Origin of the sequence: Methyloversatilis thermotolerans (genome assembly GCF_000372885.1) — a bacterium.
In the GTDB taxonomy this organism is placed as follows: domain Bacteria; phylum Pseudomonadota; class Gammaproteobacteria; order Burkholderiales; family Rhodocyclaceae; genus Methyloversatilis; species Methyloversatilis thermotolerans.
Genome location: NZ_KB889967.1, coordinates 1,777,084 through 2,004,819, shown reverse-complemented (window position 1 = coordinate 2,004,819; position 227,736 = coordinate 1,777,084). Strand labels below are relative to the sequence as shown.

Here is a 227,736-nt window from a genome sequence, read left to right as displayed (position 1 = left end):
TCGCCGTCGGCGCCTGTTCGGAGTCAGTCATGTTCTATCCACTCCGCGCCATCAACCAGCGATTCGACAATGCGCATCCATCGCGTCGACAGCGTGGCGTCGATCTGGCTGCCGCCGGCTTCCACCTTGCAGCCCCCGCGCTCGATCGCAACGTCCTCGAAGATGCGGTGACCGGCATGACTCAACTGGTCGCCGATATGGGAGCGCACCAGCGAGGCGTCTTCCGGATTGAGGTAGATGGCCGTGTGCTGATGCGGCAACTGGCTGACCGCTTCACGCACGACGGCGAGCACCACTTCCGGCTTGACCGCGATGCTCTGCCGCACCACTTGTCGCGCGATCTCTATGCCCAGCTTCAGCACTTCGCGCGCCACTGAACTGTCCAGCGCTGCCAGAGCTTCGTCCAGTTGCTCGACCGCGCTGTGCAGCCGCATGGCTTCCATGCGCACGCGTGCAGTACCTTCCTCGTAGCCGGCGGCGTAACCTTCGCGGTGCGCGTCCTGCTGCAGCTTTTCGACTTCTTCGGCAGTCGGAAACTTGAATGCGGGCTCCAGCGGTTCGTCCGCAACCGGGGGTTCGTTTGCGGCCTGCCCGGCAACCGTATGGCCGGACGGCGCGTCCGGGACCGGACTGGGCGTTGGTGGCGGCGAAGACGGCAGGCGCGACGGGGCCACCACCGGCGCGTCGAACACAGGCAACTGCCAGGAACTCACGTCGTCGCGTGTCATCGTCGAAGTACCGTCGGTTCAGTTTCGCGCGGATGCATCAGAGCATTTCCTCGCCACCCTTGCCACCCATCACGATCTGACCTTCTTCCGCCAGACGACGCGCGATCTTCAGGATTTCCTTCTGTTCGGCCTCGACCTCGGACAGCTTGACCGGGCCGCGACCTTCGAGGTCCTCGCGCAGCGCCTCGGCCGCTCGGGACGACATGTTCCTGAAGATCTTTTCGCGCAGCTCCGGTGACGCACCCTTCAACGACAGCACGAGCTGATCGCCACTGACTTCGCGCAACAAGGTCTGGATGCCCCGATCGTCGATGTCGAGCAGATTCTCGAACACGAACATTTCATCGATGATCTTCTGCGCCAGCTCCGCGTCGTATTCCTTCACCGCATCGAGGATGGCCGATTCGTTCGCGCTGCCGACGAAGCCGAGGATTTCCGCCGTCGCCTTGATGCCGCCGAGCGTGGTCTTCTTCATCTTGGCCGAACCGGACAGCACGCGCGACATGACATCGTTCAGCTCCTTCAGCGCGACCGGCTGTACGCCATCCAGCGTGGCGATGCGCAGCATCACGTCATTGCGCAGCCGTTCGGTGAACAGCTTGATGACTTCGGCCGCCTGATCGAATTCCAGGTGGGTCAGTATCGTGGCGATGATCTGCGGGTGTTCATTCTTGATCAGGTTGGCGACTGTAGCGGGATCCAGCCACTTCAGCCCCTCGATGCCCGCGGTGTCGGAGTCATTCAGTATGCGCGACAGCAGGTGACCGGCGCGTTCCTCGCCCAGTGCCTTGGTGAGCATGTTGCGGATGAGGGCTTCGTCGGCCGACATTCGTCCGCCGGCTGCCGTCGCCTCGTCGAACATGTCGAGTACCGCCTCGACCTTCTCGCGCGGCACGTTCTTGAGCCCGGCCATCGCGGTACCGATCTTCTGTACCTCGCGCGGGCCCAGATGCTTGAGTACCTCGGCGGCCGCATCCTCGCCAAGCGTCATCAGCAGCAATGCGCTGCGTTCGATTCCTTCTTCATTCATCGCCGCTCACCCACAGCTTGATCAGTTCAGCCACCGCCTTGGGATCGTTCATCGCGAAGGTGCGGGCACTCTGCAGCTTGCTGTCGAAGTCGAGCTGCGCACGTGCTTCCGGCGACAGTTCGAGTTGCGCTGCGGCGCCCTCGCCGTCGATGCCGATCGGCTGACCGTTCTCGTCCAGCGTCACATCGCGCACCTCGGGCTCTTCCTCTTCGTCCGTCTCCGGTGGTGCGGTCAGGCTGCGCACCAGCGGGCGCAGGACTCCGAGCAGCAGGTAGGCCGCGACGCCAGCCACGAGCAGGTATTTCAGCAGCTCGCGGGCGAAGCCCATGGTTTCCGGATCCTTCCAGATCGGAATGTCGAGCGTTGGCTCCACCACCTCGGTGAAGGGTGCGGAGGCGACGTTGAGCGTGTCGCCACGGCCTTCGTTGAAACCCATGGCTTCGCGCACCAGCGCCGTGATGCGCTGGATGTCCTCCTGCGATGCCGGCACCGGTACGACCTTGCCGTCCTTGTCGGTTTCCGTCTTCTGGTTCACCAGCACGGCGACCGACAGTCGTTTGATCTGACCGACCGATTGCCGGATGTGCTGGACCGTCTTGTCGAGTTCGTAGTTGGTGGTGGAGTCCTTGCGCGAGGTGACCGGCAGCATGGCCGGTTGTCCGTTGGCGCCGGCGACGGCCGGGGTCCCCGGCGCGGGCGGCGTGGTGACGGGTGCGGTGGCCGGCGCGGGCGGCTGGTTGGTCAGTGCACCGGGCACACCGGCCGGATTGGGCTGGTTCGTTTCCGATTCGCTGAGCTGCTGGCTGCGGATGGCGGTGTTCGGCGTCGGGTTGGGTTTGTAGGTTTCGGCCGTCTGTTCGGCCTGATTGAAGTCGATGTCGGCAGCGGTCTGGACGCGGAAGTTGCCGCGTCCGACCAGCGGTTCGAGAATGGATTCGATGCGGCGCACGGTGGCCGCCTCGATTTCCCCGACGTACTTGAGCTGGGTCGGATTCAGCGCCGTACTGTCCTTCGGGTCGCGATTACTGGACAGCAGGTTGCCATTCTGGTCCAGCACCGAGACTGCCGCAGGTTGCAGTTGCGGCACGCTGGAAGCCACCAGGTGGACGATGCCACCGACCTGCTCCGGGGTCAGCGTGCGCCCACCAAGCAGACTGACCACGACTGAGGCGGAGGGCTTCTGGTCGTCGCGCAGGAATGCGCTCTGTTTCGGGATGGCGAGGTGAACGCGTGCTCCGTCCACGGCCGCCAGCGTGCCTATGGTGCGCGCCAGTTCGCCTTCCAGCGCACGCTGGTAGGTGACCTGTTCGGAGAACTGGGACTGACCGAGCTTCTGGCTTTCCATCAGTTCGAAGCCGATGGATCCTCCCCGCGGCAGGCCCTGCGCCGCCAGCTTCAACCGCGTGTCGTGCACGAATTGCGATGGCACCAGGATGGCGTGACCACCTTCGGAATACTTGTATGGCACATTCGCCTGTTGCAGCGCGGCAACGATGGCGCCACCATCCTTATCATTGATGTTGGAGAACAGCACCTCGTAATCGGGGGCGCGGCTCCACAGCATCAACCCCACCAGCAGCGCGATGCCCATGGCGAGGCCGCCGGCCATGGCCAGCTTCTTCTGCACGGGCATTTCGGCGAGTCGCTGCTGCGCGCGTCCGAGCGGGGTGTCGGGCAGTGCGGGCGGCGAGGCGGGAACGGCGTTCGGATCGAGTACGGCGTCGGCCATGATCAGTCTCTTGCTCTGGAGATTCACCCGGTGCCGTGAGCCGACACCATCGCGAGAATGTTCCGGATTCTGGTGGCGAATGAACGCCCTCGTTCTGCGGATAAGCCGGGGTTTTGGCCGGCTGATTCCCGGCAAGTCGTGGCCTGACCGTTGCTACGCTGGCTCGGTGTCTCTATCCCGTGTATGCACCGCATGACCGAACAGACGTCCAGCCAGGCCGCACCGGCCCGTATCGCCCCGGAAGAGGCGGCGCGGCTGGCCGAGGCTTTCCGTCTGTTCAATGCGGCCTCGGCGGAACTCACCGAGGCCTATGGCGCGCTGGAGAAGCAGGTGGCCAGCCTGACCGAGGAGCTGGCAGAGGCCAACGGGGAACTGCGACGGCAGTACGAGGAAAAGGCCAGGTTGACCGATCGCCTTACCACGCTGCTGAACCAGTTGCCGGCAGGGGTTGTGGTGGTGGATGCCGAAGGACGCATGGAAGATGCCAATCCCGCTGCTCTGGACATGATCGGTGCGTGTGCCGGCGAGGAGTGGTCGGGTTGTGCCCGCCGCATGAGGCCTGCGGATGCGCCGGGCGAGTGGGAGTGTATCGGCGCCGATGGACAGCCGCGCCGGCTGTCGATGAGCGAAGCCGCCCTCAGGGGGGATCGGGCGCACATCGTGCTGTTGCATGACATGACCCGGCAACACGCGCTCAAGATTGCCGCGGCGCGCAACGAGCGGCTTGCCGCCATGGGCGAGATGGCAGCCTCGCTCGCCCATCAGTTGCGCACGCCCCTGGCGGCTGCGACTCTTTACGTCGGTACGCTCACCGGCCGCGATCTTGCGCCCGCCGATGTGAAGTCCATTGCATCGCGTGCACAGGACCGATTGCGCCATCTCGAGCGACTGATCCGCGACACGCTCATGTTCGCGCGCGGCGAAGTGCTTGGACGTGAAACGATCCGGTTGGCGGCCCTGATGGAAGAGCTGCATCACACGGTTGAACCGGTAGCTCGACAAGCAGGCGTCGCGTTGATCGTGGAGCCTGCTGTGGCGGTGATGGAGGTGTCCGCGGACCGCAAGGCGCTTGCCAGTGCCCTGGTCAGCCTGCTCGAGAATGCGATCCAGGCTTGCGATAGCCGTGGGGAAGTCCGGCTGTCCGTCCACAAGACGTCAGGGGGCGTGAGCTTCTCCGTGAGCGACAACGGCCGTGGCATTCCGCGCGACGTCCAGGAAAGGCTGTTCGAGCCGTTCTTTACAACGCGGGAAGAAGGCACCGGACTGGGACTGGCCATCGCCCGCGGGATAGCCCGCGTCCACGGAGGCGATATCGAATGCGAGTCCGCGCCCGGCGCGGGCAGCTGTTTCACCTTGCGCCTGCCTGCGCAGACGCCTGAAGAAGTGCTGGAGAACGGGCAATGAGCGAGAAGTTGAACATCATGGTGGTCGAGGACGAGCCGAATCTGCGCGATGCGCTGTGTCTGGCGATCGAGTGTGCAGGTCACCGCGTCATCGGCGCGGCCGACGGTCCTCAGGCTCTGCGCATGCTGGAACGCAACACCGGCGAGCATGCCCTGAATCTGGTCATCACCGATCTGAAGATGCAGCCCATGGACGGGCTCACGCTGTTGAAGGAAGTCCGCGCGCGGGAACCGGCTTTGCCGGTGCTGCTGATGACCGCCTTCGGCGACGTCGAGAAAGCGGTTGCCGCGATGCGCGCAGGTGCGTGCGATTTCCTGCTCAAGCCGTTTGAACCGGATGTGCTGCTTGCCCACATCGACCGCTACGCGGTTCCGGTGGCGGCGCCGACCGATATGGTGGCCGAAGATGCGCGTACCCGCCAGGTGCTCGGTCTCGCATCGCGGGTGGCGCGCTCCGAGGCGACGGTGTTGCTGACCGGCGAGTCGGGTACCGGAAAGGAAGTGTTCGCGCGCTATATCCACCAGCAGTCAGCACGCGCCGGCAAACCTTTCATCGCGATCAACTGCGCAGCCATTCCGGACAACCTGCTTGAAGCAACGCTGTTCGGCTACGAAAAGGGTGCATTCACCGGCGCAACAACCGCGCAGGCCGGCAAGTTCGAACAGGCCGATGGCGGCACGCTGTTGCTTGACGAGATTTCAGAAATGCCGCTGGCGCTGCAGGCAAAGTTGCTGCGCGTGCTGCAGGAGCGGGAGGTGGAGCGGGTGGGGGGCAAGAAGCCGGTGCCGCTGGACATCCGCGTACTGGCCACCAGCAACCGGGACATGGAAGCAGAAGCGCGTGCGGGGCGCTTCCGCGAGGATCTGTATTACCGGCTGAACGTGTTTCCTATCGCCATACCTTCGCTGCGGGAGCGGCCAGGCGACATCGTTCCTCTGGCGCGGCATTTCCTGGTGGCCTGCGCGAAGGCGCAGGGCCGGGTGCTCCGGCTGGGGGAGTCGGCAGCGGCAATCCTTGCCGCCCATGACTGGCCCGGCAATGTGCGCGAACTCGAAAATACCATGCAACGCGCCGCCATCCTGGCGCCCGAGGACGTCGTCGAGGCCGAGCATGTGGTGCTCGGCGGTCAGCGCGGTGCGCAGCGCATGCCGCCTTCTTCCGAGCATTCTCAGGCAACTGCGGTGGTGAATGCGGAACCGGCAATGTCGTCCACGGCTGGCCCGGAAGGTCCGCCGCGCGCCCGATCGGTGCGTGACATGGAGCGCGATCTCATCCTCGAAACACTCGCCGCGGTTGGCGGCTCGCGCAAGAAGGCGATCGAAAAGCTGGGCATTTCCGAGCGCACATTGAGGTATAAACTTGCACGCTACAAGGCCGATGGTCTGTTGCGGGAAGAGAACTGAGCGAGTTTTTCGAGTCGTGGCCTGTTTTTTGCAAGCGATCAGGTGGTGAGGCCCGAACGAAAGACAAACACCGTTGCGGGCGGCAATTTTTGCCGCTTTGCTCTGGAGAGCACGAATGAGTACCAGCCTTAACCAGATGATCAACGATCTGCGCTCTACCGCGCAGGTTGCGGGCGGCAAGCCCACCGCCAAGAACGAGGCGGACAGTGGTGTCGATTTTGCCGATGCGCTTAAGAATGCCATCGATCAGGTCAGCGCCGCGCAGACCGAGGCGCGCCAGATGTCGGAAGGTTTCGTATCGGGCGCCAGCGAAGCGAATCTTCACGACGTGATGATCGCTTCGCAGAAAGCCAGCCTGTCCTTCCAGCAGATGGTGCAGGTACGCAACCGTCTGGTGACCGCCTATCAGGACATCATGAACATGCCGGTCTGACCGGACGTTGCCTGTGATTCCTCCGGAACCGGCTTCGGCCGGTTTTTTGTTGTCTGCTATCGCCGAATGCTTTGTGTTTTGTTGACAATGATTCTCATTTGATACACCCTCGCCACGCTTGTCGAGGGGCCGTGGCCGATGTCGTGCCTTGGCTCCCCGTGCAAAAAAGTCATCAGCAATGCCGTCCTCGCGGGGACGGCGCCAGCCACCCCCGGGTGCAGCCAGCATCGACGAAGACGCGCCGTCCTGTCCGCGCGTTCAGGAAGAGGGCTGGCCATGGGCAGATCACCGATTCGTTACTTTGCTGCGGCGTTCGGATTGTCCGTTTCCGGACCGCTGTTCGCCGGCCACTTCCCCATGTACGCGTCCTGGGACCCGCCGCGGGAACCCGGAACTGCGCTGGTCCTGACCTACAGCTTCAGCAATCTGCTGGATGGAAGCCTGCGCGACGCTGCCGGGCAGTCGCTGCCGGTCCCTCTGTTGAGAGATGCATTCGAGCGCGCGCTTGCCGATTACGCCGCCGTAGTGCCCATCCATTTCGTGGAAATGGCAGACGAGGGTCCGCTTCCCGAGACCGGCGAATATGCTCCCGGCGGTCTGGCGGATATCCGCGTCGGGCAGGTGGACAGCATGGAGGGCGCCAATGCTTACGCGTACTTTCCGTTCTCGCGAGCCAGTGGCCTGGCGGGCGACATCGTATTCAATGCGTCACGCTTCGGATTGGGGTGGTCGCCGCTCTGGTTCTACGCCGTGGCGCAGCACGAACTCGGACACAGCCTGGGAATGGGCCACTGGGTGAGCGGAGATGCCGATGCGGATGCCTTGCTCGCCGAGGCGGCTTACGAAGGTCCGTTGTTCCCGCTCGATGCCGGGAGCGTCCGGGCACTGCAGTCGATCTACGGCGCGGGCGTCGGTTCCGTAACGCCATTGTCTGCCGTGCCCGAACCCGCATCCGTCTGGCTCTGGCTGTGCGGCGTCGTGGTCCCGTTCGCCCGCAGGTGGCGGCCGATGCGTTTCGGCGGACCGGGCGCAGGCATCCGCTGTTGCTCGGTTTGCGCATCGATGGTTGCGATGGCTGTGTCGCCGGATGCCCATGCGCTGATCATCGAATTCGACTACAGCTATGACACGCGCGGTTTCTTTACCGATCTTGCGACCGGTGAACCCATCGTCGATCGTCGGCGGGTGCTCGAGCAGGCGGCCTCATATTACGAGGGCTTCACCGATACGCTGTCCGCCATCGCACCAGGCGATGGCGATCAATGGACCGTGTCCTTCATGCATCCAGGCCTGGCCGGCCCGGCTGTCACGCTGGTCAATCCGGTCATAGCGGCCGATACGGTGCGCATCTACGTCGGTGCGTCCGCATCCGCACCCGGCGTGCTCGGCTTTGCCGGCACGGCAGTCACGGATTCCGTGACTGGCAGCGACACGTTCGTCGAGGCTGTGAATACCCGCGGCCAGACGACCGGGACCGACTACAGCGTGTGGGGTGGATTCATCTGGTTCAATGCTGCCCAGGACTGGTACTTCGGGGCCGACGAAGCAGGACTGACGGCGGCCCGGCCGGACTTCCTGACCACGGCAACCCACGAGATCGGCCACATCCTGGGCTTTGGCGTAGCGGATTCATGGCTTGCGCAGATCGATCCGGTCAGCGGCCTTTTCATCGGCGAGCACGCGGTGCGCACTTACGGCAGCGGTGTCGCACTCGACCGCCATGGCAGTCATTGGGCGGAGGGCACCATGAGTACTCGGGGTGGCGTCGCACAAGAGACCATGATGGATCCGAGTACGCCCTACGGCGAGCGCCAGCTTCCGACAGCACTCGATTACGCGGGCTTCGCCGACATCGGCTGGCAGGTTTCGGTGGTGTCCGAGCCCGCCCGCGGTAGCATGCTGATGAGCGGGCTGGTGATCTTCCTGATGGCTACGCTGCGGCCAGCGCGCCGCACAGCCGGTACGGCCCGCCGGTACGGAGGAAACCGTTTTGAAGCTCAGATTTCTGGGGGCCGCCGGCACGGTGACCGGTTCGCGTTACCTGCTCACTCATGACCGACATTCGGTTCTGGTCGACTGCGGTCTGTTCCAGGGCGTCAAGAATATCCGCAGCCGTAACTGGAAGCCGTTTCCGGTCGATGCGCGCGATGTGTCCGCCGTCGTGCTTACCCACGCCCACCTCGATCACTCGGGCTATCTGCCGCGCTTCATGAAGGAAGGTTTTCGAGGGGCTGTCTGGGCGACCCCCGCTACGCGAGAGCTGGCGGCCATCCTGCTGGAAGACAGTGCACATCTGCAGGAAGAGGACGCGCGCCATGCGAATCGCCATGGCTACAGCAAGCATCATCCCGCCGAGCCGCTGTACACCGCCGACGATGCGCAGCGTGTCATGAAACAGTTCCGCAGTACCGGCTTCGGCGAACCGGTGCAGGTCGGGCCATTCACCATCCGTTTTTCGCGCGCGGGTCATATTCTCGGTGCGGCGTGCGTGCGCGTCGAATGTGCCGGACGCAGCATCACGTTCAGCGGCGATGTGGGACGCCCGCAGGATCTGGTCATGCTGCCGCCGGAGCCGCTGCGCGCGAGCGACTGGCTGGTACTCGAGTCGACCTATGGTGATCGTCTGCACCCGAGTGAGGACGCTGCAGAACAGCTTGCCGCCATCGTCAACCGCACGGTGGCGCGCGGCGGGACGGTGCTGCTGCCCTCGTTCGCGGTGGGCCGCGCCCAGGTACTCATGCATCTGCTGGCGTCCTTGATGGACGCACGACGCATTCCCGATCTGCCGGTGTTTCTGGACAGCCCGATGGCCATCGATGTGACCGGGGTGTTCCGCCATTTCAATGCGGATCACAAGCTGGATGCGCATGCCCTGCAACGGCTCGATGAGCGGGTCACCTGCACACGCAAGCCGGAACAGTCCGAGCAACTTTCTTCCAGTCGCTATCCCAAGGTGATCCTCGCCGGGGCCGGCATGCTCAACGGTGGCCGCATCCTGCATCATCTGCTGGCTTTCGGTGCCGATGCGCGCAGCACGCTGGTGATCACCGGCTATCAAGCGGAGGGTACGCGCGGCGATGCGCTGCTGAAGGGTGCGCGCAGCCTGCGCATGTTCGGGCGTGAAGTGCCGATCGACTGCGAGGTGACGCAACTGGACGGATTGTCCGCTCACGCGGACTACGCGGAAATGCTGGCCTGGCTGAAACCGATCGGACAGGCGCCGCGTCAGGTGTTCGTGACCCACGGCGAGCCCGTGGCGGCCGACATGTTGCGCCAGCATCTGGCGCGGGAACTGGGCTGGTCGGCCTGCGTGCCCGAGCAGGGCGATGAATTTGAGCTCGATTGATGCAGTCCTCACCCATGCTGCCCGCGCGCGGTGTGTCGCGTTGATAATCCAGCCTGTCTGCGACTGTCCCTTGCAGCGCGCCTGACGTGGTCGTGGCGGCGCTGACCATTGCCGGCACGGAAACCGACGACACGACCGACCGTTACACTGGATGGCGGGGAGAGGATGGTCGCGCTGCGACGGGCACCGCTGTCGCGAGTTTCGCACAGGAAAGGTCGATGCTCGTGCGGCCCGCGGAAAACCGTCATCCGTCGCTGCGGGCGATACGCGCGTGACTCAGATTTCGCGCGTGCTGCGTTCGCGTTCCATGCGCAGGATATAGCGCTGGATCAGCGCATCGGCTGCACCAGGCAGGCCGATGAACTGGCAGCCGGCACGCAACTCGGAACCGCCGCGTTCGGTGACGCGGAACATATTCCTCACCTGCAGTGTGGCCGTGATGGTGCCCAGTTCAGGCAAGGTGATCTGGCAGTTGTCCAGCACGCTGTCTACCTTGAGACTGACGCCATCGGGGGGGACGACCACCGCGAGCCCGCCGCCGGAAATGTCCACCACCGTGGCATCGACCATGCGCTGTTCGCCTTCACCGGCCGGCAGCAGGCAGCGCAGCGGCGGATTGGGCGGGAGGATGAGCCGGTAGTAATCGCGACGTTGCAGCCTAAGCATGCGCGTGGGCAACGGAATTTCCAGCGCTGGCTGGCCTTCGAAGGTCGTGGCCGAACAGGCCGGCACCATGAACTGTATCTTCACCTTCTCCAGCGCCGTCTGGAACACCAGTGGCGCAGCCTTCAGCGCCTGGTCCATCTGTTCAGTGCTGCGCGGTGCGTCGATCACCACGGCAGGGCGGGCATCGTCCACCGCCAGCACCATGGTGAGGAAGGGTTCCGGCGCCCGGCCCGCATAGACCGACAGATTGGCGCGCTTGTCCTTCAGTGCCCGCATGTAGAAGGCGATATCGGTCGGACCTTCCAGCACGTATCGTGCGAAATCATCTGCTTCCAGCAGATCGAAGCGGATGTTGTCGATCATGGCAATTGGATTCCTGTCTGTGCGGTTCCGGTTTCAGGGAAAGTAGCGCCTCGCGACGGGGCATTGTCCTACTTTCCGGGTATTCAGGATGAAGACGGTGCGAGGCTGGGCGCGGGCAGTCCGGTCAATCCTTGCTCCACGTGATAGATCCACGCCAGCAATTCCGCCACTGCCGCATAAAGTTCGGGAGGAATGCGCTGGTCCAGGTCCAGCCCCATGAGCAGGGCGACCATCTCCTTCGATTCGTGAACGAACACGCCCGCTTCGCGGGCGCGACGGATGATTTCCTCCGCCACCATGCCCTGGCCCTTCGCTACCACACGCGGCGCCGCATCGTTGCTTCCGTAGGCGAGCGCAACCGCCTGCGCGCGTGCCGTCAGCGGAGCACTCATGCCGCATCTCCGTGCGCCGGTTCGGCGTCCTCGTCGCCGGTGCCGCTGAAGCTCACGCTGCCGAGCCGGAAGCCGGCTTCGCTCATGCGCTGCTGCAATTCGATCAGCGAGCTGCCCATGCGCACGCGCGCTGCGTCGTCGGCGCTGATACCCAGCGTCAATGCATGATCCTTCCACAAGGTGAGCGTGGTCTGCACCTCACCCAGGCCGGGCAGCACCATGCGCACGCGCGACGTCCAGGGTAGCTCGCTCGCAGGATCCGCGTCCTCGCCAGTGGATGCGCGGCCGTCGGGATCGGGGTCGTCGATCTCGAGCTGCATGGGCTGCCCCGGCCATGCCAGGCCCTGCCAGGAGAGGGTGGGCTGGGACAGGCCGAGCAACTGGTTCTGAACGAGTGGACGCAGCTCTCCCGGCACCGTCGATTCGATGGGTGCGCCTTCCTGCGGGGCGGCTCGAGCGTCGGACAACACGGCGCGAGCCGGAGCGGGAATTGCGTTCGCCTCGCTTGTCGAGGGATCGGTCGGTTCGGCAGATTGCAGGAGCGGAAAGGCTGCGCGATCGGACAGTGCTCGAGCGTCGTTACCGTCGTTGGCCGCCTGAGGCTGCGGATCGAATGTGCGTTGCGGTTCGTGGCGCGTGGACTCTAGCGAACGTTGGCCAGTGATCCACTGCGCCTGATGGGATTCGTAGAACAAGCCGCTTTGCTCGACCGCCTGCGCAAGTCTTGCGGCGATCTGCGGTGTCGCCGGCAATCCGGGCGTGTCCTCCGCGCCGGAGATCTGCGGTGGCATGTCTATCAAGGGTCGGCCTCCGGCCAGCCTGGGTGGCGGAGGAGCGGGACCCTCCAGCAACTGGGTTATGGTCCGGGCCGGTGCGCTGAGCCTGACATTGTCAGCGCCTTCGGGCATTTCGCCGGCTTGCGGGGCATCATCGCCCTCCAGAGTGGCAATCAGCGTCTGTGCGCTGCGGCCGACATGGGTCAGCGTGACCGTCTGTCCTTCCTGCAGATTGCGTGCGAGGCGCACGGTGACCGTCTGACCGGCGATCTCCGCCCGCATCAGACCGTCGCCGAGCGATTGCAGGATGCGCGCGCTGTAGCGCTGACCTGCCTCGAACTCGGGCAGCAGTTCGCTGAGCGAGGTGACTGCAGGCGTGGCCTGGACAGACTCCCTCGAAAGCGCCGCCAGACGCTGCGCCAGGCCTGGCAGCGGAGTGTTCATCGCCGGATCAGCTGTTTTCGGCTGCCCCCGAAGGCAGCTTGCCGAGGAACACCTTGACCTGCTGCATCCAGGGTTCGACATGGCGGCGCACTTCTGCGTCGTCGGCCAGAATCTGTTTCATCAGCTCGAACTTGCGCGCCCGTTCCGACGGCGATGTCGACGGAGCGTCATTGGCGGCCAGATTGTCCCGCAAGGTGGCGACGCTCTGTTCGAGCGAAACCAACCGGTCCCAGTCGTTGGCGCGTGCCGCCTCGACCATGTGTCCGGAAATCTGGCGCATGTCTTCGAGCAGTGTCAGTGAGGTCATGATGTCTGCCGTTCTTCTAGGTCCAGGCACGGAGCCCTTGTTGTTTCATGCAAGGCTACAGGCGGCGTCGCATCGCGAGGCGCGCATGTGACCACTTTTTCCCGGGCTATTCGTCGCATTCCGCCTCAGAGCGGGGCACCCTGCTGCAGCTTTTGCCGGATTTCCTGCCAGGCCGATTTCAGTTCGCCAAGAAGCTGGCCCACTTCGCTCAGCGCGGCGCGGTCGTTGGTTGAATTCGCGTGCAGAAGGCGCATGTTCATGTAGTCGTACAGGGCAAACAGGCGCTGAGCCAGATCGCCGCCGGCGTCCAGGTCCAGACTTACCTTGAGTCCGTTGCCTATGATGTCTATCGCCTTGGAAATCGAGTGCCCCTTGCCGGCGATGTCGCCCATCTCGATCTGGTGAGCCGCGGTGGACACCGACATCAGCGCGCCATCGAACAGCATGAGGATGAGCTGATGCGGGTCGGCACCCTCGACCAGAGCTTCGGTGCTCACCTGGGCGTATGCCTGACGCGGATTGGATAGTGATGCAAACATGACAGATGCGTCCCGTGGTTGGCGTCAGCTGCTGTAGGTCGGCAGGTTTGCCAGTTGTTGTGTCAGATACGAACTTGTCGAGCTCATGCTGCTCATCAAGGTGTCCAGCGACGTGAACTGCTTGCGGTAGCGCGCCTCGATCGACTCCAGTCGGGTGGCCAGCGCATCCGCCTGCTTTTCCAGTGCCTTGACCGATGCGCTCAATCCGTTGGTGCGGCTTGTCAATAATCCGTTCGTGCTGTCGAGGACGCCATCCAGCATGTCGTCCATGCGCTTGGCCAGGCCATCGGTGCCATCGGTACCGACAAAGAGCTTCTGGGCGCGACCGTCATTCAGCGCGGTCGTGAGCTTGTCCGAATTGATCTTGAGCGTGCCGTCCTTCTGCAACTCGACGCCAATGGCCGACAGGCTGACATCCTTGCCCAGTTGCAGGCTGATCATGGATGACAGCTTGCTGCGCAGCGTGGTCGCCGTACTTTCGCCGTTGAGTGTGGCGGCGGTATCTGTTTCAGTGTTGTATGCGGTCTGCTTCTTGATCTCAGTCACCGCCGTGTTGTAAGCGGCGACGAACTTCTCGATGCCGCTCTTGGCGTTGCTGGTGTCGGACGCCACGGTGACGGTGGCGGTTTCGCCCACGGCCGTGCTCTTCAGGTTGAGCGTTACGCCGTCTATCGCATCGGTCAGGATGTTCGAGCTCGACGTGATGGCGATGCCATTCACGGTCAGCGAGGCATCGGCTGCTGCTACCTGCTGAGTCATGTTGGACGTGCCGCCGGTGGAGGCGTCGTACACCAGCCGCGACAGGCCGGACGCATCGGTATTGTTGCCGTCGCCGTCGGTCACGCTGATCTGCATGGCGTTTGCCGTGCCGCCATCGCTCGAACTCAGCACCAGACGCATGCCGTTGCCGTCGTTCAGGATGGAGGCGGACACGCCCGCGTCCGCGTCATTGATCGCGTCGCGCACATCCTCGAGCGTATTGGCATCGGATGGAATCGTGATGTCCACAGGCGTCTTCGACGCATTCTGCGTGAATGTTCCGCCGCTGTAGGTTCCGAGCTTGATCGTGATTGTTCCGCTGCCGACCGCATCCGTGCGGCTGCTGAAAGCCGACGACGCGACTACCTGGGAGGCGGCAAGGGAGTTCACCGTCACCTTGTAGTTGCCGGCAACCGCATCAGTCGTTGCGGCAACTGTTGCCACATCGGCATTGGATATCGTTGCCTTGCGCGCGGTAAAACTTGCCGTGGTCGATATCGATTGCGCGGTGGTCTGCAGTGAGGAAAGAACGCTTTTCAGGGAGCCGTAGGCAGAAATCTTCGCCTGCGCGGAAGCCTCCTTCTGCGCCATCAAGGTGAGCGGCCGCTGTTCGATCGCCATGAGCGAGCTCACCAGCGATTCGACATCCAGTCCGGAACCCAGTCCTGTCGAGGTAATGGCCATGATGTCCGCCTCAGGCCTTGCGTTCGATCAGGCCGCCCTGCCCCTTGCCGAGCGAACGGGCGATGGCGATCAGTTCTTCAGACGGAATCTGTCTCAGTACTTCCTTGGTGCTCGAATCAATCAGTTTCACGATGGTCTTCCCGGTGTCCTTGTCAATCGAGAATTGCAAGTTCTGGTCCACCGGCTCGATATAGCGCCTGATTTCGTCCACCGTGCGTTCGACCTCCTCGTTGCTCAACGGGGTCTGGGTGACGGTGTCCTTGCTGGTGTCTGCCACCACGGGCTTCACCCCGGCTGCCGCCTTGGCAACCGGGGTGAGCTGGGGCAGGGCATTGGGTACAGGCTGTATGGCCATGACGTTCTCCCCTTGCTACAGTCGGGACGCGGTTACCCGCGTCCCGTTGTCAGCTGCGCGCTTAGCCGCGGAGCAGGCTCAGCACGTTCTGCGGCAGCGAGTTGGCCTGGGCCAGCATCGCCGTACCCGCCTGCTGCAGGATCTGGGCACGCGTCAGGTTCGCGGTTTCGGCCGCGAAGTCGGCATCCAGGATACGGCTGCGGGCGGAGCTCACGTTTTCCGACGTGGTCTGCAGGTTCGCGATCGTGTTGGTCACCCGGTTCTGCACCGCACCGAGCGCCGCGCGCTGGGTGTTGATCGACTGCAGGGCGGCATCGATCACATCGATCGCCGCGTTGGCGCCGGTCTGCGAACCGACGTTGATCGCAGCCACCGACGACAGCGAACTGGCGTTTGCGGTGGCACTCACGAACAGACCGTTGGTCGCGGCGGCGGTTGCGGCGCTGGTGACCGAGAACGCTTCCGACGACGTGAACTTCAGCGTGCCGCCGACGGTCGAGGAGTCGGTACCGGCTGCTGCGCCGAGCGTGACTGCGGCGCCGGAGTTGGTGCCGGCGAAGGCATCGCGGCCGCGCAGGTCGATCGTGCCGGTCGCACCCGCGGTGTTCGCGAAGTCGGTGATCGAAATGTCATAGCCCTGTTCGGACTTCAGCGTGATCGTGCCGCCGGACACCGTGGCAGAGATGCCGGTGGTGGCTGCGTAGTTGTTGATCGCGGTCGACAGCGAGCTCAGGTCCGCAGTGTTGCCGACGGTGGCGGAGATCGCGACACCGGTCGAGTTGGAACCGAACAGCGTGAAGCTGACGGTGCCGGTAGCGCCGAGGTTGCTCAGCGTGGCTTCGGTCAGGGCGGTGGCCTGCACGCCGGTGCTGGCGGTTTCGGCATTCACCGCGGCGGCGACGGTATTGGCGGAGTCGCCCGCATTGACGGCAATGGCCTTGGTGCCGATGGAACCGGTCACGGTCAGGTCTTCACCGGCGAGTACGGTGTTGGCGACACGTGCACCTGCACCTGCGGCGGCCGCGACTGCGTTGTTCAGCGTGCCGGTGGCGGTGACCGTGTTGGCGCCGATATTGGTCGCCTTGGTGTTGTTCAGGCTCAGACCGATGGTCTGGTTCGCATTGGCACCGACCTGGAAATATTGGCCGGCGAACGAGCCGTCGAGCAGGTTCTTGCCGTTGAACTGTGTGGTCGTCGCGATGCGGTTGATTTCCTGTTGCAGCTGGGCCACTTCCTGTTGCAGGGCCTGGCGGTCGCTGGCGCTGTTCGAGTCGTTGGCGGACTGAACGGACAATTCACGCATGCGCTGCAGGCCTTCCGAGATCGAGGTCATTGCGCCTTCGGCGGTCTGCGTCAGCGAGATGGCGTCGTTGGCGTTGCGCACAGCCTGGTTCAGGCCGCGCACTTGCGAACTCATGCGTTCCGAAATCGCGAGACCGGCGGCGTCGTCCTTGGCGCTGTTGATGCGCAGACCCGACGACAGGCGTTGCAGCGAAGTCGAGAGCGAGTTTTGCGAGGCGTTCAGGTTGCGCTGTGCAGTCAGCGAGGCAACGTTGGTGTTGATGATTTGAGGCATTTTCTTTCTCCTGTCACGAAGTCTGTCTGGTTACGGCGCTCTGGGTTACATGACCCGATGTTGATGTCGCCGATGAGACAAGTAACGGAGAACACAGGACAAAACTTTAGGACGCCGTTGGATTGAAAGCCTTTCTGCACAGGGCTTTCAGGCGATGTGCCCGGAAAATGGCTTGCCGTCGCGGCTGTGCGGCGAGGCGAAAAAACTTTAGGGCGGAGCCGTCGGCGCCGGACGGAGCCTCATGTGTTCCGTGGGGGCCGTGAAATCATCCCGGAATGACCCTACAGGCCACTTCCGCGCTGTGAGCAAATGTGTCCGGATCGCCGGTGGGCGCGGTGTTCAGGGCTGCGGCGCAACCACCACCTTGTTCTTGCCGGTCGCCTTTGCCTTGTACATGGCGCTGTCCGCGCGCTCGATCACCGCGAGCTGTGTTTCGTTCGGCTGCACCATGGTGACGCCGGCGCTGAAGGTGATGAGCAGTTTGTCGTTGTTGGCGAGGAAGTAGCGCTTGGTGAGCTCGCGCTGCAGCCGCTGCAGCACGACGACTGCATCGTCCACCGAGGTTTCCGGCAACAGGATGACGAATTCCTCGCCACCATATCGGGACAGCGTGTCATGCGGACGCAGGCAGTCGCGCACGGTGGACACCAGGTGGAGCAGCGCCTCGTCCCCGGTGTTATGACCATAGGTATCATTCAGGCGCTTGAAATTGTCGATATCGAGCACCGCGAGGCACAGCAGCGTACCCCGTCGCGCGGCTCTCGACAGTTCCTTGCCATAGGATTCTTCCAGCCCCTTGCGATTGAGCACACCGGTCAGCGGGTCATGGCGCATCTGTTCGCTGGTCTGTTCCAGCTCGAGCTGCAGCCGCTCTATCTCGGCTTCCGCAAGTCGTACCCGCTCGCGCATGGTGTCGATCTGCAGGCGTGATCTTTCCGTTGTGTCCCGCATCTGCCGCGTTGCATCGATGACTTCGGCGATGGTGTCCTGCAGCGAAACGAGATCTTCGGCATCGGCAATCGCTTGTGCATAGCCTTCCATGCGCGCGCCGAAGCCGGAGGTTGCATCGGTGAAATTGCCCAGCTCCTCGACGAATCCGGCCAGCATCAACTTGATCTGGTGTTTCGCGTCGTCAATGTTGCCGCGCAGGGAGCCCTGACGGGAAATCACCTCGCGCAGTCGCCGTTCTACCTCGTCCAGTTCGCGTGCGCTGAGAGGATGGTCACACAGCGAACGCAGCGACTCGATCTGTCCCCGCATCCAGCGGTCGTCGCCGACCAGTTCGCCGATATTCTTCAGCAGCAGATCCAGCAGGGACAGCAGCCCCGCGCGTATTTCCGCCTGGTCGTCCACCACCCAGTTCAGTCGATCGAGCAGCGTGCGCATCCGTGCCGCCAGATCATCGACCTCGCGCATGTCGCGCACTTCGCGCAGCACCTGTCCCAGTTCCGCCGCCTCTTCCTTCAGTTCCGGCGACGAAATGAGCAGGCTGGCCACCACCGTTTCCAGCGTACGGGCGAACAGATCGCGCAGGGCGGCGTCGCTGTTGTCGGTCGCGGCCCCCGCGATCGGGTCCGCCTCGACGCTGCGCGCGGCGGGTTTTTCCTCCTGGGCGTTCTCCCATTTGTCCGCCAGTTCGGAAAAGCTGTCGTACAGACGTTCGAGTTCACCATTGCTGGCATCGAGCGCCTGTTGCAAGGCCTGCTGTTTCTGCGCGAAGCTGAACGAGGCGTGCTTGCGATCGAGTTGACGGAATACGTCCTTCAGCAAGGCGGTCCAGCGTCTCTGTGGAGCGGCCTGGGCGCGCAGCAGACCGACCAGCGCGCCACTGATGGCCGACCAGCTTCGGCTGGCGACTGCGCTTTCCAGTCGCTCGGCGAATTCGATATGGCCCTTGTTCAGCCTGGGCAGCGTGCTGCAGACAAGCTTGAGTGCCCGTTCCGGGAACAGGTCGTCAGCCTTGCTGCCCGCAATCTCGTGATACAGCGCACGATAGTTGTCGGGGGTTGGTGGCAACTGCCGCATGGACAGCCGCCGCAGGGCCTCTCGCGCGATCTCTAGCGGCTGCATGGCATCTGACATTCGGTCATTCACCGTCTTTAACGTTTGCAATCAACGGCTGTCGAAGGACGGGCTTTAGCTGAATCTGACGATCGATTACCCGGATCGACTGGCGCAGCCCTGCGGCGACCGGCTCATCGGTCCGTCAATCGACCAGTCCGTGCTTGAGTCCGTAGTGTGTCAATTCGGCGTTGTTTTTCATGCGCATCTTTTCCAGCAGCCGCGCGCGGTAGACGCTGACCGTCTTCACGCTCAGGTTCAGCTCCTCGCCGATCTGGGTGAGTGTCTTGCCCGAGGCGATCATGACCAGGGTCTGGTATTCGCGGTCGGACAGCTTTTCGTGCGGCGGCCGTTCGCTGTCCTCGGTGATCGCGTTGGCCAGTTCCATGGCCAGCGACGGCGACACGTACTTCTTGCCGCACGCCACCTGACGGATGGCGGTGACAAGCTGTTCGGGCGCACTCTGCTTGGTGAGATAGCCTGAAGCGCCGGCCTTCAGCGCACGGATCGCATACTGTTCCTCGGGGTGCATGGAAAGCACCAGCACCGGCAGCTTGGGAAACTCCTTGCGCACCAGCTTCAGCGTGTCGATACCGTTGCGATCGGGCATGGACACATCCATCAGTACCAGATCGAAGTTTCCGTCGCGCAGCTTGTGCATCGCGTCGACACCGTTCCCGGCTTCACCCGTCACCACCAGATCGGGGCTGTCGGAAAGGATCTGACGCAGGCCGGAACGCACGATGGCGTGGTCGTCGGCGATCAGGATGCGGATGCTGCTCATCGTGCGAACTCCAGTACTGTGCGGCGGCAGGCCGGTACGCGCAGCAGCAGGCGGGTGCCGCCACCTTCGCGCGCGCTTGCTTCGAAGCGCCCGTTCAGGTGGGCCACCCGCTCGCGTATGCCGCGCAGGCCGAATGATTTGGGTTTGGACAGGTCGGCAGGTGCGAGGCCGCGTCCGTCGTCGGCGATCTCGAGCACGATGTCGTCGTCCTCCTGCGTCAGGCGCACTTCCACCTTGTGTGCCTGCGCATGCTTGGACACATTGGTGAGCGCCTCCTGGAACACGCGGAACAACGCGATGGCGGTTTCCTCGTCCGGTTCGATGTCATGGTCGATGCAGAGCAGATCGCACTTCAGGCCGGTGCGTCCCGCGAAATCCTCGGCATGGCTCTCCACGGCGGGCGCCAGTCCGAACTCCTTCAGTATGCCGGGGCGCAGTTCGCGCGCGATGCGTCCCACGGTGCTGATCGCGTCATCGACCAGCTTGCCCATGCTGTCCGCCCGCTTGCGTATCGCATCAGGATCGCCGCCGGTCTTGGTGGCCAGCAGCGACACCTCGAACTTCAGCGCGACCAGCAGTCCGCCCAGTTCGTCGTGGATATCGCGGGCTATGCGCTCGCGTTCCTCTTCCTTGGCGATCTGCAGGTGCGAGGACAATTCGGCGAGCTGCCCTCTGGACTGGCGCAGCTCGCGCTCCGTGAGTTTGCTCTGGGTGATGTTGGATACGATGCCTTCCCAGATGGTGACGCCGGAAGACAGTTGCCGCGGCGACGAACGCAGGTTCACCCACTTCACGTCGCTGTCCGGCAGACGGATGCGGCCTTCCCAGTTCACCGTCGACGTGGTCTGCGCGGAATGTTGCATCGCGCGGTTCAGCTCCGGCATGTCTTCTGCCAGCACCATGTCGAGGAAGCGCTGCGGCTGCGCGATGAGTTCCGCCGGCTTCAGTGCGAGCAGGGCCTGGCAGCCTTCGCTTACGAACAGGAAACGCCAGCCGCCGTCGTCGTGACGGAGCAACTGGAACACCATGCCGGGGATGTTGGCCGCCAGCGCGCGGAATCGTGCCTCGCTGTCGCGCACCGCATCGAGCGCGCTGTGGCGTTCGGCGCGATTGCGCGCCTCGCGCATTTCCCTCTCTACAGCAGGCACCAGGCGGTCAAGGTTGCCCTTGCCGAGATAGTCGTGGGCACCGGCCCGCATTGCTGCTACCGCGAGGTCCTCCTCGATCACGCCGGATACGATGATGAAGGGCAGATCCAGGCCCTGCGCCTGCAGGATCCCGAGGGCGGCCATCGCCGAGAACTGCGGCATGTTGTGGTCGGACAGCACGACATCCCAGGTGCGCACGCCAAGCGCCGCCCTGAGGTCGTGTTCATTGTCCACGCGACACGAGTGCACCTGGTAGCCTGCGAGGCGGAAGCGATGCAGCAGCAGAAGCGCATCGTCCTCAGAATCCTCGATCAGCAGGACATTCAGCGTATGGGGTCCAGGGGCGTCCGGGGCCAGGGTGTCTGACATCTCTCAGGCTTCCATCCGCCAGACCGGCCCGCCGTGGCCGGGGAGGCGCTGATGCGCGGAAGCATTGTTGCGATGCGTGCAGTTTATCCGATGCGGATTGCTCTGATGAGTTCTCTTGCCGATGGCGAGGGCGCCATCGTGGATGCGGCGGCTGCTGCGGACAGGCGCTATAATGTTGCCCGCGCCGCTTTAGCTCAGTTGGTAGAGCAACCGCCTTGTAAGCGGTAGGTCGTCAGTTCGAATCCGACAAGCGGCACCATCTTCTCGCCCGACAGCCTTCTGCGCTGACAGGAATGCGACAGCCTGCCCGTCCTAGGCTGTCGCGCATGACCTCTAGACCCTTTTTCACGCTCGCGTCGATCAACACCGGCCGATGGCCTGCGCGATGCAGACGCGTACTGTCTGCCGTGGCATGGGCATTCACTGTTGCGCTCGGGCATCCGCTGCCGGAGGCCCATGCGCAGACCGCTTTCGTCTCCGCGCCGGACGCATCGGCGTTGACCTTGCGGGCGGCCGAGCAGCGGCTGTTCGATGCCAGCCGCGATCTGCGCCGCGCCCGCCGCGACGTCGAGCGGGCGCAGGCGGCGACACTGGGCGCCGCCGCCCGACCCAATGCGACGCTGTCGCTCGATACCACGGACATCAATCCGTCGCGCGGCATCGGTGCGGGATCGCTGGCCGACAAGCGCGTCGACACCGTGCTCAGGCTGGAACAGACTTTCGAGCGTGGCGACAAGCGCAGTCTGCGCATGGCCCAGGCCGATCTGTTGCTCGATGCGGCGCGGGCCGACCAGGACGAAGCGCGGCGGCAGATGCTCAAGACCTTGCGCATCGCCTACTTCGACCTGAAGCTGGCTGAAGATCGGCGAGCGCTGTTGCAGCAGACCCTGGCCTTGCTGGACGACACGGTCAGTCGTGCCCGCACTCGCGTGACGGCGGGCGATCTGGCGCCAAGCGACCTGGAGCGCGTGCGCCTGGACCAGTTGCGCACCGAATCCGACCTCAGGGTGGCGGACAGCGATCTGCGCCGTGCTCAGGCCGCGCTCGCGCGCCTGCTGGCGCTCGACGGGCAAGATGCTCTGCTGCATGCGGCCGACCCTTGGCCGCAGCCCGATGCGCTGCCGGCAGCGGCGGATGCCGCCGCCGGCGAGCGACCGGATCTGCGCGCCGCGCGTGCCCGACTGCTCGCCGCGCAACAGGGGCGCAGCCTGGCGGAAAGCCTGCGCACGCGCGACATCACGATAGGCGTTCAGTACGAGCACTTCCCGCCGGATGGCCGGGCCATGTATGGCGTGGGCGTTTCGATTCCGCTGTTCAACGGCTATGACTATCGCGGCGAGATCGAGGCTGCCTATACCGAACTGGGCGCGGCCGAGGACGAGCAGCAGCGCGTGGAGGCGGAAGCCGGCGCCGAACTGCGGCTGCGGCGCAACGAGGCCGAGGCGCAGGCGGCACGCGTGCGCCGCTATGCCGATACCGTGCTGCCGTCGGCGCGCCGTTCCGCCGAAGCCACCGAATTCGCCTTCCAGCACGGCGCGGTCGGTGTACTCGACGTGCTCGACGCCCGGCGCACGCTGCGATCCATCGAGAGTGAAGCGCTGTCGGCTCGGGCCGATTATGCGCGTGCCCGTGCGGAACTTGCTGCCGCACTGAACCAGCCCTTCTGATTGCCATGACCTCATTGTCCTCTTTCCTCCCGCGCCGCCGTCGCGTGCTGGCCGTGACCTTGCCGTGTGCCGTGTTCGCGGTGGCGGGTCTTGTCGCCTTGCGTGGGGATGGTGCACCGGCGACCGTCCGACCCGAGGGGGCCGTGGCACCGGCGCACGGTCTGACCTTGCCGCCCGGGGCGTCCCAACTGTCCTTCGTGGTGACCGCGCCGGCAGTGGATGTCGAACTTCCGGTCACGGCGCCGCTGAATGCGCGCATCGCGATGGCGGAAGACCGCACCGCGCGCCTGTTCAGCCCGCTTGCCGGCCGGATCGTGAAACTCGGGGCGACGCTGGGCGATACGGTCGCGGCAGGCGTTGCGCTCGCGGTCATCGATGCGCCGGATCTGGGCCAGGCCGCAGCCGATCAGCGACGCGCCGACGCGGACGCCGATCTCAAGCGCAAGGCGCTGGACCGCGCGCGTACGCTGATGGAGGCGGAGGTGTTGCCGCGGCGCGAATTCGAAGTCGCGCAGGCGGAATCGGCCGCCGCCGAGGCGGAGGCGAAGCGCGCGCGACTGCGGCTGTCGGCGCTGGCGCCTGCCGGTGTGGGCGACGGGCAGTCGCTGGCATTGCACAGTCCGTTCGCCGGCACCGTGGTCGAGCGCAATGCCACGCCGGGGCTCGAAGTGAGACCGGATGCCGAGCGCCCGCTGTTCGTGGTGTCCGACCTGTCCTCGCTCTGGCTGGTCATCGACCTGCCGGAACAGGATCTGGGCAAGCTGCGTGTCGGCGACAAGCTGGACGTGCGCGTCGAAGCCTGGCCGGAACGTCGTTTCGACGCCACCGTCGCGCGCATCGCGCCGCTGCTGGATCCACAGACGCGCCGCGTGCAGGTGCGCTGCAGCCTGCCCAATCCGGGGGGCGAACTGCGCCCGGAAATGTTCGCGCGCGCATCGGTGCTGTCGGACAGCGGCCAGCATGCGCTGCGCGTGCCGACCACGGCCCTGGTGAGTGACGGCCTGTACACCTCGGTCTTCGTGCAGACCGCGCCCGGACGGTTCGAGAAGCGGCGCGTCCATGCGCTGCGCCAGGATGCACGCGAGGCCTATGTGACGCCGGCCGACGCTGGGGCGCTCAAGGGAGGGGACAGCGTGGTGGTGCGCGGTGCCCTGTTGCTGGATGCCGAGATCGCCGAGTCCAGATGATGTTCAGCAAGATTGCCACCTTCGCCATACAGCAGCGCGTGTTCGTGCTGTTGATGACCTTCGCGCTCACCGTGTTCGGCCTGCGCGCCTGGCTGGAACTGCCGATCGAGGCCTTTCCCGATGTGCAGGATGTGCAGGTGCAGGTGATCACCCAGTATCCCGGCCAGTCGCCGGAAGAGGTCGAGCGCTCGATCAGCCTGCCGATCGAACGGGAAATGAGCGGTGTGCCGCGCGCCACGCAGATCCGTTCGGTCTCGATGACCGGCCTGTCCATCGTCACGCTGGTGTTCGCCGACGGTACCGAGGACCGCTTCGCGCGCTCGCAGGTGCTGGAAAAGCTGCAGACGGTGGACCTGCCGCCCGGCGTGCAGGCCCAGCTCGGACCGCTGGCCACGGCGGTGGGCGAGGTGTATCGCTACATCATCGAGGCGCCAGCCGGCATGCCCCTTCCGGAGGTACGCGCACTGCAGGACTGGGTGGTGCGACCGACGCTGCGCCGTGTGCCCGGCATCGCCGACATCACCAGTTTCGGCGGCACGGTGAAGGAATACCACGTCGCCGTCGATCCGGCCCGCCTGCGCCGCTACGGCGTGACGCTGGACCAGGTGTCGTCGGCGTTGTCTGCCGACAATGCCAATGCGTCGGGCGGTGTGCTGCGTCGCGGCGAGGAAAACCTGCTGGTGCGCTCCATGGGCCTGTTCCGCAGCCTCGACGACATCCGTGCCGTGGTGGTGAGTGCCGACCAGGGCCGTACTGTGACGGTGGGCGATCTGGGCGAGGTAAGCACCGGCGAGCGCCTGCCGTCCGGCGTGGTCGCCTACGACGAGCACGATTCGGTGGTGCAGGGCATCGTCGTCATGACCAAGGGCGAGAACGCGGTCAAGGTGGTCGAGGCGCTCAAGGAACGCGTGGACCGGCTGAACAGCGAAGGTCAGTTACCGCGCGGCGTGCGCGTGCGTCCGATCTACGAACGCACCGACCTGATCGATCACACCGTGCGCACGGTGGCCGAGAATCTGGCGGTGGGAGCGCTGCTGGTGGTGGCGGTGCTCATCGTGTTCCTGCGCAACTGGCGCGCAGCGCTCATCGTTGCCAGCGTCATTCCGCTTACGCTGCTGTTCGCCTTCATCCTGATGCATGCGCGCGGCGTGTCCGCCAACCTGATATCGCTCGGCGCGGTCGACTTCGGCATCATCATCGACAGTGCCGTGGTGATGGTCGAAGCGCTCATGGTGCGCTTGGCCACTCACGCGCAGGATGCTTCGGCGCGCGACAACCCGGTGTCCTTCCGGCTGCATGCGTTGCGGAGCACGGTGGTCGGACTTGCGCGCCCCATCCTGTTCTCCAAGGCCATCATCATCCTGGCCTTTCTGCCCATCTTCACGTTCGAACGGGTGGAAGGAAAGATCTTCTCGCCGGTGGCCTACACGCTGTCCTTCTCGCTGCTGGGGGCCATCCTGCTCACGCTCACCCTGGTACCGACACTGCTGGCCGGCGTGCTGACGAAGCGGGACATGGCTGAAGTACATCTGCACTGGATGGCGTCGCTGCAGAACCGCTATCGTGCGCTGCTCGCCACACTGCGCCGGCGCATGGCCCCGCTGCTGCTGGCCTGCGCGGCCACACTGGCTGCATCGCTCGCTCTGGTGCCCTGGCTGGGCAGCGAATTCCTGCCCAGGCTGGACGAGGGCAATATCTGGCTCACCGTGCCGCTCGCTCCGGCCACCGCGCTCGCCCAGTCCAAGGAAGTCGAACGCGACATCCGCGCGCTGCTGCGCCAGTATCCGGAAGTGAAAAGCGTGCTCACCCAGGTCGGGCGGCCGGACGAGGGCACCGATCCCAAAGGCCCGAACAATATCGAGGTGCTGGCCGACCTGCAGCCGCGCAGCCAGTGGCATTTCGCCAGCAAGGAGGCGCTGGTGGCCGACATGACGGCGAAGCTGCGGGCGATACCCGGTCTGCCCACCAACTTCTCGCAGGTGATCCAGGACAATGTCGAGGAAACGCTGTCCGGCGTGAAGGGCGAGGTGGCGGTCAAGATATTCGGTCCCAATCTGGACATCCTGCAGGACAAGGCCGACCAGGTGGCCGCCATTCTGGCGCGCATCCGCGGCAGCACCGACGTGGCGGCGATCAAGACCGGCGGGCAGACCGAAATCGTGGTGACGCCCGACCGCGCGCGCCTGGCGCGTCAGGGCCTGCGCGTGGGCGACGTGTCCGCGCTGGTGGAAACCGCTTTCGGCGGCCGTGCGGTCGGCCACTTCTACGAAGGCGAGCGCGTGTTCGATGTGGTGGTGCGGCTGGACAAGCCGTATCGCGACGCGGTCGAGGATCTCGGGCGCCTCGAGGTGTCCGTGCCGGCTGGCGGCTCGCTGCCATTGTCCGAACTGGCCGACATCGAAATCCGCCAGGGCGCCTCGCGCATCCAGCGCGAGGCCGGCGGACGCAATGTGGCGGTGAAGGCCAATCTGATCGGTCGCGACCAGGGCAGTTTCGTTGCCGAAGCCATGCAGGCGGTGGAGCGCGAAGTCCGCCTGCCGGCGGGCTACCGCATGAGCTGGGGCGGGCAGTTCGAGAACCAGCAGCGTGCGATGAAGCGGCTCGCCGTCATCGTACCGATCAGCCTGCTCGCCATCTTCTCGCTGCTGTTCTGGTCCTTCCGCTCGATGCGCGTGGCGGCGCTCATCATGGCGCTGGTGCCCTTCACGCTGGTTGGCGGGCTGGTCGGGCTGTGGCTGGCCGGGTTGCACCTGTCGGTGTCGGCAGCCGTGGGTTTCATCGCGGTGGCCGGCATATCGGTGCAGAACGGCGTCATCATGGTGGAGCAGATCGTGGAACTGCTGGAGAACGGACGGTCGGCGTCGACAGCCGTCATCGAAGGCGCGGTGTCCCGACTGCGTCCCATCCTGATGACGGCGCTGATGGCCGGCCTCGGTCTGCTGCCGGCCGCGCTGTCGCACGCCATCGGCTCGGAGACCCAGCGGCCATTCGCCGTGGTGATCGTCGGCGGCGTCATTTCCGCCACGCTGTTCACACTGCTGCTGCTGCCCACGCTGTACGCGCGCTTCGCCATCCCTCCGGCGCGCTACGATGGCACCCATGGTGCGGTAACGGGTGAGGACAATGCGTCTGCTGCTGGTCGAGGATGATGCGCTGCTTGCCAGCGGCGTGTGCGAGGGGCTTTCCGCCCAGGGCTTCAATGTCGACCTGATCGATACCGCGGAAGCCGCACTCGGCAGCCTCAAGCTCACCCATTACGATCTGGCGGTGATCGATATCGGGCTGCCGCGCATGGACGGACTGGAACTGGTGCGGCGCCTGCGGCGCGAGGGCGTGGCATTGCCGGTACTGATACTGACCGCGCGCGACACGCTGGAAGACCGCGTCGATGCGCTGGAACTGGGCGCCGATGACTACCTGATCAAGCCTTTCCATCTGAGTGAGCTGGTGGCGCGCGTGCGGGCGCTGATACGCCGCAGCCGTGCGGTCGCTTCGTCGGTCATCGTGCATGGCGCGCTCACGCTGGACATGGGCACGCGCGAAGCCATGCTTGGCAGCGCGCCGCTGGCGCTGACCGGCCGCGAGTGGGCGACCCTGGAACTGCTGCTGCTGGCCGCACCGCGCGTGGTCGCCAAGGAAAAGATTCTGGAAAGCCTCAGTGCCTGGGATCGCGAACTGAACATGAATGCGGTGGAGCTTTATGTGTCGCGGCTGCGTGCCAAGCTCGAACCGGGTGGTGTGCGCATCCTCACCGTGCGCGGGCTCGGTTACCGCATGGAAGCCCCGGCGCGATGAAGAGCATACGGCTGCGCCTGCTTGCCCTGCTGCTGGTGCCGCTGGTGCTGCTGCTCGGAGTGAGCCTGTTGCTCGATTACCGTTTCGCGCTGGACCAGGCAAACGACGCCTACGACCACGAGCTGGCCGATGCCGCCGCGGCGATCGCGGCGCGCATCCGGGTACGTCCGCCCGGCATCGAGGTGACATTGCCGGAGGACGTGATACGCATCCTGCGCGGTTCCGGCGACGAACTGTTCTTCCGCGTCATCGCGCCGGACGGGGACACGCTGGCCGGCCGTCCGGAACTGCCCGCGATGGAGGCCGGCGATACGCTGCAGGTGGGCGATGGCGAACTGGACGGTCAGCCGGTGCGCATCGCCGCATTGCGTACGCCCACCAGCGCCGGCATGGTGACCGTGGTGGTCGCGGAAACCATGCACAAGCGGCAGGCGGTGGCGGACCGCATCCTGTTTGCGGTCATGTGGCCCAACCTCACCTTCATGCTGGTCGCCCTGGTGCTGGTCATTTCCGCCGTGAGCCTGGGCCTGCGCCCGCTGCGCGCGCTGAGCCGCGAGATCGAGGCGCGCTCGGCGCGCGATCTCGGTTTGCTGCCGGTGGATGGTGTGCCGGCGGAAGCCATGCCGCTGGTGAGCGCGATGAACCGCTTGCTTGCGCGCCTGCGCAGCGCATCGGAGTCGCAGCAGAAGTTTCTGGCCGATGCGGCACACCAGTTGCGCACGCCACTGGCCGGGCTGCAGACCCAGCTCGAACTGGCGCACGAAGAGGTGCCGCCGGCGCAGCAGGGCCGCATACGCCAGTTGCTCACCGCCGCCCACCGCATCGGCCATCTCGCCCATCAGTTGCTGGCGCTGGCGCGTGCCACGCCGGAGGCGGCCGCCGGTCACGACCAGCACCAGGTCGAACTGGCCGATCTCGCCGCACAGGCGGTGGCCGACGCGCACGACCGCGCGCTCGCGCGACAGATGGACATCGGCCTTGAAGCGGGATCGGCGCGCATCATCGGCTCCACCTGGCTGCTGCGTGAAGTGCTGTCCAACTTGATCGACAACGCGCTCATCTACGCGCCAGCCGGCGCCCGCGTGACGGTGCGTACCGGCGTCGAGGACGGCCACGCCTTCATCGAGGTCGAGGATGACGGCCCGGGCATTCCGGCCGAGGACCGGGAGCGGGTGTTCGAACGCTTCTACCGTTGCCCGCAGTCGGGCGGGCAGGGCAGTGGCCTGGGCCTGGCCATCGTGCGCGAAATCGCGCGCCTGCATGAGGCCGACGCCCATGCGCTCGAACCCAGGGACGGCCGCCCGGGGGCGCGGGTACAGGTACGGTTTCCGGCGGCCGCGCGCTGAGCGCCCGCCCTCGGTTGTGCGATGTTCATGCCGAGCGGAGTCGCATCGCGCGCATCGGCCCGGTTCGGCTTACTGCGGCCCGCGCGCGAACATCATGTTGGCCACGCCCTTGATGGTGGGCCAGTCCTTCAGCGCGTCTATGGCCTGTTCGAAGCCGCCGGCGGCGGAGCGCTGCAGCGCCTGTTCCGCCATCGCGAGCAGGCTGTCCGAATACTCCTTCATCGCGCGGTTCTGCAGGTCGACGAACTGCTGGTACAGCGCAGCCGGGCTGTCCGGATCGTCGGCGGGGAGTACGGCATCGCGTGTGTCCGCGGCGGCTGGCGCCACCGTCTGCAGCAGCGCGAACACGAAGCGGCCGAGTGCCGCCTGCGCTTCGTTGCTGTCGGGACGGCCGAAGAAGTGCGGGTCGAAAGTCAGGGCCGGGGCGGCGTCGCCGCGCCGGCATTCGATGCGGCCGTCCGCGGCGAGGCGGATGCGCAGTTCGTCGGTGCTCATCGTGAATGTCCTCAGTCGGGGTAGCGGGTGTCGCGCACGACCTGACCGTCGTCCGCAGTGGTGAGCGCGACCCGCGTCCGTGCGTCGGCTTCGAACCAGCAGGCGCGGTCGCGCCAGTCGGCCAGCACAAGCCGCGTGCAGCGCACCCCATCGACCTCATGCGCATGCCGGGCCGGCCTGTGGGTATGGCCGTGGATCATCTGCCGCACGTCGTGCTGGCGGAAAGTGGCGGCCACCGTATCGGCGTTGGCATCCATCAGGTATTCACCCTTGCCGGCAGTGGCTTCCTTGCTGCGCCGGCGCACGTCTTCCGCCATGGCGTGGCGCTCGGCCAGCGGTCGGGCGAGAAACGCGGCCTGCCATTGCGGGTTGCGCACCATGGCGCGGAACTGCATATAGGGCAGATCGTCGGTGCACAGCGTGTCGCCGTGCAGCAGCAGCGTGCGCTCGCCGGCGATGTCGGCAATCATCCAGTCGCCGTGGATGCGCGCGCCGGTCGCTGCGGCGAAACCGGCACCGAGCAGGAAGTCGCGGTTGCCCGGCAGCACATGGATTTCGCAGCCGGCATCGCTGAGCGCCCGCAGTGCATGGATGACCGGGCGACAGCCCGGATCATCCACATCCTCGTCGCCGGTCCAGGCCTCGAACAGATCGCCCAGCAGGAATACCCGTTGCGCCTGCCGCGCGCGACCTTCGAGCAGGGCCACGAAGGCCGCGTTCAGTGCTGGCGTGGCGGCCGACAGGTGCAGATCGGAACAGATCAGGTCCACGCGGAAACGGCCGGCACTCAGGCCACTTCGGCGCGTTCGATCACCACGTCCTCGACCGGCACGTCCTGGTGGAAACCGGAGCGGCCGGTGCGCACCGCCTTGATCTTGTTCACCACGTCCATGCCGTCGCTCACCTTGCCGAACACACAGTAGCCCCAGCCGTCCTGCGCGCCTTCCTTGTCCAGGAAGAGGTTGTCGTTCACGTTGATGAAGAACTGCGCGGTGGCCGAGTGCGGATCGGAGGTGCGCGCCATCGCGATGGTGCCGACCGTATTCGACAGGCCGTTGCCGGCTTCATTCTTGATCGGCGCCTGGGTGTCCTTCTGCTTCATGCCCGGCTCGAAGCCGCCGCCCTGGATCATGAAATTGCCGATCACGCGATGGAAGATGGTGTTGTCGTAGTGACCCGACTCGACATAGGACAGGAAATTGGCGACGGTTTCCGGCGCCTTTTCCGCGTCCAGTTCGAGCGTGATGACGCCGTGATTGGTGTGCAGTCTGACCATGATGATTTCTCCGGTGGGCGCCACGAGGGCGCGGGTTCGAGCGTGCGCGCGGGCGCGGAATCGCGTGCGCGCTCAGGGTTGTGTTTCGATCATGCGTGCCGATTGTATGGTGATCGGCGTCAGCGGTACGTCCTGGAAGGGGCCGACGTTGCCGGTACGGGTGCGGCCGATATTGCTCACCACTTCCATGCCCTTCACCACGCGACCGAAGGCGGCGTAGCCGTAGCCATCGCGTGCCGGGTAGTCCAGCATGCGGTTGTCCACCAGATTGATGAAGAACTGGCCGGTGGCCGAATTCGGGTCATTGGTGCGCGCCATCGCGATGCTGCCGGGCGCGTTGCGCACGCCCTTCTCCAGCGCCTGCTTCGCCTCGTTGCGTATCGACGCGCGCGTGGTCTTCTGGTTCATCTGGGCGTCGAAGCCGCCACCCTGGATCATGAAGCCGTCGATCACGCGGTGGAACACCAGGCCATCGTAGAAGCCGGCTTTCACATACTGCACGAAATTGTCGACGGTGACCGGTGCGGCTTCGGGGTAGAGCTCGATCACGATAGTGCCCTGCGAGGTCTTCAGTTCGACCTGCGGGTTGGCTGCCAGCGCCAGCAGCGGCATCAGTCCGGCCAGCAGGCCGAGCAGGATTTTCTTCATCGGGTTCTCCGTGGGGATGTTGCGGGTTGAGGCGGACAGACCATGCGGCGTACCGCAGGGTTCAGGCCGCGCCCTCGAAAACGATGCGCCACTGGCCGTTTTCCTTGCGCCAGTACTGTTGTTTGCGCATCACATTGGACAGGTTGTTGCTACGGTAGTCCTGGTCGAAGGTGACCACGACCATCTCGTCGCGCCCGGGGTTGCGGAAGGTGCTCACATTGCTGATCGACACTTTCACCCACTGCTTGGACGCATTCACTTCGCGCTTGGATTTCGCAAACGTGGCGTAGTCCTTGCCGTCGGCGCGGAACTCCGACGAATAGTGCGACAGCAGACGGTCACTGTCGCGGCTTTCCCAGTCGCTGCGCCACTGCTCGAGTGCGCGGTTGAAGGTGGTGCGTTCCGCCTGCCAGTCGTCCAGCGTGAGCCATTCCACCTGTTCGCTGATGATGACCGGCACCGATGCACCCTGCACATAGTTGTGCAGGGCCTGGAAATCGGGATTGGCGAGCACGACACAGCCGTCGGAGGCGCGCGGCGGACGCGAAAAGGTATCCGATGGCGTACCGTGCAGCCAGATGCCGTGGCCGTTTCGTCCGAGCTTGCGGTCCCAGGCATTGGGATAGTTCAGCGGCAACGCGCCGGCACCATAGAAGTCGGTCAGCCGTTCCGGTGGCAGAAAGCCGGTCACGCGATACACGCCCACCGGTGTCTTCTTGTCCCCCTCACGCATCTTCTCTATGCCCAGCCGGCCGTGCGACACATACCAGTCGGCGACGAAGCGAGGCTTGCCATCGATGTTCTCGTACAGATAGAGGCGGGAGCGGCGCGCATCCACCACCACGGCGTGACGCTGGTCGGCGGCCATCTGCAGCAGGTAGCGCGGCACGCGATCCACGGGCGGCTTGTCGCGATAGGCGCGGATGCGTGCGATCGCTTCGTCGCGCAGATCGGCCAGCCGGTCCTGCGGTGCATTGGGTACGTTGCCGAAAGTGGTTAACGCGCTGGCGCGCGCCAGCAGCAGATCGCCCCGGATGAGATGCGCCAGACGGAAATTCGGCCACTGCTCCAGCAGGGCGTCGATCTGACGCAGCGCCAGATCGAGGCGCTTGTGCTCGATCTGGCGGAATGCCTGTTCCAGCATGGGCTCCGGACCGCTGTCGGAATAGCGCACCGCGTCCGGCATCGACTGACCGGAACCGATGGCCATCGGTACCGACATCGACGACAGGAACAGCACATTGCGCAACAACAGTCCGAGTGCGCGGCTACGCGCAAAGCGAACGGGCTTCATCCTCCGACGCGCTCCTGCTGGATCAGCCAGCGGTTGTTCCGACGTACCAGCGACAAGGTCTTGGTCGTACTGGTCTTGAGTCCCACCGCCTTGTAATGCTGGCGGAAGGTGACGTCCGCGCGCTCGCCGGCAGCATTGCGGACCTGTATGTTCTCGACGCGCACTTCGATCGCTCCCGGCTTGTCGATGCGCGATCTGCGCTCGGCTTCCCAGGCCGCGCGCGACTTGCCATCCGGCACCTTGAAGTCCGGCGCATAGAAACCGAGGTAGCTCTTCACGTCCTTGCGTGCCCAGGCCGCGGCCCAGTCGCGTACGGTGCCGCTCAGTTCGGTGCTGGCCGGCGTGTCGGCGGGGCCTGGACGGACCGGGGCCGCGGCCGGTGCAGAGGCGGGTGCAACGGCCTTCGCCGGGACGGCAGGAGGGGGGGGCGGGGTGCTGGCCGCCGGTGCGGGCGCCTTCGCCGGATCAGCCGCCCTGGCGGGAGGCTGGGGCGCAGGGGCCGGTGCGGGGGGCGGCGGGACGGGCGGGGCCGGCCTGGCCGCTTCGGTCGCCTTCACGGCGTCGGGTGCTTTCGCTGCCAGTCGGGCGTTTTCCGCAGGCTTGGCTGCGACTGCGCCCGGCGACGGGCTGCCCGGCTTGCCCCGGCTCACCAGTTCGCGGATCAGATTGAGCTTGCTCTGGGCGCCCGCGTTCGATGAGTCGAGCTGCAGCGCGCGATCGTACGCCTGGGTGGCCATACGGGCATAGATGTCGCCCAGGTTCTCATGCGCCACCGCGTAACTGGGGTGGGTGCGTATCGCCATCTCGAGCGCCGTGCGCGCTTTTTCGAACTGCTTCTGCTGCGCGTACAGCACCGCCAGATTGTTGTACGGTTCGGGCAGTTCCGGGTAGTCCTCGGTCAGTTTCTGGAATACCAGGGTGGCTTCCTGGATGCGGCCGAGTTCGGTCAGGATGAGCCCCTTGAAGAAGCGCCCCTGTGGATCGCGCGGTTTCTGTGCAAGGAAGGATTCGATCTTTTCCAGTGCCGGCTGAGCCTGCTTCTGGCGGAACAGTTGTTCGGCATCCTGGAAATCGTCGGCGAGTGCGGGAACAGGCAAGACGCAGAGCATCAGCAGACTCGCAAACAGGCGGCCTGCGAGGCGCGGAGCGAAGCGGGGCGTGTGGGCCATTGTGTTAGACTTTTTGGCGTGAATGCGTCGTTTGACAGTCCCGAATCTTATCAAGAAGGCGTGACGACGTCCTGTCGCAACGTCTGATTGATCCCGTCCGCCTGCAGCCGGCGGCGCGCCTCAGACTCGCCACACCGTTTTCCCTCATATTGCCATGCTCAGAATCTACAACACCGTTGCCCGCGACAAGCAGGATTTCGTGCCGATGGAAGCCGGCAAGGTACGCATGTACGTCTGTGGCATGACGGTGTACGACTACTGTCATCTCGGGCACGCGCGCGTGATGGTGGTGTTCGACATGGTGACCCGCTGGCTGCGGGCCTCCGGTTATGCGGTGACCTATGTCCGCAACATTACCGACATCGACGACAAGATTATCAAGCGTGCGGGCGAAAATGGAGAGTCCTTGCGTGCCTTGACCGATCGTTTCATTGCCGCGATGCATCAGGATGCCGATGCGCTGGGCGTGCTGCGGCCGGATCACGAGCCGCGGGCGACCGAATTCGTACCGCAGATGCAGTCGTTGATCCAGCGCCTGGAAGCACGCGGCCTGGCCTATCGGGCGAGCAGTGGCGACGTGAACTACAGCGTGCGCAAGTTTGCCGGTTACGGCCGGCTGTCCGGCAAGTCGCTCGACGAACTGCGTGCCGGAGAACGCGTGGATGTCGCCGACGGCAAGCAGGATCCGCTCGATTTCGTGCTGTGGAAGCATGCCAAGCCAAGCGAGCCGGATGAGGCAAAGTGGGCGTCGCCCTGGGGCGATGGCCGGCCCGGCTGGCACATCGAATGCTCGGCGATGAGTTCCGAGCTGCTGGGCCCGCGCTTCGACATTCATGGCGGTGGCGCCGACCTGCAGTTTCCGCATCATGAGAACGAGATTGCACAAAGCGAGGGGGCGCACGGCCACACCTTCGTCAATTACTGGATGCACAACGGGTTCGTGCGCGTGGATGACGAGAAGATGTCGAAATCGCTCGGCAACTTCTTCACCATCCGCGAAGTGCTGCAGAAGTACGACGCGGAAGTGGTGCGCTTCTTCATCCTGCGCGCGCATTACCGCAGTCCCTTGAATTATTCCGACGCCCATCTGGACGATGCGCGCGGTGCGCTGACCCGCCTGTACACGACGCTGAAGAACGTGCCGCCCGCAAGCTGCCCGGTCGAGTGGTCCAGTCCGGCCGGACAGAGATTCAAGGCGGCGATGGACGATGACTTCAATACCCCGGAAGCCATGGCCGTGCTGTTCGAACTGTCCAATGAAGCCAACCGTACGGCGGATGCGCAGGTGTCGGGCGAACTGCAGGCGCTGGCCGCTGTCCTTGGCTTGCTGGGCCGCTCACCCGACGATTTCCTGAAGGGCAGGGCGCTCGCCGGCGGGCTGGACGACGCGCAGATCGAGGCGCTGATTGTCCAGCGCGCGGAAGCAAAGAAGGCGCGCGACTTCGCCAAGGCGGATGATGTGCGTGAACGATTGAAGCAGCAGGGCATCGTGCTCGAGGACAGTGCAGGCGGCACGACCTGGCGTCGCGTCTAGGCGCTTGTCCATCTACAGTCATGCGCGCAATCATCGTCAATTCGGTCAACAACGGCTACAGCAACTGCAAGCGGTGTGGAGTGAGACAGTCAGCGTTGTTCGCAGAGCTCCTGGAAGAGGATTTCGACCTGCTGCATGACCAGGTCGACGACCTCGACTATCCCGCGGGAGCGGTGGTCTACCACGCTGGAGCGCATGGCGACTGGCTGTATACGCTGCGCTCGGGTGCGATCAAGCTGGTGCGCTACAGCGCCGACGGCAGCCAGCGCATACTGCGCATCCTTCGCCCCGGCGATGTGTGCGGTCTCGAAGCGCTGGTGCGTCCCGCCTATGACCACACAGCGATCTCGCTGGCGCCGCTCAAGTTGTGCCGGATACCCCGCGCCATCGTGGAGAGGCTGAACCGCGAAACGCCGCGGCTGCAGAAGCCCTTGTTCGAGCGCTGGTATGCCGCGCTGGCCGAAGCCGATGCCTGGCTGGCGGAACTTGCGTCGGGCCAGGGCGATGTCAAGACGCGGGTGGCTCGACTGCTGTTGCGGCTGGCTTCCGATGACCGGCCGGGTGAGGTCATACGCCTCAGTCTGGAGGACATCGGCGCCATCCTCGGCGTCGCGCCGGAATCGGCCAGTCGGGCGCTCGGCGTGTTGCGTCGCGGAAAACTGCTGGCGCAGTCGGATAACCGATACTACTGGCGGGTTGATACCGAAGCCCTTGCGGCCACCCTGGCGTCGCACGACCAGGCCGCCTGAGCGCCGCTTTCTCGTCCTTCCGCGTTGTCCTCCCGCTCTGGCGACCGCGCTGCGCATGCAGATGGTCGGGCTTGCACGGCGAACACGATCCATCAGCGTCCGTGCCCGCGCACGCCGGCATGCATACAAAATTCTTATCACATGCATAAGTCCGAATTATGTATAAATTGCGCTCCGCACAGGACCGGGTGCCATGATCCTGGCACCGTGCAATGCCGGATCAGACCGCCTACCCGGCGGTCACGGCCGGCACGCAGGTCCGGTCAGCCGCGTTCGCGACACGCGCTCGCGGCCAGGACCGACAGAAGCTGCATGATCCTGGCGCCGGAACAGACTTTCCGGTACCCGCCTGATGGGTCATGGCCACAAGCCAAGAACATCATCGGGAACATGGTCGCCGCGCTGATCGCCGGTCGACATCCGGTGCGAGCGCGGCCGACGGGCGCGCTCCAGCCGCGGGACGGACACAGGCGGCACCCGACCGCCTGTGCGCCGACATCCCGGCCCGTCCGGTGTTCCGTCCGGTAAACGGAAAAAGCCCGCGCAGGCGGGCCCGATCCGTTGCCGTGGGCCGTGCGTCAGCCGGCGAAGAAATCCTTCATCTTGTCCATCCACGATTTCGCACGTGGGCTGTGGCTGGCTTCGTCGCTGCGGTTGATGCGGTCGAATTCCTCCAGCAGCTCACGCTGGCGCGCCGTCAGATTCACCGGTGTCTCGACCACGACATGGCACATGAGGTCGCCCGGGTAGGCGCTGCGCACCCCTTTGATGCCCTTGCCGCGCAGCCGGAACACCTTGCCGGTCTGGGTTTCCGCCGGGATCTTGATCTTGGCTGCACCATCCAGCGTCGGGATTTCGATCTCTCCGCCCAGCGCGGCGGTCGCGAAACCTATCGGCATTTCGCAGTGCAGATCGTCGCCTTCGCGCTGGAACACGGTGTGCGGCTTGATGTGGATCTGCACGTACAGGTCGCCGGCCGGACCGCCGCCCTGGCCGCGTTCGCCTTCACCGGCCAGACGGATGCGGTCGCCCTCGTCGATGCCGGCCGGGATCTTCACCTGCAGGGTCTTGCTGCCCTTGACCCGACCCGCGCCGTGGCAATCGGTGCACGGATCCTTCACCATCTTGCCGGTGCCGTGGCACTTCGGGCAGGTTTGCTGGATGGAAAAGAAGCCTTGCTGCATGCGTACCTGTCCCACGCCGTTGCAGGTGGTGCAGGTGACCGGCTTGGTGCCCGGCGTGGCACCGGTGCCTCCGCAGGTCGCACAGTCGTCCATGGTCGGGATGCGGATGCGCGTATCGGTGCCGCGCGCCGCCTCCTCCAGCGTGATTTCCAGGTTGTAGCGCAGGTCGGCACCGCGGTAGACGTTGCTGCGTCCGCCGCCGCCACGTGCCGCATTGCCGAAGATTTCGCCGAAGATGTCCCCGAATGCGTCGCCGAAGCCGCCGAAGCCGGCACCGCCCGCCCCGGCACCGCCCATATTGGGGTCTACGCCGGCATGGCCGTACTGGTCGTAGGCGGCGCGTTTCTGGCCATCCGACAGGACTTCGTAGGCTTCCTTCGCTTCCTTGAACTTGTCCTCGGCTTCCTTGCTGTCCGGATTGCGGTCCGGGTGGTACTTCATCGCCAGCTTGCGGTAAGCCTTCTTGATGTCGTCATCGGAGGCGTCGCGATTGACACCGAGGACGTCGTAAAAATCTTTCTTCGCCATTCGTGTTCACCACAGATGCGGCAAAGGCACAGCGCGCCAGGAATGTTCCCGCCGCGCTGTGCCCCGCTCGTTGAGTACGGTGCGGGGACGCCCTGCCAGGAGCAGGATTGTCCCGAGCCGCCGCGCAGCTTACTTCTTGTCCTTCACCTCGGTGAATTCGGCATCGACCACATCGCCGTCGTCATCCTTCTTGCTCCCGGGCGCCGCGCCGGCAGCGCCCGCCGCACCGGCCTCCGCCTGCTGCTGCGCATACATGGCTTCGCCGAGCTTCTGCGCGGCGGTCGCCAGCGCGGCGCTCTTGCTGTCGATGGCGTCCTTCTCGCCGCTGCGGATGGCGTCTTCAAGCTCCCTGATCGCGGCTTCGATCGCTTCCTTTTCGCCGCCATCGATCTTGTCGCCGTGTTCGGTCAGCGCCTTCTTCGTCGAATGCACCAGCGCATCGGCCTGATTGCGGGCGTCGGCCAGTTCGTGCGCGCGCTTGTCTTCCTCGGCGTGCAGTTCCGCGTCCTTCACCATGCGCTGGATCTCGTCTTCCGAAAGACCCGAGTTCGCCTTGATGGTGATCTTGTTTTCCTTGCCGGTACCCTTGTCGCGCGCCGATACGTGCAGGATGCCGTTGGCGTCGATGTCGAAGGTGACCTCGATCTGCGGCATGCCGCGCGGTGCCGGCGGAATGCCTTCCAGATTGAATTCGCCCAGCGACTTGTTGCCGCTTGCCATCTCCCGTTCGCCCTGGAACACCTTGATGGTCACCGCCGGCTGGTTGTCGTCGGCGGTGGAGAAGGTCTGCGAGAACTTGGTCGGGATGGTCGTGTTCTTCTGGATCATCTTGGTCATGACGCCACCCAGCGTTTCGATGCCCAGCGAAAGCGGGGTCACGTCGAGCAGCAGCACGTCCTTGACGTCGCCCTGCAGCACACCGCCCTGGATGGACGCGCCGATGGCAACCGCCTCATCCGGGTTCACGTCCTTGCGCGGCTCCTTGCCGAAGAATTCGCGCACCTTTTCCTGCACCTTGGGCATGCGGGTCATGCCGCCGACCAGGATGACGTCGTCGATGTCGCTCACCTTCACACCGGAATCCTTGAGCGCGATGCGGCAGGGCTCGATCGAGCGCTCGATCAGCTCTTCCACCAGCGATTCGAACTTGGCGCGGGTGATCTTGATCGCCAGATGCTTCGGGCCGGACGCGTCAGCGGTGATGTAGGGCAGATTGATTTCGGTCTGTGCGCTCGACGACAGTTCGATCTTGGCCTTTTCGGCGGCTTCCTTCAGGCGCTGCAGCGCGAGGATGTCCTTCTTCAGGTCGACACCCTGGTCCTTCTTGAACTCGTCGATCACGTAATCGATGATGCGCTGGTCGAAGTCTTCGCCGCCGAGGAAGGTATCGCCGTTGGTGGCCAGCACCTCGAACTGGTGTTCGCCATCGACGTCGGCGATTTCGATGATGGACACGTCGAAGGTGCCGCCACCGAGGTCATACACGGCGATCTTCGAGTCGCCCGGCTTCTTGTCCATGCCGAAGGCGAGCGCAGCCGCGGTCGGTTCGTTGATGATGCGCTTGACGTCCAGACCGGCGATGCGGCCGGCGTCCTTGGTGGCCTGACGCTGGCTGTCGTTGAAATAGGCGGGCACCGTGATGACGGCTTCCGTCACTTCCTCGCCCAGATAGTCCTCGGCGGTCTTCTTCATCTTGCGCAGCACTTCGGCCGACACCTGCGGCGGTGCGATCTTCTTGCCGCGCACTTCGACCCAGGCGTCGCCGTTGTCGGCCTTGGCGATCTTGTAGGGCATCAGCGCGATGTCCTTCTGCACTTCCTTTTCTTCGAAGCGGCGGCCGATCAGCCGCTTGACGGCGAACAGCGTGTTCGCCGCATTGGTGACCGCCTGGCGCTTGGCCGAGGCGCCGACCAGGATTTCGCCGTCTTCGGCATAGGCCACGATGGACGGCGTGGTGCGGGCGCCTTCCGAATTTTCGATCACCTTGGGCTGCGCGCCTTCCATCACGGACACGCAGCTGTTGGTGGTGCCCAGGTCAATACCGATGATTTTTCCCATGTTCGGGGTCCTCTGAATAGGCAGTTGGAGGAAACAGTTCGTCTGAGGTCGAAGTGGGGCACTTGCCCCCACATTTCAAGGGTTATTGCGCGGCCGCCCGGGACACGATGACCAGTGCGGGGCGCAGCACACGGTCGTGCAGCAGATAGCCCTTCTGCAGAACCTGGATCACGGTGTTCGGCTCGCCCGGCGCGTCCACCTGGCTGATGGCCTGGTGCTTGTGCGGGTCGAATTTCTCGCCTGCAGGATTCACTTCTTCCACGCTGGCACTGCTGAAAGCCTGGATCAGTTGGCGCAGCGTCAGCTCCACGCCTTCGCGCAGCCTGGCCACGTCATTCGAGGTGTCGGCCAGCGCGGCTTCCAGGCTGTCCCTGACCGGCAGCATGGCGGAAGCGAACTTTTCGGCGGCGAACTTGCCTGCCTTCAGCGATTCTTCGGCCGAGCGGCGACGGACGTTTTCGGTTTCGGCCTTGGCCCGGAGCAGGGCGTCCTGCAGTTCGGCCACCTTCTGTTCGGCAGCGGCCAGTGCATCCGTTCCGCTCGTCTGGAGGGGCGAAGCGGTATCGGGTGCGGCGGTCGGCACCGGCTGTTCGGAAGCGGGTTGCTCAGGCGTCTGCGGGGTGTTGGGATCGGTCATGCGCACATCCTCTCTTTCTGGACCGAGCGGATGTGGGGGCGTGAATCGGGCTTTCAAGCCCCCCGCAGGCCACTTTTCCGCTGGATTTTCGCCATGGTCCTCATCCTTCCGGCCGGTTTCCTGTTCTGCTGCGGCGCAATGGCCTATCATTGCGCGGTTTCATGACGGCTCCATCCTTTCCTACGGACTCATGCTCGAACGCATCGGCAAATACCGGGTGATACGCGAGATCGGCAAGGGCGCGACCGCCACGGTCTACCTGTGCAAATCCGATGACATCGAGGAGATGGTCGCCGTCAAGCTGGTCGATTTCGGCGACCGCAACCGGGACCAGGGCAAGTGGTCGCGCCGCATGCGCAAGCTGTTCCTGACCGAGGCGGCGATCGCCGCCAAGCTCGACCACCCCAATATCATCCGCATCTACGACGCGCAGGTCGAGGAGGATCGCGCCTACCTGGTGATGGAATTCATCGACGGCCAGCCGCTCGATCATTTCTGCGAATTCAACACGATGCTGCCCCTGCCGCGCGCGGTGAGCATCGTGTTCAAGTGCGCGATGGCACTCGATTACGCCTTCCGGCACGGGGTTGTGCACCGTGACATCAAACCGGCCAACATCCTGATCGGCGCCAATGATCTGGTGAAGGTGACCGACTTCGGGCTGGCACTGAATGTCGCGAAGGAAAACGACAAGGATTCGACCTTCATCATGGGTGTGGGGTCGCCAGCCTATATGAGCCCGGAGCAGGTGAAGGGCTATCCGCTGAACCAGAAGACCGATCTGTATTCGCTGGGCGTGGTGCTGTTCCACCTGCTGACCGGTCGCCTGCCGTTCCGCGCGAAACATCCGGCCCAGCTCATCTACAAGATCATCAATGCCGATCCGCCGTCGGCGTCGCAGCTCAATCCCGAGGTGCCGGAGGCAATGGATCGTGTGATCCGCAAGGCGCTCGAGAAGGACCTGTATTCGCGTTACAAGAATGGTGCCGAGTTCGCGAAGGACCTGTCGTCGGTGCGCTTCAAGATACTGGACGACAAGTACGTACCGCCGGACACGACCCGTTTCTCTATCCTGCGCAAGATGCCCTTCTTCACCGAATTCGACGACGTCGAGGTATGGGAGGTGCTGCGCTTCTCGAACTGGCGCCAGTACGCCGACAACGCGATCATGATGCGCGAGGGTGAAAGCGATACGCGGTTCGGACTCATCGTGTCCGGCCATGTCCGCATCGTGGTCGGCGGCCGTCTGCTGGCCGAGCTCGGACCGGGCGAGGTGGTGGGCGAAATGGGTTATCTCGATCCAAACCACAGTCGCCGCTCGGCCACGGTCGTGGCGACATCGCCGGTCGCCTTCCTCGAAGTCAGTCCGTCCGCACTGGCTCTTGCGTCCGACGAATGTCTGGAGCACTTCCGCGGCCAGCTCATCAGCACGGTGGTGCAGAGATTGACGCGAGCCAACGCGGCGCTGGCGGCCCAGGGCGACGAGGTGGTACTCCCCACGGAGTCCGGTTTCGCGGTGGTTGGCTCGGGACTGGATCTGGAACTGCTGCCGGACGGCCAGCCGCCACGGCGCTGACGCAAGCCACCATCCGGGAACGCGCCCCGAGCGTGCGCACTTCACGGACGCCCCTCTAAAGTTTCCATCCGGCAGGCCGAAGTTCTCCTCACAAGCCGCGGGGCAAGCCCGTTGCTGACCGGAAGGAGACCGATCTTGAGCCGCAATTCAGTTTATGGCATCAGCCGCGTGGATAACGAGGCCAGCCGCACGCATGGCTGGCTCGTGACCATACAGCGACGCGGAGTGATCCACCGCAAGCACTTCAGCGATGGGGTGTTCGGGGGCAAGCAGAAGGCGTTTACTGCAGCGAAGCAGTTCCGCGATGACATCATTTCGAAATTCCCGCCGTTCTCGCTGCGCGAATACTCGAGCATCGTGAAGAAGAACAACCGTTCCGGCGTAGTGGGCGTATGCCGCTACTGCGCCTCGGAAACCCGCGACATGCCCGAAGACAAGCAGCGCTGGTTCTGGGTGGCCTCCTGGCCTTTGCCGTCCGGACGCCGCAAACGGGTGAAGTTCTCGGTGAACAAGTACGGCGAGGAAGGTGCATTCAAGATGGCGCTGAAGGCGCGCAAGGATGCGCTGAAGAAGCTGGATGGCGCATTCGATCCGGGCGCGTCCCGTCGCGGTCGTCCGCGCAAGGCCAAGAACGACGAGAATGTGATTCAGGCCCGCGCAGCCGCATGAAGCCGGCGTGAGACACAGAATGGCGACCTCAGGGTCGCCATTTTTTTCGCCGCATCACCGCGCCGCGCCCATGCTCCGTGCGCGAGCGGCTTGCTGTTGCAGTTCGTCGCCGACGCCGGGTGCGGCTTCATCCCACCAGTGGCCCAGTTCCAGGCGTATGCGCTGGCCGAGCGCGGCAATCCAGTCCGGCCGTTCGTTCAGACAGGGAATGTAGCTGAACTGCTGACCTCCCCTGGCAAGGAAGGCATCGCGGTTTTCCTCGCCAATCTCTTCCAGCGTTTCAAGGCAGTCGGCAACGAAGCCGGGGCATACGACGTCCACGCTGCGCAGGCCCTCGGAGGCCAGTCTTTCCAGCGTCGGCTGGGTGTAGGGCTCGAGCCAGCGCGCGCGGCCGAAACGCGACTGGAAGGTGACCATGTAGTTGTCCGGTCCGATGCCCAGCGACTCGGCGATCAGCCGGCCGGTCTTGTGGCATTCGCAGTGATAGGGATCGCCGCTGGACAGGTGGAAATAGGGCACGCCGTGGAAGGACATGACGAGCTTGTCCGCGCGGCCATTGCGCGCCCAGTGTTCGCGGATGCTGGCGGCAACTGCGCCGACATAGCCGGTGTCACCGGCGAAAGCGCGCAGATAGCGGACTTCCGGCAGATTGCGCCAGCGCAGCAGGGTGCGCGCGACCTCGTCGATCACCGAGCCGGTGGTGCTGGACGCACCCTGAGGGTACATGGGCACGACGAGCATGCGCTGGCAGCCGTCCATCTTCATCTGCTGCATCACTTCGGCGATGGACGGGCTGCCATAGCGCATGGCGAAGCGCACATCGATATCGGAGCGTCCTTCGGCAACCATCCACCCCTGCAGCAGCCTGGCCTGACGCTCGGTATGCACGCGCAGCGGCGAGCCTTCGTCGGTCCATACCGTCGCGTACTTGGCTGCAGACTTGCGTGGCCGCACGTTCAGGATGATGCCGTTCAGGATGAACCACCACAGAGCCTTCGGTATTTCGACCACGCGATCGTCCGACAGGAACTGCCTGAGATAGCGCTTCAGCGCAGGTGCGTCCGGGCGGTCCGGCGTGCCCAGATTGACCAGCAGGATGCCGGTGCGCGCGCGCTGGCCGTGGGTGTAGGAAGGTTCGTCGAGGAATCGGGACATCGTGGGTTTCTTGTTTTCTTTCGTCCCGCCGGGGACGGGGTTCAGGTCTGGCTCAGTGCGCTGGACAGCAGCTTGGCGGTGACATCGACGATGGGAATCACCCGTTCATAAGCCATGCGGGTGGGGCCGATCACCCCCACCGTGCCCACCACCTGGCCCTGTACCTCATAGGGCGCGGTGACCACGCTGCATTCATCAAGTGGCGCCAGACCGGATTCGCCGCCGATGAAAATCTGCACGCCTTCCGCCTTCTGCGAAACATCGAGCAGACTGGCGAGCTGGGTGCGCTGATCGAACAGGGAAAACAGCTCGCGCAGTCGCGACATGTTGGAGGCCAGATCGTCGACCTCAAGCAGATTGCGTTCTCCGCTGATGACGTACTGATCCTTGTTGTCGGCAAAGGCTTCGTTGCCTGCCTGCAGTGCGGCCGCCATCAGCGACGTCAGATCACCATGCAGTTGTTTCAGTTCCGCCTGAAGGCGGCCGCGGATCTCGTCGAAATCCAGGCCGGCATAGTGCTGGTTCAGGTAGTTCGCCGCGCTCACCAGTTCCGATGGCGTGAAACCGCGTTCGGTCAGCAGGATGCGGTTCTGCACTTCGCCACTTTCGGTGACGATGATGAGCAGGATGCGCTTGTCGGACAGACTCAGGAACTCGATCTGCCGGATGCGAGGCAACTGGCGTCGCGGCGCAACCACGATGCCGGCGAAGCGCGTGAGCTGCGACAGCAGTTGCGACGCCTGGTTCACCAGCAGGCGTGGATCTGCCGGGCGCAGTTCGCCCTTCAGTTCGCTCAGCTGTCCGGGTTCCAGCGGCTGCACCGACAGCAGGGTGTCCACGAAGAAGCGGTAGCCGCGTGGCGTGGGTATCCGGCCGGCCGACGTGTGCGGGCTGGCGATGAAGCCCATGTCCTCGAGGTCGGACATCACGTTGCGTATCGTTGCCGGCGACAGATCGAGTCCGGAAAACTTCGACAGCGTGCGCGAACCGACGGGTTGTCCATCCGCGATATAGCGTTCGACCAGGGTCTTGAGCAGCAGTCGTGAGCGATCTTCGAGCATGGTGCGACCAGCATGGCAGCAATATCCGGCGAAATTCTAGCGGACGGGTCCGGTCCGCGTACCGGTACTTGATTCCGGATAGTGTCACATCGCGGCCTTCCTGCGTTTCCCGCTTCGTTCGCCGCCGTGCATTCCGCCGCCGGCAGCCCCCGAGTCGTGCGATGGGGCAGTGGCCGGCCCCCTATGCAGCGCCGGAGCGGGCCGGCCTTTGTGGTTTAATTCAGCGATGACTACCGACTTCCCGGCCTTTCAGTGTGTGGCACTCATCGGCAAGTACCAGAGCGCCGAAGTGGCCGAATCATTGCGCACGCTTGCGCAATGGCTGCGAGCCTCGGGCCGCGAGGTTCTGATCGAGCGGGCCTCGGCCGAGGTCATGCACGCGGAAGGCTACGAGGCAAGCGATTTCGAGGTGCTGGGACAGCGCGCCGACCTCGCGGTCGTGGTGGGCGGCGACGGATCGCTGATCAGCGCGGGCAGACAGCTTGCGCCGCACGATGTGCCGCTGGTGGGTATCAACCAGGGACGGCTCGGTTTCCTGACCGATGTCGCGCGCTCCAATATGCTGGCGGCGATGGAAGCGCTCATACAGGGGCGCTTCCGCCCGGAACGTCGCGCCCTCATGCGTGCCGATGTGCTGCGTGCCGGGCATCCGGTGTTTTCCGCGCTGGCTCTGAACGACGTGGTGATTTCCAAGGGCGATCTCGGGCGCATGATCGAGTTCGAGGTGCGGGTGGACGAGGAATTCGTATACAGCCAGCGTTCGGACGGGCTCATCGTATCGACGCCCACCGGCTCGACCGCCTATTCGCTTTCGGCAAATGGCCCCATCGTCCATCCGTCGCTGGGTGGCCTGCTCATCGTGCCGCTGTGTCCGCACGCCCTGTCTTCCCGTCCCATCGTGCTCGGCGACAGCGCGGTGCTCAAGGTCAGGCTGTTCTCGCGCCATGATGCGCGGGCACATTTCGACGGCCAGGATCATGTCAATATGCAGGGCGACGATGTACTGTGCATAGAACGCTCGCCGCACAGCGTGACCCTGCTGCATCCGCCGGGGTACAGCTATTTTGCGATGCTGCGCGAAAAGCTTCGCTGGAGCGAAGCACCCAAGGAAGTCTGATTCACGTCGCTCATGCTCGAACGTCTATTCATCCGCGACTTCATTCTGGTCGAACGGCTCGAACTGGAATTCGAGCCGGGCTTCGGCGCGCTCACCGGTGAGACCGGCGCCGGCAAGTCCATTCTGGTGGATGCGCTCGGTCTGTTGCTCGGTGGCCGTGCCGACGCTTCGGTCGTCCGCGCCGGTTGCGAGCGGGCCGATCTGTCCGCCGAATTCACCTGCCCGCACGAGGGTGCCGCGGCCGACTGGCTGCGCGAACAGGATTTCGAGGCGGCGGAAGGTGTCGTCATCGTACGGCGCGTCATAGACGGAGGCGGCCGTTCCCGCGCCTACATCAATGGTGCGCCCGCCAGCGTGACCCAGTTGCGCGAGCTGGGCACGCAGTTGGTCGATATCCATGGCCAGCACGCGCACCAGGCACTGATGCGCGAATCGGCCCAACGCGCATTGTTCGATCAGCACGCTGGCGTGCAGCAGTTGGTGACGCGCGTCGGGCAGTTGTATCGCGCGTGGCAGCAGAGCGAGCAGCGGCTGGCCAGCGCTCTGCGGGACGGCGAGGCGGCCGCGCGCGAACGCGAGCGCCTGCAGTGGCAGGTCGAAGAATTGCAGTCGCTGGCATTCGAGCCGCAGGCCTGGCTTGCGCTGCAACAGGAACACGGCAGACTGGCGCACGCCACGCAACTGCTCGAAGGCAGCGCGCAAGCCATGGCGATGATGGAAGAGGGCGATGACGCACTCGACGCTCGGCTGGCGCATCTGTCCGCGCTGCTCGGGCGACTGGAGGCATTCGACCCGACGCTGGCCGAATGCCGGGCGCTCGTGGATTCCGCAGCGGCCCAGATGGATGAAGCCATACGGGCGTTGCGTGCCTATGCCGGCCGGCTGGATGCCGATCCGCAGGCATTGGCGCGGGCGGATGAACGCATCGCCGAGGTCATGGCGTGTGCGCGCAAGCATCGCGTCGATCCGGAGGATCTGCCGGTCTTGCTGACGGACAGCCTGGATCGCCTCGCACAGATCGAGGCCGTTTCCGATCCGGTGGCGCTGACCATTGCGCGTGACCAGGCGCGCGCAGCCTGCGTGGACGCCGCACGCGAGCTGAGCGCCGCGCGCGCCCCGGCTGCACGGGCGCTGTCCGATGCAGTGAGTGCGGCGATGTCCGAGCTGGCCATGGCGGGGGGACGTTTCGCTGTGGTGCTCAAGCCGCTCGACGAGCCCTGCGCCAGTGGTCTTGAGGAGATCGAGTTCCAGGTGGCGGCCAATCCTGGCCAGGCGCTGGCGCCACTGTCCAGGGTGGCGTCGGGTGGCGAGCTTTCACGCATCGGTCTTGCCATACAGGTGATCGCCAGCGCGCGCAGTGGTACGCCGACACTGGTGTTCGACGAGGTCGATGTGGGGATCGGCGGTCGGGTGGCCGAGGTGGTGGGGCGACAGCTCGCCCGGCTGGGCGAGGCGCGTCAGGTCCTGTGTGTCACCCATCTGCCGCAGGTTGCGGCGCGCGCGCACTGGCAGTGGTCCATCGCCAAGCGCAGCAATGGCGGGCGCACCGTCAGCAGCGTCACGCCGCTGGACGACAAGGGCCGGGTAGACGAGATTGCGCGCATGCTGGGAGGCGAAGTGATCACCGACACCACGCGAGCGCACGCGAAGGAAATGCTGGGCGTGTGAAGGATGCCGCGCTGCGCCACCCTGATGGATACGGGGCGCAGCGGGATCATCCGGTCCCGGCTCAGTTCCGGGTCTTGCGGATCTTGTTCTCGCAGTTCTCGCTGGAGCAGTCGGCGAAAATGGTCAGCGCGTGGTCGTGCACCGTGAAGCCACGGTCCTTTGCGACCTTGTTCTGGCGGCGTTCGATTTCCGGGTCGTAGAACTCCTCGACCTTGCCGCACTGTATGCAGACCAGATGGTCGTGGTGATGGCCCTCGTTCAGCTCGAATACGGCCTTGCCGGACTCGAAGAAGTGACGTTCGAGCAGACCCGCCTGTTCGAACTGGGTCAGCACCCTGTACACCGTGGCCAGCCCGATATCCATGTCTTCCTGCAGCAACGCCTTGTAGACGTCTTCTGCGCTCATGTGACGGACATCGGCTCGCTGGAACAGCTCAAGAATCTTCAACCGCGGCAGCGTTGCCTTGAGTCCGATGTTCTTCAGGTTCTGGGAATTCGCGCTCATCCGTGTCGCCTAGAGGCATGACCAAGGTCGATATAATATAGACTTTCGCCAGCGGGCGACGTTCCTCTGCCCTTCCTCCGTTCTCGGGTTTCCTCCGCATGTCCTTCCTCGTTGCACGCCGCGCCAGTCTTGTCCTCGTTCCGCTGCTTGCCGGCTGCAGCAATATCGAGGTGCCGGATTCCCTGGATATCGTGAGCAAACTCAACCCCTACCGCATCGACATCCGGCAGGGCAATCTGGTCACCCAGGACATGGTGGCGCAGCTCAAGCCGGGCATGAGTCGCGATCAGGTGCGCTTCATACTCGGTTCGCCGATGCTGAGCGACGTGTTCCATCCCGATCGCTGGGACTATGTGTATTACTTCAAGCCCGGCAACAAGCCGGAGGACATCCAGCAGCGTCGCCTCGTCGTGTATTTCGAGGATGAAAAGCTGGTCAGCGTCGGTGGCGACGTGATCGCCGCCGAGGAGGGTGAACTCAAGCCGCCGGAGCCACGCACCCGCACGCTGGATCTGGGCGAGGTGTCGGCCACCGCGCCGGCGAAGTGAACTCTCTCGGCCCGTTGTCCCCACCCTCAACTGAAAGGACCCCATGACTCCGATGCGCATTGCGATCGCGGGAGCATCCGGCCGCATGGGCCGCATGCTGATCGAAGCCACGCTCAAGGACGCCGCCGCGCAGCTTGTAGCGGCGCTGGATCGTCCCGAGGCGGCGGCGATAGGCGAGGACGCTGGCGCCTTTCTTGGCGTGAAGACCGGCGTGAAGGTGAGCAGCGATATCGACGCGGCCTTGTCCGGCGCCGACTTCCTGATCGATTTCACGCGCCCGGACGGCACGCTGGCGCATCTTGATGCCTGTCTGCGGCATCGCGTGAAGATGATCATCGGCACCACCGGCTTTTCCGAAGCGCAGCGCGCGCGCTTGAACGATGCTGCGCGTGAGCTCGCCATCGTGTTCGCGCCGAACATGGCAGTGGGTGTCAATGCCGTGTTCAAGCTGCTCGACGTGGCGGCGCGCATCCTGAACAGTGGCTACGACGTCGAGGTGATCGAGGCGCATCACCGCATGAAGGTCGATGCCCCGTCCGGCACGGCACTGCGCATGGGCGAGGTGGTGGCCGATGCGCTTGGCCGGTCGCTGTCCGAATGTGCGGTCTATGGCCGCGAGGGCCACACGGGCGAGCGTGACGAGCGGACCATAGGATTTGCGACCGTGCGCGGCGGCGACATTGTCGGTGACCATACGGTGCTGTTCGCCGGCATCGGCGAGCGCGTCGAAATCACGCACAAGGCGGCCAGCCGAATGCCCTATGCGCTGGGCAGCCTGCGCGCGGCCCGCTGGCTGCGCGAGCGCGACAGCGGCCTGTACGACATGCAGGATGTGCTTGGCCTGCGCTGAACGCCTGGCTTTCTGAACGCGCGCCTGCGCCGCATACTGTCTGTCCCGGACCCGACGGCTACCATGCACCCAGCACTTCTTTCCCAACTTGCACCGGTCGGATTGAGCGCGCTCGACGACGCGTCGATCGCCGCCTGGCTCGCGCGTGCTCCATCCCCGGCCGCGCTTGCCGCGGCCTTGCGCGGCATCGATCATCTGCTCGCCGCGGGCGGCGATACCGATGCCACCCGGCACGCCTGGCGCTGGGTGCCGGCCAACGGCAGCCTGATCGTGCCGGCCGCGTTCCGCGCCAGCCTGGGCTACGGCGAGAACGAGCTGCCCGATACGCTGGTCGTGTGGCGCGACATCCTGCACGACGACGACGTACTGACCTTCGACGCCTGGCTGGAAGAGCGCCTTGCCGGTGCCAGCGGGCAGCCGGAGGTCGATCTGCGCATGCGCCGCAGCGACGGGAATATGGTGTGGGTCAGGATGGAGGCGAGCGCCGCGGAACGCGACGATCGCGGGCGCATGGTGAGCGTGTCCGGCCAGATGGGCCTGCTCGATGCGCGTCGCCAGGCCGAGATCGAGCTGCTGCGCGCGAAGGAGAAGGCAGAGGCCGCAAGTCGGGCGAAGAGCGACTTCCTGGCCAATATGAGCCATGAAATCCGCACACCGATGAACGGCATCATGGGCATGTCGGAACTCATGCTCGATACCGCGCTGGACAGCGAGCAGCGCGAGTACGTGAATGCCATCAAGACCTCGGCCGATGCGCTGCTGGTCATCATCAACGACATCCTGGACTTTTCCAAGATCGAGGCCGGCAAGCTGGCGATCGAGGAAGTGGAGTGCGTGCCGGCGGAGCTGGTCGGCGAGGCGGCTCGCGGTCTGGCCATTTCCGCACAGCAGAAGGGGCTGGAACTGTATTGCCGGCTGGCTCCAGACCTGCCGGCGAGGATGTTGGGCGACCCCGGGCGGCTGCGACAGATCCTGGTGAACCTGATCGGCAACGCCATCAAGTTCACCGAGCAGGGCGAAATCGAAGTGGGATGCGAAGCGGTGGGGGTGCCCGCCGCATCCGGCTCCGATGCGGAACTGCATCTGTGGGTCAGGGATACCGGCATAGGCATCGATGCGGCCAAGCAGGCTTTGGTTTTCGAAGCGTTTGCGCAGGCGGATACGTCGACCACCCGGCGTTTCGGCGGCACCGGACTCGGGTTGGCGATCTGCAACAAGCTGGCGCATCTGATGGGCGGTCGCCTGTGGCTGGATAGCACACCGGGCCAGGGATCCACTTTTCACTTCACATTGCGCTGCCGGGTGCTCGAGGCGGCCGGGCTGTCACCCCATTTCCAGCGCTTTGCAGGTCTGCGTGTGTTGCTGATAGACGATCACCCGCCCAGCCGGGGCGTGGTGGCCGCCATGCTGGGAGACATGGGTGCATCGGCGCTCGCGGTCGGCTCGATACAGGCAGCGCGCCAGGCCTTGAAGCAGGCACACGAAAGCGGACGACCGTTCGACATGCTGCTGGTTGATCGCACCTTGCCCGACGCCGAAGCGTTCGATTTCGTATCCGGTTTCTGTGAGGGGCCGCATCGCCTCAACCGCGTGGTGATGATGCTCAGCGGCGCCAACCAGGCGTCGGACAATGCCCGCGCGCGCGCCCTCGGCATACGCGGCCGCCTGCACAAGCCCTTTTCCGCTGGCGAGCTCGCCACTGCGCTGGACGCCGCTCTGAATGGCGCCGCGGACGATGCGGCGGGCGCGGCGGCCGACCCTGGCGAGGAGGACGAGTTCCTGCTGACCATTGGCGACATCGACATCGAAAGCTCACTCGCTGGCGCGCACAGTCCGCCAGCGGCGGTCCGGCACATCCTGCTCGCGGAAGACAATCCGGTGAACCAACTGGTCGCCACGCGCACACTGGAACGTGCCGGCTACAAGGTGACAGTCGCGAACAACGGTCAGGAAGCGCTCGACCTGATCGAGCATCACACCTTCGACGCCGTGCTGATGGATGTGCAGATGCCGGTGATGGGCGGCATCGAGGCGACGCGCGCCATCCGTGCCCGCGAACAGCGCCGCTCCTGGCTGGCCGACGCTGACCGCGTCCAGCACCTGCCCATCATTGCAATGACAGCCAATGCCATGAAGGGCGATCGCGAGCTCTGCCTGGACGAGGGGATGGACGATTACGTCAGCAAGCCGGTCACGGCCGAGGATCTGTTGTCGGCACTTGAACGCGCGCTGTCGCGTGGCGGGGAGGATGCCTCTTTCTCCTTTTCGGGTACCGATGCCGCGGAATTCGTGCGCGAGCGCACCGACGCAGCCGAGGACGTGTTCGACATGCAGCACACCCTGCAGACGCTGGAGGGCGACCGCGCCATGGCATTGCGGGTGATCGATGTGTTCCTGGCCGAACTGCCCCAATTGAGGCGTATGCTGGGCGTGTCGGTCCACGCGGGCGACGGCGAGGGGGTGGCGCGCATTTGCCACCGCCTGCGCGGCTCACTGGCTGTATTCGGTGCAACGGCGACCTCGTTCTGCGCGTCGCGGCTTGAGGACGTGGCGCGAGGCGGAAAAGCGGCCGAGTTCCCCGTCTTGCACAGGGAACTCGACCTTCTTCTCGCAAAAACGGGTGAAGCGCTGGTGCAGGCGAAGCCCGCGTTCGCCGGCAAGGTCTGAGAGGGCCGCAGACCGTCGGCGCATGCACCGAAATTGCGCGCCGCACCCTGCGCGGGTATAATTCTCGAATCCAGCGGGAGATGCCCCATACAAGGCGTCTCCCGCTTCGCATATGTGGCGCACGCACGCGCCGACATCCCCCCTATACGCATTTCAGGAGTAAAACGTGTCCGCCCATGCGCCCGCGCTGCTTGCACTCGCCGATGGAACGGTTTTTCACGGCAGAAGCATAGGGGCGGAAACGGTCACGACCGGCGAGGTGGTGTTCAACACTGCACTGACCGGCTATCAGGAAATCCTGACCGATCCGAGCTACACGCGCCAGATCGTCACGCTGACCTATCCGCACATCGGCAATACCGGCGTCAATGTCGAGGACGTCGAGGCCGGCCGGGTGTTCGCCGCCGGTCTGGTCATTCGTGACCTGCCGCTGCGCTCGTCCAGTTTCCGCAGCAATCAGACGCTGGATGCCTATCTGCGTGAACAGGGCATTCCCGGCATCGCCAATATAGACACGCGCAAGCTCACCCGCATGCTGCGCGAGAAGGGCGCGCAGGGGGCCTGTCTCATGGCCGGCCGCGTCGATGCCGGTGAAGCCGTGGCCAAGGCGCGCGAATTTTCCGGCCTCGCTGGCATGGATCTGGCCAAGGTGGTGAGCGCGACCGAGCCCTACGAGTGGAGTGAGGGCGAATGGCAGCTTGGCCAGGGTTTCGTCCAGCCCGCTGCCACGCCTTTTCATGTCGTCGCCTACGATTTCGGCGTCAAGCGCAACATCCTGCGCATGCTGGCCAGCCGCGGCTGTCGCCTCACGGTGGTGCCGGCGCAGACGCCTGCTGACACCGTGCTGGCGATGAATCCGGACGGCGTGTTCCTGTCCAACGGACCGGGCGACCCTGAGCCGTGCGATTACGCGATCTCCGCCATCCGTCGCTTCCTCGACCGCAAACTGCCCACCTTCGGCATCTGCCTGGGGCATCAGTTGATGGGACTGGCCGCCGGCGCGAAGACGCTGAAGATGAAATTCGGCCACCATGGCGCGAATCACCCGGTCAAGGACAACGATAGCGGCCGCGTGCTCATCACCAGCCAGAACCATGGTTTTGCGGTCGATCCGGCTACGCTGCCGGACAATGTGCGGGTGACCCATGTGTCGCTGTTCGATGGCAGCCTGCAGGGTATGGCGTGGACCGATCGCCCGGCCTTCTGCTTCCAGGGTCACCCGGAAGCGAGCCCGGGCCCGCATGACGTGGCCTACCTGTTCGATCGATTCGTGAAGATGATGGAGGAGGGGAAAGGGGTCAGAGGCTAGGGCCCAGGGAAAGCATGCGGGCGGCGCAGCCGCCCGGAAATTTCACCCTGATCCCTGACCCCTGATCCCTGGCCCCTCACAGACAAATGCCCAAACGTACAGACATCCAATCCATCCTGATCATCGGCGCCGGTCCCATCGTGATCGGTCAGGCCTGCGAGTTCGACTACTCGGGCGCCCAGGCGTGCAAGGCGCTGCGTGAAGAGGGTTACCGCGTGGTCCTGGTGAATTCCAACCCGGCCACCATCATGACCGACCCGGGCATGGCCGATGTGACCTATATCGAGCCCATCACCTGGCAGATGGTCGAGAAGATCATCGAGAAGGAACGCCCGGACGCGCTGCTGCCCACCATGGGCGGCCAGACCGCGCTGAACTGCGCGCTCGACCTGGCCCGCCACGGCGTGCTCGACAAGTACGGCGTCGAGCTGATCGGCGCCCGGCAGGAAGCGATCGACAAGGCCGAGGACCGCGAGAAGTTCAAGCGTGCGATGACCCGGATCGGCCTCGGTTCGGCTCGCTCCGGCATCGCCCACTCGATGGAGGAGGCTCTGCAGGTGCAGGCCAGCATCGGCTTCCCGGCCATCATCCGCCCGTCCTTCACGATGGGTGGCAGTGGCGGCGGCATTGCGTACAACCACGAGGAATTCGTCGAGATCTGCAAGCGCGGTCTCGAAGCGTCACCGACCAGCGAACTGCTGATCGAGGAATCGCTGCTCGGCTGGAAGGAATACGAGATGGAGGTCGTGCGCGACAGTGCCGACAACTGCATCATCGTGTGCTCGATCGAGAATCTCGATCCGATGGGCGTGCATACCGGCGATTCGATCACCGTGGCGCCGGCGCAGACGCTGACCGATCGCGAGTACCAGATCATGCGCAATGCGTCGATCGCGGTGCTGCGCGAGATCGGCGTGGATACCGGCGGCTCCAACGTGCAGTTCGCGATCAATCCGGCCGACGGCCGCATGATCGTGATCGAGATGAACCCGCGTGTGTCGCGCTCGTCCGCGCTGGCATCCAAGGCGACCGGCTTCCCGATCGCCAAGATCGCCGCCAAGCTGGCGGTGGGCTTCACGCTGGACGAATTGAAGAACGACATCACCGGAGGTGCCACTCCGGCGTCGTTCGAGCCGTCGATCGACTATGTGGTCACCAAGATTCCGCGTTTCGCCTTCGAGAAGTTCCCGCAGGCCAACGACCGCCTGACCACACAGATGAAGTCGGTGGGCGAGGTCATGGCCATGGGCCGGAGTTTCCAGGAGTCGATGCAGAAGGCGCTGCGCGGCCTCGAAGTGGGCGTGTATGGCTTCGACGAGGTGGAAACCGACCAGGACGAGCTGGAGCGCGAACTGGCGCTGCCCGGTCCGCAGCGCATCTGGTACGTCGGCCAGGCCTTCCGCAACGGCATGAGTCTGGACGAGGTGCACCAGCTCACCAAGATCGATCCGTGGTTCCTGGCGCAGATCGAGGACATCATCCAGACCGAGCGCGCCTTTTTCGGTCGCAGCCTGAAAAGCGTGGATGCCGTGACCATGCGCGACCTGAAGCGCAAGGGGTTCGCGGACCGTCGCCTGGCCAGGCTGTTCCAGTGCGACGAGACGGCGCTGCGCCTGCACCGGCTGGCGCTCGGTGTGCGTCCGGTCTACAAGCGCGTCGATACCTGCGCCGCGGAGTTCGCGACCGATACCGCCTACATGTACTCGAGTTATGACGAAGAGTGCGAGGCGAATCCGTCCGGTCGGCGCAAGATCATGGTGCTGGGCGGCGGTCCGAACCGCATCGGCCAGGGCATCGAATTCGACTATTGCTGCGTGCACGCGGCGCTCGCGCTGCGCGAGGACGGCTTCGAAACCATCATGGTCAACTGCAATCCGGAGACGGTGTCGACTGACTACGACACTTCGGACCGGCTGTATTTCGAGCCGCTGACGCTGGAAGACGTGCTGGAAATCGTCGCCATCGAGAAACCGGAAGGCGTGATCGTGCAGTTCGGTGGCCAGACGCCACTCAAGCTGGCACGGGATCTGGAGGCGAACGGTGTGCCCATCATCGGCACCAGCCCGGACATGATCGATGCGGCCGAAGATCGCGAGCGCTTCCAGAAGCTGTTGATGGATCTCGGCCTGAAACAGCCGCCCAACCGCACCGCACGGGCGGAGGACGAAGCGGTGCGCCTTGCCGCCGAAATCGGTTATCCGCTGGTGGTGCGCCCGAGCTATGTGCTGGGCGGCCGGGCGATGGAAATCGTGCATCAGCAGGCAGACCTCGAGCGCTACATGCGCGAGGCGGTCAAGGTGAGCAACGATTCGCCGGTGCTGCTGGATCGCTTCCTGAACGACGCAACCGAAGTCGATGTCGATGCCTTTTCGGACGGCAAGCAGGTGATCATCGGCGGCATCATGGAGCACATCGAACAGGCTGGCGTGCATTCCGGAGATTCCGCCTGCTCGCTGCCTCCGTTCTCGCTGACGCCGGAGCTGTGCGACGAATTGCGCCGGCAGACCGAGGCGATGGCGCGTGCCCTCAACGTGGTTGGTCTGATGAATGTGCAGTTCGCCATCCAGCGCGATGCTTCCGGCGATACCGTGTATGTGCTGGAGGTCAATCCGCGGGCGTCGCGCACCGTGCCCTTCGTGTCCAAGGCCTGCGGCCTGCCGCTGGCCAAGATCGCCGCGCGCTGCATGGCCGGCCGTTCGCTGGCTGACCAGGGGGTGACCGGCGAGATCGTGCCGCCTTACTATTCGGTCAAGGAAGCGGTATTCCCGTTCGTGAAATTCCCCGGGGTCGATACCATCCTCGGACCGGAAATGAAGTCCACCGGCGAGGTGATGGGCGTCGGCCGCACTTTCGGCGAAGCCTTCGTGAAGAGCCAGCTCGCTGCGGGCGTGCGACTGCCTACCGCCGGGCGCGCCTTCATTTCGGTCAAGCCCGCCGACAAGGCCAAGGCGGTCGAGGTCGCACGCGAACTGCACGAACTGGGCTTTGCTCTGGTGGCCACGCGTGGCACGGCGACGGCGATTGCCGCGGCCGGTCTGCCGGTCGCGCCGGTAAACAAGGTGAACGAAGGCCGTCCGCACATTGTCGACATGATCAAGAACGACGAGATCGCGTTCATCGTCAATACCGTCGACGAGAAGCGGGCCGCGATCAACGATTCGCGCTCCATCCGGACCAGCGCGCTGGCCAGCCGGGTGACGCTGTTCACCACGGTCGAGGGCGCACGCGCCGCTTGTGCAGGCATGCGCATTTCCCAACTTGAAACCTATGCGCTGCAGGATCTGCACGCGCAGATGAACTGATATGAGCATTCCCCTTACCGTCACGGGTGCCGAAAAGCTCAAGGCTGAACTGCACCGCCTGAAGACTGTTGATCGGCCCAATGTCATCGCTGCGATCGCGGAAGCGCGTTCGCACGGCGACCTGTCGGAAAACGCCGAATACGACGCAGCCAAGGAACGTCAGGGCTTCATCGAAGGCCGCATTGCCGAGATCGAGGGCAAACTGGGCAATGCCCAGATCATCGATCCGAAGGAGCTGGATGCGGAAGGCCGGGTCGTGTTCGGTGCGACCGTGGAGCTTGAGGATGTGGAAGCCGGCAAGCAGGTGACCTACCAGATCGTCGGTGACGACGAGGCGGATCTGAAGGCCGGCATGATTTCGGTCAATTCGCCGATCGCCCGCGCGCTGATCGGCAAGTACGCCGGCGATATGGCCGAAGTGCAGGCGCCGGGCGGCGTGCGCGAATACGAAATCGTCGACGTCCGCTACGTCTGACGCGGCGGGCCGCGCTTGGCGCGCCCCGCCCGCCGTGACCTCAGCGGGGTGTCTTGGCGCGCGGTTTCAGCGATCGGGCAGGGGTATTGCGCGCGACACCGCGGCGACCCGGCACCGGCTTGGCCGGCATGCTGCGTGTGGGCACGGGCTTCTTCGCGGCTTCGGGCCGGCTGCTTGTCCTGCGCGCCGGCTTGGCCGGCTCGGCCGCAGGCCTGTGCAGTTCCGGATTCGGACGGTAGAGCACCAGTATGTTGCCGATGCGCTGTATCGGCGCCGCGCCGGTCGCCTCGCAGGCCTCGTTCAACAAGGCCTCGCGCTGTTCGCGCTCCGCGTCGAATACCCGGACCTTGATCAGTTCATGCGATTTGAGGGCGAGCTCGATTTCCTTCAGTACCGCTGCGGTCAGCCCGTTCTGCGCAATCATCACCACCGGCTTGAGCGGGTGGGCCTGCGCACGCAGTGCGCGGCGTTCGTCGGGGGTCAGTGTAAGCATGTCGGTGTTTCCGGAAAGGCGCAGCAGTCTAAGCTAAGTCATGGCCAAGAACAAAACCAGTCGTCAGTGGGTGCACGACCATATCAATGATCCTTATGTGAAGCAGGCGCAAGCCCAGGGTTTCCGCTCGCGCGCCGCGTTCAAGCTGATGCAGATCGACGACAAGGACAGGTTGCTGGGGCCGGGCAAGGTTGTCGTCGATCTGGGCAGCACGCCCGGCGGATGGTCGCAGGTGGTGGCGAAGAAGGTGGGGCCGTCCGGGAAAGTGGTCGCGATCGACCTGCTGCCGATGGAGCCGGTGCATGGCGTGCGTTTCATACTGGGCGATTTCCGCGAGGATGCGCCGCTGGCCGAACTGGTGGAATCGCTGGACGGGCGACAGGTCGACCTTGTTTTGTCCGACATGGCCCCCAATCTGAGCGGTATAGCGGTCACCGACCAGGCGCGTTCCATTCATCTGCTCGAGCTGGCGCTGGAATTTGCTCGCGAACATCTCAAGACAGGTGGCGACATGCTCGTTAAAGTGTTCCAGGGGTCGGGTTTCGATGAACTCAGGCGCGAAATGGAGCGCCTTTTTGCGTCGGTGGCCGTGCGAAAACCCGACAGTTCCCGCGATCGCAGCGCAGAGGTGTATCTTCTGTGTCGTGGCCGGCAAGGAGCACCCGGCGGCTGATTCGGCCGGGTTGCGGAACATCGGCGGGTGATACCGGTCTGTCACTCGTCGTCCCGGTCATCCCGGAATCTGGAATACAGAGGAATTGCCTTGAACAACATGTTCAAAAATCTTGCGATCTGGCTCGTGATCGGCATCGTGCTGATGACGGTGTTCAACCAGTTCAATCAGCGCCAGGCCACGCAGGGCATGGTCGAATATTCGGAATTCCTCGACGAGGTGAAGGCGGGCAGGATTTCCAAGGTGGAAATCCAGGGCCGCACGCTCACCGCCCAGACCACCGACGGCAAGCGCATCAATTCCTATGCGCCGCCGCAGGACATCTGGCTGGTAAGTGACCTGCTGAAGAGCAATGTGAAGGTGGTCGCCAAGCCGGAAGAGGAACAGAGCTTCCTGATGAGCATCTTCGTGTCGTGGTTCCCGATGCTGCTGCTCATCGGTGTATGGATATTCTTCATGCGCCAGATGCAGGGCGGCGGACGCGGCGGCGCCTTTTCCTTCGGCAAGTCCAAGGCGCGCATGCTGGACGAATCGACCAACACGGTCACTTTTGCCGACGTCGCCGGATGTGACGAAGCGAAGGAAGAGGTGGCCGAACTGGTCGAATTCCTGCGTGATCCTTCGAAATTCCAGAAGCTGGGCGGCCGCATTCCGAAGGGCGTGCTGATGGTCGGTTCGCCGGGTACCGGCAAGACGCTGCTGGCCAAGGCCATCGCCGGCGAAGCCAAGGTGCCGTTCTTTTCGATCTCGGGTTCCGATTTCGTCGAAATGTTCGTCGGCGTCGGTGCCGCCCGCGTGCGCGACATGTTCGAACAGGCGAAGAAGCAGGCACCGTGCATCATCTTCATCGATGAAATCGATGCGGTCGGTCGTCAGCGCGGCGCGGGTCTTGGCGGCGGCAACGACGAGCGCGAGCAGACGCTGAACCAGTTGCTGGTTGAAATGGATGGTTTCGAAGGCCAGACCGGCATCATCGTGATTGCCGCGACGAACCGCCCGGACGTGCTGGATCCGGCACTGCTTCGCCCGGGTCGTTTCGACCGTCAGGTCGTGGTGCCTTTGCCCGACATCCGCGGACGCGAACAGATCCTCGCTGTGCACATGCGAAAGGTGCCGCTGGCGCCGGACGTGAAGGCCGAGATCATCGCCCGTGGCACGCCCGGCTTCTCGGGCGCCGATCTGGCGAACCTGGTCAACGAGGCGGCGCTGTTCGCTGCGCGCGGCAACAAGCGCGTGGTCGACATGGAGGACTTCGAGCGCGCCAAGGACAAGATCATCATGGGCGCTGAGCGTCGCACCATGGTGATGGACGAGGAAGAGAAGAAGAACACGGCCTATCACGAGTCCGGTCATGCCATCGTCGGCATGCTGCTGCCCAAGTGCGATCCGGTGCACAAGGTGACCATCATTCCGCGCGGACGGGCGCTCGGCGTCACCATGTCGCTGCCGGAAAAGGATCGCTACAGCTACGACAAGGAATATTGCCTGCAGCTCATTTCGATGATGCTGTCCGGCCGCATCGCCGAAGAAATCTTCATGAACCAGATGACCAACGGCGCAGCCAACGACTTCCAGCGGGCGACCGACCTGGCGCGCCGCATGGTCACCCAGTGGGGCATGTCGGATTCCATGGGCCCCATGGTCTATGGCGAAGAGGAAGGCGAAGTCTTCCTGGGCCGCAGCGTGGCGACGCACCGCAACGTGTCCGAAACCACGATGCAGCGGGTGGATTCTGAAATCCGGCGCATCATCGACGAGCGCTATGCGGTTGCCCGCAAGCTGCTGGAGGACAACCGCGACAAGGTCGAATCCATGACGCAGGCGCTGCTGGACTACGAAACCATCGATGCGGACCAGATCGACGACATCATGAACGGCCGTCCGGTGCGTCCGCCCAAGCCGACCTCGCGCCCGCCCAAGGCCTCGTCCGACGGCGGGGCATCCGGGGCAGCGGCCAACGCAGCGGCCCCCGCCTGAGGGCCACCGGGGACGCTGCGTCCTCATCCCGTTCCATCCCGTGACCGGAGGCCTTGCCTCCGGTTTTCTTTTGTATGTCGCATCGCGACGCCAGGGGACACCATGACCGCCCTATTGAACTGCGGCCGCTACCGGCTCACCTTCGACCGCCCGCTGGTGATGGGCATCATCAACGCCACGCCGGATTCGTTCTCCGGCGACGGAATCGCCTTCGACATCGAACGGGCGGTGGCGCAGGCCCGGCAGTTCATTGCCGATGGCGCGGACATCCTCGACATCGGAGGCGAGTCCACCCGGCCGGGCTCCGACCCGGTAGCTGCCGACGAGGAGCTGCGACGCGTGCTGCCGGTGATCGAAGCCCTGCGGCCGCTGGACGTACCGCTGTCCATCGATACCTGGAAGCCCGAGGTGATGCGCGCGGCGATCGCGGCAGGCGCGACCCTGGTCAACGACATCAATGGCCTGCGCGCTCCCGGTGCCGTCGAGGCGGTCGCCGCATCCGATGCGGCCGTGTGCATCATGCATATGCAGGGGACGCCGCAAACCATGCAGCAGGATCCCCGGTACCGCGATGTGTGCGCGGAAGTGACTGATTTCCTTCTGCAACAGGCGGGGGCGGCGCAAGCTGCCGGTATTGCGCGGGACCGCATCATGCTCGATCCGGGATTCGGATTCGGCAAGACATCACAGCACAACCTCGACCTGCTCAAGGGATTGCATGCCCTCGCCGGACACGGTTATCCGGTGCTGGCCGGACTGTCGCGCAAGTCGGTGCTCGGGCGCCTGACCGGGCGACCGGTCACCGACCGCGTGGCGGCCAGCGTGGCGGCGGCGCTCGCATCGATCGCGCGGGGCGCGCTGATGGTGAGGGTTCATGACGTGGCCGCAACGCGCGACGCGATCGCGGTATGGCAGGTCGCCGGCCTGTTTGAATGACTGAGGGGGAGCATGCAGATGTCGAGACGTTATTTCGGAACCGATGGCGTGCGCGGCCGGGTAGGCCAGGCGCCGATCACCCCGGATTTCGTCATGCGGCTGGGCTATGCCGCGGGCCGCGCGCTTGTGGCCACGGAGCATCTGCCGGCTGGCGAACATCCGGCCGTGCTGATCGGCAAGGACACCCGGGTGTCGGGATACATGCTCGAATCGGCTCTGGAGGCGGGTTTCGCCGCTGCCGGCGTGGATACCGTACAGGCCAAGGTGGTGCCGACACCGGCTGTCGCCTACCTCACGCGGGCGCTGCGTCTGCAGGCCGGCGTGGTGATCAGCGCCTCGCACAACCCCTATGAAGACAACGGTATCAAGTTCTTCTCGGCGCGCGGCACCAAGCTGCCGGACGAGGTGGAACTGCAGATCGAGTCACTGCTCGACGAACCGATGGGCTGCATGGAATCGGCCCGGCTGGGCAAGGCCCGACGCATCGAGGATGCCGCCGGCCGCTATGTCGAATTCTGCAAGAGTACCTTCCCGACCGAACTGGATCTGCGCGGGTTGAAGATCGCGCTGGATTGCGCGCACGGCGCGGCGTACAGCATCGCACCCAAGGTTTTCCACGAGCTGGGTGCCGAGGTGGTGTGCGTGGGCTGCAGCCCGAATGGCATGAACATCAATGACGGGGTGGGCGCCACCGTGCCCGGTTCCTTGTCCGAAGCTGTACGCGAGCATGGCGCCGACATCGGCATTTCGCTCGATGGCGACGCCGACCGCCTCATGATGGCCGACGCGACCGGACGCATCTACGACGGCGATGAGTTGCTCTACGTGATTGCCCGCCAGCGCATGCGCGAGGGACGCTTGCAGGGGGTGGTCGGCACGCTGATGACCAATCTTGCACTCGAACACGCCCTGAACGAACTGGGTGTGGGACTGGTGCGCGCCAAGGTGGGTGACCGTTATGTGCTGGAAACGCTGCATCAGCAGGGGTGGCGTCTGGGCGGCGAGAATTCGGGCCATATCATCGATCTGGATCGCCACACCACCGGTGACGGCATCATAGCGGCCCTGCAGGTGCTGGCGGCGCTGCAGTTCGAGAAGGCCGGACTGGATCGGGCCTGTGCGGGGCTCACTCTGTACCCGCAGAAGCTGGTGAACGTGAAGTTGGCGCCGGGGTTCGACTGGAAGTCCGCCAGCCAGATCGACCGTGCGCGCCATGAGGTAGAGCGGGAACTGGCTCACCGTGGCCGGGTTTTGCTGCGTCCGTCCGGCACCGAGCCGCTGCTCCGGGTCATGGTCGAGGGCCAGGACGCGGAGGAGGTCGGCCGCCTTGCCCACCGTCTCGCGGAAGTCGTGCGGTCCGCGATGGCAGCCTGATCGTCCGTCCCGTGCGCACCTTCACGGTGCGCATGCCGGGTCTGCGGTCCCCGTGTACCGCGTCCGCGGCTTTGTTTGCCGGCTGTTCATCCGTCGTATCGCGCAGGACCGGCCATCCCGTCCGTGGTGGTCGATGTCCTTGCGTCGACTGCGGCGGCATCGCTGCCGCGTTCCTTTCACCGCTCTTGATCAGGGCCAGCGCGTCGCTGGATGAAATGTTTCACCTTCACAGAGGCGTAACAAAGCATTCATAAACTGCATACGTCGCATCGCAACACGACGCAACCCACACGGAGAGTCTGATGAACGTACGCAAGATCGCCACCCTCGCTGCCGCTGTCGGCGCCCTGTTCGCCTCTGTTTCTTCCGCGCACGCCGCCGAAGCGCTGGTCAAGATCGACGGTTCCAGTACGGTGTTCCCGATCACCGAAGCCGTTGCCGAAGAGTTCCAGAAGGCGAAGAAGGGTACCGTCCGAGTCACCGTGGGTATTTCCGGTACCGGCGGCGGTTTCAAGAAGTTCTGCCGCGGCGAGACCGACATTTCGAATGCTTCCCGTCCCATCCTGGACAAGGAAATGGCCGACTGCAAGGCCGCAGGCATCAAGTACATCGAACTGCCGGTGGCTTTCGATGCGCTGACCCTGGTCATGAATCCGAAGAACAGCTTCCTGAAGCAGATCACTTCCGCCGAGCTGAAGACCATGTGGGAACCGGCCGCCCAAGGCAAGATCCTGAAGTGGAACCAGGTCAATCCCGCGTGGCCGGATACCGGCCTGAAGCTGTTCGGGCCGGGAGCCGACTCGGGCACCTTCGATTACTTCACCGAAGCCATCGTCGGAAAGTCCAAGTCCAGCCGTGGTGACTTCACTGCTTCGGAAGACGACAATGTGCTGGTGCAGGGCGTGTCACGTGACGCGGGTGCGCTCGGTTACTTCGGCTTCGCCTACTACATCGAGAACAAGGACAAGCTGAAGGCCGTTCCGGTTGTCAATCCGAAGACCGGCAAGGCGGTCGAGCCGTCGATGGAAGCGGTCATCTCGGGTGACTACCAGCCGCTGTCCCGTCCGATCTTCATCTATGTCAATGCCGCCGCGATCGACCGTCCGGAAGTGAAGGAATTCGTCGAGTTCTACCTGAAGAACGCCGCCGAACTCACCAAGGAAGTGAAGTACGTGCCGCTGACAGATGCCGACTACAAGCACGCCGCCGAGAACTTCGCCAAGAAGAAGACCGGTACGGCTTTCGGTGGTCACGCCGAAGTGGGTGTGCAGGTGTCCGATCTGCTCAAGCGGGATCCGAAGGAATAAGTGTTCTGTCGCTGCGGCCCCGGGGTTTCCCGGGGCTTTTTGCCGTCCGGCGCCCGGATCGCGCCGGCGGCTCGTAAAATGAGCGCCCCACTGATGACAGCCAACGCCCAGACCATGTCTGTTCCCATGACGAGTGCCCCGGATTCGGTCAGCGACCGTCTGCGCAAGCGCGCCTCCCGCCATATGAAGGAGCGGGTGATCGAGTTCATCCTGTTCTCCGCGGCCTCCATCTCGGTGCTGACCACGGCCGCCATCGTGTATATTCTGGTCAGCGAGTCGCTGACGCTGTTCGAGCACGTGTCCCTGTGGGATTTCCTGACCGACACGCAATGGACGCCGCTGTTCGACGACGCGCACTACGGCATCATGGTGCTGCTGTCCGGTACGCTCACCAGTTCCTTCGTCGCGCTGGCCGTGGCGCTTCCGCTGGGGACCATCATCGCGATCTGGCTGTCGGAATTCGCCTCGTTCAGGACGCGCGAGATTGCCAAGCCCATCCTCGAACTGCTTGGCGGGGTGCCGACCATCATCTACGGTTATTTTGCGCTGATGGTGGTGACGCCAGCGCTGCAGTACCTGTTTCCCGAACTGCCCGGCTTCAGCCTGCTTTCCGCCGGTCTGGTCATGGGCATCATGATCATTCCGTACGTGAGTTCACTGTCCGAGGATGCGATGCGCGCGGTGCCGATGAGCCTGCGCGAGGGTTCCTATGCAATGGGTGCCACCCGGCTGCAGACCGCGCTGCGCACCGTGGTGCCGGCGGCGACGTCCGGCATCGCGTCGGCCTACATCCTGGGTATTTCGCGCGCGGTCGGCGAAACCATGATCCTGGCCGTGGCGGCCGGCATGCAGCCCAATCTGACTTTCAATCCGGCTGAGCCGGGAGCGACCATCACGTCCTACATCGTGCAGGTGGCTCTGGGCGACCTGCCGCATGGCTCCATCGGCTACCAGACCATCTTCGCCGCGGGCCTGACGCTCATGCTGATGACCCTGTGCTTCAACCTGCTCGGCTACTACATGCGCAAGCGCTTCCGCGAGGTCTACTGATCCATGAACCAGAAGGACATTCAGGCCATCCGGGCCATCATCACGCGCCACAAGCGCTGGGACATGCTGTTCGGGCTGCTTGGTCTGCTCGCGCTGATGGTGGGGGTTCTCACGCTCACCGTGCTGTTCGCCGACATGGCGATCAAGGGCGCGGCACGCATCGACTATGACTTCCTTACCAGCTTTCCGTCGCGTCGCGCCGGCAGTGCCGGCATCCTGTCGGCCTGGGTCGGCACCATACTGGTCATGCTGGTGACCGCCATGTCGGCGGTACCGCTGGGCGTGGCCGCCGGCGTCTATCTTGAAGAATATGCGCCGAAGAACTGGGTGACCGACCTGATCGAGATCAACGTAACCAATCTGGCCGGCGTGCCGTCCATCGTGTACGGTCTGCTGGCACTCGGTCTGTTCGTCTACAAGTTCGGCTTCGGTCAGTCCATCCTGTCGGCAGGCCTTACACTGGGCTTGCTGATATTGCCTGTGGTCATCGTCGCTACCCGTGAATCCATCCGCGCGATTCCGCAGATGGTGCGCGAGGGCGCCTATGCTTGCGGGGCCACGACCTGGCAGACGGTACGCGACCACATTGTGCCGTACTCGAGCGCCGGCATCCTGACCGGCGTCATCATCGGCATGGCTCGTGCGATCGGCGAGACCGCGCCCATCATCACCATCGGCGCGCTCACCTTCATCGCCTTCCTGCCGCCGGCCCCCTACACGGAGGTGTTCCCTTACATCAGCTTCGAATGGCTGATGGCGCCCTTCACCGTCATGCCCATCCAGATGTTCAACTGGACCTCGCGTCCGGAGGCGGCGTTTCAGGTCAATGCCGCGGCAGCCGGTTTCATTCTGGTCCTCATGACTCTGGCGATGAATGGCATGGCCATCTGGCTGCGCTACCGCCTGCGTCGCAATATCAAGTGGTAAGCCGCATCGCCTGCCGAACAATCCATCGAGAGAACTGACCATGATGACGACCGCGACCGAAGTGCGCTCTCAGGCCAAGGCCGAAGTCCAGAACCTGAATTTCCATTACGGTGCCTTCCATGCGCTGAAGGGCATCAACATGCCTGTGCACGAAAAGAAGGTCACCGCGCTGATCGGCCCCTCCGGCTGCGGCAAGTCCACGCTTCTGCGCTGCTTCAACCGCATGCACGACCTGTACCCGGGCAACCGCTACGAAGGCAAGATTCTGCTGCACCCGGACAATACCAATCTGCTTGACGACGATGTGGACCCGATCGAGGTGCGCATGCGTATCAGCATGGTGTTCCAGAAGCCCAACCCCTTTCCCAAGTCCATTTACGAGAACGTCGCCTACGGCCTGCGCGTGCGCGGCGAGAAGCGTCGCTCGGTGATCGACGAGCGCGTCGAACAAGCGCTGCGCGGTGCCGCGCTGTGGGACGAGGTGAAGCACCGCCTTAACGAGCTCGGTGCCAATCTGTCGGGCGGACAGCAACAGCGCCTGTGCATTGCTCGCGCGCTGGCGACCGATCCGGAAATCATCCTGTTCGACGAACCGACCTCTGCGCTTGATCCGATCGCTACCGCCAGCATCGAGGAACTGGTGACCGAGCTGAAGGACAAGGTGACCATCCTCATCGTCACCCACAACATGCAACAGGCGGCGCGGGTGTCCGACTACACCGCCTATATGTATATGGGCGAACTGGTCGAGTTCGGTCTGACCGACCAGATCTTCATCAAGCCGCAGAAGAAGGAGACCGAGGACTACATCACCGGTCGCTTCGGCTGACAGGCAATCGTCCCGCACCCCGCCGGGCCCCGGATTTTTGCGCGCCGATGCGCTAGAATCCGGGGCTTTGCTTTTATCAGGCAGGCACAGGGAATCAGGGGCAATGCGGGGGTCTATGCGCAAGCTGGTGGTCGGAAACTGGAAGATGCATGGCGGACTGGCCGTGAATGGCGCGCTGCTGGGTGCTTTGCGTGCTGCGGGCCATGCGCCGTGTCCGATGGCGGTGTGCGTGCCTTTTCCCTATCTGGCGCAGGCGCGTGCGGCGCTGGAAGACTCTACGGTCGCCTGGGGCGCGCAGGATGTGAGCGAACATGCGTCGGGCGCCTACACTGGAGAAGTGTCGGTGGCCATGCTTGCCGATTTTGCGTGTCGCTACGTGATCGTCGGTCACTCTGAACGGCGTGCGCTGTTCGGCGACAGCGACGAGAGGGTGGCGGCGAAGGTAAAGGCGGCGCTCGCCGGTGGACTCAAACCCATCCTGTGCGTCGGCGAAACGCTGGACGAGCGGGAGCAGGGCGTGACTGAAGCGGTGGTCGAACGTCAGCTTGCCGCCGTGTGCCGGCTGGCGGGTGCGGATGCGCTCGCGGCGTGCGTCATTGCCTATGAGCCGGTGTGGGCGATAGGCACCGGCAGGACGGCGACGCCGGAGCAGGCGCAGGCGGTGCACGCCTTCCTGCGCGGGCGCATCGCGCAGTGGTGTGGTGCGGATCGGGCTGTGGCAACGACGATTCTGTATGGCGGCAGTGTCAAGCCGCAGAATGCGGCGGACCTGTTCGGTCAGGCCGACATCGATGGTGGATTGATAGGCGGTGCATCGCTGGTGGCGGAGGATTTCCTCGCCATCGTTGCGGCCGCGGTGTGAGGTGATGTGATGGGTATCGTTTTTTCTCTGGTTCTGTCGGTCCACGTGCTGGTCGGCATCGGCATCATCGTGCTCGTGCTGTTGCAGCACGGAAAGGGCGCCGACATGGGGGCGGCCTTCGGTAGCGGCGCGTCGGGCAGTCTGTTCGGTTCGTCGGGGTCGGCCAATTTTCTGAGCCGCACGACCGCGGTGCTGGCGGCGGTGTTTTTCTGCACCAGTCTCGCGCTGAGCTATCTCGCCACCAACCAGCCGCGATCCGGCGCCAGTTCGGTGCTTGACGCAGCCAAGAGCGTGGCCGTGCCGGTCGCGCCGGAAGCGCCGAAGACGGAAACTCCGGCGCCGACCGACTCCAAGGCGGCCGATATTCCCAAGTAAGTTTCAGTACCTGTGAAACGCGCTATACTCCGGCGCGTTTCACGCTGCAGTGCAACGAGGTGCGCAGCCGACAAGAGGCGCACCGTGGCCGGCCACGGATTACTCACCGCCCCGCCGGAGATGATTACAGGCATGAATGACCCGTCATGTTGATCGAATATTTTCCGATCCTGCTGTTCATCCTCATTGGCGTCGGCTTCGGCTTCGTTCCGATGATCGCCGGCAAGCTGGTGGGTCCCAGCCGTCCTGACCCCGAAAAGCTCTCCCCCTACGAGTGCGGCTTCGAAGCGTTCGAAGACGCGCGCATGAAGTTCGATGTGCGCTACTACCTCGTGGCCATCCTGTTCATCCTGTTCGACCTCGAAATCGCCTTCCTCTTTCCCTGGGCCATCGTGCTCGAGGAGATCGGCATGTTCGGCTTCGTGGCCATGATGATTTTCCTCGGCATTCTGGTCGTGGGATTTGTCTATGAATGGAAGAAGGGCGCGCTCGACTGGGAGTGATCCCTCGCGTCCGGGTGTGCCCGCAGGGTGCATCGCCCCCCAAGTTTTTTTGACGGACTGATCGATGAGCATCGAAGGCGTACTCCAGGAAGGCTTCGTCACGACTCAGCTGGACAAGCTGATCAACTGGACCCGTACCGGGTCGCTGTGGCCCATGACTTTCGGCCTGGCCTGTTGTGCGGTCGAAATGATGCAGGCGGGCGCATCGCGCTACGACCTCGACCGTTTCGGCATCGTGTTCCGTCCCAGTCCTCGCCAGTCCGACCTGATGATTGTCGCCGGCACGCTTTGCAACAAGATGGCGCCGGCGTTGCGACGCGTCTACGACCAGATGCCGGAACCGCGCTGGGTGCTGTCCATGGGCTCCTGTGCGAACGGTGGCGGCTATTACCACTATTCCTATTCGGTGGTGCGCGGCTGTGATCGCATCGTGCCGGTCGATGTCTATGTACCGGGCTGTCCGCCCACCGCCGAGGCGCTGATCTACGGCCTGGTGCAACTGCAGAACAAGATCCGGCGAACCAGCACCATCGCCCGTTGATATCCGGGAACACCATGAGCACACGCATTGAAACCCTGCGCGACGCGTTGCTCGCGCAGTTCGGTGACAGGATCCGCAGCGCCACGGTGGCGCTCGGCGAGCTGACGGTGGAAGTGTCCGCCGAGCACTATCACGATATTGCGCTTGCGCTGCGCGATCATCCCCAGACCCCGTTCGAACAGTTGATCGACCTGTGCGGACTCGATTTTTCGAGTCATGCGTTGCGCAGCGAAGGTGCGCGCTACGCCGTGGTCGCACACCTGATGTCGATCGCCGCCAACCTTCGCCTTCGCCTGCGCGCACTGGTGACCGATGACGACTTCCCGGTGGTGGCCTCGGTGAACGACGTGTGGCCGGCAGCGAACTGGTTCGAGCGCGAGGCTTTCGATCTGTACGGCATCATGTTCGCCGGCCATGGTGATCTGCGTCGCCTGCTCACCGACTACGGGTTTGTCGGCCATCCCTTCCGCAAGGATTTCCCGGTGTCCGGCTACGTCGAGATGCGGTACGACCCGGATACCCGGCGCGTCATCTACCAGCCGGTCACCATTGCACCGCGCGAAAACACGCCGCGCGTCGTGCGCGAAGAGAACTACGGGGACGTCGGCCATGGCTGAAATCCGCAATTACACGATGAATTTCGGGCCGCAGCACCCGGCCGCGCACGGCGTGCTGCGCCTGGTGCTCGAACTGGATGGCGAGGTGGTCCAGCGCGCGGACCCGCATATCGGCCTGCTGCATCGCGCGACCGAAAAGCTGGCCGAGACGCGCACCTGGATACAGAGCGTGCCCTATATGGACCGTCTCGACTACGTGTCCATGATGTGCAACGAGCACGCCTACTGCATGGCGATCGAAAAGCTGCTCGGCATCGAGGTGCCGGAGCGCGCGCAGTACATCCGCGTCATGTTCGACGAGGTCACGCGCATCCTGAACCATCTGCTGTGGCTCGGTGCGCATGCGCTCGACGTGGGGGCGATGACGGTGTTCCTGTACGCCTTCCGCGAGCGGGAAGACCTGATGGATGCCTACGAGGCGGTGTCAGGCGCGCGCATGCACGCCGCCTACTACCGGCCGGGTGGCGTCTATCGCGACCTGCCGGACAGCATGCCGCGCTACGAGGTGAACAAGTTCAAGAACGCCGAGGCGGTGAAGCGGTTGAACGAGAACCGCAGCGGCTCGCTGCTGGATTTCCTCGATGACTTCACCAGCCGCTTCCCGCGCTACGTCGACGAATACGAAACGCTGCTCACCGACAACCGCATCTGGAAGCAGCGTCTGGTCGATATCGGCATCGTGACGCCCGAGCGGGCGATGGCGCTGGGCTTCACCGGTCCCATGCTGCGCGGTTCCGGCATCGCCTGGGATCTGCGCAAGAAGCAGCCCTATGAGGTGTATGACCGCATGGATTTCGACATCCCGGTCGGCGTGAATGGCGACAGCTATGACCGCTATCTGGTGCGCGTCGAGGAAATGCGCCAGTCCAACCGCATCGTGCGTCAGTGCATAGACTGGCTGCGCAAGAATCCGGGTCCGGTCATCAGCGACAACCACAAGGTCGCGCCGCCGTCGCGCGAGGCGATGAAGGGCAATATGGAAGAGCTCATTCATCACTTCAAGCTGTTCACCGAAGGCATCCACGTCCCGGCGGGCGAATGCTATGCGGCGGTCGAACATCCCAAAGGCGAGTTCGGCATCTACGCGATGTCGGACGGTGCCAACAAGCCCTACCGCCTGAAGATACGCGCCCCCGGTTTCGCCCACCTCGCGGCGATGGACGAAATGTCGCGCGGTCACATGATTTCCGATGTGGTGGCCATCATCGGCACGATGGACATCGTGTTCGGCGAGATAGACCGGTGAGCGGCCGGCATGCGCCCGATGAGCGATCGATGAACGATACGGTGAGCAAGGAAACAATGAGTTTCGCGCTGAACGAAGCCTCGCGCGCGGCGATAGATCGCGAGGTCGCCAAGTATCCCGAAGGCCAGGCGATTTCCGCCGTCATGGCCGGCCTGCGCATCGCGCAGGAGCAGAACGGCTGGCTGTCGCCGGAAGCCATCGAGGCGGTGGCGGACTATCTCGCCATCCCCGCGATGGCGGCGATGGAAGTGGCCACCTTCTACAACATGTATGACGTGAAGCCGGTCGGCCGCTGGAAGATCGTGGTCTGTACCAATCTGCCCTGTGCGCTGTCCGGTGGCGAACAGGCCGCCGAGTACGTGCAGGAAAAGCTCGGCATCGGTTTCAACGAAACCACGCCAGACGGCCGTTTTACGCTGAAGGAAGGCGAGTGCATGGGCGTGTGCGGTGACGCGCCGGCCATCATCGTGAACAACACGCGGCTGTGCAGCTGGATGAGCCGCGAGAAGATCGACGCACTGCTGGACGAACTGAAATGAGCAGCCCGGACACACCGCAAAGCATCCTGCTCGCCGGTCTGGATGGCGACAACACCTGGGGCATCGAGCACTACATGAAGCGCGGCGGCTATTCCGCGCTGCGCAAGGTGCTGGAATCCGGCATGACGCCGGAACAGATCATCGCCGAAGTCAAGAAGTCGGAATTGCGTGGCCGGGGTGGCGCCGGTTTTCCGACCGGCCTGAAGTGGAGCTTCATGCCGCGCAACTTCCCGATGGACAAGTACGTCGTCTGCAACTCGGACGAAGGCGAGCCGGGCACCTTCAAGGATCGCGACATCCTGCGCTTCAATCCGCATCTGGTGATCGAGGGCATGGCCATCGCCGGATTCGCCATGGGATGCAGCCGCGGCTACAACTACATCCACGGCGAGGTGTGGTCGCTGTACGAACGCTTCGAACAGGCACTGGCCGAAGCCCGTGCCGCCGGCTTCATCGGCCGCAACATCCTGGGCAAGGGTTTCGATTTCGAACTGTTCGCCCACCATGGCTGGGGCGCCTACATCTGCGGCGAGGAAACCGCGCTGCTCGAATCGATCGAGGGCAAGAAGGGACAGCCGCGCTTCAAGCCGCCTTTCCCGGCAAGCCACGGCCTGTACGGCAAGCCCACCACGATCAACAACACGGAAACATTCGCCTCCATCCCGTGGATCATCGATCACGGCGGCGAGGCCTTCCAGGCGCTCGGCAAGCCGAACAATGGCGGCACCAAGATCTTCTCGGTGTCGGGCCATGTGAATCGCCCGGGCGTGTACGAGATTCCGCTCGGCACGCCTTTCCCGGCGCTGCTCGAAATGTGCGGCGGCATGCGTGGCGGCCGCAAGCTGAAGGCGGTCATTCCCGGCGGCTCGTCGGCGCCGGTGCTGCCGGGCGACATCATGATGGACTGCACGATGGACTACGACTCCATCGCCAAGGCCGGCTCCATGCTCGGTTCGGGCGCGGTCATCGTGATGGATGAAAGCACCTGCATGGTGAAGTCGCTGGAGCGCCTGTCCTACTTCTATCACGAGGAGTCGTGCGGCCAATGCACGCCCTGTCGCGAAGGCACCGGCTGGCTGTACCGCATGGTGCATCGCATCGAGCACGGTGAGGGCCGGCCGGACGACCTGGACACGCTGGACAATGTCGCCAGCAACATCGCCGGCCGCACCATCTGTGCGCTGGGCGATGCCGCCGCCTTTCCGGTGAAGAGCTTCATCAAGCACTTCCGCCCCGAATTTGAGTATCACGTCGAGCACAAGCGCTGCCTGGTCCCGGTCGAGGTTCAGCGCGAAGGCAGCCGCATTTACGTGGAACACGCAGCATGCTAGAGATCGAAATCGACGGCCAGAAGCTGGAGGTGCCGGACGGCAGCACCGTGATGGATGCGGCCAACCGCCTGGGCGTCTACATCCCCCATTTCTGCTATCACAAGAAACTGTCCATCGCGGCCAACTGCCGCATGTGCCTGGTGCAGGTGGAGCGCGCGCCCAAGCCGCTGCCGGCCTGTGCGACGCCGGTCACCAACGGCATGAAGGTGCAGACGCACTCCGACCAGGCGGTGACCGCCCAGAAGGGCGTCATGGAGTTCCTGCTGATCAACCATCCGCTCGACTGCCCGATCTGCGATCAGGGCGGCGAATGCCAGTTGCAGGATCTGGCCGTCGGCTACGGTTCGTCGGCATCCCGCTACCAGGAAGAGAAGCGGGTGGTCATGAACAAGAACCTCGGTCCGCTGATTTCGACCGACATGACCCGCTGCATCCATTGCACCCGCTGCGTGCGCTTCGGCCAGGAAATCGCCGGCGTGATGGAACTGGGCATGGCCAACCGCGGCGAGCATTCGGAAATCATGACCTTCGTCGGTCACACCGTGGATTCCGAACTGTCGGGCAACATGATCGACCTGTGTCCGGTCGGTGCGCTCACCTCCAAGCCCTTCCGCTATTCCGCCCGTACCTGGGAGCTTTCGCGCCGCAAGACGGTGAGTCCGCACGATAGCCTCGGCAGCAATCTGGTGGTCCAGGTCAAGCACGACGAGGTCAAACGCGTGCTGCCCTTCGAGAACGAAGAGGTGAACGAGTGCTGGATTTCCGATCGCGACCGTTTTTCCTATGAAGCGCTCAATGGCGAGGAGCGCCTGACCCGGCCGATGATCAAGCAGGACGGTCGCTGGCTCGAGGTCGACTGGCAGACCGCGCTCGAATATGCCGCCAACGGTCTGAAGCGCGTGGCGGCCGAGCAGGGCGCATCGAAGATAGGCATGCTGGCCGCGCCGCATTCCACGGTGGAGGAACTGTATCTGGCGGCCCAGCTCATGCGCGGACTGGGCGGTGCGAGCATGGACACCCGTCTGCGCCAGAGCGACTTCCGCCTCGATGGCAAGCTGTCGGGCATCCCCTGGCTGGGCATGAAGGTGGCTGACGTGTCGCGTCTGGATGCCGCCCTGGTGGTGGGCAGCTTCCTGCGCAAGGATCAGCCGCTGATCGCGCAGCGTCTGCGCCAGGCGGCGCGGCGCGGCACCGCGGTCAGCGCGCTGGGTGTAAGCGGCGAGGACTGGCTGATGACGCTGCATGCCCGCGTCACGGTCGCGCCGTCGCAGCTCGCAGGCGAACTGGCCGCTCTGGTGAAGGCCGCGGCCGAAGCACGTGGCGTTGCGCTGCCCGCTGGCGTGGAGTCGGTCCAGGTGAGCGAGGCCGCGCGCAGCATCGTCGCCAGCCTGATGAATGACGGCAGCCGCGCCATCTTCCTCGGTTCCGTCGTGCAGCAGCATGCCGATGCTTCCGGCCTGCATGCGCTGGCACAGGAACTGGCCCGCCTGACCGGCGCCACGCTCGGCTACCTGGTCGAGGGCGGCAATGCGGTCGGCGCCGCGGCAGTCGGCGCACAGAGCGGCCTGAACGCGCAGCAGATGCTGTTGTCCGGCCTGCGCGCCTGCGTCGTGCTGCACGCCGAGCCGGAACTGGATTGCGCCAATGCGCCGATGGCGCTGGAAGCGCTGAAGGCGGCCGACACGGTCATCGTCATGTCGCCGTTCAAGACCGGGCTCGATTACGCCGACTGCCTGCTGCCGGTATCGCCCTTCACCGAAACATCGGGCACCTTCGTCAATGCCGAAGGCCGCATCCAGAGCTTCCACGCGGTGGTGCGTCCCAAGGGCGACACCCGTCCGGCGTGGAAGGTGCTGCGCGTGCTGGGCAGCATGCTTGAACTGGGCGGCTTCAGGTTCGATTCGTCGGAACAGGTGCGCGACGAAGCGCTGTCCGGTGCGCGTGACTGGCTGCCGGAATACAAGCTCGGCAACACCGCAGGCGACGTCGCGTTCGCGCGTCCGGTCGCGCTGGGCGGTCTGCAGCGTGTGGCCGACTTCCCGATCTACCGCAATGACGCCATCGTACGCCGGGCCCCCGCGCTCGCCGCGGCCCGCGATTCGGCGGCGCCTGCCGCACGCATGTCCGCCGCCACCGCAGGCGATGCCGGACTGAATGCCGGCGCACGGGTGCGGGTGCGCGGCTCGGCGTGGTCGTGCGAACTCGATCTGCAGATTGACGACACCGTACCCGCCGGCTGTGTGCGCGTGTCCGCCGGCTGGCCGCAGACGGCACCGCTGGGCACGCTGTCCGGCGCACTGACCGTGGAGGCCCTCTGATGGAAGCGCTGCTGCAACCCGTGCAGGACCTGCTCGGTGTCGCCTGGGTGCCGGTGTGGACCGTGGTCAAGATCTTCCTGATCATCCTGCCGCTGCTGGGCTGTGTCGCCTACCTCACGCTGGCCGAACGCAAGGTGATCGGCTGGATGCAGGTGCGCAACGGCCCGAACCGCGTCACCTTCTTCGGCATCAAGGCACTCGGCGGTCTGGCGCAACCCATCGCCGACGGCCTCAAGCTTCTGTTCAAGGAAATCGTGCTGCCGTCGGCGTCGAGCAAGGCGCTGTTCATCCTGGCGCCGGTGCTTGCGCTGGCGCCTTCGCTGGCGGCCTGGGCAGTCATTCCTTTCAGCGACGGCCTGGTGCTCGCCGACATCAATGCCGGCCTGCTCTACATCATGGCCATCACCTCGATGGGCGTGTATGGTGTGATCATCGCCGGCTGGGCATCCAACTCGAAGTACGCTTTCCTTGGCAGCCTGCGATCGGCGGCACAGATCGTCGCCTATGAAATCGCGATGGGCTTTGCGCTGGTGACCGTGCTGATGGTGTCGCAGAGCCTGAACCTGTCGGACATCGTGAAGGGGCAGGGCCAGGGCATGTTCGCCGACATGGGCCTGAGCGTGCTGTCGTGGAACTGGATCCCGCTGTTTCCGATGTTCGTCCTCTACTTCATCGCCGGTGTCGCGGAAACCAACCGTTCGCCGTTCGACGTGGTGGAAGGCGAATCGGAAATCGTGGCTGGCCACATGATCGAGTATTCCGGCATGGCGTTCGCGCTGTTCTTCCTCGCCGAATACGCGAACATGATCCTGATTTCGGCGCTCACCTCCATCATGTTCCTCGGTGGCTGGCTGTCACCGGTCGGTTTCCTGCCCGATGGCATATGGTGGCTGGCGGCCAAGACGACTTTCTGCCTGTTCTTCTTCCTGTGGTTGCGCGCAACTTTTCCGCGCTATCGCTACGACCAGATCATGCGTCTGGGCTGGAAGGTGTTCATTCCCGTCACCATCGTGTGGCTCGTGTTCATCGGCGGCTGGATGATGTCCCCGCTGTCGATCTGGAAGTAAGGAACGCGTCATGGGTTCAATGAGAGATCTGTTCGGCGGTCTGATGTTGACGGAACTGGTGAAGGGCATGGCGCTGACCGGCCGCCACCTGTTCGCGCGCAAGATCACCATCCAGTTCCCGGAAGAGAAGACGCCGCAGTCGCCGCGCTTCCGTGGCCTTCATGCGCTGCGCCGCTACCCGAACGGGGAAGAGCGCTGTATCGCGTGCAAGCTGTGCGAGGCGGTGTGCCCGGCGCTGGCGATCACCATCGAATCGGACCAGCGCGATGACGGCACCCGCCGCACCACGCGCTACGACATCGATCTGACCAAGTGCATCTTCTGTGGTTTCTGCGAGGAAGCCTGTCCGGTCGATGCCATCGTGGAGACGCGCGTGCTCGAGTATCACGGCGAGAAGCGGGGTGACCTGTACTACACCAAGCAGATGCTGCTGGCGGTCGGTGACCGCTACGAAGCTCAGATCGCGAAGGACAGGGAAGCGGACGCCAAGTACCGCTGAACCGCCCACCCAGGGAACGGACAAGAACGAACCGACGATGGATTTCCAGACTGCAGTCTTCTACTTCCTGAGCACGATACTGGTGCTCGCTTCCTTGCGTGTCATCACTGCGCGCAACCCGGTGCATGCCGCGATGTATCTGGTGCTGTCCTTCTTCACCGCGGGCGGCATCTGGATGCTGCTGCAGGCCGAGTTCCTCGCGATCGCGCTGGTGCTGGTCTATGTCGGCGCGGTCATGGTGCTGTTCCTGTTCGTCGTGATGATGCTGGACATCAATATCGAGCGGCTGCGCGAGGGCTTCTGGGCCAACCTGATCCCGGGGCTGATCGTCGCCGGCCTCATGCTGATGGAAATGTTCGCGGTGCTCGGCGCGAAGTACTTCTCGGCCGAAGCGGTGCCGGCGCCGGAGGCGGCCGCCGCCGGCTACAGCAACACCAAGGAACTGGGCCGGCTCATCTACACCGAGTACGTGTATCCGTTCGAACTGGCGGCGGTCGTTCTGCTGGTGGGCATCATCGCCGCCATCGCGCTCACCATGCGCAAGCGCAAGGAAACCAAGTTCCAGGAACCGGCCAGGCAGATCGCCGTGCGTCGCCAGGACCGCGTGCGCCTGGTGTCCATGCCGGCCGAAAAAGAACAACAGAGCGAGGCCTGAACGCCATGACATCCCTGTCACTTTCCCACTACCTCGTTCTGGGCGGGGTGCTGTTCGCGATCAGCATTGTCGGCATCTTCCTGAACCGCAAGAACCTCATCGTGCTGCTGATGGCGATCGAGCTCATGCTGCTGGCCGTGAACATGAATTTCGTGGCCTTCTCGCACTATCTCGGCGATCCGTCCGGCCAGATCTTCGTCTTCTTCATCCTGACCGTAGCCGCCGCGGAATCCGCGATCGGGCTGGCCATCCTCGTGGTGCTGTTCCGCAACCTGAACACCATCCACGTCGATGATCTGGACAGCCTGAAAGGTTGAGCGACATGACATCAATGCAAAAGCTCTATCTGCTGGTCCCGCTCGCGCCGCTGTTCGGCGCCGCCGTCGCCGGCCTGTTCTGCCGCGTCATCCCGCGCTGGGTCGCGCACAGCGTCACCATCCTCGGCGTCGCGGTCGCGCTGATCGCCTCCTGGGTCATTTTCCAGGACGTACAGGCCGGCAACACCTTCAATGGCGCGCTCTATACCTGGGCGAGCAGCGGCAGCCTGACGATGGAAATCGGTTTCCAGATCGACAAGCTCACCGTCATGATGATGATGGTGGTCACTTCGGTGTCGCTGATGGTGCACCTCTACACCATCGGCTACATGGCAGAAGACCCGGGCTACAACCGCTTCTTTTCCTACATTTCGCTGTTCACTTTCTCGATGCTCATGCTGGTCATGAGCAACAACTTCGTGCAGCTTTTCTTCGGCTGGGAGGCGGTCGGTCTGGTGTCCTACCTGCTGATCGGCTTCTGGTTCAAGCGTCCGACTGCGGTCTATGCCAACCTGAAGGCTTTCCTGGTGAACCGTGTCGGTGATTTCGGCTTTCTGCTGGGCATAGGCCTGATCGCGGCTTACGCAGGTTCGCTCAATTACGCCGAGGTATTCGCCCGGCGCGAGGAACTGGTCGCGATGACGGTGCCGGGCACCGACTGGCCGCTGCTCACCGCCGCCTGCATCTGCCTGTTCATCGGTGCCATGGGCAAGTCGGCGCAGGTGCCGCTGCACGTGTGGCTTCCGGATTCCATGGAAGGCCCGACGCCGATTTCCGCGCTCATCCACGCGGCTACCATGGTGACCGCGGGCATCTTCATGGTCACCCGCATGTCGCCGCTGTTCGAACTGTCGGAAACCGCGCTGTCCTTCGTGCTGGTGATCGGCGCGACCACCGCGCTGTTCATGGGTTTCCTCGGCATCATCCAGAACGACATCAAGCGCGTGGTCGCCTATTCCACGCTGTCCCAGCTCGGCTACATGACGGTGGCGCTGGGCGTGTCGGCGTATTCGGCCGCTGTGTTCCACCTGATGACGCACGCCTTCTTCAAGGCGTTGCTGTTCCTGGGTGCCGGTTCGGTCATCATGGGCATGCATCACGACCAGGACATGCGCAATATGGGCGGCCTGTGGAAGTACATGCCCATCACCTGGTTCACGTCGCTGCTCGGCTCGCTGGCGCTGATAGGCATGCCTTTCCTGTCGGGCTTCTACTCCAAGGATTCCATCATCGAGGCGGTGCATTTCTCGTCCATCCCGGGAGCGGGCTATGCCTACTTCTGCGTCGTGGCCGGCGTGTTCATCACCGCCTTCTATTCCTTCCGCATGTATTTCCGCGTGTTCCACGGCCCGGAAAACTTCGGCAAGGCGCATGATGATCACGCCACGCACGCCGATGCGCATCATGATGATGATCACCACGACGACGACCATCATGACGAGCATCACGGGCTCGCGCCGGGCGAAAAGCCGCACGAATCGCCCTGGGTGGTCTGGGTGCCGCTGGCGGTGCTGGCCGTTCCGTCTGTCTTCATCGGTTACTTCACGGTACAGCCCATGCTGTTCGGCGACTGGTTCCACGGCGTCGTGACCGTGCTGCCGGAACACGATGTGCTGGCGAAGGCGGGCGAGCATTTCCATTCCGCGGCCGGCATGGCGATGCACGGCTTCACCGCGCTGCCGTTCTGGCTTGCGCTGGCCGGTGTGGTGCTGGCCTGGGTCATGTACATCCTGCTGCCTTCGTTGCCGGCACGCATCGCGCCGCTGTTCAGGCCTGTCAGTTTCGTGCTCGAGAACAAGTACTTCTTCGATCGCTTCAACGAAATCGTGTTCGCTGGCGGTGCGCGCCTGCTCGGCCGTGGCCTGTGGGCGGCGGGCGACCGCGGCGTGATCGATGGCGTGCTGGTGAATGGTTCGGCGTCGGCGGTGGGCATGTTCGCCCGCATCGCCCGCGGCGTGCAGACCGGCTACATCTATCGTTATGCCTTCGCGATGGTGATCGGCGTGTGTCTCCTGCTGCTGTGGAGACTGGGCTTCAGGAACGCCTGACAGAAGTTCCGGATGATGAGGTGCGGGTGGCGCGCAGCCGCCGCCCGCGGCGTGTATCCAGAGGGAGTGCCGCGAAGGAAGGTCGATTCGACCCCCGGAGCGTCTGAACAAACACAGAAATGACCGATATTCCTCTTCTCAGTCTTGCCATCTGGCTGCCCATCGTCGGGGGCCTGCTCGTGCTCGCCAGCGGCGATGGACGCAACGTCGCGTTCTCCAAGCTGATTGCGCTGGTGTCCGCGCTGTTCGGCTTCCTGGTGACGCTGCCGCTCTACACCGGCTTCGACAACGCGAGCGCGGCCATGCAGTTCGTCGAGCTCACGCCCTGGATACGCGACTACAACATCAACTACCACCTCGGCGTGGATGGCATTTCCATGCCTTTCATCATCCTGAACAGCTTCATTACCGTGCTGGTGGTGATGGCCGGATGGCAGGTGATCGAATACAAGCCGTCGCAGTACTTCGCCGCCTTTCTCATCATGTCGGGTCTGCTCAACGGCATTTTTTCCGCGCTCGACGGCATCCTGTTCTACGTGTTCTTCGAAGCGTCGCTCATTCCGCTCTACCTGGTGATCGGCGTGTGGGGTGGCAAGAACCGCGTGTATGCGGCGTTCAAGTTCTTCCTCTACACGCTGCTCGGTTCGCTGCTCATGCTGGTGGCGCTGCTCTATCTGTTCCACAAGAGCGGCAGCTTCGCCATTCTCGACTGGCATCGCGAACCGATCGCGATGGCCGCGCAGTCGCTGATCTTCTGGGCCTTCTTCGCCAGTTTCGCGGTCAAGATCCCGATGTGGCCGGTGCACACCTGGCTGCCCGATGCCCACGTCGAGGCGCCCACCGGCGGTTCCGCCGTGCTGGCGGCCATCGGCCTGAAGCTTGGCGCTTACGGCTTCCTGCGCTTCGCGCTGCCCATCGTGCCGGACGCTGCCCAGCATTTCGCGCCTGTCGTGATCGCGCTGTCGCTGGTTGCGGTGATCTACATCGGTCTGGTCGCGCTGGTGCAGACCGACATGAAGAAACTGGTGGCGTACTCGTCGATTTCGCACATGGGTTTCGTCACGCTCGGTTTCTTCATCTTCAATCCGCTGGGCGTGGAAGGCGCGCTGGTGCAGATGATTTCGCACGGCTTCGTGTCCGCCGCGATGTTCCTGTGCATAGGCGTGCTGTACGACCGCATGCACACCCGCAACATCGCCGACTACGGCGGTGTCGTGAACACCATGCCCAAGTTCGCCGCATTGTTCCTGCTGTTCGCGATGGCCAACGCCGGTCTGCCGGCGACCTCGGGTTTCGTCGGTGAATTCATGGTGTCGCTGGGCGCCATACAGTTCAATTTCTGGACCGGCTTCGCCGCTGCCACGACGCTGGTACTGGGTGCCGCCTACACGCTGTGGATGTACAAGCGCGTCGTGTTCGGCGACATCGCCAACAGCCATGTGGCCGAACTGCAGGACATCAACGGCCGCGAAATGCTCATACTCGGCGTGCTGGCGATCTGCACGCTGGCCATGGGGATCTGGCCGCAGCCGGTGACCGACATCATGCACGCTTCCGTGAACCAGCTGCTGCAACAGGTTGCAGCGGGCAAGCTCTGACGGACCACAAGAATGAACTTTCCGCTGCCCCATCTCTACCCCGCATCAGCCGAAATCTTCGTGCTGGTGATGGCCTGCGTCGTGTTGCTGGCCGACCTGTTCAAGTCCGAACGCCAGGGCTGGCTGCCGTATGTGCTGACGCTGGCGACGCTGGCGGGCGCTTTCGGCATCCAGGTGAGCACCGCGGCGCCCGACACCGTGCTCACCTTCAGCGGCATGTTCGTCGATGACCGTCTGGCCGATGTGCTGAAGAGCTGTCTCTACATCACCGTGTTCGCGGTGGTGGTCTATAGCCGCGACTACCTGATGGCGCGCGGCCTCGAGCGCGGCGAGTACTACCTGCTCGTGCTGTTCGCCACGCTGGGCATGCAGGTGATGATTTCCGCCAACCACTTCCTGACCCTTTATCTGGGCCTGGAACTGCTGTCGCTGGCGGTCTATGCGCTGGTCGCGCTGGACCGCGAATCGGCGCGCTCGACCGAGGCGGCGATGAAATATTTCGTGCTCGGCGCGCTGGCGTCCGGTCTGCTGCTGTATGGCATGTCCATGATCTATGGTGCGACCGGCACGCTGGAAATTTCCGCCATCGCGCGCAAGCTGGTCGATCCGGCGACCAATATGGAAGTGCTGCGCTTCGGCCTGGTGTTCCTGGTGGCCGGCCTCGCCTTCAAGCTCGGCGTCGTGCCCTTCCACATGTGGACGCCGGATGTGTATCACGGCTCGCCGACCGCCATCACGCTGCTCATCGGTTCGGCACCGAAACTGGCCGGTTTCGCCATGGCCATCCGCCTGCTGGTCGATGGCCTGCCGGCGCTGGCGGCGGAGTGGCAGCAGATGCTCATGCTGCTCGCCGTGCTGTCGATCGCGCTCGGCAATCTGGTGGCGATTGCGCAGACCAATGTGAAGCGCATGCTGGCCTATTCGACCATTTCCCACATGGGTTTCATGCTGCTCGGCCTGGTCAGCGGCGTGATCGAGCTGCGCGCCTCGGGCGATATCCAGCTTTCCTACGCCTTCGGCAGCGCCATGTTCTACACCATCGCCTACGTGCTGATGAGCGCGGCTGCCTTCGGCACGCTGCTCATGCTCACGCGTGCCGGCGTCGAAGCCGAAACGCTGGATGACCTGAAGGGCCTGAACCGCCGCAGCCCGTGGTTTGCCGCGGTGCTCATGATGGTCATGTTCTCGATGGCCGGCATCCCGTTCTTCATCGGTTTCTTTGCCAAGCTGGCCGTGCTGCAGGCGGTGGTCGCTGCCGGCTACATCTACACGGCGGTGTTTGCGGTGCTCATGTCGCTGGTAGGTGCCTTCTTCTATCTGCGCGTGGTCAAGCTCATGTATTTCGACGAGGCGCTGGACAGCACCCCGCTGGTGGCTTCCGGCGAAATGCGCGCGCTGCTGTCGGTGAATGCGCTGGCGATCGCGCTGATCGGCCTGATGCCGCAACCGCTGCTCACGCTGTGTGCGACCGCGCTCGGCCAGGCCATGAAGTAAGGACGGCATGAGCCAGGACCTGACCGAGCACACACTGGACAGCCGTCAGGTCTACGACGGCGCCATGCTCAAGGTGTATCGCGATCAGGTCCGCCTGCCGGACGGTCGCGAGGGCGTGCGCGAATACGTCCGCCATCCGGGCGCGGTGGTCGTCATCGCCATCCTGCCCGACGGGCGCCTGCTGTTCGAACGGCAGTTCCGCTATGGACCGGGCAAGGTTTTCCTCGAGTTTCCCGCAGGCAAGATCGATCCGGGCGAGCCGATCGAACAGACCGCGATACGCGAACTGCGCGAGGAAACCGGTCATGAAGCCGATGCCTGGGAACATCTCGGCACCATGCATCCGTGCATAGGCTATTCCGACGAGCGCATCGAAATCTTTCTCGCGCGCGGCCTGCGCCACGTCGGCGCCCGCCTGGACGAAGAGGAATTCCTTGAAGTGACCGCGCTGTCGCTCGATGCGGCCATGGCCGCCGTATGGCAAGGCGAACTGACTGACGCCAAGACACTGGCGGCGCTGGTCTGGGCGCGCCGGGTATTCGAGCGCGGTTTCTGAAGTGCCTGGCCGGTAGCGGCCGGCCCCTGCCAGTTCGCTCTATCCCTGTACGCTCATTCCTCGACGCGCGAGATCGCCTGGTCCTGGCAGCCGGCCAGCCAGTCGCGCGCCGGGCCGACGCCGGGTATCACCACATCGGGTGACACCTCCAGCAGCGGCAGCAGCACGAAGGCGCGCAGATGCGCGCGCGGGTGAGGCACGTTCAGCGTTTCGGTGGCGATGGTCAGGTCGTCGTACAGCAGCACGTCCATGTCCAGCGTGCGTGGTGCGTTCTGGAATTCGCGCACGCGGCCGTGCTTCAGTTCTATGCCCAGCAGCGCATCGAGCAAGGCTTGCGGTGCGAGCGAGGTCCGCACCCGGGCGACCGCGTTGATGAAGTCGGGCTGGTCGTCATAGCCGATAGGCGCCGTGCGGTATAGAGAGGAGCGACGCTCCAGCGCGATACCCGGTGTTGCGGCCAGTTCGTCCAGCGCCGCGCGCACCTGGCGTTGCGGATCCTCGAGGTTGGCGCCCAGTCCGATGTGAGCGATGTGGGGCAGGGCAGGGAGGGTCATGCGGGAAGCCTTTTTGCAGAGCGCGCAACTGTATCACCGACCGTGCCCCGTCCGCCCGCTGCGCTGCGGTGCGGCGATAGCCCGGGGTTGGCTGATCCCGTCCCGATGCACCCGGCGCCACGTCGGGCCTCCCGGCCGGACGGCCGTTTGCCTGCGTGGGTCCGCCCTGATCCGGACGCTCCGGGATGCGCGCGCATCCCGCGATCCGATGTCAACAGACCCTAATCTGGATCAATGTGCGTGCGCCCCGGCGCAGGCACAGTCCAGGCTTTCCACTGTCGAGTACCGATCATGTCCGATATCGCACTGAGCGACGCCCACCGCCTGGGCCTGGCACCGATGGATGACATCCACCACGAATTCATGCACCTGATGGCGCGCCTCGACGACGCGGGGCGGGACGACATGATGGCCTGTCTCGATGCGCTGATCGAGCACACCGAAGCCCATTTCGCGCAGGAACAGCAGTGGATGGAGGAGAGCGGTTTTCCGCCCGTCCATTGCCATCACGGCGAACACGAAAGAGTGCTCGAGGTGGTGCGCGAAGTGCGTCGCCTTGCAGCCGCCGGCGATCACGGCATCGTGCGCAGCCTGGTGCGCGAACTGCCGCAGTGGTTCGCCCATCATGCGGCGACCATGGACGCCATGCTGGCGGAACACATAGCGCGCAGCGGATACATTGCGCGGGCGACGCTGGAGCGCCTGGTGCTTCAACCGGCCTGAGTCCGGCCGCGACGGTTCGCCGCCGGCGGGCCTCCCGCGCATCGGCGCATCACACGCGGTCGCGCATGAGCCGCGCCTTTTCGCGGTCCCAGTCGCGCTTCTTCTCGGTTTCGCGCTTGTCGTACTGCTTCTTGCCCTTGGCCAGCCCGATCTCGAGCTTGATGCGGCCCCGCGTGAAATGCAGGTTCAGCGGCACCAGCGTGTAGCCGGCACGCTCGACCAGACCGATGAGCTTGCGGATTTCCTCGCCCTTGAGCAGCAGCTTGCGGCTGCGCGTCGGATCCGGCTTGATGTGGGTGGACGCGGTGGGCAGCGGCGACACATGCATGCCGATCACGAACACCTCCTCGCCCTTCAGGACCACATAGGCTTCCTTGAGCTGGGTGCGGCCGGCCCGTATCGCCTTCACCTCCCAGCCTTCGAGCACCAGCCCGGCCTCGTAGCGCTGCTCGATGAAATAGTCGTGAAAGGCCTTCTTGTTGTCGGCGATGCTCATGTGGGGGAACCGGTACGGCAGCGCCGAACATCCCGCGAGCCAAACAAGGGCTGCGAGTCGCCGCGCTGCGCGGCTAAAATTGCGATTTTACCTTCTGATGACATGGCCGAAGTCCGAAAAACCGTGCTCATCGAGCGCAGCGCGGAACTGATGTTCCGGCTGGTCGATGGCGTCGAGCAGTATCCGCAGTTCCTGCCGTGGTGCGGCGGGAGCGAACTGATGGAACGCACCGACACCTTGACCCGCGCCCGTATCGACATCAATTACCACGGGGTGAAGGCGCATTTCGCCACCGCAAACGACAAGGTGTTTCCGCGCAGCATGACCATCCGCCTGGTCGAGGGACCGTTCAACCGGCTCGACGGCACCTGGCTGTTCACGCCGCTGGGCGAGCATGCGTGCAAGATCGAATTCAATCTGCACTACGAATTTTCCAGCCGCCTGATCGAGAAAGTGGTCGGACCCGTGTTCAGTCACATCGCCAATACTTTCGTCGACGCCTTCGTGAAGCAGGCGCAACGCCTAGACGGACAGGAACCGAAGTGATGGCCGGCCGCATCCGCGTGCAGGTGGCTTACGCGCTGCCCGACCGCCAGGACATCGTGACGGTCGAACTGCCGGACGGTGCGACCGCGCTGCAGGCGGTCGAGGCATCGGGGCTGTTGCAGAAGCATCCGGACATCGATCTCGCGCGCAACAAGATCGGTGTGTTCTCGAAACTGGTGAAGGCCGATCAGCCGCTGCGCGATCGCGACCGCGTGGAAATCTACCGCGCGCTGATCGCCGATCCGAAGGAGGTACGCCGGCAGCGTGCCGCCGAGGGCAAGGTGCTCAAAAAGGGCGGCGGCGACGTGGATGCGCCCGCAAGCTGACGCCGACCCCTATTTGCACCAGTCGTCCACCGACTTCTGCGCGGTGGCGATTTCCTTCTCGCGGCCGGCGTCGTCCAGGAATTCGCGCTCGCCCTGTGCATTGAAACGCACGATGCGCTGCCCCGACTGCAGGCCGGTCAAGCGGTTGCGGGCACGTTCGCAGTGCTCGGCCGCCTGTTCGCGTTCGGCCTTTTCCCTGGCTTCCTTGGCTTCCTTCTCCAGCCTTTCCTCGCGGCGCTTCTGGAATTCCTGCAGCTTGTCCTGCGCCGAGGTATCGCCAACGCCCGACGGCGGCGGCGCGTTCACGTTCTTCTTCACCGCATTGGCACCCGGCGGCGGGCTGTCGGAAAACACGGTGCGGCCCTGCGCATCCTTGTACTGGTAGATCTGCGCGGAGCACGCTGCAGACAGGGCAAGACCGACAACGGTGGCGAGGGCGATGCGGAACATCGGGTACGGGGATGACACTGCGGGCAATTCGGGACTCCTTGCGCAAGGGCGGTACCGCGCCGGCCGGGGGGCGGGTGCAGACTGCAGCATGGACCAGCGTATAATACGTTTTTGCCAGTAGGGAAAGTAGTCATGCGTGTTATCCAGAAGGCGCTGACCTTCGACGACGTGCTCCTGGTGCCGGCCCATTCCAATGTATTGCCGCGCGACGTCAGTCTCAGTACCCGAATCTCCCGCAACATCCGCGTCAATATCCCGCTGCTGTCCGCCGCCATGGACACGGTCAGCGAAGCCCGCCTGGCGATCGCCCTGGCGCAGGAAGGTGGCCTCGCCATCATCCACAAGAATCTCACCGCAAAGCAGCAGGCCGCCGAAGTGGCCAAGGTGAAGCGCTTCGAAGCCGGCGTGCTGAAGGACCCGATCACCATTTCGCCCGAAATGACCGTGCGCGAGCTGCTCACGCTCACCCGCAGCCACCGCATTTCCGGCTTCCCGGTTCTGGATGGCCCGCGCGTGGTCGGCATCGTGACCAATCGCGACCTGCGCTTCGAAACCAATCTCGACCAGCCGGTCGCCCGCATCATGACGCCGCGCGAGCGGCTGGTGTATGTGCAGGAAGGCGCCTCGCTGGACGAAGCCCGCGCGCTGATGCACAAGAACCGCCTGGAGCGGGTGCTGGTGCTGGGCGAGCACGACACGCTGCGCGGTCTCATCACGGTCAAGGACATGCTGAAGTCCACCGAACACCCGATGGCGGCCAAGGATGGGCATGGCCGGCTGCAAGTGGGCGCGGCCATCGGCGTCGGCGAAGGCACCGAAGAACGCGCCACCGCACTGGCCGAAGCCGGCGTGGATCTCATCGTGGTCGATACCGCGCATGGCCACTCGCAGGGCGTGCTCGACCGCGTGAGCTGGGTCAAGCGCACCTTCCCGCACATCGAGGTGATCGGTGGCAACATCGCCACTGCCGATGCCGCGCGCGCACTGGTCGATGCCGGCGCCGATGGTGTCAAGGTCGGCATCGGCCCGGGTTCCATCTGCACCACGCGCATCGTGGCCGGTGTCGGCGTGCCTCAGATCAGCGCCATCGACAATGTCGCCACCGCGCTCGCCTCGACCGATGTGCCGATGATCGCCGACGGCGGCATCCGCTTTTCGGGCGACATCGCCAAGGCCATTGCCGCCGGTGCCAATGCGGTCATGCTGGGCGGCCTGCTGGCCGGGACCGAAGAGGCGCCGGGCGAGATCGAACTGTTCCAGGGGCGTTCCTACAAGTCCTACCGCGGCATGGGTTCGCTGGGCGCGATGCAGCAGGGCGCCGCCGACCGCTACTTCCAGGACCCGGCGTCGAATGCCGACAAGCTGGTGCCTGAAGGCGTCGAAGGCCGCGTGCCCTACAAGGGCCCGGTAGTGAACGTGATCACGCAGCTCATGGGCGGCCTGCGCGCGTCGATGGGCTATTGCGGCTGTTCCACGGTCGACGAGATGCGGTCGAAGGCGCAGTTCGTCGAGATCACGTCCGCCGGCATCCGCGAATCCCACGTTCACGACGTGCAGATCACCAAGGAAGCGCCGAACTACCACGTTGATTGAGGGGCTCGGGAACAGGGGCCAGGGGCTGGAGGGGCCGGCGCTGGATGAGCGAGGTGCGCAGTTATCGCGATCTGCGGGTCTGGCAACGAGCGATGGATCGTGCGCTCGGCATCCATGCCCTGGGTCGCTCCTTTCCGGATAGCGAGCGCTTCGTTATGGTTGCTCAGCTTCGTCGTGCAGCCGTGCCCGTTCCGCCGAATAGCGCGGAAGGGCAGGCGCGCAGTTCGACGCGCGACTTACTTCGTTTTCTCTTGATCGCTCCGGGTTCGCTTGCTGAACCGGAAACGCAGCTCATCCTTGCACACCGTCTCGACTGCCTTGATCAGGACAGGCTTGATTCGACCTTGGTCCTTGCTGGAAAAACAGGCCGGATGATCCGGGGCCTGCAAACCTCACTGGCGTCGCGCATCGCTGCGGCGCCCTAGTCCCCAGTCCCTAGCCTCTTACCCCTTACGCGCCATGCACAACAAGATCCTCATCCTCGATTTCGGCTCCCAGGTCACCCAGCTCATCGCGCGGCGCGTGCGCGAGGCGCATGTCTATTGCGAAATCCATCCCTGCGACGTGGGTGACGATTTCGTGCGCGCATTCGGCGCGCAGGGCGTCATCCTGTCCGGCAGCCACATGTCGGCCTACGAGGAATCGACCGACCGTGCGCCGCAGGCGGTGTTCGAACTGGGCGTGCCGGTGCTGGGCATCTGCTACGGCATGCAGACCATGGCGCAGCAGCTCGGCGGCAAGGTGGAAGCGGGCACGGTGCGCGAGTTCGGTTATGCCGAAGTGCGCGCCCGCGGTCACACCAAGCTGCTCGACGGCATCGAGGATTTCCGCACCGAGGACGGTCACGGCATCCTGAAGGTGTGGATGAGCCATGGCGACAAGGTGACCGCGCTGCCGCCCGGCTTCAAGCTCATGGCATCCACCGACAGTTGTCCGATCGCCGGCATGGCGGACGAGACACGCGGCTTCTATGCCGTGCAGTTCCACCCGGAAGTCACGCATACCGCGCGCGGCGCCGACATCCTGCGCCGCTTCGTGCTCGAGGTGTGCGGCTGCCAGGGCGACTGGATCATGGGCGACTACATCGCCGAAGCGGTCGAGCGCATCCGCGAACAGGTGGGCGACGAAGAGGTCATTCTCGGCCTGTCCGGCGGCGTCGATTCCTCGGTCGCCGCGGCACTGATCCATCGCGCCATCGGTGACCAGCTCACCTGCGTGTTCGTCGATCACGGCCTGCTGCGTCTGAACGAGGGGCAGATGGTGATGGACATGTTTGCCGGCCGCCTGCACGCGCGGGTGATCCATGTCGATGCCAGCGAACAGTTCCTCGGCCACCTGAAGGGCGTGTCCGACCCGGAAGCCAAGCGCAAGATCATCGGCCGCGAATTCGTCGAGGTGTTCAAGGCGGAGGCCGCCAAGCTGAAGGCGGGCGGGCAGGGCCACAAAGGCGCCACCTTCCTCGCCCAGGGCACCATCTACCCGGACGTGATCGAATCCGGCGGCGCCAAGAGCAAGAAGGCCACCACCATCAAGAGCCACCACAATGTCGGCGGCCTACCGGAACAGCTCGGACTCAAGCTGCTGGAACCGCTGCGCGAACTGTTCAAGGACGAGGTGCGCGAGCTGGGCGTGGCGCTCGGTCTGCCGCGTGAAATGGTGTACCGCCACCCGTTCCCGGGGCCGGGCCTGGGCGTGCGCATCCTCGGCGAGATCCACCGCGAATACGCCGATCTGCTGCGCCGCGCGGACGCCATCTTCATCGAGGAACTGCGCGCCACCATCGACCCGCAGACCGGCAAGAGCTGGTACGACCTCACCAGCCAGGCCTTCGCCGTCTTCCTGCCGGTGAAGTCGGTCGGCGTCATGGGCGACGGCCGCACCTACGAATGGGTCGTCGCGCTGCGCGCGGTGCAGACCCAGGACTTCATGACCGCCCACTGGGCCGAACTGCCGCACAGCCTGCTCGGCCGCGTGAGCAACCGCATCATCAACGAGGTGCGCGGCATCAACCGCGTGGTGTACGACATCTCGGGCAAGCCGCCGGCGACGATAGAGTGGGAGTGACTCGGCGTTTGCCACAGATTGGCGCCGGTTGCACGAAAGCACATTCAAGCCCGCGTAACTGCGGGCTTTTTTGTGATCCAGATACGGAAGGTGCTGTCTGAGAGCCCCTCAATCCCTGTGCTCAACAAGGCCGTTTGAGGAGAGGGCCGGCCGCAGCTTGCCCCGGTCGGGGCTCGTCGCTATCGACGGCATAACAAGGTTTGCATAAGTAGATAGAAGATCACTGGAAGTGATCATTCTTGTCTTCTGACAAACTGCCCGTCCTTGGTGATGGTTTGTTTATCTGATAATTTGAGCACCATGAGTGCTCAAAATTCAGGGAAGCTGAACCGATTGCTGGCCGAGCTGGGCGATACGCGCCTGGTGTCCAGTCGCTGGCTACGGGCGCACGGCTACTCCAACAGTCTGGTCGCGCGCTACGTGGGCAGCGGATGGCTGGTGTCGCCGGCCCGTGGCGTCTACATGCGCACCGGCGGACGGCTGCAATGGGATGGAGTGGTTCGCAGCCTGCAGGTCGGGGAAGGCATGCCGCTGCACGTCGGAGGGCGCTTCGCACTGGCTCTGCAGGGGCACGAGCATTACCTGCGTCTGGGCGATGCCGGGACGATCACGCTGTATGGGCCACAGCGGCCGCCGGGCTGGCTGGGCAAGCTTCCACTGGCGCAGCGCTTCGAGCACCTGGGCAAGGATCTGCTTGATCTCCCGGCTGTGCCCGTCACGGCGGAAGTCTCCGACAAGGCGTTGTCGGAAGCGGGCCTGGCCTGGCATTCAGTGGCGTCGGGAACCGACGCCTTGGTCTGCTCGACGCCCGAGCGGGCCATGCTGGAACTGTGTGATGGCATATCGGACGCGGCAGGGGTCTACGAGGCCGATGCGCTGATGCAGGCCATGACCACGCTGCGTCCGCAGCGTGTCGGCATGATGTTGCGCCACTGCCGCAGCATCAAGGCCAAGCGGCTGTTCCTGGCCCTGGCCGATCGCCATCGGCATGCGTGGTTGTCGCGCGTGCCATTGGATGGCGTTGATCTGGGGCGTGGCAAGCGCGCGCTGGTGCCCGGCGGACGCCTCCATCCGACCTACCACATCACCTTGCCGGGAAACCTCGATGAGCACCTGGCTTGACCATTGGGATCGGCGGTACACGGACAGGGTGCGCTTGCTGGTCGACATCCTGCCGGTGCTGGCGCAGGAGCCGCGTTTTGCGCTCAAGGGCGGCACCGCCATCAACCTGTTCGAACACGATCTGCCGCGTCTGTCGGTTGACATCGACCTGGCCTGGCTGCCGGTGCATGACTATGCCGAGGATGCGAAGCTCATTGCCGAAGCGCTGGGGCGACTGGCGGATGTACTGCGTGCCCGGCCTCTGCAATTGCAGGTCCAGGCCTCGGCGGGCGAGGGTGGGGTGGTCACCCGGCTGGTGGCCAGTCGCGGCCGTGCGCGCGTGCAGATTGAGACGACGCCGGTCATGCGCGGCACGGTGCATCCGGCGCGGACCATGGTCGTGCGGCCACGGGTGGAGGAGGCTTTCGGTTTCGCCGAGGCGCAGGTGCTGGATTTCGCCGACCTCTATGCCGGCAAGCTGGCGGCGGCGCTGTCGCGGCAGCACCCGCGCGATCTATTCGACGTTGGCCTGCTGCTGGAGGACCCGCGGGCGGACAAAGCGCTCTGGCACACCTTCCTCGTGTACCTGACCTGCAGTCCCAAGCCGACGTGGGAAATGCTGGCGCCGCGCGTGCCTGCAGATTTCGAGGCCACCTTCGAGGCGCATTTCAAGGGCATGACGACGCAGCCTATTGAAGCAGGGGCGCTGCTGGAAAGCCGCGAGCGCCTTTTGTCGCGTGTGGCGGCGTGGCTGGATGAGCCGTCGCGCGCCTTCCTGCACTCAGTCGAGGATGAGCAGCCGGATTTCAATTTGATCGGACTTGCCCATGCGGCTAAGTTGCCGGGAGTGCGACGCAAGCTGCAGAACATGGCGCAGCGCACGGCGGCAAAGCGCGAGGCAGATCGTCGGCTGCTTGACGACGCGCTGGCGCGGATCGCTGACTCCAGATGACGAAGGCCACCGGCGCAACGGTTCACGATCTGACGCCGGTCTATGAACTGGATTCGCGCATCGGGCTGCAGGAAGGCGTCCTTCGCCAGTGGGCGGGTGGCAGGACCAGGACCCGACAAGTATCAAAGGCGGGGACGAGAAAACTTCATGAATCCCCCGGGAACTGTGCCGGGCCTTTTTTGCGCGCCGTATTCCACGCCCGATTGCCGCCCTGCTCCTCTGTCCCTACAATGCGAACAATTATCAATTGCATTGATGCCTGTCTGCGGCAGCGGACCGGGCGCGAGGGGAGTGCGCTGTGCGGACTGTCGAATGTGAGCTGCGGCGGGAGGCGGAGGATCTCTACCGGGGTCACCACGGCTGGCTGCAGGGCTGGCTGCGCCGCAAGCTGGGCGACGCGATGGAGGCGGCGGACATTGCGCAGGACGTGTTCATCCGCGTGCTGACGCGGCAGCAGCCGGTGCGTGCGCATGAGCCGCGCGCCTATCTGTCGACCATTGCGCGCGGTCTGGTGATCGACCATTGGCGCCGGCGCGCCCTCGAACGCGCCTGGCTCGATACGCTGGCCGTGCTGCCGGAAGCCGAAGCGCCGTCGCCGGAAAGCCGCGCGCTGGTGCTGGAGGCGCTGATCGAGATCGACCGCATGCTCGACAGCCTGAAACCGCAAGTGCGCACCGCCTTCCTGTGGGCGCAGCTCGAAGGCCTCAGTTGCCCGCAGATCGCCAGCCGGCTCGGTGTGTCGCTGGCCACCGCCGAGCGCTACATCGCCCGCGCGCTGCGTCACTGCTACGCGCTGCGTTTCGAATCGTGAGCGACGGACTGTCTGCCGCAGCCGGCGAGCGCCTGCCGGACGACATCGTCGATGCGGCAATCGCCTGGTCGGTGCGGCTGGACTACAACGCGGCGACGCCTGCAGCGAAGCAGGCTTTCGCGCGCTGGCTTGACGCCGATCCACGGCATGCGCAGGCGTGGAGCAGGGTGGCGGCGCTGCGCAGCGACTTCTCCGGCCTGCCGGCGAGGTTGGCGCAGGAGGTGCTGCAGGCCGCCGAGGCCGGGCGCCGAGGAGCCGCTGCCGGCCGGCGACGCGCCCTGCGCGTGCTGTCGCTGTCGGGCGCCGCGCTCGCAAGCGGATGGGCGGTGCGCGAAGCGACGCCCTGGCAGCGTCTGCTGGCCGACGCGAGCACGGCGGTCGGCGAACAGCGTACGCTGCGTCTGGCCGACGGCAGCGTCGTCATGCTGAACACGGACAGCGCGATCAGCAGCGATTTTTCCGGCGAGCGCCGTGTGCTGGTGCTGCACCGTGGCGAAATCATGATCACCACCGGCGACGACGCAGGGGCAGCCGCGAAGCGCCCCTTCTGGGTCAGCACGCCCTTCGGTGCGCTGCGTGCGCTGGGCACCCGTTTCATCGTGCGGCTGGAGCGCTCCGAGGTGCGGGTCAGCGTGCAGGAGGGCGCAGTCGAGGCGCATCCGGCCGACGGCGGCGCGTCGGTCGTCATCCACAGCGGCGAGCGCAGCACGCTGGGCCCGGCAGGCACCTCGCCGCCGGTCGTGGCGGATGTGGATGACGATGCGTGGACGGACGGCGTGATCACCGGCCGCGACATGCGGCTGGCCGACCTGCTGGACGAACTGTCGCGCTATCGCAGCGGCCGCATCGTCTGCGATCCGCAGATCGCGGACTGGCGCGTGTCCGGCGTGTTCCACGTGCGCGACACCGACCGCGCGCTGCGCTTCCTGACGCAGGTGCAGCCGGTGACCGTGCGCTACCGCACCCGCTACTGGGTCATCGTCGAGGCGGACCGGGCAGGCTGAACACGGCCACCCAGGAAATTTTCGACTGAAGTGAGGGGATGCGCGGTTTCGTCCGGCCTCTGCAGTGAAGGCGCCCGTTTGGGTGGCGCTTCTTCCAACCGGACTCGAACACCGTCATGAATGCTCCTCTTTCCGCTCTCGCGTCGCCGGCGTGCGCGCATCCCCCGCTGAAGACGCTCGCTGCGGCGTTGCGCATCGCCCTGCTGGGCCTGACGCTGACGGCAGCCGCGCTGCCGCACACCGTTCGCGCGCAGGAGGCTGCCGCGCCGGCAGCGGCCAGCGTGCTGCACTTCAGTCTGTCTGCCGGTCCGCTCGCGACGACGCTCGACCGCTACGCGCGCATCGCCGGCGTCAATGTGTCCTATGAGGCGGCGCAGCTGGCCGGCGTGCGTTCGCGCGGGCTGGAGGGCGACTACACGGTCGAGGGCGCGCTGCAGGCGCTGCTGCTCGATACCGGTTTCGAGGCCGTCGCGCGGGGCGGCGGCTACGCCGTGCGCCGTGGCGCCGCGCGTCCATCGTCGGACAGCGGGGAGGTACCGGTGCTGAACGCGGTGCGCGTGCGCGCCGACGCCGAATCCCTCCACCCCTTGCCGCCGATGCAGGCCGGCGGCCAGATGTCGCGCGGCGGACGCCTGGGCATGCTGGGCAACGCCGACGTGATGGACGCCCCCTTCAGCGTCAGCAGCTATGGCGCCGGCATGATCGAGGACAGGCAGGCGGTCAGCGTGGCCGACGTCGTCGGCAACGACCCGTCGATCCGCATTTCGGGTCATCCGGGCGACATCCTCGACACCTTCTTCATCCGCGGCTTCCCGATCGGCGACCAGAACTCGGGCGAGATCGCCTTCGACGGCGTGCACGGCGTGGCGCCGAACTATCGCGTGCTGGTCGATTACGCCGAGCGCATCGAGGTGATCAAGGGGCCGACCGCGCTGCTCTACGGCATGTCGCCGGCCAGCAGCGTGGGCGGCACCATCAATATCGTGCCCAAGCGCGCCGGCGCCGACGACCTCACGCGCTTTACCGCCAGCGCGTCGCCCAACGCGCAGTACGGCGGCCACCTCGACCTGAGCCGCCGTTTCGGCCCGGATCGTCGCCTTGGCATCCGTTTCAACGGCAGCGCGTACGACGGCGACACCGGCATCGACAAGCAGTCGCGCGCCGCCACGGTGGGCGCGCTGGCGCTCGACTACAGCGGCGACAGGCTGCGCGCCACGCTGGACATCGTCGATCAGCGGGAAGACATCGACGCGCCGTCGCGCCGTCCTTTCCTCGGCGCCGGCGTGGCCGTGCCGTCGGCGCCCGATGGTCGGCGCAACGTGTCGCAGCGCTGGGAGCGTTTCGAAACCGAGGACCAGTCGGTGCTCGCACGCGTCGAGTACGCGGCGAGCGAGCAGATCACGCTGTTCGCCAGCGTCGGCGGCGGACGCACCCGGGTCGATCGCCTGTTCGGCAACCCGACCGTGCTGAATGCCGCCGGCGACACCAGCACGGTGCCGCAGCGCTTCCGCTTCGACGTCGACCGCAGTACCGCCGAAGCGGGTCTGCGCGCGCGCTTCGAAACCGGGCCGCTGCGACATGTGGTGAGCGCACAGGTCAGCACCTACCGGGACCGCCTCGGCCGCATTTCGGCCAACGGTACCGCGGTGCTGTCCAATCTGTACGCGCCCTTCGACAGCCCGGCGCAGGACGTGCAGCTTACGAGCAGCGTGCCGCGCGTTTCCGATACCGAGCTGAGCGGCTTCGCGCTGTCCGACACACTGTCGATGTACGACGAGCGGCTGCAGCTCACGCTGGGCGTGCGCCGCCAGCGGGTGGAAACCGACAACTTCGATCCGCTGACCGGCGCGTTGACGACGGCCTATGACGAAAGCGCGCTGACGCCGCTCGTCGGCATCGTCGTCAAGCCCTGGCAGCGGGTGGCGCTGTACGCCAACCACATCCAGGGCCTGAGCCGCGGCGACATCGCGCCGCCGTCGGCCAGCAACGCCGGCGAGGTGTTCGCACCGTACAAGGCGCGGCAGAACGAGGTCGGCGTGAAGGCCGAGATCGGCGGCGTCATCGCCACGCTGAGCGCATTCCAGATCACCAAGCCGAGCGGCCAGCTGACCGGCACCGTGTTCGCGGTCGATGGCGAACAGCGCAATCGCGGCGTCGAACTGGCGCTGTCCGGCGAAGCCGCGCCCGGCCTGCGTCTGCTCGGTGGCGTCACGCTGCTCGACGCCGACCTGACACAGACCAATTCGGCCGCCACGCTGGGCCGGACCGCGGTCGGTGTGCCGTCGCTGATGGCCAACATAGGCGCCGAGTGGGACGCCGCCTTCCTGCCCGGCGTGACGCTGACCGGCAACGTGGTGCACACCGGCAGCCAGTACGTCGACCGCGCCAACACGCTGCGCGTACCGGACTGGACCACCGTCGACCTTGGCGCGCGCTACCGCACGACGGTCGCCGGCCGGGCCACCGTCTTCCGCGCCCAGCTGCGCAATGCCTTCGACCGCAGCTACTGGGCCGGCGTATGGCAATACGGCAGCCTGGTGCAGGGCGCGCCGCGCACGCTGTTGCTGTCGGCCACCGTCGATTTCTGAGCGGGGGGAGCGCGATGAAGGCATTCCGCATGATGGCGGCGCTGCTGCTGCTGACGATGGCAACGCCCGGCTGGGCGCACGGCATCTGGTTCGCCCAGCGCGCCGGCCGGCTGGCGCTGGTCTATGGCGAAGGCGCCGAGGACGTCGAGGTGTTCAGCCGCCGTGACCGCATCACGGCGCTGCAGGCCTTCGACGCGGCCGGTCGTCCGGTGGAGGTGCGTACCGTGCCGGCCGAGCCCATGGTGTTCATCAGCGCCGACGCTGCGGCCATCGTGCTGGCGACGACGATGGACAACGGCCATTGGTCGCGCATGCCTTCGGGCAAGTGGATGGCGGGGACGAAGGACTCGGTGGCCGGCGCCACCACCACCGGCCGCTACCTGAAGTACGGCATACATCTTCTGGCGGCGCCGGCGGGCGGGATGCAGCCGGTGGCCGGCATGGCCTTCCAGATCGTGCCGGTCGGGAAGCGCTTTCCGCAGCGCAGCGGTGACGTGCTGACGGTGCGCGTGCTGCACGAAGGGCGAGCGCTGCCCGGCGCGGAGGTGTGGCCCGACCTGGTCAATGACCCGGACGGCGTCCCGGTGCGGACCGATGCCGACGGACTGGCCACCGTCACGGTGCGTAACCAGGGCCTCAACGTGATCCGCGCCGAATACGTCGCACGCGGCGATGCCGATGGCAAGGTCGATCTGGTCGAACATTTCGCCACCCTCAGCTTTGCGCTGAAGCCGCTCGCCGACTGACTGAAGTGGCCCCTTTTCGGTGGACAGCCGGTACGACCCGCGCCGGCGACATTCGCCGCCGGACGGCCTCTCGCCGATGAACGATGCGGAGAAACACCGCGGGGTCGAGCCGCCTCACGACAAGCCCGGGTTACCCACCGGGCCGCGCGCCCCCGGCCTGGATGGGGCCGGCTGCGGCGCCCTGGATAACCCTGCTATTGACTGCGATCACATGGCTTGACTCTCAGGCCACAAGACGTCCACCGGATGGGGGCCACTCCAACTCCAAAATTCGATCGGCACGGGTGGTAAGAATTCGGTCGGCACCAGCAGATTCAGTCGAGAGTTCAAGCTGAAGCAGTCAGGCTCGTGAGGGTGCGAGCCGCGTCGGTGGCGCAGGCCGCGCTCGATCCGACCCCCGACCAGCGCAAGCCGGCCTGTCAGTTTCCCAGTCGCCCCCGGGCAAGCGGCTTGAACCGGAAGATGTAGTAGGGCGGCTTATGCAGCGCCTTGCCGTTGTTGAAGATCGGAACCTCCGAAAGCTGCGCGGCCGAGACGTACAGCCATCCATCGGGCGAATGGCTGACTCCGTCGGGCCAGATCAGATCAGGGTGTGCGGCCAGGCGCCGATACTGGCGGTCGCTCGCAGCAATGACGCCGACAGCGCGCTGTTCGACCTCGGTCAGGTACAGGTTTCCCTCGTCGTCGATGGACAGGCCGCCGTTGTTGGGTTTGCGCGCGTAGCGTTCCACGCGCTGGCCCAGTTCCCGGGCACTCAGTGTTGAGTCGAGCAAGTCCGCCGTGCGTACCCGATAGAGCCAGCCACCGTTGAGCGGGCCGAAATACAGCCACTCGGCCCGTCGGTCGAGCGCGATGCCATCGGCACCGACGCGCAGGCGCACCGGCTTGCCGTCGCCAGCCGGCACGCGCAGTTCACGGCCATCCGGGGCAATCGGCACGTCTTCCGGCAATACGCTCGCATGGCCTTCCAGCAGTCGGCGCGAGGCGCCTGTGCGCATGTCCACTACTACCAGCGCAGCCTGCGTACCGTCTCCGCCAGGCCCGATGCCTTCGTCGGCAATATAGAAAGCGCCGTGCGCGGCGTCGATAGCGAAATCGTTGAGCTGTGACTCCGGTCGCGAGGCGGGCGAGGGGATGTGGTAGATGCGCTCCAGCCGGTCCGTGCGCGTGTTCCAGCCGACAAGCTTGGGCGTGATGCCACTGCGCGTGCCCATGTCCAGCATCCAGATCACACCTTGGGCGTCGCCGCGCAGACCGAGCACCGAATCCAGGTAATGGTCGTTGTCCTTTCGCGGCGTGTTCCAGGCCAGGTTCGGAAACGGGCGCCCGGAGCGCCGGTCCGCATCGAGTTCGGCAACGCGGACGGCCGGCGAGAAGAACGGATGGTGGCTGTAGATCACGCGGTTGTCCGGCGTGAAGCCGATGTTGCCAACGGCCTCCGGCAGTTCGGCAACGACTTCGGCGGTCTGAACCTCAACCGCGCAGGCAGCGCCGGAGATCGATGTCAGCAGGAGCGCGGCAAGCGTTCTGGAGAAGGCTCGGATCGTCATGCGCCTTGCTCCTGCCGAGGGAAGCCCGCCAGCGTGATCTTGCCGATGGCCCGACCGCTTTCCAGCAGGGCATGGGCCTTGCGCAGGTTCTCGGCGTTGAGCGAGCCGAGGGACTGGGTACGGGTTGTCGCGATCTTCCCCTGGCTGGCCAGATCGGCGACGTTGCTCAGGATCTCCTGCTGTCGGGCGATGTCTGCCGTTCCCAGCAAGGGGCGGGTGAACATGAACTCCCAATGGATCGACAGGCTCTTGCGCTTGAGCGACACGATATCGAGCGACGCGGGATCGTCGATGAGTGCGATGCGTCCTTGCGGGGCAATCAGCGTCACGATGTCCTCGAGGTAGCGATCGGTCTGGTTCGTGGAGAACACGAAGGCCGGCGGCGCGCTCAAGCCGAGCGCTTCGACCTGTGGCGCCATCGGCTGTGTATGGTCGATGACGTGATGGGCCCCAAGCTTCGTGACCCATTCGACGGTTTCAGGGCGAGAGGCGGTTGCGATGACGGTCAGGCCGGTCAGGGCACGCGCCAGCTGGATCGTGATGGAACCTACGCCGCCTGCGCCGCCGATCACGACGAGGGCATCGGAGGCGCCCGGTACGGGCCGATCAACGTGCAAGCGGTCGAACAGGGTTTCCCAGGCCGTCAGCGCGGTCAGCGGCAGCGCCGCGGCCTGCTCGTCGTCCAGCGTGGCGGGTGCAGGGGCCGCGATGCGCGCGTCCACAGCCTGCAACTCGGCGTAAGAGCCAGGCCGGTCGATCGCGCCTGCATAGAACACGCGGTCTCCGGGCTTGAATCCCGTCACGCGAGAACCGACAGCCCGCACGCGACCCACGGCATCCCAGCCGAGGATGCGCCAGGTCCCGGCGGCAGGCCGCGCGGAAGCACGCACCTTCGTATCGGCCGGATTGACGGCGACGGCAAGCACTTCGACCAGCAGATCTTGCTCGCCGCATTCAGGGTCGGGCAGGTCGAGATCGAGCAGGGATCGGGGATCAGAAATCGGTAGCGGTGTGTTGAAACCGACGGCCCTCATGGCGTACTCCGTTCAGTGAATGATGCATGCCATTCTTGCCTTTATTGCCGATCATCGTAAGAACGCAGATACTTTGCATATAGTGTGCAAAAAGGTACTGTCATGGCCCGCGTTCCCCACCCGACCTTCACCTGCGCCGCTGGCTGCACGGTCGAGGCCACGCTCAACCTGATCGGCGGCAAGTGGAAAGGCGTGATCCTCTACCGTCTGCTCACCGAACAGGTGTTGCGCTTCAACGAACTGCGTCGCCTGCTGCCCAACATTACCCAGCGCATGCTCACCAACCAGCTCCGCGAACTGGAGGGCGACGGGCTGATCGCACGCAAGGTCTATCCCGAGGTACCGCCCAAGGTGGAATACCGGCTGACGGATTACGGTCAGACGCTGGCCCCCGTCATTCATGCGCTGAAGGCGTGGGGCGACGCCCATGTCGAAAGCACCGCAAATGCGGTGCGGGCCGGGGCGGGCTGAAAGCGCAATCCGGGACGCCGGACATCCGGCACGCCGCTTCCCGACAGGCGTGAGGCTGAGGAGCTGTTTCGTTGCGGTGGCCGCTGGCGCTCCGCGACAGGCGCGCGCCGCTCAGCCCTCGATCAGTTCGAACGATACGTCCTGCGCGCCCTGCCACAGCGTGCGCACGCCCAGCGCGTGCAGCTTTTCGCGGCCGTCGACGATGGTGAGGAAGTGGTTGCCGGCCAGCGGGCCGACCTTGCTCGAGAAGCTGCAGCTTCCGTAGGCCATGATGATTTCGGTTTCGCTGTAGCCGCCCGGGTAGAACAGGATGTCGCCGACCGAGGGGTGGCAGGTGTGGTTCTCGTAGCCCACCGTCTCGCCCTCGTGCTCGAGCACGAAATCGCCCATCGGCACCCAGCAGCCTTCGCCGCTCCAGCGCACATGGATGAGCTTCTGCCGGTAGGGCAGCATTTTCAGGAAGGCGGCGACGGTGCGCGGGGCCTGGTCGTGGGTTTCGGCGACGAAGCTGTCGCCGCCTGCGGTGATGCGTATGCGGGCCATGTGATGTCCGTGTGAGTGGGTGTCAGGAGCCGGGCTGGCCTATCCATTTGCTCACGTCGGGCCGGCGCCAGCCGGCCAGGCGGTCGAGCAGGGCGTGCGGATCGGACTCGATCTGCAGCATGTCCCGGTGTTCCGGTTTCAGGAATCCTTCGCGGGTGGCGAGCGCCAGCATGGCGACCAGCGGCTGGTAGAAGCCGCGTGTATCCAGTACGCCATAGGCTTTCTCATGGTCGCCGAGCTGGGTGAGGGTGGCCGCTTCCAGCAGTTCTTCCAGCGTGCCCAGACCGCCCGGCAGCGCGATGAAGGCGTCGGCCAGTTCGGCCATGCGCGCCTTGCGTTCGCGCATGTGGGGGGCGATCTCGTGGCGGCTCAGGCCGGGATGAAGATGTCCACGGTCATGCAGCCGCTGGTTGATCACGCCGGTCACGCTGCCGCCGGCGGCCAGCGCGGCATCCGCCAGTACGCCCATCAGGCCCTTGCTGGTGCCGCCGTAGATCAGCGTGATGCCGCGTGCGGCGATGGCTGCGCCGAGCGCGCGCGCCGCGTCGGTGTATTCCGGCGACACGCCGAAATTCGATCCGCAGAACACCGCCACGCTGCGCAGCGCCGTCGTCTGTCCGTTGCTCATTGGCGTGTTCCCTGTCGTATGCGCTTCATGCCGGCATCACTCCCACGGTTCCTGTGGCTTCGCCGTGGGCGCAACACCCGCCGGCGTTTCCAGGATGGCCGAGGTGTAGTGCTCGGTGTGGCGGGGCCGCGGCGTCGGCATCTTCTGTATGCCCTTCACCGACACGCCCCAGCCGGCGGCATCCTCGATCAGACTGCGGTTGCGCATCACGAAGCGGCCGCGCACCAGGGTGTGCACCGGCGCTCCCTGCACCGGGCGGCCGTGCCAGGGCGAAATCTTGCTCACCGACTGCAGCGATTTCTGCGACACCAGCGACTTCAGCCCCATGTCCACCACGGCGATGTCGGCATGCGCGCCCACCGCCAGCACGCCCTTGGTGCCATACAGACCCCAGGCACGGGCGGGCGCGGCCGCGGTCCATTTCACGTAATCCATCAGGGTGGCGCGCTGGCGGCTGATTTCGGTCAGCATGACCGGCATCTGCGTTTCCACGCCGGGGAAGCCGCAGTCGCAGGTCCAGATGTCCTCGCGTGTCTTTTCTTCCGGGGCGTGCGGCGCGTGGTCGGTGGCGATCATGTCTATCGTGCCATCCATCAGCGCATCCCACAGCGGCTGGTTGTGGCGCGGCTCGCGTATCGGCGGATTCAGCCTCAGGATGCCGCCCAGCCGGCGCATGTCGTCGGTATTGAGCAGCAGGTACTGCGGACAGGTTTCCACCGTCACGTCCACGCCACGGCGCTTGGCGTCGCGGATCACGAACAGCGAATCGGCGGCGCTGTGATGCGCGATGTGCACCCGCGCGCCGGTCCATTCGGCGAGCGCGAGCACGCGACCGATGGCTTCGATCTCGCATACCTCGGGCCGCGCCGCGAGGTGGGCCAGCGCATCGATGCGGCCGGCGGCCTGCATGCGCTGCTGGCGCCGCGCCATGATGGACGAGTTCTCGGCGTGGACGACGGTGCGTATGCCCAGCGGCGCCAGCTTTTCGAAGCCTTCCAGCAGCGCGCCATCGGTGGGTGCGGGCAGATTGCCGAAGGTGTTGCCGACGAAGGCCTTGAAGCTGGTGACGCCGCCCTCGAGCAGTTCTTCCAGCCGGTCTATCGTGTCGTCGCCGAGCAGGCCGTGTATGCCGTAGTCGACATAGGACGATGCGGCCGCCTGCTGCTTCATGCGCAGCGCTTCCAGCGTGCCGGTCGGCGGATTCGTGTTGGGCATTTCGAACACCGTGGTGACGCCGCCGCAGGCGGCCGCCGCCGAGCCGGTCTTCCAGGTTTCCTTGTGCGGATAGCCCGGGTCGCGGAAGTGCACATGGCTGTCGATGGCGCCCGGCAGCACGTACTGCCCGTCGGCGCGCAGTTCCTCGCGCGCCGGCGGCATCAGGTCGTCGTGACCGATGGCGACGATGACGCCATCGGCGATGGCGATGGACGCGTCGATGATCTGTTCGGGCGACACGATGCTGCCGCCGCGGATGACGAGATCCGCCTTGCTCATGGATGGACTCCTGGAAATGTGTATGCGACGGTCCGGTCGTGACCGGACGCCGGCGGAAGGGTGTGTGTGCGGATCAAAGCGCGGCCCAGCCGCCATCGACCGGCAGGTCCACGCCGGTGATCTGGCGCGACACCTCGCTGGCGAGGAAGAGGCAGGCGTGCGCCACATCCTCGTCCAGGCTCACCCGCTTCAGCGCATAGTCCTCGGCGTGGCGGCGCATCGCTTCCTCCAGCGTGATGCCCAGCTTGTCGGCCATGTTGGCGCACACCTTCTCGCGGAAGCGCGGGCCGTCGACCATGCCCGGCGCCACGCAATTGACATTGATGTTGTGCGCGCCGGCTTCCAGCGCGAAGCTCTTGGTGATACCGCGCAATCCCCACTTGGACGCGGAATAGGCCACCCGCCCGGCGCGCCCGCGCATGCCGAAGGTGCCACCCACGTTCACCACCTTGCCGCCGCCCTGCGCGATCATCGCCGGCAGCACCGCGTGCATGGTGTTGAAGCAGCCGGTCATGTTCAGTTCGACGATGTCATTGAATTCCTCGGCTGTGGTTTCCCAGCCGGTCTTGCCGATCGGACCGGAACCGCCGGCCACGTTCACCAGGATGTCGATGCGCCCGTAGCGCGCCAGCGCCGCCTGCGCCAGCGCCTCGGTCTGCGCCGCGTCGGTCAGGTCGCAGGCCACCACCAGCGTGCCGACGCCGAGCGCCGCGGCCTCGGTGGCCACCGTGTCGATGGCGGCGACGTCGCGGCCGGCCAGCACCAGGTCGCAGCCTTCCTGCGCGAACGCCAGCGTGATGGCGCGTCCCATGCCTTTTGCGGGGCCGGTGATGAGGGCCACTTTCTGCCTGAGTTTCAGATCCATGGGATAGATGTTCCAGAGAGGGTTTGCGGGCTTTCGGTGGCAGCGCGGTCCGCTGTGCGGCCGCCTGCTGAAGTCGGTGAGAGCGCGTTCTCGGTGGCTCAGGTGTCAGCCGAGTCTAGCCAGCCGGCCCACCCGTCCGGGGTGCTTTTTTCGTCAGCGCACGGCGCGCGGATGGCTACGTGCGCGGGCGCGCAAGGTCGCGCGTGCGCGACCACGGGTGTTTCCATCTTCGCGTTTGCCCGTGCCGCGATTGGCAACGGGGTGGTGGCGGCAATCGCCCGATACTGCTTGCGTGATGAACACCGACCGGCGCATGGCCGGAGCGCTCAATGATCAGTGCGGAACAGAATGACTTGATGACCCGGGTCGGCCCGGGAACACCGGCCGGCGACCTGCTGCGCCGTTACTGGCAACCGGTTGCGCTGGAGGACGAACTGGCCGGGCCGCGACCGGTGCGCGCGGTGCGCGTGCTCGGGCAGGACCTCGTGCTGTTCCGCGACGAGCAGGGGCGACTGGCCCTGATCGACCGCGACTGTCCGCATCGCGGTGCCGACCTCGCATTCGGCCGTCTCGAGGACGGCGGGCTGCGCTGTCCTTTCCATGGCTGGCTGTTCGACGCGACTGGCCAGTGCATCGACACGCCGGCCGAGCCGGAAGGCAGCCGCCTGTGTACGCGCATCCGCCAGCGCGCCTATCCGGTGCAGTTGCGTGGCGGCATCGTGTTCGGCTATCTGGGCGAGGGCGAAGCGCCGGCCTTTCCGGAATTCGACTGTTTCGTCGCGCCGGACAGCCATGTGTTCGCATTCAAGGGGCATTTCGACTGCAACTGGCTGCAGGCGCTGGAAGTGGGCATGGATCCGGCGCATGCCTCCTATCTGCACCGCTTCTTCCAGGACGAGGACACCTCGGCGAGCTATGGCAAGCAGTTCCGCGGCCCATCCGCCGATTCCAGCATGCCGATCACCCAGGTGCTGCGCGAGTACGGCCGGCCCGACATCCGGGTCGAGAACACCGACTACGGCATGCGGCTGACCGCGCTGCGCCACATCAGCGAGGATCTCACCCATGTGCGCGTGACCAATGTGGTGTTCCCGCAGGCCTTCGTGATTCCGATGAGTTCGGAAATGACGATATCCCAGTGGCACGTGCCGATCGACGACACGAGCTGTTACTGGTACGCCATCTTCACCAGTTTCACCGGTCCGGTGGACAAGGCGCAGATGCGCGCGCAGCGGCTGGAGCTGTACGAGCTGCCCGACTACATGCCGCGCCGCAACCGCGCCAACAACTACGGCTATGACGTGCGCGAGCAGGCCAGCGAAACCTATACCGGCATGGGCATGGACATCAATGTGCACGACCAGTGGGCGGTCGAGTCGCAGGGCCGCATACAGGACCGCACGCGCGAACACCTGGGCACCACCGACAAGGGCATCATCGCCTACCGGCGCATGCTGGTCGCGGCCATCGAAGCGACGCGCGCCGGGCAGGGTGCGCCGATGCTGATATCGCGCGAACAGGCATCGTCGTTCAGCGGCCCGCCGTCCATCGACGGCATCGGCCGCAAGGTCGATCCCGACGTGTACTGGCGCGAGGCCGACCTGGAGCGCCGGCGCAAGTCGGACTGGGCATCGGCGCGACTGGCCGGGTGAGTGTCGCGATGAGTTTCGTCGAGCGGCACGGCCTGTGGTCGGACGAACAGCATGCGCGCGCGCGCGAGGTCGAGGCGCATATCGCGTCCGGCGACATCGACACCGTGCGCTTCTCGTTTCCCGACCAGCACGGTGTGCTCCGGGGCAAGACGCTGGTGGCCGCGGAGGCGCTGTCCTGTCTGCGCGCCGGCGTGAACATGACCACCACACTGCTGGCCAAGGACACTTCGCACCGCACCGTGTTTCCGGTGTTTTCGGACAACGGCGGCTTCGACTTTGCGGGCATGCGTGGCGGCGCCGATTTCGTCATCGTGCCCGACCCCGGTTCCTTCCGCGTCCTGCCCTGGGCACCGCGCACCGCCTGGCTGCTGTGCGATGCCTTCATGGGCGATGGCACGCCTTCGCCGCTGTCGACGCGGCGCATCCTGCAGCGCGCGGTGGATGAACTGGCGAAGCAAGACATGGACTTCATCGCCGGCCTGGAGGTGGAATTCCATGTGTTCCGCGTCGACGATGCGCGCATGCGCCTGTCCGATTCCGGCCAGCCGGGCACGCCGCCCGAGGTGTCCCTGCTCACGCACGGACACCAGTACCTGACCGAGCAGCGCTATGACCGCGTGGATGCGCTGATGGAGCTTCTGCGCGCGCATCTGATGGCGCTCGGACTGCCGCTGCGCTCGCTGGAGATCGAATTCGGGCCCAGCCAGTTCGAGCTCACCTTCGGCCCTGCGGCCGGGCTGGCGCCGGCCGACAATATGGTGCTGCTGCGCGCGGCGATCAAGCAGATCTGCCAGCGCAACGGCTATCACGCCACCTTCATGTGCCGGCCGCGCATTCCCAACGTCATGTCCAGCGGCTGGCATCTGCATCAGTCGCTGCGCAGGCGCGCCGACGGCCGCAACGCTTTCATGCCCGAGTGCGAGGGCGCGCCGCTCAGTCCGCTCGGCATGCACTATCTCGCCGGGCTCAAGGCCCACGCACGCGCATCCGCTGCGCTGGCCAGCCCGACGCTGAACGGCTATCGCCGCTACCGGCCGATGTCGCTGGCGCCGGACCGCGCGAGCTGGGCCTGCGACAACCGAGGCGCCATGCTGCGCGTGCTCGGTGCGGCGGGCGATGCGCGCTCGCGCATCGAGAACCGCATCGGCGAACCGACCGCCAATCCCTATCTGTATCTTGCCTCGCAACTGTTTTCCGGCATGGATGGCATCGCGCGCCGCCTCGATCCGGGACCCTCGGCGGATGTTCCGTACGAGTCGCCGGCCGAGCCCTTGCCGCGTTCGCTGCAGGAAGCCATGCAGTGCCTGCGCGAGGACGAGGGGCTGTGCACCGCGCTCGGGCGCGGCTTCGTGGACTATCTGTCGCACATCAAGGAGGCGGAAATCGCCCGCTTCAACCTCGAGGTGACCGAATGGGAGCACCGCGAGTATTTCGACCTGTTCTGAGCGGATTCCAGCAAGCCATGAGTGTCATACATTTCATCCTGAAGGATGGCAGCACGCGGACCCTGCAGGCACGCCACGGCGCGTCGGTGATGGAGATCGCGGTACTGGGCAATGTGCCGGGCATCGCCGGCGAGTGCGGCGGCTCCTGTGCCTGCGCGACCTGCCACGTCTATGTCGCCGACGCGGATGTCGACCGCCTGGCGCCCCCCGACGACATGGAAACCGACATGCTGTCGGCGGTGGCGGCCGAGCGTCTGGCTTGCAGCCGGCTGGCCTGCCAGATCGCGATGAGTGCGGAACTCGACGGGCTCACCGTGCGCGTGCCGCACACCCAGAGCTGACATGAATGCTCCGCTGACCATAGTCGGCGCGTCCTACGCTGGTCTGCAGATCGCCGCCAGCGCACGCGAACTGGGGTATGACGGCCCCATCGTGATGCTGGGCGACGAGGCGCACGCACCGTACCAGAGACCGCCGCTGTCCAAGGGCCTGCTGAGCGGGAAGACCGCGCCCGGGCAATTGCCCTTGCGTGCGCCGTCCTTCTACGACGAACAGCGCATCGAACTGCGCCTGGGCTGCCGGGTCGAGTCACTCGACATCGGCCAGCGCTCGCTCGGCCTGGCCGATGGCAGCGCGCTGCGCTATGGCGTGCTGGCGATCACCACCGGCGCGCGCGCGCGCCCGCTCGCACTGCCCGGGGCCGATCTGGCCGGTGTGCACGCACTGCGCACCCTGGACGATGCGCTGGCCCTGATCGCCGCGACGGAGCGCGCGCAGCGCGTCGCCGTCATCGGCGGCGGCTTCATCGGTCTGGAGGTGGCGGCGGCGCTTGCCGAGCGCGGCATCGCGGTGAGCGTGATCGAGGCGCAGCCGCGTCTGCTCGCGCGCAGCGTGCCGCCCTTGCTGTCCGCATACATCGCCGAGCTGCATCGCACGCGCGGCGTCGAGCTGCTGTGCGGCCGTCAGGTGCGCGAGCTGCGTGGATGGCAGGGGCGGGTGTGCGGTGTCGGCCTGGACGATGGCACGGCCATCGAGTGCGATCTGGTGGTGGCCGGCATCGGTGTCCTGCCGAATACCGAGTGGGCGCTGCAGGCGGGCCTGCCGGCCGATGCCGCCGGCAGGATCATGGTCGACACGCTGGGCCGCACCGCTGCGAGCGATGTGTTTGCCGCCGGCGACTGCGCCGCGATGCCCAGCCCGCACGCGCCGCAGCCAGACCAGCCGGTGTGCCTGGAAAGCATACAGGCGGCCAACGACGGCGCGCGCGCCATCGCGTCCTGCCTGGTCGGCCGGCCATTACCGTGCGGGGCCGTGCCATGGTTCTGGAGCGACCAGCACGGCGTACGGCTGCAGATGGCCGGATTGCCCGCGGCGGACGACGAGGTCGTGCTGAGAGGCCGCACCGCGGACAAGGGCTTCAGCCTTTTCATGCTGCGCGCGGGACGCATCGCCGCGGTGCACTCGGTGAACCGCCCGGCCGAACACCTGCTGGCACGCAAGCTGGTCGCCGCCCGCGCGCAGGTCGACGCCCACAGTGTCGCCGACCTGTCCTTCGATCTCGCGCGCACCCTGGATCCCTGACCGCATGCAGCAATCCGGCCCCGGGGCGCCGGATTGCGCTCAGGCGCTTCATGAAAACGTCGCCCGCATGCATCGCTCACGCTCGGGGTGACACCGTCCGGCCCGTCCTTGCAGGGCGCCAGGCGACCGCGCTTTCGCGCTTTGCCGTACACCCCGCCGGCCGTGCACGCAACGGTGATCGACCGAGGTGCATGCGTTCAACGGTCGTCTTCGTGCCCGGTACAGGCGCAGCCGTAGTGCGCCCGCACCGCCGCGTGCAGACGGCCGATGGCATCCGCGTCCGGCGGATTGTCGCGCGCCGCCTGTTTGGCCTGCGCGATCAGTTCCGCTTCCAGTGAAGGCAGGTCTACGCTGCAGCAGTGGCCGTTGTCCACCACGGTGCGACCGGCGACGACGAGCTGGCTGATGTCGCGACGCGTGGCGCGACCGATGATGAGGTCGAGCAGGGCCGGGCGGTCGTCGGCGATGCGGTCGCGCGTCAGGCGCCGGGTATCGAGCACCAGCAGATCGGCGGGCGCGCCGACGCGCAGCGTGCCGCCGCCATCGTCGCCCAGCACGCTGCGCCGGCCGTCGACGCACAGCGCGCGGAACAGGTCGGCGTGCGCGAAGCGACCGCGGCGGTCGCTCGCGGCGAGCAGGTGCCAGGCGAGGCGCGTTTCACGCAATATGTCGTCGTCATCATCCAGGCTCATGCCGTCGAGTCCGAATCCGAAGCGCACGCCACTGTCCAGATAGTGCGACCACGGCGCCACGCCTGAACGCAGGCGCAGATTGGACGACACATTGGCGCTGAGGGTTACGCCGCGTTCGGCCAGCAGCGCACAGTCGTCGGCATCGAGCCAGACCGCGTGCGCGACGGTGAGGCGGGGCGACAACAAGCCGAGCGCATCGAGGTGCCTGAGCAGGCCGCCCGGGTAACGGGCGTCGGCCCATGCCCGCTGACGCTGCGTCTCGAACAGATGCATGTGCACGCGCCGGCCGGAGTCCGCGCTTGCCTGCGCGATGCGCGCCAGCGTGTCGTCGTCCACCCATTGCGGACCGACCGGGCCGTATTGCACGGTGAAGCCTTCATGCTCCAGTTCGGCGATGGCCTCCACCAGCGCGAAGTTCTCGTCGCTGCTGCGCGTCGGCACGCGCTGCGCGCGGATGCGCGCGTGGTCGGTGTGTGGCAGCCGCTGCAGCAGCGGATCGAGATCGCCGTACACCACGCTGTTGAGACCGGCGAAGGGCACGGCGAACGCGATGCGCACGCCGACATCGCGTGCGGCGCGCGCGACACCGCGTGCTTCCTTCAGCAGCGCCCGGCCGTCCTGCGTGTTGTGGCAGTGATTCGCCGCGGCAATGCCGCCCTCGGCCATGCGCGCGAACGCCACTGCGGCGCGCAGGTAGGGATCGACCTGCGGTTCGTACGCCAGTTCGGGCAGCCATGTTTCCAGCGACTGGTCGCGTGCACCGAAAGCGAGCGTGCGCAGGCCGCGGCCATGATCGTGTGCATTGCTCGGCGCCGGCAGCACGACATGGTGCATGGCCGCCCCATTGATGTGCGCGAGCGGCTCTAGTGCGGCGATGCGCCCCTGCTTCAGATGGAGGCGCTGTGGCCCGAGCGGTGCCTCCGCACCGGGCGAAGTGAAAACTTTTGCTACGTTGAGCAGTGTCGTCGGCGCCGTGGTCATCACAGCGAAGCCCACCCGCCGTCGACCGGCAGGTCCACACCGGTGATCTGGCGCGACGCGTCGGAGGCGAGGAACAGACAGGCATTCGCCACGTCATTCATGGTCGTGATGCGGCGCATCGCGTATTCCTCCGCATGCCGCAGTTCGGCCTGCTCCTCGTTCAGCCCGTACTTGCTCATCGCTTCCGGAATCCATTTCGATCGGAAGCGTTCGTCATCGACCATGCCCGGCGCCACGAGATTGACATTGACATTGTGCTGACCGGCTTCGATGGCGGCCGACTTGGTCAGACCGCGCAAGCCCCACTTGGATGTCGAGTAGGCCATGCGCCCGGCGCGGGCGCGCATGCCATAGGTTCCACCGACGTTCACGATCTTGCCGTAGCGGCGCGCAATCATGCGCGGAAGCACGGCCCGCATGGTGTTGAAGCATCCGAGCAGGTTCACCTGCATGGTGTGCTCGAATTCCGCCGGCGAGGTGTTCCAGGTCGCGTCACCGATCGGACCGGTGTCGCTCGCGACATTGATCAGCCCGTCGATCTGGCCGAACCGCTTCACCGCCAGTTCGGCCATGCGATCGGTTTCGGTCGGACTCGTGATGTCGCAGCGCACCGGCAGTGCGGCACCGCCATCGCTTTCCGTCTTCATGGCGATCGCCTCGATCGCCTCGATGTCGCGGCTCGCCAGCACCAGTTTGCAGCCTTCGCGCGCGAATGCCATCGTGATGGCAGGCCCCAGTCCCCGGGTGGGGCCGGTCACGATGATCACCTTTCCTTGCAGATCCAGATCCATGTTGTCTCCTGTCGGCCGAGGCGCATGCACTGTCGTTCGATGGGACGCCGTATCGGCCGGGATGCCCGTGCGCGAGGCGGGTGTGCGCACGCATCCACGATCGGCGTCGTCGTGTTGGCACCGCGTTTGCTTCGGTTGTCCCCATGCCCGCGCGGGGCGCATCCGTCGCATCCGGTACGACCCCATGCTACGTGTCGTGCGCGAATCACCGTGGTGCCAAATCCGCGCGCAAGTGTTGACCAATCGTGATCGAGGAGCCGTCATGGCCTTACGTAATATGCGCGTGCTGCGTTATCTGGAAGAAGTGGCCCGCTTCGGCTCGGTGCGTCACGCGGCGGAACAGCTCCACCTGACGCCATCGGCGCTGCTTCGGCGCATACAGGACGTCGAGTTCGACATCGGCGCGACGCTGTTCGAGCGCACGTCTTCCGGCGTGCAGCTCACTGCGGCCGGCGAGTTGTTCATCGGCTGGATCAAGCGGCAGAACGCCGATCTGCGCCGCGTGTATTCGCAGATCGAGGCGCTTAACGGCCTGCGTCGCGGCGAAATACGCATCGCGGCCAGCCAGGCGGTGGTGAATGGCTTCCTGATGAAGGAGGTGGTGGCTTTCCGCGAAAAGCATCCGCTGGTGAAGCTGTCGATCACGGTATGCGACCACACGACCGCGATGCGCCACCTGATCGCCTACGAGGTGGATCTGCTGCTGGTGTTCCGCCCGCCGCATGCGGCCGAACTGCAGCCCATCATGTCCATAGGACAGGGCATGGTGGCGGTGATGGATGCACAGCATCCGCTCGCGCAGCGGCAGCGCGTGCGCATCCGCGACTGTCTCATGTACGACCTGGCGTTGCCCGAGCCGAGCTATTCCGGTCGCGAACTGATAGACCAGGTGCTGGCCGGCGGTTCGCTGCAGCCCAATCCGGTGATCGAGTCGAATTCCTTCGAACTGATGGCCGAGCTGGTGAAGGGCACTGAAATCATCTGTTTCCAGGTCGATATCGGCGCGGCGCGCTGGCGTGACGATCCCGGGCTGGCGGTGCGTCCGATCGACGAGGCCGATGGGGCCTACGGTCCGCTGGTGCTCGGTCAGTTGAAGGGACGTGCGCTGCCGTTGCCAGCCGCGCGTTTCGCGGAACAGGTCGCGCGCACGCTGGACGACATGCGCTCGCTGCCGCTGGATGACGCCGCCGCCAAAGCCAGCCGCAGTGTGCGGCCGATCACGCTGAAGGACATGGAGACGGAAGGCGAGATTGACTGAGCCGTAGCCGGACCTGCGGCGAGGGCGCACGAAAACGGCCACACGAAGCAGTCCGGGGGCCGACTAGCATGCGCTGCTCCGGCATTACGGATCGACCCGCATGCATCGTCGCACACACCGACCCGCCGGCGCCGCAGCGCCGGCCCGACGCACCTTCCTGAAAATGAGCGGTGGCGCACTGGCCGCTTCCGCGCTGGAACCCTGGCAACTGCCCGCACTCGCCGCAGCGGCATCTGCCGACGCGCAGGATCCGTTCGGCCCGGTGGATGAGGGCGACGGCTGGGGCGATACTGCGGTTACGCTGACCCAGGGCACCAATCTCGCCATCGCGCTGTCTCCGGACGGGCGCATGCTGGCGATGGATCTGCAGGGGCTGTTGTGGATCGTGCCCTTCGAAGGGGGCGTTGCGCGGCGGCTCACCGGCTATCTGCACGATGTGGCGCGGCCCGACTGGTCGCCTGACGGACGGACGATCGCCTTCCAGTCCTATCGCGACGGTCATTTCCATCTGTGGTGCATCGGCGCCGATGGCAGCGGACTGCGGCAGATCACCGAAGGCGCCTTCGATTGCCGCGAACCGAAATGGTCGCCCGACGGACGCGAGATCGCGTTTTCCACCGACCGCAGCGGTCACTACGCGCTGCATGCGGTGGACCTGGCGACCGGACACACCCGGTTCATCGCCGACACCGATGGCGAGGATGCAGAGCCGGCGTGGTCGCCGGATGGACAACGCATCGCCTTTTCCAGCAGCGGCCGCATCCTGACGGTCGGTGCGCGCGACGCCAGCGACCTGCGCGAGGTGTTCGCGGGACCGGGCGCCAGCGCGCCCGCCTGGTCGAGCGACGGCGGCAAACTGAGCTGGCGCGCGGTCGATGGCTCGCCGCGCGATGTGCGCGCCAGCACCCTCATGGTGGACGGTCGCGTCATCAGCGATGCGGCGGAAGACGTGTTTCCGCTGCCGGCGGTGTGGTTGCGCGACGGCAGTCTGTTGCATACGGTCGATGGTGCGATCAGGCGACGGCTGCCGGACGGGCGCATCGTCGGGCACATTCCCTTCGCCGCCACGGTGCGCGTACAGGCCGCGCGGCCGCCGATGCGCAGCCGGCGCGATTTCGACAGCGTGTCGCCGCGTCCGGTGAAAGGCATCTCTCTGCCGGTCCTGTCACCGGATGGCGGCGCGGTGGCCTTCACCGCGCTCGGTCAACTCTGGCTGCTGCAGGTGGGCAATCCGCATCCGCGGCAACTGAGCCACGATGCGAGTGCCAAGCTCGGACCGGCCTGGTCGCCCGACGGGCGGTATCTGGTGTGCGCCTGCGATCGCGGCGGCGACATGCAGTTGTGGCTGTTCGATGTGGCGCAGCGCAGCAGCCGGCAACTGACGCACTACGGCCAGCCGCTCAAGCAGGCGGCGTGGTCGCCCGACGGCCAGCGCATTCTCTGCGCCAGCGAGGATGGCTGGCTGTGCCGGGTGGATCCTGCGGACGGGAGCGTGAGCCGGGTTGCGCCGCAGACCGTGTGGTCGGGCCGCCCGAGCTGGTCGCCCGATGGCCGCCATGTCGCGCTGGCCGCGGTCATGCCGTCTTCGGCGCGCTACCGCGAGGGCCTTACTGCCATCCTCATCGTGCACGTGGACAGCGGTCGCGCGCATTACCAGCTCGTCGCGCCGGGCATGTCGCTGGACGTGCGCAATGTGAACGGTCCCTTGTGGTCACCCGATGGCCGTCATTTCATCTACACGCTGGGCGGCACGCTGTGGCGCTCGCCCATCGATGCGCACGGCCGCATCACCGGCGCGCCGGAAGCGCTGGGCGACGACAGCGCCGACGCGCTGAGCGTGGATGCGGGCGGACGCCGTCTGCTCTATCTGTCGGAAGCCCGACTCAAATTGCGCGACCTGGCGAGCGGCACCGTGCAGGCAGTGCCCTGCGAGCTCACGTGGCGTGTGTCACGGCCGGCCGGTGTGACCGTCGTGCACGCCGGACGCATGTGGGATGGTCTGTCCGAGGGCTGGCGCGACAATGTCGATATCGTGATACACGGGCACCGCATCGCCGCCATCGAAGCGCACCGGCCGGACCGTCGCGGCGTGCGCTGGATCGATGCCCGCGCGCTGTCGGTCATGCCCGGCCTGATCGACATGCACACCCACCGTGAAATGGGCATACGGCTGGGCGCGCGCGAGCCGCGGCTGTTCCTGGCCTGGGGCATCACGTGTACGCGCGGCCTGTCGGACAACGCCTATCTGGCGCTCGAGAACAAGGAATCGGTGGATGGCGGCTGGCGCATCGGGCCGCGTCACTTCGGCACCGGCGAAGCGCTGGACGGCGCGCGCGTGTTCTACGACGGCATGCATCCCGTCCGCACGCCGGCCCAGCTCGCGCGGGAATTCAGGCGCGCGCGGGCGCTCGACTACGATCTGCTCAAGTGCTATGTGCGCCTGCCGCTGGACCTGCAGGCACGCGCCACGCGCATGGCGCAGAAGCTGGGCATTCCGATCACTTCGCACTACCTGTTCCCGGCGGTGGCCTTCGGCGCATCCGGGCACGAGCACATGGGCGGCACCAGTCGCTTCGGCTATTCGCGCACCGGCAGCGCGCTGGGCATCGGCTACCAGGATGTGGTCGCGATATCCGGCGCCAGCCGGTCCTACCGCGTGCCGACGATATTCGGGCTGGAGGGCATGCTGGGCGACAACCCGGACGAAGTGCTGAAGGACCAGCGCGTGCAGGTGCTGCTGCCCGGCGATCAGCGTGCGCCGCTGGAGCGCGCTGCGCGCAGCGGTCCGGCTGCGCCGGTGCGCATGGTCGCCCACCAGGTGCGCACCCTGATGGCCCAGCAGGCGGCAGGCGTGACCGTGGTGTGCGGCAGCGACTTTCCCATCGTCACCCCCGGTCTGAGCCTGCATCTGAATCTGCGCGCCATGGTGCGTCACGGCATGACGCCGCTGCAGGCCTTGCGCAGTGCGACGGTGGATGCGGGGCGCGTGCTCGGCCACGACCTGGGCACGATCCGGCGCGGACAACTGGCCGATCTGATCATGGTCGAGGGCGATCCGCTGCGCGACATCGCCGCCGCCGCACGGGTGAGGCGGGTGATGGTGGGCGGGGTCGATCATACGGTCGATGAACTCATCGAGCCGTTCCGCGCGGCGGAGCGGCGCGTGCCGGGCAAGGACGACGCAGCCGGCGCGCATGCGGACGGCCATGCCGAGGAACATGACGCGGCCGCGCATGCGGCGTGGCGCCCGGGGCGCGATCCGCACTGGTGGCACGACGAACACTGGGTGGCCGACGTGCGCGCGAGCTGCTGCGTGCAGTCGGTTTGAACCGCGGCCCGGCGCCGGGCCGGGCCGCGCCGTCGCGCGTCAGCGCGCCGGCGTCAGGGTGCCGGCGTCGACGTCGGCGGCGATCGCATCCGGCGCGCGCAGCGCGGGATCGCCCAGGCCGGCGCCGCCGGGCAGTTCCAGCACCAGGCGGTCGCCGGCCGGAATGGCCTGCAGACCCTTGGCGCGCAGGGTCTTGCCGGACGCCAGCCTGACCACGCCAGCCGCGCCGTCGCCGCCACCCGCCCGGCCGCGTGCCGGCGTGGCGACACGCTCGTACATGGCGAGCACTTCGAAGCCGCTGCCGTCGCGCATGGCCACTTCCACGCTCTGTCCAAGTCCGCCGCGATGGCGTCCGGCGCCGCCGCTGTCCGGACGCAGTTCCTTCTTCCAGATCACGATGGGCGCGCCATGCTCGGTCACTTCGACCGGCATCGCACGCACGCCGCTCGGGAAGGCGGTCGCATCCAGCCCGTCGCGATCGGGGCGTGCGCCGGATCCGCCGCTGTTGAAGAACACGGTTTCGAAGGTGTCGGCGACATGGCCCGACCGGCGGCCGCGCAATTGAACGCTCCACAGGCAGGACGAGCCTTCGGCCGGCACGCGCCCGGGCAGCGCCTGGTCGAGGCAGCCGAACACCAGGTCGGGCAGCATCTGGCCGATCACATGGCGCGCCGCCACCGGTGACGGGCGCTGCGCATTCAGGATGCTGCCTTCCGGCGCGCTCACGTCGAACGGGAGCAGGGCGCCGTGATTGTTCGGCACCTCCGGGTTCACCAGGCACTTGAGGCCGAACACCGTATAGGCGCGGCAGTAATTCAGCACCACGTTGATGCCCTGAGGCACCGCGCCGTCGCTGCCGGCGTAATCCACCTCGATGCGGTCGGCGTGGATGGTGAGCGCGGCGCGCAGCGTGATCGGCGCATCGTAGCCGTCGATCACCAGCGTGTGCCGCCAGGTACCGCGCGGCAGTTTCGCGATGGCGGCCCGGGTGGCGCGCTCCGACTGTTCGAGGATGTACTGGCCCAGCGCATCCAGGCTGCTCTGGCCGAATTCGGCCAGCATGGCCCTCAGCCGCCGCGCGCCGGTTTCGTTGCTGGCGATATAGGACAGCACGTCGCCCTCGACCTGCTGCGGCGTGCGCACGTTCTGCTTCAGCACGGCCATCAGGTCTTCGTTCAGACGTCCGGCCGATGCCAGTTTCAGCAGCGGGATCTGCAGCCCTTCCTCATAGATCGAGCGGCCATCCGGCCCCTGGCCGAGTCCGCCGATGTCGAGCTGGTGGCAGCAGCAGCCGAGCAGGCCGACCACGCGACCGTCCATCACCACCGGGCTCACCACCGTCACATCGTGCAGATGGCCGGCGGTGAGCCAGGGATCGTTGGTGATGTAGTGATCGCCGTCCTGCATGGTGGCGATCGGGAAGCGCGCCAGGAAGTGGCGCACGCCGACGGCCATCGAATTGACGTGACCGGGCGTGCCGGTCACGGCTTCGGCGATCAGTCGTCCCTGCGTGTCGAACACCGCGGCCGACAGATCGCCGGCGTCGCGTACCGTGGTCGAGAACGCGGTGCGCATGAGCGCTTGAGCCGCTTCCTCCACCACCGATACGAGGCGGGTCCACATGACCTGCATGCGCAGGTCGTCGAGGGCGTCACGGGAGGCATTCATCTGTTTCACTCCGTTCATTCGGCGCGACGCGTCATGACGATATAGCCATGACCATCGATGTGCGCGTCGAAACTGGGCGACACCACGGTGGTGGTTTCGTCCTCGATGATGAGCGCCGGCCCGGCCAGGCTGTCGCCCGGTCGCAGCGCGGTGCGGGCATACAGCGCGTACTCGCGCGTTTCTCCCAGACCGGGGTCCAGCACCGCGCGCCGACCCCAGGGCGTGGCCGGCGTGCGCGTCGCGGGCGTCGCAGCGTGGCTGACCGGCTCGCCGCGCGTGGCGACCGATACGCGCCAGGTGGTGATCTCGATCGGCAGGCTGACCGCGATGCCGCCGTAGTGCGCGCGATAGGCGTGCTCGAATGCCGCCACCAGCGCCGGCGCATCGTCGACGCCGAGCGGGCGGGCCGGTACGTCGATGGCGATTTCGTGGCCCTGGCCGCGGTAGCGGGCGAAGGCATTGCAGCGCACGGCGAGCGGCGCGTCGCCGGCACCGTGCCGCACGATGTTCTGCGCCTGGCCGATCATGTCGGCCAGCAACGCATTCACCGCGACCGTATCCAGGCTGTCCAGCGACTGGTGCAGGCTGCGCGCCAGTTCGTAGGAAATCGGCGCGCGCAGGAAGCCGACCGCGGAGCCGACACCCGCGCTGCGCGGGACGACCACCTCGGCAATGCCCAGCTTTTCCGCGACGCGCGCCGCATGCAGCGGTGCGCAGCCACCGAAGGCCACCAGCGTGCGGCCTTCCATCGCCAGGCCCAGTTCCACGGCATGTACGCGTGCGGCGCTGGCCATGGCTTCGTCCACGATTTCGCTGATGCCCAGAGCGCGTGTCGCGGCATCGGCATCGCCGAGCCCGGGCAGCGCCGACAGCGCCTGCCGCGTGGCGTCGATGTCCAGCCGGATGCGTCCGCCGGCGAAGCTGTCCGGCGCGATGCGGCCGAGGGCAAGGTCGGCATCGGTGACCGTGGCGTCGCGTCCGCCGCGGCCGTAGCAGGCCGGTCCCGGTTCGGACGCGGCGCTGCGCGGGCCGACCGCGAGCCGGCCCGCGCCGTCGATGCGCGCGATCGATCCGCCGCCGGCGCCGATCTCCACCATTTCCACTACCGGAATGCGCAGCGGCAGGCCACTGCCCTTGCGGAAGCGGTGCACGCGGGCGACCTCGAACATCTGCGAACGCTGCGGTTCGCCGCGGTCGATGAAACAGATCTTGGCGGTGGTACCGCCGACATCGAGCGCCAGCATGTGCTCGACTCCGCGTTCCGCCGCGACACCGGCGGCGAACAAGGCGCCACCGGCCGGGCCGGATTCGACCAGCCGTACCGGAAACTGCGCGGCCACCTGCAGCGTGGTGAGACCGCCGGAGGACAGCATGAGGTAGAGCGGACAGCCGAAGCCCAGCGTCTGCAGCTTCTGTTCCAGCCGGTTCAGATAGCTGGCGACGATGGGCTGCACGTAGGCGTTCGCCGCTGTGGTGGAAAAGCGCTCGTATTCGCGCATTTCCGGCGACACCTCGGACGACAGCGACAGCGCGACTCCCGGCAGGCATTCGGTCAGTATGGCGGCGGCGCGCTGTTCGTGCGCCGGATTCACATAGCTGTGCAGGAAGGCGATGGCGATGCTGTCGACACCTTCGGCGGCGAAGGTCGCTGCCGCCGCGCGCACCGCCTGTTCATCCAGGGGCAGCAGGACGCCGCCGTCGGCCGCCACGCGCTCGGGTACGGTGAGCCGCCATCTGCGCGGCACCAGGGCGGGCGGCTTGTCCATCGCCAGGTCGTACTGGTCGAAGCGGCTTTCACTGCCCATCTCCAGCACATCGCGGAAGCCCTGCGTGGTGAGCAGACCGGTGCGCGCGCCGCGGCGTTCGATCAGCGCATTGGTGGCCAGCGTCGTGCCGTGCACGATGAGACCGATGTCGGAGGCGGTCAGACGCGCCTGCTCGAGCAGGATGGCGATGCCATCCAGCAGGGCGCGCTCCGGCGCGTCGTAGGTGGTGAGTACCTTGGTCGAATAGCGCTGCGACGATGTTTCCAGCACGACATCGGTGAAGGTGCCGCCGATGTCGGCGCCGATGCGGTTCACAGGAAATCGCCGGCCGTCTTTTCAAGGCGGGCGTAGAAGCGTTTCAGATGCGTGCCCACATGGACCGGCTCGAAGCGCGCCACGCCGTCGCGGGCCACCAGTTCGGGCAGCGGGGCGATCACCGTTTCCTGGTCCGGGTTCAGGAAGAAGGGGATGGAAAAGCGCTCGACGCCGGCGCGGTTGCGCACGCGATGGTAGTTGGACACGAACTGGCCGTTCGACCACCACATCATCATGTCGCCGATGTTGATCGTGTAGGCGCCGGGTACCGGTGGCGCGGAAATCCAGGTGCCGTCGCGGCGCTTCACCTCCAGGCCGCCGATCGAGTCCTGCGCCAGGATGGTGAGCGGGCCTTCGTCGGTGTGCGACACCGTGTTGGACACCTCGATGTCGGAGCCGTCCGGAATCGGAATGTAGTAGAGCAGGCTGAGCTGGCAGATCGGCAGGTTGAAGTGGCTGTCGAAGCGGTCTTCCGGCAGGCCCAGACCGAGCGCGAATGCGCGCAGCAGATCACGGCCGAGGGCCAGCATGGCCGTGTAGTAGCGTTCGCACGCCTCGCGGAAGGCCGGCATGTCCTCGGGCCAGCGATTGGGGCGGTTGAATACCGGATCCGGCTCCGGCACGTCGGGGAAGTCGGCCTGGATGCGGTACTGCTCGAACAGGCGGCTGTTGCGGTCGAGGGCGCCTTCCTGCTTCGGCATCGGGATCCAGCCGCGGTACCACGCCAGCGTGGCGGCCGCCTTCTGCCTTTCCGCGACCGGCAGGTGGAAGAAGGCGCGCGACTGTTCGAAAGTGTCGTGCAGCACCTGTTCCGGCACGTCGTGGCCCTTCAGGTAGAAAAAGCCGATGTGCTCGCATGCGTGCGCGATCTGCGCCGCCACGGCCTGCTTGCCCGCCTGGCCGCCATGGCGGAACGGCGAGAAATCGATGATGGGGATTTCGGACAGTTCGACCGCTTGCGCGACCACGCTGTCCTCGATGCTTTCGCTGCTGCGACTCATGGAGATCGTGTCCTTTCTGGATGGGTTCGGCCCGGGCGCCACACGGCGGCCAGGCTGAGCGCGTACACAAAAAGGTACCGACAAGCGGGCATGCGATGGGGTGCCATTTGAGTCACGCCCCCTTGCGCAAACGGCTACAAGGTCCCGACGCAAGACGGAGCAAGATTGCATCCAGAGCAATCACATCCTCGGGCCAGCCATGTCCTCCACCGTGTTATCCGTCAGGCGTCCGGCGCGGCGCAGTGCGCTGGCCGCGCTCGGCGCGCTGCCGCTGCTGGGCCTGGGGGCCTTGTCCATCCGTCTGCCCGGTGCCGTGTCGCCGGGTGCCCCTTCCAGAGGTCTCATGAAATTCGATCACCAGCTCGGCTGGGTCAAGGGCATCCAGTTCGGCGGCTATCTGGCCGCGCTCGACCGCGGCTATCTCGCGCAGGAGGGGCTGGACGTGAACATGATCGCCGGCGGCTCGGGTACCGATTACCGCACCCTGGTGTCCAGCGGTCGCGCCTTCGTCAGCGAAAGCAATGTGGCGGGCATGATAGATGGCGCGCTGCGCGGTCAGCCCCTGGTGGCCTTCGCTGCGGTCATGCAGCGCGATCCCGGCGCCATCATGAGCCCGGCCGACCGGCCGATACGCAGCGTGCACGACATGGTGGGCAAGACGCTGGGCGTGCCCAACAGCGTGCGGGCGCAACTGCTGCCGCTGATACGGCGCGCCGGCATCGATCCGGACAGCATCCGGCTGGTGCCGGTGGGCAGCGATCCGTCGCTGCTCGCCTCCGGTCAGGTGGATGGCTACTACAGCTGGTCGAGTACCGCCGTGCCCGCGCTGCGCAAGATCGGCTTCGAACCGCACTGGCTGCACGTGTCCGACCTGGGCGTGCCGGGCTACGGCCAGGTGCTGATCGCGCATCGCGACACGCTGGCGCAGCACGGCGACGTGCTGGTGCGCTACACGCGTGCGCTGATACGCGGCTGGAGCTGGGTGATCCAGAACCCGGCCGAGGCAGCCGAGATGGTGGTACGCAAATATGCGCCGCCCGGTACCGACCTGGAGGAACAGAAGGCGCAGGCGGACATGATGCGCGACTACATCATGGTCGGCGATGCGCTCACCCACGGGCTGCTGTGGATAGATCCCGCGGTGTTCCAGAAGGCGGTGGATATGGGTCGGGAAGCGGGCAGCGTGCCGCCCGATGCCGACATCGATCTGTCGCGGCTGGTGACACAGGAGGTGGTCCGGGCCGCGATCTGAGCGACCCGGTGACATTCCTGCAACGGCGCCGATAGCGAACAGCACCCCGCGCCCTTCGTCGATCCGATAGGCTGGATCGCATCATCCAACCGTCGCCGCAACGCGACGCAACCCGAAGGCTTTCCATGGCGGGTCTCAGCATCCAGAACGTTTCCAAGTCCTTCCAGCTCGACGGGCGCAGCGTGCCTGCGCTCGACGGGGTGAGCCTGGAGCTGGAGGAAGGGCAGTTCGGCGCCCTGATCGGGCCCTCCGGCTGCGGCAAGTCCACCTTGCTGCGCATGGTGGCCGACGTGTTCGCGCCGACTGCCGGCCACATCGCCATCAATGGCGCGCCGCCCCAGCAGGCCAGGCGCGATCACCAGATCGGTTTCGTGTTCCAGGAGGCCACGCTGCTGCCCTGGCGCAGTGTGCTGGACAATGTCCGCCTGCCGCTCGAGATTCTCGGGCCGGGACACGTGCCGGCGCGCTCGCCGGAAGAACTGGTGCGCCTGGTCGGACTGGGCGGCTATGAGCATGCCTCGCCGTCGCAACTGTCCGGCGGCATGCAGCAGCGCTGCGCGATCGCCCGCGCACTGGTGGCTTCGCCACGCATCCTGCTGCTGGACGAGCCCTTCGGGGCGCTCGATGAAGTGATGCGCTACCGCATGAATTTCGAACTGTTGCGCATCCGCGCGCAGACGCGCACCACCGCCCTGATGGTGACGCACTCGATCGAGGAGGCGGTGCTCATGGCCGACCGCGTGTTCGTGTTCGCCGCAAAGCCCGGGCGCATCGTGGACACGCTGGAGGTCGATCTGCCGCGGCCGCGCCGTCTCGGCACGATGGATGATCCGCGTTTCAATGCCCTGGTCGATCACGCGCGTCACGCGCTGTTCAGCCAGCTTCCGCACGAAATCGATCACGAGGTGGCGCATGCCGAGAACGTCTGAGCGGCGTGTGCTCGAGGCGGCGTCGCGCTGGTTGGCGCCGGCCGCGGTGTTTCTTGCGCTGGCGCTCGCGCTGGATCAGTGGGTGGCGCGCGGCGGTGCGCCGATGACCATTCCGCGCCCGCTCGATGTGCTGCATCTGCTGCTGCGCGAACAGGCCACCTTGCTGCATCACCTGGGCTTCACCGTGCTGACCGCCGGCTATGGCCTGCTCGGTGCGCTGCTGCTCGCGCTGGTGATCGGCGTCGCCGCCTATGCCTGGCCGCGTGTCGAACAGCCGCTGCTCGGCTATGGCGCGGTGCTGAGCAGCGTGCCCATGATCGCCATCGCGCCCATCCTCAGCGTGTGGCTGGGCCTGACGCTGGGCACGCGCGTGCTCATCACCGTGGCCATCTGCTTCTTTCCGCTGCTGGTCGCCATCCTGCAGGGCTTGCGCGAAAGCCGCGCCAGCGAGCAGGAGCTGTTCACCGTGCTGGCGGCGACACCGCTGCAGCGCTTCCGCCTGCTGGCGCTGCCCAGCGCCATGCCCTTCCTGTTCGTCGGCCTGAAGATCGCGGCGCCGCTGGCGGTGCTGGGCGCGCTGATCGGTGAATGGAATGGCGCGGAGGAGGGGCTGGGCGTGATCATGCTCAATGCGATGTTCGGGCTGCAGGTGCAGCGCCTGTGGGCCACGGTGGTCGTCGCCTGCATCGTGTCGTCGCTGACCTACGCCTACATCTGTGTCATCGAACGGGTGGCCGGCTTCGACCGCACCGCCCAGGAAGCGACGTGAGCGGCATGGACCTTCCCCTTTCCCGACCGGCGGCGCCCGAGCAGATCGGCCCGCGCCGACGTGGCTGGCCACTGCGCGGAGCGCTGGCCCTGATGGCGCAGCGCCTGGCCGGCTATGGCCTGGTGATCGTGAGCATCCTGATCGTGTGGCAGGCGGTCATCGCGGCCTTCGACATCCCGCCCTATCTGTTGCCGGGCCCGGCCGCCGTGGCCGAGGCCTCGCTCGCCCATGCTCATGAAATCGGCGCTGCCGCGTGGAGTACCGTGCTGAGCACGGTGATCGGCATGTGCGTGGCAACCGCGGTGGCGCTGCTGCTTGCCATGCTGTTCATCGCCTCGCCTCTGGCCGACCGCGCACTGATGCCGCTCATCGTGTTCGTGCGCACCGTGCCCATGATCGCGATCGCGCCGGTACTGGTGCTCATATTCGGACGCGACCGGTGGAATGGCGTAGGCATGGTCGCGCTGCTGTCCTTCTTCCAGATCATGCTGGCGGCCAGAAAAGGCTTCAGCGCACCGACACGGCACATGCTGGAACTGATGCACTGCTGTGGCGCCGGCTTCCTGCACACGCTGTTCAAGCTGCGCCTGCCGTGCGCACTGACCCATCTGTTCACCGGTCTGCGCATCGCGTCCGCCTCGGCCATCCTGTGCGCGATGTTTGCCGAATGGCTGTCGGGTGCGCCCGGCCTGGGCAGCCTCATCCTCGATGCCCACTCGCGCCAGTTTTTCGCGCTCATGTGGGCGGCCGTCGGCGCCGGCACCACGGTGTCCTACATCTTCTTCACACTCACCCTCGCACTGGAACGCGCAGTGCAGGACTGGAGCCGCTGAACCATGAGCAGTCTGTCCGGACAGGTGGTGTTCGCCACCGGTGCGACCAAGGGGTTGGGCGCCGATATCGCGATCGCGCTGGCGCGCGCGGGCGCCGACCTGGCCATCGTGGGCCGCGACGGCGCCGCGGGCGAGGCGGTCGCCGCCTCCATACGCGAGCTGGGCCGCGGCGCGCTGGTGCTGCCGGCCGATGTGGCCGACGCCGCGGCGCTGCAGGACGCGGCCACGCGCACGCTCGAACACTTCGGCCGCATCGACCGGCTGGGGTGCGCGGCCGGTGTCGGCAGTCCGCGCCAGCCGGTCTGGGCCAGCTCGGTCGACGATTACCGCGCCTGTTTCGACATCAATGTGCTCGGCGTCATGCTGGCGCTGCGCAGTGTCATGCCGCACATGATCGCGCGCCGCGAGGGTCGTGTCGTCATCATAGGCGGCACCTATGGCCACAAGGGCGTGGCCGACGCGGCGCTCTATGCGGCGTCCAAGTGGGCGGTGCGCGGGCTCGCCAAGTCGGCCGCGCTGGAAGCCGGCCCGCACAACGTGACGGTGAACGTGGTGGCGCCCGGCGGCGTCGCCGGCCCGCGTCTCACCCGGCTGTTCGAAGCGTCGGCGCAGCGCGAGGGCATTCCTTACGAGGCGGTGCTGCAGCGCTTCACGTCGCGCACCGCGCTCGGCCGCCTGGTCGATAGCGACGATATCGCGCGCGCCGTCATCCATCTGTTTTCCGAAGGCGGCCGACTGATCACCGGGCAGGATCTGGTGGTCGATGCCGGCATGCTGATCTGACCTCCATCGCACATGAAATCCACCGATCTGTTCGCACGCGACACGCAACTGGTTCACCTCGGACGCGATCCCGCCGCCAACCACGGCATCGTCAATCCGCCTGTCTATCACGCATCCACCTTCATTTTCGAGTCGGTGGAGCAACTGCTGGAAACGCGTCGCGACCGCGCCAGCGGCGCCTTCGAACAATTCACCTACGGGCGTGAAGGCACGCCCACCACGCGCGCGCTGGAAGATGCGGTCACCCGGCTGGAGGGCGGCTATCGCGCGGTGGTGACCTCGTGTGGCCTGGGCGCCATCTGTGCGTCGCTCACTGCCTTCCTGTCGGCCGGCGACCACCTGCTCATCGTGGACAGCCTGTATGGTCCGGTGCGCCAGTTCTGCGACGAGTTCCTGATCAAGTTCGGCGTGCAGGTGACCTATTACGATCCGCTGATCGGCGCCGATATCGCGCATCTTGTGCAGCCGAACACGCGGGTCATCTATCTCGAGTCGCCGTGCTCGCTCACCTTCGAAATGACCGATGTGCCGGCCATCGCGAAGGTGGCGCGCGCGCGCGGCATCACCACCATCATGGACAACACCTGGGCGTCGCCGCTGTGCTTCCGCCCGCTCGAGCACGGCATCGATGTGTCCATCCATGCCGCGACCAAGTACATCTCCGGCCACTCCGACCTGATGCTGGGCATCGCGGTGTGCACCGAACAGAGTTTCATCCCGGTCAAGAAGACCGCTTCCGGATCGGGCTATTGCGGCGGGCCGGACGATGTCTACATGGCACTGCGGGGCATGCGCACGCTGGGCGTGCGCATGCCCCGCCACCAGGAAACCGCGACCGTGCTGGCGCGCTGGCTGCAGCAGCGGCCGGAGGTGGCGCGTGTCATGTATCCGGCGCTGCCGGATGACCCCGGTCACGCCATCTGGAAGCGCGATTTCACCGGCGCCAGCGGCCTGTTCGGCGCCGTGCTCAGGCCGTGCAGCGAACGTCAGTTCGCCGCCATGCTGGATCATCTCGAACTGTTCCAGATGGGCTATTCCTGGGGCGGTTTCGAAAGCCTGGTCGTGCCCACCTATCCGTCGACGCTGCGCAGCGCGCGGCCGTGGACCGAACCCGGACCTTCGCTGCGTCTGCATGCAGGGCTGGAGGATCCGGATGATCTGATCCGCGATCTCGAGCGCGGATTCCAGCGGCTTGCCGCGGCGGCGTGAGGTCATGATGGATATACGCGGACAGACCCATCCCTTTCTCCATGCACCGGACAAGCGCATGCTGATCGGTGGCGACTGGGTCGATGCACTGTCGGGGCGCCGTTTCGAAACACGCAATCCGGCGGACGGCAGCCTGCTGGCGCGCGTACCTGAGGGCGACCAGCACGATGTGGATCGCGCGGTGCGCGCCGCTCGCGCGGCATTCGAAGGTCCCTGGCGACGCTTCCGTCCGGACGAGCGTCAGGCGGTCATGCTGAAGTTCGCCGATCTGCTCGATGCGCACTGGGATGAACTGGCCTGGCTGGATACGCTGGACATGGGCGCGCCGATCCGCCACACGCGCGGCAGTCGCCGCCACCTGGTGGGCTTGATGCGCTTCTTCGCGGGGCAGGCCACCGCGCTCTACGGACAGACCGCGAGCACGTCGATGAATGGCGACATGTTCGCCGCCACACTGAAGGAGCCAGTGGGTGTGGTGGCGTCCATCATTCCGTGGAACGGTCCGCTCTGGGCCATGGTGTTCAAGACCGCACCCGTGCTTGCGACCGGATGCACGCTGGTACTCAAGCCGGCCGAGGACGCGCCGCTGACGCCGCTGCGCGTCGCCGAACTGGCGCTGGAAGCCGGCGTGCCGCCCGGGGTGATCAATGTCTTGACCGGTTTCGGCCGCACCGCGGGCGCGGCGCTGGCCGCGCATCCCGATGTCGACAAGGTGTCGTTTACCGGATCGGTGGCGACCGGGCAGGACATCGTGCGCGCATCGGCCGGCAACCTGAAGAAGGTGTCGCTGGAACTGGGCGGCAAATCTCCGCACATCCTGTTCGACGATGCCGACATCGGGCAGGCGGCCGCCGCGGCGGCCTACGGCGTGTTCGCCAACGCCGGACAGATCTGCACCGCAGGCACCCGCGTGTACGTTCAGCGCGCCATCCATGACGAGGTGGTCGAGCGCATGGCGGACATCGCCACATCGCTGCGCGTCGGGCCGGGCTGCGATCCGGACAGCGACATCGGTCCGCTGGTATCGGCGCGGCAGATGGAACGGGTGCTGGGTTATGTCGACAGTGCGCTCGAGCAGGGGGCGCGACTGACATGCGGCGGCCATCGCTACCAGGACCCTGAGCGCGACAAAGGCCACTTCGTCGCCCCGACCATCTTCACCGATGTGCGGGACGACATGCGTATCGCATGCGAGGAAATATTCGGCCCGGTCGCTTCGGTCATGCCCTTCGACACGCTGGATGAGGTGGTGGGCCGTGCCAACGATTCACCGTTCGGACTGGGTGCCGGCGTGTGGACGCGCGACCTCGGCCGTGCGCATGCGCTCGCGCGCCGTCTGCACGCCGGCTCGGTGTGGATCAACTGCTACAACCAGATGGATCCATCCATGCCCTTCGGCGGCGTCAAGCTGAGTGGCTATGGCCGCGAATCCGGTGTGCAGCAGCTCGACGAATACCTGCATGTGAAGGGCGTCTGGATACAGCACGACTGAGCCGCCGGGTGACGATCCGTAAGAGGGCCGCGCAGCGATGCGCGGCCTTTTTTTCTTTGTCGGCGCGCTCACGCGTGCGCGCGCAGGCCTCCTGCGTGTTGCTGTTTTGTACCGCCGTCGATGCGTGCTGCGCACGCTGCCCGCCATAACCGGCTGTAGCGCGGAAATCCGCGCCCACGTAGCGAAGCACGCAAGAGGGCGCCACGAAAAAAGCAATTCTTGTCGCTCCGCCTTCTCGATAGATTGGGATCGAACCGCACGCGTCCATCGATCCGATGGCCGTGCGGGCCGTGCTCATCCCCTCGCACCCATCGACAGAAAGGTGATTCATGAAAAACGATTTGCTTGCGACCTGCCTGCTCGCCGCAACAACGGCGGCGGTAGCCCAGACGACCGATCCTGCGACCACGAAGCAGGAAAAGACCGACATCGGTCGTGTCAGTGCATCGGGCGCATCGAATGCGAATCCCGTGGAGACGCCGTCGGCGACCGGGGTGACGCGCAAGGAGATCGGCGGCGGTCTGATGGTCGACGAGAACGTGTCCAAGTCCAAGAGCTCGGTCACGCGCGACTTCATCCAGAAGCAGGCACCGACGGCCGACGTGTTCCAGCTCATCCGCTATTCGCCGGGTGCGAATTCCGCCACCAGCGATGCCTGGGGCCTGAGCCCGGGCGTGCTGTCGGTGCGCGGCATGGATGGCACGCAGATGGGTTTCAACTTCGAAGGCATGCCGCTGAACGTGGCATCCAACTGGTCGGTGTTTCCGGGTCAGTACATCGACACCGAGAACACCGACGTGGTGACGCTCAATCAGGGTTCGGCGGATCTTGCATCGCCCAACGTGACCGCCACCGGCGGCATCGTCGATCTGTTCCTGCACACGCCGTCCAAGAAGGCGGGCGGCCTGTTCACCAGTTCGGTCGGTTCGCACAATGCGCGCCGCAACTTCCTGCGGCTGGAAACCGGTGAAATCAGTGACACCGGCTTCCGCGCCTTCGTGTCGGTATCTCAGATCGATGCCGATCACTTCCGCGGACCCGGACACGACACCAAGCAGCACGTCGCTTTCGGTGCGGTGCAGGAATGGGGCGGCGGCAGCCGCACCAAGTTCGCGCTCACGTATTCGAAGTTCGATCGCGCGACCTATCGCAATCCCACCCTGGCCCAATGGCGCCAGGGTGGCATAGACGGGGCGCAGACCAACTACGACAAGACCTACACGCCGGGCAGCACGAACTACTACAAGATGTTCGAGAACCCGTGGGAAAACCTGCTGGTATCGGTGCCGACCGAACTGCGCGTGAACGACAAGCTCACGGTGAACGTGACGCCCTACCTCTACTATGGCTACGGCGGCTCGGGCTCTGTCACCCGAAGCATCAGCGAGCCTTCGGTCGGCTTCGGCAATACGGTCAGCGCAGTCGACCTGAATGGCAATGGCACGACGACCGACAACAATGTGCTCATCTACAACCCCATCCTGGAAAAGAACATCCGCACCGGCATGACGGTGAAGGGCACTTACCAGATGGATAACCACACCCTGGTCGCCGGTGTGTGGGCACAGCATTCGCGCGATCAGCTCTATCGCCCCTACAGCCGGATGAATGCCGATGGCACGCCGGTGGACAAGAACGGTGAATCCGCCCTGATCCGCAATGCCGATGGCGAAGTCATCAATGGCTGGAACCAGGACACGCACGACAACTTCTATTCCTTCTTCGTCGGCGACACCATCAGCCTGATGGAAGACCGTCTGGCCATCGATGTCGGCGTGAAGCAACTGTGGCTGGAACGCGTCGGCATCAACCGCGTACCGAGCACGGTCACCCGTACTTCGGCCGAGGACAATCCCACCATTCCGACGCTGGCGGTGCGTTACAAGCTGGATGAGGTGAACAGCGTGTTCGCCAGCGTATCCAAGGGCTTCCGCATCCTGCCCGCTGGCGCCTTGTATCCGCGTTACAACGCATCCACCGGCGCGGTTTCAACACGCGAGAAACCGGATCAGCCCTCCGAAGAATCGGTCGCGCTGGAACTGGGTTATCGCTATCAGGGGCCGCTGGTCAGCCTGACCGCCACCGCGTTCAACTACGAGTTCAAGAACCGCCAGATTTCGTCCACGGTCTGTGACGGCGGCGCTTGCATCAGCGAGCCGATCAATGGCGGCAAGCAGAAGGCCTATGGCCTGGATTTCGAAGCCGGTCTGCGGCCGTACAAGCATTTCCGGCCCTATGTTTCATTCGAAATCCTGCGCACCGAAATTGAATCGGATATCGCAGTGAGTAATGGAGTGGTCAATGACTTCCTGCCCACCAGCGGCAAGGAGGCAGTGCGCGCGCCGCGCTTCCAGGGCGCGCTGGCGGTCGATTACGACGACGGCGTGTTCTTCGGCAATGTCGGCCTGAAGTATGTGGGCAAGCAGTACTCCACCTTCATGAACGATCAGGAGATTCCCAGCTACACCACGGTGGACATCGGCATGGGTTATCGCTTCATCGGTGCCACAGGGTCTCGTTTCACCAAGCCCGAACTGCGACTGAACCTGCTGAACGTGACCGACCGCAAGTACCTGTCAGGCGTGAATGGTGTCGCGACTCATTCGGTCACGACCACGGCTGTCAACGGCACGACCATCCTCGCACCGACATCGGGACCGAACTATCTCATTGCCAACCCCTTTACCGCGATGCTCACCTTCGCGGTCGGTTTCTGAGGATTTCATGATGAGCCAGGATTTCCTTCATGCCGTTACCATCAACGTGCTGTACGCCTGCGTTGCGGTGCTCACCTTCGTCATCATCGAACGCATGGCCTACTACGGTCATCTGACCCGCAGGCGCGCGCGTATCGCGAAGTCGATCGAGGCGGCAGTGAAGGCCGACGCCGGCAGCCCGCTGCCCGATCTGCCTCCGGGCAATGACGTGCTCACGCGCGCCATGCAGGAGTATGTGGACGTGCAGCGCAAGGGCGAGGTCACGCGCAGCCGCATCGAGGATCTGTCGGCGGCGCTTTTCCTGCGCGTCGACGGCAGCATCAACCGCGGGCTGTGGATACTCGACACCATCGTGACCGCCGCGCCGCTGCTCGGTCTGCTCGGCACCATCCTGGGCATCATGGACACCTTCCAGGCGCTGTCCGCGGGCGGGGTATCCGACCCGTCCGCGGTCAGCCGCGGCATCGGCTCGGCACTGCTGGCCACCGCCATCGGCATCGGTACCGCGCTGTACGGTCTGGTGGGCCACAACATCCTGCACCGGCTCGGCGAATGCATCACCGAGGACTTCAAGAGCTTCCTGCTCGAGACCACGCGGTAAGGAGCGCCGACCATGAGATCCTTTCCCCAACGCAAGCAGCGCCAGGCGCGCATCGAAATCATTCCGATGATCGATGTGATGATGTTCCTGCTGGTGTTCTTCGTGCTCATCAGTACCAATGTGCTGCCGGCGCTGGGCCTGAACGTGGCGTTGCCGGGGTCGGCTGCGCCCGACCCGGTGAAGGACGAGCCATTGCGCATCACGCTCACCGTGGACAGCGATGGCGCGGTGTATGTCGATGGCGAAGCCACGCCGATGGCATCGGTGGCGGATCGACTGAAGCAGCGGGCGGGTGACCGGAAGGCGCAGGTGATCATCGCCGGAGACGGCGGTTCCAACCTGCAGACCCTGGTCGAACTGCTGGATCAATTGAAGATGGCAGGCATGCCGGCGGCATCCATCATCGCCAAGCACCGATCCTGAGCGGCCCATCGTGAGCACCCGAGATCCATTCGAGAAGGTGTCCGGCAGCCTGGGGCTGCTCGGCACCGCCGCCGCCGTCCTCGCCATCGTTTTCGCGCCGGCGATCCGGCCTGCCGAGGTGACGCCGCCGGTCGAGGAGCCACCGGTGGTGATGCTGCTGGCGGAAGAGGCGCCGCCCGAGGCGCCACCACCGCCGCCGCAGCCGGTGCCGCCGCCACCTCCGGCACCGGTGCCGCCGCCGAAGCAGGCGCCGCCCAGGCCGCTGCCGCCCCCCGCCCCCTTGCCAACGCCCGCGGTGGAGCCGCCGCCGCCTCCTGTGCCCGTTCAACCTGAGGCGCCGCCGCCGGCACCCGAGCCTCCGCCCCCGGCACCGCCGCCGCCGCCCGCGCCGGCACCGGCACCTGCGGTGCCCCAGGTCAATACGGCGGCGATACAGGCCGGCTATGTGGACCGCCTGCGCGGCTACATCCGCAGCATCACCGAGTATCCGACCTCCGGCGATGCGCGTCGCCTGCGTCCGGAAGGCGCCACTGTCGTGCGCTTCTCGCTCACGCGGTCCGGCCAGGTGCGCAATGTCGAGGTGGAGCGCGGGTCCGGTTCGCCGATACTCGACAAGCAGGCGCTGTCCATCGTGCGTGGCGGCCGTTACCCGGCGTGGCCGGCCGAGGCGTGGGCCGGCAGCGACGAGCACGTGTTTACCGTGACGGTGCAGTTCGTATCGCCCTGAGACTGACCGGATGAGCACATACGATTTCGATATCCGGTCGCCGGCGGCGGTCAGGCGTGCGATACGCGACGGTCGTTACCGCGGCTTCACCAGCGGGCTGGCGCCGGACCACGTGCAGGGCAACCTGATGATCGTGCCACGCGCACATGCCGACGATTTCGAGCGCTACTGCCAGCGCAACCCGCGTGCGCTGCCGGTGCTCGGGCGCAGCCGGCCGGGCGAGCCTCGCGTTTCCGAACTGGCCGCCGATATGGATCTGCGCACCGATGTCGGCGGCTACACCGTGTTCCGCGACGGCGAACCGGTGGCCACGCCGGTGTCCATCGCCGATCTGTGGCGGGACGACCTGGTCGCCTTTGTTCTGGGCTGCTCGTTCTCGTTCGAGGCCGTGCTGCAACGGGCAGGCGTGCGGCTCAGGCATCTGGACGAGGGCACGGTGTCGGCCATGTATGTGACCGGTCTGCAGACCGAGGCGGCCGGGCCCTTTGCCGGTCCGCTCGTGGTGTCGATGCGCGCCTTGCGCGCTGCCGACGCGATACGCGCCATCACGGTGTCGCAGCACTACCCGATGTTCCACGGCGAGCCGGTACATCTGGGCGCCCCGGAACTGATAGGCATCGCGGATCTGTCGGCGCCCTATGGCGGTCACGGGCTGACCACGCTCATGCCGGACGAACTGCCCGTCTTCTGGGCCTGTGGCGCGACCGCGCAGCTTGCTGCGCGCGCGGCACGGCTGCCGCTTTGCATTACGCATCACAAGGCACACATGGTGGTGACCGACGTCCCGGTCACCGACCTGCCGCACCGGTCGGATACCGGCATACGGACATGAACAGAGTTTCACAAGAGGACATCGACATGAGTACCGACAAGCTGTACCAGCAATACCAGGAACAAGGCTATGCGCTGATCGAGGGCGCGCTGAGCCCGGCCGAGGTGGCCGAACTGCGCGCGGTCACCGACCGCGTGGCCGCGCAGGCGCGCGGCGTGGCCGAGGACAACGCGATATTCGACTTCGAGTCGGATCACACGCCTGACCAGCCGCTGGTCCAGCGCATCAAGAAGCCGCATCGCGTGGATGCGTTCTATTTCAACCTGGCTCGTCATCCGGCCATTTTCGAACTGGTGCAGCGCATCTGCGGCGAACACGTCCGGCTCAACCACAGCAAGATCAACATGAAGGCGGCGCGCGCCGGTTCGCCGCTGGAATGGCATCAGGACTGGGCATTCGCGCCGCACACCAATATGTCCACCTGCGTCGCCTCGGTCATGATCGACGACGTGACGCCGGACAACGGCCCGATGCATGTGCTGCCGGGCAGCCACAAGGGACCTCTGTTCGAACATCATGAACCGGGCATGGGCTTTGTCGGCGCGGTCGACGTGATCGGCCAGGAAGTGGATCTGTCGCAGGCGGTGTCGCTGACCGGTCCGGCCGGTACGGTGTCGCTGCACCACCCGATGACCATGCACGGATCGGGTGCCAACAAGTCCGGCCATCCGCGCCGCATCCTCTTCCTCGAGTACGCGGCAAGCGACGCCTATCCGCTGTTCTACGACGTGGACTGGGACGAGTACAACAGCCGCATCCTGAGCGGCCCGGAAACCAGCCATGTGCGCTGCGAGCCGAATTTCATCAAGCTGCCGTGGCCGTCGCGTGCCGGCAGCTCCATCTACAAGGCCCAGGCGCTGGCGCGCGAACGCCAGTTCGACCGCACGGTGAAGGCATGATGGACACGCACGGTTCTGACCGGTCGGCGCCGGTGGCGCTGGTGACCGGCGCCAGCAGCGGTACCGGGCGGGATGTGGCGATTGCGCTGGCGGAGGATGGCTACGATGTCGGCGTGCTGGGCCGCCGCATCGAGGCACTGGAGGCGACCGCCGGCCGCATACGTGCGCTCGGACGCGCCGCCTGCGTGCTGCCGGCCGATGTGTGCGACGAGGATGCGCTGGCATCCGCCGTCGAAGCCTTTCTGCAGTGGTCCGGCGGCCGCGCCGACGTGCTGGTCAATGCGGCCGGCATTCCAGGGCCGCTGGGTGACCCGGTCGGGCAGTTGCAGGTGCGCGATTTCGACCAGGTCATGGCGACCAATCTGCGCGGGCCCTTCCTCACCATGTCCCTGTTGCTGCCCGTGATGTGCCGGCAGGGCAGCGGACGGGTGATCAATATCGGCGGCACGCACGGCATGCGTGGCCGCGCCGGTCGCGCCGGCTACGCCACATCCAAGTGGGCGCTGCGCGGTCTCACCCGCAGTGCCGCACTCGAGGTAGGCCCGCATGGCGTGACCGCCAACGTGGTGGCGCCGGGCGCGATCGCGGTCGAACGCATGCGCAACCGCTGGGCGGCGCAGGCGGAGGCGGAAGGCATCAGCGAGGAGCAGGTGCTCGATCGCTACGTACAGGCCATGGGCATGGCATTGCGCCGCCCCAACGAAACGGCGGATGTGGTGGCGACGGTGCGCTTTCTCGCGGGCGAGGGCGGGCGCAACATTACCGGTCAGGAAATCGTGGTCGATGGCGGCGTGATCGTATGAGCGTTTTCACCACCCGATCGCCGCGCGGCATCGGCGATCGGTGACGCTCAGGCATCGGCCGGCATGCCGCGCAGGCCTGCGAGGCTGACGAAGGTCGTGAGCCTGTCGCAGGGCTGTGCCTTGCGGCGGCAGTAGTGCTCGTCCAGCCAGTGGCCACCCTGGCTCAGGCAGCCGGTGAGGCAGACCAGCGCGTCCGCCTGCGGCAGCTTTTCGGCCGAATAGGCATGGGTGAGCCAGGCGCGCGTGCAGTGCCGGATCAGTTCGCCACGCAGCCGCATCAGTTCCGCCTCCTGACGTTCGATGAGCCGGGCCTGTTCGGCGACCAGCGCCGAGCAGCGGCGCTGCACGAGGGCGAGATGGCGCACCAGGGCGCCATGCTCATGCGCCGACGACAGCAGTTCGAGCGCGCATGCATCGTCATCCGCACCGGACGGCACGCGTGAGCGGAGGAGGGCAGCGGGCTTCCGGCTTCGGTAGGGGACGGTCATGCTCGGTACCTTCTTCGTGAAGGCGGCGCGCTTCCAGAAGAAGGATCCGCCGGGTGCAGCGGTGACTCTAGCGCGTACGCGGTGCAATGTAAACAAGAATCGTTCGCAATAAGGCGGAGTGACCCGCTCACACCGGGTCGAGCCGGTGTTCGTGCGCCCTGTCGCAGCTCCGCGGCCTGTGCGGCTGCACGCACGCGGACGGAGTGAAGCGAGTCCGCTGCTCGGCCGCGCGCGCCACGTTCCGCGTCCTCTCCCGCAGGCCGCGCAGCGCTACGGCCGGCGCGCCCTTCTTTCGCGCGGCGCATGAGAACGGTTCTCGATCATGCGACAGTCCGGCAGGCTGCATGACATGCGGAGGGCTGCACGACGCCCCTGGCTCGCTGTAGGATGTCCATGGCTCCGGACTTCCGGAGTCGCTGTTTGCGCAGGACTGTCCCGGCGATGGTCGCATGGCATACAAGAACACCGCAAAACCGCTTTTTCGAGTATTTCGACACGTGGTCCGCCTGACCCTCGCGGCCATCCTGCTCATCGGGGCAGGCGGTTGCGAGGCGCCTCCACGCGCGCCGCTGACGGTCGGGCTGAACCCGTGGATCGGCTATGACCCGCTGGTGTTCGCACGCGAGATGGAGCTGGTCGATCGCGACGTGCTCAAGGTGGTGGAACTGGAGAGCACCGCGGACAGCGCTCGCCAGTTGCGCAACGGGCTGATCGACGCGGCAGGACTGACCTTGCCCGAGGCGATAGAGCTGGCGGCGACCGGCACCGACATCCGCATCGTCGCCATCCTGAGCCAGTCCAAGGGCGGAGATGCGGTGATTGCCGCGCCGCACCTGCGTCAGCCTTCCGATCTGCGCGGTGTTCGCCTTGGCCTCGAGGACACCGCCCTTGCCTCCACCATGCTTGCGCGCCTGAGCGAGGAGGGACGGTTGCGCAGCGAAGAGCTGACGCTGGTCTATGCGCCGGCGGTCATGCACGAGGACATGATGCGCCGGGGGCAGGTGGATGCCGTGATCACCTTCGAACCGGTCATTTCCCGGCTGCTTGCCGCGGGCTTCAGCAACGTGCTTGACAGCGCCCATATCCAGGGCGAGGTGATCGACGTACTGGTGGTACGTGGCGAGGTGGCCGAAGCGCGATGGCACGATGTCACCCTTCTGCTCAGTGCCTTCGACGACGGCCGTCGCGCCCTGCTGTCCGAAGTCGACGCCGCGGCCGGGCTGCTGGCACCCGGCCTTGGCCTGAGCGCCGGCGAGTATCTGGATGCGCTCAAGGGAATCCGGCTGTTCTCGGCACACGAAAGCCGCGCGCTGATCGATGCCGCGCCATCGGTGGGCCTGCTCGATCTGGAGCGCGTGAGCGCCGACCTGAAGGCGGCCGGGCGGCTGATGGCCGATCCGGACTGGAATGACCTGTTCGACAAGCGTCTGCCCGCAGCCGCCGGAAGGAGTATCCGGTGAGGCGACCGGTCCTGCCCGCACGCACCCTGGTGCCTCTTCTGCTCACCGTGTTCGCGCTGCTGGTGACCCTGACCAACAACGCGCTGCGGCTGCGCGAGTACCGCAGCCTGGTGGAACATGAACAGACCAGCTCGCTGGCCGAGCGGCTGGGCGGCATGCAGGCCCAGCTCGACGAAGATATCAGCAACCGCAACCTGACCCGCCTGCGCAGGTCGGTCGCGGAACTGGGCTTGCGGCCCTATCTGACCGACGTATTCCTGATCGCGCCCGGTGGCCTCGTGCTCGGCACGCTGGATCGCGCGGGCATAGGGCGCCATGTCAGCGAACTTGCCGATGGTGGCCTGGCTTCCGCGCTGCTGGAACAGCCGGTGCCGATGGATCGCTCGTTGAACGTGACGACCTCGGCGGACGGACAATCGGTCTATGCGGTCATGACGCTGGTGTCCGGCCATCGGCTCTATGCACGCTCCGACCTTGAACTGCCGGTCGCCGAAAGGTTGCACGCAAGTCGCGGCGAGTTGCAACGGGATGCGCTTTTCGTATTGCTGTCCGCCTTTCTGCTGGCTCTGTTCCTCCACCTGTTCTGGTTCAGGCGCGCGCAGAGCCTGGCGGAGGCGGCACGTCAGGTGGGCGAGGGGCGGCTCGACACGCGGCTCGATATCGGCGGCCGCGACGAGCTCGCGCGGATCGCCGATGCCTTCAACGACATGACCATACGCTTGCAGGCCCAGCATGCCGCGCTGCGCGACAGCGAACAGCGCATGCGCGCCGTATTCGAGCAGGCCGGAGTCGGTGTCGCCCGCGTGGATGCGCACACCGGTCGATTCGTCGAGGTGAATGCCAAGTACTGCGAAATCACCGGATTCACGCAAAGCGAAATGCTGCAGATGGACTTCGTGCAGCTCACGCATCCGGACGATGTCGCCGCGGACATGGCTGGCCGGGAGGCGCTGCGCGGCGGCCGGCAGCGTGAGTTCCAGATCGACAAGCGCCTGCTGCACCGGGACGGGCATGTGGTGTGGGTCAGCCTGAGCGTGACACCGCTGTGGCGCCCCGGCGCGGCACCGGATTTCTGCATTGCCGTGCTGCAGGACATCACCTCGCGCCGCCTCGCGGAGCAGGCGCTGGAACATGAGCGCAACCGGCTCAATGCCGCCGAACGCATTTCCGGCCTTGGGTCCTGGGAGTACAGTCCAAGCACGCGCCGGGCCTGGTGGTCGGAGCAGATGTTCCGGCTGTTCCATCTCGAACCGGGTGACGAGGCACCGGACGAGGCCGGTTATCTGGCGCTTATCCACCCGGACGACCGCGATGCGGTGCGCACCGCGGTGCGCGAGATGGATGCGGGTCAGCGCATCAGCGGGCCCTACCTTTACCGCACTGCGCCGGATCGCGGACCGGTGCGCTATCTGCGGCCGACCGCAGCCTACGAAACCGATGACACGGGCTCGGTGATCCACTACGCGGGGACGCTGCTGGACGTCAGCCACACGGTCAAGGCGGAGCAGGCCTTGCGCGCATCCGAGGAGCGCCTGCGCGCAACGCTGGAACACGCGCCCAATGTGGCGGTGCAGTGGTTCGACCGCGAAGGGCGTGTGCTGTACTGGAATCATGCGTCCAGCCGCCTGTTCGGCTGGTCGGTGGACGAGGCCATGGGGCGCCGCTGCGACGAACTCATGCTGGATGCGGCACAGGCGCAGGTATTCGTCGAGCACCTCAGACATCTCGAGCGCGAACGCACCGCGTTCGGGCCGGCCGAGTACGAGGTGCAGCATCGCAGCGGGCGAACGCTGGCGGTCGAAGCAAGCAGTTTCTCGATACCGGCACCGGATGGCGCGCGCATTTTCGTGTTCATGGCGGTCGATATCACGGCGCGTCGCCATGCCGAGCGCGCGGCGGAGCAGGAGCGCACCTACCTCCGAACGCTGTTCGCTGCCTTGCCAGACATGGTGTGGGTCAAGTCGCCGGACGGACATTTCATGTCCTGCAACCCGGTCTTCGAGCAGGTCCTGGACATCCGTGAAGCGGACCTGGTGGGCAAGACAGACTACGACCTGGTCAGTCCCGAGCAGGCCGACAGCTTCCGTGCCCACGATCAGATCGCCGCACGGGGCGGACTTCCCGACGTGACCGAGGAATGGCTCGTTTCCCAGGCGTCCGGCGAGCGCATATTGCTGCAGACCATCAAGGTTCCGATGCGTACCAGCAACGGCAGGTTGATCGGCGTGCTTGGCATCGCGCGCAACATCACCGACCTGAAGAATGCGCAGGAAGAGCTGCGCGCGCTGAATGCAGACCTCGAACGCCGTGTGGCCGAGCGCACCGAGGCGCTCACGTCAGCCATGAAGGAACTGGAATCCTTCTCCTACGCGGTGTCGCACGACCTGAAAGCGCCGCTGCGCGGCATAGACGGCTACAGCAAGATTCTGCTCGAGGACTATGGCGATGTGCTCGATCCCCAGGCGGTGCGTTTCCTCGGCAACATCCGGGCCGGCACCGCCCAGATGCACGCCTTGATCGAGGATCTGCTGGCCTATTCGCGCATGGAAAGGCGCGCCCTCGAATCGCAGCGTGTGGACCTGTGCGAACTGGTACAGAGTGTGGTGAGCCGCCGCGTGGACGAGATCAGGGCTGCCGCCGCGCAGGTGATACAGCAGGTGCCGCCCCTGGTGGTACGTGCCGACCGTCAGGGGCTTGATCTCATCCTGCGCAACCTGTTTGACAATGCGCTGAAGTTCAGCCGCGATGCGCATCCGCCGGTCATCACCATCAGCGCGGCGGAGCAGGGATCGTGCATCGTGCTCGCGATAAGGGACAATGGCATAGGCTTCGACATGAAGTATCACGAGAGGATTTTCGAGATTTTCCAGCGCCTGCATCGCGTCGAGGAATTCTCCGGTACCGGTGTGGGTCTTGCTCTCGTACGCAAGGCGATGCAGCGTATGGGGGGACGCGTCTGGGCAGACAGTACACCGGGCGAGGGCGCCTGCTTCTATCTGGAGTTTCCTGCATGAGCACAGCAGTCAATCAAGCGCAGCCATTCACGCTTCCCATCCTGCTGGTAGAGGACAACCCGGTCGACATCGATCTCACCTGTCGTGCCTTCGCGCGCAGCCAGATGAACAACCCGATCGCCGTGGCACGCGATGGTGAAGAGGCACTGGGTTGCATCGCGCGCTGGGAGCAAGGCCAGGAACCCCCTCCTTCCCTGATATTGCTCGATATCAATCTGCCTCGCGTGAATGGCATCGAGGTGTTGCGCCACCTCAAGTCGCACCCCCGCTATCGTCGCATTCCGGTGGTGGTGCTTACCTCGTCGTCGGAGGATCGTGACCTGCGCGATGCCTATTCGCTGGGCGTGAACTCCTTCATCGTCAAGCCGGTCGATTTCGATCGTTTCGTCGAGGCGGCCGGTCAGATCGAACGCTACTGGTGCGAGCTGAACCAGCACCCGCTCTGATGCGTGTCCTCTACACCGAAGATTCGGCCTTCGATGTCGACCTTACCGAGCGGGCGCTGCGCCGTTCCGGCGCCGACATCGAACTGGAGATCGCGACTACGGTCGCACAGGCGCGCGTGCTGCTCGAAAGTGGCCGCTTCCAGGTGCTGCTGACCGACCTGAAGCTGCCGGATGGCACCGGTCTCGAACTGCTCGCCCATGTGCGAGAGCACCGCTGGCCCTTGGCCGTTGTCGTGCTGACCGGCTCCGGCGACGGCGATTCCGCGATTGCTGCGCTCAAGGCGGGTGCCGACGACTATCTGATCAAGCGCGACAGCTATCTCGAGCGGCTGCCGCGCGTACTCGAGGCGGCACTCGCACGGCATCGTTCCATGAAGGCGCAGCGGGCGCGGCCGATACGCCTGCTCGCGGTGGCAGTCGGCGGTGGCGATGCCGATGCCATGCGACGTCACCTGGAGCGCGGCGCGCCCCATATCCACCTGGACGCGGTGATTACCGTGGACGAGATGGCGGCGCGACTGCCGGCGCAGGGTGGCCGGGTCCAGTTCGACGTGCTGCTGATCGACGCAGGCAACAGCCCTGCCGAGGCGCTGGAACTGGTGAAGCTGATACGCTCCGAGCGACAGCTCGAATTCCCGGTCGTGATGGTGGGCAGTCGCGACAGCGAGGAACTGGCTTCGAGCGCGCTGCATCTTGGCGTGGACGATTACCTCATACGCCACGAGGGCTGGCTGTACGAACTGCCATCCACGCTGGAAAAGGTGCACCGGCGCGCCGAACTGGTGCGCGAGGAACGCCGGCTGCGGGAAACCAACCTGCGCATGGAACAGTTGCTGGCGGCCAGTCCCACCATCGTGTACAGCCTGCAGGCACGGGATGGCGAGCAGCGCATCACCTGGGTCAGCGAGAACGTGCAACGCATTCTGGGCTATCCGGTGGACGAGGTGTTGCGCGCGGGCTGGTGGCAGGCCAATGTGCATCCCCAGGATGTTGAAGGCTGCGGGGTCTGCCACGCCTGTCTGCTCCAGAACGAGAATCTGAGCAGCGAGTATCGCTTCCGTTGCAAGGATGGACGGGAAATCTGGTTGCGCGACGAATTGCGCCGCGTCGGCGATGCTCATGCGTCGGTGGTCGAGGCAGTGGGTTCCTGGACCGACATCACACGGGACAAGCAGGGCGAACTGGTCAGCGATGCGCGCGCCGATGTGCTTGACCGCGTGATCCAGGGGGCGCCGCTGGAAACGATACTTGAAGCCATCGTGCATCGCATGCAGGGCATAGATCCCGAAATGCGGGTATCCGTGCTGTTGCTGGACGAACATACCGGTCAGTTGCGCAACGGTGTCGCGCCCGCTCTTCCACCGACCTACAACGCTGCCATCGACGGCATCGTGCCGGCCGTCGGCGCCGGCTCATGCGGGACGGCAGCGGCGACCGGCGAAATGGTACTGGTGGAGGATGTGCGGACCCATCCCTATTGGGCGCCCTACCAGGCGCTGGTGGACATCGGAGGCTTCCGCGCCTGCTGGTCGGTGCCGTTCAAGCGCGAGGACGGCAAGGTTCTGGGCACTTTCGCGGTGTACAGGGACAAGCCGGGTCTGCCCGGCCCGGTGCTTCTTTCGCAGATCGTGGAATTCGCCCGCATCGCCGGTCTCGCGGTGCAGAAGGTGAGGGCCAGCCTGGCGTTGCGCCAGGCGGCGGCCGTGTTCGAGAGCACGCGCGACGGCGTCATCATCACCGACCTCGAAGGTCGCATCGTCGCGGTCAACCGTGCCTTCACCGAAATCAGCGGCTACCCCGAATCCGACGCGCTGGGCAACTCGCCGCGCATATTGCGTTCCGGCCGACACGATCCGTCCTTCTACCAGGCAATGTGGGCATCGATCCGCACTGTCGGATACTGGCAGGGCGAGGTGTGGAACCGGCGTCGCAGCGGCGAGCCGTACGAGCAGTTGCTCACCATCAGCACGGTGCATGACGAAGCCGGCCAGGCTGTGCATTACGTGGCGGTCATGACCGACATCAGCCAGCTCAAGCGCTCCGAGGCGCAGCTCGACTATCTGGCGCACCACGATCCGCTGACCGATCTGCCCAATCGCCTGCTGCTGCAGTCGCGTGTGCAGCACGCCATCGAATGCGCCGAGCGGGAGCCTTCCCGTTTTGCGCTGCTGTTCATCGATCTGGACCGTTTCAAGAACATCAACGACAGTCTGGGTCATCCGGTGGGGGATGAGCTGCTGAAGTCCATCGCCCGCCGCCTGCGTGCCCGTCTGCGCGAGGCGGACACGCTGGCCCGGCTCGGTGGCGACGAATTCGTGCTGCTGCTGGAGAACATTGCGGCCCCCGAATACGCGGGTCATGTCGCGCAGATGCTGCTCGACCTCATGCAGGCGCCGTTCGAGCTGGAACTGGTCCGCGAGATCTACATCGGCGCCAGCATAGGCATTGCCGTGTATCCGGAGGACGGCAGCACGGTGACCGAGCTGGTGCAGCATTCCGATGTGGCGATGTACCAGGCCAAGGAATCCGGTCGTGGTGCCTTCCGCTACTACACCGAAGCGATGAGCCGCATGGCCCAGGACAAGCTGCATCTGGATACCCGGCTGCGCGGTGCGCTGGAGCGCAGCGAATTCACGCTTTATTACCAGCCGCAGATCGACATGGCCAGCGGCCGGGTGATCGGTGCCGAGGCGCTCATCCGCTGGATGGATCCGGAAGAGGGACTCATTTCTCCGGCGCGCTTCATTCCGGTGGCCGAGGAATCCGGCCTCATCGTGCCGATAGGCGAATGGGTGCTCAACACCGCCTGTGCCCAGGCGCGCATCTGGCAGGACGCCGGTTACGCACTGTGCATCGCGGTGAACCTGTCCGCGCGTCAGTTGCAGAACCATGACGTGGCCGAACAGCTCGCCGGGGTGCTGCAACGGCACGGCTTGCGACCGGGCGCGCTCGAACTGGAACTGACCGAATCCATGCTCGCGCAGGACCATGTGCAGACCGAAGCCCGGCTGCAGGCACTGAAGGCTCTGGGCGTCGAACTATCGATCGACGACTTCGGCACCGGCTATTCGTCGCTCGCCTATCTGAAGCGCTTTCCCATCGATGTTCTGAAGATCGACCAGGGCTTCGTGCGCGACATTCCGCAGGATCGCAACGACATGGAAATCGCGGCCACCATCATCGCCATGGCCCATACGCTGAAACTTCGCGTGGTGGCCGAAGGCGTGGAAACGGCGGAGCAGCTCGCCTTCCTGAAAGAGCGCCAGTGCGATGCCTGGCAGGGCTATCTGTGCAGCAAACCGGTTCCGGCCGACGAATTCGAACGCCGCTTCCTGCAGACCTGAACCTGCGGTCTCCCCCGCTCAGGCCGGCAGCAGCTTGTCTTTGTAGCGGCACAGGTCGGCCACGCCGCATTGCGCGCACAGGGGCTTGCGCGCGGTGCATACATAGCGGCCATGCAGGATGAGCCAGTGATGGGCGTGCTGCATGAATTCCTTCGGCACCACCTTGAGCAGTGCCTGTTCCACCGCCAGCACGTCCTTGCCGGGCGCCAGGCCCATGCGGTTGGAAATGCGGAAGATGTGGGTGTCCACCGCCATGGTCGGCTCGCCGAACACGATGTTCAGTACCACGTTGGCGGTCTTGCGCCCGACGCCGGGGAGCGCTTCGAGCGCCGCACGGTCATTCGGTACCTCGCCCCCGTGCCTCTCCAGCAACTGGTGTGACAGCGCCACCACGTTCTTCGCCTTGGCGCGGTACAGACCTATTGTCCTGATGTAATCCGCGACGCCCTCCACACCCAGGCTCACCATGGCTTCCGGAGTCGGCGCAACCGGGAACAGCTTGCGCGTGGCGACATTCACGCCCTTGTCGGTGGCCTGGGCCGACAGCACCACCGCCACCAGGAGCTGGTAGGGCGAGCCGTACTCCAGATCGCTCTTCGGATGAGGATTGGCGGCGCGGAAGCGCTCGAACATGAGCTGGATGTCGGCGCGGCCGAGCCGGCTGGCGCGACCCGCCATCACGCCGATACCGCTTCGCCGCCGCGCTGCGGCAGCGGCCCGGGTACCGCCTGACGCGCAACCCACGCATTGCGCGCCGCAATGAGCAGGCCGAGCAGGATGAATGCGCCGGGCGGCAGGATGGCGATCAGCAATCCGCGGTATTCGTCGCCGAATACCTGGATCGCGTGCAGGCCCGGAATGACCATGTCGATGCCGGTGAACAGGTGTCCGGTGCCGATCAGTTCGCGCGCCGCACCCAGCAGCGCAAGCACCCACAGCAGTCCGGCGCCCATCGCCACGCCGTCCCAGGCGGCGGCCAGCGGCGAATTCTTCGCGGCAAAGGCTTCCACACGCGCCAGCACGATGCAGTTGGTGACGATGAGCGGAATGAAAATGCCGAGCACGAGGTAGAGCTCGTGCAGCCATGCGTTGAACGCAAGATCGAAACAGGTCACCAGCGCGGCGATGATGAGGATGAATACCGGAATGCGGATTTCGTGCGGGATGAGCGTACGCAGCGCCGCAACCGCCGCGCTGGACAGCGCCATCACCAGTACGGTGGCCAGTGACAGGCTCACCGCATTGACGAAGGTGGTGCTGACCGCGAGCAGCGGGCACAGGCCAAGCAACTGCACCAGCGCCGTATTGTTTTCCCACAGCCCCTTGTGACCGATGTCGCGATAGAGCGCGCGTTCTGCTGCATTCATGTCATCGTTCTCCTGCCATGCCCTTGCGGGAAACAATCATCGGCCGCAGGTGGCCATGATGGCTCCCCGTAACAGGGGCGATGCGTGATGGCGCAGACATCCTGCTGCGAGCCGGAATCCATGCCTTTCATTGGAAAACCTCGCGTGCATCGGCGCCTGCGGGAAGTGCGAACAGTGCATCGCGCATCGGCGCGATCGCCGCAGCCGCCCGACCGGCGGCACGTATGACAGCGCGAGCCGAAATGGTGGCACCGGCACGGTAGGTGAAATCGCCTCCGTCCTTGCGCACCGTCCAGCTTGCCGCATCGGTGGTGTTGCGCGCCTGGAACTGCCTGATCCACTCGGGTCGGCTTCTGTCTTTCGCCGGATCGATGTAATCGCCCAGCCCCGGCGTTTCCTTGTGCGCGATCACGCGCACCCCGGCCAGGTTGCCGTCGGCGCGAACAGCCATGAGCAGCCGTATCGCGCCGCTGTAGCCATCGGGCGCCTGCGTTTCGAACACCAGTGCAACCGGTCGCTCGCCAAGCCTGGCGCGGTACAGATCGACCGGCCCGTTTACGCCCAGCGCCGAAAGCGCCGGCAGCGTGACGCGGTCGCGCAGCAGCACATTGTCGTACTCTGACGGTGGCAGCACCTGACCGATCAGTTCGAGCCTGCGGGCTTCGACCGAGGCCTTGATCGGTTCGCGTGTGGCGTCGTAGGTGAGCGCCATCAGCGCGGTGAACACGACGGTGAAGCCGCCCAGCAGCAGGGCGGATCGCACGGCGCTGCCCGCCGCACTGACCGGGACCGGTTCGGCCGGCAGGTCGGCGGCTGCCATGGCATCGTCCACCGGCGGCGGCGTTCCTGTACTCAAGATGCGCCTCCGTTCTTGTGCCCGAATACCGGTGGCTGGGTCTTCATGTCTATCATCGGTACACAGATATTCATCAGCAGCACGGCGAAGGCGATACCGTCGGGATAGGCGCCGAAGGCGCGTATGCACCATGCGATGAGCGCGATGCCGGCGGCGAAGATGAGCTTTCCGCGCGGCGTGGTGGCGCCCGACACCGGGTCGGTTGCGATGAAAAAGGCGCCCATCAGCGTGCCACCGGCCAGCAGGTGGAAATCCGGCCCGGCGAAACGCGCCGGATCGATGGCAGAGGCAATCGTTGCCACCAGTGCGACCGCAACGATGAAAGCCACCGGCACGTGCCAGGTGATGACGCGCAGCGCCAGAAGCAGCAGTCCGCCCAATGCCCAGGCCAGGGACACCCACTCCCAGCCGGCGCCTGCGACATGACCGAAGGGCGTGGTGTGCAGCACCGCGTCGGCGTGCTGGCCGGTCATCAGTCCGGTGCGCAGCGCATCCAGCGGCGTTGCGCCGGTCATGGCGTCCACCGCGCGGGCGCCTCCGAACACCCAGTCCATCTGGCTCGCGAAATCGCCGACGCCCAGTCCCGGCCACTGGGCCATCAGCGCGGGAAAGCACACGATGAGCAGGGCATAGGCCAGCATGGCCGGATTGAAAGGATTCTGACCAAGCCCCCCATACAGATGCTTGCCGATCACCAGCGCAAATGCGGTACCGATCACCGTGGCCCACCACGGCAGCAGGGGCGGCAGACAGACCGCGATGAGCCAGGCGGTGACCAGGGCGCTCATGTCGCCCAGGGCGGGTGCGACCGGACGGTGGCGCAACGCCAGCATCGCGGCCTCGCACAGCAGGGCGGTGACGCTGGCGAGTGCGATGTGCACCAGCAGCGCGCTGCCGAACAGCCAGCACTGCAGCGCGATGGCGGGGAGCATCGCGACCAGGACCGTGCTCATGACGCGTCTTACGCTGGCGTTCTTGCGCAGATAGGGCGAGTTGTACATCGTCGATGCCAGACCGGGCGTGCCGGCCGGTTCATTCCACTTGTTTGTCGGAGGGCGCGGCCTGGACCAATTCGCCACCTGCCTGTGCCTGCTGCAATCCGCCCGTGCCGGCCTGCTGTCCTCCGGCTGGCGCAAGCTCGTCCGTGGCACGCGCGGCCGCCGCATCCTTCTGCGCGCGGGCACGCGCAAGCGCGGCTTCGATCAGTGCCTTCTTCGGATCGTCCGCTTCGGCACCGGTCGCGGCGGCGGCCGGTCTTGCCGCGGCGGCGCTGCGCGCCGCAAGCTTTGCCGCTTTTTCTTCCCGTTCCCGCTCGGCGCGCCAGTTGCGGAACTCGAAACGCTCGCGTGCCGAGTCGGCCGCATCCTTGTCGCGCTCGCGCGCCCAGATTTCGCTCTTGGCGTAGCGGTAATAGTCGACCAGCGGAATGTGCGACGGACATACGTAGGCGCAACAACCGCATTCTATGCAATCGAACAGGTGATATTCCTGCGCGCGGCCGAAGTTGCGCGCGCGCGAATGCCAGTACAGCTCGAACGGCTGCAGGTCGGCCGGACAGGCGCGCGCGCATTCGCCGCAGCGTATGCAGGGGAGTTCGGGTTGCGGTGGCGGGAACAGCGCCGGCGACGAGGCCAGCAGGCAGTTGGTGGCCTTCACCACGGGCGCATCCATGTCCGGCAGAGGAATGCCCATCATGGGCCCGCCCATGATGAGCTTGTCGGTATCCGGCTTCAGACCGGCATGCTGGAACACGAAACCGATGGGGGTGCCGATGGCGACGTCGAAATTGCGCGGCCTCTCGACATTGCCGGCGACCGTCACGATGCGGCGGACCAGCGGCTCGCCGCGCTCCAGCGCGTTGAGTACCGCCAGCGCGGTGGCCACGTTGAAGCACTGCACGCCGTAATCGGTGGAGCGGCTGCCATGCGGTACCTCGATGCCGGTGAGCACGCGTATGAGCTGCTTGGCGCCGCCCGCAGGATAGCGTGTCGGCACGACAACGATCTCGATCGACGGGTCGCCCAGCGCAGCCGCGGCTGCGCGCATCGCGGCGGCGGCTTCCGGCTTGTTGTCCTCGATGCCGACCAGTACCTGGCGGGCTCCGAGCAGCCGTTTCATGATCTGCGCGCCGTGCAGGATGTCGTGCGCCTCGCTGCGCATGAGCATGTCGTCGCAGGTGATGAAGGGCTCGCATTCGGCGCCATTGATCACCAGCGTGTGGGTGGCCATGGCGCGACCCGGACTCAGCTTGAGATGGCTGGGAAAGACGGCGCCGCCGAGGCCGACCACACCGGCGTCGCGCAGGTAGTCCCGCACTTCGTCCGCGCTTGCCGCCTTCCAGTCGAACGGTTCGCGCTCGACGTGCTCGTCCTGCCCATCCGGTTCGATCACCACCGCCATGGCGGACAAGCCGGACGCATGCGGCATGAGGCGCGGTTCGACCGCCATCACGATGCCCGAGGCCGGCGCGTGCACCGCGCTCGATACATTCCCGTCGGCTGCGCCGATGCGCTGTCCGTGCCGCACCCGTTCGCCCACCCTGACCAGCGGACGCGGCGTGCCGCCGATGTTCTGGTGCAGAGGAATCACCAGTTGCGGCGGCAGTGGCAGACGGGCGATCGGTTCGCGCGTCGATGCCGATTTGTTCGGGTCCGGCTTCACACCGCCGTTGAAGGAAAACAGCTTGCGCAGCATCAGGCGGCTTCCTCCGCAGACTGCGTCCGCGCGTGCGCCGTTCTCAATTCGAATACCGGATAGCGCCACTTCCAGGTGTCCACGGTCTCGGCCACCGGTACCATGGCGATGCAGTCGGCCGGACACGGGGGGACGCACAGCTCGCAGCCGGTGCACAGGTCGGAAACGATGGTATGCATCTGCTTGGCCGCACCGACGATGGCATCCACCGGACAGGCCTGTATGCACAAGGTACAGCCGATACAGGTGGCTTCATCGATCACCGCCACCGACTTCGGTTTCTCCACACCGTGCTCGGCGTTGAGCGGCTTGTATTCGCGACCCAGCAGGTCGGCCAGCTTGCGCACGCCTTCGTCGCCGCCGGGCGGGCACTGGTTGATGTCCGCTTCGCCGCCGGCGATTGCCGTCGCATAGGGTTTGCATCCGGGGTAACCGCATTGGCCGCACTGGGTCTGTGGCAGGATGGCGTCGATCTTGTCGACCAGCGGGTCACCCTGCGTCCTGAACAGCACCGACGCAGCGCCCAGGGCAGCGCCCAGCGCCAGTGCGATACCCACCATCACGAGCAGGGCGCTGGTCATGAATCCAGCCCCGCGAAACCCATGAAGGCCAGGCTCATGAGCCCGGCCGTGATCATGGCGATGGCGGTGCCGCGGAACGGCGTCGGGATGTCCGCCCCGTCCAGCCGCTCGCGTATGCTCGCGAAAAGCACCAGCGCGAGCACGAAGCCGGCGGCCGACGCGAAGCCGAACAGAAGTGACTGCAGCAGGTCGTGGCGTGCGGCGGCATTGATCAGCGGCACACCCAGCACCGCGCAGTTGGTGGTGATCAGTGGCAGGTAGATGCCCAGCACCTGATGCAGGAGCGGGCTGGTCTTCTGGATCGCCAGTTCGGTGAGCTGCACGATGGCGGCGATCACCACGATGAAGCTCAGTGTGGACAGATAGCCGAGATCGAAGGGCTTGAGCAGATAGGTATCGATCAGATAGCTGCTGCCACAGGCCAGGGTGAGCACGAACATGGTCGCCAGCCCCATGCCGACCGCGGTTTCGAGCTTCTTCGACACGCCCATGAAGGGGCACAGGCCGAGGATGCGAACGAACACCACGTTGTTCACCAGCGCGGCGCCAAGCAGGAGCAACAGATAACTCGTCATGACGGGGCTTGAAGGCCCGACCGGGAGATCGGGCAGATCGCGGCGCAGGATGCACCGCATAACCCGCCGATTATCCGGCACTGCAGCGCCGCACTCAAGCTGCCGGACCGAAACCCGGCCGCCGCACCGCGAACATCCCGGCGTTTGCCGCCGCACGGAGAATCGCGCGCACGCGCTGCACATGACCTCGCCGATCGTACAATCCGCGGCATCGCGGCATCGCGCTGCCTGCGGAACCGTCAATGCCGGCAGAGCACCCGTGCGACATCATGCGGCCACGGAGCGGGAATCCGGGGCGGAAGCGAGCATCTGCCGATTTGCAAAGACATCATGGTCCATCGGTCACCGTCCTCACGCAGTCCCACCGCCGACGACTATCTGCGCCTCTTCGAGCGCTGGCATGCCTTGTTGCGGGAAGACGTCGGGCCGGAAGCAGGGCGGGATTTCGGTGATGCCTACAAGGCCACCGAAGACGAACGTTTCAGGCTGCTGTTCGAGCAGATATGCCAGTTGCTGATCGCGCCATCGCCTTTCAACCAGGCCATGCCGCAGGCCTTCCGCCGCACCGCGCAGCAGTGGGTCGACGGCGACCCCGCGACGCTCGCGCACATGGGCGATGTGCAGAACCGCCACTTCATGCTCAGCGACCTCTATGACTATGTGCACCTGAGCAGGGCCATGGGCGTGGGCTGGCGGGGCTAGGGCCTGTTCACAGTGAATCGCCGGCCGTCGCATCCCGATGCGTGCGGATCAAGGCGGGCCGCCATATGGGCCTTGCGGGCGAGCATCCGGTGCGCCCGCGTGGTGCTGCCTCCGTTTTCCGCGACTACCCGGCCTATCCCGGAGTCGGGAATGCGCAGCACCACATCGATGGCCAGCCCGATTTCGTCTTCTCTCATGTCCGCAAGGAGGGCCTGCGCGTGCGGATTGCCCGGGTCACGCCGCCGCGTGTCGAGTGCGGTGGGTTCCGGCACGGTCGGCACGATACTGGCGCCCCACGCTGCAATCGCATCCACATCCGCTGCGAGGTCGCGCGTCCAGTCCCCAGTGGCCGCGTAGCAGTCATGCTTGCCCGGGCAGCGGTTATGCCGACGCGGCCATGTGTGGCGTTCGCGCGCACTTCGGCAATCTGCTGCGGATGAATGTGGCTGGTGCGGAGTAAGTTCATGGGTGAAGGCTGGACGCGGCGGTCCGCGCGGTGCTCATCGCATACGGCGAGCTTTCCACGGTTTTTCGGTCCTCGCTACCCCAGAGCGAGTGCAATCCGGCGATCGCTGGATCCGCGGAAAGGGGCGCTTACCCGCGCCGCGCACAGCGGCTGAGTCCCGCGCGCGTCAGGTCTCACTCAGAAGCCGGCCGCTCAGGCGTGCAGTTGCGCGTTCAGGGTGTCTACCGTTTCGATCCAGTCGGCATCCTGATTCAAAGCGTCGCGGAGAAAACTGGCCTGTGACGGGTTCCAGCAGGTCGCCTCGTGCAGCCGCGTACCGTTGTCGAGCGGGCCGAACAGATCGATGAAGCTTTCGATCGATTGCGGATCGCTTGGCAGACCGAGTTGATCGAAGAGGTTTTCCATCGAATTCGGTGTGATGTCCATGTCGATCTCCCTTTTTCACCGGCCGCGCATCGTGTCATCGAAACGTCCGCACCGGCGAAAGATGCAGGATCAGTATGCGCTGTTTCCGAGCATCCTGCCCGGCTGCATCCACCGGTCGAACTGTTCGCCGTCGAGTTCTCCGGATGCGAGTGCGGCTTCACGCAGCGAGAGATTCTCGCGGTGGGCGCGCGCCGCGATCCTTGCAGCGCGGTCGTAGCCGATATGCGGCACCAGCGCGGTCACCAGCATGAGCGACTGCTGCATCAGCGCGTCGATGCGTTCGCGATGCGCCTCGATGCCAGCGACGCAATGGACGTCGAAGCTGTGCATGCCATCGGCCAGCAGGCGGATGCTCTGCAGCACCGCACCTGCGATCAGGGGCTTGTAGACATTCAGCTGGAAGTGACCGGAAGCCCCGCCGATGCCGATCGCCACGTCGTTGCCCATGACCTGGGCGCACAGCATGGTCAGTGCCTCGCACTGGGTGGGGTTCACCTTGCCCGGCATGATGGAACTGCCCGGTTCGTTCTCCGGCAGCGCCAGTTCGCCCAGTCCGCAGCGGGGTCCGGAGGCGAGCCAGCGGATGTCGTTGGCTATCTTGGTCAATGCCACCGCCAGTGTCTTGAGCGCGCCATGCAGCGCGACCAGCGCCTCGTGTCCCGCCAGGGCCGCGAACAGATTGTCCGCACGCACGAAAGGAAGGGCGAATTCGTCGACAAGAACCTTGGCGACGCGCGCACCGAACTCCGGATGGGTGTTCAGGCCGGTACCGACCGCGGTGCCGCCTGTCGCGAGCGCATGCACCGCGGGCCGGGCACCTTCGATGGCCGCGCGCGCCAGCGCGAGTTGCGCCGCATGGCCGGAAAACTCCTGACCCAGCGTCAGCGGTGTGGCGTCCTGCAGATGGGTACGCCCCACCTTGATGATGCCGGCGAAGGCGACTGCCCTGGCGCACAAGCTCGCATGCAGCGCATCGAGCGCCGGCAGCAGCGAATCGCGTACGGCAAGCGCGGCCGCCACATGCATGGCCGCGGGAAACACGTCGTTCGAGGACTGGCCGCGATTCGCGTCATCATTCGGATGCAGTCGCCGCGCCTCGCCGACACCCCCTCCCATGAGTTGAGAGCCGCGGTTGGCCAGCACCTCGTTCATGTTCATGTTGGTCTGCGTGCCCGAGCCGGTCTGCCATAGCGACAGCGGAAACTGGTCGTCGTGAAGCCCGGCCAGCACCTCGTCGGCGGCGCTGATCAGAGCCACCGTCTTGTCCTCCGGCAGCAGTCCAAGATCGCCATTCACCCGGGCCGCCGCGCGTTTCACCGCAGCCAGAGCATGAATGAGCTCGCGCGGCATGCGTTCGGTCGATATCGCGAAATGCTGCAGCGAGCGCTGTGTCTGCGCGCCCCACAGCCGATCGGCCCGAACCTCTATCGGGCCGAACGAATCATGTTCGGTACGGGTGGGGCAGCAGGGGCTGACGCCTTCCATGGCGATGAACATCCTGGTTTCCAGCTTTCAGGATAGGACATCGCCCGCAGGCGGCCAGCACGGCGGACCGCTTTCCGCCGCGCTGGCCGGAAGGATGCGCTCAGAAGTCCACTGTGGCGCTCAGCATCCAGGTACGAGGCAGACCCTGGACCAGATAGGCCGAACCGGGGTAGCCGCCGGCAGAGGCCCAGTATGCCCGGTTCGTCACATTATCGACGCGGCCGCGGAAGGTCACGTCCTTGCCGGCGATGCGGGCGATATAGCGCGCCCCGAGGTCGAAACGACTCCACGAATCCAGCTTGAGCGTGTTGGCGTCATTCGCGTACTGAGAGCCGGTGTGTATCGCGCGCGCGGTCAGCGTCAATCCGCTGGCGCCGGGAACGTCCCACTCGGCGCCGATGTTGTATTGCGCTTTCGGTACGCTGACAGGATTGTTGCCGTCGGTGCTGCCGCCGGCCGTGCCGTCCAGTTCTGCGTCCAGCCAGGTCGCGCCGCCAAGCACTCTCACTTCGCGAGTGAGTTGACCGTAGACGGTCAGTTCGACGCCGCGATGCTTCTGTTCGCCGGAAATCGCATACAGATTCGTACTCGGGTCGGTGACCCCGTTCGGACGGGTCATCGAGAACAGCGCGACAGTACCGCCGAAGCCGGCGTCTTCGTACTTCAGGCCGATCTCGCGCTGACGCGCGACGATGGGCGCGAAGATCGCGCCAATGTTGCTGGCGTTGAAGGGTGCGGCCGGAGCCCGGATCAGCCCCTCGATATAGTTGCCATAGGCCGAAAGCGTGGGCGTGATGCGCATCAGCACGCCGGCCAGCGGCGAGAAATTCTCCTTGCGGTAACGCGCGTTCCGGCTGCCGGTGTTGTAGTCGAATCCGTCGTCCTCGATGCGCTGGATGCGGCCGCCCAGCGTGAACTGGTAACGTCCTTCCGCGATGCTCAGCGTATCCGACAGCGATTGACTGATGAAGGTGGTTCTCTGTGTCAGCGCAGGATCGTCCAGGGCATTGCCGGTGAAGGCGAAGCCGGGCGCGGCGACCTCCACGGGGTTGTATATGCTGCCGGCAAAGGGGGTGGAGCTGTTGGACATCGCGTAGGCGTTCCGTGAATCCAGGCGATGGGCCGACGCCGAAAGCGCGACCTGGTGGGTCAGCTCTCCGGTGATGAAGCGCGTGCGTATGCCCGCCTCCCCGGTGATCACTTCGTCCTTGCGGCTGTTGTCAAAGCGATAGGCGGTCGTCGCGCCACTCGACGAAGTGAGCGTCGTCACTGCGATGGAGTTCTTCTCATCGCTGTGACGAGCGCCGACCGCCGCCCATGCGACCGTTTCGGCGCCCAGGTCGAATTCGCCGCGCAGCGTGCCGAACTCGGTTTTTTCGTCTGAATACACCCAGGGTTGCGAGTAGTTCCGCCGCGCGTCCGGGGCGTGCGGAATGGACGTCAGCGCGCTGCCAGGTGTGAGCTGCGGCCTGCCTTGTTCCAGGCGATTGCTCTGGTGTCCGATGTCCGCCGAGAGGCGGAAGTCCGTGCCGCGATAATCCAGCCCCACGGCCAGAACTTCAAGCTCGCGGTGCTCGCGGTCGACGCCGGTATCACCATTGCGGCGCGCGGCATTGACGCGAAGACCTGCGCGCTGTTCCGGACCGAAGCGACGCGATACGTCCGCGGCCGTGTAGATCTGGCCGCCACTTTCGACGCCTGCGGTAAGGCGGTTGATATCCTCGAGCGGCGCGCGTTTGGGAAGCAGGTTGATCGAACCGCCGATTCCACTGCCACCCGGCGCGGCACCATTCAGAAAGGTGCTGGCACCACGGATCACTTCGACCCGCTCCAGCAATTCGCTGGCCACGAACTGTCGCGGCAGCACGCCATACAGGCCGTTGTAGGCCATGTCGTCGGAGTACAGCGGGAAGCCGCGGATGATGTACAGCTCCTGATAGTTGGCGAAACCCTGCGAAATACGCACCGCGGGATCGTTGGCCAGGACGTCGCCGACGCCGCGCGCCTGCTGATCCTCGATCAACTGGCTGGTGTAACTGGTGACCGAGAACGGGGTTTCGAGCTGATCCTTGTTGCCCAGCACGCCGATGCGTGCGCCGCGCGCGACCTGTCCGCCCGCGAAGGGCGCGGGCAGGCCGCTGGCCGAGGCGTCGGCGCTCGGCTGCACGACGACCGGTTCAAGTGTCACGGTTTCGCTGGAGCCCGACTGGGCCAGTGCGGGCGAGCCCGACACGAGGGTGGCCAGTGCGACGGCGAGCGGGGCAGGGCGAATCGGAAAGTTCTTTCTGTTCAGCATCACGGAGCGCGGCGATAAGCCGAAAGTTATACACAGGATCCGGGATGCTATAACGAATCATTCTTGTTCATATCACTCTTGCGCAATTTCACACGGTCGGTATCGTTGCACTGTTGCACCGTTCGATGGACCTTCCCGAGTGAGCATCTTCCGCGGCCCTGGCGGCCATTCATCCGTCGGGGCGCCGACGTGAGCGCCTTTCTGTCCAGCCCGCTCGCCCTGAGACGCTGGGGCTGGCTGCACAAGTGGTCGAGCCTGGTCTGCACCCTGTTCATGCTGCTGCTGTGCCTGACCGGGCTGCCTCTGGTGTTCTATCACGAGATCGATCACGCGCTCGGCAAGCACATCGAAGCGCCGCGGATGGCGGCCGATCTACCGCATCTGCCCGCCGACGAGATCGTTCGCGCGGCGCGTGGCCATCATGCGCATCTCGTGCCGCTCTATCTGTTCAGGGAAGAGGACGATCCTGACCTGTGGGTGGTGAAGATGGACACCCGTCCGGATACCGACGAGACGAAGGCCAGGTTCTCGGTGATCGATGCGCGGAATGGCAGCGTGCTGGGTGAGCCGCGCTTCGACGAAGGCTTCATGCATCTGATGTACCGGCTGCACGTCGATCTGTTCGCGGGTCTTGCAGGGCGCCTGTTCCTCGGCTTCATGGGCCTGTTGCTGGTGCTGTCTCTTCTGTCCGGGGTGGTGCTGTACGCCCCCTTCATGCGCAGGCTCGATTTCGGCGAGGTCAGGCGTCGCCGCTCCGGCAGGCTTTGGTGGCTGGACATGCACAATATGCTGGGCATCGTGACCCTGACCTGGGCACTCGTTATCGGTGCCACCGGTGTCATCAATACCTGGGCCGATGTGATACTCAAGGTCTGGCAGGCTGAGCAGATCGCCGCGCTGAAGGTGGCGGCGCCCGCGCCTCTGGCGTCGGCGCGCGTGGGGCAGGTATCAATTCAGTCCATGGTCAATGCGGCGCTGCGATCCGAGCCGGGCATGGCGGTGGCCACCATCGCGTTTCCCGGAACATTGCTGTCGTCGCCGTCCCACTTCGCGGTGTTCCTGCACGGCGATACGCCGCTCACGTCCAGACTGCTGAAGGCGGTGCTGGTCGATCCCGCCAGCGGACAGGTGATGGAAACGCCGCCACGCCCATGGTATGTGAGCGCGCTGCTCCTGTCGCAGCCTCTGCACTTCGGCGACTATGGCGGCCTGCCACTCAAGGTGCTGTGGGCCTTGCTCGACCTGATCACCGTCGTCGTGCTGTGGAGCGGCCTGGTGCTGTGGTGGCGCAAGCACCGCGCGGCCGGGTCGCCCAAGCATGCGCCGGACGCTGTGGCCGATGTTGCGGGCGGCCGGGCATGAGGACGGTCAGGTCGGTGGCCGCGATATTCCGCTGGCCATTGCTCATTGCGCTGCTGACGCTCGCCGGTTTGCTCGCCGCGCTGGTCGGGGATGATGCATGGGACGCCGTGTCCTGGGCACTGCTGTCAGTGCCGGTCGCGCTGTGCGGGTATTTCAGCTTCGTGCGGGGCAGGCGGCAGGACTGACGACCGCCCGGCCCGCGATGTGGGCTTACTGGCAGCCTTTTTCCTTCACCGGAACGGTGAAGAAGATGGCGACGTCGGTCCACGATTTGCCCTTGTGCCAGGCCACCGTGCACAAGGCCTCGAACTTCCTGAACGCTTCCGCGCCATTGAAATCCAGGATGTCCAGCTTGCCTTCGGCCGACAGCACGCCATCGGCCACCTTGTAGCTCATCGGCACGGCACGAGTCACGCCATTCATCGTGACATCCAGCTTCAACTGGCGTGCGTCGATGGCGCTCACTTTGGCTGCTATGCGGCCGGGGTTGGCGAAATTCCTGAACAGGCCGTTCACCACATTGCCGTTGCGGATGGCCGGAAAGGTGGGCGGCCACTGACCGCCCGAGCCGTTGTTCAGGTCGTGCGAGGTATCGACGCTGGCGGCGTCGATGTCTATCGTCGCGCCCAGCAGCCTGCCGCTTGCCGACGCCAGCTCGAACTTGTTGAAGGTGTTCTTGCTCACGACATAGGACTTGTCCTTCGCGCCATAGGCGGTGAAGTCGAACTTGAAGCCATTCCTGTCGGGCGTGTAGTCGCATGCGGCCTGCGCGGCATGAACGGTGGACAGCAGGGCGATGGCCAGCAGTGTTTTGTTCACGATTTCTTCCTCTTTGATGTGATCGGGATGGCCCGCCGGACGACGGGCGATCTGCTGGCTGGGATGCGCGGGAACGTGACAGGACGATGACCCGGATACCGGACTGGCGGAATGCACCGGCATCGGGCCGGCACCGGACCGTATCGGGATGCCCCGTCGGTCTCTGTATTGTAATGAGAATTATTAACAAGTCGGGCCGGATGGAGTGCCTTGCCGGATGACGACGGGTGTCTTTCCGTGCTATCGGCGGCGTTCTGTCCCGCGTGCCGCTGGACATGCCCGCTGCGCCGTACGTGCGCGTGGTCGTGCGTTCAGTCGTGGCGCCGCAGTGCCCGCAGGGCGTTGATCAAGGCGAGCAGCAGAAGGCCGGATGCGGCGGCACCCCATACGAAGGAGGCATCGGTATGCACCGTTCCGGCTGCCGCGTCGACGTGGCGCCCCTGTTCATCGAATTCGAGCGTCAGGTGAAAGACGTACCAGAACCACAGGCAGGGCAGCGCGGCCACCAGGGGCAGGACGACACCTCGCGTCATCAGTTTCTTCATGCGTGTTCGCCGGGTTGATTCAAGGGCTTCCGTCCTCGAGGCGGCGCGCTGCTCTCTTTCGCGGACAGTCGGCTTCGTCGCTGCAGGGTAGGCCGGTTCCGGCCGTGCGTGCAGCGCTGTCTGAAGCCAGCGCGATGGCCTGCGCGCAGACAGGGTGACCGTGAGGCGCAGCGGCAGGGTCTGCCCCGGCCGGACCGCGGCATCGCTCATTTCTTTGTCATTGACCGTGTCCGCTGTTGTCAGCGCATGATGCGGGCTGCGCTACACTCCCGGCGTTTTCGCTGCCCGTCCTGCCGTGTCCGACATTCCCGCACTTTTTGCTCCCGATGGTCCGCTTGCCAGCGCGATCGATGGTTTCTCGCCGCGACCGCAGCAGACGGACATGGCTGAGCGGGTGGCACAGGCCATTGCAGAGCGCGGCGTTCTGGTGGTCGAAGCGGGTACCGGCACCGGCAAGACCTATGCCTATCTGGTGCCCGCCCTGATGTCCGGCGCCAAGGTCATCCTGTCCACCGGTACCAAGACACTTCAGGACCAGCTCTATGGTCGCGATCTGCCCACGGTGCGCGGTGCGCTTGGTGTGCCGGTGTCCATCGCGCTGCTGAAGGGCCGGGCCAATTACCTGTGCCATTACCACCTGGAGCGCTCGCTGCAGGAAGGCCGCCTGGGCTCGCGCGAGGAGGCGTCGCATCTGCAGGCCATCGCGCGTTGGGCCAGGGTGACCTCGACCGGTGACAAGGCGCAATGCAGCGAGGTGCCGGAAGAATCCGGCGCCTGGGCGCTGGCCACCTCCACCCGCGACAACTGTCTCGGTCAGGACTGCCCGAACGCGAAAGAGTGTTTCGTCACCGCGGCGCGACGCGAGGCGATGGAGGCGGACGTGGTGGTGGTTAACCATCACCTGTTCTTTGCCGACCTCATGCTGCGCGACGAAGGCGTGGCCGAGCTGCTGCCCGCCTGCAATGCGGTCGTGTTCGATGAAGCCCATCAGCTTGCCGAGACGGCCACGCTGTTCTTCGGCGAATCCGTATCCACGTCGCAGATGCTTGAACTGGCGCGCGATACGCGCGCCGAGGCGCTGGTTGGCGCGAAGGATTTCAAGCCGCTGCCGGAATGCGCGGAACGCCTGGTCAAGGCGGCGCGCGATCTCAGGTTGGTGTTCCGCGAAGAGAACATACGGCTGTCGGCGCTGCAGATCGACGAGCGTGCCGCGTTCGCGCCAGCGCTGTCATCGGTGATCGATGTACTGAAGGAACTGGCCGGCCTGCTGGAAACCCAGGCCGGCCGCTCGGAAGGACTGGAAAAGTGCTGGCAGCGCGCGCTCGATCTGGTGGCGCGTGTCGAACGCTGGCAGACCGGCGAGCGTGCGACCGGCGCAGGCGAGGGCGCCGAGCGGGTGCGCTGGGCCGAGGTCTACACGCAGGCGCTGGCGCTGAACGCCACGCCTTTGTCGGTGGCCGACGTGTTCAGGCGGCAGATGGAAGACAGTCCGCGCGCATGGATATTCACGTCCGCGACCTTGTCGGTCGGCAACGACTTCACTCATTACTGTGCCGAGCTGGGCCTGCACGACGCCCAGACCGCGCAATGGGGCAGTCCCTTCGCCTACGAACAGCAGGCGTTGCTGTACGCGCCGGAGAACATGCCCGAACCCTCGGCGCCGACCTATGCCGAGGCGGTGGCGAAGGCGGCGTGGCCGCTGATCAAGGCCTGTCGTGGCGGCGTGTTCCTGCTGTGCACCTCCTTGCGGGCCATGAAGCGCATCCACGAACTGATCGAGGATCGCCTGTCGGCCTGGGATCCGGAACGTCCGCTGCTGCTGCAGGGGGACGCCACGCGCAGCGAACTGCTGGAGCGTCATCGCCGTGCCGGCAACGCGGTGCTGGTGGCCAGCCAGAGCTTCTGGGAAGGCGTGGACGTGCGCGGCGATGCTCTGCAGCTCGTCATTATCGACAAGCTGCCTTTTGCGCCGCCGGACGATCCGGTGCTGTCGGCCCGCATCGAGCATCTGAAACGCCAGGGGCGCAATGCCTTTGCCGAGTACCAGTTGCCGCGCGCGGTGATCAGCATGAAGCAGGGCGCCGGCCGGCTCATCCGCGACGAACGCGATCACGGCGTGCTCATGGTGTGCGACCCGCGGCTGGTGGACAAGCCCTATGGCAAGGTGATCTGGCGCAGTCTGCCGCCCATGCGCCGCACGCGCAGCGAGACGGTGGCCGTGCAGTTCCTCGAAAGCCTGGGTGGCTGAGCCGGGCGGGTGCACGTCGTGTTCATGGCAAGCGGTGCGCCGACATCGGCGCGCGTCCCGGTCGGCCGGTGCCTGGTCGCGATCGTTCTCGCCACGGCGCCCGCAAGTCGATGCGGACGGGGTGGGGGCCGGCCTTGTTCCCGCACAGCCTGCATGCGGGGTGCTGTCGTCAGCCGTGGATTACGCGGCCACCTTGCGGCAGGCTCTGGCGCACTCGACGCAGGCTTCGGCGCATTGCCGGCATTCGCTGTGCATCTTTTCGTGCTTGCGGCATTCCTTCTCGCAGTCGTCGCACACCGCCGCCGCCAGCGCGGCCATCTTGGGCAGATGGCGGGAATCGGCAGCCGCGAGCTTGAGCAGCGCATCGCAGGTCGCCAGCATGTCGCTCACCGTGACCGCGCAGGCGGCCATATCCTTGTCGCCGGTGGCCAGTACGCGCAGACATTCCGCGTGGCAGATTTCGCCCGCGCGCAGGCAGTTCGTCGTGCCTTCGAGCAGTGCCGCATGCTTGTGCGGGCCGCCTGGCTTCGCTTGCGCGTGATGATGGTGTTCGTGGCCGTCCGCGGCGGCGGCATTGCCCGCCAGCAGCAGGCCGCCCAGGCTGGCGGCGATACCGGCGCCGATCGCATTTCTTCTGTCCATGGGAATCTCCTTCGGGTAAAACCGATCTGATTGTTCCACATCAGCCGCCCGTGCGGCGCATCCGGCACACTTGCCATTGCCTGACATGAAAGTCCTGGAGTCGTGATTCTCGTCGAAGCGTTGCTGGTGATCATCAGTCTGGGCCTTGCCGCCCTGGTCCGCCCCTGGCGCATGCTGGCAGGACCGCTCGGCGCACCCTGGGCAGCGTCGCTGGTGATTGTTGCGCTGCTGTGGGTGCTGCCCCAGAAGCTGCCGGCCGGCATTACGATACAACTGTCGGGTGCCAGCCTGCTGGTGCTCATGTTCGGCTGGCCGCTGGCGGTGATCGAGCTGCTTCTTGTCGGTCTGGCCGTGTGGCTCACCGGCCGCTTCGGCTGGGAAGCGGTGCTGTCGCAGGTGGTCTGGATAGGGCTGGTGCCTGCGGCGCTTGCGCTCGGATTGGGGGAACTGGTGAGGCGCCTGTTGCCGGCCCATCCCTTCATTTATGTGCTCGGCCGCGGTTTCATCGGCACCGCGTTGTGCGTGTTCCTGGCGGGGGCCGCGTACGAAGGACTGCATCACCTGCTGGGTGGCGTGGCGGTGGAACATGCACTGGTGGCCCGCTGGCTCATGGCCTGGGGCGACGCCTTCCTGACCGGCATGCTGGTCGCCGTATTTGTCGCTTTCGTGCCGGAATGGCTGGCCACCTGGTCGGACAAGCGCTATCTCGAACCGCCCAAGTCGCCTTGAACCGCAGCCCGTCCTTCCCGATCGCGGCTACTGCTGGTAGGCCAGCTCCATCTCCGTGTCCAGTTCGATGACGCTGTCGAGTATGCGTGTGCACAGTCCTTCGTCCTCGTCCGACCACAGCGGTTCGACCGTTTCGTCGCGCGTGGCCAGCGGCGCGAGGTCGAAGTCGACATACTGGTCTCCCACCTTCAGCACCCGGGCACCCGACGGATGTTCGACCAGCGTCCAGTCGTCCGGCACCTGCAGTTCGGCGGTGACGCGCACGGTCAGTGTTTTCATGGATATTCCTCGCGGGGTTGGTGTTGGCGTGCGCACTGTAACGCGTTCGCGACGGCATCGGGGCAGCAGCCGATGCTCGCGCTATGCTTGCGCCCTTTTTCCACGGGATGCGCCATGACACTGGAGTCGATCGAACTGCTTTCCGGGCGGGAGGATGCGCCGGTACGCGCCAGCCTCATCGTGCTGCATGGCCTCGGCGCCGATGGCGGCGATTTCGTCCCGGTCTGCCGACGGCTCGGGCTCGAGTCGGTCGGTCCAGTGCGCTGCGTGCTGCCCCATGCGCCGGAACGCCCCGTCACGCGCAATGGCGGTTACCTCATGCGTGCATGGTTCGACCTGTATGCGCCGGGCGCCGACCAGGAGAACATGGACGATGTACGCGCCTCGCAAGTGCTGATCGATGGCCTGATCGACCGCGAGATCACGCGCGGCATTCCGGCATCGCGCATCGCGCTGATGGGTTTCTCGCAGGGCTGTGCCATGGCCTTGTACGCGGGTCTGCGTCATCCGCAGCGGCTCGCCGGCATCGTGGCGCTGTCCGGCTATCTGCCGCGCGCAGGCGTTCTTGCCGCGGAAGCCAGCCTTGCCAATCGCGATCTGCCGGTGTTCATGGCGCACGGCCGTCACGACAGCGTCGTTCTGCCCGAGCGCGCGGACAGCGCGCGTCGCGCGCTCGAAGCGCTGGGGCAGCCGCTGGAGTGGCGCGATTACCCGATCGATCACGAAGTGAGCATTCCGGAGATCGCCGACATCGGCCGATGGCTCCAGCGGGTGCTGGCGTGACGGCGCAGCAGGTCGATTCTGACATTTCGATGAAGGCGGGAACCTGCTCCATGCGGTCAGGTTCCATGACTCGCTTCGTGTGCTGACGAAGCCGTGCCGCGCGCCTGCGGGCGCCGCGTGCGCGCAGGGAGGATGGATCAAGAACCGGCCAACGGTCATGTCAATCTATCCACGGAGAGTCAGACCCATGTTGAAGAAGCTTGCTGTGTCAGCCGCTTTCGCGACCCTGTCCTCCGCCCCCTTCGCGGCTTCCGCCAACACCTCGATCGCGCCGGTCGGCCCGACGGTGACCGTGCTCACGGCCACGCCGGCCCTGGTGGCAGCCGGCGTGACGGTTTCCGCCCTCGGCGGCGGCTCGCTGACGCTCGATGCATCGGGCAATGCAGTGGGGTTGTTCCCGATCACCGGCGGTTTTCTCGACCCTGATCTGTCGAATGCGCGGGTCGAGCATGCCGGCAGCGGTCTGCGCCTGTCGCGCAACGGGGTGGATGTCGATCTCGAGAACTTCCTGATCGATACCACGCTGGCGCAGGACACCATTTTCGGCCGTGTCACGGTCGGCACCACGGTGCTCGATGATGTTCCACTGTTCTCGCTGACCGGCCTGAAGCTCTTCCTGACCGACAGCGCCGGAGATGCGCTGACCGGCTTCCTCGGTCTGCCGGATCTGGGCGGTGCGCAACTGGGTTTTGCGCTGACCAGCCCGGTCGCGGCGGTGCCCGAGCCCGAGTCGTATGCCCTCATGATCGCTGGTCTGGGTGCCATCGCCCTGATGGCACGCCGTCGCCGGTCCTTGCCGGCATGAGCGGGCGGCGCGGGGCGTTCGGCTGGGCCCCGCGCCGGCAACGCTGTCGTGCCCATCGCAGGCGTGGCAGCGGGCGGCTCAGAACGGCAGCGACAGCTGCGGGGCCTCGTCCTCGCCCGGCCCCGTCCGGGCATCGGCAGCCGGCAGCAGATGGCCGGCGCGCACGCCCAGCAGGCGGAAGCGGCGCTCCAGTGGCATGCGCTTGAGGCACAGACCGGCCTGGCGGCGTATCGTGGCCGCGTCGGCAGTGGCGTGCTCCAGCGTCAGTTCGCGCGTCAGGATGCGGAAATCGTCCTGCCTCAGTTTCACGCCTATCGATTTCGCCGCCACGCCACGACGCTGCAGGTCTGCGGCCAGCCGCTCGCACAGCCGGGTGAAGATGAGTCCAAGTTCGGCGCGGTCGTGCCGCGCATGGAGGTCGCGCTCGAACGTGGTTTCGCGGCTGACGGACTTCGGGTCGCGCGCGTAGCTGAGCGGGCGTTCGTCGTGTGCGTTTGCGGCCGCGTGCAGCCAGGCGCCGTAGCTGCGACCGAAGTGCTCGATCAGCCAGTGCGGTTGCGCAGCCGCCAGTTCGCCTATCGTGCGTATGCCCAGCGATTCGAGCCGCGCGTTCGCCTTCGGACCGATGCCATTGATGCGGCGCGCCGGCAGCGGCCAGATGCGCGCCGGAACGTCGGCTTCGGTGATCAGCGTGAGTCCGTGTGGCTTCTCCATATCGGAGCAGATCTTGGACAGCAGCTTGTTCGGCGACAGCCCGATCGAACAGCTCAGGCCGGTGCTTGCCTGCACGTCCTGCTGGATGCGACGCGCGATCGCGCGCACGCCCGCGTTCGGATCATCCGCATCGCCGTCCTGCGCGCCGGCGACATCGCTCAGGTCGATGTAGATTTCGTCGATGCCGCGGTCCTCGATCTGCGGAACGTGCTTCAGCACCGTCCGCTTGAACATGCGCGACATGCGCTTGTATTCGTCGAAGTCGGTCGGCAGCAGTACGGCGTCCGGTGCCAGGGCTGCCGCCTTCATCAGGCCCAGCCCGGAATGCACGCCAAAGGCGCGCGCCTCGTAGGTCGCCGTGGTCACCACGCCGCGGCCGGCGTAGTCGCGCAGGCGGGCGAAGCGACACGTGCCGTCGGCCTGCCGTTGCGGCTGGTGACGTGCGCCGCCGCCGACCACGACCGGCGCTCCACGCAGCTCGGGATAGCGCAGCAGCTCGACGGATGCGAAGAAGGCATCCATGTCGAGATGGGCAATCCAGCGCCGCATGGTCAGGGGCTGCGGCGCGGACCCGGTGCGGGCGGGCGCGCGCCGCCGCGGCTGGCCGCTTCCAGTGCGTCGCGCACCGCTTCGGCGTCGTGCGCACGCAGGCCTTCGACCAGCGCGCGCGAGGCGTCACGCCGGGCTTCGGCGTATTCGCGCAGCGCCGCGAGGGTGCCGGCCGATGGCGCGGACGGGCTCAATTGCAGTGCGCTCAGATCCTCGAAGCTGTCCTCGTAGGGCTGCACCACTTCCTGCTCGAGGCGCCCGGCCAGTTCGTCGAAGCTGGCGCCGCGTCGCTGCGCATCGTCCAGCAGCGCCGACCAGCGGCGGCTGATCTGCTTGTCCGCGCCGATGAAGGCGCTGATTTCATCGCGCGCCATCACCTCCTCGCTCCAGCGATAGCGCGGTGCCGGGATGGCGACGATGAGCGTGAGTACGAGCAGGACCAGCGCCATGCCGCACAGCCACTGTCCGATCGATGCGCCGACTTGACGGTATCTGCCGAGTACGCCGGAATTGTCCAGCGGCTGCACCAGCGCTCCGCCGGACAGCACCCCGGCGATGAAGCCGCCGATGTGGGCGCCGTTGTCGATGCCGGTGATGTTCAGGCCAAGCACGATGGTGATGCCGGCAAAAATCAGTGCGCCCCAGAACAGACGCAGGAACTCGCGCCGCTCCACCGTGTGCCTCTGTTGCCACAGATAGGCGAGCAGCGCGCCATATACCCCGAAGATGGCACCGGACGCGCCGCCCGATACCGCGCGATCGCCCTGCACGATGAGCGACAGCAGATTGCCGGTCAGGCCGCTGACGAAGTAGATGAACACGAAACGCAGGGAGCCGAACATGCGTTCCACCAGCCGTCCGCCGTCGAGCAGGGACAGCATGTTCATGCCCAGATGCAGGATGCCGAAGTGCAGGAACATGGCGGTGGCCAGGCGCCACCACTGGCCGTCCTTGGTGGCCGGGCCGAAATTGGCGCCCCACGCGAACTGGATGCCGTTCGACGAGTGCCACAGCCCGGCGCCGAACAGCAGCATGGCGCAGAACACGAGCACATTCACGATGATCAGCGCGAGGGTGACCGGCATGCGGGGCCGGCGCGCGAGCAACTGATCGAGAAGCGGAAGCGGAGAAGCGGTCACGAAGGGATCTGGGGTCGGGCCGTCATGTCTGGTTGCGAGGGTAGCATCCGCGGGCGTCCGGAAAGCCGAACGCCTGCACCGCAGAGTGTTTGCAAATGCACGATCCGCCCGCCGGACGCATCAGCTTGACGGCACCGGCGGGAAATCGGCGAAACGCCCGGCCAGGAAATCGACAAAGGCGCGCACGCGCGCCGACAGCCGATGATGGGGCGGCCACACCGCATGGATGTCCGCAGCCGTACCCGACCAGCCCGGCAGCACATGCAGCAGCCGGCCATCGCGAAGCAGCGGGGCGATGTCCCATTCCGAACGCAGCAGGATGCCGTGCCCGGCCAGCGCCCAGTCCACCGCGATTTCGCCATGGTTGACCGCAAGCGGACCGCGCACCTTCACGCGAACGTCCCGCGCGCCATCCGACAGCCCCCAGGTGTTGAACGCGTCGGTGTTCTCGCGGATGACGATGCAGCGGTGGTGACGCAGATCGGCTGGCGTGTCCGGCAGTCCATGGACGTTTGCATAGGCCGGCGCCGCGCACAGCAGACGACGGTTGTGGGCGATACGCCGGGCGTGTACATGGCTGTCCGGCGGCGGACCGAAGCGTATGCCCAGATCCATGCCGTGGGCCTCGAGATCCAGCGGCCGATCGCTCAGATGCAGGATGATGTCCACTTCCGGCCAGCGGGTGGCGAAGGCCGAAATGGCCGGTGCCAGATGGCGGCGGCCGAAGCCGAAGCCGGCATTGATGCGCAGCAGGCCGCGCGGAATGTCGCGGCTGGCGGCGAGGGAACGCTCCAGCGCGTCGATGTCGCGCAGGATGCGTTCGCCGTCCTCGAGGTAGCGCTCGCCCTCGGCGGTGAGGCTCATGCGGCGCGTTGTGCGGTTGAGCAGGCGCACGCCCAGCCGTGCCTCCAGCGCGGCCAGCCGGCGGCTGACCGCGGGCGGCGTCAGCCCCAGCTCCTGCGCTGCGGCCGCAAGGCTGGACTGGCGTGCCAGTACGCTGAAGAAGTGCAGATCCGCCGCATCACCCATTGATGATCCTGAATGCAATGATCGAATTAAATCTGATCCATTGTATTCGGGTGTGGACGGAATAGCATTCGCGCTCCGATCGATCAGGCCACCGGCGCGCGATGTTCCCGACCCAATTTCTCTGGATGTTCCCGCTCGGTGCCGCCGTCGGCTTCTTCGGCGGCCTGTTCGGCATCGGCGGCGGCGTGATCGCGGTGCCCTTGTTCGCGCTGGCGTTCGGCATGGACCAGGCGCTCGCCCAAGGCACCGCGCTGGTCATGATGGTGCCCAATCTGATCGTCGCGTGGTGGCGCTATCAGCAGAGGCATCCCGTCCCGTGGCGGCACGTGTTCGCGATCGCACTGCTGGCCAGCCTGACCACGGCGATCAGTGCGCACTTCGCCGCCCGGCTCGATCCTCTGCTGCTGCGGGCACTGTTCGGAGCGTTCATGTTCCTGCTGGCGCTTTCGATGTGCCGGCGGCCGCCTGTCGGTAGCGATCCGACGTGCCGGAACGCCGATCCGCGGCAAGCACGCCTGCCCGGCTCGCTGCTCCCCTGTGTGGGCGTCGTGGGCGGCAGCAGCATGGGGCTGCTCGGCATAGGCGGCGGTCTGCTCGCCACACCCTTGTTCGTGCGCCTGTTCGGCCAGCGACAGACCGTCGCGCAAAGCCTTGCGCTGGCCCTGGTGACCCCCAGCTCGGTGGTCGCGCTTGCCAGCTATGCGCAGGCACACAAGGTGGACTGGCAGATCGGACTGCCGCTGGCTGTCGGTGGCCTGTTTACCGTGTCGGCCGGCGTGGCGCTGGCTCACCGATTGCCGGAACGCCGCATGCAACAACTGTTCGCCATGCTGCTGTTCGCCAGCGCATTGCCGATGCTGCCTTGGCGTCTGATTGGCTGATGCGGGCGTTCAGCGCCCGCTCGCGCCGAGCTCGGTCCGGTCCAGCAGGTCGCCCACCAGTTCGAGCCGCAGCAGCGGGTCGGCAAGTTCCATCATGCGCTGGCGCTCTATGGTGCTGAGCGGCAGCAGTTCGCACCAGCGGTTCGCCACCCAGCCCGCGTCGTCCAGCCGACGCGGGCCGGGTACCTGCACGATGTCGGCGGCCGACAGCATGTCCAGCATGCGCACCAGGTGCTGCGGCAGATAGGTCAGTTCGACCGGAATCGCGCACGGCGCGTCATCCGCCAGCGGCTCGATGTCGGCCATCCACAGTCCATGCGGAAGCTGTGTGCGGCCGATCACGCGGAAGCGCGATTCGCCGCGCGTGACGATTTCGTAAAGCCCGGGATGCGGCTGCATGAAATCGGTGATGCGGGCCAGCGTACCCACTGCGCTGAATACCTCCCGGCCCGCCGTACCCGCATTGTGCACTTCATGCCCGGCCGTCAGTGATACGACGCCGAAGGGCGTTCCCGCACGATGGCATTTCTTGATCATGTCCAGATAACGCACCTCGAAGATGCGCAGCGGCAGGATGCCGTCCGGAAACAGCACCGTGCCCAGCGGAAACAGCGGAATGGCGGCCTGACTCAGTGAATGGTTCATCGGCATGGGCTTCAGGTTCGGTTGTCCGGTGGCGGGCAGCGCATGCCCTCCAGGTCATCGGCCAGCGCCTTCATTTCATTTGTCAGCTTGCGCTTCTGAGCGTCGGTCAGTGTGCGCGAGATCGCCGCCAGTGACTGCACGGCAAGTGTGCGGTTGGCGTCGAAGGCCTGTGCGTAGCCGGGCGTCCAGTGGTTCGCGGGCGATACCAGCAACGCTTCCAGCTCGCGCGCAAAGGCGTCGCGCGTCAGATCCTGACGCGCCAGCAGCGTGGCCATCGCCGATTGCCAGCGGCGCCGGCTTTCCAGCGCATCGTCGGGATCGGAGCGGATGCCGCTCGCCCAGCGATCGACGATGGCCACCTGTTCCGGCGTCAGCCGTCCGGTCCAGCCCTCGATCCGGTCGCGGATGCGCGCGCGGCGTTCACGCAGCAGCCTGTCCGGGGACGGCTCCACCCAGTCCTCGATGTATTCCCGCCGGTTGCGTTCGAAGCGCTTGTTCAGCGCCGCGATCTGTGCCGGACGCGCGGCCGCCAGCAATGGACCGACCTCCTTCGCGGCGTGAGCGGCCGCGATGCGCGCGAAGCCGAGCAGCGTATCGACATGCCGATCCATGCGCGCCTCGTCGGTGCCGCTGCGCAGATCCGCGTCCACACTGCGCAGCCAGGCCGCGTAGACCGGGAGCTGGCTTTCGCAGTGCCAATGAACGACCCGTGCGAGCGCCGGCTGCACCGCTTCGCGCTGGCCGCTGTCCAGCGGCAGATAGTCATCCAGCCGCCAGGCCATCAGACGGTCGGCCTGGCCATAGCCCATCTGCACCATGCTGCAGGCGGCAAGCAGGACGGCGACTGAAACCAGCAGGAGGGTCGAGCGGACGCGCATCGAATGCATCATAGGGTGTCTGTCACGGTGCACAGACTGCCTGCAGCGCCGGGGGTTCGCCACCTCGCATGTATCCTTGCCGGCCGTGGGCGGGCGCAGGCATCCAGGTCGGGGCGGAGGCGGTTGGCGAGCGTGCGCGGTCTCGCGCTGGCGCATACAATCGCCTCTCATGACCTTTGCCCGAACAGCCCTCCGCATCGCCCGTCCGCTCCTGGCGGCCGTCTGTGCTCTGGCGTTGGAGGGCTGTGGCGAGGTCTGGAACGACCCGTATCCGGCCGCGGAAAGCGGGCGCAACATCCTGTATTCCGCATTCACCGATCGTCCCAAGCATCTCGATCCGGTGCAGTCCTACAGCGAGAACGAAATCACCTTCACGGCGCAGATCTACGAAGCGCCGCTGCAATACCACTTCCTGAAGCGACCTTACCAACTGGTGCCGGCCACCGCCGAGGCGATGCCGGTGCCGCGCTTCCTTGATCGGGACGGTCGCGAGTTGCCGGCCGACGCGCCGGCCGCCGACATCGCCGAATCGGTCTACGAAATCCGGCTCCGGCCAGGCATCCGCTATCAGCCGCATCCGGCACTGGCGCGCGATGAGGCAGGGCATTATCTGTATCACGAGGGTGGCCCGGGCGAGCGGCGCACGCTGTACGACTTCGAACACAGCGGCACGCGCGAGCTGGAAGCGGACGACTACGCCTACCAGATCAAGCGCCTCGCCCATCCCGGCCTGCATTCGCCGGTGTTCGGGTTGATGAGCGAATACATCATCGGCCTGAAGGAACTGGGCGAGGCGCTGAAGTCGGCGGCGAAAGCCGCGCCCGGCCAGTGGCTGGACCTGCGCCGACACGATCTGCCCGGGGTCGAGGTGGTGGATCGTCACACCTACCGCATACGGCTCAAGGGCAAGTACCCGCAGTTCCTGTACTGGCTCACCATGCCCTTCTTCGCGCCCATTCCGTGGGAGGCCGACCGCTTCTACAGCCAGCCGGGCATGGCCGAGCGCAATCTGACGCTGGACTGGTATCCGATCGGCACCGGCCCCTACATGCTCACGCAGAACGATCCGAACGCGCGCATGGTGCTGACGCGCAATCCGAATTTCCGCGAGGAAAGCTACCCCTGCGACGGCGATCCCGGCGACCGCGAGGACGGTCTGCTGGACGATTGCGGCAAACGCCTGCCGCTGGTCGGTCAGGTGGTGTTCACGCGCGAGAAGGAACAGATTCCCTATTGGAACAAGTTCCTGCAGGGCTATTACGACGCTTCCGGCATCAGTTCGGAATCGTTCGATCAGGCCGTGCAGTTCGGACAGAGCGGCGAGGTGAACCTGAGCGACGAAATGAAGGCCAAGGGCATAGAGCTTGAAACGTCGGTATCGAGCTCGACCATGTACATGGGCTTCAACATGCTCGATCCGCTGGTGGGTGGCCAGGGTGAACGTTCGCGCCTGCTCAGACAGGCGATAGGCATTGCGCTGGACCAGGAGGAATACATTTCCATCTTCCTGAACGGGCGCGGACTGCCGGCGCAGTCGCCGCTGCCGCCCGGCATCTTCGGGCATCGCGAGGGGCGCGAAGGCATGAATGGGGCGATGTATGACTGGGTGGACGGCCAGCCGCAACGCAAGTCCATCGACGAAGCCAGGACGCTGCTGGCGAAGGCGGGCTGGCCCAATGGCCGCGACGCGAAAACCGGCGAGGCGCTGGTGATCAATCTCGATACCACCGGCACCGGTCTGGGCAGCAAGGCGCGCACCGACTGGCTGGCCAAGCAGTTCGACAAGCTGGGCGTGCAACTGGTCGTGCGCAGCACCGACTACAACCGTTTCCAGGACAAGATACGCAGTGGCGCCGCCCAGCTCTTCTTCTGGGGCTGGAATGCCGACTACCCGGATCCGGAAAACTTCCTGTTCCTGCTGTACGGGCCGCAGTCCAAGGTGAAGGCGCAGGGCGAGAACGCTTCGAACTACGAGAATCCGGAGTTCGACCGGCTGTTCGAGCGGATGAAGGCCATGGACAACGGACCGGAGCGGCAGGCGGTGCTCGACCGCATGCTGGACATCCTGCGCCACGACGCGCCCTGGGTGTGGGGTTTCCATCCGAAGAGCTATGGCCTGGAACACGGCTGGGTCCATAACCGCAAACCGTCGACCGTCATCAACAACACCCTGAAATACAGCCGTATCGATCCTGCGCAGCGCGAGACGAAGCGTGCGGAATGGAACCGGCCGGTGCGCTGGCCGCTGTTGGCCGGCGTGGCGCTGCTGCTGGCCCTGGTGTGGCCGGCGTGGCGTCACTGGAAGCGCTCGGAACAGGCGAGAGCGGTGGAGGTGCGCGCATGAGGGCGTGCGCGAACTGTCAGAGGCCGCTCCGGCGGGAGATTCAGCCATGATGGCCTATATCGTGCGTCGCCTGCTCTACGCCATCCCCATCCTGATCGGCGTGAACCTCATCACCTTCGTGCTGTTCTTCGTCGTCAATTCGCCGGATGACATGGCGCGCATGCAGCTCGGTGCAAAGCGCGTGACACCGGAGGCGATCGAGAAGTGGAAGGCGGAGCGCGGCTATGACCGTCCATTGGCATGGAATGCCGAGGCGCAGGGGCTGGCCCGGCTCACCGACACCGTGTTTTTCGACAAGTCCATCCGCATGTTCGCCTTCGACTTCGGTCGCGCAGACGACGGCCGCGACATCGCGCTCGAAATCACCGGCCGCATGGGTCCCAGCCTGGCGATCGCGCTCCCCACCTTCGTCCTCGGCCTGTTCGTCACCATCAGTTTCGCGCTGCTGCTGGTGTTCTTCCGGAATACGGCGCTGGATATCGGCGGCGTCGTGCTGTGCGTGATCGCGATGTCCATCTCCACCCTGTTCTACATCATCGGTGGCCAGTACCTGGTGAGCAAGGTGTGGAACCTGGTGCCGATCTCCGGTTATGCGCCGGGGCTGGACGCCGGCAAGTTCCTCATCCTGCCGGTCATCATTTCCGTGGCCGGCGGCATCGGTTCGTCGGCGCGCTGGTACCGCACGCTGTTCCTCGAGGAGATCAACAAGGACTATGTGCGCACGGCGCGCGCCAAGGGGCTGTCCGAACTGCGCGTGCTGTTCCGCCATGTGCTCAAGAACGCGATGATTCCCATCCTGACCGGCGTGGTGGTGGTGATTCCCATGCTGTTCATGGGTTCGCTGCTGCTGGAAAGTTTCTTTGGCATTCCCGGACTGGGCAGTTACACGATAGATGCCATCAATGCACAGGACTTCGCGGTCGTGCGCGCCATGGTGTTCATCGGCTCGGTGCTCTACATCATCGGCCTGCTGCTGACCGACCTGTCCTATACGCTGGTCGATCCACGGGTGAGACTGCATTGATGGCCTTCTCGCCCAGCTTTTTCCTCGGGGCGTGCCCGGGGCGGTGCGCGATCGGGCCGGAGGCCGGACCATGAACTTCAAGCCCCTGTTCCTCTGGTCCGACCTCCTGCTCTGGGCGATGGTGGCCGGCTGTGTGCTGCTGGCCGTGCACTGTCGCCGTCACGATTACCTGCGGCGTGCCTGGCGGCGGGTCGGCGAATCGTCGGTGGGCATGGCTTCCGCCACCGTGCTGGCCGCCTTCATTGCGGTCGGCCTGCTCGATTCGCTGCATTACCAGCCCCGGCTGCCGGCGCAGGAGGGCAGCAGCGAGGTGCAGTACGCGCCGGAAGTGCTGTCGGCGCTCGATGCCTTGCTCGCCGACCTGCGGCTGAACAAGGAAAAGACCTATTCCGCGCCGCTCGCCACCCATGCCTTCGCCCGGGAAACGGTGGAGCGCGACGGGGTGCAGTCGCGGGAATTTCCTCGCCTGCGCTTCGGTGGCGCCCATCTGCAGGACCTCTCGCAGCGCGAGGCCGATCTCGCGCGACGGGCGCTGGCGGGCGCGTTGTCCGGCCTGCTGCTGTGGGCGCCGCTCGCCGCGTCGGCAGCGTGGGCGATCGCCCGCTCGCGGCGCATCGCCTGGCGCGTTGCCTGTTGCCACCTGCTGCGGCCGGCACAGGCGGTGGAGCGACCGGTTGCCTGGCATGCCGTGCTGCTGACCGCGGCGCTGCTGTGCGTCGGTGGTGGCGTGATCGCCGCGTGGGCCGATGCTTACCACGTGTTCGGCACCGACAAGGTGGGGCAGGACGTGCTCTACCTGTCGCTCAAGTCGGTGCGTACCGCATTGCTGATCGGCACGCTCACCACGCTGGTCACCCTGCCGCTCGCGCTGGCGCTGGGACTGCTGGCCGGTCTGCGCGGCGGCTGGTGGGACGACGCCATCCAGTATCTGTATACGGTGCTCAACTCGATTCCGGGTGTCCTGCTGATTGCCGCCATGGTGCTCATGATGCAGGTCATCATCGACACGCATCCGGAATGGTTCGCCACCGCGGCCGAGCGGTCCGATGCGCGCCTGCTGGCGCTGTGCTTCATCCTCGGTCTCACCTCGTGGACCGGACTGTGCCGCGTGCTGCGGGCCGAAACGATGAAGTTGCGCGAACTGGATTACGTGCAGGCCGCGCGCGCCTTTGGCGTCGGCGACCTGCGCATCATGGTGCGCCACCTGCTGCCCAACCTGATGCACATCGTGCTCATATCGGTGGTGATGGACTTTTCCGGCCTGGTGCTGTCCGAGGCGGTGCTGTCCTACATCGGCATCGGCGTCGACAGTTCGATGAACAGCTTTGGCACCCTGATCAACGCAGCGCGCCTCGAGCTGTCACGCGAACCGGTGGTGTGGTGGTCGCTGGCGGCCGCGTTTGTGCTCATGCTGGCGCTGGTGCTCGCGGCCAACCTGTTCGCCGACGCGGTGCGCGACGGTTTCGATCCGCGTTTCCAGTGGCGTGCGCGCCGCGCGCCAAGAAAAGGGGCCGTCGCATGAATGCGCCGCTGCTGGAGGTGCGTGGGCTCACCGCAGAACTCGACACGCCGGTGGGTATCGCGCGTGCGGTCGATGGCCTGGATGTCGATCTGGCGGCGGGCGAGACGCTTGCGCTGCTCGGCGAATCCGGCTGTGGCAAGTCGATGACCGCCAGCGCACTGATGCGCCTGCTGCCCGACGTCGGCTATATCGCGGAAGGCAGCGTGCGGCTGGCTGGCTGCGAGCTGACGCATCTGACCGAGGCGCAGATGCGCACCCTGCGGGGCCGCGACATGGCCATGATCTTCCAGGAGCCCGGCACCAGCCTCAATCCGGTGCTCACCGTCATGCAGCAGATCGGCGAGGTGCTGGCCACCCACCGCGGCCTGCGCGGAGAAGAGGCGCGCGCACGTGCGCGCGAACTGCTCGCCGCGGTGGGCATTCCGGACGCCGCGCGCCGGCTGGACGAATACCCCTTCCAGTTCTCCGGTGGCATGAAGCAGCGCGTCATGATTGCGATGGCTCTGGCCGGCGAGCCGAAACTGCTCATCGCGGATGAGCCGACCACCGCGCTCGACGTGACCATACAGGCGCAGGTGCTCGATCTTCTGTTGCGGCTGCAGCGCGAACGCGGCATGGCCATGCTGCTCATCACGCACGACCTCGGTGTGGTCGCGCGCATGGCGCACCAGGTGGGGGTCATGTACGCGGGACAGCTCATCGAGCGCGCGCCGCGCGAGCGCTTCTTTTCCAGCCCCGCCCATCCCTATTCGCAACTGCTGTTCGCCGCCTTGCCGGAGAAGGCCCGCCGCGGCGAACTGGCGACCATATCGGGCAGCGTACCGCCGCTCACTTCGACGTTTCGCGGCTGCCGTTTTGCCGAGCGCTGCCCGCACGCCTGGGCGCGCTGTCACGACGAGGTGCCGGTCTGGCACGAAGCTGGTGAAGCGCATCGGGTGCGCTGCCATCTGTACGACGGCGTACAGACCGAGCGTGGCGCGGCCATGCCGCGCGATCCGGGGCCGGGGGCATCCGACCCCGGATCGGATACCTCGCAGGTGCTGCTGTCGGTGCGTGAGCTGACGGTGCATTTCCCGATACGGCGCGGCGTCCTGCAACGCACCGTCGGCCATGTACGCGCGGTCGACGGCCTGTCGCTGGATATCGCGTCCGGGCGCACGCTGGCGCTGGTGGGCGAATCGGGTTGCGGCAAGACCACCGCGGGCAAGGCCATCCTGCGCCTGATCGAACCGACGGCCGGCGCGGTGACGCTGGAGGGTGCCGACGTCATTCATGCGCGGGGTCGGGCGCTCGCCAGCCTGCGCGCGCGCATGCAGATGGTGTTCCAGGACCCCTATGGTTCATTGAATCCGCGCATGCGTGTCGGCGACATCATTGCCGAGGGCATGACGGCCTTGCAGCGGCCCGGCGATGTGGCGACGCTGCTCGAACAGGTAGGACTGCGCCCGGACATGGCCGACCGCTATCCGCATGAGTTCTCCGGCGGCCAGCGCCAGCGCATCGCGATCGCCCGCGCACTCGCGGTGCAGCCACGCCTCATCGTGTGCGACGAACCCACGTCGGCGCTCGATGTGTCGGTGCAGGCGCAGATACTCAATCTGCTGCGCCGCCTGCAGCGCGAACTCGGCCTGAGCTATCTGTTCATCACCCACAACATCGCCGTGGTCGATCATCTCGCGCACGATGTCGCGGTCATGTATCTCGGCCGCATCGTCGAGATCGGTCCGGTCGATGCAGTGCTGCGCCGTGCGCGCCATCCCTATACCCAGGCCTTGCTGTCGGCGGTGCCGCGCATCGATGCGCCAGGGGTAGCGCAGAAGCTGGCGGGCGACCCGCCTTCGCCGTCGCACCCTCCGCATGGCTGTGCCTTCCATCCGCGCTGCCCGCGCGCGCAGGCGCGCTGCGCCAGCGACTCGCCCGCACTGGCGGCAGACGCGGCAGGACATCCAGTGGCTTGCTGGTTTCCCGACTGAAAGCGCCATCCCGTCCACGATGCATTTCGTCGCCTGCACAGCCGAGGAGCACGCCGCCGCGCTGCTCGACATCCTCAACCACGAAATCCTCACCTCGACCTCGCTGTACGACTATCGACCGCGCACGCTGGCAAGCATGCAGTCGTGGTTCGAAGCGAAGCGAGCGGCCGGACGTCCGTTGATCGGAGCGGTCGATGACGCCGGGCGGCTGTTGGGTTTCGCCAGCTACGGCACCTTCCGCAGCTTGCCCGCTTACAAGTACACGGCCGAGCATTCCATCTACGTGCATCCCGACTGCCGCAGCCGCGGTGTCGGGCGCGCGCTGCTCACGCGACTGATCGAAGCTGCCCGCGACCAGCAGTTGCATCTGCTGGTCGGTGTAATCGACATGGCCAACAGCGCCAGCATCGCGCTGCACGAGTCGCTCGGATTCACGCATGCAGGCACCCTGTCGCAGGCCGGATTCAAGTTCGGGCACTGGCTGGACGTGGGTTTTTTCCAGCGGACGCTCGATACGCCCGCGCATCCGGTCGACGGGTGAATTTCCCGCTCGTCGCTGGACGCCCTGGTGGCGAGCCCCGACCGGCCGGTCCCGTCCCGCCTGCAAGCTTTTCTATCCCTCATGTTGCAGCGCGACTGGCATTTCGCCACCGAAACATGTATCACTAGCGCCCGCGTCGCCCGGACGGCATGTCCGCCCGCGGCATACCGCTTCAGGTTTCCAGCAGCATTGCAGCAGCGGCATCTCCGGATGCCGTGCAAGTGAATTTCCAAGCACCCGACGGCCAAGCCCGTAATGACGGATCAGCAGGGAGAGACACGGATGGCAAGTGCGGCAGACACTTTTCCCAGACTGCTTCTGCAGAATGCGGGCTCGAGGGGACAACGTCCGGCCATGCGGGAAAAGCGGCATGGCATCTGGCAGACCCTCACCTGGCAGGACATGGCGAACGACGTGGCCGCGCTCGCGGCGGCGCTCGTGGCACGCGGGCTGGAGCGCGGTGATCACGTCGCCCTGATCGGCGACAACCGTCCGCGGCTTTATGTCGCGATGAGCGCCGTGCACTGGCTGGGCGGTATCGCGGTACCGCTGTCGCACGACGTGACGACGGACGAACTGGAGGCCGCGCTGCGCAAGCTGGACATTGCGCATGTTTTCGCGGAGGACCAGGAGCAGGTGGACAAACTGCTGTCCGTCCTGCCGCGCTGTCCCGGTGTGCGGACCATCATCTATGACAACGAACGCGGCATGCGTCCCTATCTGCAGCCGCAGCTCGCCAGTTTCCGCACGTTGCTCGAGCAGGGGCGGGCCTCGGCGGCTCAGGTCGCGGCCGAGGCCAACCGCGGCGAGGCCGGCGATGCCGCGCTTCTGCTGTTTGCGGGCGACAGCGGCAAGGGCGCGGTGCTCAGCCACATCGAGTTGATCGAGCGGGCGCGCAGGCATGCGGTCAGCGACGGGCTGCACGAAGGCGACGTGGTGGTCGCATGCCTGCCGCCGTCCTGGCTCGATCAGAACCTGTTCAGCTATGCGCAGCCGCTGCTGGTGGGACATTGCGTGTGCTACCCCGAATCGCCGGACACGCTGCTGTCCGACATGCGCGAAATGGGGCCGAGTTATCTGCTGGCGCCGTCTTCGGTGCTCAAGGGCCTGCAGCGCAACGCGAACAGCCGCATGGACGATGCGGGCAGGCTCAAGCGCAGACTCTATCGTCGGCACATGCGTGGCGACGCGTCGCTGTTCGGAGACTGGCTCATCCATGCGCCGCTGCGCGACGTGCTCGGCATGAGCCGGATACGCGCGGCCTATATGGCGGGCGAGGCGGCCGATGACGAAACGCTGGCGTTTTTCCGTGCCATTGGCATCGGCGTACGTCAGACCGAGGGCGGGCGTGCCAGTGCCGCACCCGCGTCGCAGCTTGCCGCGACCGACGCCAACGACAGGCAAGCGCTACCGGTCACGGCGCCGCGCGCGTTTCCCGTCGGCGATCCGATACTCGAGCTGAACAATATTTCCCTGCGTTTCGGCGGCGTGAATGCGCTGACCGACATTTCCTTCAATGTGCGGGAACACGAGGTGCTGGCCATCATCGGGCCGAACGGCGCGGGCAAGAGCTCGATGCTCAACGTGATCAATGGTGTGTACCGGCCACAGCAGGGCAATATCGTGTTCCGCGGCAGGAGCCTGACCGACATGACACCGACACGCGCGGCGCACATGGGCATTTCACGCACCTTCCAGAACATCGCGCTGTTCAAGGGCATGTCCGTGCTGGACAACATCATGGCTGGCCGCACGCTGAAGATGCGTGCCAGCTTCCTCGAGGTGGCGCTGCAGTTGCCGCGGGCGCGTCGCGAGGAGTCGGACAACCGCGCGGTGGTCGAGCAGATCATCGAATTCCTCGAAATCGAACAGGTCCGCAAGACGCCGGTGGCGCGGCTGCCCTATGGACTGCAGAAGCGGGTGGAGCTTGGCCGGGCCCTTGCCGCGGAGCCGGACATCCTGCTGCTGGACGAGCCCATGGCCGGCATGAACATCGAGGAGAAGCAGGACATGTGCCGCTTCATACTGGACGTGAACGATCACTATGGCACCACGGTCGTGCTGATCGAACACGACATGGGCGTGGTCATGGACATTTCCGATCGCGTCGTCGTGCTGGATTACGGAAAGAAGATCGGAGACGGCACGCCGGAAGCCGTGCGCGCCAACCAGGATGTCATCGACGCCTATCTCGGCGTCGCTCACTGAGGAGTGCCGGATGAACGTCCAGTTCTTCATCGAGGTGCTGGTGGGCGGACTGCTTTCCGGGGTCATGTACGCACTCGTGGCGCTCGGCTTCGTGCTCATCTACAAGGCCTCCGGCGTGTTCAACTTCGCCCAGGGCGCCATGGTGTTCTTCGCGGTGCTGTCCTTCGTCGGCTTCATGGAGCTGGGTCTGCCGTTCTGGGCCGCGCTGCCGGTCACGGTGGTGCTCATGGTGGCCACCGGCATGCTGACCGAAAGATTCGTGCTGCGTCCTCTGGTGAGCCAGAGCGAAGACACGCTTTTGATGGCGACCATCGGACTGGCCTTCGTGATCGAGGGCATGGCGCAACTGGTGTGGGGCGTGGATGTGCGCCGTCTCGACCTGGGTATCCGCGATGAGCCGATCGGCTGGTTCATGGACAGCACCGGCATCCTGGTGAGCCAGCTCGACATCACCGCCGGCGTGGTGGCCGGCCTCATGGTCGCCATCCTTGCGCTCATCTTCTCGCGTACCAAGGTCGGGCGGGGGCTGCGCGCGGTGGCCGACGATCACGCCGCGGCGCTGTCGGTCGGCATACCGCTCAAGCACATCTGGGGTCTGGTGTGGGCCACTGCCGGCATCGTCGCGCTGGTGGCTGGCATGCTGTGGGGCGCGCGCTCGGGCGTGCAGTTCGCGCTGATCGGCATCGCGCTGAAGGCGCTGCCGGTGCTCATCATAGGCGGCTTCACATCGGTGCCCGGCGTCATCGTTGCCGGCCTCATCGTCGGCGCGGCCGAAAAGCTGACCGAGGTCTACTTCGGTCCCATGGTCGGCGGCGGCATAGAGGGATGGCTGCCCTATGTGCTGGCTGTCTTCTTCCTGCTGATCCGGCCCGAGGGCCTGTTCGGCGAGAAAATCATTCGACGCGTCTGAGGAGGACGGCCATGCTCTACCGGGAAGCCGGACAGTTCCATACCAGCTACACGTCGGACCGCCAGCTGTTTCCGTTGAAGCAGGACCGTATCGGCATGGTGATCATGCTGCTGGTCGCTTTCGTGGCGATTCCGCTGCTCAGTTCCGACTACTGGTTGTCCGCCATCCTGATTCCGTGGCTCATCCTGGCACTGGTGGCGCTCGGGCAGAACATCCTGATGGGCTACGCGGGCCAGTTGTCGCTTGGCTCGGCCGGCTTCATGGCGGCAGGTGCGTTCGCCTGTTACAACCTCATCCTGCGCGTGCCGGATATTCCGTTCCTGCTTGCCGTACTGCTGTCCGGTCTGATCGCCGCATGCATAGGCATCCTGTTCGGCCTGCCTTCGCTGCGCATCCGCGGCCTCTACCTCGCGGTGGCCACGCTGGCTTCGCAGTTCTTCATCGTATGGGCGCTGGACAAGTTCGGCTGGTTCAAGAATTACGATCCGGCGGGCGTGATCAGTGCCCAGCAGATCGTCATGTTCGGCCACACCTTCGCGTCGCCCGCTGAAAAGTACCTGGTGGTGCTGAGCATCGTCGCCGTACTGACGCTGCTGGCCAAGAACATGGCGCGTGGCAGCACCGGCCGGGCATGGCGCGCGGTGCGCGACATGGACGTTGCGGCCGAGGTCATGGGCCTGTCCCTGCTGCGCACCAAGCTGCAGGCCTTTGCCATCTCGTCCTTCTACTGCGGCGTCGGCGGAGCCCTGTTCGCCTTTGCCTATCTGCAGACCGTCGAGCCGTCGGCCTTCAACATCGAGCTGTCCTTCCGCATCCTGTTCATGGTCATCATAGGCGGCATAGGCACCATACTCGGCTCCTTCCTCGGCGCAGGTTTCATCCTGCTCATGCCGGTGTTCCTGAACATCCTGTTCCACGCGGTGGCCGGACACGCAGTGGACGCGACGATACTGTCCGCGCTCGAACAGATCATCTTCGGCGCACTCATCATCATTTTCCTGATCGTGGAGCCGCTGGGCCTGGCCCGGATCTGGCAGCTCGCCAAGGAGAGGCTGCGTCTGTGGCCCTTCCCGCACTGAATGCCGCGTTTTCCTTCCTGAGTTCGTTTCGCGTTGCACCCGTCGCAGGCTTGTCCTGCTCAACAACGACCGAGGAGAGACTCATGATCAACAGGATAGTGCGCCTGATCTGGCTCGGCATTTCCGCCGCGCTGATCGCCCTTCCGCTGCATGCCGAGGAACAGTACTTCGGCATTCCAAGCAGTCGCGTCGGTCCGTACTCCGCCATGGGAACGGGGTATTACGGAGGCATCATCGACTATCTGACCTACGTGAATCTCAAGGGCGGCGTGAATGGCGTCAAGCTGACCTGGAGCGAGTGCGAAACCGAGTACAACGCGGCGCGTACCGTCGAGTGCTATCAGCGACTGCTCAACAAAGGCAACCAGAAGATGGTCGTGTTCGACACCCTGGGCACCCCGGGTGCCTATGCGGTGATCGGTCGCATGGCGCAGGATCAGGTCGTGCTTGCGCAATACGGTTACGGCCGCACCGATGCGGCAGACGGCACCGTGTGGCCCTGGGTGTTCAACGCCGCCGGCCACTACTGGGGGCAGATCGGCGTGAAGCTCGCCTTCATGGCGCAGAAGGAAGGCGGCATCCCCAAGATGCGCGGCAAGAAGATCGTGCACCTGCATATCGACACCGCGTACGGACGAGAACCGCTGCCGGCAATGCGACAGTTCGCCAAGGACTGGGGGTTCACGCTGATCGAGATCGCGATCGCGCCGCCCGGCCTGGAGCAGCAGTCGCAGTGGCTGCAGATCCGCCAGGAAAGACCGGACTGGGTCACCTTCTGGGGAGCCGGATCCGGCATGAATTCGACCGCGATCACGACCGCCGCCCGCGTCGGCTTTCCGCGCGAGAAGATGATCTACGTGACCTTTGGCGGCGCCGAGGAGGACATGCTGCCGGCGGGCGACGCGGCGAAGGGTACCTATGTTTCGGCCAATGCGGTGCCCGGCGATTTCCCGCTCATCGCCGATATCAGGAAGGTGGTGTATGGCGCCGGCAAGGGAAACATGCAGAACAAGGAGCGTGTCGGCACGGTGTATTACAACCGTGGCGTGGGCGCCGCCATCATGTGGATCGAAGCGCTGAAGAATGCGCAGGCCATCCATAACAAGAAGGGCAAGGCCGTCACGGGGCCGGAATTCCGCGATGGTTACGAGGCGCTGGACATGAGCGAAGCGAAGCTCAAGGAACTGGGGGTGCTGGGTATGCTGGCGCCATTCAAGCTTTCGTGCGCGAAGCATGATGGCGCCGAGAAGTGGCGCATGATGCAGTGGGATGGCAAGAAGTTCCAGTTGGTATCCGACTGGGTGAATCCGCCCAACCAGGCGCTCATCCGTTCCATGATCGAGGAATCGGCCGCCAAGTATGCGAAGGAGAACAACCTCACGCCGAGGTCGTGCCCGCCTTCGAGCTGATGTCCGCATGGCGGCGCGTCAGCGGCGCGCCGCGCGCCCGTTCACCCGATACAGGACAGAGTGATGAATGCCATCGCAGACATGGATGCCCCGATGCTGGCGGTCAGGAATATCGAGGTCATCTACAACCATGTGATCCTGGCTTTGCGCGGAGTGTCGATGCAAGTCTCTCCGCGCAGCATCGTTGCCTTGCTGGGAGCGAATGGCGCCGGCAAGAGCACGACGCTGAAGGCCATTTCGACCCTGCTTGCATCGGAGCGCGGCGAAGTCACGAAGGGCAGCATCGAGTTCCGTGGACAGCGCACCGACAGGAAGACGCCGGGCGAGATGGTCGCGATGGGCATGGTGCAGGTGATGGAAGGCCGGCATTGCTTCGCCCATCTCACGGTCGAGGAGAACCTGCTGACCGGCGCCTATGCGCGCAGGATCAAGGGCGCCGAGCTCAAGGCGGAACTGGAGCGCATCTACGCGTACTTCCCGCGGCTGAAGGTCAGGCGCACCAGCCTCGCCGGCTATACCTCGGGCGGCGAGCAACAGATGACCGCCATCGGGCGAGCCATGATGGCCAGGCCCGGCATGCTGCTGCTGGATGAACCGTCCATGGGGCTGGCGCCGCAGATCGTGGCCGAGATTTTCGAGATCGTGCGCGATCTGAACCAGAAGGAGGGCGTGAGCATCCTGCTTGCCGAACAGAACACGAATGTGGCGCTCAAGCACGCGGATTACGCCTATGTCCTCGAATCCGGGCGCATCATGATGGAAGGCCCTGCTGCCGCGCTGGCCGAGAATCCGGACGTGAAGGAGTTCTATCTCGGGCTGTCCACCGAAGGTCGCAAGAGCTTCCGCGATGTAAAGACCTATCGCCGCCGCAAACAGTGGGTGTAGGTGCCGCGTCGTGCTGCAACACTCTTGCGGCAACCGCGCCTGTGACTCGGAACGGGCGATGTTCCCGGATGCTCGCTGTGCGATGGGCGGTCCGGGCGGCAAGGTGTGCGCGGTGGCTTGCTGACGCCGGCATTCCACTCTCGGCCGGCGTCGTCAGCTTCACTTCTTTCCGGCGGCAGGCTTTTTGGCCGGCGTTGCCACCTTGCGGGGCGGTGCCGGCTTGGCTTTCAACGCCTTGCCGGCGGGTGCGGCCTTGACCGGTTTCTTTGCGTTCGATGTGATCGGCACCGTCACCCATTTGCCATTTCGTTTGACGCGTTTGTAGCGAGGTTTGTCCACCCCCAGCTTGGGCGCCTCTTCCGCCGAGCTGCCGGGCAGACCGGCCAGTTCCGCCTCTTCTTCGGGTACCAGCAGAGTGGTGCCCGGACCGATGCGTGCGGTCGGCGACAGCCCGTTGAAACGGCGCAGCCGCCATTCCGACACGCCGAACTTGCGCACCACGGTGGCGACCGTTTCCTTGCCGCCCAGGGTGTAGGTGCGCCAGGACGAACCCGGTGGCGCGGCCGCCTCGACGTCGCCGTTGTTCAGGTTGGACATGAAGGTGTCCACCGCGTCGGCGGGCAGTACCAGTTGTGCGCCGCCATCGCCGGCCCGGATGACCGGGCGCTTGTGCTGCGGGTTGAGCGCCTTCAGTTCCGCGACCGGCACGTCCGCCAGTCTGGCTGCCGTGGCCAGATCCATGGTCGGCGCCTCGCTCACCAGCGCGAAGTAGGGCTTGTTTTCCACCATGTCGAGTTCCAGCCCGAACAGGTCGGGCTGGGCGATGATGTTCTTGAGCGCCTGCAGCTTGGGCACGTAGTGGCGCGTTTCGGCGGGCATGTTCAGCGACATGTAGTCGGTGGGCAGGCCGGCCGCCTGATTGCGCATCACCGCCCGACCGACCGCACCTTCGCCCCAGTTGTACGAAGCGAGCGCCAGATGCCAGTCGCCGTGCATTTCGTAGATCTTCTGCAGATAATCGAGCGCGGCGGAGGTGGAGGCGACGATGTCGCGGCGGTCGTCGCGCTGCGCATTCTGTTCCAGACCGTACAGCTTTCCGGTGGACGGGATGAACTGCCACAGCCCCGATGCCTTGGCGACCGACAGCGCCTCCGGGTTGTAGGCGCTTTCCACCATGGGCAACAGCGCCAGTTCGGTCGGCAGTCCGCGCTTCTCGATTTCCTCGACGATGTGGAACATGTAGCGGCGGCCCCGTTCGATCATGCGCCGCATGTAGTCGGGCCGGTTCAGGTACCAGGCCTGGTGTTCCGCAACCAGAGGGCTTTCCAGGTCGGCCATGCCGAAGCCCTTGCGTATGCGCTCCCACAGGTCATCGGGAGGTGCGGTCAGATCGATGGGCTTGACGTCGTTGTCGGCGTTCTCGACCACTTCGGTCGGTTCGGGAAAAGCGATCGGTTCGGCCTTGCCCGGCTTGATGCCCGGCGTGGTGCGAGGGGGCGGCGATGGCGTACGTCGTACCGCCGGCCCGCGCACTGCCGGCGCGCTGCCGGGAAGGACAGCCGGTTCGTCCGGCGCCTGACCGGTGGGTGCACTGCCGGTCGACGCGCAACCCGCAATCGTTGCGGCGCACGCGACCAGCAGCGCCTTGCGCAGCAGGGATGCGGTGAAGTACGGCATTGCAGCGGAAAAACCAAACCCCGAATCCTAGCCAGCCGGACCGGCCAGCGTCAAACCCGGGAGGCGGGACCGAGAGGACAGAGCTGCATCGACCGTCGACCTGCGGCAGGCGTTCAATCCACCGGGGCTTCCCGTCCGTAAAGAAGAAGCTTCTTGCTGTTACCGGTCTTCACGATATGATCACAAAAAAAGAAAGCCGGAAGCAGCCATGAAAGCGCTGGTCATCGAAGATTCGCAGACGGGGCTGGCAGTCGTCAGTCAGCATCTCGAAAGAATGGGCATCTCGCCCATCGCCGCAACGGACGGCGAGAGCGGTATCGAGCTGTTCCGGCAACACAATCCCGACATTGTGCTGCTGGACGTCGTGCTGCCCGGCATGGATGGCTACGAGGTGGCGCGGCGCATACGCGCCATCGAGCAGTCCGGCGAATGGACACCCATCATCTTCCTGACCGCGCGCACCGCGGACAGCGATCTGGTGCAGGGCATCACCGCAGGCGGCGACGACTATCTGTTCAAGCCGATCAGCGAGGTGGTGCTGGCGGCGAAGGTGAGGGCCATGCAGCGCATCCTGCAGATGCGCTATTCGCTGGTGGTGCTGACACGCAAGCTCGATGCAGCCAACCAGGAACTGACCCGGCTCACCTCGCAGGATGGCCTGACCGGGCTCGCCAATCGCCGCCACTTCGACGAAACCATGTTGCGCGAGTGGCGGCGGGCGGCGCGCTACAAGCGGCCGATGTCGCTCGCGCTGATCGATGTGGATCACTTCAAGCTGTACAACGACACCTATGGTCACCTGGGTGGCGACGAGTGCCTGAAGGCCGTCGCCAGTGCCCTGCAGGCGGTGTCCCGTCGCCCGAGCGATCTGGTTGCGCGCTATGGCGGCGAGGAATTCGCGCTGGTGCTGCCGGAAACCGATCTCGCCGGCGCGCGCAACGTCGCCGAAGGGCTGGTGGAGTCGATACGTGCGCTGCGCATGCCGCACAGTGCGGCTCTGTCCGGCCATGTCACCATCAGTGTGGGCGTTTCCAGCATGCAGCCCGGCAGTTCTCCTGGCGGCCCTCAGGACCTGATCGCCGAAGCCGATCTGGCGCTCTACGCCGCCAAGTCAGGCGGGCGTGACCGGGTCGGCTACAAACAGTCCGAGACGGTTGCCGGCTGACCGGTCGGCCATCCCGCTTGCCCTGCGGGTTTCCGGACCGGGGGCCTTCAGAATCTGTTCTTCCACTCGCGCAGTGCCGCGAATACCTCGACCGGTGTATCCAGCCGCCGTCCTGCGAAGGATTCAGCGGCACGGATGACCGCCGGCTCGCGGACCCGCAGGAAGGGATTGGTGGCCAGTTCGATCGCCAGCGGACAGGGCAGCGTGGCCTGTCCGCGTTCGCGCAGCCGGTTGACGCGCCGGATGCGGGTGCTCAAGGCGTCGTTGTCCGGTTCCACCGCCTGCGCGAATCGCAGATTGGCGGCCGTGTATTCATGCGCGCAGTAGATGAGCGTATGCAGCGGCAGCGATGCCAGCCGCGACAGCGAATGCCACATCTGTTCCGCGCTGCCTTCGAACAGGCGACCGCAGCCGCCGGCAAACAGCGTGTCGCCGCAGAACAGGCTGCCTGCGCCGCAATAGGCGATGTGGCTGCGGGTATGGCCGGGCACCTCGAGTACGGCCAGGGACGTCGGCAGCCACGACAGCTCGATACGGCTGCCTTCCCTGACCACGTCGTCGAGATGCTCGATGCGTTCGTCCGCAGGACCGAATACGCGCGCACCGGTGCGCCGCTTCAGTTCGCCGGTGCCGCCGGTGTGATCGGCGTGGTGATGGGTGATCAGTATGGTGTCCAGGCGCAGCGAATGGTGTTCGAGAGCGGCCAGAACCGGCGCGGCATCGCCAGGGTCGACCACCAGCGCCCGGTCACCTGAGGTGGCGAGCCAAAGATAATTGTCGCCAAATGCGGGGATCGGATATATCTTCATCGCCGCGATTCTGGCGGCTGGGCTGCGCGTTGACAATGCACCGGCTGCGACAACCCACCTGACCCATGTCTATTCCCGGATTTCACGAATGGCTGGATACCCCGCAGGGACAGTATGTCCAGGGCTGGGAGCATGCGCGCGTCGATGAAATCGTGAGCGATGTATTCGGTTACAACGCGGTGCAGGTCGGGTTGCTGGAGCATGACTATCTGCGCGCCAATCGCATGCCGTTCAAGCTCGGCTGCGACGACGATAGATCGGCGACAAGTCCCGCCCTGGTCTGCGATGCTGTCCAGTTGCCCTTTCCGGCGGCCAGCGTGGATCTGATCGTGCTGCCGCATGTGCTTGAATTCGCCGACGATCCGCACGCCATCCTGCGTGAGGTCGAGCGCGTGCTGGTGCCGGAAGGTCATGTTCTGGTGACCGGTTTCAACCCATTCAGCCTGTGGGGGGCACGTCGACGGCTGCGCGAGCGCGAGCCTTTTCCCTGGAACGGGGACTGGCTGTCGGTGCCGCGTCTGCGCGACTGGTTCAAATTGCTCAGCCTGGACAGCCAGGCCGGATGTTTCGGCTGTTACTGCCCGCCGGTGCGCAGCGACAAGTGGCTGGCGCGCTGGCATTTCATGGAGAACGCCGGTCGTCGCTGGTGGCCCTTCCTTGGTGGCACCTATGTGCTGCAGGGTATCAAGCGGGTGCGGGGCATGCGCCTCATTACACCGGCCTGGAATGACAGGAAGGCGGCTGCGCGCGCGCTCGGCACGGTCAGCCCGCGTGCCCAGAAGAACCGCGCGCCGGAACCGGCAGATCATTGATCTGGCGATGGCCGGCCCGCCGCCGGCTGTCTTCAACTTTCTGGAGTGAATACCTGTTGGACGAAGTCATCATCTACACCGACGGCGCCTGCAGTGGCAATCCCGGCCCGGGCGGCTGGGGCGCTCTGCTCATGAGCGGTCCGCACGAGAAGGAACTGTCGGGTGGCGAGCGCTCGACCACCAACAACCGCATGGAACTGATGGCGGTGATCGAGGCCCTGAAAACGCTGAAGAAGCCGGTGCGGGCGGTGGTCTATACCGACTCGCAATACGTGCAGAAGGGCATCAGCGAATGGATACACGGCTGGAAGCGCAAGGGCTGGAAGACCGCCGGGGGGGATCCGGTCAAGAATGTGGATCTGTGGCAGGCGCTGGACGCGGAGGCACGCCTGCACCAGGTGGAGTGGCGCTGGGTCAAGGGCCATGCCGGACATCCGGAGAACGAGCGGGTGGACCGCCTCGCGCGTGAAGCCATTCCGCGTTCACCGGCGTGAACCGCGATGTGCACGATGCGGCCGCCGGGGCGTCAGCGAGCCGCAAGTCGCAGCCGCTAGAATGTCGCCCCGGACCCCGTGAGCTGACCGCAGGATGAAGACATGACCCGCCAGATCGTTCTCGATACCGAAACCACCGGCCTGGAATGGCAGAACGGCGACCGGCTGATCGAGCTGGGCTGTGTGGAACTGGTCGGCCGCAAGCGCACCGGCCGCCACCTGCATCTTTATGTGAACCCGGAGCGCGAGGTGCCCGAAGGCGCGGTGGCGGTGCACGGCATCACCACGGAATTCCTCGCCGACAAGCCCAGGTTCCGCGATGTGGTCGATCAGTTCGTCGACTTCGTGCGCGGTGCGGAGCTGATCATCCACAACGCCGCCTTCGATGTCGGCTTCCTCGACAACGAACTGAGTATCGTCAAGCGCTCTCCGTTGCGCGAAATCTGCGTCTGGCCAGCAATCGATACGGTGCGCATGGCGCGCGACATGTTCCCCGGCAAACGCGCCAACCTGGACGCGCTGTGCGAGCGCTTCGGGATCGAGAATTCGCATCGCGAGTTTCATGGCGCGCTGCTCGATGCCGAATTGCTGGTCGAGGTTTACCTGGCCATGACCCGCGGCCAGGAAAGTCTCATCATCGATCTGGAACCCGAGCCTGCGGCGGTGCGTGCGGCGGCTGCGGCGCGCCCGCGTGGTGCGCTGCGCCAGGTGCGCGCGACGGCGGAGGAGATCGCCGAACACGAAAGGGTGCTGGCCGACATCGACAAGGCGAGCGGCGGCGCGACGGTGTGGCGCTCGCTGGAACCGGCGACCACGAATTGAGGAAAAGGACCCGCCGGCGGGTCCGCATCAGAGGCAGATTTCTTGCTTCAAACGCCGGAAACTCCCGTTGCGCGGTCCAACCGATCGCCGCAACGGGTGGCGCATACCAATACACAGGAGACCCCGAATGAGCGCGCAGAAGCTTCCCGCCACACTGATACCCGGTGACGGCATAGGGCCGGAAATCATGGATGCCGCACTGGCGGCGCTGGACGCTGTCGGAGCCCCGTTCGAGTGGGACGAGCAGCCGGCAGGCATGGGTGCGCTGAAGGGCGAGGGCGATCCACTGCCCGCGCGCACGCTGGACAGCATCCGGCGTACCCGCCTGGCGTTGAAGGGACCGCTGGAAACGCCGGTCGGTGGCGGTTTCCGTTCGATCAACGTGCGGCTGCGCGAGGAATTCAAGCTGTACGCGAACATCCGGCCGGCGCGCACGCTCATTCCGGGTGGTCGCTACGACAAGATCGATCTCATTGTCTGCCGCGAGAATCTCGAAGGCCTCTACATGGGCTACGAGCATTTCATCCCGATCGAGGGCGATCCGCACGCGGTGGCGATGTCCACCGGCGTGAATACGCGGCAGGGCTCGCGTCACATACTCGAGTACGCGTTCGAGCACGCGATCGCGCTGGGCCGCCGCAAGGTGACCGTGGTGCACAAGGCCAACATCATGAAGGCGCTTACCGGCATCTTCCTGGAAACCGCGCAGCAGATGTACGAGGAGCGCTACAAGGGCCGCATCGAATTCGAGCAGGTGATCGTGGACGCCTGCTGCATGAAGCTGGTGATGAACCCGTGGCAGTTCGATGTGCTGGTCACCACCAATCTGTTCGGCGACATCCTGTCCGACCTGACCGCCGGTCTGGTGGGCGGCCTGGGCATGGCGCCGGGCTCCAATATCGGCGCCGATGCAGCCATCTTCGAGGCGGTCCATGGATCGGCGCCCGACATCGCCGGCAAGGGCATCGCCAATCCCACCGCGCTGGTGCTGGCCGCCGCGCTGATGCTCGACCACGTGAAAATGAAGGACAAGGGCGACCGCATACGCCAGGCCGTGTCCGACACGCTGAACGTCGATCGCGTGCTCACCGGCGACCTCGGCGGCCGTGCGTCCACCAAGGAATACACAGCCGCGCTGGTCGCCCGGATACGCAACGGTGGTTGACAGCGGATCGGCCCCGCACGACGTCTTGGGTCCATAATCGCGCCTTTCCAGTCCAGGGGCAGGCGGTCGCTCGTGCGACCGCCTGCGGCACAGACATCCATGAAAGTTTTCGGATTTGCCGGCTACAGCGGCGCCGGCAAGACCACGCTGATCGAGCGCCTCATCCCGCTGTTCATCGACGAAGGCCTGACCGTGTCGCTGATCAAGCATGCGCACGAAGGTTTCGACATCGATCGTCCGGGCAAGGATTCCTATCGCCTGCGCGAAGCCGGTTGCCGCGAGGTGATGCTGGTGTCCGGGCGACGCTGGGTGCTCATGCACGAATTGCGTGACCGGCCCGAGCCGACGCTGGACGAGCAGATGGCCGTCATGGGCGACTGCGACCTGCTGCTGGTGGAGGGCTACAAGGTGTCGCCGATACCCAAGCTGGAGGTGCACCGCCCCTCCTACGGCCGGCCCCTGCTGTATCCGGACAATCCCCATGTGGTCGCGGTCGCCAGCGACGAAGCGATGGAACTTCCCTTGCCTCGCCTGGACCTCAACGATGTGCCGGCGGTTGCCGGCTTCATTCTTCGTTTTCACGGATTCCGATGAACGAGATGATTTCGCTGGAGGTCGCGCGCGACCGCCTGCTGGCGGCAGCGCGGCCGATCACCGACATCGAGGTGCAGGACACCTTCGACGCCGCGGGACGCGTTCTGGCGGCCGATCTGGTGTCCGGCGTCACGGTGCCGCCGTATGACAATTCCAGCATGGATGGCTACGCGGTCCGGCTGGCCGATGTCGGCGCGCCCGGCGTGTGTCTGCCGGTGAGCCAGCGCATCGCCGCTGGTCATGTCGGCACGCCGCTCGCCGCCGGCACTTGTGCGCGCATTTTCACCGGCGCGCCGGTGCCGGCCGGCGCGGATGCCATCGTGATGCAGGAAATGACGCAGCCGGCCGAACAGGGTGTCATCATCGACCAGTTGCCCCAGCCTGGCGCCTGGATACGACGCGCCGGCGAGGACATGCAGGTTGGCGACGTGATCCTGCGCGCCGGCACCCGGCTGCGCGCGCAGGAGATCGGCCTGGCCGCCACCGCCGGGCGGGCCCGGCTCGAAGTCGTCCGCCGGCCACGCGTTGCGCTGTTTTCCACCGGCGACGAACTGGTGATGCCGGGCGAGCCGCTGCCGCCGGGCGGCATCTACAATTCCAATCGCTACACCTTGCGCGTGCTGTGCGAAAACCTCGGCTGCAAGGTGGTGGACATGGGCATCGTGCCGGATCGCCTCGACGCCACACGCGCCGCATTGCGGCAGGCGGCGGAGTGCAGCGATCTCATCCTGACCAGCGGCGGCGTGGGGGTGGGAGAGGAAGATCACATCAAGCCGGCGCTGGCGGCCGAAGGCGCGCTCGAGAGCTGGCGCATCGCGATGAAGCCGGGCAAGCCGCTCGCGCGTGGACACGTGCGCCGCGGCGATGGCGGTTACGCCGATTTCATCGGCCTGCCGGGCAATCCGGTGTCCAGCTTCGTCACCTTCCTGCTGCTGGTCCGTCCCTTCCTGCTGCGGCGCACGGGTATGCGCGAAATTGCACCGCAGCCGTATGCGTTGCGCGCAGACTTCGACTGGACGCGACCGGATCGCCGTCGCGAATTCCTGCGCGTGAGACGCAATGCCGAGGGCGGACTCGATCTGTTTTGCAACCAGAGTTCGGGCGTGCTTACCTCGACCGTGTGGGGCGACGGCCTGGCCGATATCGCCGCCAACCGGGTGGTGGTGCGCGGCGATGTGCTGCCTTTCCTGTCCTTCGAATCGCTGCTTTACTGAATCATGACGATGAAGATCAAGGTGCTGTATTTCGCGGCCTTGCGCGAAGCGCTCGGTTCGTCCGGAGAAACGGTCGAACTGCCTGAGGGGGCAACCACGCTTGCCGGCGTGCGTGCCGTGATCGCCGGTCGGGGCGGTGCATGGACCGCGCTCGCGCAGATGAAGAATCTGCGGGCGGCGGTGAACCAGCGCATGGCGGATCCGGATGACGCAGTGACCGACGGCGACGAGGTGGCCTTCTTTCCGCCGGTCACGGGTGGATGAGAGGCAAGCGGGTGACCGGGAGCCGGCAAGCGAGGAGCGGGCGATGAGCGTGAGCGTGCAGCAGGCCGATTTCGATATCGGGGCCGAGATCGACGCGTTGATGGCTGGCCGTGGCGATATCGGTGCGGTGGCCACGTTTACCGGACTGGTGCGCGACATGAACGAGGGTTCCGGCGTGACCGCGATGACGCTGGAGCACTATCCGGGCATGACCGAGGCCGCACTGGCCGACATCGTCGAACAGGCGAAGGCGCGCTGGGACATCCTGGCCGTGCGTGTGATCCATCGCGTCGGCACGCTGCGTCCGGCTGATCGCATCGTGCTGGTGGTCGTTGCGGGCGCCCACCGCGGCGAGGCGTTTGCCGCCTGCGAATTCATCATGGATTACCTGAAAACCCGTGCTCCGTTCTGGAAACGCGAGGACACGCCGGCAGGAAGCCGCTGGGTCGACGCACGCGAGTCGGACGACAGCGCCGCCGCGCGCTGGCAACAGGACTGAGCTGCGTTCGGATAGCCGGGGCCGGGAGGGGCGCTCTCATCGGCCGTGCGGGCAGCCGCGTCGGGTGGGTCAGTGCAGCGGCAGCGTGATGCGCGCCCGCAGGCCGCCCGACGGTGACTGCAACAGCGTGATGTCGCCCCCCTGCGCACGGATGATGGCGCGTGCGATGGCCAGTCCGAGACCGCTGCCGCCGGTGTGGCGCGCACGCGACTGTTCCAGGCGCACATAGGGTTCGAACACGTGTTCGCGTTCGCTGTCCGGAATGCCCGGTCCGTCGTCATCGATGTCGATCACCGCGCAGTCCTTGTCCGATGACAGCGTGACGTGGATGCGTCCGCTGCCGTAGCGGCGGGCGTTGTCCATCAGGTTGGCGAGCGCTCTCCGCGTCTGCATTGGCCGCAGCCTGACCGGCCGGAGCAGTTGCCCGCTGACCTCGATGTCCGCGCCCAGCGCCATGATGTCGTCGGCCACGCCTTCGATCAGCGCATCGAGCCGTGTCGGCGAAGCCGCTTCCGCGCTCTCGCCGGCGCGCAGGAAGGCCAGTGTGTCGTCGATCAGCGTTTCCATCTCCGCCAGATCGCGCTCGATGGCGTCGCGCACCGTGCCTTCGGCCAATTGTTCGAGCCGCAGGCGCACCCGCGTGATCGGCAGGCGCAGGTCGTGCGACACGCCGGCGAGTGCTTGTGCCCGTGTCTGGATCAATGTGCGCAGCGCCTTCTGCATCCGGTTGAAAGCCTCGGCCGCGCTGGCCACCTCGCGCGGGCCGGCGGTAGCGAGCGCCGGCTGGTCGAGATTGCGCGCCAGTCCGTCGGCGGCGCGCGCGAACATGGCCAGCGGCCGGGTCAGGCGGCGTACCACCCAGACCGACAGCACGCTCACGATCGCGGCTACCAGCAGCAGGCCGATGATGATGCGCAGGGGGCGTTCCACCGGCGGCGGTGGCGGCGAATAACGGAAGGTGAGTACCTTGCCATCGCCAAGCCTGACCTGGGTCACTATGTTCAGACGCTCGGGGGCAGGAAACAGTCGCGCGAGGTGGGGTGGCGGTGGGTGCGGGGGGTGCATGGTGCCGGGTCCGTCATCCGCATCCGGCTGGCGCAGCAGAAGGATCTGGTGCGGGTAGCGGCCGGCCAGCAGTTCGGAAACCCGACGGTTGAACACATCGAACTCTTCCGGCACCGGCTCGCCGCCGCCATGCCATGTGTCGTCCACGCGGATGCGTGTGCTCGGGCTTTCCAGCAGCGGCAGCAGCCGGGCGCGACCGGTCGCGGGGGTGTCGTCGATCAATGTCACCGCTTCGACCATGCGGACCGCGGCGTATTCGCTGCGCATCTGGCGCGACAACCGGGAACGGTCATCCAGCACCAGCCACAGGCCCAGCGCATTGGCGAGCAGCAGACCGCCGAGCAGCGCGCACAGGATCTGGCCGAACAGGGTACGCGGCACGAGGCGCACGGCCATCGTCAAAAGAGCTTCTCCACCGGACCGTTCAGGACATAGCCTTCGTTGCGCAGCGTGCGGATGATGCGCGGTTCGCGGCCGTCGTCGCCAAGGCGCCGGCGCAGGCGGCTGATCATGACATCCACGGTGCGATCGAACGGGCCGGCATCGCGCCCGGCCAGCACGTCCATGAGCTGGTCGCGCGACAGCACGCGGTTGGCGTTCTCGACCAGGGCGTTGAGCATGCGGAATTCACCGCTGGACAGCGGCGTGACGACACCTGCCTCGTCGACCAGATGACGTGCGCCGAGATCCAGTGTCCAGCCCGCGAATTTCAGGCCACGCACGCTGCCATCGCCCTCGGCGCGATCCGGCGCCCGGCGCAGGATGCTTCGCACGCGGGCCAGCAGTTCGCGCGGATGGAAGGGTTTCGGCAGGTAGTCGTCGGCACCCATCTCCAGGCCGATGATGCGGTCCAGTTCGTCGCCGCGCGCGGTCAGCATGAGGATGGGCAGCTTGGAGCGCGCGCGGATTTCACGGCACAGCGACAGTCCGTCCTCCCCCGGCAGCATGATGTCGAGGATGAGCAGATCGCAGGGCTCGCGCTCCAGCGCCGCGCGCAGACCCGCGCCGTCGGCCACGGTACGTACGTCCATGTCCTGTTTGCCCAGGTAGTCGCGCAGAAGCTCGCGCAGGTCGGGATCGTCGTCGACCACCAGAATGCGAGCCGGGGCGTTATGGTTGGATTGACTCATGGTGGCGCCAGCTTAGCGCCTGCCTCCGCAGCCGTGCGCATGCGGGACAATTTGCGAACAATCGGTTTACCTGCGGTTAACAGCGCCGCGCCGGTTGATCAGGCACCACAGGCCGGCGAGGAAGGCGATCGCCGCCTGATCGGCCGCGTAAAGCACCATGCCGGCAACGCCGGTCAGCACGGCGGCCATCGCCAGGGCCCTCGCTCGCAGCAACACGGCTGTCGCGGCAAAAGCGAGCGCGAGCCAGCCGAGGCGTTCTTCCATGAACAGATGCGGGCCCATGCCGCGCACCGCACAACGCCAGTCCCGGGTGTCCGTGGCACACAGATTGAGCAGCGCGTCCGACTGCATGAAACCGTAGCGCAGGGTCAGCGCCAGCGCCGCCACCAGTGCGACGGCGACCATCAGGCGCGCGGGAAAGGCGGCGACGGAGCGCGCGCCAGCCATTGTCGTCATTCGGGTTTCCTTGTGTAGTCCTCATCCTTCATGCCGGAAGCCGGCGATTACGCTGTGTTAACATCGCCGCGCCGCAACACGAGTATGCGGAAAACGCTGAACCTTACTGGAAAATCGCGGTGTTATGCGAACGCTGGAATATTCTCCATCGTTTGCGTCGACCGGCGCCCGTGCGCCCCGGGTCGCCTGCATTGCCGGACAAGGAAGATGCGGTAACCGGAATCGCTAAGACCGCACATGAGAAGACAGATTTCCTTCGCCCGCCTGCTGATTGCGCTGATGATCGCCGGCGGTGTGGCCGCCACGCATTTCCTGCTCTGGGCCCTCACGAATCGCCCGGTCAGCGTGGTCGAGCCGCTCGAGTACATCGACGGTTTTTCATACAGCCCGTACCGCCGCGACCAGAGTCCGCTCAAGGGCATCTATCCCAGCTATGCCGAAATCGATGAGGACATGAAGCAGCTGGGTGGCATCGCTCACCGTATCCGGACCTACAACTCGACCGAGAATCCGGAAGTGTCAGCGCTCGCCAGGCTGCACGGGATGAACGTGACCGCCGGCGCATGGCTGGACCGCGACAAGGAGCGCAACCGTCGCGAGATCGGTGCCGTGCTCGCCGATGCGCGGCTCAATGAGAATATCGACCGCATCATCGTCGGTAACGAGGTGCTGCTGCGCACCGATCTGACCATGCAGGAGATGTATGCCTACCTGGACGAGGTGCGCAACGCGACGGACCTGCCGGTGTCAACCGCCGAGCCCTGGCATGTCTGGCTGAAGAATCCGGAACTGGCCGACCATGTCGACTTCCTCGCCGTCCACCTGTTGCCCTATCACGAGGGCGTACCGGTGGACAAGGCGGTCGACTATGCGATGGCCCGCTACCACGAGCTGCAGGAGGCCTTCCCCGGGCGGCACATCCTGGTGTCGGAAATCGGCTGGCCGAGCAAGGGGCCGACCCTGCAGGCGGCGGTTGCATCGGACGAGAACCAGGCGCGCTTCGTGCGCGAATTCCTCTACCGCACACTGTGCAAGAACATCGATTATTTCCTGATTGAAGCGTATGACCAGCCCTGGAAGATCGACATCGAAGGCTGGGCCGGCGCTTACTGGGGCATGTTCAATGCCGACCGCCAGCTCAAGTTCCCGCTCGAGGGCACGGTCGATCCGAACAGCAACTGGATCGATGACGCACTGCTGGCCACCCTCATTGCCTTCGCGCCCATGCTGCTTCTGTGCGTGATCCAGCGTGGCATGAGCATAGGCGGCCAGCTCTGGATGTGCCTGCTGGTCCAGGCCTGCATTACCGCCATCGTCATCGCGGCGCGGTTGCCGTCCGATTATTACTTCACGCTGCGCGATCTTTCGGCACTGATCGGGCTGGTGTTCGGCGTGGTACTTACCGCTGGCGTGCTGCTGACCAATGGTTTCGAGTTCGCCGAGGTGTTCTTCAAGGCACGCTGGCGCCGTGCCTACAAGCCGGCCTCTCCGCTGCCGCCGGCGCTGCAGCCTTTCGTGTCGGTGCACCTCGCGTGCTGCAACGAGCCGCCGGAAATGGTGATCGCGACTATCGACAGTCTTGCCGCCATGAACTACGAGAATTTCGAAGTGATCGTGGTCGACAACAACACCAAGGATGAGGCCTTGTGGCGGCCGGTCGAGGCGCGCATGTCCGAGCTGGGCCCGCGCTTCCGTTTCTTCCATCTGCCTTCCTGGCCGGGCTTCAAGGCGGGTGCGCTGAATTTTGCGCTGAAGCAGACCGATCCGCGTGCGGTGGTCGTCGGTGTGGTCGATGCCGACTATGTCGTGACTGCGGACTGGCTGTGCGCGCTGGTGCCGCATTTCCGCGACGAGCGGGTCGCGGTCGTGCAGGCGCCACAAGCGCATCGCGAGTGGGAGCGCCATTTCTTCAAGCGCATGTGCAACTGGGAGTTCGATGGCTTCTTCCGCATCGGCATGCATCACCGGCACGAGCGCAACGCGCTGATCCAGCACGGCACCATGACCCTCGTGCGCCGGTCACGCCTGGAGGAGTCGGGCAGTTGGTCGGAGTGGTGCATCTGTGAGGACACCGAGCTCGGCTTGCGTCTGCTCGAGCGCGGCGATGAGTTGCGATACATCGACCGCGTGTTCGGCCGCGGGCTGACGCCGGCCAGTTTTGCCGCGCTGAAGTCGCAGCGTTTCCGTTGGGCCTTTGGAGCGATGCAGATCATGAAGGGGCACTGGCATGCGCTGGTCGGCCGCAGCAAGCTTTCGCTCGGTCAGCGCTATCACTTCCTGACCGGCTGGTTCTCGTGGTTCGGTGATGCGTTGCAGTTCCTGTTCGCGATGGGGGCGATCGGCTGGACCGCGGCCATGCTCATCTGGCCCAAGATGTTCTCGCTGCCGGTCACCATCATGCTGGCGCCGGTGCTCGGACTTCTGGTGGCCAAGGCAGCCATGGGGCCCATCCTGTACCGCCGTGCGATGGATTGCCCCTGGCCCGACATTGCCGGGGCGTCGCTGGTCAGTCTGGGACTTTCGCATGCCATCGCACGCGGCATCATTGCCGGGCTGACGCACAAGCGCGGCGTTTTCCTGCGCACGGCAAAGGGCAAGGCCGAAGGCGGGCTGGCGAAGTTCTTCCAGCCGATACGCGAGGAAATGTACCTGCTGCTGGCACTGTTCATCGCCGGAGCGGCCATGCTGTACATGCGCGGTACCGACAGCCTTGAAGTGCTGCTGTGGGTCACCATGCTGGGCCTGCAGTCCTTGCCCTATCTGGCGGCACTGGCCTGCCAGTTCATCGCGCAACTGCCGGAAAAACCTTTGCCGGCCGCACGCGCAATCGTCACCGCCTGAACACCATGATGCCTTCACCATCGCGTGGCCCGAGCTGGGCGCGCTTTGCACTGATCAACCTGATCGCTCTCGGCGTCATGGCCGCCTGGTACTGGTGCGCGAACCTGCCTCAGCCCATCGTCGATGTGCTGCCGGGCGAGGACAGGTTGCAGTGCGTGTCATACGCACCGTACTACCGTCCGGGTGAATCGCCGCTCGATCCCGATTTCCAGGTAAGCCGCGAACGCCTGGACGCCGATCTCGCGCGCCTGGCGCAGATCACCCGCTGTGTGCGACTTTACTCGGTGGACCAGGGACTGGCGGCGGTGCCCGAGCTGGCCGGCAAGCACGGACTGAAGGTTCTGGTGGGCGCATGGATAGGGCGCGACGCGAAGAAGAACGACGCTGAACTGTCGGTTGCCATCGCGCTTGCCAACGCGCATCGCGACGTGGTCCGCGGCCTCATTGTCGGCAACGAGGTACTGTTGCGCCGCGAACAGACCGAAGAAGGTCTGCGCGCCTACATCGAGCGCGCGCAGCAGGATACCGAGGTGCCGGTGACCTATGCGGACGTCTGGGAGTTCTGGCTCAAGCACAAGGATCTGGCGAGTGCGGTCGATTTTGCCACCATCCATATCCTGCCCTACTGGGAGGACGAGCCGCGCGCCATCGACGAAGCCTTGCCACATGTGAGCCGGGTGATGGATGCCATGTCGGCGGCGCTGGGCAAGCCCCTGCTGATCGGCGAAACCGGTTGGCCCAGCGTGGGCAAGCAGCGCGATGGGGCACGACCCGGACTGGTGGAACAGGCGCGCTATATCCGTGAATTCCTGAATGCTGCGCACGACCGCGGCTGGCAGTACAACGTGATCGAGGCATTCGACCAGCCGTGGAAACGCTGGCTCGAAGGCACGGTGGGCGGCTACTGGGGCATGCTGGATTCGGATGCCCGGCCCAAGTTTGCGTTCCAGGGACCGGTGGCGGAACGCGCGGATGGCGACCGTCCGATGATGGCGGCGGCGGCGGGACTGTGTATTGCGGCCCTGCTGGCGTGGGTCGCGCGGCCGGGCCGGTCCGGTGCGGTGGCCTCCTTCGCGCTGTCGGGTGCCCTCGCCGGCATGATTTTTCCGGCGCAGGTCGAATTCCTCGCCGTGTCGTCCCGTGGCATCGGTGACTGGCTCGCCCTGGGCAGCATGGCGCTGGCCGGATGGCTGGCATGGGTGGCCATGCCTTTCGCGATGGCCGGTCGAGCCGACGCCGTCTTGCGCTGGGCGCTGCGAGCCCTGTTGTTCGGCGTCGCGGCGGCCGGGTTGCTGCTGGCCGTGGATGGTCGTTACCGCGACTTCCCTTTCCTGCTGTTCCTGATGCCTGCCGCGCAGTTCGGTGTCGCCTTGCGTTTCGCCGGTTTCCGGCTGGTGCCGCATCCGCCCGAGGCCGTGGCATTCGCGACCATTGCCATCGCCGGCAGCCTGATTGCCTGGCTCATGGACTGGCGCAATGTCCAGGCCTTCGCCTGGGCGGTGATGGCGACCGCTTTCGCGAGCGCTTTCCTGAAGCGCCAGCGGTAGGACGCATCGCATCCGCCATCGATGGCGGATGCGCGTCCCGAGGCGAATGCGCGCTAGCCGCGCACTGCCGGGTTCAGACTGTACAGGCCGGTCAGGCTGGCGCGCGCCAGCACATGGCCATCCATCGCCGTGCGCACCGCGTCCACGGTCAGCCGACCGTTCGCCGGCAGGCGATCAACATCCAGTGCGTACAGCGTGAACACGTAGTGATGCACGATTTCGTCATTCCACGGCGGGCAGGGACCGTCGTAGCCGTGGTAGTCCCCTTTCATCTGTTCGTCGCCCGCGAACCACGCGGTGTAGTCATTGATGCCCTGGCGCGTGCCGCGCGGGCCGGCCGGCCCGGGTTTGCCGCTGGGCGTGACGCTGGACGAGAACTCGCCTTCGGTGATCTCGCCCTGGGGCGCAAGATCGATCAGCAGCCAGTGGATGAAGTCGCAGCGCGGCAGGCTTGCCGGCACCGTGCGGCCCGGCTGGTTCACGTCATCGGCACGCGTCGGCACGTCCGGATCGTGGCAGATGAGAACGAGGGAACGCGTGCCGGCAGGCAGATCCGACCACGCCAGGTGCGGATTGCGATTGCCGCCGAATCGGGCACGCCCCTCGCCATCGGGGATGCAGAACGCGTTTTCGCCGGGAATGTACTGACCGTCGGAAAAGTTTTGGCTGATGAGTTTCATCGCAGTGTCTCCTTTCATGAACGCGCACGGCGCGAAAAGTCGCGCAGCCGGAACCCGCATGCATACAGCACGGCGAAGTAGCTTGCCGCGCCCGTCGGCACGAGCCATCCCAGGTGCAGGATGCGTTCCATCGTCCGCATGTGCAACCAGTCGCCTGGCCATTGCGCGCCGATGAACAGCACGCTTCCCATTACCGACAGTGCGGCCAGCATGCTGAGCCAGAAGCTCCGCCAGCCGGGTGCAGGGGTGTAGGCGCCATTGCGGCGCAGCCCGCGGTAGAGGAAGGCCGCATTGACCAGTGAAGCCAGGCCGATCGACAACGCCAGCCCGGCGTGGGCTAACGGCTTGATGAACGCGAGATTCATGAGCTGGGTCAGCAGCAGCACGCCGATCGCGATTTTTACCGGGGTGCGGATGTCCTGCCTGGAATAGAAGCCTGGCGCGAGAACCTTGACCAGGATGAGACCGGTCAGTCCCACGCTGTAAGCGATCACCGCTTCGCTGGTCTGCATCACGTCATGCGCACCGAATTCGCCGTGATGGAACAGTGTGGCGACCAATGGAATGGACAACAGCCCGAGCGCCAGCGCGGCCGGCAGCGTGAGCAGCAGTGTGAGTCGCAATCCCCAGTCCAGCAGCGCGGAGAACTCCCGACCATCGCCGTCGGCATGGGTGCGCGACAGCGAAGGCAGCAGGATGGTGCCCAGCGCCACGCCGAGCAGGCCAGCCGGAAATTCCATCAGACGGTCGGCGTAATACAGCCAGGACACCGACCCGCTTTCCAGGAAGGACGCGAAGATGGTGTTGATGAGCAGGGAAATCTGGGAGACCGAAACGCCCAGTATCGCCGGCAGCATGAGCTTGAAGATGCGCCGTACCCCTTCGTCGCGCAGGTCCAGGCGCAGGCGGGGCAGCATGCCGATTCGCGCCAGCGCAGGCACCTGCAGGACAAGCTGCAGCGCGCCGCCAATGAATACCGCCCACGCCAGCGCAAGCGCGGGCGGGTCGAACCACGGTACCGCGAACAGGCTCATGCCGATGAAGCTCAGGTTCAGCAGGACCGGTGTGAAGGCAGGTATCGCGAAGCGGCTGTAGGTGTTCAATATGCCGCCCGCCATCGCGACCAGCGACATGAACAGGATGTACGGAAAGGTGATGCGCGTGAGGGTGACGGTCAGGTCGAACTTGTCCGCGTCGGCGGCAAATCCGGGCGCGGATACATAGATGATGACCGGTGCCGCGACGATGCCCAGCACGGTAATGGCGCTGACGACGAGCAGCAGCAGCGTGGCGACGTGGTCGATCAGGGCGCGGGTGTCGTCATTGCCGCGACGGTTCCGGTATTCGCCCAGTATCGGGACGAAGGCCTGCGAGAACGCGCCTTCGGCGAACATGCGGCGCAGCAGGTTGGGTAGCCGGAAAGCGACGAAGAAGGCATCGGTGGTCGCACCTGCGCCGAAGGCGCGGGCGATGAAGAAATCCCGGACAAAGCCCAGAATGCGCGACAGCAGCGTCATGCTGCTGACTGTCGCCAGAGCGCGCAGCAGATTCATCGGAAGAAGAGCAGGGAGAGGGCCTCGAACAGCGCGCACCTTACCAGAGCCATCGAGCGGCGCGCAGTGTGCGGGGCTTGCGCGGCACCGATTCAATGCTTATACTCGCGCGTTTTACCGAACACCTCCTCGCAAGAAAAATGGCCAATTCCGCACAAGCGCGCAAGCGCGCCCGTCAGGCGAACGTCCGTCGCGATCACAACATGAGCCAGCGTTCCGAGCTGCGCACTGCCATCAAGACCGTCCGCAAGGCCATCCTGGCCGGTGACAAGGCCACCGCGCAAGCCGTGTTCGCGAAGGCCCAGGCAACGATAGACAGCATTGCCGACAAGAACATCATCCACAAGAACAAGGCTGCCCGTCACAAGAGCCGCCTGTCGGCTGCGATCAAGGCCATCGGCGCAGCAGCCTGATCTGTCGTAGCTCCCGAAAAAGCCGGCTGATGCCGGCTTTTTTATTGCCGCTTGCGCGTCGCGCACGTCAGCGCCCTCTCTTGTTGCTCCCCGTTCCGTCTGCCGCAGCGTGCCAGAAAGCCGCCTTCCGGGCCGCGCGCCGGCCGCCTCATCGGGTGGGTGTCGGGGTGGATATCGTATCGGGTCCGGTGGCGTGGGACGGACAGTTTTCCAAAGGACAAGGGCCTCCCCTCGCGAGACGGGTGGCCCTTGCTTTTCTTGTCACGGCGCACATCGGGGCGCGCCGGGCTGTACTTCCTGCGGTCCCGGTATTCCGGTCCGTTCAGGCTTCGACTGCGGCTTCCTCGAATTCCACCTTCAGATCGTTGTCGCGACCGAAGTGCAGCAGGAAGTTGTAGGCCAGGGGCTCCAGCGCATACAGACGGGCATCCACGAAAACGCACTTCTCGCCGGTGATGAGGCAGCCCGGACGAACGAAGGGCGAATAGCGCATCTTGCGCTGGCTGCCAAACGAGGACATGACGCCGCACAGGCGATCCGACCAGTCGCTCGGGCGGAATGTCTTGCCCGCGCTGGTCGTGCCGATGATCGTGAAGCTGCGGGCCTGGCGGGGATTCTCGGCCGTGCGGCGCGGCAGCGGTTCGTTGGCGGGCGTTGTGGGCAGTACGTCCTGGTCAGCCTGCGGCTGCATATTCGGTATCGCGCTCATCGTGTGTATCAGTCCGGGGTGGGGTTTCTGTCTGGGGCTCTTTTGTTTGCGTTTTCTGCCGTTAACCTGAATTGCATGGATAAATCGGCATTTATTTTTCGTTTAAAAACAACTGTAATAGGTTGTAAAGCTAAAGTCGTCTTTCTATACTGCCGCTATCCCTATGAGGAGGCAGCGATTTATGCTCAATTCGAGTATCCGGTCCCGCAAGCGGCACGTTGAACCCAGTGCGCCATCTGTACTGCTTCGCTGTCAGATGGCTCGTTTCGGCTTCAGCATCCGTACTCGCGGCGGCGTGCTGATCGAAAACCTGTCGATTCCCGGCCTCGATGCCGAGGAGGCGGAGCGCAAGCTCAGGCAGATCTATGTCGGCTGCTCGGTGATAGCACGGTCCGTGCCTGAGCCTGCCCTTGCATCCGGCCCGCATCGCTGAGTGGCCTGCTGACTTCATTTCATGATGCGGCCGGATGCCGCGTCGAGCGAGTGTCTGGCGCGGCGGTCGCCGCGACTGCGCAGCACGCGCAGCAGAGTGGTGACACTGTGTGCCGCCCATGGGCGCGGACTGCTACACAGCGCGCTGCCTTTGAACTAAAATTCCGACCTGACCCAAGCACGGCGGCGCGAGCCGCCGTGCTTTTTTCGTTTTCCGTATCGCACCGGACGCCTGAATGTGCCCGGTTCCTTCAACGGAGTGGTATCGATGAGTCACCTGATGAATACCTACGGTCGGCAGCCGATTGCGTTCACGCATGGCAAGGGCGTGCGCCTGTACGACGAAGCCGGACGTGAGTATCTCGACGCGGTCGCGGGCGTGGCAGTGAATACGCTCGGTCATGGTCACCCTGACCTGGTGCAGGCGATTGCCGCTCAGGCTGCGGAACTGATCCACTGCTCCAATCTTTACCGCGTGCTGCCGCAGGAAAAACTGTCCGATCGTCTGGCGGCGCTGTCCGGCATGGACGAAGTGTTCTTCTGCAATTCCGGCTGCGAGGCGAACGAGGCCGCGATCAAGCTGGCTCGCCTGTATGGCCATCAGCGCGGCATCGAACTGCCCGGCATCATCGTCATGGAACATGCTTTCCACGGCCGTACGCTCGCCACCTTGTCCGCTACGGGCAATCGCAAGGTACAGGCTGGATTCGAGCCGCTGACCCCGGGTTTCTACCGCGTTCCGTTCAACGACCTGGCGGCCATCCGCTCCATCGCCGAACACAACCGGAATGTCGTCGCCGTACTGTTCGAACCGGTGCAGGGCGAGGGCGGCATCCATCCGGCCGACGCAGCTTTCATGCGCGAACTGCGCGAGCTGTGCACGCAACAGCAATGGCTGTTCATGATCGACGAGGTGCAGTCCGGCATCGCTCGCACCGGCACCTGGTTCGGTTTCCAGCATGCCGGCATAGAGCCGGACGTGATGACGCTGGCCAAGGGGCTGGGTTCCGGCGTGCCCATCGGCGCCTGCCTTGCGCGCGGTCCGGCGGCTGGTGTATTCAAGCCCGGCAACCACGGGTCGACCTTCGGCGGCAACCCGCTCGCCTGCATTGCTGCCCTGACCACGCTCGACGTCGTGGAGCGCGACGACCTGCGCGGCAATGCGGCGCGTCAGGGCGATCTGATACGCAGCGGTTTCCGGGAAACGCTGAAGGACCTCGCCGGAGTGAAGGACATCCGCGGCGTCGGCATGATGACCGGCATCGAACTCGACCGTCCGTGCGGAGAACTTGTCGGGCTCGCGCGCGATGCCGGCCTGCTCATCAACGTGACGGCGGACAGCACCATCCGCCTGGTGCCCCCGCTCGTCTACACCGAGGCGGACAGCCGCGAACTGGTGGACCGGCTTTCGCCCATCATCCGCAACTTCCTCGCGGGCCAACAGCTCGCTGCATGAAATGACTGCACCCAGACACTTTCTGCAACTGAAGGATCTTTCGCGCGCAGAGCTCGAGCACGTGTTCGCGCGTACACGCTGGATCAAGGACAAGTTCAAGCGCTACGAGCAGTACTGGCCGCTGCAGGACCGTACGCTGGTCATGATTTTCGAGAAGCAGAGCACGCGTACGCGCTTGTCGTTCGAGGCGGGCATGCACCAGATGGGTGGCAGTGCCATCTATCTGAACACGCGCGATTCACAGCTCGGTCGCGGCGAGCCGGTCGAAGATGCGGCGCAGGTCATTTCCCGCATGTGCGACATCGTCATGATCCGCACCTTCGAACAGACCATCATCGAACGTTTCGCCGCCCATTCGCGCGTACCGGTGATCAATGGTCTGACCAACGAGTACCACCCCTGCCAGGTGCTGGCCGACATCTACACCTGGATCGAGCAGCGCGGCGACATCACCGGTCGCACCGTCGCCTGGATAGGCGACGCGAACAATATGTGCCACACCTGGATGCAGGCCGCCGAACTGTTCGATTTCAAGCTGAACATTTCGACCCCGCCGGGCTACGAAGTCGACGTGAGCAAGGTCGAGGTCGCCGGCAGCCACCACGAATGTTTCGCCGATCCCATGGACGCCGCGCGCGGCGCCGATCTGGTGACCACCGATGTGTGGACCTCCATGGGCTGGGAAGCGGAGAATGAACAGCGCGCCGCTGCCTTCGCCGACTGGCAGGTTGATGCGGACATGATGAAGGTGGCTCGCCCCGATTCCCTGTTCATGCACTGCCTGCCTGCGCACCGTGGCGAGGAAGTGACCGCCGATGTGATAGACGGTCCGCATTCCGTCGTCTGGGAGGAGGCGGAAAACCGGCTGCACGCGCAGAAGGCGCTGATGGAATTCCTGCTGCTCGGTCGCGTGTCCGGCAGTTGATCCTCTGCTTCAAAATCTGAAAGACGAAAGCGAAATACGATGAGTAGCGGCGACATCAAGAAAGTGGTTCTCGCCTATTCCGGCGGCCTGGACACCTCGGTCATCCTGAAATGGCTGCAGGATGTATACAAGTGTGAAGTGGTGACTTTCACCGCCGACCTCGGCCAGGGCGAGGAACTCGAGCCCGCACGCGCCAAGGCGCTGCAGTTGGGCATCAAGCCCGGCAACATCTTCATCGACGACGTGCGCGAGGAGTTCGTGCGCGACTTCGTGTTTCCGATGTTCCGCGCCAATACCATTTACGAAGGCGAATATCTGCTCGGCACCTCGATCGCCCGCCCGCTGATCGCCAAGCGCCTGGTCGATATCGCGCGCGAAACCGGCGCGGACGCGATTTCCCACGGCGCCACCGGCAAGGGTAATGACCAGGTGCGCTTCGAACTGGGTGCCTATGCACTGATGCCGGGCGTGAAGATCATCGCACCGTGGCGCGAGTGGGACCTGCTGTCGCGCGAAAAGCTGCTCGCCTACGCAGAGAAGCACGGCATTCCGATCGAAATGAAGCACAAGCAGGGCGGTTCGCCGTATTCCATGGACGCCAACCTGCTGCACATCAGCTACGAAGGGCGGCATCTGGAAGACCCGTCGGCCGAGGCGGAGGAATCGATGTGGCGCTGGACCGTGTCGCCGGAAGCGGCACCGGATGCGGCGGAGTACCTCGACCTCGAGTTCGAGCGCGGTGACCTGGTGAGCATCAATGGTCAGCGCATGCCGGCGCACGAACTGCTCGCCACGCTGAACAGGATCGGTGGCAAGCACGGCATCGGCCGTCTCGACCTGGTCGAAAACCGCTATGTCGGCATGAAGTCGCGCGGTTGCTACGAAACCCCGGGCGGCACCATCCTGCTGCGCGCCCACCGCGCCATCGAGTCGATCACGCTGGACCGCGAAGTGGCCCATCTGAAGGACGACCTGATGCCGCGTTACGCGAGCATGATCTACACCGGCTACTGGTGGAGCCCTGAGCGCCGCGCGCTGCAGGCCCTGATCGACCATACGCAGCAGACGGTGAATGGCTGGGTGCGCCTGAAGCTGTACAAGGGTAATGTCGTCGTGGTCGCGCGCGATTCGAAGACCGATTCGCTGTTCGATCCGACCATCGCCACCTTCGAGGACGACGCCGGCGCCTACGACCAGAAGGATGCGGCCGGTTTCATCAAGCTGAATGCGCTGCGCATGCGCATCGCGGCCAACGCTGCCATCAAGCGCGGCAAGTAGGATCCCTCGCGACGGCTGCGCGCTCGACGCGGACCGGATGTCCGGCTGCGTCGAGCGCGCGGTCCGCAGCCCGGCGTGGCTTCCCTCTTTTCTCAGGAAACGAATATGTCCCAGTACGACAACGTGAGCGTGGTCAAGAAGGCCAATGTGTATTTCGACGGCAAGTGCGTGAGCCACAGCATCCAGTTCGCCGATGGAACGAAGAAATCGGTCGGCGTCATCCTGCCGTCCACGCTCACCTTCAACACCGGCGCGCCGGAAATCATGGAAGGCGTGGCGGGCAGCTGCCGTGTGCGTCTGAAAGGCGAGACGGAATGGAAGACCTACGGTGCCGGCGAGTCCTACACCGTGCCGGGAAATTCTGCCTTTGACATCGAAGTGAGCGGCGAGCCCTACCACTACGTCTGCCACTTCGGCTGATCCGCGGCATCGGGCGCCGCGCGGTGCCCGTCGCCGAACACGAGGTTTCCAGCATGCCGTCTTTCGACATCAGTTCCGAAATCAATATGGTCGAACTGCGCAATGCGGTCGACCAGGCGAACAAGGAAATCGCCAACCGCTTCGACTTCAAGGGATCGGACGCGCGCGTGGAGCAGGGCGACAAGTTGCTCACCCTGTTCGCCGACGACGACTTCAAGCTCGATCAGGTCTATGACGTCCTGGTCGGCAAGTTCGCCAAGCGCGGCATCGACGTGCGTTCGGTGGAGCGTGGCGACGTGCAGAAGATCAGCGGCAACAAGGTGAAGCAGGAGCTGAAGCTCAAGGTGGGCATAGACTCTGACACCGCGAAGAAGATCGTGCGCCTGATCAAGGACAGCAAGCTCAAGGTGCAGGCCAGCATACAGGGTGAGGAAGTGCGCGTGACCGGCGCCAAGCGCGACACCCTGCAGGATGCGATCGCGCTGCTGCGCAAGGACGTCACCGATATACCACTCCAGTTCGGCAATTTCCGCGACTGATCGATTGCGCGCGGTTCGTTGTCAGGGCGCGCTGTTGCAGGAGCGACCGCAAGTCGCGATGTGGCGCATGCGGGCCGCAGGCTTCGTTCGAGGGTGGAATCGCGGGCAAGCCCGCTCCCACCAAACCCCGGCGCCGTTCGTGATCGGCGAGAGCTTTTGTGGGAGCGGCCTCTGGCCGCGATGCGGCTTATGCGGGCTGCGGGCCTTTCAAAAAAAGCCGATGTCGCGGCATCAGCCGCCCTTCAGTCCTTCAAGCCTCTGGCCCACTGTGTGTAGGCGCTCTCCGCGACTGCGTGCAGCGCCGCGATGCGCGTCCCCAGATCACTCTGGATGTCCGCCGGTTGCTGCACGGTACTCTGGGATGAGGCTTCGCGGATTTCGTCTGCGCCATTGCGACACCACTCCTGCACCATGGCTTCGGTCATTTCGACGTGGCACTGCATGGCCAGATGCTTGCCCTTCACCCAGGCCTGGTTGTCGCAGCCTTCCGAGGCCAGGATGCGGGTGGCGCCCTCGGGCACGGTGAAGGTTTCGCCGTGCCAGTGGAAGGACGGAAAACCCGGCCGGTCGCCGAACCAGTGCGCTGCGCTCGGGTCGGTCGCCTGCACATCCAGCCAGCCGATTTCCTTGCAACGGTTGCTGCCTACCGTCCCGCCCAGCGCCTTGGACATGAGCTGACCGCCCAGGCAGTGACCGATGACCGGAATGTCCGCGTCCATGGCCGCGCGTATCAGTGCGAGTACCTGCGGAATCCAGGGCAGCGGGTCGTTGACACTCATCGGGCCGCCCATGAAACACAGGCCGGCAAAAGCGGTCGGATCGTCCGGTACCGGGTCGCCGCGGTCGATCGCGAACACCATGATTTCGCGCCCCTGGGCCTGCATGAATGTTGCAAAATGCCCGGCACCTTCGGTCGGGCTGTGGCGGAATACAGCGATGGGCTTCATGAGATTACCTCCGGTAAGCATTCTAGCGACGCCTGCCGCGCTCGTGGCGCTGCTTTTTTGCAATGCATCATGGGCCCTGGACGTTTCGCTCGCCGGTGTGTTCGGCGGCAAGGCCGTACTGGTGATCGATGGCGGGCAGCCGCGCACGCTGCGCGTCGGCGCCACATCGCCGGAAGGCGTGAAGCTGCTGTCCATCGAGGGCGACAGCGCCTGGGTGGACATCAAGGGCCAGCGCGCACGCCTGCGCATCGGCGACAACGTCGCGTCCAGCCGCAGCAGCGGTCCGCCGTCGGCCTCGGTGGTGCACCTGACGGCCGACGGACAGGGGCATTTCCTGTCGCCGGGCAGCATCAATGGCGTTCCGGTCACTTTCATGGTCGACACCGGCGCCACCATCATCGCGATGGACCGCAGCACTGCGCGACGCGCCGGTCTTGATCTGAGCAAGGCGCCACAGGTGCCGGTGCACACTGCCGGCGGCATCGTGCGCTCGTGGCGGGTGCAACTGGCCAGCGTGAAGCTGGGCAGCGTGACCCTGTCCAATGTGGAGGGTGCGGTGGTCGACGCGCAGATGCCACAGGTGCTGCTGGGCATGAGTTTCCTGAACCGCATGGACATGGAACGCAGCGGCCAGACCCTGACCTTGCGTCAGCGCTACTGAAGATGAATCCCGCCCGGCTTTCGTTCGATGTCAATGCCTTGCGTGACCGCTTGTCGGCTCGCGCCAGCAGTGCGCCGGATCCGCGTTTCGCCGCCTTTACGCCGGCCGCGGTGCTGGTGCCGGTGGTGCTGGGCGGCGCGGAACCCACCTTGCTGCTGACGCGACGCACTGCGCATCTGCGCGATCACCCCGGTCAGATCGCCTTTCCCGGCGGCCGTGTGGACGAGGGAGACGCGTCGCCGGAAGCGACCGCGCTGCGTGAGGCGCAGGAGGAGATCGGGCTTGAACCCGAGCGGGTCGACCTGATCGGGCGGCTGCCGGATTACTACATCACCGCGAGTGGATTCCGCGTCACGCCGGTCGTCGGCGTGCTGCAGGCGCCGGTGCTCACCCGGCTCGATGCTTTCGAAGTGGACGAGGTGTTCGAGACACCGTTGTCCTTTCTGCTCGATCCGGCCAACCGCCGGCGCGGCATCATCGAGCACCAGGGCATCAGCCGCGAGTTCTGGGCCATGCCCTGGCAGGGTTACGATATCTGGGGCGCTACCGCCGGCATGATCGTCAGTTTCGCTGAGCAGTTGCTGGGGGCCGCCCTGAGCGCTTGCCCGGCGGCCGAGCAGGGTACCGACCCGGATCTGAACATATCGAAATGACCTGAAAGCATGTGGTCAGCAACGCTGTGATATCGTCGGCATGCGCGCCACGATAAGAATGAATGCCTTGCCGCGCCGGGTGGGCGCGTCGGACGGCAGGGCCCGCATGCATACATGACCTGGCTGTCTTTATTTGTCGCGCTGCTGATCGAGCAGTATTCGCCATTGTCCTACGAACGTGTCGTAGCGCGCCCGCTCGCGCGCTACGCAAACTGGTTCGAACAGAAGCTCAATGCGGGTGAAGCCCGCCATGGCGTCGTCGCCTGGTCGCTCGCGGTAGGCGTGCCGGTGGCGCTCGTCTGGTTCCTCTATCTTTTCCTGGTCTGGATCAATCCGCTGCTGGGCTGGGCGCTGAACGTGCTGGTGCTCTATGTCACCATGGGTTTCCGTCAGTTCAGCCATCACTTCGAAGCGACGGCCACTGCGCTGCGCGAGGGCGACCATGAGGCCGCACGTCGTGAGCTGGGCAACTGGCTGGGCCGCAATACCGACCGCATGAAGCCGGAGGAGATCGCCCGGCTGTCCATCGAGCAGGGATTGCTGGCGGCGCATCGTCACGTGTTCGCGCCGCTGCTGCTGTTCGTGCTGTTGCCGGGACCGACCGGACCGCTGCTCTACCGGCTCACCGAGCGTCTGTCGTGGTCCTGGGCGCGGCGCGAGAACATCGAGTTCGGCGCCTTCGGCCGCTTCGCGCGCGCCATGTACGAATGGCTGGACTGGGTGCCGGCGCGCATGACCGCCGCCACTTTCGCCATTGTCGGCGACTTCGAGGATGCGGTGCATTGCTGGCGTACCCAGGCATCCAGATGGCCGGAGCAGTCCGCCGGCATACTGCTCGCCAGCGGTGGCGGCGCGCTCGGCGTCAAGCTCGGTGCGCCCCTGTTCGAGCTGGGCGAGGTCGCCGATCGGCCTGAGCTCGGGCTGGGGGACGAAGCGGATGTTGACCTGATGCAGAGTGCCATCGGACTGGTATGGCGCACACTGGTGTTCTGTCTTCTTTTGCTGGGCCTGCTGACACTGGCCGGCTATGTCGGAAGCTGATTTTCCAAGGAGGGTGGTGAGATGGCAGACAAAAGAGAAGTGGTGATCGTCGGTGCTGCGCGTACGCCTATCGGCGCTTACGGCGGTTCGCTGAAGGATTTTTCGGCGTGCGATCTGGGCGCGCATGTCGTGAAAGCCGCATTCACGCGCGCGGGCGTCGATCCCAAGCAGGCGCAGCATCTGGTGCTGGGCAATGTCATCCACACCGAAGCGCGCGACATGTATGTGTCACGCGTGGTTGCTCTCAATGGCGGCATGGCCAAGGAATCCTGCGCCATGGGCGTGAACCGGCTGTGCGGCTCCGGCCTGCAGGCCATCGTGTCCGCCGCCAACGCCATCCAGCTTGGCGATGCAGAATGCGCAGTGGGGGCCGGCGTGGAAACCATGAGCCGCGGTGGTTACCTGATGCCGGCCGCGCGCTGGGGTGCGCGCATGAACGACACCAAGCTGATCGACATGATGGTGGGTGCGCTCACCGATCCGTTCGAGACGGTGCACATGGGCATCACGGCCGAAAACATCGCTGCCCAGTTCGGTTTCTCGCGGGAAGAGCAGGACGCCTTTGCGGTTGCGTCGCATCAGAAGGCGGCAACGGCAACCGATGCCGGCCATTTCAAGTCGCAGATCGCGCCGCTCGAGATGGTGACCAGGAAGGGCACCACGGTGATCGACACCGACGAACACTTCCGTCGCGATGCTTCGATCGAAGGCATGGCAAAGCTCAAACCGGTATTCAAGAAGGACGGCTCGGTCACCGCCGGCAATGCGTCCGGCATCAATGATGGCGCAGCCGCCGTGGTGCTGATGGAAGCCGGTGCCGCCGCGCGCGCCGGTGCGGCGCCGCTGGCCCGCCTCGTGTCGTACGCAGTGGCCGGTGTCGAGCCGTCCATCATGGGTACCGGTCCGATTCCGGCGGTGCGCCTTGCGTTGCAGCGCGCAGGACTGAAGAACGACGATCTGGACGTGATCGAGTCGAACGAAGCGTTCGCGGTGCAGGCCATGTGCTGCACGCGCGAGCTCGGACTCAACCCGGCCAAGGTGAATCCGAATGGCGGCGCGGTCGGCCTCGGTCATCCGGTCGGCGCCACCGGTGCCATCCTGACGGTGAAGTGCCTGTACGAACTGGAGCGCATCGGCGGCCGCTACGGCCTGATCACGATGTGCATCGGCGGCGGTCAGGGTATTGCGGCGGTGATCGAACGCGTCTGAACACGTTTTTCCCTCGCCCTGAAAACGCCCCGTCCGATCGGGGCGTTTTTTTTCGGGGAACTTGTGTGCGGCGCATCATTCCCATTCAGTATATTTGCACCCAGATGGTGCGGAATCGCTTTTCCCGCTCGGTTTCCCGGACCCGAAACGGTGCATGCAGAACCGCACTTCCTTGCATCGCCGCCCGAACGGATGCCCGCATGCGCCAGATCAAGGCCACGCGAAGCCGCTGCACTCACCATGGCGGCCCTGTGGCCTTGCCGTGGCGCGGTTTCCGCAGCATCGCCCCCGGCACGAATCCGCTTCCGGCTGCGCCATGAGCCTGAATCAGGTGGGGGTTCGGGCATGGCACATTTTTCGCTGAGCCTGATGTGAGCGCCCACAATTACACGAGACATCCGATCATGGACACCCCGTCATCGATCTATGACGAAATGAACGGCGCCGACGGCACGGTGCGCGCCCACTACGCCAGCTACCAGAAGTGGCTGGAGGAGACGCCCCGCGAGCGCATCACACAGAAGCGCGCCGAAGCCGATCTGGTGTTCCACCGTGTCGGCATCACCTTCGCGGTCTATGGCGAGGAAGAGGGCAAGGAACGCCTGATCCCGTTCGACGTGGTACCGCGCATCATTCCCGCCCAGGAATGGAAGCAACTCGCAGCCGGTCTGCGCCAGCGCGTCAAGGCGCTGAACATGTTCCTGCACGATGTCTATCACGATCAGGAAATCCTGAAGGCGGGACATATTCCTGCCGAACAGGTGCTCTCCAACAGCCAGTACCGGCCGGAGATGCAGGGTGTGGACGTGCCTGGCAACATCTACGCCCATATCGCCGGCGTCGACGTCGTGCGCGCCGGAGCCGGCGAGTTCTATGTGCTGGAGGACAATCTCCGGGTGCCATCCGGTGTGTCCTACATGCTGGAAGACCGCCGCATGATGATGCGGCTTTTTCCGGAACTGTTCTCGCGCTACCGTGTGGCGCCGGTCGAGCACTATCCCGACATGCTGCTGGCGAATCTGCGCGCGGTGGCGCCGCAGGGCGTTGTCGCCCCCACCGTCATCGTGCTCACCCCGGGTGCCTACAACTCAGCCTATTTCGAGCACGCTTTCCTCGCCCAGCAGATGGGCGTGGAACTGGTCGAGGGCCAGGACCTGTTCGTGCGCGACGAACATCTGTACATGCGCACCACGCAGGGCCCGCAGCGCGTGGACGTGATCTACCGCCGCATCGACGACGACTTCCTCGATCCACTCGCGTTCCGCGCAGATTCCATGCTCGGCGTTCCCGGCCTGCTGCAGGTGTATCGCGCCGGCCATGTCACGCTGGCCAATGCCATCGGCACCGGGGTGGCGGACGACAAGTCCATCTATCCGTATGTGCCGGACATGATCCGCTTCTACCTCGGCGAGGAACCGCTGCTGAACAACGTGCCCACCTGGATGTGCCGCAAGAAGGAGGACCTCGCCCACGTGCTGGCCCATCTCGACGAGCTGGTGGTGAAGGAGGTACATGGTGCCGGCGGCTACGGCATGCTGATCGGGCCGCGCGCCAGCAAGGACGAGATCGCCCGCTTCCGGCAACTGCTGATCGAGCGGCCGGAAGGCTATATCGCCCAGCCGACGCTGTCCCTGTCCGCCTGCCCCACCTTCGTCGAACAGGGCATCGCGCCCCGACACATCGATCTGCGGCCTTTCGTGCTGTCGGGCAAGGACATCAATATGGTGCCCGGCGGGCTGACTCGCGTTGCGCTGCGCGAAGGATCGCTGGTGGTGAATTCGTCGCAGGGCGGCGGCACCAAGGACACTTGGGTACTGGAGGTGTGAGCAGGATGGATGCCCCCACGCTCACTTCGTTCGCACGGGACCGGCTTTGTACAGCCGGTCTGTTCGGCCGGCGCGACGCATGCGTCGCGAAACCCCATGGTACGGAGGTCGGCTTTGCACAGCCGACCCGTTCGACAGGCGCGGCGCAATGCGCCGCGAAACCCCTGTCTCACCCCCACCAAGGGGGCTGTGCTCGCCCTTGGAACGGCCCGGCGGGCGGCACTGCCCACGGTCGGCTTTGCGCAGCCGACCGGTTGCGCGGGCGGCGAGCAGTGCTCGCCGAGACCCCCGCTACACCCCCCACGCTCACTTCGTTCGCACGGGGCCGGCTGTGCGCAGCCGGCCGGTTCTCCCGCTCGCATCTCGCCGATGCGCATAACTTGATGGTGTCACCATGCTGAGCCGGACTGCGGATCACCTGTACTGGATGGCGCGCTATATCGAGCGGGCCGAGAACGTGGCGCGCATGCTGGATGTGAACTACCGCATGTCCATGGTGCCGCAGGCCGATGGCGGCGTGGATGCCGGCTGGGGCGCGACCTTGTCCATCAACGGGCTGGAAGAGGCCTTTCGCGCCAAGCGTGCGGAAGCAACCATGGATGCGGTGCTGGATTTCATGGTGTTCGATACCACCAACCCGTCATCCATCATGAACTGCCTGCGCGCGGCGCGCGAAAATGCGCATGCGGTGCGCGGCACCATCACGTCGGAAATGTGGGAAACCACCAACGACACCTGGCTGAAGATGCGCGAGTACCCGCGCTGGAAACTGGCGGGCAGCGAGATCGGCGAATTTTTCGAGTGGGTGAAGTTCCGCTCCCACCTGTCGCGCGGGGTCACCGTGGGCACCATGGTGCGCGACGAGGCGCTGCACTTTCTCCGGCTCGGTACCTTTCTCGAACGCGCGGATGCCACCGCCCGTTTCATCGACGTGAAGTACCACATGCTGGTCGATGCCGCCGCGCCGCCGGATGCGGCTGCGGACTATTACCAGTGGAGCGCGCTGTTGCGCTCGGTGTCCGCCTTCGAGGTGTATCGCAAGGTGTACCGCGATCTCATCACGCCGGTGAAGGTGACCGAACTGCTCATCCTGAACGACCGCATGCCGCGCTCCCTGCGTCGCAGCATGGTCGAGGTGTATGAAAACCTGCTGGCCGTGTCCAACTACCGCTCGCGCGAAACCGAGCGTCGGGCCGGCGAACTGCAGGCCAGCCTGAAGTTCGGCCGCATCGAGGACGTGTTTGCGCGCGGGCTGCACGAATATCTCACCCAGTTCATCGTGCGTGTGAATGACCTGGGTAACCGCATTTCCAATGACTTTCTCGTTCCGATGGCCGCAAGCTGAGGAGGGCGTCATGCTGCTCGACATCCGTCACGAAACCACGCTGAACTACGCATCGCCGGTCAATTACAGCATCCAGCAGTTGCGCCTCACGCCGCGCGAGGATTCCACCCAGCGCCCGCTGAACTGGAAGGTGCAGGCGCCGGGCAATGCGCGGCGGTCGGTCGATGCGCACGGCAATGTCGGGCATCTGCTCACGCTGGACCGTCCGCACAGCGAACTGTCCATCGTCGTCAGCGGCACCGTGCGGCTGGCCGATGGCGATACCTGGATGCCGCGCGACGCCGGGACGTTGTCGCCGCTGTCGTATCTCGCCGGCACCCGTCTGACCGAAGCCGACGAGCCGGCCACCACGCTGGCCGCCGCCCATCTGCGCGCCCGGCGCGACACCGTGGGCGAACTGCTGGATCTGAGCGGTGCGGTGTGCGGCGCGGTGCGGCATCAGCCGGACCGTCTTCCGCCCTATGGTGCGGCCAGCGCGCTGGCCAGCGGCATGGGCTGTGGCGCCGACATCGTGCACGCCTTCATTGCCTGCTGCCGCGCGGTCGGACTGCCGGCGCGCTATGTCAGCGGCTATCTGATCGACCCGGCCGGAGAGTGGGCCGCGCCGCATGCCTGGGTGGACGTCTGGCTGGCGAGCGGCCCGGCGCAGGGCGGCGAAGCGGGCTGGGTCAGCGTGGACGTGATCGAGCGTTCGCTCGCCGGCCACGGCTACTGCCGCCTGGCGGTGGGGCGCGACTATCTGGATGCCTGCCCGGTACGCGTGGCCGGCGGCGACACGGTGAGCCGCACCGTCACCCACGTATCGATACACGCGCACTGATCCGCGTGCACACCGCGCGGGCGGCCCGGTGGGCGTCTATGCTTCAACTTTCCATCAACCCAAGCTGACGGATATTCCGCCATGACCTATTGCGTGGGCATGCTGCTCGACGCCGGGCTCGTATTCCTGTCCGATTCGCGCACCAACGCCGGTGTCGACCACATCAACACCTTCCGCAAGATGAGCGTGTTCGAGCGCCCGGGCGAGCGCGTGCTCGTGCTGATGGGCGCCGGCAATCTGGCCATCACGCAGACCCTGGTGAACCTGCTGCGCGAACGGCTGGCGGCGGAGGGCCCCAATCTGTACAGCGTGCCCAATCTGTTCGAGGCGGCGCGCCACATCGGCGACTGCCTGCGCGAAGTGCATGCGCGCGATGCCGAGGCGCTGAACGAATTCGGCATCGAATTCAATCCGAGCTTCATTCTCGGTGGTCAGATACTGGGCGACATACCCCGCCTGTTCCAGATCTACTCGGCCGGCAATTTCATCGAAGCCACGCGCGATACGCCTTACTTCCAGATCGGCGAAGCCAAGTACGGCAAGCCCATCATCGACCGCGTGATCCGGCCGGAAACCCGACTCGACGAAGCGGCGAAGTGCGCACTCATTTCGATGGATTCGACCATACGGTCCAATCTGTCGGTCGGTTTGCCGCTCGATCTGCTCATCATGAAAACCAATGCGCTGCGGGTCGAATCGCATACCCGCATCGACGCGGACAACGCCTATTTCGACATGATACGCAGCCGCTGGGGCGAAAGCCTGCGCGAGGCCTTCCACGCGCTGCCTTCGCCGGAATGGGTCCCGTCCGCGGACTGAACGAGGCTGGCCAACACGCTTCTGTAGGAGCCCCCCTGTCGCGATGCGGCTGATGCGGGCCGCCGGCTTCGTTCGAGGCTGTATCGCGGGCAAGCCCGCTCGCCCTCACCCCCGGCTCCTCTCCCACTGATGTGGGAGAGGGGAGTCGGGCGCCGTCTGATGTGACCCTCGCCCGCATCAGCGGAAGAGGGTGGCGCGCAGCGCCGGGTGAGGGCCAGTGGCCTCAGCGAGCCGCTGGCTTCGTTCGAAGCTGCATCGCGGGCAAGCCCGCTCCCACCAAACCTCGGCTCCGATGCCGGTTCGGGCGAGCTGTTGTGGGAGCGGCCTCTGGCCGCGATGCGGCGGATGCGGGCCGCCGGCTTCGCTCGAGGCTGAATCGCGGGCAAGCCCGCTCCCACAAAATCGGGCTCCGTTTGCGGTCTGGGGCGAGCTGTTGCGGGAGCGGCCTCTGGCCGCGATGGGGCGTGTGTGGGCCGCGGGCTTCGTTCGAGGCTGTAATCGCGGGCAAGCCCGCTCCCACAAAATCGGGCTCCGTTTGCGGCCTGGGCGAGCTGTTGTGGGAGCGGCCTCTGGCCGCGATGCGGCGTGTGTGGGCCGCGGGCTTCGTTCGAGGTTGTAATCGCGGGCAAGCCCGCTCCCTCCAAACCCCGGCTCCGATGGCGGTCTGAGCGAGTTCTTGTGGGAGCGGCCTCTGGCCGCGATGCGGCTGATGCAGGCCGCGGGCTTCGTTCGAAGCCGCATCGCGGGGCAAGCCTGCTCCCACCACGACAAGGCTCCGTTCGTGCTCAGTACTGCGGTGCGCGGGCGCTGAGGATTTCCTGGCGCAGCATTCGATACAGCGCCAGCCGTTCGGCGCTCACGTGGTCGCGCAGACCGCAGCCCGGTTCGCTGTCGTGCGCGCAGTCGCGGAAGCGGCAGTTGCCCAGATGCGGCCGGAAGTCCGGAAAAGCCTGTTCCAGTTCGCCGACGTCCAGTTGGGCGAGACCGAATTCCTGCAGGCCCGGGCTGTCGATCAGTGCGCCGCCGCCAGCCAGGTCGTACAGCCGCGCGAAGGTGGTGGTGTGCTTGCCCGAATCCAGCGCCTGCGATACCTCGCGCGTCGCCGCGCGCGCATCCGGCACCAGTGCGTTCACCAGCGTGGACTTGCCCATGCCGGACTGGCCGGTCAGCACGCTGGTGCGCGCCTGCAGCCACGGGCGCAGTGCATCAGCGCCTTCATGTGCGCTCATTTCAAGCACCCGATAGCCCAGCTTCACGAAGGGGGCGAGCGCTGCGCGGGCGGCGTCCAGCGAGGCGGTGAGGTCGCACTTGTTCAGCAGGATGAGCGGCTCGATCTGCTGCGCCTCGCAGGCCACCAGTATGCGTGCCACCAGTTCCGGGCTGAAGGACGGCTCGGTCGCCACCACCACGACCACGCGGTCCACGTTGGCCGCCACCATCTTCTGCTTCCACATGTCCTTGCGGTAGAGCAGGCTGGTGCGCGCCAGCACTTCGGCGATGCGCGCCTGGTCCTCGCCCTGCAGGTCCAGCAGCACGCGGTCGCCACAGGCGATGTCCGATTTCTTGCCGCGCGGGAAGGCCTGCACTTCGCGGCCGTCGGCCAGACGCGCCACATAGTGGCGACCATGCGCCGACACGATGCGGGCGGCCGGGAGCGCGTGATGTTTCAAACCGTCAGGCGGCGTCGCGCATCGCCTCGATGCGGGCCGCGCAGATGAGGTCGTTGATCGAAATGCCGCGCACGCTGTGCGTGGTGAACACCACGCGCACGCGGTTGGCGCCGAACATGATGTCCGGGTGATGGTCCTCGGCCGCCGCGAGCGCGGCGACCTGGTTCACGAAGGCGACGGTCTGCGCGTAGTCGGTGAACTGGAAATCCTTGGACAGGTGCTTGTCCTGCTCTATCCAGCCGCGCAGTCCGCGCAGACAGGTGTGCAGCGCCTCGCCCTCGATGCGGCGGTGGGCGCCCTTTTGCGGTGTGCAGTGTTGTTGTGCGAGTTCTTGCAGCGTCATCGTCAGGTGGATTGCAGCCGCGCCACGCGCAGCGCGGCGGGCGGATGCGAGTCATAGAAGCGGGAATACAGCGGGTCCGGCGTCAGCGTCGAGGCGTTGTCGCGATACAGCTTCACCAGCGCCGACACCAGCCAGTCGGCGCGCGTCTGTGCCACGGCATAGGCGTCGGCCTCGAATTCCTGCTTGCGTGACAGCAGCGACAGCACCGGCGACAGCGGGAAGGTGAACACCGGAATGACCAGTGCGAACAGCGTCAGCGCCATCGCGTTGCCGCCAGTGCTCACGCCAAGCTGCCGGTAGAACCAGGGCGCATCGATCAGCCAGCCCAGCAGCGCGAAGAACAGGAAGCTGCCGCCCGCTATCCAGAGCACGCGCTTCCACATGTGGTGATGCTTGTAGTGGCCGAGTTCATGGGCCAGAACCGCTTCGATCTCGTCGCCGCCCAGGCGGTTGAGCAGGGTGTCGAAGAACACGATGCGCTTGTTCTTGCCGAAGCCGGTGAAATAGGCGTTGCCGTGCGCCGAACGGCGCGAGCCATCCATCACGAACAGACCGTCGGAATGGAAACCGCAGCGTTCCAGCAGCGCCTCGATCCGGCTGCGCAGCTCGCCATCCGGCATGGGTTCGAACTTGTTGAACAGCGGCGCGATGAAGGTCGGATAGATCACCATCATCGCCAGGCTGAAGGTGAGCCAGAACGCCCACGCCCACACCCACCAGGTGCTGCCCAGGCTGTCCATGATCCACAGCACCACCGCCACCGCCGGTGCGCCGATCGCGGCGCCGATCAGCCCGTGCTTGATCTGGTCACCGAAAAACATGCCCAGCGTCATCCGGTTGAAGCCGAAGCGTTCCTCGATCACGAAGGTGCGCCACATGAGCACCGGCAGGTCGATCAGCGACGAGGCGAAGGCGACGATGCCGATGAAAGCCAGGTCGCGCAGCATGCCGTCGCCGGCGATGCCGGTCGCGACGTCGAACATCCACTGCAGCGCGCCGCCCAGCGTGAGCACCAGCAGCCACAGTGCGCCGATGATCACGTCGCTTCGCGCAAGACCGGCGCGCGCCACGGTGTAGTCGGCGGCCTTCTGGTGCGCATCCAGCGGAATCGCTTCACGGAAGGCCAGCGGGACCTCGCCACGATGCGCGGCGACATGGCTGCGATGACGGGTGGCCAGCCACAGGCGGACCAGCGTGGTGAGCACCAGGGCGGCGATGAAGATTTCGGTCAGCATGATGGGGTGCCTCGGGTTGGATGCGGTGTCCGATCCACACTCCCGGCGTTGCCGGGCGGTGCGCGCACACCGAATCTAGACTCAGTCCAGGTGTCGCGAGTGTGACAAAATCGGGCCGTCCCGCGTTCAGACGAACGCATTAATCCCGCTTGGAAATTTTCTCGATTATGGCACAGGACCCCACACACCTCGTCTGGCTGGACATGGAAATGACCGGCCTCGATCCGGACAGCGACCGCGTGATCGAACTGGCCTGCGTGGTCACCAACGCGCAGCTCGAAGTGGTCGCGGAAGGACCGGTGCTGGTGGTGCATCAGTCCGACGACGTGCTCAACGGCATGGACAAGTGGAATACCGCCACCCACGGCAAGTCCGGCCTCACCGAGCGCGTGCGCGCATCGACGCTGGACGAGGGGGCGGCCGAGGCGCAGATGATCGCCTTCCTCGGCCAGTACCTGCCGGAACGCACCAGCCCGATCTGCGGCAATTCGATCTGCCAGGACCGCCGCTTCCTTGCCCGTCACATGCCCAGACTGGAAGCATGGTTCCACTACCGCAATCTCGACGTGTCCACGCTGAAGGAACTGTGCCGTCGCTGGCGGCCGGAACTGTCCGGCCAGTTCAAGAAGGCGCAGCGCCACGAGGCGCTGGCCGACATCTACGAATCGATAGACGAACTGAAGTTCTACCGCGAACACTTCCTGCGCATGGAGTAAGCGATGGCCACGCTACGCATCGCGGTTGCGCAGGTGAACTGCGTGGTCGGCGATCTCGACCACAACGCCGCGCTCATTCTCGACGCGGCGCGCCGCGCGGCGGAGCAGGGCGCCGATCTGCTGCTGACGCCGGAACTGGCGCTGTGCGGCTATCCGCCGGAAGACCTGCTGCTGAGGCCTGACTTCCATCGCACCTGCGCGCGGGTGCTGGCGCGCATCGCCGCCGAAGCGCCGCCGGCACTGGCCGTGCTGGTGGGGCATCCGCATGCCGTCACTGCTCACGCCGACCTTGCTGCCGCGCGCAGCGACAATGCGGCCAACCATCCGCTGAATGGCGCACGCATCCACAATGCCGCCAGCCTCATCCGCGGCGGCCGCGTCGAGGCCACCTACTTCAAGATGCGCCTGCCGAACTACGAAGTGTTCGACGAGGAGCGCTATTTCGACGCCGGCAGCGAGCCGCTGGTCATCGACGTGGCCGGCGTGAAGGTGGGTGTGAACATCTGCGCCGACGTGTGGGAAGCCGGCGCGCCGGAAGCCGCCGCCGCTGCCGGGGCACAGGTGCTGGCCGTGCTCAACGCCTCGCCCTGGCACATGAACAAGCCGGTTACCCGCGAACAGGTGGTGGCCGATCGCATCGCCGCTACCGGTGTGCCGGTCGTGTATTGCAATCTGGTCGGCGGGCAGGACGAACTGGTGTTCGACGGCGCGTCCTTCGCGCTGGACCGTGCCGCCCGGCTCGTGTGGCGCGCGCCGCACTGTCGCGAACACCTCGCCCTGGTCGAATACCGCGATGGCGACCTGGCGCCGCAGGCGCTGCCTGCCGCGCGTCCGCTCGAACAGGACTGCTATGAGGCGCTGGTGCTCGGCGTGCGCGACTACCTCGGCAAGAACGGCTTCAAGTCCGCGCTGATCGGCCTGTCCGGCGGCGTCGATTCCGCGCTCACGCTGTGCGTCGCGGTCGACGCCCTGGGTGCCGACCGCGTGCGCGCGGTCATGATGCCGTCGCCCTACACCGCACAGATGAGCCTGGACGACTCGCGCGCACTGGTGCGCAATCTCGGCGTGCAGTACGACGAAGTGTCCATCGCCCCGGCGATGCAGACCTTCGAGCACATGCTGAAGCCCCTGTTCCGCGACGCCGCCGCCGACACCACCGAAGAGAACGTGCAGGCGCGCGCCCGCATGATCGTGCTGATGGCCCTGTCCAACAAGACCGGCGCCATCGTGCTCACCACCGGCAACAAGAGCGAAATGGCGGTCGGCTATTCCACGCTCTACGGCGACCTGGCCGGCGGCTTCGCGGTGATCAAGGACATCTACAAAACCTTCGTCTACCGCCTGTGCGCCTGGCGCAACAGCCAGCGACACGACATCCCGGACAACATCCTGACCCGCGCCCCTTCGGCCGAACTGCGCCCCAACCAGACCGACCAGGACAGCCTGCCCCCCTACGAAACCCTCGACGCCATCATCCAGGCCTATATGGAGCGCGACGAATCACCGCGCGAAATCATCGCCGCCGGCTTCGCCGAGAACGACGTGAAACGGGTGATCGGGCTGCTGAAGCGCAATGAATACAAGCGCCGCCAGGCGCCGCCGGGGGTGAGGGTGACGGAGCGGGGGTTCGGCAAGGACTGGCGGTATCCGATTACTAATCGGTATCGGGACGAGGACTGAGGCTTACGCACCGCGACCACCGAGTTCGAGCACAACATCTTCCGGACAGGCGAAGAAGAAGGTGCGCGAGAAAGGGCTGCGGATGCGGTCGGGATTCAGCTTTTCGCCGAGGTCGAACAGTTGCGACGGTCGGGTTCTGTCAGAAACCAGCAGCAGCCAATTTTCCTGAATGACCTCACGATAGGCTGGAAGGCAAAGTGCTTTATGGTCTATACGGATCTGAACGGTCGCATCTGTCAAGGGGACAATCTAGCCTGCGCGCGGTACGACCCGGGAATTAATTCAGCTACGTCCCCAATATCACAAGATCACCCACGCTTATCGGGTGTCAATCGGCATATCTAGGGCCGTCAATGACGTCTTAGTGCGACGGCCCTGAGTCCGACAGCCCTGGCTGCGGTGGGCCCGCCTTTTTTCCGGTCTGTTCACCAATGTCAACGCGGACTGGGCTAGCTCTTTCTTCGTTTGACTCGTCCCACTCCTCCATCCAGACATCTCTCACTGCTATGTACCAAGAATTTAGTAATGTTGATGTCTCAATCTGTTTGATTAGCGTTCGTGTTGTGATTATCCAAATTAGGACGACAAGTGTGCTATTAAAAAAGAGGTGTAAAGCGAATGATCTAAATGCAATTGCGGGGAAGCTGAAAGCGTCTCTGAAGTCAATTATTAGGTTGATTGATGCTGTGAGTGGGGCAAAGGTCGTTAATAATATTATTGCAACTCTCGATGGGTTTGAGTGCGATGATGCAATTATAAGAAACCTTTGGGAGATGGCTTGGTAGGCGTAACATAGATGTTCGGCGGAAATGTAGTTGTCTTGCCCGCAAAGGGTAACAGAGGTGGGAAACAGCGTGCTATTTCTGCGGGTGTGTTGATCGAAGTCGACAAATGTTAAAAGGGCATGGTTTTCACGTCTGGCTGCGAAAAACATCCAGGTGGCCAGAATTGTTACTGTAAGGTTTCCAATTGGCGATAGATCAGTTAACTGAATTTTGGGTAACCCAAAAAATGGGGGTCTTATGTCTTGTTTTCGTGTGTCTGCATATATCTCCATCTTATTTCGCTCTTTTGCGAGGTGTTCGCTGCAGTTTATGAGTGCCAATAATTGGCCGTGAATGTTTCTATCGGCCTCGTTATGGTTTACGCATAACGATCTGATCGAGTCGGGGAGTGATGCAGGAGCTATCTCAACGGTTGCTGAAAATTTCAGTATTTCATCTTGTTTTTTGCAGTCGAGTTGTGTGCTGTTTGTTTGTGCTTTTGCATAAATGCAAATTTCGTTAGTTATGTATCTTATTTCCGTGTCTATTTCTTTGGCTAACGAAATGTTGGCGAAAAAGTGTGTTTTTGGATAGCCGAATTCGAATATGTAAATAGTTGAAATCCAGTAAGTTGCAAATGCCAACGTTAGTCCTACCGGCGCCCATGCCCATGCGACGGCTTGGCGCAGTTGCTCACATCTGGCATTAACCAGGCGCCATATTGTCTCCGGGTTGTGTCTTTTTTTTTGGGTCATTTTCTCTCTTGCGGTATTGGCAAGCTATCGAGGGATGGTTTTCTATTTAAATTGCTTTCTTATCTTTGCGCTGGCCAGGTTGTACTGGGTTTTCCTTCGAGAAATCCCGATATAAAAATTTCGCTTTCCGCAATTGTATTAAATGGTCTGTGTGGATCAATTTGGAGGTATGCCCCATGGCCGATATCGCGTGCTGGAGCGGCCTTGGGTACCCGTTCAATTTGGTTAAGTATGCGCTGCTCATTCTCTACCGGTCCGCTACGTCCGAGAGCACTTCCCCAGCGCTCTCCATAGAGAATTGTTTGTACCAGGTCACCGAGTGGATATGCGAAGTGTAAAACCGCATCTTCTTCGGAAGCCAGTACCGCGATTTTTTTGGCTGCTAAAGTTGCTTCTTGATAGCACGTTTTTCCAGATCTGCCGAGGCTGTCATTATCGATCGCGGGGGCCATTAGACATATACGATCTAGCGCTTGGCTTCCTTTTTGTGCGATGATCTTGGCTGAGTTCATGACAACGCGACACCCTAGGCTATGTCCCACGAACGCGATTCGGGTGCTTTTATGTGTGTTTATCATGAGCCATTTTGATAGGGCTTCGGCTGTGTTGTCTGCGTCTAGACCCTCGAATGGATAGGTTAAGGCTTTTGCGTATCCGTCACCCGGCCATAGTACGGCTAAGATATTGTCTTCGATCCCGTTTTTTCTAAGAATTTTTCCGAATGTAATTAGACGCTCGCGGCCAACGCTTTGTATGTTGTTGTATCCGTGGACGAGTGTTAGTATTCTTTTTTCACTTGTTGCTGTTGTGAATTCATGTAAATTGGCATCCCAGTCGACATCTTTATCTCTCTCTATGCGATAAAGCCTCCCTGATGTCACTGCGCCTCCTACCTCCTGGTTCCGAAGGTTCAGTATGTATGTGTTCATTGCTTTTTAAGCGCTCGAACTGCTTCTTGCAATGCTGTCGCAATATCTTTCGCAACGGGGGCAATCGGAACGGCTGCCAGCCCGATCATTAGAGATAGCAAGATGTTGGCGTCAATTAAATGTCCGATGAGAAGCGCTATTGTGAGTGCGATAAGCATAGCCGTTACTTTGGTCTGAGTGACATATTGGACCTCAGCAAGAACCAGTGCGGCGTCGAGTCTTGCGTCAATTGCGGTTTCCAAACGGGCTAAGGCGGAACGCTCTTCACTGTTCACTGGACTGTGTTTCTCAGTTGACACTTCTTCTGCAGCTGGAGGTCTCTGGGCTCTTGTAATCAAGAGTGCGGTTGCTGCTTGATCGGAAGTTTTTTTATCAATTCCAAGATCCTGGGCTATTAAAGAAATATCTTCTTTAGACTGAATCCCGAATCCTATTCGTACGCCTTGGCGCAGAGTTCTGGGTAAGTCCCCTTTTGATCGGCCACTCCGATACTGCGCTTTAAGCAATTCGAGTACTTCGATACCATATGCAGCGCGCAACGAGGAAAGAAGCGGGTTGAGCCCCGCCCTCTGTTGAGTGGGCCATGGGCGTCCGCCTTTGATGGTGCGATGGTCGAATAAGCGTTCGAAGCCTGCGAGATCAATCCACGGAATAAGCTTTAGCCCGTCGACAATTCCGTAGGCTGCAACCCCAAGTCCGCCAGTTGCTAATACAACCTCTGTTAGGTGGTCGGAAATTTTTGCTATTTCAAGTTCTGTCATCTTGTTTCTCACGTCTGGAATGTTGTTAGGTCCCAGTTCCTTTTTCTGTTGTTTTGTAAAGGTCGCAGGCAAAGGTGATTTTAATTAAGGATCTTCTCCTGTCTTCAGCGCTTTGTGCTACTGCGTACTCTCCAACGAGTGTTCCGACGGTCTGAACTATCTCGTTCCTTGTTCTCTGTTGGCCTTCTTGGTCGTAACCAACGCCGTTTAGTTGTTGTTGCATACCGTTTGTGACACCTGCGGTTCCACTTAAGACGGCGACTGTAGCTGTCGATGCATGACCGGCCAGTGCCGATCCGAGAAGCCCGGTAGTTGCGCCAACAAAAGCGCTCCAGAATGAGAATCTTGCTGTCGATTGGGCCCTTTTTTCGTATTTTTCAACTTCGTTTTTGCATAATTTAATGGCTTGTGAAAGTTGTGGGTCGTTGTAAATATCTGAGGTTTTGTCGTCTGAGGTGGCGATTGTTGAATAAGATAAAGCTGCTATAAAGATGGTGGCTTGGGTTGTCTTGTTCATCATTTCTATGTCCGTTTTTGTGTAAAAAAGAGACGGGTTTGAACGTCTTCGGATAGTTCTTCGAGTTGCTAGATGTGTGAGGTTGAAGCTATGTTTCCTCAATTTTTTAGCCGGAGCTGAGCTATTTTTTGCGAGCGGGGCAACGCGTTTGAATCTAGGCAATAGGTGCGTCGTTAGGAAAGGCGTTGGATCGGCAATCTAGGCGGACGCTTAGGTCCATTCATCCCCCATATTAGGTAAGTCCCGCCGCGGTACCTGCTCCATGTCCCACAATCGTCGCCTCACCCATCCGGATGAGACGCACATACCCCGACCGCATGTAACATCATGTAAGCATCGTTCCCGCCACTACGCGGCGAGGCCTTGCGTGGGTCATGCGTCGTTCGGAGGTGTCATGGATCAGGGCACGGAGCTGTACGAGGTCGTTGCGCGGTTTTATGAGGCGGGGGGCGGGCTGGACGGCGCGAGCTGGGGGCAGGCTCTGGACGGGGTCAGGCGGGTGCTTGAAGCGCATACCGTCGCGCTGCTTTCGATCGATCTGGCGCAACGCTCCTTGCTTTTCTATGCCGAGGCAGGCGACGCGCCGCCGGAGGCGCTGCTCGATTACACGCGCAGCTATCACGTGATCGATCCGCGACTTGCGCGCGTGTTGACCATGGCGGCCGGGCGCTGGGCGCATTGTCATGAGGTGTTCGACGACGCCTTCGTCGCCAGCGACCCGTTCTATCAGGAGTTTCTGTTGCCCTATGGCGGGCGCTGAA

Annotated in this window: 211 protein-coding genes and 1 tRNA gene (1 of these 212 only partly in view); 132 read left to right on the top strand and 80 right to left on the bottom strand. The window is 65.1% G+C overall.

The genetic code is table 11. From position 1 onward, the window contains the following. The 4 genes in view from fliI to fliF are tightly spaced (at most 37 nt apart) and all read right to left on the bottom strand, a layout consistent with a single transcriptional unit that may run on beyond the window. Positions 1-31: the 5' portion of a flagellar protein export ATPase FliI gene (fliI, locus tag A3Q7_RS0108810; RefSeq protein ID WP_018411501.1), read on the bottom strand. It extends 1,421 nt beyond the left edge of the window; 31 of the gene's 1,452 nt are visible here — the first part of the coding sequence; it begins with the start codon at positions 29-31; the stop codon falls past the left edge of the window. Beyond that, positions 24-728, bottom strand: coding sequence for a flagellar assembly protein FliH (locus tag A3Q7_RS0108805; RefSeq protein ID WP_018411500.1), 705 nt, complete (start codon positions 726-728; stop codon positions 24-26). The genes fliI and A3Q7_RS0108805 overlap by 8 nt, the downstream gene beginning before the upstream one ends. Positions 729-765: 37 nt before the next feature. Further along, positions 766-1,758 carry a flagellar motor switch protein FliG gene (gene fliG / locus A3Q7_RS0108800; RefSeq protein ID WP_018411499.1) on the bottom strand — a complete coding sequence of 331 codons (993 nt, stop codon included), beginning with the start codon at positions 1,756-1,758 and terminating at the stop codon, positions 766-768. Then, on the bottom strand, positions 1,751-3,487 hold the full coding sequence (gene fliF, locus A3Q7_RS0108795) for a flagellar basal-body MS-ring/collar protein FliF (protein ID WP_026224642.1): 1,737 nt from the start codon (positions 3,485-3,487) through the stop codon (positions 1,751-1,753). The genes fliG and fliF overlap by 8 nt, the downstream gene beginning before the upstream one ends. A 192-nt stretch (positions 3,488-3,679) precedes the next feature. Between fliF and A3Q7_RS0108790 the strand changes: the two genes are divergently transcribed. From A3Q7_RS0108790 to A3Q7_RS0108765, 5 genes are all read left to right on the top strand, one after another. Continuing rightward, positions 3,680-4,891: a sensor histidine kinase gene (locus A3Q7_RS0108790; protein WP_040570884.1), complete on the top strand. Its 1,212-nt coding sequence runs from the start codon at positions 3,680-3,682 to the stop codon at positions 4,889-4,891. After that, a complete protein-coding gene (locus A3Q7_RS0108785) occupies positions 4,888-6,294 on the top strand; it encodes a sigma-54-dependent transcriptional regulator (RefSeq protein WP_018411496.1) in 1,407 nt (468 codons plus the stop codon). The genes A3Q7_RS0108790 and A3Q7_RS0108785 overlap by 4 nt, the downstream gene beginning before the upstream one ends. Before the next feature lie 115 nt (positions 6,295-6,409). Continuing rightward, positions 6,410-6,727, top strand: a complete 318-nt coding sequence (gene fliE, locus A3Q7_RS0108780) for a flagellar hook-basal body complex protein FliE (protein ID WP_026224641.1) — start codon at positions 6,410-6,412, stop codon at positions 6,725-6,727. Positions 6,728-6,865: 138 nt separating this feature from the next. After that, the gene (locus A3Q7_RS21140) at positions 6,866-8,782 is read left to right on the top strand and encodes a matrixin family metalloprotease (RefSeq protein ID WP_232417877.1); all 1,917 of its coding nucleotides are present in this window, start codon (positions 6,866-6,868) and stop codon (positions 8,780-8,782) included. Next, on the top strand, positions 8,718-10,073 hold the full coding sequence (locus A3Q7_RS0108765) for an MBL fold metallo-hydrolase RNA specificity domain-containing protein (protein ID WP_026224640.1): 1,356 nt from the start codon (positions 8,718-8,720) through the stop codon (positions 10,071-10,073). The genes A3Q7_RS21140 and A3Q7_RS0108765 overlap by 65 nt, the downstream gene beginning before the upstream one ends. 276 nt (positions 10,074-10,349) lie before the next feature. Here the strand turns inward: A3Q7_RS0108765 and A3Q7_RS0108755 are convergent, their stop codons facing one another. The 11 genes from A3Q7_RS0108755 to A3Q7_RS0108705 all read right to left on the bottom strand — a co-directional run bounded on the left by A3Q7_RS0108755 (position 10,350) and on the right by A3Q7_RS0108705 (position 21,296). Continuing rightward, entirely contained in the window at positions 10,350-11,102 is a 753-nt protein-coding gene (locus tag A3Q7_RS0108755; protein WP_018411491.1) for a flagellar brake protein, read from the bottom strand. Between the two features lie 83 nt (positions 11,103-11,185). Next, positions 11,186-11,494 (bottom strand): EscU/YscU/HrcU family type III secretion system export apparatus switch protein, encoded by a 309-nt coding sequence (locus tag A3Q7_RS0108750; protein ID WP_018411490.1) that lies wholly within the window; start codon positions 11,492-11,494, stop codon positions 11,186-11,188. Further along, on the bottom strand, positions 11,491-12,714 hold the full coding sequence (locus A3Q7_RS0108745) for a flagellar hook-length control protein FliK (RefSeq protein WP_018411489.1): 1,224 nt from the start codon (positions 12,712-12,714) through the stop codon (positions 11,491-11,493). The genes A3Q7_RS0108750 and A3Q7_RS0108745 overlap by 4 nt, the downstream gene beginning before the upstream one ends. Positions 12,715-12,721: 7 nt before the next feature. Beyond that, positions 12,722-13,021, bottom strand: a complete 300-nt coding sequence (locus A3Q7_RS0108740) for a flagellar protein FliT (RefSeq protein WP_026224638.1) — start codon at positions 13,019-13,021, stop codon at positions 12,722-12,724. 125 nt (positions 13,022-13,146) lie between these two features. Further along, positions 13,147-13,560, bottom strand: coding sequence for a flagellar export chaperone FliS (gene fliS / locus A3Q7_RS0108735; protein WP_018411487.1), 414 nt, complete (start codon positions 13,558-13,560; stop codon positions 13,147-13,149). A 24-nt stretch (positions 13,561-13,584) separates the two neighbouring features. Beyond that, entirely contained in the window at positions 13,585-15,003 is a 1,419-nt protein-coding gene (gene fliD, locus A3Q7_RS0108730; RefSeq protein ID WP_018411486.1) for a flagellar filament capping protein FliD, read from the bottom strand. A gap of 10 nt (positions 15,004-15,013) precedes the next feature. Further along, entirely contained in the window at positions 15,014-15,358 is a 345-nt protein-coding gene (locus A3Q7_RS19650; RefSeq protein WP_018411485.1) for a flagellar protein FlaG, read from the bottom strand. Between the two features lie 61 nt (positions 15,359-15,419). Continuing rightward, a complete protein-coding gene (locus tag A3Q7_RS0108720) occupies positions 15,420-16,934 on the bottom strand; it encodes a flagellin N-terminal helical domain-containing protein (protein WP_018411484.1) in 1,515 nt (504 codons plus the stop codon). 339 nt (positions 16,935-17,273) lie between these two features. Then, complete coding sequence (locus tag A3Q7_RS0108715) at positions 17,274-19,016, bottom strand: GGDEF domain-containing protein (RefSeq protein ID WP_018411483.1); 1,743 nt, start codon at positions 19,014-19,016, stop codon at positions 17,274-17,276. A gap of 124 nt (positions 19,017-19,140) precedes the next feature. Then, positions 19,141-19,779: a response regulator gene (locus A3Q7_RS0108710; protein ID WP_018411482.1), complete on the bottom strand. Its 639-nt coding sequence runs from the start codon at positions 19,777-19,779 to the stop codon at positions 19,141-19,143. Beyond that, positions 19,776-21,296, bottom strand: a complete 1,521-nt coding sequence (locus A3Q7_RS0108705; protein ID WP_018411481.1) for a hybrid sensor histidine kinase/response regulator — start codon at positions 21,294-21,296, stop codon at positions 19,776-19,778. Before A3Q7_RS0108705 ends, A3Q7_RS0108710 begins: the two co-directional genes overlap by 4 nt. 183 nt (positions 21,297-21,479) lie before the next feature. Between A3Q7_RS0108705 and A3Q7_RS0108700 the strand changes: the two genes are divergently transcribed. The 6 genes from A3Q7_RS0108700 to A3Q7_RS0108675 all read left to right on the top strand — a co-directional run bounded on the left by A3Q7_RS0108700 (position 21,480) and on the right by A3Q7_RS0108675 (position 29,291). Beyond that, positions 21,480-21,555 (top strand) — tRNA-Thr (locus A3Q7_RS0108700). A gap of 67 nt (positions 21,556-21,622) precedes the next feature. Then, a complete protein-coding gene (locus A3Q7_RS0108695; protein ID WP_157278142.1) occupies positions 21,623-22,963 on the top strand; it encodes a TolC family protein in 1,341 nt (446 codons plus the stop codon). A 5-nt stretch (positions 22,964-22,968) separates the two neighbouring features. After that, a complete protein-coding gene (locus A3Q7_RS0108690) occupies positions 22,969-24,150 on the top strand; it encodes an efflux RND transporter periplasmic adaptor subunit (protein ID WP_157278140.1) in 1,182 nt (393 codons plus the stop codon). Continuing rightward, the gene (locus A3Q7_RS0108685; protein ID WP_026224637.1) at positions 24,150-27,299 is read left to right on the top strand and encodes an efflux RND transporter permease subunit; all 3,150 of its coding nucleotides are present in this window, start codon (positions 24,150-24,152) and stop codon (positions 27,297-27,299) included. Before A3Q7_RS0108690 ends, A3Q7_RS0108685 begins: the two co-directional genes overlap by 1 nt. Further along, positions 27,274-27,945: a response regulator gene (locus A3Q7_RS0108680; protein ID WP_018411477.1), complete on the top strand. Its 672-nt coding sequence runs from the start codon at positions 27,274-27,276 to the stop codon at positions 27,943-27,945. Before A3Q7_RS0108685 ends, A3Q7_RS0108680 begins: the two co-directional genes overlap by 26 nt. Next, positions 27,942-29,291: a sensor histidine kinase gene (locus A3Q7_RS0108675; RefSeq protein WP_018411476.1), complete on the top strand. Its 1,350-nt coding sequence runs from the start codon at positions 27,942-27,944 to the stop codon at positions 29,289-29,291. The genes A3Q7_RS0108680 and A3Q7_RS0108675 overlap by 4 nt, the downstream gene beginning before the upstream one ends. A 69-nt stretch (positions 29,292-29,360) precedes the next feature. On the opposite strand, the gene A3Q7_RS0108670 is transcribed toward A3Q7_RS0108675, so the two are convergent. From A3Q7_RS0108670 to A3Q7_RS0108645, 6 genes are all read right to left on the bottom strand, one after another. Beyond that, positions 29,361-29,786, bottom strand: coding sequence for a hypothetical protein (locus tag A3Q7_RS0108670; RefSeq protein WP_018411475.1), 426 nt, complete (start codon positions 29,784-29,786; stop codon positions 29,361-29,363). A gap of 11 nt (positions 29,787-29,797) precedes the next feature. Continuing rightward, a complete protein-coding gene (locus tag A3Q7_RS0108665) occupies positions 29,798-30,556 on the bottom strand; it encodes a UDP-2,3-diacylglucosamine diphosphatase (protein WP_018411474.1) in 759 nt (252 codons plus the stop codon). A gap of 17 nt (positions 30,557-30,573) precedes the next feature. Beyond that, positions 30,574-31,062 (bottom strand): peptidylprolyl isomerase, encoded by a 489-nt coding sequence (locus A3Q7_RS0108660; protein WP_026224636.1) that lies wholly within the window; start codon positions 31,060-31,062, stop codon positions 30,574-30,576. A gap of 72 nt (positions 31,063-31,134) precedes the next feature. Beyond that, the gene (locus A3Q7_RS0108655) at positions 31,135-31,710 is read right to left on the bottom strand and encodes a peptidylprolyl isomerase (protein WP_018411472.1); all 576 of its coding nucleotides are present in this window, start codon (positions 31,708-31,710) and stop codon (positions 31,135-31,137) included. 61 nt (positions 31,711-31,771) lie between these two features. Then, complete coding sequence (locus tag A3Q7_RS0108650) at positions 31,772-33,004, bottom strand: L,D-transpeptidase family protein (protein WP_018411471.1); 1,233 nt, start codon at positions 33,002-33,004, stop codon at positions 31,772-31,774. Further along, positions 33,001-34,113, bottom strand: coding sequence for a nuclear transport factor 2 family protein (locus A3Q7_RS0108645; protein ID WP_408630402.1), 1,113 nt, complete (start codon positions 34,111-34,113; stop codon positions 33,001-33,003). The genes A3Q7_RS0108650 and A3Q7_RS0108645 overlap by 4 nt, the downstream gene beginning before the upstream one ends. A gap of 214 nt (positions 34,114-34,327) precedes the next feature. On the opposite strand from A3Q7_RS0108645, the gene cysS reads away from it, so the two are divergent. Continuing rightward, positions 34,328-35,707 (top strand): cysteine--tRNA ligase, encoded by a 1,380-nt coding sequence (gene cysS / locus A3Q7_RS0108640; protein WP_018411469.1) that lies wholly within the window; start codon positions 34,328-34,330, stop codon positions 35,705-35,707. Positions 35,708-35,802: 95 nt separating this feature from the next. After that, positions 35,803-36,456 carry a Crp/Fnr family transcriptional regulator gene (locus tag A3Q7_RS0108635; RefSeq protein ID WP_232417875.1) on the top strand — a complete coding sequence of 218 codons (654 nt, stop codon included), beginning with the start codon at positions 35,803-35,805 and terminating at the stop codon, positions 36,454-36,456. Positions 36,457-37,034: 578 nt separating this feature from the next. On the opposite strand, the gene dnaJ is transcribed toward A3Q7_RS0108635, so the two are convergent. The 3 genes from dnaJ to grpE all read right to left on the bottom strand — a co-directional run bounded on the left by dnaJ (position 37,035) and on the right by grpE (position 40,863). After that, entirely contained in the window at positions 37,035-38,168 is a 1,134-nt protein-coding gene (gene dnaJ / locus A3Q7_RS0108630; RefSeq protein WP_018411467.1) for a molecular chaperone DnaJ, read from the bottom strand. 129 nt (positions 38,169-38,297) lie between these two features. Then, a complete protein-coding gene (gene dnaK / locus A3Q7_RS0108625) occupies positions 38,298-40,226 on the bottom strand; it encodes a molecular chaperone DnaK (protein ID WP_018411466.1) in 1,929 nt (642 codons plus the stop codon). A gap of 82 nt (positions 40,227-40,308) precedes the next feature. Then, positions 40,309-40,863: a nucleotide exchange factor GrpE gene (gene grpE, locus A3Q7_RS0108620; RefSeq protein WP_018411465.1), complete on the bottom strand. Its 555-nt coding sequence runs from the start codon at positions 40,861-40,863 to the stop codon at positions 40,309-40,311. 190 nt (positions 40,864-41,053) lie between these two features. Between grpE and A3Q7_RS0108615 the strand changes: the two genes are divergently transcribed. Further along, complete coding sequence (locus A3Q7_RS0108615; protein WP_018411464.1) at positions 41,054-42,439, top strand: protein kinase domain-containing protein; 1,386 nt, start codon at positions 41,054-41,056, stop codon at positions 42,437-42,439. Positions 42,440-42,574: 135 nt separating this feature from the next. After that, entirely contained in the window at positions 42,575-43,108 is a 534-nt protein-coding gene (locus A3Q7_RS0108610; protein ID WP_026224635.1) for an AP2 domain-containing protein, read from the top strand. Between the two features lie 54 nt (positions 43,109-43,162). Here A3Q7_RS0108610 and hemH read toward each other — a convergent pair whose 3' ends face one another. Continuing rightward, the gene (hemH, locus tag A3Q7_RS0108605) at positions 43,163-44,263 is read right to left on the bottom strand and encodes a ferrochelatase (protein WP_018411462.1); all 1,101 of its coding nucleotides are present in this window, start codon (positions 44,261-44,263) and stop codon (positions 43,163-43,165) included. Positions 44,264-44,304: 41 nt separating this feature from the next. Further along, positions 44,305-45,324 (bottom strand): heat-inducible transcriptional repressor HrcA, encoded by a 1,020-nt coding sequence (gene hrcA / locus A3Q7_RS0108600; RefSeq protein ID WP_018411461.1) that lies wholly within the window; start codon positions 45,322-45,324, stop codon positions 44,305-44,307. A gap of 226 nt (positions 45,325-45,550) precedes the next feature. Here hrcA and A3Q7_RS0108595 point away from each other — a divergent pair, with 226 nt between their 5' ends. After that, complete coding sequence (locus A3Q7_RS0108595) at positions 45,551-46,441, top strand: NAD kinase (RefSeq protein WP_018411460.1); 891 nt, start codon at positions 45,551-45,553, stop codon at positions 46,439-46,441. Between the two features lie 12 nt (positions 46,442-46,453). Beyond that, positions 46,454-48,109 carry a DNA repair protein RecN gene (gene recN / locus A3Q7_RS0108590; protein WP_018411459.1) on the top strand — a complete coding sequence of 552 codons (1,656 nt, stop codon included), beginning with the start codon at positions 46,454-46,456 and terminating at the stop codon, positions 48,107-48,109. A gap of 61 nt (positions 48,110-48,170) precedes the next feature. Here the strand turns inward: recN and fur are convergent, their stop codons facing one another. After that, positions 48,171-48,614 carry a ferric iron uptake transcriptional regulator gene (gene fur, locus A3Q7_RS0108585; protein ID WP_018411458.1) on the bottom strand — a complete coding sequence of 148 codons (444 nt, stop codon included), beginning with the start codon at positions 48,612-48,614 and terminating at the stop codon, positions 48,171-48,173. A gap of 98 nt (positions 48,615-48,712) precedes the next feature. Here fur and A3Q7_RS0108580 point away from each other — a divergent pair, with 98 nt between their 5' ends. The 6 genes from A3Q7_RS0108580 (at position 48,713) to greA (ending at position 57,765) form a co-directional block, all read left to right on the top strand. Next, positions 48,713-49,162: an outer membrane protein assembly factor BamE gene (locus A3Q7_RS0108580; RefSeq protein WP_018411457.1), complete on the top strand. Its 450-nt coding sequence runs from the start codon at positions 48,713-48,715 to the stop codon at positions 49,160-49,162. 52 nt (positions 49,163-49,214) lie between these two features. After that, positions 49,215-50,012 carry a 4-hydroxy-tetrahydrodipicolinate reductase gene (dapB, locus tag A3Q7_RS0108575; RefSeq protein ID WP_018411456.1) on the top strand — a complete coding sequence of 266 codons (798 nt, stop codon included), beginning with the start codon at positions 49,215-49,217 and terminating at the stop codon, positions 50,010-50,012. A gap of 63 nt (positions 50,013-50,075) precedes the next feature. Further along, positions 50,076-52,679 carry a response regulator gene (locus A3Q7_RS0108570; RefSeq protein WP_040570685.1) on the top strand — a complete coding sequence of 868 codons (2,604 nt, stop codon included), beginning with the start codon at positions 50,076-50,078 and terminating at the stop codon, positions 52,677-52,679. Between the two features lie 166 nt (positions 52,680-52,845). Then, positions 52,846-53,988, top strand: coding sequence for a glutamine-hydrolyzing carbamoyl-phosphate synthase small subunit (carA, locus tag A3Q7_RS0108565; RefSeq protein WP_018411454.1), 1,143 nt, complete (start codon positions 52,846-52,848; stop codon positions 53,986-53,988). Between the two features lie 86 nt (positions 53,989-54,074). Further along, entirely contained in the window at positions 54,075-57,290 is a 3,216-nt protein-coding gene (carB, locus tag A3Q7_RS0108560) for a carbamoyl-phosphate synthase large subunit (protein ID WP_018411453.1), read from the top strand. 1 nt (position 57,291) lies between these two features. Further along, on the top strand, positions 57,292-57,765 hold the full coding sequence (gene greA / locus A3Q7_RS0108555; RefSeq protein ID WP_018411452.1) for a transcription elongation factor GreA: 474 nt from the start codon (positions 57,292-57,294) through the stop codon (positions 57,763-57,765). A gap of 40 nt (positions 57,766-57,805) precedes the next feature. On the opposite strand, the gene yhbY is transcribed toward greA, so the two are convergent. Next, a complete protein-coding gene (yhbY, locus tag A3Q7_RS0108550) occupies positions 57,806-58,258 on the bottom strand; it encodes a ribosome assembly RNA-binding protein YhbY (protein WP_018411451.1) in 453 nt (150 codons plus the stop codon). 40 nt (positions 58,259-58,298) lie between these two features. Here yhbY and A3Q7_RS0108545 point away from each other — a divergent pair, with 40 nt between their 5' ends. From A3Q7_RS0108545 to A3Q7_RS0108425, 25 genes are all read left to right on the top strand, one after another. Then, positions 58,299-58,931: an RlmE family RNA methyltransferase gene (locus A3Q7_RS0108545; RefSeq protein ID WP_018411450.1), complete on the top strand. Its 633-nt coding sequence runs from the start codon at positions 58,299-58,301 to the stop codon at positions 58,929-58,931. A gap of 90 nt (positions 58,932-59,021) precedes the next feature. After that, positions 59,022-60,908, top strand: a complete 1,887-nt coding sequence (gene ftsH / locus A3Q7_RS0108540; RefSeq protein WP_018411449.1) for an ATP-dependent zinc metalloprotease FtsH — start codon at positions 59,022-59,024, stop codon at positions 60,906-60,908. Between the two features lie 102 nt (positions 60,909-61,010). After that, positions 61,011-61,844 (top strand): dihydropteroate synthase, encoded by an 834-nt coding sequence (gene folP / locus A3Q7_RS0108535; protein WP_018411448.1) that lies wholly within the window; start codon positions 61,011-61,013, stop codon positions 61,842-61,844. 18 nt (positions 61,845-61,862) lie between these two features. Beyond that, positions 61,863-63,218 carry a phosphoglucosamine mutase gene (gene glmM, locus A3Q7_RS0108530; RefSeq protein WP_026224634.1) on the top strand — a complete coding sequence of 452 codons (1,356 nt, stop codon included), beginning with the start codon at positions 61,863-61,865 and terminating at the stop codon, positions 63,216-63,218. 302 nt (positions 63,219-63,520) lie between these two features. Further along, positions 63,521-64,525, top strand: a complete 1,005-nt coding sequence (locus tag A3Q7_RS0108525; RefSeq protein WP_018411446.1) for a PstS family phosphate ABC transporter substrate-binding protein — start codon at positions 63,521-63,523, stop codon at positions 64,523-64,525. Positions 64,526-64,618: 93 nt separating this feature from the next. Next, the gene (gene pstC / locus A3Q7_RS0108520) at positions 64,619-65,575 is read left to right on the top strand and encodes a phosphate ABC transporter permease subunit PstC (RefSeq protein WP_026224633.1); all 957 of its coding nucleotides are present in this window, start codon (positions 64,619-64,621) and stop codon (positions 65,573-65,575) included. Positions 65,576-65,578: 3 nt separating this feature from the next. Then, entirely contained in the window at positions 65,579-66,502 is a 924-nt protein-coding gene (pstA, locus tag A3Q7_RS0108515; protein WP_018411444.1) for a phosphate ABC transporter permease PstA, read from the top strand. A gap of 40 nt (positions 66,503-66,542) precedes the next feature. Continuing rightward, positions 66,543-67,331, top strand: coding sequence for a phosphate ABC transporter ATP-binding protein PstB (gene pstB / locus A3Q7_RS0108510; protein ID WP_018411443.1), 789 nt, complete (start codon positions 66,543-66,545; stop codon positions 67,329-67,331). Positions 67,332-67,446: 115 nt separating this feature from the next. After that, positions 67,447-68,193, top strand: coding sequence for a triose-phosphate isomerase (tpiA, locus tag A3Q7_RS0108505; protein ID WP_018411442.1), 747 nt, complete (start codon positions 67,447-67,449; stop codon positions 68,191-68,193). Positions 68,194-68,202: 9 nt separating this feature from the next. Next, entirely contained in the window at positions 68,203-68,568 is a 366-nt protein-coding gene (secG, locus tag A3Q7_RS0108500) for a preprotein translocase subunit SecG (protein ID WP_018411441.1), read from the top strand. A 146-nt stretch (positions 68,569-68,714) separates the two neighbouring features. Further along, positions 68,715-69,071, top strand: coding sequence for an NADH-quinone oxidoreductase subunit A (locus A3Q7_RS0108495; protein ID WP_018411440.1), 357 nt, complete (start codon positions 68,715-68,717; stop codon positions 69,069-69,071). 64 nt (positions 69,072-69,135) lie between these two features. After that, positions 69,136-69,612 carry a NuoB/complex I 20 kDa subunit family protein gene (locus tag A3Q7_RS0108490; RefSeq protein WP_018411439.1) on the top strand — a complete coding sequence of 159 codons (477 nt, stop codon included), beginning with the start codon at positions 69,136-69,138 and terminating at the stop codon, positions 69,610-69,612. Between the two features lie 14 nt (positions 69,613-69,626). Next, positions 69,627-70,229: an NADH-quinone oxidoreductase subunit C gene (locus tag A3Q7_RS0108485; RefSeq protein WP_018411438.1), complete on the top strand. Its 603-nt coding sequence runs from the start codon at positions 69,627-69,629 to the stop codon at positions 70,227-70,229. Then, complete coding sequence (locus A3Q7_RS0108480) at positions 70,222-71,475, top strand: NADH-quinone oxidoreductase subunit D (RefSeq protein WP_026224631.1); 1,254 nt, start codon at positions 70,222-70,224, stop codon at positions 71,473-71,475. Before A3Q7_RS0108485 ends, A3Q7_RS0108480 begins: the two co-directional genes overlap by 8 nt. A gap of 56 nt (positions 71,476-71,531) precedes the next feature. Next, a complete protein-coding gene (gene nuoE, locus A3Q7_RS0108475; protein WP_026224630.1) occupies positions 71,532-72,014 on the top strand; it encodes an NADH-quinone oxidoreductase subunit NuoE in 483 nt (160 codons plus the stop codon). Next, on the top strand, positions 72,011-73,345 hold the full coding sequence (gene nuoF, locus A3Q7_RS0108470; RefSeq protein WP_018411435.1) for an NADH-quinone oxidoreductase subunit NuoF: 1,335 nt from the start codon (positions 72,011-72,013) through the stop codon (positions 73,343-73,345). The genes nuoE and nuoF overlap by 4 nt, the downstream gene beginning before the upstream one ends. After that, positions 73,339-75,663 (top strand): NADH-quinone oxidoreductase subunit NuoG, encoded by a 2,325-nt coding sequence (gene nuoG, locus A3Q7_RS0108465; RefSeq protein WP_018411434.1) that lies wholly within the window; start codon positions 73,339-73,341, stop codon positions 75,661-75,663. Before nuoF ends, nuoG begins: the two co-directional genes overlap by 7 nt. Next, entirely contained in the window at positions 75,663-76,730 is a 1,068-nt protein-coding gene (nuoH, locus tag A3Q7_RS0108460; protein ID WP_018411433.1) for an NADH-quinone oxidoreductase subunit NuoH, read from the top strand. The genes nuoG and nuoH overlap by 1 nt, the downstream gene beginning before the upstream one ends. 19 nt (positions 76,731-76,749) lie before the next feature. After that, positions 76,750-77,229, top strand: a complete 480-nt coding sequence (gene nuoI / locus A3Q7_RS0108455) for an NADH-quinone oxidoreductase subunit NuoI (protein WP_018411432.1) — start codon at positions 76,750-76,752, stop codon at positions 77,227-77,229. Positions 77,230-77,266: 37 nt separating this feature from the next. Further along, positions 77,267-77,884: an NADH-quinone oxidoreductase subunit J gene (locus A3Q7_RS0108450; protein ID WP_018411431.1), complete on the top strand. Its 618-nt coding sequence runs from the start codon at positions 77,267-77,269 to the stop codon at positions 77,882-77,884. A 5-nt stretch (positions 77,885-77,889) separates the two neighbouring features. Then, positions 77,890-78,201 (top strand): NADH-quinone oxidoreductase subunit NuoK, encoded by a 312-nt coding sequence (gene nuoK, locus A3Q7_RS0108445; RefSeq protein WP_026224628.1) that lies wholly within the window; start codon positions 77,890-77,892, stop codon positions 78,199-78,201. 5 nt (positions 78,202-78,206) lie between these two features. Continuing rightward, positions 78,207-80,249 (top strand): NADH-quinone oxidoreductase subunit L, encoded by a 2,043-nt coding sequence (nuoL, locus tag A3Q7_RS0108440; protein WP_026224627.1) that lies wholly within the window; start codon positions 78,207-78,209, stop codon positions 80,247-80,249. A gap of 119 nt (positions 80,250-80,368) precedes the next feature. Then, positions 80,369-81,847 carry an NADH-quinone oxidoreductase subunit M gene (locus tag A3Q7_RS0108435; RefSeq protein WP_018411428.1) on the top strand — a complete coding sequence of 493 codons (1,479 nt, stop codon included), beginning with the start codon at positions 80,369-80,371 and terminating at the stop codon, positions 81,845-81,847. 12 nt (positions 81,848-81,859) lie between these two features. Beyond that, the gene (nuoN, locus tag A3Q7_RS0108430; RefSeq protein WP_018411427.1) at positions 81,860-83,341 is read left to right on the top strand and encodes an NADH-quinone oxidoreductase subunit NuoN; all 1,482 of its coding nucleotides are present in this window, start codon (positions 81,860-81,862) and stop codon (positions 83,339-83,341) included. A 7-nt stretch (positions 83,342-83,348) separates the two neighbouring features. Further along, a complete protein-coding gene (locus tag A3Q7_RS0108425) occupies positions 83,349-83,897 on the top strand; it encodes an NUDIX domain-containing protein (protein WP_018411426.1) in 549 nt (182 codons plus the stop codon). 53 nt (positions 83,898-83,950) lie between these two features. Here A3Q7_RS0108425 and folK read toward each other — a convergent pair whose 3' ends face one another. Next, on the bottom strand, positions 83,951-84,451 hold the full coding sequence (folK, locus tag A3Q7_RS0108420) for a 2-amino-4-hydroxy-6-hydroxymethyldihydropteridine diphosphokinase (RefSeq protein WP_018411425.1): 501 nt from the start codon (positions 84,449-84,451) through the stop codon (positions 83,951-83,953). A 291-nt stretch (positions 84,452-84,742) separates the two neighbouring features. On the opposite strand from folK, the gene A3Q7_RS0108415 reads away from it, so the two are divergent. Next, entirely contained in the window at positions 84,743-85,174 is a 432-nt protein-coding gene (locus A3Q7_RS0108415; protein ID WP_018411424.1) for a hemerythrin domain-containing protein, read from the top strand. 49 nt (positions 85,175-85,223) lie between these two features. On the opposite strand, the gene smpB is transcribed toward A3Q7_RS0108415, so the two are convergent. Further along, complete coding sequence (gene smpB / locus A3Q7_RS0108410) at positions 85,224-85,670, bottom strand: SsrA-binding protein SmpB (RefSeq protein ID WP_018411423.1); 447 nt, start codon at positions 85,668-85,670, stop codon at positions 85,224-85,226. Positions 85,671-85,772: 102 nt separating this feature from the next. Between smpB and A3Q7_RS0108405 the strand changes: the two genes are divergently transcribed. Both A3Q7_RS0108405 and A3Q7_RS0108400 read left to right on the top strand, forming a co-directional pair. Further along, positions 85,773-86,216 (top strand): type II toxin-antitoxin system RatA family toxin, encoded by a 444-nt coding sequence (locus A3Q7_RS0108405; protein ID WP_018411422.1) that lies wholly within the window; start codon positions 85,773-85,775, stop codon positions 86,214-86,216. Beyond that, positions 86,216-86,542, top strand: a complete 327-nt coding sequence (locus tag A3Q7_RS0108400) for an RnfH family protein (RefSeq protein ID WP_018411421.1) — start codon at positions 86,216-86,218, stop codon at positions 86,540-86,542. The genes A3Q7_RS0108405 and A3Q7_RS0108400 overlap by 1 nt, the downstream gene beginning before the upstream one ends. Positions 86,543-86,551: 9 nt before the next feature. On the opposite strand, the gene A3Q7_RS0108395 is transcribed toward A3Q7_RS0108400, so the two are convergent. Further along, the gene (locus A3Q7_RS0108395; RefSeq protein WP_232417872.1) at positions 86,552-87,010 is read right to left on the bottom strand and encodes a DUF4124 domain-containing protein; all 459 of its coding nucleotides are present in this window, start codon (positions 87,008-87,010) and stop codon (positions 86,552-86,554) included. Positions 87,011-87,124: 114 nt separating this feature from the next. Here A3Q7_RS0108395 and guaB point away from each other — a divergent pair, with 114 nt between their 5' ends. The 9 genes from guaB to A3Q7_RS0108350 all read left to right on the top strand — a co-directional run bounded on the left by guaB (position 87,125) and on the right by A3Q7_RS0108350 (position 97,851). After that, the gene (gene guaB, locus A3Q7_RS0108390; protein ID WP_018411419.1) at positions 87,125-88,585 is read left to right on the top strand and encodes an IMP dehydrogenase; all 1,461 of its coding nucleotides are present in this window, start codon (positions 87,125-87,127) and stop codon (positions 88,583-88,585) included. A gap of 44 nt (positions 88,586-88,629) precedes the next feature. Then, entirely contained in the window at positions 88,630-89,010 is a 381-nt protein-coding gene (locus A3Q7_RS20515; protein ID WP_077231337.1) for a four helix bundle protein, read from the top strand. 34 nt (positions 89,011-89,044) lie between these two features. Continuing rightward, positions 89,045-90,649, top strand: coding sequence for a glutamine-hydrolyzing GMP synthase (gene guaA, locus A3Q7_RS0108380; RefSeq protein ID WP_018411418.1), 1,605 nt, complete (start codon positions 89,045-89,047; stop codon positions 90,647-90,649). A gap of 300 nt (positions 90,650-90,949) precedes the next feature. After that, complete coding sequence (locus tag A3Q7_RS0108375; protein ID WP_026224625.1) at positions 90,950-91,771, top strand: type IV toxin-antitoxin system AbiEi family antitoxin domain-containing protein; 822 nt, start codon at positions 90,950-90,952, stop codon at positions 91,769-91,771. Then, positions 91,665-92,702 (top strand): nucleotidyl transferase AbiEii/AbiGii toxin family protein, encoded by a 1,038-nt coding sequence (locus A3Q7_RS0108370; protein WP_232417870.1) that lies wholly within the window; start codon positions 91,665-91,667, stop codon positions 92,700-92,702. The genes A3Q7_RS0108375 and A3Q7_RS0108370 overlap by 107 nt, the downstream gene beginning before the upstream one ends. 298 nt (positions 92,703-93,000) lie before the next feature. Beyond that, complete coding sequence (locus A3Q7_RS0108365) at positions 93,001-93,513, top strand: sigma-70 family RNA polymerase sigma factor (protein WP_018411415.1); 513 nt, start codon at positions 93,001-93,003, stop codon at positions 93,511-93,513. Further along, complete coding sequence (locus A3Q7_RS0108360) at positions 93,510-94,517, top strand: FecR domain-containing protein (protein ID WP_018411414.1); 1,008 nt, start codon at positions 93,510-93,512, stop codon at positions 94,515-94,517. The genes A3Q7_RS0108365 and A3Q7_RS0108360 overlap by 4 nt, the downstream gene beginning before the upstream one ends. Before the next feature lie 116 nt (positions 94,518-94,633). Next, complete coding sequence (locus tag A3Q7_RS0108355; RefSeq protein WP_018411413.1) at positions 94,634-97,105, top strand: TonB-dependent receptor; 2,472 nt, start codon at positions 94,634-94,636, stop codon at positions 97,103-97,105. A gap of 14 nt (positions 97,106-97,119) precedes the next feature. Next, positions 97,120-97,851, top strand: coding sequence for a DUF4198 domain-containing protein (locus tag A3Q7_RS0108350; protein ID WP_018411412.1), 732 nt, complete (start codon positions 97,120-97,122; stop codon positions 97,849-97,851). A 419-nt stretch (positions 97,852-98,270) separates the two neighbouring features. Here the strand turns inward: A3Q7_RS0108350 and A3Q7_RS0108345 are convergent, their stop codons facing one another. Next, positions 98,271-99,401, bottom strand: a complete 1,131-nt coding sequence (locus tag A3Q7_RS0108345) for an L-dopachrome tautomerase-related protein (RefSeq protein ID WP_018411411.1) — start codon at positions 99,399-99,401, stop codon at positions 98,271-98,273. Further along, the gene (locus A3Q7_RS0108340) at positions 99,398-100,435 is read right to left on the bottom strand and encodes a zinc-binding alcohol dehydrogenase family protein (RefSeq protein WP_018411410.1); all 1,038 of its coding nucleotides are present in this window, start codon (positions 100,433-100,435) and stop codon (positions 99,398-99,400) included. The genes A3Q7_RS0108345 and A3Q7_RS0108340 overlap by 4 nt, the downstream gene beginning before the upstream one ends. A 102-nt stretch (positions 100,436-100,537) precedes the next feature. On the opposite strand from A3Q7_RS0108340, the gene A3Q7_RS0108335 reads away from it, so the two are divergent. After that, entirely contained in the window at positions 100,538-100,906 is a 369-nt protein-coding gene (locus tag A3Q7_RS0108335) for a winged helix-turn-helix transcriptional regulator (protein WP_018411409.1), read from the top strand. 111 nt (positions 100,907-101,017) lie between these two features. Here the strand turns inward: A3Q7_RS0108335 and A3Q7_RS0108330 are convergent, their stop codons facing one another. The 4 genes from A3Q7_RS0108330 to A3Q7_RS0108315 form a co-directional block, all read right to left on the bottom strand. Then, positions 101,018-101,449 (bottom strand): DUF3830 family protein, encoded by a 432-nt coding sequence (locus A3Q7_RS0108330; RefSeq protein ID WP_018411408.1) that lies wholly within the window; start codon positions 101,447-101,449, stop codon positions 101,018-101,020. A 22-nt stretch (positions 101,450-101,471) separates the two neighbouring features. Continuing rightward, positions 101,472-102,077 (bottom strand): LOG family protein, encoded by a 606-nt coding sequence (locus tag A3Q7_RS0108325; RefSeq protein ID WP_018411407.1) that lies wholly within the window; start codon positions 102,075-102,077, stop codon positions 101,472-101,474. A gap of 36 nt (positions 102,078-102,113) precedes the next feature. Then, the gene (gene allB, locus A3Q7_RS19645; protein WP_018411406.1) at positions 102,114-103,571 is read right to left on the bottom strand and encodes an allantoinase AllB; all 1,458 of its coding nucleotides are present in this window, start codon (positions 103,569-103,571) and stop codon (positions 102,114-102,116) included. A gap of 73 nt (positions 103,572-103,644) precedes the next feature. Beyond that, positions 103,645-104,436: an SDR family NAD(P)-dependent oxidoreductase gene (locus A3Q7_RS0108315; protein ID WP_018411405.1), complete on the bottom strand. Its 792-nt coding sequence runs from the start codon at positions 104,434-104,436 to the stop codon at positions 103,645-103,647. A 329-nt stretch (positions 104,437-104,765) separates the two neighbouring features. On the opposite strand from A3Q7_RS0108315, the gene A3Q7_RS0108310 reads away from it, so the two are divergent. From A3Q7_RS0108310 to A3Q7_RS0108295, 4 genes are read left to right on the top strand one after another with little or no spacing between them, the layout of a single operon-like run. Further along, on the top strand, positions 104,766-106,088 hold the full coding sequence (locus tag A3Q7_RS0108310) for an aromatic ring-hydroxylating dioxygenase subunit alpha (protein WP_018411404.1): 1,323 nt from the start codon (positions 104,766-104,768) through the stop codon (positions 106,086-106,088). 8 nt (positions 106,089-106,096) lie between these two features. After that, entirely contained in the window at positions 106,097-107,533 is a 1,437-nt protein-coding gene (locus tag A3Q7_RS0108305; protein WP_018411403.1) for a glutamine synthetase family protein, read from the top strand. Between the two features lie 17 nt (positions 107,534-107,550). Beyond that, on the top strand, positions 107,551-107,874 hold the full coding sequence (locus A3Q7_RS0108300; RefSeq protein ID WP_018411402.1) for a 2Fe-2S iron-sulfur cluster-binding protein: 324 nt from the start codon (positions 107,551-107,553) through the stop codon (positions 107,872-107,874). Between the two features lies 1 nt (position 107,875). Beyond that, positions 107,876-109,114 (top strand): NAD(P)/FAD-dependent oxidoreductase, encoded by a 1,239-nt coding sequence (locus A3Q7_RS0108295; RefSeq protein ID WP_018411401.1) that lies wholly within the window; start codon positions 107,876-107,878, stop codon positions 109,112-109,114. A 197-nt stretch (positions 109,115-109,311) separates the two neighbouring features. Here the strand turns inward: A3Q7_RS0108295 and A3Q7_RS19640 are convergent, their stop codons facing one another. Together A3Q7_RS19640 and A3Q7_RS0108285 are read right to left on the bottom strand one after the other, a co-directional pair. Further along, positions 109,312-110,787, bottom strand: coding sequence for an amidohydrolase family protein (locus tag A3Q7_RS19640; RefSeq protein ID WP_018411400.1), 1,476 nt, complete (start codon positions 110,785-110,787; stop codon positions 109,312-109,314). Next, on the bottom strand, positions 110,787-111,578 hold the full coding sequence (locus tag A3Q7_RS0108285) for an SDR family NAD(P)-dependent oxidoreductase (protein WP_018411399.1): 792 nt from the start codon (positions 111,576-111,578) through the stop codon (positions 110,787-110,789). Before A3Q7_RS0108285 ends, A3Q7_RS19640 begins: the two co-directional genes overlap by 1 nt. Before the next feature lie 262 nt (positions 111,579-111,840). Between A3Q7_RS0108285 and A3Q7_RS0108280 the strand changes: the two genes are divergently transcribed. Both A3Q7_RS0108280 and A3Q7_RS19635 read left to right on the top strand, forming a co-directional pair. Continuing rightward, complete coding sequence (locus tag A3Q7_RS0108280) at positions 111,841-112,836, top strand: LysR family transcriptional regulator (protein WP_040570684.1); 996 nt, start codon at positions 111,841-111,843, stop codon at positions 112,834-112,836. A 100-nt stretch (positions 112,837-112,936) separates the two neighbouring features. Further along, positions 112,937-116,164: an amidohydrolase family protein gene (locus A3Q7_RS19635; RefSeq protein ID WP_051079119.1), complete on the top strand. Its 3,228-nt coding sequence runs from the start codon at positions 112,937-112,939 to the stop codon at positions 116,162-116,164. Positions 116,165-116,203: 39 nt separating this feature from the next. Here the strand turns inward: A3Q7_RS19635 and A3Q7_RS0108270 are convergent, their stop codons facing one another. From A3Q7_RS0108270 to A3Q7_RS0108260, 3 genes are read right to left on the bottom strand one after another with little or no spacing between them, the layout of a single operon-like run. Then, the gene (locus tag A3Q7_RS0108270) at positions 116,204-117,832 is read right to left on the bottom strand and encodes a hydantoinase B/oxoprolinase family protein (protein WP_026224623.1); all 1,629 of its coding nucleotides are present in this window, start codon (positions 117,830-117,832) and stop codon (positions 116,204-116,206) included. A gap of 14 nt (positions 117,833-117,846) precedes the next feature. After that, a complete protein-coding gene (locus A3Q7_RS0108265) occupies positions 117,847-119,913 on the bottom strand; it encodes a hydantoinase/oxoprolinase family protein (protein ID WP_018411395.1) in 2,067 nt (688 codons plus the stop codon). Continuing rightward, a complete protein-coding gene (locus A3Q7_RS0108260) occupies positions 119,910-120,914 on the bottom strand; it encodes an isopenicillin N synthase family dioxygenase (RefSeq protein ID WP_018411394.1) in 1,005 nt (334 codons plus the stop codon). Before A3Q7_RS0108260 ends, A3Q7_RS0108265 begins: the two co-directional genes overlap by 4 nt. 199 nt (positions 120,915-121,113) lie before the next feature. Between A3Q7_RS0108260 and A3Q7_RS0108255 the strand changes: the two genes are divergently transcribed. The 14 genes from A3Q7_RS0108255 to A3Q7_RS0108190 all read left to right on the top strand — a co-directional run bounded on the left by A3Q7_RS0108255 (position 121,114) and on the right by A3Q7_RS0108190 (position 135,183). Then, positions 121,114-122,166 (top strand): ABC transporter substrate-binding protein, encoded by a 1,053-nt coding sequence (locus A3Q7_RS0108255; RefSeq protein ID WP_018411393.1) that lies wholly within the window; start codon positions 121,114-121,116, stop codon positions 122,164-122,166. 125 nt (positions 122,167-122,291) lie between these two features. After that, positions 122,292-123,095 (top strand): ABC transporter ATP-binding protein, encoded by an 804-nt coding sequence (locus A3Q7_RS0108250; RefSeq protein WP_018411392.1) that lies wholly within the window; start codon positions 122,292-122,294, stop codon positions 123,093-123,095. Further along, positions 123,079-123,864 carry an ABC transporter permease gene (locus A3Q7_RS0108245; RefSeq protein WP_157278138.1) on the top strand — a complete coding sequence of 262 codons (786 nt, stop codon included), beginning with the start codon at positions 123,079-123,081 and terminating at the stop codon, positions 123,862-123,864. The genes A3Q7_RS0108250 and A3Q7_RS0108245 overlap by 17 nt, the downstream gene beginning before the upstream one ends. 5 nt (positions 123,865-123,869) lie before the next feature. Beyond that, the gene (locus A3Q7_RS0108240) at positions 123,870-124,697 is read left to right on the top strand and encodes an ABC transporter permease (RefSeq protein ID WP_018411390.1); all 828 of its coding nucleotides are present in this window, start codon (positions 123,870-123,872) and stop codon (positions 124,695-124,697) included. A 3-nt stretch (positions 124,698-124,700) separates the two neighbouring features. Continuing rightward, the gene (locus A3Q7_RS0108235; RefSeq protein WP_018411389.1) at positions 124,701-125,480 is read left to right on the top strand and encodes an SDR family NAD(P)-dependent oxidoreductase; all 780 of its coding nucleotides are present in this window, start codon (positions 124,701-124,703) and stop codon (positions 125,478-125,480) included. A gap of 12 nt (positions 125,481-125,492) precedes the next feature. Beyond that, entirely contained in the window at positions 125,493-126,689 is a 1,197-nt protein-coding gene (metC, locus tag A3Q7_RS0108230) for a cystathionine beta-lyase (protein WP_018411388.1), read from the top strand. A gap of 4 nt (positions 126,690-126,693) precedes the next feature. Then, a complete protein-coding gene (locus tag A3Q7_RS0108225) occupies positions 126,694-128,181 on the top strand; it encodes an aldehyde dehydrogenase family protein (protein WP_026224621.1) in 1,488 nt (495 codons plus the stop codon). A 329-nt stretch (positions 128,182-128,510) separates the two neighbouring features. Further along, positions 128,511-130,898, top strand: coding sequence for a TonB-dependent receptor (locus A3Q7_RS19630; protein WP_018411386.1), 2,388 nt, complete (start codon positions 128,511-128,513; stop codon positions 130,896-130,898). A 7-nt stretch (positions 130,899-130,905) separates the two neighbouring features. Beyond that, complete coding sequence (locus A3Q7_RS0108215; protein WP_018411385.1) at positions 130,906-131,499, top strand: MotA/TolQ/ExbB proton channel family protein; 594 nt, start codon at positions 130,906-130,908, stop codon at positions 131,497-131,499. 12 nt (positions 131,500-131,511) lie between these two features. Beyond that, positions 131,512-131,922 (top strand): ExbD/TolR family protein, encoded by a 411-nt coding sequence (locus tag A3Q7_RS0108210; protein ID WP_018411384.1) that lies wholly within the window; start codon positions 131,512-131,514, stop codon positions 131,920-131,922. A 10-nt stretch (positions 131,923-131,932) separates the two neighbouring features. Further along, positions 131,933-132,649 carry an energy transducer TonB gene (locus A3Q7_RS20935; protein ID WP_018411383.1) on the top strand — a complete coding sequence of 239 codons (717 nt, stop codon included), beginning with the start codon at positions 131,933-131,935 and terminating at the stop codon, positions 132,647-132,649. 10 nt (positions 132,650-132,659) lie between these two features. Next, entirely contained in the window at positions 132,660-133,481 is an 822-nt protein-coding gene (locus tag A3Q7_RS0108200; RefSeq protein ID WP_018411382.1) for a putative hydro-lyase, read from the top strand. Between the two features lie 26 nt (positions 133,482-133,507). Next, entirely contained in the window at positions 133,508-134,380 is an 873-nt protein-coding gene (locus A3Q7_RS0108195; protein ID WP_018411381.1) for a phytanoyl-CoA dioxygenase family protein, read from the top strand. Beyond that, positions 134,377-135,183: an SDR family NAD(P)-dependent oxidoreductase gene (locus A3Q7_RS0108190; protein ID WP_198289167.1), complete on the top strand. Its 807-nt coding sequence runs from the start codon at positions 134,377-134,379 to the stop codon at positions 135,181-135,183. The genes A3Q7_RS0108195 and A3Q7_RS0108190 overlap by 4 nt, the downstream gene beginning before the upstream one ends. 47 nt (positions 135,184-135,230) lie before the next feature. Here the strand turns inward: A3Q7_RS0108190 and A3Q7_RS0108185 are convergent, their stop codons facing one another. Then, positions 135,231-135,671 carry a hypothetical protein gene (locus tag A3Q7_RS0108185; RefSeq protein ID WP_157278136.1) on the bottom strand — a complete coding sequence of 147 codons (441 nt, stop codon included), beginning with the start codon at positions 135,669-135,671 and terminating at the stop codon, positions 135,231-135,233. Between the two features lie 497 nt (positions 135,672-136,168). Between A3Q7_RS0108185 and A3Q7_RS0108175 the strand changes: the two genes are divergently transcribed. The 4 genes from A3Q7_RS0108175 to A3Q7_RS0108160 are packed head-to-tail and all read left to right on the top strand — an operon-like array spanning position 136,169 to position 143,935. Next, a complete protein-coding gene (locus tag A3Q7_RS0108175) occupies positions 136,169-137,131 on the top strand; it encodes an ABC transporter substrate-binding protein (RefSeq protein WP_018411377.1) in 963 nt (320 codons plus the stop codon). Next, positions 137,128-140,145 carry a PAS domain S-box protein gene (locus tag A3Q7_RS0108170; RefSeq protein ID WP_018411376.1) on the top strand — a complete coding sequence of 1,006 codons (3,018 nt, stop codon included), beginning with the start codon at positions 137,128-137,130 and terminating at the stop codon, positions 140,143-140,145. Before A3Q7_RS0108175 ends, A3Q7_RS0108170 begins: the two co-directional genes overlap by 4 nt. Continuing rightward, positions 140,142-140,591, top strand: coding sequence for a response regulator (locus A3Q7_RS0108165; protein WP_018411375.1), 450 nt, complete (start codon positions 140,142-140,144; stop codon positions 140,589-140,591). Before A3Q7_RS0108170 ends, A3Q7_RS0108165 begins: the two co-directional genes overlap by 4 nt. Continuing rightward, a complete protein-coding gene (locus A3Q7_RS0108160) occupies positions 140,591-143,935 on the top strand; it encodes an EAL domain-containing protein (RefSeq protein WP_018411374.1) in 3,345 nt (1,114 codons plus the stop codon). Before A3Q7_RS0108165 ends, A3Q7_RS0108160 begins: the two co-directional genes overlap by 1 nt. An 18-nt stretch (positions 143,936-143,953) precedes the next feature. On the opposite strand, the gene nth is transcribed toward A3Q7_RS0108160, so the two are convergent. From nth to rsxA, 7 genes are all read right to left on the bottom strand, one after another. After that, complete coding sequence (gene nth, locus A3Q7_RS0108155; protein WP_018411373.1) at positions 143,954-144,613, bottom strand: endonuclease III; 660 nt, start codon at positions 144,611-144,613, stop codon at positions 143,954-143,956. Continuing rightward, a complete protein-coding gene (gene rsxE, locus A3Q7_RS0108150) occupies positions 144,613-145,302 on the bottom strand; it encodes an electron transport complex subunit RsxE (protein ID WP_018411372.1) in 690 nt (229 codons plus the stop codon). The genes nth and rsxE overlap by 1 nt, the downstream gene beginning before the upstream one ends. Positions 145,303-145,429: 127 nt before the next feature. Then, a complete protein-coding gene (locus A3Q7_RS0108145) occupies positions 145,430-146,158 on the bottom strand; it encodes an RnfABCDGE type electron transport complex subunit G (protein ID WP_232417868.1) in 729 nt (242 codons plus the stop codon). Further along, positions 146,155-147,159 (bottom strand): RnfABCDGE type electron transport complex subunit D, encoded by a 1,005-nt coding sequence (locus A3Q7_RS0108140; RefSeq protein ID WP_018411370.1) that lies wholly within the window; start codon positions 147,157-147,159, stop codon positions 146,155-146,157. The genes A3Q7_RS0108145 and A3Q7_RS0108140 overlap by 4 nt, the downstream gene beginning before the upstream one ends. A gap of 31 nt (positions 147,160-147,190) precedes the next feature. After that, complete coding sequence (rsxC, locus tag A3Q7_RS0108135; protein WP_018411369.1) at positions 147,191-148,852, bottom strand: electron transport complex subunit RsxC; 1,662 nt, start codon at positions 148,850-148,852, stop codon at positions 147,191-147,193. After that, a complete protein-coding gene (rsxB, locus tag A3Q7_RS0108130; RefSeq protein WP_018411368.1) occupies positions 148,852-149,433 on the bottom strand; it encodes an electron transport complex subunit RsxB in 582 nt (193 codons plus the stop codon). Before rsxB ends, rsxC begins: the two co-directional genes overlap by 1 nt. After that, the gene (rsxA, locus tag A3Q7_RS0108125) at positions 149,430-150,008 is read right to left on the bottom strand and encodes an electron transport complex subunit RsxA (protein ID WP_026224619.1); all 579 of its coding nucleotides are present in this window, start codon (positions 150,006-150,008) and stop codon (positions 149,430-149,432) included. The genes rsxB and rsxA overlap by 4 nt, the downstream gene beginning before the upstream one ends. A 330-nt stretch (positions 150,009-150,338) precedes the next feature. Between rsxA and A3Q7_RS0108120 the strand changes: the two genes are divergently transcribed. Next, entirely contained in the window at positions 150,339-150,710 is a 372-nt protein-coding gene (locus tag A3Q7_RS0108120) for a hypothetical protein (RefSeq protein WP_018411366.1), read from the top strand. Here A3Q7_RS0108120 and A3Q7_RS0108115 read toward each other — a convergent pair. From A3Q7_RS0108115 to A3Q7_RS0108100, 4 genes are all read right to left on the bottom strand, one after another. Beyond that, entirely contained in the window at positions 150,707-151,024 is a 318-nt protein-coding gene (locus A3Q7_RS0108115; protein ID WP_026224618.1) for a hypothetical protein, read from the bottom strand. The genes A3Q7_RS0108120 and A3Q7_RS0108115 overlap by 4 nt on opposite strands. Positions 151,025-151,368: 344 nt before the next feature. Next, positions 151,369-151,602: a DUF2789 domain-containing protein gene (locus A3Q7_RS0108110; RefSeq protein ID WP_018411364.1), complete on the bottom strand. Its 234-nt coding sequence runs from the start codon at positions 151,600-151,602 to the stop codon at positions 151,369-151,371. A gap of 69 nt (positions 151,603-151,671) precedes the next feature. After that, positions 151,672-153,099, bottom strand: coding sequence for a class II fumarate hydratase (gene fumC / locus A3Q7_RS0108105; protein ID WP_018411363.1), 1,428 nt, complete (start codon positions 153,097-153,099; stop codon positions 151,672-151,674). Between the two features lie 88 nt (positions 153,100-153,187). Further along, positions 153,188-155,383: a TonB-dependent receptor gene (locus tag A3Q7_RS0108100; protein WP_018411362.1), complete on the bottom strand. Its 2,196-nt coding sequence runs from the start codon at positions 155,381-155,383 to the stop codon at positions 153,188-153,190. A 189-nt stretch (positions 155,384-155,572) separates the two neighbouring features. Here A3Q7_RS0108100 and A3Q7_RS0108095 point away from each other — a divergent pair, with 189 nt between their 5' ends. Together A3Q7_RS0108095 and A3Q7_RS0108090 are read left to right on the top strand one after the other, a co-directional pair. Continuing rightward, on the top strand, positions 155,573-156,745 hold the full coding sequence (locus tag A3Q7_RS0108095; protein ID WP_018411361.1) for a PepSY-associated TM helix domain-containing protein: 1,173 nt from the start codon (positions 155,573-155,575) through the stop codon (positions 156,743-156,745). Positions 156,746-156,759: 14 nt separating this feature from the next. Beyond that, the gene (locus tag A3Q7_RS0108090) at positions 156,760-156,930 is read left to right on the top strand and encodes a hypothetical protein (RefSeq protein WP_232417866.1); all 171 of its coding nucleotides are present in this window, start codon (positions 156,760-156,762) and stop codon (positions 156,928-156,930) included. A gap of 25 nt (positions 156,931-156,955) precedes the next feature. Here the strand turns inward: A3Q7_RS0108090 and A3Q7_RS0108085 are convergent, their stop codons facing one another. Further along, positions 156,956-157,564 carry a YceI family protein gene (locus A3Q7_RS0108085; protein WP_232417864.1) on the bottom strand — a complete coding sequence of 203 codons (609 nt, stop codon included), beginning with the start codon at positions 157,562-157,564 and terminating at the stop codon, positions 156,956-156,958. Positions 157,565-157,875: 311 nt separating this feature from the next. Then, positions 157,876-158,109, bottom strand: coding sequence for a hypothetical protein (locus A3Q7_RS0108080; RefSeq protein WP_018411358.1), 234 nt, complete (start codon positions 158,107-158,109; stop codon positions 157,876-157,878). A 295-nt stretch (positions 158,110-158,404) separates the two neighbouring features. On the opposite strand from A3Q7_RS0108080, the gene A3Q7_RS0108075 reads away from it, so the two are divergent. After that, the gene (locus tag A3Q7_RS0108075; protein WP_018411357.1) at positions 158,405-160,357 is read left to right on the top strand and encodes an ATP-dependent DNA helicase; all 1,953 of its coding nucleotides are present in this window, start codon (positions 158,405-158,407) and stop codon (positions 160,355-160,357) included. A gap of 180 nt (positions 160,358-160,537) precedes the next feature. Here the strand turns inward: A3Q7_RS0108075 and A3Q7_RS0108070 are convergent, their stop codons facing one another. Beyond that, a complete protein-coding gene (locus A3Q7_RS0108070) occupies positions 160,538-160,999 on the bottom strand; it encodes a four-helix bundle copper-binding protein (protein WP_018411356.1) in 462 nt (153 codons plus the stop codon). Positions 161,000-161,101: 102 nt separating this feature from the next. Between A3Q7_RS0108070 and A3Q7_RS0108065 the strand changes: the two genes are divergently transcribed. After that, a complete protein-coding gene (locus tag A3Q7_RS0108065) occupies positions 161,102-161,728 on the top strand; it encodes a hypothetical protein (protein ID WP_018411355.1) in 627 nt (208 codons plus the stop codon). A gap of 27 nt (positions 161,729-161,755) precedes the next feature. Here the strand turns inward: A3Q7_RS0108065 and A3Q7_RS0108060 are convergent, their stop codons facing one another. Further along, entirely contained in the window at positions 161,756-162,007 is a 252-nt protein-coding gene (locus A3Q7_RS0108060; protein WP_018411354.1) for a hypothetical protein, read from the bottom strand. A 114-nt stretch (positions 162,008-162,121) separates the two neighbouring features. On the opposite strand from A3Q7_RS0108060, the gene A3Q7_RS0108055 reads away from it, so the two are divergent. After that, on the top strand, positions 162,122-162,790 hold the full coding sequence (locus tag A3Q7_RS0108055; RefSeq protein ID WP_018411353.1) for an alpha/beta hydrolase: 669 nt from the start codon (positions 162,122-162,124) through the stop codon (positions 162,788-162,790). Positions 162,791-162,977: 187 nt separating this feature from the next. Then, a complete protein-coding gene (locus A3Q7_RS0108050; protein ID WP_018411352.1) occupies positions 162,978-163,595 on the top strand; it encodes a PEP-CTERM sorting domain-containing protein in 618 nt (205 codons plus the stop codon). 78 nt (positions 163,596-163,673) lie between these two features. Here the strand turns inward: A3Q7_RS0108050 and dinB are convergent, their stop codons facing one another. The 3 genes from dinB to A3Q7_RS0108035 form a co-directional block, all read right to left on the bottom strand. Continuing rightward, complete coding sequence (gene dinB / locus A3Q7_RS0108045) at positions 163,674-164,858, bottom strand: DNA polymerase IV (RefSeq protein WP_026224614.1); 1,185 nt, start codon at positions 164,856-164,858, stop codon at positions 163,674-163,676. A gap of 2 nt (positions 164,859-164,860) precedes the next feature. Further along, positions 164,861-165,997 carry a rhomboid family intramembrane serine protease gene (locus A3Q7_RS0108040; RefSeq protein WP_026224613.1) on the bottom strand — a complete coding sequence of 379 codons (1,137 nt, stop codon included), beginning with the start codon at positions 165,995-165,997 and terminating at the stop codon, positions 164,861-164,863. A gap of 120 nt (positions 165,998-166,117) precedes the next feature. Continuing rightward, complete coding sequence (locus tag A3Q7_RS0108035) at positions 166,118-167,026, bottom strand: LysR family transcriptional regulator (protein WP_018411349.1); 909 nt, start codon at positions 167,024-167,026, stop codon at positions 166,118-166,120. Positions 167,027-167,127: 101 nt separating this feature from the next. On the opposite strand from A3Q7_RS0108035, the gene A3Q7_RS0108030 reads away from it, so the two are divergent. After that, positions 167,128-167,907, top strand: a complete 780-nt coding sequence (locus A3Q7_RS0108030; protein WP_018411348.1) for a sulfite exporter TauE/SafE family protein — start codon at positions 167,128-167,130, stop codon at positions 167,905-167,907. Between the two features lie 9 nt (positions 167,908-167,916). On the opposite strand, the gene A3Q7_RS0108025 is transcribed toward A3Q7_RS0108030, so the two are convergent. Both A3Q7_RS0108025 and A3Q7_RS0108020 read right to left on the bottom strand, forming a co-directional pair. Beyond that, positions 167,917-168,552, bottom strand: a complete 636-nt coding sequence (locus tag A3Q7_RS0108025; protein WP_026224612.1) for an LON peptidase substrate-binding domain-containing protein — start codon at positions 168,550-168,552, stop codon at positions 167,917-167,919. Between the two features lie 11 nt (positions 168,553-168,563). Further along, positions 168,564-169,430 (bottom strand): DUF6279 family lipoprotein, encoded by an 867-nt coding sequence (locus tag A3Q7_RS0108020; RefSeq protein WP_157278134.1) that lies wholly within the window; start codon positions 169,428-169,430, stop codon positions 168,564-168,566. Positions 169,431-169,599: 169 nt separating this feature from the next. Between A3Q7_RS0108020 and A3Q7_RS0108015 the strand changes: the two genes are divergently transcribed. From A3Q7_RS0108015 to A3Q7_RS0107970, 10 genes are all read left to right on the top strand, one after another. Continuing rightward, positions 169,600-171,774, top strand: a complete 2,175-nt coding sequence (locus tag A3Q7_RS0108015; protein ID WP_018411345.1) for an ABC transporter substrate-binding protein — start codon at positions 169,600-169,602, stop codon at positions 171,772-171,774. A 46-nt stretch (positions 171,775-171,820) separates the two neighbouring features. Beyond that, positions 171,821-172,798 carry an ABC transporter permease gene (locus tag A3Q7_RS0108010; protein ID WP_018411344.1) on the top strand — a complete coding sequence of 326 codons (978 nt, stop codon included), beginning with the start codon at positions 171,821-171,823 and terminating at the stop codon, positions 172,796-172,798. A 70-nt stretch (positions 172,799-172,868) separates the two neighbouring features. Further along, entirely contained in the window at positions 172,869-174,320 is a 1,452-nt protein-coding gene (locus A3Q7_RS0108005) for an ABC transporter permease (protein WP_018411343.1), read from the top strand. Continuing rightward, on the top strand, positions 174,278-176,293 hold the full coding sequence (locus tag A3Q7_RS0108000) for an ABC transporter ATP-binding protein (protein ID WP_018411342.1): 2,016 nt from the start codon (positions 174,278-174,280) through the stop codon (positions 176,291-176,293). The genes A3Q7_RS0108005 and A3Q7_RS0108000 overlap by 43 nt, the downstream gene beginning before the upstream one ends. A 19-nt stretch (positions 176,294-176,312) precedes the next feature. After that, positions 176,313-176,834 carry a GNAT family N-acetyltransferase gene (locus tag A3Q7_RS0107995; RefSeq protein ID WP_018411341.1) on the top strand — a complete coding sequence of 174 codons (522 nt, stop codon included), beginning with the start codon at positions 176,313-176,315 and terminating at the stop codon, positions 176,832-176,834. 255 nt (positions 176,835-177,089) lie between these two features. After that, positions 177,090-179,042, top strand: a complete 1,953-nt coding sequence (locus tag A3Q7_RS21135) for an AMP-binding protein (RefSeq protein ID WP_332309904.1) — start codon at positions 177,090-177,092, stop codon at positions 179,040-179,042. Positions 179,043-179,052: 10 nt separating this feature from the next. Beyond that, positions 179,053-179,952 (top strand): branched-chain amino acid ABC transporter permease, encoded by a 900-nt coding sequence (locus A3Q7_RS0107985; RefSeq protein WP_018411339.1) that lies wholly within the window; start codon positions 179,053-179,055, stop codon positions 179,950-179,952. Positions 179,953-179,963: 11 nt separating this feature from the next. Further along, complete coding sequence (locus tag A3Q7_RS0107980) at positions 179,964-181,031, top strand: branched-chain amino acid ABC transporter permease (protein ID WP_018411338.1); 1,068 nt, start codon at positions 179,964-179,966, stop codon at positions 181,029-181,031. A gap of 83 nt (positions 181,032-181,114) precedes the next feature. Continuing rightward, positions 181,115-182,440, top strand: coding sequence for an ABC transporter substrate-binding protein (locus A3Q7_RS0107975; RefSeq protein WP_018411337.1), 1,326 nt, complete (start codon positions 181,115-181,117; stop codon positions 182,438-182,440). A gap of 63 nt (positions 182,441-182,503) precedes the next feature. Next, the gene (locus tag A3Q7_RS0107970; protein ID WP_018411336.1) at positions 182,504-183,325 is read left to right on the top strand and encodes an ABC transporter ATP-binding protein; all 822 of its coding nucleotides are present in this window, start codon (positions 182,504-182,506) and stop codon (positions 183,323-183,325) included. A gap of 159 nt (positions 183,326-183,484) precedes the next feature. Here A3Q7_RS0107970 and A3Q7_RS0107965 read toward each other — a convergent pair whose 3' ends face one another. Further along, a complete protein-coding gene (locus A3Q7_RS0107965; protein WP_018411335.1) occupies positions 183,485-185,002 on the bottom strand; it encodes a transglycosylase SLT domain-containing protein in 1,518 nt (505 codons plus the stop codon). Between the two features lie 208 nt (positions 185,003-185,210). On the opposite strand from A3Q7_RS0107965, the gene A3Q7_RS0107960 reads away from it, so the two are divergent. Then, positions 185,211-186,167, top strand: coding sequence for a GGDEF domain-containing response regulator (locus A3Q7_RS0107960; RefSeq protein ID WP_018411334.1), 957 nt, complete (start codon positions 185,211-185,213; stop codon positions 186,165-186,167). Positions 186,168-186,214: 47 nt separating this feature from the next. Here A3Q7_RS0107960 and gloB read toward each other — a convergent pair whose 3' ends face one another. Next, entirely contained in the window at positions 186,215-186,976 is a 762-nt protein-coding gene (gloB, locus tag A3Q7_RS0107955; RefSeq protein WP_018411333.1) for a hydroxyacylglutathione hydrolase, read from the bottom strand. A 65-nt stretch (positions 186,977-187,041) separates the two neighbouring features. Between gloB and A3Q7_RS0107950 the strand changes: the two genes are divergently transcribed. The 8 genes from A3Q7_RS0107950 to moaE all read left to right on the top strand — a co-directional run bounded on the left by A3Q7_RS0107950 (position 187,042) and on the right by moaE (position 192,840). Then, on the top strand, positions 187,042-187,788 hold the full coding sequence (locus A3Q7_RS0107950) for a class I SAM-dependent methyltransferase (RefSeq protein ID WP_018411332.1): 747 nt from the start codon (positions 187,042-187,044) through the stop codon (positions 187,786-187,788). A gap of 56 nt (positions 187,789-187,844) precedes the next feature. Next, positions 187,845-188,282 (top strand): ribonuclease HI, encoded by a 438-nt coding sequence (rnhA, locus tag A3Q7_RS0107945; RefSeq protein ID WP_018411331.1) that lies wholly within the window; start codon positions 187,845-187,847, stop codon positions 188,280-188,282. A gap of 102 nt (positions 188,283-188,384) precedes the next feature. Next, complete coding sequence (dnaQ, locus tag A3Q7_RS0107940) at positions 188,385-189,104, top strand: DNA polymerase III subunit epsilon (RefSeq protein ID WP_018411330.1); 720 nt, start codon at positions 188,385-188,387, stop codon at positions 189,102-189,104. 127 nt (positions 189,105-189,231) lie between these two features. Next, a complete protein-coding gene (locus tag A3Q7_RS0107935) occupies positions 189,232-190,269 on the top strand; it encodes an isocitrate/isopropylmalate family dehydrogenase (protein WP_018411329.1) in 1,038 nt (345 codons plus the stop codon). A 99-nt stretch (positions 190,270-190,368) separates the two neighbouring features. Further along, positions 190,369-190,863, top strand: a complete 495-nt coding sequence (gene mobB / locus A3Q7_RS0107930; protein WP_018411328.1) for a molybdopterin-guanine dinucleotide biosynthesis protein B — start codon at positions 190,369-190,371, stop codon at positions 190,861-190,863. Next, positions 190,860-192,077 (top strand): molybdopterin molybdotransferase MoeA, encoded by a 1,218-nt coding sequence (locus A3Q7_RS0107925; protein ID WP_018411327.1) that lies wholly within the window; start codon positions 190,860-190,862, stop codon positions 192,075-192,077. Before mobB ends, A3Q7_RS0107925 begins: the two co-directional genes overlap by 4 nt. A gap of 9 nt (positions 192,078-192,086) precedes the next feature. Then, a complete protein-coding gene (gene moaD / locus A3Q7_RS0107920) occupies positions 192,087-192,341 on the top strand; it encodes a molybdopterin converting factor subunit 1 (RefSeq protein WP_026224610.1) in 255 nt (84 codons plus the stop codon). Positions 192,342-192,384: 43 nt separating this feature from the next. Beyond that, the gene (gene moaE / locus A3Q7_RS0107915; RefSeq protein WP_018411325.1) at positions 192,385-192,840 is read left to right on the top strand and encodes a molybdopterin synthase catalytic subunit MoaE; all 456 of its coding nucleotides are present in this window, start codon (positions 192,385-192,387) and stop codon (positions 192,838-192,840) included. Positions 192,841-192,909: 69 nt separating this feature from the next. Here moaE and A3Q7_RS0107910 read toward each other — a convergent pair whose 3' ends face one another. The 3 genes from A3Q7_RS0107910 to A3Q7_RS0107900 all read right to left on the bottom strand — a co-directional run bounded on the left by A3Q7_RS0107910 (position 192,910) and on the right by A3Q7_RS0107900 (position 195,491). Then, on the bottom strand, positions 192,910-194,301 hold the full coding sequence (locus A3Q7_RS0107910; RefSeq protein ID WP_018411324.1) for an ATP-binding protein: 1,392 nt from the start codon (positions 194,299-194,301) through the stop codon (positions 192,910-192,912). Between the two features lie 2 nt (positions 194,302-194,303). Then, positions 194,304-195,035: a response regulator gene (locus tag A3Q7_RS0107905; protein ID WP_040570683.1), complete on the bottom strand. Its 732-nt coding sequence runs from the start codon at positions 195,033-195,035 to the stop codon at positions 194,304-194,306. A gap of 66 nt (positions 195,036-195,101) precedes the next feature. Then, the gene (locus A3Q7_RS0107900; RefSeq protein WP_018411322.1) at positions 195,102-195,491 is read right to left on the bottom strand and encodes a hypothetical protein; all 390 of its coding nucleotides are present in this window, start codon (positions 195,489-195,491) and stop codon (positions 195,102-195,104) included. 237 nt (positions 195,492-195,728) lie between these two features. Here A3Q7_RS0107900 and A3Q7_RS0107895 point away from each other — a divergent pair, with 237 nt between their 5' ends. Both A3Q7_RS0107895 and A3Q7_RS0107890 read left to right on the top strand, forming a co-directional pair. Continuing rightward, positions 195,729-198,332, top strand: a complete 2,604-nt coding sequence (locus tag A3Q7_RS0107895; RefSeq protein ID WP_018411321.1) for a glycosyltransferase — start codon at positions 195,729-195,731, stop codon at positions 198,330-198,332. Between the two features lie 5 nt (positions 198,333-198,337). Continuing rightward, the gene (locus A3Q7_RS0107890) at positions 198,338-199,879 is read left to right on the top strand and encodes a glycoside hydrolase family 17 protein (RefSeq protein ID WP_018411320.1); all 1,542 of its coding nucleotides are present in this window, start codon (positions 198,338-198,340) and stop codon (positions 199,877-199,879) included. 53 nt (positions 199,880-199,932) lie between these two features. Here A3Q7_RS0107890 and A3Q7_RS0107885 read toward each other — a convergent pair whose 3' ends face one another. Both A3Q7_RS0107885 and murJ read right to left on the bottom strand, forming a co-directional pair. Further along, a complete protein-coding gene (locus A3Q7_RS0107885; RefSeq protein WP_018411319.1) occupies positions 199,933-200,559 on the bottom strand; it encodes a YbhB/YbcL family Raf kinase inhibitor-like protein in 627 nt (208 codons plus the stop codon). 14 nt (positions 200,560-200,573) lie between these two features. Then, positions 200,574-202,112, bottom strand: a complete 1,539-nt coding sequence (gene murJ, locus A3Q7_RS0107880) for a murein biosynthesis integral membrane protein MurJ (protein WP_018411318.1) — start codon at positions 202,110-202,112, stop codon at positions 200,574-200,576. A 140-nt stretch (positions 202,113-202,252) separates the two neighbouring features. Here murJ and rpsT point away from each other — a divergent pair, with 140 nt between their 5' ends. After that, positions 202,253-202,525, top strand: a complete 273-nt coding sequence (gene rpsT, locus A3Q7_RS0107875) for a 30S ribosomal protein S20 (RefSeq protein WP_018411317.1) — start codon at positions 202,253-202,255, stop codon at positions 202,523-202,525. Positions 202,526-202,847: 322 nt separating this feature from the next. Here rpsT and A3Q7_RS0107870 read toward each other — a convergent pair whose 3' ends face one another. Further along, positions 202,848-203,234: a DUF3579 domain-containing protein gene (locus A3Q7_RS0107870; RefSeq protein ID WP_026224608.1), complete on the bottom strand. Its 387-nt coding sequence runs from the start codon at positions 203,232-203,234 to the stop codon at positions 202,848-202,850. Between the two features lie 256 nt (positions 203,235-203,490). Between A3Q7_RS0107870 and A3Q7_RS20930 the strand changes: the two genes are divergently transcribed. From A3Q7_RS20930 to A3Q7_RS0107840, 6 genes are all read left to right on the top strand, one after another. Next, positions 203,491-203,667, top strand: a complete 177-nt coding sequence (locus tag A3Q7_RS20930; protein WP_018411315.1) for a hypothetical protein — start codon at positions 203,491-203,493, stop codon at positions 203,665-203,667. A gap of 267 nt (positions 203,668-203,934) precedes the next feature. Beyond that, positions 203,935-205,122: an aspartate aminotransferase family protein gene (locus tag A3Q7_RS0107860; protein WP_018411314.1), complete on the top strand. Its 1,188-nt coding sequence runs from the start codon at positions 203,935-203,937 to the stop codon at positions 205,120-205,122. Position 205,123: 1 nt separating this feature from the next. Then, on the top strand, positions 205,124-206,047 hold the full coding sequence (argF, locus tag A3Q7_RS0107855; RefSeq protein WP_018411313.1) for an ornithine carbamoyltransferase: 924 nt from the start codon (positions 205,124-205,126) through the stop codon (positions 206,045-206,047). A 39-nt stretch (positions 206,048-206,086) separates the two neighbouring features. Next, positions 206,087-207,325 (top strand): argininosuccinate synthase, encoded by a 1,239-nt coding sequence (locus A3Q7_RS0107850; protein ID WP_018411312.1) that lies wholly within the window; start codon positions 206,087-206,089, stop codon positions 207,323-207,325. A gap of 105 nt (positions 207,326-207,430) precedes the next feature. Continuing rightward, on the top strand, positions 207,431-207,745 hold the full coding sequence (gene ppnP / locus A3Q7_RS0107845) for a pyrimidine/purine nucleoside phosphorylase (protein WP_018411311.1): 315 nt from the start codon (positions 207,431-207,433) through the stop codon (positions 207,743-207,745). Positions 207,746-207,798: 53 nt separating this feature from the next. Then, entirely contained in the window at positions 207,799-208,284 is a 486-nt protein-coding gene (locus A3Q7_RS0107840; RefSeq protein ID WP_026224607.1) for a YajQ family cyclic di-GMP-binding protein, read from the top strand. A 242-nt stretch (positions 208,285-208,526) separates the two neighbouring features. Here A3Q7_RS0107840 and A3Q7_RS0107835 read toward each other — a convergent pair whose 3' ends face one another. Then, positions 208,527-209,231 (bottom strand): type 1 glutamine amidotransferase, encoded by a 705-nt coding sequence (locus A3Q7_RS0107835; RefSeq protein ID WP_018411309.1) that lies wholly within the window; start codon positions 209,229-209,231, stop codon positions 208,527-208,529. Positions 209,232-209,274: 43 nt separating this feature from the next. Between A3Q7_RS0107835 and A3Q7_RS0107830 the strand changes: the two genes are divergently transcribed. The 8 genes from A3Q7_RS0107830 (at position 209,275) to A3Q7_RS0107795 (ending at position 217,605) form a co-directional block, all read left to right on the top strand. Further along, on the top strand, positions 209,275-209,892 hold the full coding sequence (locus tag A3Q7_RS0107830) for a TIGR02281 family clan AA aspartic protease (RefSeq protein WP_018411308.1): 618 nt from the start codon (positions 209,275-209,277) through the stop codon (positions 209,890-209,892). 2 nt (positions 209,893-209,894) lie between these two features. Continuing rightward, the gene (locus tag A3Q7_RS0107825; protein ID WP_018411307.1) at positions 209,895-210,545 is read left to right on the top strand and encodes a CoA pyrophosphatase; all 651 of its coding nucleotides are present in this window, start codon (positions 209,895-209,897) and stop codon (positions 210,543-210,545) included. Between the two features lie 114 nt (positions 210,546-210,659). Further along, positions 210,660-211,586 carry a CobD/CbiB family protein gene (locus A3Q7_RS0107820; protein WP_018411306.1) on the top strand — a complete coding sequence of 309 codons (927 nt, stop codon included), beginning with the start codon at positions 210,660-210,662 and terminating at the stop codon, positions 211,584-211,586. Positions 211,587-211,607: 21 nt separating this feature from the next. Beyond that, complete coding sequence (gene bktB, locus A3Q7_RS0107815; RefSeq protein ID WP_018411305.1) at positions 211,608-212,795, top strand: beta-ketothiolase BktB; 1,188 nt, start codon at positions 211,608-211,610, stop codon at positions 212,793-212,795. 404 nt (positions 212,796-213,199) lie between these two features. Continuing rightward, positions 213,200-214,621: a circularly permuted type 2 ATP-grasp protein gene (locus A3Q7_RS0107810; protein ID WP_018411304.1), complete on the top strand. Its 1,422-nt coding sequence runs from the start codon at positions 213,200-213,202 to the stop codon at positions 214,619-214,621. Positions 214,622-215,015: 394 nt separating this feature from the next. Then, positions 215,016-215,966 carry an alpha-E domain-containing protein gene (locus A3Q7_RS0107805; protein ID WP_018411303.1) on the top strand — a complete coding sequence of 317 codons (951 nt, stop codon included), beginning with the start codon at positions 215,016-215,018 and terminating at the stop codon, positions 215,964-215,966. A 10-nt stretch (positions 215,967-215,976) separates the two neighbouring features. Further along, a complete protein-coding gene (locus tag A3Q7_RS0107800) occupies positions 215,977-216,786 on the top strand; it encodes a transglutaminase family protein (protein ID WP_018411302.1) in 810 nt (269 codons plus the stop codon). 81 nt (positions 216,787-216,867) lie between these two features. Continuing rightward, positions 216,868-217,605: a proteasome-type protease gene (locus tag A3Q7_RS0107795; RefSeq protein WP_018411301.1), complete on the top strand. Its 738-nt coding sequence runs from the start codon at positions 216,868-216,870 to the stop codon at positions 217,603-217,605. A gap of 785 nt (positions 217,606-218,390) precedes the next feature. Here A3Q7_RS0107795 and rsgA read toward each other — a convergent pair. From rsgA to A3Q7_RS0107780, 3 genes are read right to left on the bottom strand one after another with little or no spacing between them, the layout of a single operon-like run. After that, positions 218,391-219,275 (bottom strand): ribosome small subunit-dependent GTPase A, encoded by an 885-nt coding sequence (rsgA, locus tag A3Q7_RS0107790; RefSeq protein ID WP_018411300.1) that lies wholly within the window; start codon positions 219,273-219,275, stop codon positions 218,391-218,393. Positions 219,276-219,279: 4 nt separating this feature from the next. Beyond that, positions 219,280-219,618: a 4a-hydroxytetrahydrobiopterin dehydratase gene (locus A3Q7_RS0107785; RefSeq protein ID WP_018411299.1), complete on the bottom strand. Its 339-nt coding sequence runs from the start codon at positions 219,616-219,618 to the stop codon at positions 219,280-219,282. Positions 219,619-219,620: 2 nt separating this feature from the next. Continuing rightward, positions 219,621-220,853, bottom strand: a complete 1,233-nt coding sequence (locus A3Q7_RS0107780) for a M48 family metallopeptidase (RefSeq protein WP_018411298.1) — start codon at positions 220,851-220,853, stop codon at positions 219,621-219,623. Between the two features lie 167 nt (positions 220,854-221,020). On the opposite strand from A3Q7_RS0107780, the gene orn reads away from it, so the two are divergent. After that, positions 221,021-221,569: an oligoribonuclease gene (gene orn / locus A3Q7_RS0107775; protein WP_018411297.1), complete on the top strand. Its 549-nt coding sequence runs from the start codon at positions 221,021-221,023 to the stop codon at positions 221,567-221,569. Positions 221,570-221,572: 3 nt separating this feature from the next. Continuing rightward, positions 221,573-223,249 (top strand): NAD+ synthase, encoded by a 1,677-nt coding sequence (locus A3Q7_RS0107770; RefSeq protein ID WP_018411296.1) that lies wholly within the window; start codon positions 221,573-221,575, stop codon positions 223,247-223,249. A 3-nt stretch (positions 223,250-223,252) separates the two neighbouring features. Here the strand turns inward: A3Q7_RS0107770 and A3Q7_RS0107765 are convergent, their stop codons facing one another. From A3Q7_RS0107765 to A3Q7_RS20775, 5 genes are all read right to left on the bottom strand, one after another. Next, the gene (locus A3Q7_RS0107765) at positions 223,253-223,489 is read right to left on the bottom strand and encodes a hypothetical protein (RefSeq protein WP_018411295.1); all 237 of its coding nucleotides are present in this window, start codon (positions 223,487-223,489) and stop codon (positions 223,253-223,255) included. A gap of 121 nt (positions 223,490-223,610) precedes the next feature. Continuing rightward, positions 223,611-224,657, bottom strand: coding sequence for a hypothetical protein (locus tag A3Q7_RS20785; protein WP_157278132.1), 1,047 nt, complete (start codon positions 224,655-224,657; stop codon positions 223,611-223,613). A 170-nt stretch (positions 224,658-224,827) separates the two neighbouring features. Then, positions 224,828-225,697, bottom strand: coding sequence for an alpha/beta hydrolase (locus A3Q7_RS20505; protein WP_077231334.1), 870 nt, complete (start codon positions 225,695-225,697; stop codon positions 224,828-224,830). Next, positions 225,694-226,458, bottom strand: coding sequence for a hypothetical protein (locus tag A3Q7_RS20780; RefSeq protein ID WP_157278130.1), 765 nt, complete (start codon positions 226,456-226,458; stop codon positions 225,694-225,696). Before A3Q7_RS20780 ends, A3Q7_RS20505 begins: the two co-directional genes overlap by 4 nt. A 25-nt stretch (positions 226,459-226,483) precedes the next feature. Beyond that, entirely contained in the window at positions 226,484-226,978 is a 495-nt protein-coding gene (locus A3Q7_RS20775) for a hypothetical protein (RefSeq protein ID WP_157278128.1), read from the bottom strand. 391 nt (positions 226,979-227,369) lie between these two features. Between A3Q7_RS20775 and A3Q7_RS0107755 the strand changes: the two genes are divergently transcribed. Beyond that, a complete protein-coding gene (locus A3Q7_RS0107755; protein ID WP_018411292.1) occupies positions 227,370-227,735 on the top strand; it encodes a hypothetical protein in 366 nt (121 codons plus the stop codon). The last annotated feature ends 1 nt before the right edge of the window (position 227,736 follow it).

Excerpts from the sequence above, each read along its gene's own strand:
- A3Q7_RS0108805 (WP_018411500.1), bottom strand. The coding sequence starts at position 728 with ATGACACGCGACGACGTGAGTTCCTGGCAGTTGCCTGTGTTCGACGCG.
- fliG (WP_018411499.1), bottom strand. The coding sequence starts at position 1,758 with ATGAATGAAGAAGGAATCGAACGCAGCGCATTGCTGCTGATGACGCTT.
- fliF (WP_026224642.1), bottom strand. The coding sequence starts at position 3,487 with ATGGCCGACGCCGTACTCGATCCGAACGCCGTTCCCGCCTCGCCGCCC.
- A3Q7_RS0108790 (WP_040570884.1), top strand. The coding sequence starts at position 3,680 with ATGACCGAACAGACGTCCAGCCAGGCCGCACCGGCCCGTATCGCCCCG.
- A3Q7_RS0108785 (WP_018411496.1), top strand. The coding sequence starts at position 4,888 with ATGAGCGAGAAGTTGAACATCATGGTGGTCGAGGACGAGCCGAATCTG.
- fliE (WP_026224641.1), top strand. The coding sequence starts at position 6,410 with ATGAGTACCAGCCTTAACCAGATGATCAACGATCTGCGCTCTACCGCG.
- A3Q7_RS21140 (WP_232417877.1), top strand. The coding sequence starts at position 6,866 with ATGTCGTGCCTTGGCTCCCCGTGCAAAAAAGTCATCAGCAATGCCGTC.
- A3Q7_RS0108755 (WP_018411491.1), bottom strand. The coding sequence starts at position 11,102 with ATGATCGACAACATCCGCTTCGATCTGCTGGAAGCAGATGATTTCGCA.
- A3Q7_RS0108750 (WP_018411490.1), bottom strand. The coding sequence starts at position 11,494 with ATGAGTGCTCCGCTGACGGCACGCGCGCAGGCGGTTGCGCTCGCCTAC.
- A3Q7_RS0108745 (WP_018411489.1), bottom strand. The coding sequence starts at position 12,714 with ATGAACACTCCGCTGCCAGGCCTGGCGCAGCGTCTGGCGGCGCTTTCG.
- A3Q7_RS0108740 (WP_026224638.1), bottom strand. The coding sequence starts at position 13,021 with ATGACCTCACTGACACTGCTCGAAGACATGCGCCAGATTTCCGGACAC.
- fliS (WP_018411487.1), bottom strand. The coding sequence starts at position 13,560 with ATGTTTGCATCACTATCCAATCCGCGTCAGGCATACGCCCAGGTGAGC.
- fliD (WP_018411486.1), bottom strand. The coding sequence starts at position 15,003 with ATGGCCATTACCTCGACAGGACTGGGTTCCGGACTGGATGTCGAATCG.
- A3Q7_RS19650 (WP_018411485.1), bottom strand. The coding sequence starts at position 15,358 with ATGGCCATACAGCCTGTACCCAATGCCCTGCCCCAGCTCACCCCGGTT.
- A3Q7_RS0108720 (WP_018411484.1), bottom strand. The coding sequence starts at position 16,934 with ATGCCTCAAATCATCAACACCAACGTTGCCTCGCTGACTGCACAGCGC.
- A3Q7_RS0108715 (WP_018411483.1), bottom strand. The coding sequence starts at position 19,016 with ATGTCAGATGCCATGCAGCCGCTAGAGATCGCGCGAGAGGCCCTGCGG.
- A3Q7_RS0108710 (WP_018411482.1), bottom strand. The coding sequence starts at position 19,779 with ATGAGCAGCATCCGCATCCTGATCGCCGACGACCACGCCATCGTGCGT.
- A3Q7_RS0108705 (WP_018411481.1), bottom strand. The coding sequence starts at position 21,296 with ATGTCAGACACCCTGGCCCCGGACGCCCCTGGACCCCATACGCTGAAT.
- A3Q7_RS0108695 (WP_157278142.1), top strand. The coding sequence starts at position 21,623 with ATGACCTCTAGACCCTTTTTCACGCTCGCGTCGATCAACACCGGCCGA.
- A3Q7_RS0108690 (WP_157278140.1), top strand. The coding sequence starts at position 22,969 with ATGACCTCATTGTCCTCTTTCCTCCCGCGCCGCCGTCGCGTGCTGGCC.
- A3Q7_RS0108685 (WP_026224637.1), top strand. The coding sequence starts at position 24,150 with ATGTTCAGCAAGATTGCCACCTTCGCCATACAGCAGCGCGTGTTCGTG.
- A3Q7_RS0108680 (WP_018411477.1), top strand. The coding sequence starts at position 27,274 with ATGCGTCTGCTGCTGGTCGAGGATGATGCGCTGCTTGCCAGCGGCGTG.
- A3Q7_RS0108675 (WP_018411476.1), top strand. The coding sequence starts at position 27,942 with ATGAAGAGCATACGGCTGCGCCTGCTTGCCCTGCTGCTGGTGCCGCTG.
- A3Q7_RS0108670 (WP_018411475.1), bottom strand. The coding sequence starts at position 29,786 with ATGAGCACCGACGAACTGCGCATCCGCCTCGCCGCGGACGGCCGCATC.
- A3Q7_RS0108660 (WP_026224636.1), bottom strand. The coding sequence starts at position 31,062 with ATGGTCAGACTGCACACCAATCACGGCGTCATCACGCTCGAACTGGAC.
- A3Q7_RS0108655 (WP_018411472.1), bottom strand. The coding sequence starts at position 31,710 with ATGAAGAAAATCCTGCTCGGCCTGCTGGCCGGACTGATGCCGCTGCTG.
- A3Q7_RS0108650 (WP_018411471.1), bottom strand. The coding sequence starts at position 33,004 with ATGAAGCCCGTTCGCTTTGCGCGTAGCCGCGCACTCGGACTGTTGTTG.
- A3Q7_RS0108645 (WP_408630402.1), bottom strand. The coding sequence starts at position 34,113 with ATGCTCTGCGTCTTGCCTGTTCCCGCACTCGCCGACGATTTCCAGGAT.
- cysS (WP_018411469.1), top strand. The coding sequence starts at position 34,328 with ATGCTCAGAATCTACAACACCGTTGCCCGCGACAAGCAGGATTTCGTG.
- dnaJ (WP_018411467.1), bottom strand. The coding sequence starts at position 38,168 with ATGGCGAAGAAAGATTTTTACGACGTCCTCGGTGTCAATCGCGACGCC.
- dnaK (WP_018411466.1), bottom strand. The coding sequence starts at position 40,226 with ATGGGAAAAATCATCGGTATTGACCTGGGCACCACCAACAGCTGCGTG.
- grpE (WP_018411465.1), bottom strand. The coding sequence starts at position 40,863 with ATGACCGATCCCAACACCCCGCAGACGCCTGAGCAACCCGCTTCCGAA.
- A3Q7_RS0108615 (WP_018411464.1), top strand. The coding sequence starts at position 41,054 with ATGCTCGAACGCATCGGCAAATACCGGGTGATACGCGAGATCGGCAAG.
- hemH (WP_018411462.1), bottom strand. The coding sequence starts at position 44,263 with ATGTCCCGATTCCTCGACGAACCTTCCTACACCCACGGCCAGCGCGCG.
- hrcA (WP_018411461.1), bottom strand. The coding sequence starts at position 45,324 with ATGCTCGAAGATCGCTCACGACTGCTGCTCAAGACCCTGGTCGAACGC.
- A3Q7_RS0108595 (WP_018411460.1), top strand. The coding sequence starts at position 45,551 with ATGACTACCGACTTCCCGGCCTTTCAGTGTGTGGCACTCATCGGCAAG.
- recN (WP_018411459.1), top strand. The coding sequence starts at position 46,454 with ATGCTCGAACGTCTATTCATCCGCGACTTCATTCTGGTCGAACGGCTC.
- fur (WP_018411458.1), bottom strand. The coding sequence starts at position 48,614 with ATGAGCGCGAATTCCCAGAACCTGAAGAACATCGGACTCAAGGCAACG.
- A3Q7_RS0108580 (WP_018411457.1), top strand. The coding sequence starts at position 48,713 with ATGTCCTTCCTCGTTGCACGCCGCGCCAGTCTTGTCCTCGTTCCGCTG.
- dapB (WP_018411456.1), top strand. The coding sequence starts at position 49,215 with ATGCGCATTGCGATCGCGGGAGCATCCGGCCGCATGGGCCGCATGCTG.
- A3Q7_RS0108570 (WP_040570685.1), top strand. The coding sequence starts at position 50,076 with ATGCACCCAGCACTTCTTTCCCAACTTGCACCGGTCGGATTGAGCGCG.
- carB (WP_018411453.1), top strand. The coding sequence starts at position 54,075 with ATGCCCAAACGTACAGACATCCAATCCATCCTGATCATCGGCGCCGGT.
- greA (WP_018411452.1), top strand. The coding sequence starts at position 57,292 with ATGAGCATTCCCCTTACCGTCACGGGTGCCGAAAAGCTCAAGGCTGAA.
- yhbY (WP_018411451.1), bottom strand. The coding sequence starts at position 58,258 with ATGCTTACACTGACCCCCGACGAACGCCGCGCACTGCGTGCGCAGGCC.
- A3Q7_RS0108545 (WP_018411450.1), top strand. The coding sequence starts at position 58,299 with ATGGCCAAGAACAAAACCAGTCGTCAGTGGGTGCACGACCATATCAAT.
- folP (WP_018411448.1), top strand. The coding sequence starts at position 61,011 with ATGACCGCCCTATTGAACTGCGGCCGCTACCGGCTCACCTTCGACCGC.
- glmM (WP_026224634.1), top strand. The coding sequence starts at position 61,863 with ATGTCGAGACGTTATTTCGGAACCGATGGCGTGCGCGGCCGGGTAGGC.
- A3Q7_RS0108525 (WP_018411446.1), top strand. The coding sequence starts at position 63,521 with ATGAACGTACGCAAGATCGCCACCCTCGCTGCCGCTGTCGGCGCCCTG.
- pstC (WP_026224633.1), top strand. The coding sequence starts at position 64,619 with ATGACAGCCAACGCCCAGACCATGTCTGTTCCCATGACGAGTGCCCCG.
- pstA (WP_018411444.1), top strand. The coding sequence starts at position 65,579 with ATGAACCAGAAGGACATTCAGGCCATCCGGGCCATCATCACGCGCCAC.
- pstB (WP_018411443.1), top strand. The coding sequence starts at position 66,543 with ATGATGACGACCGCGACCGAAGTGCGCTCTCAGGCCAAGGCCGAAGTC.
- tpiA (WP_018411442.1), top strand. The coding sequence starts at position 67,447 with ATGCGCAAGCTGGTGGTCGGAAACTGGAAGATGCATGGCGGACTGGCC.
- secG (WP_018411441.1), top strand. The coding sequence starts at position 68,203 with ATGGGTATCGTTTTTTCTCTGGTTCTGTCGGTCCACGTGCTGGTCGGC.
- A3Q7_RS0108495 (WP_018411440.1), top strand. The coding sequence starts at position 68,715 with ATGTTGATCGAATATTTTCCGATCCTGCTGTTCATCCTCATTGGCGTC.
- A3Q7_RS0108490 (WP_018411439.1), top strand. The coding sequence starts at position 69,136 with ATGAGCATCGAAGGCGTACTCCAGGAAGGCTTCGTCACGACTCAGCTG.
- A3Q7_RS0108485 (WP_018411438.1), top strand. The coding sequence starts at position 69,627 with ATGAGCACACGCATTGAAACCCTGCGCGACGCGTTGCTCGCGCAGTTC.
- A3Q7_RS0108480 (WP_026224631.1), top strand. The coding sequence starts at position 70,222 with ATGGCTGAAATCCGCAATTACACGATGAATTTCGGGCCGCAGCACCCG.
- nuoE (WP_026224630.1), top strand. The coding sequence starts at position 71,532 with ATGAGTTTCGCGCTGAACGAAGCCTCGCGCGCGGCGATAGATCGCGAG.
- nuoF (WP_018411435.1), top strand. The coding sequence starts at position 72,011 with ATGAGCAGCCCGGACACACCGCAAAGCATCCTGCTCGCCGGTCTGGAT.
- nuoG (WP_018411434.1), top strand. The coding sequence starts at position 73,339 with ATGCTAGAGATCGAAATCGACGGCCAGAAGCTGGAGGTGCCGGACGGC.
- nuoH (WP_018411433.1), top strand. The coding sequence starts at position 75,663 with ATGGAAGCGCTGCTGCAACCCGTGCAGGACCTGCTCGGTGTCGCCTGG.
- nuoI (WP_018411432.1), top strand. The coding sequence starts at position 76,750 with ATGAGAGATCTGTTCGGCGGTCTGATGTTGACGGAACTGGTGAAGGGC.
- A3Q7_RS0108450 (WP_018411431.1), top strand. The coding sequence starts at position 77,267 with ATGGATTTCCAGACTGCAGTCTTCTACTTCCTGAGCACGATACTGGTG.
- nuoK (WP_026224628.1), top strand. The coding sequence starts at position 77,890 with ATGACATCCCTGTCACTTTCCCACTACCTCGTTCTGGGCGGGGTGCTG.
- nuoL (WP_026224627.1), top strand. The coding sequence starts at position 78,207 with ATGACATCAATGCAAAAGCTCTATCTGCTGGTCCCGCTCGCGCCGCTG.
- A3Q7_RS0108435 (WP_018411428.1), top strand. The coding sequence starts at position 80,369 with ATGACCGATATTCCTCTTCTCAGTCTTGCCATCTGGCTGCCCATCGTC.
- nuoN (WP_018411427.1), top strand. The coding sequence starts at position 81,860 with ATGAACTTTCCGCTGCCCCATCTCTACCCCGCATCAGCCGAAATCTTC.
- A3Q7_RS0108425 (WP_018411426.1), top strand. The coding sequence starts at position 83,349 with ATGAGCCAGGACCTGACCGAGCACACACTGGACAGCCGTCAGGTCTAC.
- folK (WP_018411425.1), bottom strand. The coding sequence starts at position 84,451 with ATGACCCTCCCTGCCCTGCCCCACATCGCTCACATCGGACTGGGCGCC.
- A3Q7_RS0108415 (WP_018411424.1), top strand. The coding sequence starts at position 84,743 with ATGTCCGATATCGCACTGAGCGACGCCCACCGCCTGGGCCTGGCACCG.
- smpB (WP_018411423.1), bottom strand. The coding sequence starts at position 85,670 with ATGAGCATCGCCGACAACAAGAAGGCCTTTCACGACTATTTCATCGAG.
- A3Q7_RS0108405 (WP_018411422.1), top strand. The coding sequence starts at position 85,773 with ATGGCCGAAGTCCGAAAAACCGTGCTCATCGAGCGCAGCGCGGAACTG.
- A3Q7_RS0108400 (WP_018411421.1), top strand. The coding sequence starts at position 86,216 with ATGGCCGGCCGCATCCGCGTGCAGGTGGCTTACGCGCTGCCCGACCGC.
- guaB (WP_018411419.1), top strand. The coding sequence starts at position 87,125 with ATGCGTGTTATCCAGAAGGCGCTGACCTTCGACGACGTGCTCCTGGTG.
- A3Q7_RS20515 (WP_077231337.1), top strand. The coding sequence starts at position 88,630 with ATGAGCGAGGTGCGCAGTTATCGCGATCTGCGGGTCTGGCAACGAGCG.
- guaA (WP_018411418.1), top strand. The coding sequence starts at position 89,045 with ATGCACAACAAGATCCTCATCCTCGATTTCGGCTCCCAGGTCACCCAG.
- A3Q7_RS0108375 (WP_026224625.1), top strand. The coding sequence starts at position 90,950 with ATGAGTGCTCAAAATTCAGGGAAGCTGAACCGATTGCTGGCCGAGCTG.
- A3Q7_RS0108370 (WP_232417870.1), top strand. The coding sequence starts at position 91,665 with ATGGCGTTGATCTGGGGCGTGGCAAGCGCGCGCTGGTGCCCGGCGGAC.
- A3Q7_RS0108355 (WP_018411413.1), top strand. The coding sequence starts at position 94,634 with ATGAATGCTCCTCTTTCCGCTCTCGCGTCGCCGGCGTGCGCGCATCCC.
- A3Q7_RS0108350 (WP_018411412.1), top strand. The coding sequence starts at position 97,120 with ATGAAGGCATTCCGCATGATGGCGGCGCTGCTGCTGCTGACGATGGCA.
- A3Q7_RS0108345 (WP_018411411.1), bottom strand. The coding sequence starts at position 99,401 with ATGACGATCCGAGCCTTCTCCAGAACGCTTGCCGCGCTCCTGCTGACA.
- A3Q7_RS0108340 (WP_018411410.1), bottom strand. The coding sequence starts at position 100,435 with ATGAGGGCCGTCGGTTTCAACACACCGCTACCGATTTCTGATCCCCGA.
- A3Q7_RS0108335 (WP_018411409.1), top strand. The coding sequence starts at position 100,538 with ATGGCCCGCGTTCCCCACCCGACCTTCACCTGCGCCGCTGGCTGCACG.
- A3Q7_RS0108330 (WP_018411408.1), bottom strand. The coding sequence starts at position 101,449 with ATGGCCCGCATACGCATCACCGCAGGCGGCGACAGCTTCGTCGCCGAA.
- A3Q7_RS0108325 (WP_018411407.1), bottom strand. The coding sequence starts at position 102,077 with ATGAGCAACGGACAGACGACGGCGCTGCGCAGCGTGGCGGTGTTCTGC.
- allB (WP_018411406.1), bottom strand. The coding sequence starts at position 103,571 with ATGAGCAAGGCGGATCTCGTCATCCGCGGCGGCAGCATCGTGTCGCCC.
- A3Q7_RS0108315 (WP_018411405.1), bottom strand. The coding sequence starts at position 104,436 with ATGGATCTGAAACTCAGGCAGAAAGTGGCCCTCATCACCGGCCCCGCA.
- A3Q7_RS0108310 (WP_018411404.1), top strand. The coding sequence starts at position 104,766 with ATGATCAGTGCGGAACAGAATGACTTGATGACCCGGGTCGGCCCGGGA.
- A3Q7_RS0108305 (WP_018411403.1), top strand. The coding sequence starts at position 106,097 with ATGAGTTTCGTCGAGCGGCACGGCCTGTGGTCGGACGAACAGCATGCG.
- A3Q7_RS0108300 (WP_018411402.1), top strand. The coding sequence starts at position 107,551 with ATGAGTGTCATACATTTCATCCTGAAGGATGGCAGCACGCGGACCCTG.
- A3Q7_RS0108295 (WP_018411401.1), top strand. The coding sequence starts at position 107,876 with ATGAATGCTCCGCTGACCATAGTCGGCGCGTCCTACGCTGGTCTGCAG.
- A3Q7_RS19640 (WP_018411400.1), bottom strand. The coding sequence starts at position 110,787 with ATGACCACGGCGCCGACGACACTGCTCAACGTAGCAAAAGTTTTCACT.
- A3Q7_RS0108285 (WP_018411399.1), bottom strand. The coding sequence starts at position 111,578 with ATGGATCTGGATCTGCAAGGAAAGGTGATCATCGTGACCGGCCCCACC.
- A3Q7_RS0108280 (WP_040570684.1), top strand. The coding sequence starts at position 111,841 with ATGGCCTTACGTAATATGCGCGTGCTGCGTTATCTGGAAGAAGTGGCC.
- A3Q7_RS19635 (WP_051079119.1), top strand. The coding sequence starts at position 112,937 with ATGCATCGTCGCACACACCGACCCGCCGGCGCCGCAGCGCCGGCCCGA.
- A3Q7_RS0108270 (WP_026224623.1), bottom strand. The coding sequence starts at position 117,832 with ATGAATGCCTCCCGTGACGCCCTCGACGACCTGCGCATGCAGGTCATG.
- A3Q7_RS0108260 (WP_018411394.1), bottom strand. The coding sequence starts at position 120,914 with ATGAGTCGCAGCAGCGAAAGCATCGAGGACAGCGTGGTCGCGCAAGCG.
- A3Q7_RS0108255 (WP_018411393.1), top strand. The coding sequence starts at position 121,114 with ATGTCCTCCACCGTGTTATCCGTCAGGCGTCCGGCGCGGCGCAGTGCG.
- A3Q7_RS0108250 (WP_018411392.1), top strand. The coding sequence starts at position 122,292 with ATGGCGGGTCTCAGCATCCAGAACGTTTCCAAGTCCTTCCAGCTCGAC.
- A3Q7_RS0108245 (WP_157278138.1), top strand. The coding sequence starts at position 123,079 with ATGCCGAGAACGTCTGAGCGGCGTGTGCTCGAGGCGGCGTCGCGCTGG.
- A3Q7_RS0108240 (WP_018411390.1), top strand. The coding sequence starts at position 123,870 with ATGGACCTTCCCCTTTCCCGACCGGCGGCGCCCGAGCAGATCGGCCCG.
- A3Q7_RS0108235 (WP_018411389.1), top strand. The coding sequence starts at position 124,701 with ATGAGCAGTCTGTCCGGACAGGTGGTGTTCGCCACCGGTGCGACCAAG.
- metC (WP_018411388.1), top strand. The coding sequence starts at position 125,493 with ATGAAATCCACCGATCTGTTCGCACGCGACACGCAACTGGTTCACCTC.
- A3Q7_RS0108225 (WP_026224621.1), top strand. The coding sequence starts at position 126,694 with ATGATGGATATACGCGGACAGACCCATCCCTTTCTCCATGCACCGGAC.
- A3Q7_RS19630 (WP_018411386.1), top strand. The coding sequence starts at position 128,511 with ATGAAAAACGATTTGCTTGCGACCTGCCTGCTCGCCGCAACAACGGCG.
- A3Q7_RS0108215 (WP_018411385.1), top strand. The coding sequence starts at position 130,906 with ATGATGAGCCAGGATTTCCTTCATGCCGTTACCATCAACGTGCTGTAC.
- A3Q7_RS0108210 (WP_018411384.1), top strand. The coding sequence starts at position 131,512 with ATGAGATCCTTTCCCCAACGCAAGCAGCGCCAGGCGCGCATCGAAATC.
- A3Q7_RS0108200 (WP_018411382.1), top strand. The coding sequence starts at position 132,660 with ATGAGCACATACGATTTCGATATCCGGTCGCCGGCGGCGGTCAGGCGT.
- A3Q7_RS0108195 (WP_018411381.1), top strand. The coding sequence starts at position 133,508 with ATGAGTACCGACAAGCTGTACCAGCAATACCAGGAACAAGGCTATGCG.
- A3Q7_RS0108190 (WP_198289167.1), top strand. The coding sequence starts at position 134,377 with ATGATGGACACGCACGGTTCTGACCGGTCGGCGCCGGTGGCGCTGGTG.
- A3Q7_RS0108185 (WP_157278136.1), bottom strand. The coding sequence starts at position 135,671 with ATGACCGTCCCCTACCGAAGCCGGAAGCCCGCTGCCCTCCTCCGCTCA.
- A3Q7_RS0108165 (WP_018411375.1), top strand. The coding sequence starts at position 140,142 with ATGAGCACAGCAGTCAATCAAGCGCAGCCATTCACGCTTCCCATCCTG.
- A3Q7_RS0108160 (WP_018411374.1), top strand. The coding sequence starts at position 140,591 with ATGCGTGTCCTCTACACCGAAGATTCGGCCTTCGATGTCGACCTTACC.
- nth (WP_018411373.1), bottom strand. The coding sequence starts at position 144,613 with ATGGCGGGTCGCGCCAGCCGGCTCGGCCGCGCCGACATCCAGCTCATG.
- rsxE (WP_018411372.1), bottom strand. The coding sequence starts at position 145,302 with ATGAATGCAGCAGAACGCGCGCTCTATCGCGACATCGGTCACAAGGGG.
- A3Q7_RS0108140 (WP_018411370.1), bottom strand. The coding sequence starts at position 147,159 with ATGTACAACTCGCCCTATCTGCGCAAGAACGCCAGCGTAAGACGCGTC.
- rsxC (WP_018411369.1), bottom strand. The coding sequence starts at position 148,852 with ATGCTGCGCAAGCTGTTTTCCTTCAACGGCGGTGTGAAGCCGGACCCG.
- rsxB (WP_018411368.1), bottom strand. The coding sequence starts at position 149,433 with ATGACCAGCGCCCTGCTCGTGATGGTGGGTATCGCACTGGCGCTGGGC.
- rsxA (WP_026224619.1), bottom strand. The coding sequence starts at position 150,008 with ATGACGAGTTATCTGTTGCTCCTGCTTGGCGCCGCGCTGGTGAACAAC.
- A3Q7_RS0108120 (WP_018411366.1), top strand. The coding sequence starts at position 150,339 with ATGGTCCATCGGTCACCGTCCTCACGCAGTCCCACCGCCGACGACTAT.
- A3Q7_RS0108110 (WP_018411364.1), bottom strand. The coding sequence starts at position 151,602 with ATGGACATCACACCGAATTCGATGGAAAACCTCTTCGATCAACTCGGT.
- fumC (WP_018411363.1), bottom strand. The coding sequence starts at position 153,099 with ATGTTCATCGCCATGGAAGGCGTCAGCCCCTGCTGCCCCACCCGTACC.
- A3Q7_RS0108100 (WP_018411362.1), bottom strand. The coding sequence starts at position 155,383 with ATGCTGAACAGAAAGAACTTTCCGATTCGCCCTGCCCCGCTCGCCGTC.
- A3Q7_RS0108080 (WP_018411358.1), bottom strand. The coding sequence starts at position 158,109 with ATGAAGAAACTGATGACGCGAGGTGTCGTCCTGCCCCTGGTGGCCGCG.
- A3Q7_RS0108070 (WP_018411356.1), bottom strand. The coding sequence starts at position 160,999 with ATGGACAGAAGAAATGCGATCGGCGCCGGTATCGCCGCCAGCCTGGGC.
- A3Q7_RS0108060 (WP_018411354.1), bottom strand. The coding sequence starts at position 162,007 with ATGAAAACACTGACCGTGCGCGTCACCGCCGAACTGCAGGTGCCGGAC.
- A3Q7_RS0108055 (WP_018411353.1), top strand. The coding sequence starts at position 162,122 with ATGACACTGGAGTCGATCGAACTGCTTTCCGGGCGGGAGGATGCGCCG.
- A3Q7_RS0108050 (WP_018411352.1), top strand. The coding sequence starts at position 162,978 with ATGTTGAAGAAGCTTGCTGTGTCAGCCGCTTTCGCGACCCTGTCCTCC.
- dinB (WP_026224614.1), bottom strand. The coding sequence starts at position 164,858 with ATGCGGCGCTGGATTGCCCATCTCGACATGGATGCCTTCTTCGCATCC.
- A3Q7_RS0108035 (WP_018411349.1), bottom strand. The coding sequence starts at position 167,026 with ATGGGTGATGCGGCGGATCTGCACTTCTTCAGCGTACTGGCACGCCAG.
- A3Q7_RS0108030 (WP_018411348.1), top strand. The coding sequence starts at position 167,128 with ATGTTCCCGACCCAATTTCTCTGGATGTTCCCGCTCGGTGCCGCCGTC.
- A3Q7_RS0108025 (WP_026224612.1), bottom strand. The coding sequence starts at position 168,552 with ATGAACCATTCACTGAGTCAGGCCGCCATTCCGCTGTTTCCGCTGGGC.
- A3Q7_RS0108020 (WP_157278134.1), bottom strand. The coding sequence starts at position 169,430 with ATGCGCGTCCGCTCGACCCTCCTGCTGGTTTCAGTCGCCGTCCTGCTT.
- A3Q7_RS0108015 (WP_018411345.1), top strand. The coding sequence starts at position 169,600 with ATGACCTTTGCCCGAACAGCCCTCCGCATCGCCCGTCCGCTCCTGGCG.
- A3Q7_RS0108010 (WP_018411344.1), top strand. The coding sequence starts at position 171,821 with ATGATGGCCTATATCGTGCGTCGCCTGCTCTACGCCATCCCCATCCTG.
- A3Q7_RS0108005 (WP_018411343.1), top strand. The coding sequence starts at position 172,869 with ATGAACTTCAAGCCCCTGTTCCTCTGGTCCGACCTCCTGCTCTGGGCG.
- A3Q7_RS0107995 (WP_018411341.1), top strand. The coding sequence starts at position 176,313 with ATGCATTTCGTCGCCTGCACAGCCGAGGAGCACGCCGCCGCGCTGCTC.
- A3Q7_RS21135 (WP_332309904.1), top strand. The coding sequence starts at position 177,090 with ATGACGGATCAGCAGGGAGAGACACGGATGGCAAGTGCGGCAGACACT.
- A3Q7_RS0107985 (WP_018411339.1), top strand. The coding sequence starts at position 179,053 with ATGAACGTCCAGTTCTTCATCGAGGTGCTGGTGGGCGGACTGCTTTCC.
- A3Q7_RS0107980 (WP_018411338.1), top strand. The coding sequence starts at position 179,964 with ATGCTCTACCGGGAAGCCGGACAGTTCCATACCAGCTACACGTCGGAC.
- A3Q7_RS0107975 (WP_018411337.1), top strand. The coding sequence starts at position 181,115 with ATGATCAACAGGATAGTGCGCCTGATCTGGCTCGGCATTTCCGCCGCG.
- A3Q7_RS0107970 (WP_018411336.1), top strand. The coding sequence starts at position 182,504 with ATGAATGCCATCGCAGACATGGATGCCCCGATGCTGGCGGTCAGGAAT.
- A3Q7_RS0107965 (WP_018411335.1), bottom strand. The coding sequence starts at position 185,002 with ATGCCGTACTTCACCGCATCCCTGCTGCGCAAGGCGCTGCTGGTCGCG.
- A3Q7_RS0107960 (WP_018411334.1), top strand. The coding sequence starts at position 185,211 with ATGAAAGCGCTGGTCATCGAAGATTCGCAGACGGGGCTGGCAGTCGTC.
- gloB (WP_018411333.1), bottom strand. The coding sequence starts at position 186,976 with ATGAAGATATATCCGATCCCCGCATTTGGCGACAATTATCTTTGGCTC.
- A3Q7_RS0107950 (WP_018411332.1), top strand. The coding sequence starts at position 187,042 with ATGTCTATTCCCGGATTTCACGAATGGCTGGATACCCCGCAGGGACAG.
- dnaQ (WP_018411330.1), top strand. The coding sequence starts at position 188,385 with ATGACCCGCCAGATCGTTCTCGATACCGAAACCACCGGCCTGGAATGG.
- A3Q7_RS0107935 (WP_018411329.1), top strand. The coding sequence starts at position 189,232 with ATGAGCGCGCAGAAGCTTCCCGCCACACTGATACCCGGTGACGGCATA.
- mobB (WP_018411328.1), top strand. The coding sequence starts at position 190,369 with ATGAAAGTTTTCGGATTTGCCGGCTACAGCGGCGCCGGCAAGACCACG.
- A3Q7_RS0107925 (WP_018411327.1), top strand. The coding sequence starts at position 190,860 with ATGAACGAGATGATTTCGCTGGAGGTCGCGCGCGACCGCCTGCTGGCG.
- moaD (WP_026224610.1), top strand. The coding sequence starts at position 192,087 with ATGAAGATCAAGGTGCTGTATTTCGCGGCCTTGCGCGAAGCGCTCGGT.
- moaE (WP_018411325.1), top strand. The coding sequence starts at position 192,385 with ATGAGCGTGAGCGTGCAGCAGGCCGATTTCGATATCGGGGCCGAGATC.
- A3Q7_RS0107910 (WP_018411324.1), bottom strand. The coding sequence starts at position 194,301 with ATGGCCGTGCGCCTCGTGCCGCGTACCCTGTTCGGCCAGATCCTGTGC.
- A3Q7_RS0107905 (WP_040570683.1), bottom strand. The coding sequence starts at position 195,035 with ATGAGTCAATCCAACCATAACGCCCCGGCTCGCATTCTGGTGGTCGAC.
- A3Q7_RS0107900 (WP_018411322.1), bottom strand. The coding sequence starts at position 195,491 with ATGACGACAATGGCTGGCGCGCGCTCCGTCGCCGCCTTTCCCGCGCGC.
- A3Q7_RS0107895 (WP_018411321.1), top strand. The coding sequence starts at position 195,729 with ATGAGAAGACAGATTTCCTTCGCCCGCCTGCTGATTGCGCTGATGATC.
- A3Q7_RS0107890 (WP_018411320.1), top strand. The coding sequence starts at position 198,338 with ATGATGCCTTCACCATCGCGTGGCCCGAGCTGGGCGCGCTTTGCACTG.
- A3Q7_RS0107885 (WP_018411319.1), bottom strand. The coding sequence starts at position 200,559 with ATGAAACTCATCAGCCAAAACTTTTCCGACGGTCAGTACATTCCCGGC.
- murJ (WP_018411318.1), bottom strand. The coding sequence starts at position 202,112 with ATGAATCTGCTGCGCGCTCTGGCGACAGTCAGCAGCATGACGCTGCTG.
- rpsT (WP_018411317.1), top strand. The coding sequence starts at position 202,253 with ATGGCCAATTCCGCACAAGCGCGCAAGCGCGCCCGTCAGGCGAACGTC.
- A3Q7_RS0107870 (WP_026224608.1), bottom strand. The coding sequence starts at position 203,234 with ATGAGCGCGATACCGAATATGCAGCCGCAGGCTGACCAGGACGTACTG.
- A3Q7_RS20930 (WP_018411315.1), top strand. The coding sequence starts at position 203,491 with ATGGCTCGTTTCGGCTTCAGCATCCGTACTCGCGGCGGCGTGCTGATC.
- A3Q7_RS0107860 (WP_018411314.1), top strand. The coding sequence starts at position 203,935 with ATGAGTCACCTGATGAATACCTACGGTCGGCAGCCGATTGCGTTCACG.
- argF (WP_018411313.1), top strand. The coding sequence starts at position 205,124 with ATGACTGCACCCAGACACTTTCTGCAACTGAAGGATCTTTCGCGCGCA.
- A3Q7_RS0107850 (WP_018411312.1), top strand. The coding sequence starts at position 206,087 with ATGAGTAGCGGCGACATCAAGAAAGTGGTTCTCGCCTATTCCGGCGGC.
- ppnP (WP_018411311.1), top strand. The coding sequence starts at position 207,431 with ATGTCCCAGTACGACAACGTGAGCGTGGTCAAGAAGGCCAATGTGTAT.
- A3Q7_RS0107840 (WP_026224607.1), top strand. The coding sequence starts at position 207,799 with ATGCCGTCTTTCGACATCAGTTCCGAAATCAATATGGTCGAACTGCGC.
- A3Q7_RS0107835 (WP_018411309.1), bottom strand. The coding sequence starts at position 209,231 with ATGAAGCCCATCGCTGTATTCCGCCACAGCCCGACCGAAGGTGCCGGG.
- A3Q7_RS0107825 (WP_018411307.1), top strand. The coding sequence starts at position 209,895 with ATGAATCCCGCCCGGCTTTCGTTCGATGTCAATGCCTTGCGTGACCGC.
- A3Q7_RS0107820 (WP_018411306.1), top strand. The coding sequence starts at position 210,660 with ATGACCTGGCTGTCTTTATTTGTCGCGCTGCTGATCGAGCAGTATTCG.
- bktB (WP_018411305.1), top strand. The coding sequence starts at position 211,608 with ATGGCAGACAAAAGAGAAGTGGTGATCGTCGGTGCTGCGCGTACGCCT.
- A3Q7_RS0107810 (WP_018411304.1), top strand. The coding sequence starts at position 213,200 with ATGGACACCCCGTCATCGATCTATGACGAAATGAACGGCGCCGACGGC.
- A3Q7_RS0107805 (WP_018411303.1), top strand. The coding sequence starts at position 215,016 with ATGCTGAGCCGGACTGCGGATCACCTGTACTGGATGGCGCGCTATATC.
- A3Q7_RS0107800 (WP_018411302.1), top strand. The coding sequence starts at position 215,977 with ATGCTGCTCGACATCCGTCACGAAACCACGCTGAACTACGCATCGCCG.
- A3Q7_RS0107795 (WP_018411301.1), top strand. The coding sequence starts at position 216,868 with ATGACCTATTGCGTGGGCATGCTGCTCGACGCCGGGCTCGTATTCCTG.
- A3Q7_RS0107785 (WP_018411299.1), bottom strand. The coding sequence starts at position 219,618 with ATGACGCTGCAAGAACTCGCACAACAACACTGCACACCGCAAAAGGGC.
- A3Q7_RS0107780 (WP_018411298.1), bottom strand. The coding sequence starts at position 220,853 with ATGCTGACCGAAATCTTCATCGCCGCCCTGGTGCTCACCACGCTGGTC.
- orn (WP_018411297.1), top strand. The coding sequence starts at position 221,021 with ATGGCACAGGACCCCACACACCTCGTCTGGCTGGACATGGAAATGACC.
- A3Q7_RS0107770 (WP_018411296.1), top strand. The coding sequence starts at position 221,573 with ATGGCCACGCTACGCATCGCGGTTGCGCAGGTGAACTGCGTGGTCGGC.
- A3Q7_RS20505 (WP_077231334.1), bottom strand. The coding sequence starts at position 225,697 with ATGAACACATACATACTGAACCTTCGGAACCAGGAGGTAGGAGGCGCA.
- A3Q7_RS20780 (WP_157278130.1), bottom strand. The coding sequence starts at position 226,458 with ATGACAGAACTTGAAATAGCAAAAATTTCCGACCACCTAACAGAGGTT.
- A3Q7_RS20775 (WP_157278128.1), bottom strand. The coding sequence starts at position 226,978 with ATGATGAACAAGACAACCCAAGCCACCATCTTTATAGCAGCTTTATCT.
- A3Q7_RS0107755 (WP_018411292.1), top strand. The coding sequence starts at position 227,370 with ATGGATCAGGGCACGGAGCTGTACGAGGTCGTTGCGCGGTTTTATGAG.